The organism is Nonomuraea sp. MTCD27 (assembly GCF_041950495.1).
Lineage (GTDB): Bacteria > Actinomycetota > Actinomycetes > Streptosporangiales > Streptosporangiaceae > Nonomuraea.
This window is the reverse complement of record NZ_JBGNUW010000026.1, coordinates 1-174,320: the sequence shown is the minus strand read 5'-3', so window position 1 is coordinate 174,320 and position 174,320 is coordinate 1. Positions and strand designations below refer to the sequence as shown.

Annotated in this window: 162 protein-coding genes, 1 tRNA gene and 3 pseudogenes; 90 read left to right on the top strand and 76 right to left on the bottom strand. The window is 70.4% G+C overall.

What is annotated here, in order from left to right; translation table 11 throughout:
* Window positions 1-584 precede the first annotated feature (584 nt).
* On the top strand, window positions 585-1,808 hold the full coding sequence (locus tag ACBJ59_RS51770) for a DUF3825 domain-containing protein (RefSeq protein ID WP_375117363.1): 1,224 nt from the start codon (window positions 585-587) through the stop codon (window positions 1,806-1,808).
* Window positions 1,809-2,924: 1,116 nt separating this feature from the next.
* On the opposite strand, the gene ACBJ59_RS51765 is transcribed toward ACBJ59_RS51770, so the two are convergent.
* The 3 genes from ACBJ59_RS51765 to ACBJ59_RS51755 form a co-directional block, all read right to left on the bottom strand.
* Window positions 2,925-3,590: an MAE_28990/MAE_18760 family HEPN-like nuclease gene (locus ACBJ59_RS51765; protein WP_375117362.1), complete on the bottom strand. Its 666-nt coding sequence runs from the start codon at window positions 3,588-3,590 to the stop codon at window positions 2,925-2,927.
* Window positions 3,591-3,594: 4 nt separating this feature from the next.
* On the bottom strand, window positions 3,595-4,698 hold the full coding sequence (locus ACBJ59_RS51760) for a DUF262 domain-containing protein (protein ID WP_375117361.1): 1,104 nt from the start codon (window positions 4,696-4,698) through the stop codon (window positions 3,595-3,597).
* A gap of 654 nt (window positions 4,699-5,352) precedes the next feature.
* Window positions 5,353-5,652 (bottom strand): immunity 53 family protein, encoded by a 300-nt coding sequence (locus tag ACBJ59_RS51755; protein WP_375117360.1) that lies wholly within the window; start codon window positions 5,650-5,652, stop codon window positions 5,353-5,355.
* A 722-nt stretch (window positions 5,653-6,374) separates the two neighbouring features.
* Between ACBJ59_RS51755 and ACBJ59_RS51750 the strand changes: the two are divergent.
* From ACBJ59_RS51750 to ACBJ59_RS51740, 3 genes and pseudogenes are all read left to right on the top strand, one after another.
* Window positions 6,375-6,782 (top strand): annotated as a pseudogene (locus ACBJ59_RS51750) (transposase); the annotation flags it as partial.
* 61 nt (window positions 6,783-6,843) lie between these two features.
* Complete coding sequence (locus ACBJ59_RS51745) at window positions 6,844-7,452, top strand: transposase (RefSeq protein WP_375117367.1); 609 nt, start codon at window positions 6,844-6,846, stop codon at window positions 7,450-7,452.
* Between the two features lie 89 nt (window positions 7,453-7,541).
* Window positions 7,542-7,979, top strand: a complete 438-nt coding sequence (locus ACBJ59_RS51740) for a hypothetical protein (protein WP_375117359.1) — start codon at window positions 7,542-7,544, stop codon at window positions 7,977-7,979.
* Window positions 7,980-8,235: 256 nt separating this feature from the next.
* Here the strand turns inward: ACBJ59_RS51740 and ACBJ59_RS51735 are convergent, their stop codons facing one another.
* Complete coding sequence (locus ACBJ59_RS51735) at window positions 8,236-8,667, bottom strand: DUF6086 family protein (RefSeq protein WP_375117358.1); 432 nt, start codon at window positions 8,665-8,667, stop codon at window positions 8,236-8,238.
* Between the two features lie 83 nt (window positions 8,668-8,750).
* On the opposite strand from ACBJ59_RS51735, the gene ACBJ59_RS51730 reads away from it, so the two are divergent.
* Window positions 8,751-9,695 carry a hypothetical protein gene (locus tag ACBJ59_RS51730; RefSeq protein WP_375117357.1) on the top strand — a complete coding sequence of 315 codons (945 nt, stop codon included), beginning with the start codon at window positions 8,751-8,753 and terminating at the stop codon, window positions 9,693-9,695.
* A gap of 190 nt (window positions 9,696-9,885) precedes the next feature.
* Here the strand turns inward: ACBJ59_RS51730 and ACBJ59_RS51725 are convergent, their stop codons facing one another.
* From ACBJ59_RS51725 to ACBJ59_RS51715, 3 genes are all read right to left on the bottom strand, one after another.
* The gene (locus ACBJ59_RS51725; RefSeq protein WP_375117356.1) at window positions 9,886-10,257 is read right to left on the bottom strand and encodes a VOC family protein; all 372 of its coding nucleotides are present in this window, start codon (window positions 10,255-10,257) and stop codon (window positions 9,886-9,888) included.
* A gap of 2 nt (window positions 10,258-10,259) precedes the next feature.
* Window positions 10,260-10,637 carry a VOC family protein gene (locus ACBJ59_RS51720; protein ID WP_364111180.1) on the bottom strand — a complete coding sequence of 126 codons (378 nt, stop codon included), beginning with the start codon at window positions 10,635-10,637 and terminating at the stop codon, window positions 10,260-10,262.
* A 133-nt stretch (window positions 10,638-10,770) separates the two neighbouring features.
* The gene (locus ACBJ59_RS51715; protein WP_375117355.1) at window positions 10,771-11,895 is read right to left on the bottom strand and encodes a S1 family peptidase; all 1,125 of its coding nucleotides are present in this window, start codon (window positions 11,893-11,895) and stop codon (window positions 10,771-10,773) included.
* A gap of 183 nt (window positions 11,896-12,078) precedes the next feature.
* Between ACBJ59_RS51715 and ACBJ59_RS51710 the strand changes: the two genes are divergently transcribed.
* Window positions 12,079-12,543, top strand: coding sequence for a hypothetical protein (locus tag ACBJ59_RS51710; RefSeq protein WP_375117354.1), 465 nt, complete (start codon window positions 12,079-12,081; stop codon window positions 12,541-12,543).
* On the opposite strand, the gene ACBJ59_RS51705 is transcribed toward ACBJ59_RS51710, so the two are convergent.
* The 3 genes from ACBJ59_RS51705 to ACBJ59_RS51695 all read right to left on the bottom strand — a co-directional run bounded on the left by ACBJ59_RS51705 (window position 12,537) and on the right by ACBJ59_RS51695 (window position 14,616).
* Window positions 12,537-13,688, bottom strand: a complete 1,152-nt coding sequence (locus tag ACBJ59_RS51705) for an MFS transporter (protein ID WP_375117353.1) — start codon at window positions 13,686-13,688, stop codon at window positions 12,537-12,539. The genes ACBJ59_RS51710 and ACBJ59_RS51705 overlap by 7 nt on opposite strands.
* A 115-nt stretch (window positions 13,689-13,803) precedes the next feature.
* Complete coding sequence (locus tag ACBJ59_RS51700) at window positions 13,804-14,256, bottom strand: MarR family winged helix-turn-helix transcriptional regulator (RefSeq protein WP_375117352.1); 453 nt, start codon at window positions 14,254-14,256, stop codon at window positions 13,804-13,806.
* 27 nt (window positions 14,257-14,283) lie between these two features.
* Window positions 14,284-14,616: a helix-turn-helix domain-containing protein gene (locus tag ACBJ59_RS51695; protein ID WP_364111170.1), complete on the bottom strand. Its 333-nt coding sequence runs from the start codon at window positions 14,614-14,616 to the stop codon at window positions 14,284-14,286.
* Between the two features lie 84 nt (window positions 14,617-14,700).
* On the opposite strand from ACBJ59_RS51695, the gene ACBJ59_RS51690 reads away from it, so the two are divergent.
* Both ACBJ59_RS51690 and ACBJ59_RS51685 read left to right on the top strand, forming a co-directional pair.
* Window positions 14,701-15,279 (top strand): NADPH-dependent FMN reductase, encoded by a 579-nt coding sequence (locus tag ACBJ59_RS51690; protein WP_375117351.1) that lies wholly within the window; start codon window positions 14,701-14,703, stop codon window positions 15,277-15,279.
* Between the two features lie 15 nt (window positions 15,280-15,294).
* Complete coding sequence (locus ACBJ59_RS51685) at window positions 15,295-16,575, top strand: TIGR04013 family B12-binding domain/radical SAM domain-containing protein (protein ID WP_375117350.1); 1,281 nt, start codon at window positions 15,295-15,297, stop codon at window positions 16,573-16,575.
* Window positions 16,576-16,734: 159 nt separating this feature from the next.
* Here ACBJ59_RS51685 and ACBJ59_RS51680 read toward each other — a convergent pair whose 3' ends face one another.
* Window positions 16,735-16,956, bottom strand: coding sequence for a hypothetical protein (locus ACBJ59_RS51680; RefSeq protein WP_375117349.1), 222 nt, complete (start codon window positions 16,954-16,956; stop codon window positions 16,735-16,737).
* A gap of 89 nt (window positions 16,957-17,045) precedes the next feature.
* A complete protein-coding gene (locus tag ACBJ59_RS51675; RefSeq protein WP_375117348.1) occupies window positions 17,046-17,555 on the bottom strand; it encodes a VOC family protein in 510 nt (169 codons plus the stop codon).
* 62 nt (window positions 17,556-17,617) lie between these two features.
* Here ACBJ59_RS51675 and ACBJ59_RS51670 point away from each other — a divergent pair, with 62 nt between their 5' ends.
* From ACBJ59_RS51670 to ACBJ59_RS51640, 7 genes are all read left to right on the top strand, one after another.
* Window positions 17,618-18,067, top strand: coding sequence for a MarR family winged helix-turn-helix transcriptional regulator (locus ACBJ59_RS51670; RefSeq protein WP_375117347.1), 450 nt, complete (start codon window positions 17,618-17,620; stop codon window positions 18,065-18,067).
* Window positions 18,068-18,127: 60 nt separating this feature from the next.
* Window positions 18,128-18,316, top strand: coding sequence for a hypothetical protein (locus tag ACBJ59_RS51665; RefSeq protein WP_043619667.1), 189 nt, complete (start codon window positions 18,128-18,130; stop codon window positions 18,314-18,316).
* A 43-nt stretch (window positions 18,317-18,359) separates the two neighbouring features.
* Window positions 18,360-19,505: a xylose isomerase gene (gene xylA, locus ACBJ59_RS51660; protein WP_375117346.1), complete on the top strand. Its 1,146-nt coding sequence runs from the start codon at window positions 18,360-18,362 to the stop codon at window positions 19,503-19,505.
* Window positions 19,502-20,917, top strand: a complete 1,416-nt coding sequence (locus ACBJ59_RS51655) for a xylulokinase (protein WP_375117345.1) — start codon at window positions 19,502-19,504, stop codon at window positions 20,915-20,917. The genes xylA (ACBJ59_RS51660) and ACBJ59_RS51655 overlap by 4 nt, the downstream gene beginning before the upstream one ends.
* Window positions 20,918-21,127: 210 nt before the next feature.
* Window positions 21,128-21,802 carry a DUF998 domain-containing protein gene (locus ACBJ59_RS51650; protein WP_375117344.1) on the top strand — a complete coding sequence of 225 codons (675 nt, stop codon included), beginning with the start codon at window positions 21,128-21,130 and terminating at the stop codon, window positions 21,800-21,802.
* 56 nt (window positions 21,803-21,858) lie between these two features.
* Window positions 21,859-24,138 carry a nitrate- and nitrite sensing domain-containing protein gene (locus ACBJ59_RS51645; RefSeq protein WP_375117343.1) on the top strand — a complete coding sequence of 760 codons (2,280 nt, stop codon included), beginning with the start codon at window positions 21,859-21,861 and terminating at the stop codon, window positions 24,136-24,138.
* A complete protein-coding gene (locus ACBJ59_RS51640) occupies window positions 24,135-24,509 on the top strand; it encodes a DUF742 domain-containing protein (RefSeq protein ID WP_375117342.1) in 375 nt (124 codons plus the stop codon). The genes ACBJ59_RS51645 and ACBJ59_RS51640 overlap by 4 nt, the downstream gene beginning before the upstream one ends.
* Before the next feature lie 16 nt (window positions 24,510-24,525).
* Here the strand turns inward: ACBJ59_RS51640 and ACBJ59_RS51635 are convergent, their stop codons facing one another.
* From ACBJ59_RS51635 to ACBJ59_RS51610, 6 genes are all read right to left on the bottom strand, one after another.
* Window positions 24,526-25,098 (bottom strand): ATP/GTP-binding protein, encoded by a 573-nt coding sequence (locus ACBJ59_RS51635; RefSeq protein ID WP_364111148.1) that lies wholly within the window; start codon window positions 25,096-25,098, stop codon window positions 24,526-24,528.
* Complete coding sequence (locus ACBJ59_RS51630; RefSeq protein WP_375117341.1) at window positions 25,079-25,441, bottom strand: DUF742 domain-containing protein; 363 nt, start codon at window positions 25,439-25,441, stop codon at window positions 25,079-25,081. Before ACBJ59_RS51630 ends, ACBJ59_RS51635 begins: the two co-directional genes overlap by 20 nt.
* A complete protein-coding gene (locus ACBJ59_RS51625; protein ID WP_375117340.1) occupies window positions 25,438-25,845 on the bottom strand; it encodes a roadblock/LC7 domain-containing protein in 408 nt (135 codons plus the stop codon). The genes ACBJ59_RS51630 and ACBJ59_RS51625 overlap by 4 nt, the downstream gene beginning before the upstream one ends.
* 13 nt (window positions 25,846-25,858) lie before the next feature.
* Window positions 25,859-27,964, bottom strand: coding sequence for a nitrate- and nitrite sensing domain-containing protein (locus ACBJ59_RS51620; protein WP_375117339.1), 2,106 nt, complete (start codon window positions 27,962-27,964; stop codon window positions 25,859-25,861).
* Window positions 27,965-28,128: 164 nt separating this feature from the next.
* Window positions 28,129-28,986 carry a PrsW family intramembrane metalloprotease gene (locus ACBJ59_RS51615; protein ID WP_375117338.1) on the bottom strand — a complete coding sequence of 286 codons (858 nt, stop codon included), beginning with the start codon at window positions 28,984-28,986 and terminating at the stop codon, window positions 28,129-28,131.
* Window positions 28,983-30,515: an FAD-dependent oxidoreductase gene (locus ACBJ59_RS51610; protein WP_375117337.1), complete on the bottom strand. Its 1,533-nt coding sequence runs from the start codon at window positions 30,513-30,515 to the stop codon at window positions 28,983-28,985. Before ACBJ59_RS51610 ends, ACBJ59_RS51615 begins: the two co-directional genes overlap by 4 nt.
* Window positions 30,516-30,647: 132 nt before the next feature.
* On the opposite strand from ACBJ59_RS51610, the gene ACBJ59_RS51605 reads away from it, so the two are divergent.
* The 3 genes from ACBJ59_RS51605 (at window position 30,648) to ACBJ59_RS51595 (ending at window position 33,096) form a co-directional block, all read left to right on the top strand.
* Window positions 30,648-30,848, top strand: coding sequence for a hypothetical protein (locus ACBJ59_RS51605; protein ID WP_364111136.1), 201 nt, complete (start codon window positions 30,648-30,650; stop codon window positions 30,846-30,848).
* A 10-nt stretch (window positions 30,849-30,858) separates the two neighbouring features.
* On the top strand, window positions 30,859-32,346 hold the full coding sequence (locus ACBJ59_RS51600) for an SPFH domain-containing protein (protein ID WP_375117336.1): 1,488 nt from the start codon (window positions 30,859-30,861) through the stop codon (window positions 32,344-32,346).
* Between the two features lie 75 nt (window positions 32,347-32,421).
* Window positions 32,422-33,096, top strand: a complete 675-nt coding sequence (locus ACBJ59_RS51595; RefSeq protein ID WP_375117335.1) for a hypothetical protein — start codon at window positions 32,422-32,424, stop codon at window positions 33,094-33,096.
* 62 nt (window positions 33,097-33,158) lie between these two features.
* Here ACBJ59_RS51595 and ACBJ59_RS51590 read toward each other — a convergent pair whose 3' ends face one another.
* Entirely contained in the window at window positions 33,159-35,195 is a 2,037-nt protein-coding gene (locus tag ACBJ59_RS51590) for a glycosyltransferase (protein ID WP_375117334.1), read from the bottom strand.
* A gap of 54 nt (window positions 35,196-35,249) precedes the next feature.
* Window positions 35,250-36,380: a non-hydrolyzing UDP-N-acetylglucosamine 2-epimerase gene (gene wecB, locus ACBJ59_RS51585; protein ID WP_364111128.1), complete on the bottom strand. Its 1,131-nt coding sequence runs from the start codon at window positions 36,378-36,380 to the stop codon at window positions 35,250-35,252.
* Window positions 36,381-36,436: 56 nt separating this feature from the next.
* Between wecB and ACBJ59_RS51580 the strand changes: the two genes are divergently transcribed.
* The 5 genes from ACBJ59_RS51580 (at window position 36,437) to ACBJ59_RS51560 (ending at window position 43,134) form a co-directional block, all read left to right on the top strand.
* Window positions 36,437-38,119: a glycosyltransferase family 4 protein gene (locus ACBJ59_RS51580; protein ID WP_375117333.1), complete on the top strand. Its 1,683-nt coding sequence runs from the start codon at window positions 36,437-36,439 to the stop codon at window positions 38,117-38,119.
* Between the two features lie 133 nt (window positions 38,120-38,252).
* A complete protein-coding gene (locus ACBJ59_RS51575; protein ID WP_375117332.1) occupies window positions 38,253-39,500 on the top strand; it encodes a nucleotide sugar dehydrogenase in 1,248 nt (415 codons plus the stop codon).
* A 19-nt stretch (window positions 39,501-39,519) separates the two neighbouring features.
* The gene (locus ACBJ59_RS51570) at window positions 39,520-40,608 is read left to right on the top strand and encodes a glycosyltransferase (RefSeq protein ID WP_364111122.1); all 1,089 of its coding nucleotides are present in this window, start codon (window positions 39,520-39,522) and stop codon (window positions 40,606-40,608) included.
* A gap of 27 nt (window positions 40,609-40,635) precedes the next feature.
* Complete coding sequence (locus tag ACBJ59_RS51565; protein WP_375117331.1) at window positions 40,636-42,429, top strand: DUF4434 domain-containing protein; 1,794 nt, start codon at window positions 40,636-40,638, stop codon at window positions 42,427-42,429.
* A gap of 39 nt (window positions 42,430-42,468) precedes the next feature.
* Window positions 42,469-43,134: an NUDIX domain-containing protein gene (locus ACBJ59_RS51560; protein WP_364111118.1), complete on the top strand. Its 666-nt coding sequence runs from the start codon at window positions 42,469-42,471 to the stop codon at window positions 43,132-43,134.
* Here the strand turns inward: ACBJ59_RS51560 and cpt are convergent.
* Window positions 43,124-43,660, bottom strand: a complete 537-nt coding sequence (cpt, locus tag ACBJ59_RS51555; protein ID WP_375117330.1) for a chloramphenicol phosphotransferase CPT — start codon at window positions 43,658-43,660, stop codon at window positions 43,124-43,126. The genes ACBJ59_RS51560 and cpt overlap by 11 nt on opposite strands.
* Window positions 43,661-43,784: 124 nt before the next feature.
* Window positions 43,785-44,465: a hypothetical protein gene (locus tag ACBJ59_RS51550; RefSeq protein ID WP_375117329.1), complete on the bottom strand. Its 681-nt coding sequence runs from the start codon at window positions 44,463-44,465 to the stop codon at window positions 43,785-43,787.
* Window positions 44,466-44,579: 114 nt separating this feature from the next.
* Between ACBJ59_RS51550 and ACBJ59_RS51545 the strand changes: the two genes are divergently transcribed.
* Together ACBJ59_RS51545 and hisC are read left to right on the top strand one after the other, a co-directional pair.
* The gene (locus ACBJ59_RS51545) at window positions 44,580-45,698 is read left to right on the top strand and encodes an alpha/beta hydrolase family protein (protein ID WP_375117328.1); all 1,119 of its coding nucleotides are present in this window, start codon (window positions 44,580-44,582) and stop codon (window positions 45,696-45,698) included.
* A 57-nt stretch (window positions 45,699-45,755) separates the two neighbouring features.
* Entirely contained in the window at window positions 45,756-46,814 is a 1,059-nt protein-coding gene (hisC, locus tag ACBJ59_RS51540) for a histidinol-phosphate transaminase (RefSeq protein WP_375117327.1), read from the top strand.
* Window positions 46,815-46,875: 61 nt separating this feature from the next.
* On the opposite strand, the gene ACBJ59_RS51535 is transcribed toward hisC, so the two are convergent.
* Window positions 46,876-47,781 (bottom strand): EamA family transporter, encoded by a 906-nt coding sequence (locus tag ACBJ59_RS51535; protein WP_375117326.1) that lies wholly within the window; start codon window positions 47,779-47,781, stop codon window positions 46,876-46,878.
* Between the two features lie 232 nt (window positions 47,782-48,013).
* Between ACBJ59_RS51535 and ACBJ59_RS51530 the strand changes: the two genes are divergently transcribed.
* On the top strand, window positions 48,014-48,481 hold the full coding sequence (locus ACBJ59_RS51530; RefSeq protein WP_375117325.1) for a rhodanese-like domain-containing protein: 468 nt from the start codon (window positions 48,014-48,016) through the stop codon (window positions 48,479-48,481).
* Between the two features lie 422 nt (window positions 48,482-48,903).
* Here ACBJ59_RS51530 and ACBJ59_RS51525 read toward each other — a convergent pair whose 3' ends face one another.
* From ACBJ59_RS51525 to purD, 4 genes are all read right to left on the bottom strand, one after another.
* Complete coding sequence (locus ACBJ59_RS51525; protein ID WP_364111104.1) at window positions 48,904-50,193, bottom strand: GTP cyclohydrolase IIa; 1,290 nt, start codon at window positions 50,191-50,193, stop codon at window positions 48,904-48,906.
* A gap of 201 nt (window positions 50,194-50,394) precedes the next feature.
* Window positions 50,395-51,660 (bottom strand): UDP-N-acetylglucosamine 1-carboxyvinyltransferase, encoded by a 1,266-nt coding sequence (gene murA / locus ACBJ59_RS51520; protein WP_375117324.1) that lies wholly within the window; start codon window positions 51,658-51,660, stop codon window positions 50,395-50,397.
* A gap of 77 nt (window positions 51,661-51,737) precedes the next feature.
* The gene (locus ACBJ59_RS51515) at window positions 51,738-52,574 is read right to left on the bottom strand and encodes a phosphoribosylaminoimidazolesuccinocarboxamide synthase (RefSeq protein WP_375117323.1); all 837 of its coding nucleotides are present in this window, start codon (window positions 52,572-52,574) and stop codon (window positions 51,738-51,740) included.
* Window positions 52,571-53,785, bottom strand: a complete 1,215-nt coding sequence (gene purD, locus ACBJ59_RS51510) for a phosphoribosylamine--glycine ligase (protein ID WP_375117322.1) — start codon at window positions 53,783-53,785, stop codon at window positions 52,571-52,573. The genes ACBJ59_RS51515 and purD overlap by 4 nt, the downstream gene beginning before the upstream one ends.
* Window positions 53,786-54,185: 400 nt before the next feature.
* On the opposite strand from purD, the gene corA reads away from it, so the two are divergent.
* A complete protein-coding gene (corA, locus tag ACBJ59_RS51505) occupies window positions 54,186-55,253 on the top strand; it encodes a magnesium/cobalt transporter CorA (RefSeq protein ID WP_375117321.1) in 1,068 nt (355 codons plus the stop codon).
* A 7-nt stretch (window positions 55,254-55,260) separates the two neighbouring features.
* Here corA and ACBJ59_RS51500 read toward each other — a convergent pair whose 3' ends face one another.
* Window positions 55,261-56,166 carry a glycerophosphodiester phosphodiesterase family protein gene (locus ACBJ59_RS51500; protein ID WP_375117320.1) on the bottom strand — a complete coding sequence of 302 codons (906 nt, stop codon included), beginning with the start codon at window positions 56,164-56,166 and terminating at the stop codon, window positions 55,261-55,263.
* Between the two features lie 109 nt (window positions 56,167-56,275).
* Here ACBJ59_RS51500 and ACBJ59_RS51495 point away from each other — a divergent pair, with 109 nt between their 5' ends.
* Complete coding sequence (locus ACBJ59_RS51495) at window positions 56,276-56,983, top strand: GNAT family N-acetyltransferase (RefSeq protein ID WP_375117319.1); 708 nt, start codon at window positions 56,276-56,278, stop codon at window positions 56,981-56,983.
* A gap of 12 nt (window positions 56,984-56,995) precedes the next feature.
* On the opposite strand, the gene ACBJ59_RS51490 is transcribed toward ACBJ59_RS51495, so the two are convergent.
* The 3 genes from ACBJ59_RS51490 to fbaA all read right to left on the bottom strand — a co-directional run bounded on the left by ACBJ59_RS51490 (window position 56,996) and on the right by fbaA (window position 59,846).
* Window positions 56,996-58,279 carry an adenylosuccinate synthase gene (locus tag ACBJ59_RS51490; protein WP_375117318.1) on the bottom strand — a complete coding sequence of 428 codons (1,284 nt, stop codon included), beginning with the start codon at window positions 58,277-58,279 and terminating at the stop codon, window positions 56,996-56,998.
* Window positions 58,280-58,378: 99 nt separating this feature from the next.
* A complete protein-coding gene (locus ACBJ59_RS51485) occupies window positions 58,379-58,789 on the bottom strand; it encodes a DUF3151 domain-containing protein (protein WP_364111088.1) in 411 nt (136 codons plus the stop codon).
* A gap of 34 nt (window positions 58,790-58,823) precedes the next feature.
* Window positions 58,824-59,846: a class II fructose-bisphosphate aldolase gene (fbaA, locus tag ACBJ59_RS51480; RefSeq protein ID WP_375117317.1), complete on the bottom strand. Its 1,023-nt coding sequence runs from the start codon at window positions 59,844-59,846 to the stop codon at window positions 58,824-58,826.
* A 128-nt stretch (window positions 59,847-59,974) separates the two neighbouring features.
* Here fbaA and ACBJ59_RS51475 point away from each other — a divergent pair, with 128 nt between their 5' ends.
* Together ACBJ59_RS51475 and ACBJ59_RS51470 are read left to right on the top strand one after the other, a co-directional pair.
* The gene (locus ACBJ59_RS51475) at window positions 59,975-60,775 is read left to right on the top strand and encodes a DedA family protein (RefSeq protein WP_375117316.1); all 801 of its coding nucleotides are present in this window, start codon (window positions 59,975-59,977) and stop codon (window positions 60,773-60,775) included.
* Window positions 60,776-60,983: 208 nt separating this feature from the next.
* Window positions 60,984-61,445 (top strand): hypothetical protein, encoded by a 462-nt coding sequence (locus tag ACBJ59_RS51470; RefSeq protein ID WP_375117315.1) that lies wholly within the window; start codon window positions 60,984-60,986, stop codon window positions 61,443-61,445.
* A gap of 72 nt (window positions 61,446-61,517) precedes the next feature.
* On the opposite strand, the gene pyrE is transcribed toward ACBJ59_RS51470, so the two are convergent.
* Both pyrE and ACBJ59_RS51460 read right to left on the bottom strand, forming a co-directional pair.
* Window positions 61,518-62,051: an orotate phosphoribosyltransferase gene (gene pyrE, locus ACBJ59_RS51465; RefSeq protein WP_375117314.1), complete on the bottom strand. Its 534-nt coding sequence runs from the start codon at window positions 62,049-62,051 to the stop codon at window positions 61,518-61,520.
* A complete protein-coding gene (locus ACBJ59_RS51460) occupies window positions 62,048-62,743 on the bottom strand; it encodes a hypothetical protein (protein ID WP_375117313.1) in 696 nt (231 codons plus the stop codon). The genes pyrE and ACBJ59_RS51460 overlap by 4 nt, the downstream gene beginning before the upstream one ends.
* 97 nt (window positions 62,744-62,840) lie before the next feature.
* On the opposite strand from ACBJ59_RS51460, the gene ACBJ59_RS51455 reads away from it, so the two are divergent.
* Both ACBJ59_RS51455 and ACBJ59_RS51450 read left to right on the top strand, forming a co-directional pair.
* Window positions 62,841-65,189, top strand: a complete 2,349-nt coding sequence (locus tag ACBJ59_RS51455; RefSeq protein ID WP_375117312.1) for a sigma-70 family RNA polymerase sigma factor — start codon at window positions 62,841-62,843, stop codon at window positions 65,187-65,189.
* A gap of 186 nt (window positions 65,190-65,375) precedes the next feature.
* Window positions 65,376-66,632 (top strand): NYN domain-containing protein, encoded by a 1,257-nt coding sequence (locus tag ACBJ59_RS51450; protein ID WP_375117366.1) that lies wholly within the window; start codon window positions 65,376-65,378, stop codon window positions 66,630-66,632.
* 135 nt (window positions 66,633-66,767) lie between these two features.
* Here the strand turns inward: ACBJ59_RS51450 and ACBJ59_RS51445 are convergent, their stop codons facing one another.
* Entirely contained in the window at window positions 66,768-67,397 is a 630-nt protein-coding gene (locus ACBJ59_RS51445) for a two-component system response regulator (RefSeq protein WP_375117311.1), read from the bottom strand.
* A gap of 3 nt (window positions 67,398-67,400) precedes the next feature.
* The gene (locus tag ACBJ59_RS51440; RefSeq protein ID WP_375117310.1) at window positions 67,401-71,588 is read right to left on the bottom strand and encodes a HAMP domain-containing protein; all 4,188 of its coding nucleotides are present in this window, start codon (window positions 71,586-71,588) and stop codon (window positions 67,401-67,403) included.
* Window positions 71,589-72,059: 471 nt separating this feature from the next.
* Here ACBJ59_RS51440 and ACBJ59_RS51435 point away from each other — a divergent pair, with 471 nt between their 5' ends.
* Window positions 72,060-73,250, top strand: a complete 1,191-nt coding sequence (locus ACBJ59_RS51435; protein WP_364135183.1) for a GAF domain-containing SpoIIE family protein phosphatase — start codon at window positions 72,060-72,062, stop codon at window positions 73,248-73,250.
* A 220-nt stretch (window positions 73,251-73,470) separates the two neighbouring features.
* On the opposite strand, the gene ACBJ59_RS51430 is transcribed toward ACBJ59_RS51435, so the two are convergent.
* From ACBJ59_RS51430 to rho, 3 genes are all read right to left on the bottom strand, one after another.
* Window positions 73,471-75,231, bottom strand: coding sequence for a prolyl oligopeptidase family serine peptidase (locus tag ACBJ59_RS51430; protein ID WP_375117309.1), 1,761 nt, complete (start codon window positions 75,229-75,231; stop codon window positions 73,471-73,473).
* Between the two features lie 144 nt (window positions 75,232-75,375).
* Window positions 75,376-76,416, bottom strand: coding sequence for a putative RNA methyltransferase (locus ACBJ59_RS51425; RefSeq protein WP_375117308.1), 1,041 nt, complete (start codon window positions 76,414-76,416; stop codon window positions 75,376-75,378).
* Between the two features lie 36 nt (window positions 76,417-76,452).
* The gene (gene rho / locus ACBJ59_RS51420; protein WP_375117307.1) at window positions 76,453-77,559 is read right to left on the bottom strand and encodes a transcription termination factor Rho; all 1,107 of its coding nucleotides are present in this window, start codon (window positions 77,557-77,559) and stop codon (window positions 76,453-76,455) included.
* Between the two features lie 399 nt (window positions 77,560-77,958).
* Between rho and ACBJ59_RS51415 the strand changes: the two genes are divergently transcribed.
* The 3 genes from ACBJ59_RS51415 to ACBJ59_RS51405 all read left to right on the top strand — a co-directional run bounded on the left by ACBJ59_RS51415 (window position 77,959) and on the right by ACBJ59_RS51405 (window position 79,774).
* Window positions 77,959-78,099, top strand: coding sequence for a hypothetical protein (locus ACBJ59_RS51415; RefSeq protein ID WP_375117306.1), 141 nt, complete (start codon window positions 77,959-77,961; stop codon window positions 78,097-78,099).
* Between the two features lie 24 nt (window positions 78,100-78,123).
* Window positions 78,124-78,864: an MBL fold metallo-hydrolase gene (locus ACBJ59_RS51410; RefSeq protein ID WP_375117305.1), complete on the top strand. Its 741-nt coding sequence runs from the start codon at window positions 78,124-78,126 to the stop codon at window positions 78,862-78,864.
* Between the two features lie 67 nt (window positions 78,865-78,931).
* Window positions 78,932-79,774 carry a TolB family protein gene (locus tag ACBJ59_RS51405; protein ID WP_375117304.1) on the top strand — a complete coding sequence of 281 codons (843 nt, stop codon included), beginning with the start codon at window positions 78,932-78,934 and terminating at the stop codon, window positions 79,772-79,774.
* A 9-nt stretch (window positions 79,775-79,783) separates the two neighbouring features.
* Here the strand turns inward: ACBJ59_RS51405 and ACBJ59_RS51400 are convergent, their stop codons facing one another.
* Entirely contained in the window at window positions 79,784-81,685 is a 1,902-nt protein-coding gene (locus ACBJ59_RS51400) for a nitrate- and nitrite sensing domain-containing protein (RefSeq protein ID WP_375117303.1), read from the bottom strand.
* A 62-nt stretch (window positions 81,686-81,747) separates the two neighbouring features.
* On the opposite strand from ACBJ59_RS51400, the gene ACBJ59_RS51395 reads away from it, so the two are divergent.
* Window positions 81,748-82,173, top strand: a complete 426-nt coding sequence (locus ACBJ59_RS51395; protein WP_364135204.1) for a hypothetical protein — start codon at window positions 81,748-81,750, stop codon at window positions 82,171-82,173.
* On the opposite strand, the gene ACBJ59_RS51390 is transcribed toward ACBJ59_RS51395, so the two are convergent.
* Window positions 82,170-82,523 (bottom strand): hypothetical protein, encoded by a 354-nt coding sequence (locus tag ACBJ59_RS51390; protein WP_364135207.1) that lies wholly within the window; start codon window positions 82,521-82,523, stop codon window positions 82,170-82,172. The two genes, ACBJ59_RS51395 and ACBJ59_RS51390, sit on opposite strands and share 4 nt — an antisense overlap.
* A 74-nt stretch (window positions 82,524-82,597) precedes the next feature.
* Between ACBJ59_RS51390 and ACBJ59_RS51385 the strand changes: the two genes are divergently transcribed.
* Entirely contained in the window at window positions 82,598-83,125 is a 528-nt protein-coding gene (locus tag ACBJ59_RS51385; RefSeq protein WP_375117302.1) for a DUF6886 family protein, read from the top strand.
* Here the strand turns inward: ACBJ59_RS51385 and ACBJ59_RS51380 are convergent.
* The 9 genes from ACBJ59_RS51380 to xylA (ACBJ59_RS51340) all read right to left on the bottom strand — a co-directional run bounded on the left by ACBJ59_RS51380 (window position 83,091) and on the right by xylA (ACBJ59_RS51340) (window position 91,765).
* Window positions 83,091-84,062 carry a ketopantoate reductase family protein gene (locus ACBJ59_RS51380; RefSeq protein WP_375117301.1) on the bottom strand — a complete coding sequence of 324 codons (972 nt, stop codon included), beginning with the start codon at window positions 84,060-84,062 and terminating at the stop codon, window positions 83,091-83,093. The two genes, ACBJ59_RS51385 and ACBJ59_RS51380, sit on opposite strands and share 35 nt — an antisense overlap.
* 19 nt (window positions 84,063-84,081) lie before the next feature.
* Window positions 84,082-84,810 (bottom strand): glycosyltransferase family 2 protein, encoded by a 729-nt coding sequence (locus ACBJ59_RS51375; protein ID WP_375117300.1) that lies wholly within the window; start codon window positions 84,808-84,810, stop codon window positions 84,082-84,084.
* Between the two features lie 60 nt (window positions 84,811-84,870).
* Window positions 84,871-85,413 (bottom strand): AAA family ATPase, encoded by a 543-nt coding sequence (locus tag ACBJ59_RS51370; RefSeq protein ID WP_375117299.1) that lies wholly within the window; start codon window positions 85,411-85,413, stop codon window positions 84,871-84,873.
* Entirely contained in the window at window positions 85,410-87,011 is a 1,602-nt protein-coding gene (gene lysS, locus ACBJ59_RS51365; RefSeq protein WP_375117298.1) for a lysine--tRNA ligase, read from the bottom strand. Before lysS ends, ACBJ59_RS51370 begins: the two co-directional genes overlap by 4 nt.
* 47 nt (window positions 87,012-87,058) lie before the next feature.
* Entirely contained in the window at window positions 87,059-87,280 is a 222-nt protein-coding gene (locus ACBJ59_RS51360; protein WP_375117297.1) for a hypothetical protein, read from the bottom strand.
* A 1-nt stretch (window position 87,281) separates the two neighbouring features.
* On the bottom strand, window positions 87,282-88,631 hold the full coding sequence (locus ACBJ59_RS51355; protein ID WP_375117296.1) for a S8 family serine peptidase: 1,350 nt from the start codon (window positions 88,629-88,631) through the stop codon (window positions 87,282-87,284).
* Between the two features lie 139 nt (window positions 88,632-88,770).
* The gene (locus ACBJ59_RS51350) at window positions 88,771-89,874 is read right to left on the bottom strand and encodes a Gfo/Idh/MocA family protein (protein WP_375117295.1); all 1,104 of its coding nucleotides are present in this window, start codon (window positions 89,872-89,874) and stop codon (window positions 88,771-88,773) included.
* On the bottom strand, window positions 89,871-90,614 hold the full coding sequence (locus tag ACBJ59_RS51345) for a sugar phosphate isomerase/epimerase family protein (RefSeq protein ID WP_375117294.1): 744 nt from the start codon (window positions 90,612-90,614) through the stop codon (window positions 89,871-89,873). Before ACBJ59_RS51345 ends, ACBJ59_RS51350 begins: the two co-directional genes overlap by 4 nt.
* Window positions 90,611-91,765 carry a xylose isomerase gene (gene xylA / locus ACBJ59_RS51340; protein WP_364135235.1) on the bottom strand — a complete coding sequence of 385 codons (1,155 nt, stop codon included), beginning with the start codon at window positions 91,763-91,765 and terminating at the stop codon, window positions 90,611-90,613. The genes ACBJ59_RS51345 and xylA (ACBJ59_RS51340) overlap by 4 nt, the downstream gene beginning before the upstream one ends.
* Before the next feature lie 111 nt (window positions 91,766-91,876).
* Here xylA (ACBJ59_RS51340) and ACBJ59_RS51335 point away from each other — a divergent pair, with 111 nt between their 5' ends.
* A complete protein-coding gene (locus tag ACBJ59_RS51335) occupies window positions 91,877-92,965 on the top strand; it encodes an ROK family protein (protein ID WP_375117293.1) in 1,089 nt (362 codons plus the stop codon).
* Between the two features lies 1 nt (window position 92,966).
* Here ACBJ59_RS51335 and ACBJ59_RS51330 read toward each other — a convergent pair whose 3' ends face one another.
* Window positions 92,967-93,479 (bottom strand): DinB family protein, encoded by a 513-nt coding sequence (locus ACBJ59_RS51330; protein ID WP_375117292.1) that lies wholly within the window; start codon window positions 93,477-93,479, stop codon window positions 92,967-92,969.
* Window positions 93,480-93,524: 45 nt separating this feature from the next.
* Window positions 93,525-96,530, bottom strand: coding sequence for a GH92 family glycosyl hydrolase (locus ACBJ59_RS51325; RefSeq protein ID WP_375117291.1), 3,006 nt, complete (start codon window positions 96,528-96,530; stop codon window positions 93,525-93,527).
* 170 nt (window positions 96,531-96,700) lie between these two features.
* On the opposite strand from ACBJ59_RS51325, the gene ACBJ59_RS51320 reads away from it, so the two are divergent.
* Entirely contained in the window at window positions 96,701-97,756 is a 1,056-nt protein-coding gene (locus ACBJ59_RS51320; protein WP_375117290.1) for a class I SAM-dependent methyltransferase, read from the top strand.
* Between the two features lie 98 nt (window positions 97,757-97,854).
* Window positions 97,855-98,220: a YciI family protein gene (locus ACBJ59_RS51315; RefSeq protein WP_375117289.1), complete on the top strand. Its 366-nt coding sequence runs from the start codon at window positions 97,855-97,857 to the stop codon at window positions 98,218-98,220.
* Window positions 98,221-98,247: 27 nt separating this feature from the next.
* Here ACBJ59_RS51315 and ACBJ59_RS51310 read toward each other — a convergent pair whose 3' ends face one another.
* Window positions 98,248-98,700 (bottom strand): Lrp/AsnC family transcriptional regulator, encoded by a 453-nt coding sequence (locus ACBJ59_RS51310; RefSeq protein ID WP_364135252.1) that lies wholly within the window; start codon window positions 98,698-98,700, stop codon window positions 98,248-98,250.
* Window positions 98,701-98,762: 62 nt separating this feature from the next.
* Here ACBJ59_RS51310 and ACBJ59_RS51305 point away from each other — a divergent pair, with 62 nt between their 5' ends.
* From ACBJ59_RS51305 to katG, 4 genes are all read left to right on the top strand, one after another.
* Window positions 98,763-99,557: an AzlC family ABC transporter permease gene (locus tag ACBJ59_RS51305; protein WP_375117288.1), complete on the top strand. Its 795-nt coding sequence runs from the start codon at window positions 98,763-98,765 to the stop codon at window positions 99,555-99,557.
* A 7-nt stretch (window positions 99,558-99,564) separates the two neighbouring features.
* Complete coding sequence (locus tag ACBJ59_RS51300; RefSeq protein ID WP_375117287.1) at window positions 99,565-99,894, top strand: branched-chain amino acid transporter permease; 330 nt, start codon at window positions 99,565-99,567, stop codon at window positions 99,892-99,894.
* 186 nt (window positions 99,895-100,080) lie between these two features.
* A complete protein-coding gene (locus ACBJ59_RS51295; protein WP_375117286.1) occupies window positions 100,081-100,518 on the top strand; it encodes a Fur family transcriptional regulator in 438 nt (145 codons plus the stop codon).
* A 33-nt stretch (window positions 100,519-100,551) separates the two neighbouring features.
* Complete coding sequence (gene katG / locus ACBJ59_RS51290; RefSeq protein ID WP_375117285.1) at window positions 100,552-102,786, top strand: catalase/peroxidase HPI; 2,235 nt, start codon at window positions 100,552-100,554, stop codon at window positions 102,784-102,786.
* Between the two features lie 57 nt (window positions 102,787-102,843).
* On the opposite strand, the gene ACBJ59_RS51285 is transcribed toward katG, so the two are convergent.
* Window positions 102,844-103,677 carry a DUF817 domain-containing protein gene (locus tag ACBJ59_RS51285; protein WP_375117284.1) on the bottom strand — a complete coding sequence of 278 codons (834 nt, stop codon included), beginning with the start codon at window positions 103,675-103,677 and terminating at the stop codon, window positions 102,844-102,846.
* 183 nt (window positions 103,678-103,860) lie between these two features.
* Here ACBJ59_RS51285 and ACBJ59_RS51280 point away from each other — a divergent pair, with 183 nt between their 5' ends.
* Genes ACBJ59_RS51280 through ACBJ59_RS51270 form a run of 3 tightly spaced genes read left to right on the top strand, consistent with a single transcriptional unit; the run spans window position 103,861 to window position 106,096 of the window.
* Window positions 103,861-104,280, top strand: coding sequence for a hypothetical protein (locus tag ACBJ59_RS51280; RefSeq protein ID WP_375117283.1), 420 nt, complete (start codon window positions 103,861-103,863; stop codon window positions 104,278-104,280).
* 20 nt (window positions 104,281-104,300) lie between these two features.
* Complete coding sequence (locus ACBJ59_RS51275; protein ID WP_375117282.1) at window positions 104,301-105,431, top strand: sensor histidine kinase; 1,131 nt, start codon at window positions 104,301-104,303, stop codon at window positions 105,429-105,431.
* Complete coding sequence (locus ACBJ59_RS51270) at window positions 105,428-106,096, top strand: response regulator (protein WP_375117281.1); 669 nt, start codon at window positions 105,428-105,430, stop codon at window positions 106,094-106,096. The genes ACBJ59_RS51275 and ACBJ59_RS51270 overlap by 4 nt, the downstream gene beginning before the upstream one ends.
* A gap of 1 nt (window position 106,097) precedes the next feature.
* On the opposite strand, the gene ACBJ59_RS51265 is transcribed toward ACBJ59_RS51270, so the two are convergent.
* Window positions 106,098-106,469: a nuclear transport factor 2 family protein gene (locus ACBJ59_RS51265; protein WP_375117280.1), complete on the bottom strand. Its 372-nt coding sequence runs from the start codon at window positions 106,467-106,469 to the stop codon at window positions 106,098-106,100.
* Between the two features lie 305 nt (window positions 106,470-106,774).
* Between ACBJ59_RS51265 and ACBJ59_RS51260 the strand changes: the two genes are divergently transcribed.
* The 6 genes from ACBJ59_RS51260 to ACBJ59_RS51235 all read left to right on the top strand — a co-directional run bounded on the left by ACBJ59_RS51260 (window position 106,775) and on the right by ACBJ59_RS51235 (window position 117,304).
* Window positions 106,775-109,336, top strand: a complete 2,562-nt coding sequence (locus tag ACBJ59_RS51260; RefSeq protein WP_375117279.1) for a glycoside hydrolase family 97 catalytic domain-containing protein — start codon at window positions 106,775-106,777, stop codon at window positions 109,334-109,336.
* An 84-nt stretch (window positions 109,337-109,420) separates the two neighbouring features.
* Window positions 109,421-112,048, top strand: coding sequence for a glycoside hydrolase family 97 catalytic domain-containing protein (locus ACBJ59_RS51255; RefSeq protein ID WP_375117278.1), 2,628 nt, complete (start codon window positions 109,421-109,423; stop codon window positions 112,046-112,048).
* A 43-nt stretch (window positions 112,049-112,091) separates the two neighbouring features.
* Window positions 112,092-113,348 (top strand): ABC transporter substrate-binding protein, encoded by a 1,257-nt coding sequence (locus ACBJ59_RS51250; protein WP_375117277.1) that lies wholly within the window; start codon window positions 112,092-112,094, stop codon window positions 113,346-113,348.
* Complete coding sequence (locus ACBJ59_RS51245) at window positions 113,345-114,280, top strand: carbohydrate ABC transporter permease (RefSeq protein WP_375117276.1); 936 nt, start codon at window positions 113,345-113,347, stop codon at window positions 114,278-114,280. The genes ACBJ59_RS51250 and ACBJ59_RS51245 overlap by 4 nt, the downstream gene beginning before the upstream one ends.
* On the top strand, window positions 114,273-115,136 hold the full coding sequence (locus ACBJ59_RS51240) for a carbohydrate ABC transporter permease (RefSeq protein ID WP_375117275.1): 864 nt from the start codon (window positions 114,273-114,275) through the stop codon (window positions 115,134-115,136). The genes ACBJ59_RS51245 and ACBJ59_RS51240 overlap by 8 nt, the downstream gene beginning before the upstream one ends.
* 32 nt (window positions 115,137-115,168) lie before the next feature.
* On the top strand, window positions 115,169-117,304 hold the full coding sequence (locus tag ACBJ59_RS51235; protein WP_375117274.1) for an alpha-galactosidase: 2,136 nt from the start codon (window positions 115,169-115,171) through the stop codon (window positions 117,302-117,304).
* Window positions 117,305-117,309: 5 nt separating this feature from the next.
* On the opposite strand, the gene ACBJ59_RS51230 is transcribed toward ACBJ59_RS51235, so the two are convergent.
* Complete coding sequence (locus ACBJ59_RS51230) at window positions 117,310-118,173, bottom strand: helix-turn-helix domain-containing protein (protein ID WP_375117273.1); 864 nt, start codon at window positions 118,171-118,173, stop codon at window positions 117,310-117,312.
* A 148-nt stretch (window positions 118,174-118,321) separates the two neighbouring features.
* On the opposite strand from ACBJ59_RS51230, the gene ACBJ59_RS51225 reads away from it, so the two are divergent.
* The 7 genes from ACBJ59_RS51225 to ACBJ59_RS51195 all read left to right on the top strand — a co-directional run bounded on the left by ACBJ59_RS51225 (window position 118,322) and on the right by ACBJ59_RS51195 (window position 125,739).
* Window positions 118,322-119,053 carry an SDR family NAD(P)-dependent oxidoreductase gene (locus tag ACBJ59_RS51225; protein WP_375117272.1) on the top strand — a complete coding sequence of 244 codons (732 nt, stop codon included), beginning with the start codon at window positions 118,322-118,324 and terminating at the stop codon, window positions 119,051-119,053.
* A gap of 28 nt (window positions 119,054-119,081) precedes the next feature.
* Window positions 119,082-120,227, top strand: a complete 1,146-nt coding sequence (dgoD, locus tag ACBJ59_RS51220; RefSeq protein ID WP_375117271.1) for a galactonate dehydratase — start codon at window positions 119,082-119,084, stop codon at window positions 120,225-120,227.
* Complete coding sequence (locus ACBJ59_RS51215) at window positions 120,224-121,048, top strand: hypothetical protein (protein WP_375117270.1); 825 nt, start codon at window positions 120,224-120,226, stop codon at window positions 121,046-121,048. Before dgoD ends, ACBJ59_RS51215 begins: the two co-directional genes overlap by 4 nt.
* A gap of 117 nt (window positions 121,049-121,165) precedes the next feature.
* The gene (locus ACBJ59_RS51210) at window positions 121,166-121,810 is read left to right on the top strand and encodes a response regulator (RefSeq protein ID WP_375117269.1); all 645 of its coding nucleotides are present in this window, start codon (window positions 121,166-121,168) and stop codon (window positions 121,808-121,810) included.
* 76 nt (window positions 121,811-121,886) lie between these two features.
* Window positions 121,887-122,951 (top strand): serine hydrolase domain-containing protein, encoded by a 1,065-nt coding sequence (locus ACBJ59_RS51205; protein ID WP_375117268.1) that lies wholly within the window; start codon window positions 121,887-121,889, stop codon window positions 122,949-122,951.
* Between the two features lie 89 nt (window positions 122,952-123,040).
* On the top strand, window positions 123,041-123,454 hold the full coding sequence (locus tag ACBJ59_RS51200) for a VOC family protein (protein WP_364135685.1): 414 nt from the start codon (window positions 123,041-123,043) through the stop codon (window positions 123,452-123,454).
* 182 nt (window positions 123,455-123,636) lie between these two features.
* Window positions 123,637-125,739, top strand: coding sequence for a protein kinase (locus tag ACBJ59_RS51195; RefSeq protein WP_375117267.1), 2,103 nt, complete (start codon window positions 123,637-123,639; stop codon window positions 125,737-125,739).
* A gap of 77 nt (window positions 125,740-125,816) precedes the next feature.
* Here ACBJ59_RS51195 and ACBJ59_RS51190 read toward each other — a convergent pair whose 3' ends face one another.
* Window positions 125,817-128,375 carry a hypothetical protein gene (locus tag ACBJ59_RS51190; protein WP_375117266.1) on the bottom strand — a complete coding sequence of 853 codons (2,559 nt, stop codon included), beginning with the start codon at window positions 128,373-128,375 and terminating at the stop codon, window positions 125,817-125,819.
* 106 nt (window positions 128,376-128,481) lie between these two features.
* On the opposite strand from ACBJ59_RS51190, the gene ACBJ59_RS51185 reads away from it, so the two are divergent.
* The 8 genes from ACBJ59_RS51185 (at window position 128,482) to ACBJ59_RS51150 (ending at window position 138,921) form a co-directional block, all read left to right on the top strand.
* Complete coding sequence (locus ACBJ59_RS51185; protein WP_375117265.1) at window positions 128,482-129,381, top strand: family 16 glycosylhydrolase; 900 nt, start codon at window positions 128,482-128,484, stop codon at window positions 129,379-129,381.
* Window positions 129,382-129,572: 191 nt separating this feature from the next.
* Window positions 129,573-130,007, top strand: a complete 435-nt coding sequence (locus tag ACBJ59_RS51180) for a hypothetical protein (RefSeq protein ID WP_375117264.1) — start codon at window positions 129,573-129,575, stop codon at window positions 130,005-130,007.
* Window positions 130,008-130,011: 4 nt separating this feature from the next.
* Window positions 130,012-131,139, top strand: a complete 1,128-nt coding sequence (locus tag ACBJ59_RS51175) for a glycosyltransferase (RefSeq protein WP_375117263.1) — start codon at window positions 130,012-130,014, stop codon at window positions 131,137-131,139.
* Complete coding sequence (locus tag ACBJ59_RS51170) at window positions 131,136-132,278, top strand: glycosyltransferase (protein WP_375117262.1); 1,143 nt, start codon at window positions 131,136-131,138, stop codon at window positions 132,276-132,278. Before ACBJ59_RS51175 ends, ACBJ59_RS51170 begins: the two co-directional genes overlap by 4 nt.
* Window positions 132,268-133,335, top strand: coding sequence for a glycosyltransferase family 2 protein (locus ACBJ59_RS51165; RefSeq protein WP_375117261.1), 1,068 nt, complete (start codon window positions 132,268-132,270; stop codon window positions 133,333-133,335). The genes ACBJ59_RS51170 and ACBJ59_RS51165 overlap by 11 nt, the downstream gene beginning before the upstream one ends.
* Window positions 133,332-135,608: a hypothetical protein gene (locus tag ACBJ59_RS51160; protein WP_375117260.1), complete on the top strand. Its 2,277-nt coding sequence runs from the start codon at window positions 133,332-133,334 to the stop codon at window positions 135,606-135,608. Before ACBJ59_RS51165 ends, ACBJ59_RS51160 begins: the two co-directional genes overlap by 4 nt.
* Window positions 135,605-136,498: a glycosyltransferase family 2 protein gene (locus ACBJ59_RS51155; RefSeq protein ID WP_375117259.1), complete on the top strand. Its 894-nt coding sequence runs from the start codon at window positions 135,605-135,607 to the stop codon at window positions 136,496-136,498. The genes ACBJ59_RS51160 and ACBJ59_RS51155 overlap by 4 nt, the downstream gene beginning before the upstream one ends.
* Window positions 136,495-138,921, top strand: a complete 2,427-nt coding sequence (locus ACBJ59_RS51150; RefSeq protein ID WP_375117258.1) for a glycosyltransferase — start codon at window positions 136,495-136,497, stop codon at window positions 138,919-138,921. The genes ACBJ59_RS51155 and ACBJ59_RS51150 overlap by 4 nt, the downstream gene beginning before the upstream one ends.
* Here ACBJ59_RS51150 and ACBJ59_RS51145 read toward each other — a convergent pair.
* Window positions 138,902-139,741 (bottom strand): family 16 glycosylhydrolase, encoded by an 840-nt coding sequence (locus ACBJ59_RS51145; protein WP_375117257.1) that lies wholly within the window; start codon window positions 139,739-139,741, stop codon window positions 138,902-138,904. The genes ACBJ59_RS51150 and ACBJ59_RS51145 overlap by 20 nt on opposite strands.
* A 538-nt stretch (window positions 139,742-140,279) precedes the next feature.
* Here ACBJ59_RS51145 and ACBJ59_RS51140 point away from each other — a divergent pair.
* Window positions 140,280-140,918, top strand: a complete 639-nt coding sequence (locus ACBJ59_RS51140; RefSeq protein WP_375117256.1) for a class I SAM-dependent methyltransferase — start codon at window positions 140,280-140,282, stop codon at window positions 140,916-140,918.
* 101 nt (window positions 140,919-141,019) lie between these two features.
* Here the strand turns inward: ACBJ59_RS51140 and ACBJ59_RS51135 are convergent, their stop codons facing one another.
* From ACBJ59_RS51135 to ACBJ59_RS51105, 7 genes and pseudogenes are all read right to left on the bottom strand, one after another.
* The gene (locus tag ACBJ59_RS51135; RefSeq protein WP_375117255.1) at window positions 141,020-141,463 is read right to left on the bottom strand and encodes an HIT family protein; all 444 of its coding nucleotides are present in this window, start codon (window positions 141,461-141,463) and stop codon (window positions 141,020-141,022) included.
* Window positions 141,464-141,541: 78 nt separating this feature from the next.
* Window positions 141,542-141,961: a MazG nucleotide pyrophosphohydrolase domain-containing protein gene (locus ACBJ59_RS51130; protein ID WP_375117254.1), complete on the bottom strand. Its 420-nt coding sequence runs from the start codon at window positions 141,959-141,961 to the stop codon at window positions 141,542-141,544.
* Between the two features lie 189 nt (window positions 141,962-142,150).
* Complete coding sequence (locus ACBJ59_RS51125; RefSeq protein ID WP_375117253.1) at window positions 142,151-143,065, bottom strand: FkbM family methyltransferase; 915 nt, start codon at window positions 143,063-143,065, stop codon at window positions 142,151-142,153.
* A 53-nt stretch (window positions 143,066-143,118) separates the two neighbouring features.
* Window positions 143,119-143,304: pseudogene (locus ACBJ59_RS51120) on the bottom strand (recombinase family protein); the annotation flags it as partial.
* An 18-nt stretch (window positions 143,305-143,322) separates the two neighbouring features.
* Window positions 143,323-143,616 carry a LuxR C-terminal-related transcriptional regulator gene (locus ACBJ59_RS51115; protein ID WP_375117252.1) on the bottom strand — a complete coding sequence of 98 codons (294 nt, stop codon included), beginning with the start codon at window positions 143,614-143,616 and terminating at the stop codon, window positions 143,323-143,325.
* Between the two features lie 162 nt (window positions 143,617-143,778).
* Window positions 143,779-143,852 (bottom strand) — tRNA-Pro (locus ACBJ59_RS51110).
* 64 nt (window positions 143,853-143,916) lie between these two features.
* Complete coding sequence (locus ACBJ59_RS51105; RefSeq protein ID WP_375117365.1) at window positions 143,917-144,780, bottom strand: metallophosphoesterase; 864 nt, start codon at window positions 144,778-144,780, stop codon at window positions 143,917-143,919.
* A 98-nt stretch (window positions 144,781-144,878) separates the two neighbouring features.
* Between ACBJ59_RS51105 and ACBJ59_RS51100 the strand changes: the two genes are divergently transcribed.
* A complete protein-coding gene (locus ACBJ59_RS51100) occupies window positions 144,879-145,334 on the top strand; it encodes a GatB/YqeY domain-containing protein (RefSeq protein ID WP_375117251.1) in 456 nt (151 codons plus the stop codon).
* Between the two features lie 205 nt (window positions 145,335-145,539).
* Here the strand turns inward: ACBJ59_RS51100 and ACBJ59_RS51095 are convergent, their stop codons facing one another.
* A complete protein-coding gene (locus ACBJ59_RS51095) occupies window positions 145,540-147,810 on the bottom strand; it encodes a transglycosylase domain-containing protein (RefSeq protein ID WP_375117250.1) in 2,271 nt (756 codons plus the stop codon).
* Window positions 147,811-148,052: 242 nt separating this feature from the next.
* On the opposite strand from ACBJ59_RS51095, the gene ACBJ59_RS51090 reads away from it, so the two are divergent.
* Window positions 148,053-148,349, top strand: a complete 297-nt coding sequence (locus ACBJ59_RS51090; RefSeq protein ID WP_020542548.1) for a WhiB family transcriptional regulator — start codon at window positions 148,053-148,055, stop codon at window positions 148,347-148,349.
* A gap of 49 nt (window positions 148,350-148,398) precedes the next feature.
* Here ACBJ59_RS51090 and ACBJ59_RS51085 read toward each other — a convergent pair whose 3' ends face one another.
* Window positions 148,399-149,526 (bottom strand): ArsA family ATPase, encoded by a 1,128-nt coding sequence (locus ACBJ59_RS51085; protein WP_375117249.1) that lies wholly within the window; start codon window positions 149,524-149,526, stop codon window positions 148,399-148,401.
* Window positions 149,523-150,524: an ArsA-related P-loop ATPase gene (locus ACBJ59_RS51080; RefSeq protein ID WP_375117248.1), complete on the bottom strand. Its 1,002-nt coding sequence runs from the start codon at window positions 150,522-150,524 to the stop codon at window positions 149,523-149,525. The genes ACBJ59_RS51085 and ACBJ59_RS51080 overlap by 4 nt, the downstream gene beginning before the upstream one ends.
* Window positions 150,525-150,600: 76 nt before the next feature.
* On the opposite strand from ACBJ59_RS51080, the gene ACBJ59_RS51075 reads away from it, so the two are divergent.
* Genes ACBJ59_RS51075 through ACBJ59_RS51060 form a run of 4 tightly spaced genes read left to right on the top strand, consistent with a single transcriptional unit; the run spans window position 150,601 to window position 152,850 of the window.
* On the top strand, window positions 150,601-150,756 hold the full coding sequence (locus ACBJ59_RS51075) for a hypothetical protein (protein WP_165959776.1): 156 nt from the start codon (window positions 150,601-150,603) through the stop codon (window positions 150,754-150,756).
* Complete coding sequence (locus tag ACBJ59_RS51070) at window positions 150,753-151,211, top strand: RidA family protein (RefSeq protein WP_375117247.1); 459 nt, start codon at window positions 150,753-150,755, stop codon at window positions 151,209-151,211. The genes ACBJ59_RS51075 and ACBJ59_RS51070 overlap by 4 nt, the downstream gene beginning before the upstream one ends.
* 56 nt (window positions 151,212-151,267) lie before the next feature.
* A complete protein-coding gene (locus ACBJ59_RS51065) occupies window positions 151,268-152,062 on the top strand; it encodes an NUDIX hydrolase (protein ID WP_375117364.1) in 795 nt (264 codons plus the stop codon).
* Window positions 152,059-152,850: an MBL fold metallo-hydrolase gene (locus tag ACBJ59_RS51060; protein ID WP_375117246.1), complete on the top strand. Its 792-nt coding sequence runs from the start codon at window positions 152,059-152,061 to the stop codon at window positions 152,848-152,850. The genes ACBJ59_RS51065 and ACBJ59_RS51060 overlap by 4 nt, the downstream gene beginning before the upstream one ends.
* Here ACBJ59_RS51060 and ACBJ59_RS51055 read toward each other — a convergent pair.
* Together ACBJ59_RS51055 and ACBJ59_RS51050 are read right to left on the bottom strand one after the other, a co-directional pair.
* Entirely contained in the window at window positions 152,832-153,512 is a 681-nt protein-coding gene (locus ACBJ59_RS51055) for a Crp/Fnr family transcriptional regulator (protein ID WP_043629901.1), read from the bottom strand. The genes ACBJ59_RS51060 and ACBJ59_RS51055 overlap by 19 nt on opposite strands.
* 157 nt (window positions 153,513-153,669) lie before the next feature.
* Window positions 153,670-154,134 carry a hypothetical protein gene (locus tag ACBJ59_RS51050; protein WP_375117245.1) on the bottom strand — a complete coding sequence of 155 codons (465 nt, stop codon included), beginning with the start codon at window positions 154,132-154,134 and terminating at the stop codon, window positions 153,670-153,672.
* Between the two features lie 84 nt (window positions 154,135-154,218).
* On the opposite strand from ACBJ59_RS51050, the gene nth reads away from it, so the two are divergent.
* Together nth and ACBJ59_RS51040 are read left to right on the top strand one after the other, a co-directional pair.
* Window positions 154,219-154,941 carry an endonuclease III gene (gene nth / locus ACBJ59_RS51045; RefSeq protein WP_364137685.1) on the top strand — a complete coding sequence of 241 codons (723 nt, stop codon included), beginning with the start codon at window positions 154,219-154,221 and terminating at the stop codon, window positions 154,939-154,941.
* 40 nt (window positions 154,942-154,981) lie between these two features.
* The gene (locus tag ACBJ59_RS51040; protein ID WP_375117244.1) at window positions 154,982-155,629 is read left to right on the top strand and encodes an NUDIX hydrolase; all 648 of its coding nucleotides are present in this window, start codon (window positions 154,982-154,984) and stop codon (window positions 155,627-155,629) included.
* Here ACBJ59_RS51040 and ACBJ59_RS51035 read toward each other — a convergent pair.
* The gene (locus ACBJ59_RS51035) at window positions 155,626-156,138 is read right to left on the bottom strand and encodes a HEAT repeat domain-containing protein (protein ID WP_364137689.1); all 513 of its coding nucleotides are present in this window, start codon (window positions 156,136-156,138) and stop codon (window positions 155,626-155,628) included. The genes ACBJ59_RS51040 and ACBJ59_RS51035 overlap by 4 nt on opposite strands.
* A gap of 82 nt (window positions 156,139-156,220) precedes the next feature.
* On the opposite strand from ACBJ59_RS51035, the gene ACBJ59_RS51030 reads away from it, so the two are divergent.
* The 3 genes from ACBJ59_RS51030 to ACBJ59_RS51020 all read left to right on the top strand — a co-directional run bounded on the left by ACBJ59_RS51030 (window position 156,221) and on the right by ACBJ59_RS51020 (window position 159,088).
* The gene (locus tag ACBJ59_RS51030; protein WP_375117243.1) at window positions 156,221-157,411 is read left to right on the top strand and encodes a MarP family serine protease; all 1,191 of its coding nucleotides are present in this window, start codon (window positions 156,221-156,223) and stop codon (window positions 157,409-157,411) included.
* Between the two features lie 89 nt (window positions 157,412-157,500).
* Window positions 157,501-158,469 (top strand): aldo/keto reductase, encoded by a 969-nt coding sequence (locus ACBJ59_RS51025; protein WP_375117242.1) that lies wholly within the window; start codon window positions 157,501-157,503, stop codon window positions 158,467-158,469.
* Between the two features lie 4 nt (window positions 158,470-158,473).
* Window positions 158,474-159,088, top strand: coding sequence for a TetR/AcrR family transcriptional regulator (locus ACBJ59_RS51020; RefSeq protein WP_375117241.1), 615 nt, complete (start codon window positions 158,474-158,476; stop codon window positions 159,086-159,088).
* On the opposite strand, the gene ACBJ59_RS51015 is transcribed toward ACBJ59_RS51020, so the two are convergent.
* The 6 genes and pseudogenes from ACBJ59_RS51015 to acs form a co-directional block, all read right to left on the bottom strand.
* The gene (locus ACBJ59_RS51015; protein WP_375117240.1) at window positions 159,085-159,528 is read right to left on the bottom strand and encodes a DUF309 domain-containing protein; all 444 of its coding nucleotides are present in this window, start codon (window positions 159,526-159,528) and stop codon (window positions 159,085-159,087) included. The genes ACBJ59_RS51020 and ACBJ59_RS51015 overlap by 4 nt on opposite strands.
* Entirely contained in the window at window positions 159,525-160,445 is a 921-nt protein-coding gene (locus ACBJ59_RS51010; RefSeq protein WP_375117239.1) for an alpha/beta fold hydrolase, read from the bottom strand. The genes ACBJ59_RS51015 and ACBJ59_RS51010 overlap by 4 nt, the downstream gene beginning before the upstream one ends.
* Window positions 160,435-160,875, bottom strand: coding sequence for a phage holin family protein (locus ACBJ59_RS51005; protein ID WP_364126061.1), 441 nt, complete (start codon window positions 160,873-160,875; stop codon window positions 160,435-160,437). The genes ACBJ59_RS51010 and ACBJ59_RS51005 overlap by 11 nt, the downstream gene beginning before the upstream one ends.
* 31 nt (window positions 160,876-160,906) lie before the next feature.
* Entirely contained in the window at window positions 160,907-161,047 is a 141-nt protein-coding gene (locus tag ACBJ59_RS51000) for a hypothetical protein (protein WP_375117368.1), read from the bottom strand.
* A gap of 64 nt (window positions 161,048-161,111) precedes the next feature.
* Window positions 161,112-161,207 (bottom strand): annotated as a pseudogene (locus ACBJ59_RS50995) (hypothetical protein); the annotation flags it as partial.
* Between the two features lie 251 nt (window positions 161,208-161,458).
* Window positions 161,459-163,432, bottom strand: coding sequence for an acetate--CoA ligase (acs, locus tag ACBJ59_RS50990; RefSeq protein ID WP_375117238.1), 1,974 nt, complete (start codon window positions 163,430-163,432; stop codon window positions 161,459-161,461).
* A 415-nt stretch (window positions 163,433-163,847) separates the two neighbouring features.
* Here acs and ACBJ59_RS50985 point away from each other — a divergent pair, with 415 nt between their 5' ends.
* From ACBJ59_RS50985 to ACBJ59_RS50945, 9 genes are all read left to right on the top strand, one after another.
* The gene (locus ACBJ59_RS50985; protein WP_375117237.1) at window positions 163,848-164,627 is read left to right on the top strand and encodes an oxidoreductase; all 780 of its coding nucleotides are present in this window, start codon (window positions 163,848-163,850) and stop codon (window positions 164,625-164,627) included.
* A 991-nt stretch (window positions 164,628-165,618) separates the two neighbouring features.
* Entirely contained in the window at window positions 165,619-166,662 is a 1,044-nt protein-coding gene (gene ssd / locus ACBJ59_RS50980; protein ID WP_375117236.1) for a septum site-determining protein Ssd, read from the top strand.
* The gene (locus tag ACBJ59_RS50975; protein ID WP_375117235.1) at window positions 166,659-167,930 is read left to right on the top strand and encodes a TadA family conjugal transfer-associated ATPase; all 1,272 of its coding nucleotides are present in this window, start codon (window positions 166,659-166,661) and stop codon (window positions 167,928-167,930) included. The genes ssd and ACBJ59_RS50975 overlap by 4 nt, the downstream gene beginning before the upstream one ends.
* Window positions 167,927-168,640 carry a type II secretion system F family protein gene (locus ACBJ59_RS50970; protein ID WP_375117234.1) on the top strand — a complete coding sequence of 238 codons (714 nt, stop codon included), beginning with the start codon at window positions 167,927-167,929 and terminating at the stop codon, window positions 168,638-168,640. The genes ACBJ59_RS50975 and ACBJ59_RS50970 overlap by 4 nt, the downstream gene beginning before the upstream one ends.
* A gap of 424 nt (window positions 168,641-169,064) precedes the next feature.
* The gene (locus tag ACBJ59_RS50965; protein WP_375117233.1) at window positions 169,065-169,619 is read left to right on the top strand and encodes a type II secretion system F family protein; all 555 of its coding nucleotides are present in this window, start codon (window positions 169,065-169,067) and stop codon (window positions 169,617-169,619) included.
* 258 nt (window positions 169,620-169,877) lie between these two features.
* Complete coding sequence (locus ACBJ59_RS50960; protein WP_375117232.1) at window positions 169,878-170,498, top strand: DUF4244 domain-containing protein; 621 nt, start codon at window positions 169,878-169,880, stop codon at window positions 170,496-170,498.
* Window positions 170,495-170,875: a TadE family type IV pilus minor pilin gene (locus ACBJ59_RS50955; protein WP_375117231.1), complete on the top strand. Its 381-nt coding sequence runs from the start codon at window positions 170,495-170,497 to the stop codon at window positions 170,873-170,875. Before ACBJ59_RS50960 ends, ACBJ59_RS50955 begins: the two co-directional genes overlap by 4 nt.
* A 290-nt stretch (window positions 170,876-171,165) precedes the next feature.
* Window positions 171,166-171,609 (top strand): Rv3654c family TadE-like protein, encoded by a 444-nt coding sequence (locus tag ACBJ59_RS50950; RefSeq protein WP_375117230.1) that lies wholly within the window; start codon window positions 171,166-171,168, stop codon window positions 171,607-171,609.
* 598 nt (window positions 171,610-172,207) lie between these two features.
* Window positions 172,208-174,235 (top strand): hypothetical protein, encoded by a 2,028-nt coding sequence (locus ACBJ59_RS50945; protein WP_375117229.1) that lies wholly within the window; start codon window positions 172,208-172,210, stop codon window positions 174,233-174,235.
* The last annotated feature ends 85 nt before the right edge of the window (window positions 174,236-174,320 follow it).

The following is a 174,320-nucleotide window of genomic DNA, read 5'->3' as shown; positions in this document are numbered from 1 at the left end:
CGCCGCCCATCCGAGCGCCTCGGGCGGCACACTACGGCACACCGAGCGAACGAACAGGATGATCAGGCGGAAACCTCCGCCACACCGAACCCATTACTCAGGACGATCAAGGCGTGAGTCATCGAGGCCAAGATAGCAACTTCAAGGTGCCGGAGCTCTGCGTGTGAATGCTCCCTCTGATCATCGCTGAAAACGGCGCAGCGCGCCGTCTTCCCACGGCCCCAGTCCGCTCCGCCATCCGGGCGCGCAGCCTTGCCGACCGGCTTCGGAGGGTTCGCGGCTGAAGCCGCCGCCCAGCACGGATACCCGATGCCAAAACGAGAGAGCGGACCCAGCAGGACCCCAGCGCCTCGCCGCCGCGCAAATGCAGTCCCACAATCGCCCTTGCATGGCTGACTTCAGAGGTGGCTGGGAGCGATCGACCAGAAGTCAACCGAGCTGAGTCCCTTTCCTAGACTGTACACAAATAGTGATCAAGGTATAATTAAGGTGAATGCTGGATTGTAGTGACAAATGTGACAGGAGTGATACAGGGGGAAATTGCGAGTCTATGCGCCGTTAGGCGAAGAGAGGGGGAGGGGTTAATGGCCACCGGAATCGTTAAGTACTACAACAACGATAAAGGCTTCGGATTTATCGCGCGAGATGACGACGGGGAAGACATATTTGTCCATCATAGCGATATTGAGGGTGGAGGTTATAGGTATCTCCTTCGGGGAGAGCCAGTAGAATTTGCCGACTATGAGGACCAGAAGACCGGAAAAATAAAGGCCGTCAAGGTCCGCCCTCGCACGGGTCGCCAATTTGGGGTTGTTGCGAACTTTGATCACCAAAAGGGCTTCGGCTTCATAAGGCCCGACGACGAGAGCGAAAATGTCTTTTTCCACCATAGCGATATTCTCTCGTCTGGTGCAGGAAGGACTACTGCCGAAGAGGGCGAGCGAGTTCAATACGATCTCGGACCTGGATCTGACGGGCGAGTACGTGCGATTCGAATTAAACGTGAGGATTCGCGTCCTCCTCTCCTTCGATTCGCCGATCTCGGGCCTGAAGAAAGATGGCTCAATTCCCTTTCATCAAAGGCAGAAACTGAACCGTGGAATTATCTTGCGAACCCCCTCCCGCAGAGTTCATATCCCGTTCTAAAGAATTATCTGCTTCACACCTTTGGGCGCCTCGAAAGTGAAGATGCCGACCAGCCAGGAAAGAAGATTGCAGTGGGGAGAGCGGGCAATGTACCGTATTCTTGCTTCAACACCGGTCTAGTTACACCAAACCAAGAGGAGATCTATGCCCTCTTCGTCGGCAAGGATACAGGGAAAGACGGTCGCCGTTGGCGGCTTAGCGGGTTCCATGCAGAAAGCGATCATGAAATGCTCAGCAAATTCGAGAGCTTTCCCGAGCTTGCGAACTATTTCGATGATCCAGCAGTTCTTCTATACGACCGTCGCTGCGAGCTATACATGGATATTGACCACATCATTAACGACAACATAGCACGGTTTCCCGGCGAGCTGCGCGAAAATCGACATCTAGCGCGACAGGCACTAATTGCCGCTCGCGCCGAGACCCAGAAAAGAGTATTCAGAAACTATAAGACTGCTGTTCCGCAATTTCATCGAGGGTCTGTCCAACTGCTTCTTCCTCTATGCTTGGTGCAACCAGGCAAGGCAGACTTGGCTTTGGTCGTAAGCAGAAAGTCAAGCCAAGATCGTCAATATAGAGGAGAAACCGTCCTCACGCTCGATATGGCCTACAATAATGCCCGATTGCTGTGCAGGCCGGATAGTGATTGGCTGCGACCATAAACGCCTTTTAAACAGTTATTGGACAGAGGCCACCAGCAATTGAGTATCGTACACTCGGCTCAAGAGTTGCTTGGCGTTAGGGCTCTTGTTCCGTCGCCTCGGAGGTTTGGCGAGGAGAGGCTGAGCGTGCATCACTCGAATCACTAATCGCTTGATTTTTCCGCGCTTTGCTCATGAAGCGAGCTGGGTACTTGAGGTAACCTTGAATGATCGCAAACGCTCCTGCTGCCGGGGCGATCAGTTCTTGAGGTGACACTCCGGGATGGACCAAGAGCTGCACCGAGCTACCTAGTAGCACAAGCCACCCGACAAGGCTTACCAGCTGTCGAAGTAGCCCCGCCGTGCCCCCCGCGAGACGAGTTGCAGCCTCTAGGACCTCTGTCGCGGAATCCAAACGCCGCACTAGTCGCGACCGCCTCGGCTTACTCATGGCACGCCCCTCATCATGGATCTGTGGTCCAGGATTCGAATGTGCCAAGATGAAGCGAACTAGACGATCTAGAGTTCGTCCCACCAGCAGACGGGACAGAACTCCGATTTCGTATCCTACCGCAAGCCACAGGATACAGAGCCCGTTGGCCCTCCTCGGGTAAGTGAACGCCTCCCTCCGGGCGCTCCGGCTCTGGGTTGATCGCGAAGGGCAAGGACCAGGATCATGGTTGTGGACCCCACTTGTCCCATCTGCCCACGATCCCGACTGTGGAGTCGGTAGGTGTTAGGTATGGCCGGCGCACTGCCGAATAGTTCTTGTAGGTATCAAGGCGGCGGCGCGGCGCACCGCCGCACCCCCGGCCCTCCGCCCGCCGGCCGTCCGGGCGTGCGGCCTGGGGGCCGGTCCCGGACGGCGGCGGGACACCGGGCCGGGCACCGCACGCCTGCCGCGCCGTCCCGACCGAAAGCTCTGGCCAGAGTTGCCACACCGCCGCACAAATGCAGCCCTTACGATCGCCACATCGTGGCTGGTGGCTATACATGGTTGGGGGCGATCGACGTCTCAGGGTTCGTTCCTCACCCTGAGACACCGAGCAACGTGGCTGGCCGCGAAACATGCCCAATCGGGCCCTACGCAGTCCTACGGCAGCTACCCCAACTAGCAAACTGGTCTCAGCATCGCATCTATTTGCCAGAGCTGCTGCGTTTATATTGTTCAGTACGCACATTGGACATTATTACACTTCGCAAGTCTTCCATCATCTCCAGCACCTCAGCGTGAAGATCGACAAAAGATCCCGATGCAGGAAAATAGTCACGACCATGCGCTATGGAGTTGCGTCCATCGCAGAGAGTCTTATCGATAAGATTATTTTTAGTGGCGAAGTGATCATAAGGGAACCCGATCGCCCTCATTATCTCCACCAGCACGACGTAGCGCAGGTTCGACTTAGTGTCGACAATAGTGTTTTTAGGTATGCGCGCGCGACTTTTTTCTGGCTCGCGAATCGACTCGAAGAGTACCGCCAGCCCTGCTTCGTCTCCGGTAGCCGCGCGCTTCCCGAGAGCCATCATGACGGTGCGCAAGAAACCATCATTCAACTCCGAGTAGAGTAGCCTGCGCTTTGCGACATAATCGACGTATGCCTGGCATGCATCCTTAAAAAAGCCTTCCCAGTGTGCGTATAACAACGCTACGCCACTCCGCGCGAGGGCCCTCGTTAAGGGAGTGTTCGGAGAGCTCCGTTCAGCATCAGCGATCGCCGCACCGAGAGCCTGCAGCTCTACACGCCGCCACGCAAACGAGGAGTCTAGAAGATCCTCGATCTCGTCAACAGTTCTGGGCGCCATGACACTACTTAGTGAAGTACTTCCGAGCGTTAAGTACTAGCTTTGGCACACGTCGGCGAGGGCTTACGCCGGAACCCGAGTTTCCCTTGAACTCTGCAGCTGACCAGATCTCGCGGATTCGATCGGCAAGCTCAGTACTCGTACGCGACTCCCAATAGTCGATATTTGCACCGACCCCAGAAGTGACGAACTCATATGAAGCAATGGAGAAAGGCCCGGAATGACGCTTCCCGTTCCAAGGGCGGAAAGTATCATCAGCTAGGCTCTTCGCGAGCAACTTGAAGGTGCGCTGGAAAATATCAGTTTTTATTTTGTTCCCGGCGGGATTATCGTACATCTCGGCCGCCTCGCGCATCCAGTCCGTGACGTACTCCCCATATTCCATTGGTAGTTCTGAACTACTACCCTTGTAGTCATACTGGCAAAAGAATCTAAGCACAAGCTCTTGATGATATGCCTCGTTTTCCTTCGCTTCCGAGACGAGGCACACTTTTTGGAAATCATTGAGTTTAGAGAGCTCCGTTATCTCGCCGTACATGGCACGATTAACCATCACTAGGAGGCAGTTTCGGGCCTCCTGCTGCGAAAGATGGGTGCCAGCATTGAGGCGTTGAAACATATCATACTTAGCGTTCCGGTCGGATTCTTTCCGGATAATCCGAAACTCAAGTTTGGCGCGCTTTACATCTCGGCGGAGAGCGTCGGTGAATACCTTGCCCGATTGGCCTGCTACTTCCCAGCGGTAACCGTCGAGATCGGGGAGATATTCAGTACCCTTCAAGGTCAAAGGTTCTGCAAGTTCCTCATCCTCATTGCGATAGATGCCAATGAATTGGAATATCGTGGATAGCCGCTGAACTCCGTCAATCACATCCCAGATCCCATCCTCGCGCTGTGAGACGAAGATCGGCGGAATTGGAATGCTAAGCAAGATTGACTCGATCAGGCGCGACTTTTGCTCGTCTGTCCAGCGAAAGATTCGCTGGAACTCCGGATGTATCTCAATATCCTGATCGCGGTATAGAGAAAGAACCTCACCGATGGACATCGCGTAGCCATCGGTATGAATTTCCTTTGCTTTCGCGGCGATTTGTTCGGTAAGGCTCACTTTTATAGTCCAATCGATGTTGGGTAGATACGGCTGAGTCTAGTCAGAAGCAAGGACGACTGTGGCTCTCTTCCATCTGGTTTGCCAAGGGGTCATCTCGAGTGAGGGACAAGCAGGCGCTACACCAGCCTCAGGCCAGCACTCCCGCCAGAGTTCACCTGCCTGTTCCTGGCTCACGACTGGGCCGTCTCTCCTCGCGTTGAATCTGCTTGGGAAGATGCCATCACAACCATCACCGGCTTGCTTCCAGCCTCCTCGCCGCTTGAGTACCCCGGCCAGCACCCTTGAGTCAAGGGCGTCGACAGCGTCGCGCTAGATTTATCTACTTCGCCGGCCTTTGACGGGGGCAGTTCCCTGGGCATCGGCAGTTACAGGCGTAGAGTTGGTGACCGCCCACCGGATTGTTCACGCAGCAGGCCTGGAGCTCTGGCATGGCGCAGAGGGGTGCACACCGCTGGGGATTACTGCCATGATCACGCCGGGAAGGCCGTCATCCTTACCGTGTTCCAGAACGGACCTCCCATGCCCGCTGGCCTGCACTGAACGATCCGGAACGGTTGAACTGGATCTTTAAGCCGCAGGTTCAGGAGTGAATTGCGTTCTCCAGTGCACTTCTGAGGAGAAGCGACGTCGATGGGGAGCATCGGAGGGAGGCTAGACAGCGCCGTCGGCGAAGCCGCGAAACGCCTCCAGCATCTCACCAAGGTTGAGAGGACCGCACGCTCCTTCGAAGTGGGTGCCATCGCTCCAGACGTGTAGCCAATCTTCCTCGGCCCGCTCCACCAGCAGGCGGTCCAGCGCGGTTCCTGCGAGGGGCGTACCAACAAGGTCGATCTTCATACGCCATCCCGGGTTGTCCAGGCTGTCGATCGTCACGCCGTGGCTGTGCTCCCAGTCGTCGTCGCAGCAGGAGGCGTACCAAGACTGAAGGAAGGCAAGTGGATCCGTGATCACCTGGTGAGTCTGTCAGACGTGCCTGTCGTGTGACCGGTAGGACGGGAAACGAGGGGAAACCACAGACGAGGTGCGGGAGTCGGGTGATGTCCCCAAGCGGTGTCCCTAGTGTGAGCAGCCTGCCTGTACTCGTAACGGGTTGCAGTTCGGGTTGCAGTTCACCTCCGTACCAGCCCGTTCTACCTGGACCGCCAGGCTGTGTTGGTCCAGGTGGAACGGATCGGGACGGCCGCGCCCCGAGCTGCTAATGCGGTTTGGGTTTACCGCCCATCCGGGGTTCAAATCCCCGATCCTCCGCAGGTAGGAGGCCCTCTTCCCTTGGTTGGGGAGAGGGCCTCTTTGGTCTTTGAGGGCTTCATAGCTGCCACGGAGCTACGAGTCACCCCAGAACGCTGGAGGTCCGGCGCTCGCCGTCGTTCCGCATGAGGGTGTGGATACGTGGGTGCAGCGCTCTGTGGTCACTCGGGTATGGCCGAGGGTCTCCTGTACGACGCGGTTGTTCACACCCTGTCGATGAGGAGCGTCGCGGAGGTGTGGCGGGCGTCGTGCACGCGATCGCGTATTGCTCTCATGCTCGGTGTCTGGACATCGACCCGTCCGCCCCTGATCCGTGACAATCACTCTGTGCGTCTCTTATGAAGTCGGCCCTACAGCGATTAAAAGTCTGAGGTAACACGGCGTGGTTGCGTGCTCGCGACGGGGTTCGGGAGTATGCCGGTGGGATGCGTTATCCGGATGGTGGTGGTCTGACCCCGGCGGCGCGAGCCAAGCGTGAACAAGTCCGCTTGGAGGCTGCCGGGCTGTTCGCCGCGGGCATGTCGCCGCCTGCGGTGGCCAAGCGTCTGCGGGTCTCCCGCAAGTCGGCCTATGTCTGGCACCAGGCCTGGCGCACGGCAGGAGCCGAGGCGCTGGTGTCGAAGGGGCCTGGCGGGCAGCAGTGCCGGCTGAACGTCGCGCAGGTGGAGCGGTTGGAAGCCGCCTTGGACGCCGGTCCGGCCGTGTGGGGGTGGAGCGAGGATCAGCGGTGGACCCTGGCGCGGGTCACGGTGCTGGTCGGCAGGTTGTTCCACGTCTCCTACACCCCGCGCGGGATCTCCTACCTGCTGCATCGGCTGGGCTGGAGCCCGCAGGTGCCCCAGCGCCGCGCCATCGAGCGTGACGAAGAGGCGATCGCCACCTGGGTGAAGGAACCTGGCCGCTGGCGGAACAACGGCGCGGGACCAGGACGCGTGGCTCTGCTTCGCCGACGAAGCAGGGCAATCGCTGAGGCCACCTGCGGCCCGTACCTGGTCCCGCCGTGGACGCACCCCGACCGTCACCGTCTCCGGCAAGGGCTCCGGGCGCATCAACCTGGCCGGGCTGATCTGCCTCAAGCCGGGGCGGCGGACCCGCCTGATCTACCGCATGCGGATCTACCGGCGCCGCAAGAACGAACGCAAAGGGTTCACCGAGACCGACTACGCCCGCCTGCTGGATGCCGCCCACCAGCAACTCTGCGGGCCGATCGTGCTGCTCTGGGACAACGTCAACACCCACGTCGACGCAGCGATGCGCACTCTGATCGACGCGCGCCCGTGGCTGACAGTGTTCTACTTACCGACCTACGCGCCCGAACTCAACCCGGTGGAGATCGTGTGGTCTCACCTCAAACGCGGGCTGGGCAACCTGGCCCCCTGCACCCTCGACGGCCTCTCCCTCTTGATAGCAGCCCCTGCGGTGACCGGCTTCACGTTCACGGCCCTCCTCTGTGCTCTGCTCTTCGGAAAGACCGTGGGCTCGCCACGAGTAGACGCAGCGTAGAACACATGGAGAAGGCATGGAAGGCCATGTCTTCGCTGCAACAGTTACGCGCTGTAGAGCCGTAACCTATGGCCCTAGACTCAGCTGCCATGGCGATCAATACGTCAGGCCATCTCTGGCGGGGTGATAACTTCGAGGATCTCGCCGACCTTCTCCGCGAGCACCAACCGGGTGGCTACGCCGTCCAGCGAGTGAGTGAGGCAGTGTGCGCCCGATGCACTGGAAAGCACTTCAACGTCATGGCCGATGACGTTGAAGGTTGTGTACAACGGGTCTGCGTCGCATGCGGGGATGCCTCCTATGTTGCAGACAGCGCCGACTACGTGGATGAGGCCGATCTCGGTGAATGTGCCTGCCCATGTGGGGGCGCGGAGTTCGCTGTGGCAGTCGGGTTCGCCTTCCGCAACGACGGTGAAGTGCGCTGGGTCAGCATTGGCTTGCGCTGCATTAGTGACGGAAGCCTAGGTGTATACGCAGACTGGAAGATAGATTACAGTCCCAGCGCTCACCTCCTGAAACTGACCTGATCAATGATGCTCGACTCTCGCACTTGATGAAGTTGAGCATGCGTCGGGCATGAGATCGATGAGGCCATTGCCGGGCTCCCGCTCGCCACCGGGAATGGCGGAGTCGAACAGTACGACCGCCTCGCGTACCTCCCAGCCCAGGTCGTCGTCATCGTCCCGATCCGGCCCTGCCTTGATGACCCGCTTGCCCGAGGGCAACTGGATGACTCTCGGCCAGTTTCGGTCGGCGACCTGAGCTATGTGGGGGCACTTCCTCTCAGCGGGGCATCGCCCGAGCGTGTCGGGCCGAAAGGGCCGCCCATCGCTCGGCGTCGCGTACGTGGCCGCCGCCTGGTGGCCAGGTTGACTCCTTGCTCGCCTGTATGTCCCGCCGACTGCCGTCGTCCGCGCCGGGTGGGGGAAGTTCGGCTCCGGCGCGCTCCACGAGCACCAGGGCCGTCGCTATGAAGCCCTCCATGAGTGAGTGCAGGATCGGGTGGTTCGTACGCTCGTAGCGGTCGATGAGGGCCCCGACGAAGGCGGTGAAGGCGGTCAGGTCGATCTCGCATTCGTCGCTCTCCATGGGGCCGAGACCCGTCGGCAGTCCCGTTTCGGGGGCGAGTGCCTCCGCTGATCGCATGAACAGGCGGGCGACGCCGTTCGACGGATTCCAGAGGACCTGGTCACCGATTCGGAAATATTGGCTCACCGGACGAAGGCTAGTTTCGTCGGGCGGGGTCGGGGCGATTCGACCTTTCTTGTGGAGGTGTCGCCGATCTAGGCTCCATGGTCATGGTCCGCACCACCTCCAGCCCGCCGGTCGACGTCACCCAGCTGTTCCCCGAACTGGGCGCGTACGCCAGAACGGCCGTACGCCTGCATCCGCGACCGGGGAACCCGAGCATGCACGACAGCCACATCGGAGGGCCGCTGATCTGGCCGGCCGCGGAGCCGTGGCCGGTGTGCGACCGGACAGTCTCCGTGAACATCCCCTACACCGAGGAGACCCCGGGAGGTCCCCGGGACCGAACGCCGGAGAGTCCGATACCCATGGTCGGCGTCGCCCAGTTCTACGCGCGCGACATCCCCGAGATCCCCTTTCCCGAGGGCACGGATCTGCTCCAGGTGCTGTGGTGCCCCAATGATCACATCGTGGACGGCAATCCCGTGCCCTTTCCGCTGCTGGTCTGGCGTACCACCTCGGACCTCACCGACGTCCTCGCCGAGCCGCCCATGCGACCCCACGACACGGCGGCCAGCCCTCCTGACGCTCCGGCGGCCGAGCTGAGCATGAACTATTACCTACCGCGCCCCTGCGTGCTGCACCTCGAACGGGTCACTGAATTTCCCTATCCCGAAGAACTACCCGAGGAGCTCGAAGCGGCTCTCGACAAATGGGATGAGGAGACCGAGGCCGAGTACCAGTACCTGCTGTCCATCGCGCCGGGCTGCAAGATCGGTGGCTGGGAGTCCTGGCACCTCACCGACATGTACGAGCTCCCCTGCGAGGTCTGCGGCACCGAGACCGAGCCGCTGCTCCAACTGGACAGCAGCGAATGGGACGGCGGTAGCGAACCCCGATGGCGGCCCCTGGAAGATCGCCACCTCCGATCCGCCACGCCCGAATGCTGGGAGGCGCTCGAACCCACCACGCTCCAACTCGGCCGGTACGCATCCCTGTACATCTTCGTCTGCCCCCGGTCCAGCGAACATGGCTACCGTCTGGCCATCCAATAGCGGGAGGCGGCCCCGCGCTGGGCCGCCTCCCCCTGAGCCGTCAGAGTTCGATGGTGTGGGTGGTCCGGGTACCGAGGAGCCGGTTGTCGCGGTAGAACCAGCACTTGGCCTTGTAAAAGTCAGGGGGAGGTAGGGGAGGAGCGCGGTGGTGTGCGCCCACTCCCTCACGTCCCCGCGGTCCTGGAGCGCCCTAGAGCTGCAGGACCGACAGGATGTTCCCGGCCGGGTCGGTGAACCAGGCGATCGGTGGGCCCTCGCCGCGGGCCACGCCGCGCTCGTCCTGGCCGAGGCCCTCATAGCGTTCGAACCGCACCCCCCGGGCCGTCAGCTCGTCGACCGCCTTGTCGATGTCCTCGACGGGGAAGTTGAGGATCGTGAAGGTGGCCGGTACGTGGCCGTCCCCCTTCGGGTAGGCCAGCACCTCCGTGCCGCCCCCGAGGTGCAGCGTCAGGAGCCCGTTCTCCTCCGTGACCCGGATCCCCAGGGTCTCGCCGTAGAACTTCTTCGCGGCCCCGGTGTCGTTGACCGAGAATCCGCTGAACGCCTTGGTCGTGCCGAGCATCTCTACATCCCCTTGCGGTGTTCCTCGCTGAGCTGAATGATCTGGACGTAGTTGCCGTCCGGGTCGATCGCCGTGGCGAACAGGCTGCCGTCGCGGTCCTCGAGCTCGGCCAGCCACTGCGCGCCGGCCTGCTCCATGCGTGCCGTGACGGCCCGGGCGTCCTCCACGTCGAAGTTGAGGATCATCCTGCCGGGCTCCGGGTTCTTGTCGGCCACGTCCGCCCGCGAGTCGATGAACAGGAAGAACTCCCCGAACTTGAGCACCCGGTATCCGTTGACGTCGGTGTTCTCCTCCGGGTCGAGCGAGGAGACGTACCAGGAGCGCAGCCGGTCGGGGTCGGTGCTGGACAGCAGCAGGCTGCCCAGAACGGGTCTCTTCATGGCGAGGTCCCTTCTCTTTCTGACGGGTCGATGTACAGACCGGCCGGCCCCCGAGAAGTCATCGGCACAGCTCCCAAAATAGGGAAAGCGCGGCGCGCCCGGGGAAGGGCACGCCGCGCCGTCTTCAGGTGGATCAGCCGGTACGGAGGGTGAGCCCGTACACGCTCAAGGCCTCATTGACCGGCTGGTGGTACGTGGTGCCGCCGATGGAGCAGTTGCCCGAGCCACCGGAGGTCATGCCCTGCGCCTGGCTGCCCGAGATGAACGAGCCGCCGGAGTCGCCGGGCTGTGCGCACGCGCTGGTCCTGGTCAGGCCGCTGACCGTGCCCTGCGGGTAGGTGACGCTGGCGTTGTGCTGCTGGATGGTGCCGCAACGCCAGCCGGTGGTCGAACCGGAGCGGCAGATGGACGAGCCGACCGAGGCCTGGGTGGAGCCGCGGACGGTCACGTTCGCGCCGCCGGAGCCGCGTACGTACGGGGTGGCGGTGTTGCCGGGAGCGGCGACCCAGGCGTAGTCGTTGCCCGGGAAGGACGAGCCCTGGAAGGTGCCCGTCGGGTTGGTGGTCCTGGAGCCGGTCCGGCCGCAGTGGCCCGCGGTGGTGAAGCCGGGGGTGGTGCCGCGGGTGACGGCGAAGCCGACGCTGCAGCGGCTGGAGCCGATGTAGTACGCCGCGCCGCCGATGATGTTGATGAACGTCGTCGGCCGCTCGGCCGTCGCCGACACGGTGACCGCGCTCCTGTCCACGCCCGCGGCGGCGGCGAGGGCCTCGGCGGCCTCGACGGTGGGCGCCTGGACGGAGACGGTGTTGGTCGTCACGTCGACGTACCAGAGGGCGGCCGCGGCCTTGGCCCGCCTCGGGGCCTGGTCGAGCTGCGTCATGACGCCGTTGAGCTGGGCCAGCGAGCGCGCTACGACGACGGGCTGCGCGCCCTGCGCCTCGATGGTGGGGGCGGTCGCCGGGTCCGTGGTGGCGACCATGAGCTTGGAGGCGTCGGCGTTCAGCCAGGCGCCGCCGTACGAACCGCCCAGTGCGGTGGTCAGGTTCGACTCGACGGCCATGGCGCGCTCCTCGTTCGCCAGGCGGGCGACGACCTGTGCCTCGGAGAGGCCGAGGTCGCGTTCGAGCGCGTCGATCATCGCGGGTGGTGCGGGGGAGGCGGATTGAGGTGCCGGGTCAGCTGCTGCTGGGCTGAGGGGGGTGGCCAGGCAGGCGGCGAGGATGATCGCGCCTGTCAGCGCACAGCGTTTACTCAACATGTGCACTCCTCGGGTGGGGGTGCTGTCAAGCTAACGGTTGCTTCGAGTCCTGCTTAGATACCAAACAGGCTCTATTTCGGTGTTATGGGGGCTTTTTGGCCATGGCCCTGAATATGGAATTTGCCGCCTTTAAGGCGAAGGCCCAGATAGGTAGGTAAGGTCCCGTTGCTGGAGGTGTTCTCTGTGCGCAATGGTGTTCGTCATTTGCTCGGCGCCGGCACGGGATTGCTGGCCACGCCGCTGATCGCGGCGGGATTTCTCTACTATGCGAGCCTGGGCGGCGGATGGGTCGCCGTGGGCGTGCTCGCGGCCACCATGGTCGTCGCCGGCCTGCTGGCGGGGTCGCGGATCTCGCCGATCGCGTCGCTGGTGCCGGGCCTGGTCCTCGCGGGGCTGGCCGCGGCGGCGCTGGCGCGGGTGCCGGGGGTGGTGGCGCCCGCCCTGATGCCGGCCGGGTACGCGCGGGCGTACGCGGAGCTGGCCGAGACCTGGGCCCTGGTCGCGGGATGCGTGCTGCTGGCCGCCTCGGCCTTCCCCTCCCGCTGGCGGGCCGCCGTACGGGCGGAGCCGCCGCAGCCACCCGAGGAGGAGGCTCCGGCGGACCCGCCGCCGCCACCGCTGCCCAGGCGGATCCCGTCCCGCTACTGACCCGCGGGCACCCGCGACCGAGCCGTCAGGAGGGCGACGAGCACGTACGGGAGCGTCAGGAGCGCGAACGTCACCCCGTGCGACGCGTACGGCGAAGCCGCCCCGTACGCGGCGTAGACGCCGAGCGTCACCACGTTCGTGCCCAGACCGGCGACCGAGGTCACGGTGGCCCGCGCCGGCCCCGTGATCCGCTCCTGGAGGCGTACGTCGGCCAGCACCCCGGCCAGCTGGAACGCCCCGAAGGCCAGGGCGATCAGCACGAACCCGGCCGGGTGCCCGCCCATCGCCCCCGCGGCCATGGCCAGCGCGGCCAGCGCGAGCATCAGGGCGTACGCGCGGACCGGCATGCGCTCGGCGGGCCCCGCCAGCAGGCCGCCCGCCGTGGCGCCGACCCAGACCAGGAGGACGACCAGCGGGATGGCGGCCTTGGGCACGCCCGTCTCGGTTCCGAGGAACGGCACGTACTCCTCCAGCGCCCCCCAGATCGCCGTCACGAACGACACCAGCAGGACCGCGCGCAGCACGCCCCGATCCGCGCGGGCCAGGGTGACGCCCTCCATCAGCACCGCCAGGTAACGCCGGTCACCGGCGTCGCCGCGGGACCTGTGCTCGGGGAGCGTCAGGGCCGTGGCCGCGCAGAGGACGCAGGCGAGCACGCTGGCCACGCCCACGGCGGGGTAGCCGCCGGCCCCGAAGACGGGTACGGCCACGCCGATCGCCGACGCGGCGCCGGCCAGGCCGAGCGAGGTGGCCCGGCCCATGACGCCCGCGTACCGGCCCGCCTGGCCGCGCCGCTCCAGCTCCTCGTACGCCAGGGCCTCGTACGAGCCCGAGCCGAGCGCCTCCGCCGCGCCCCACAGCACGAACCCGGCCGCGAACGCCCAGTAAGAGGGAAAGAGCACCCACAGGGCGAAGCCCAGCCCGGCCAGCAGCGGGCCGAGGCACAGCAGCAGCCGCCGGGACACGGTGTCGGCCCAGGCGCCGGAGGGCACCTCCAGCACCATTCCCGTGAGGGACCAGATGACGAACAGGGAGGACGTCTGGGCGACGGACATCCCGGTGTCGGCGAACAGCAGGGTGTAGACCGGGTAGATCAGGATGAATTCGCTGAGGAACGCGTAGACGTACAGCGATGCGACGAGCATGAGGCCTTCCAGGGGGACGAGTAGGGACTCCGGGGGCTGTGGTCGCCCCGGAGGCCCGCGCGTCCCGCGCCGGCCCCTGGTTATGGATCAATGTCGCCAGGTCATGTGAGCGATTCTAGACGGAGATGTCCCCGATGCGCTCGCGGAAATCACGGCGCTCCAGCGCGCGCAGCGCGGCCGTCATCACCTGCTCCAGCGGCACCGGCAGCTCGGCGTCCAGCTCCGCCACGGCCCGCTCGGTGGCCGCCCACTCGGCCTCGACCAGGGGGAGCGCGGCGCGGGCCCGGTCGGTGAGGTGCACGATGCGGTGGCGGGCGTCGGCGCCCTTCTCCAGCGTGACGAATCCGGCGGAGCGCATCTGGACCACGGTCTGGCTGGCCGCCGAGTGGGTCACGCCGATCGCCCTGGCCAGGTCGCGGATGGCCATCGGCCCCTCCTCGACCAGCGTCCGCACGACGGGGGAGAAGCGGGGCCGGTATTCGGGCAGGCCGTGCTCGGTGTAGACGCCGGCGACGGCGCCGTCCATCAGCTCGTGGACGTGACGCATCAAAGTCCCCAGTCCGATCACGGAGACCAATGTAACAGCGCTGTCGAATCAGGCGGACTCGGCGTCGGGCAGCGGGATCCACTTGTGCGACCAGGCCATCAGCTCGTCCAGCACCGGGCGCAGCTCCTTGCCCATCTCGGTCAGGTGGTATTCGACGCGCACCGGCGACGTGGGCAGCACCCGCCGCTCGATGAGACCGGCGGACTCCAGCTCGCGCAGGCGCCTGGCCAGCATCGTGTCGTTGATGCCGGGGATGGCCGACTTGAGGTCGGCGTAGCGGTGAGCGCCCGTGAAGATCATCTGGATCACGGCGCCTGACCAGCGGGCGCCGATCAGCTCCAAGGCGGTGTGGAAGCGGGTGCACACCTGGTCCAGGCTCATGAGGACATCCTAGCGTGTGATAAGAAATATTGAGCTACTCAATAAAGTTGAGTTGCTCTACTCACGAGATCTCTAGGAGCAGTCATGGACAAGCCCGTTCTGCAGGTCATCGTCGGAAGCACCCGCCAGGGTCGCACCGGGCGCGCGGTCGCCGACTGGTTCCACGGCCGGGCCGTGGACTCGGGCGCGTACGAGGTGGAGCTGGTCGACCTGGCGGAGGTGAACCTGCCGTTCCTCGACGAGCCCCACCACCCCAGGCAGAAGCAGTACGTGAACGCGCACACCAAGGAGTGGAGCGCGCTCGTGGACCGGGCGGACGCGTACGTGTTCGTGACGCCCGAGTACAACCACAGCTTCTCCGGCGTGCTCAAGAACGCCCTGGACTTCCTGCACTACGAGTGGCAGCACAAGCCGGCCGGGTTCGTCAGCTACGGCGGGGTCTCCGGCGGCACCCGCGCCGCCAACGGCCTGCGCCAGGTGGTCAGCACGCTGAAGATGGTCCCGGTGCTGGAGGCGGTGCACATCCCGTTCGTGTGGGAGCTGCTGGGCGAGGACGGCACGTTGCGCCACAACGACGCGATGGACGCCGGCGCCGACGCCATGCTCGCCGAGCTGGCCAAGCTCACGGGCCCGCTGCGCACGATGCGGCTGTCGGAAGGCTGAGCTACGCTGCCGGACGTGGCACTGGCAGTGAGCGTGGTGGTCCGATATCGCAAGGCGGTGACGTACGGCGTGCACGCGCTGCTCGCCGCCTTGGAGACCGCCGGGGTCGAGCACGAGCTGCGGCTCGGCACCACCCCGGAGGAGACCGCCGAGCACATCCTGGCCAGTGACGCCGACCGGGTGCTGGTGCTCTGGTCGTTCTACTCGCCCGACGCCGAGGCCATGGCCGCCGAGCTGGCCACGGTGAGGTCGCTGAGCGGCGGGCGCGGGCTGCACATCGCGGGCGGCGTGCACGCCACCGCCGAGCCGCAGCAGGTCATCGACGCCGGCTGGGACCTGGCGGGCATCGGTGAGGGCGAGTCCACGATCATCTCCCTCGTCCGGGCGCTGCAGGGGGACGAGCCGCCGGCCTCGGTCCCCGGTCTGGCGATCAAGGACGCCGACGGCGTCGCGCTGCGCACCCGGCCGGCGCCGCAGCTCCCGCTCGACGCGTTCCCCTCGTTCGTGGGCAGGAACGGGCCGATCGAGATCACCCGTGGCTGCCGCTACACGTGCCGCTTCTGCCAGACGCCGTTCATGTTCGGCGGCCAGTTCCGGCACCGCTCGGTCGCCGGCGTGCGCGAGCACGTGCGCGGCATGGTGGCCAGAGGGCTGCGCGACGTGCGGTTCATCACGCCGACCTCGCTCTCCTACGGCTCCCCCGGGCCCGATCCCGACCTGGACGCGGTGGAGGAGCTGCTGGCCGGGGTCAAGGAGGAGCTGCCGCCGCACGGGCGGGTCTTCTTCGGCAGCTTCCCCTCCGAGGTGCGGCCGGAGCACGTCACGCCCGAGGCCATGCGGCTGCTCAAGCGTTACGTGGCCAACGACAACCTGATCATCGGTGCCCAGTCGGGGTCCGACCGGGTGCTGGCGGCCTCGGGGCGGGGCCACGACACCTCACCCGTACGCGATGCCGTGCGGATCGCGGTCGAGCACGGGTTCCGGCCGAACGTCGACTTCATCTTCGGCATGCCCGGGGAGTCGGAGGCGGACCAGGCGCTGTCGCTGGAGCTCGCCGGCGACCTGGCCGACCTGGGGGCCCGCATCCACACCCACACGTTCATGCCGCTGCCCGGCACGCCGTGGCGCGATGCCGAGCCCGCGTTCATCCCGCTGGCGACGATGAGCGAGCTCGACCGGCTGGCCCAGCGGGGTGACGCCTACGGGCACTGGCGCAAGCAGGCCGAGCACGCCGCGCGGCTGGCGGAGACGGCCAAGGCCTACCCCCGCCGGACCCCCCGCCGCCGCACCACCTAGGTCCTCGGCGGGTTGAGTGACCCGCCGCCTGGCGGGCCCACGATCCCGCGCCCCCGCTTGAGCGGCGGCGTCCTGCTCGGGCGCACGCCCGAGCGGGAGCGCGTGGGCCCCACCGCCGCTCCCTCGAAGGAAGGCGTGGGGACGGGTGGAAGAGGCGGGTCAGTCGCGGTGGTCGTCGCGTTCCTCCATCGAGGACATTACGCGGTCGAAGGCGTCGCTAACCGGGCGCAGCGCCTGCGAGAACGCGTTGACGAGCGGACCGAAGATCTCGGTCATCTCGGTCATGAAATCGGGACTCTTGCTTTCGGGAGGCGCCCAGCGCATGGCGTCCGCGCTCAGTGTCTCCCACTCGTCGACGACGCCGTCGATGGCGTCGAGCACGTGGTCAGGGTCGCTTGGCATGACCGTTCTCCGTGGAAGTCAGCCGTGGAGTCCTCCGTGGCGGGAGGGGTCGATAAGACCACGGTACTTCAGGCGGGGATGGACACGCCCACGCCGCCTCGGGTCTGTGCGCCGTACCGCTGCTTGTCGGCGTTCAGGTCGAGGGGACGGATGCTGCTGCGGCCGGCGAGGATCTCGTCGGTGAGCAGCGAGGCCGGCACCAGCCACGAAACCTCGAACTCCAGCCCGTCCGGGTCACGCGCGTACAGCGCCTTGGTCGTGCTGTGGTCGGAGGCGCCGACCAGCGCGCCCAGCTCGGTCAGCTTGGCCTGCACGCGCTCCAGCTCGTCGAGGGTGTCGACCTCCCACGCCAGGTGGTAGAGGCCGACGGACGTGCGGCCGGCCGGGGACGGGGCCGCGTCCGGGCCGATCTGGAACAGGCCCAGGTCGTGGTCGTTGGTCGAGCCCGGGGCCTGCAGGAAGGCGGCGCCGCGCATGCCCATGACCACCTCGAAGCCCAGGGCCTCCCGGTAGAAGGCGACACTGCGCTCCACGTCGCGGACGTAAAGAACCGCGTGATTGAGCCTCTGGACCGGCATGGTTCGCCCCTCTCGACTGTCTCTCGGCACTAAGTATATGAGAGTTCAACTAAATTGGGAGAGTGACCCGATGGCTGGATGAGGACGAACAGCACGCCTGGCGGAGCTTCCTGGCCGCGACCCAGCTCATCAACGAGGCGCTCGACCGCCAGCTGCAGCGGGACGCGGGCATGCCCCACGCGTACTACATGATCCTGGTGGCCCTCTCCGAGGCGCCCGGACGCGCGATGCGGATGAACGAGCTGGCCGCCCGGGCCCAGAGCTCCCAGAGCCGCCTCTCGCACGCCGTGAACCGCCTGGAGGAGCGCGGATGGGTACGCCGCGAGCCCTGCCCCTCCGACCGCCGCAGCAATTTCGCCGTGCTCACCGGCGAGGGGTACGCCGCGCTGGCCGCCGCCGCCCCCGGGCACGTCGAGGAGGTACGGCGGAGCCTGTTCGACGTCCTCACACCGGAGCAGGTGCGGCGGTTGGCCGAGATTTGCTCGGCGGTCAGGAACACGCTGGAGGGTTAGCGCGCAAACTGTCGTGCCGAGGCCGTAGCGTTCTCCGGGTACCCGACCGAGGAGAGGCCGATGCACGACACCGAAGAGGCGCTGTTCAGGGCGGTTCACGGGATTGCGGGCCGGTTCGCCGGCCAGCCGGTGCCCGTGGTGATGGACGCGTTGCTGCGCCACCTGCCCAAGGCTCCCGGCCTCGAGGTGGCGGAGATCCGCAAGATCGCGGAGGAGATCAGCGTGGGGCGCGATCCCTCGGGCTTGTGAACAAGTGCTTGTGAACAACTGATCGCCAGGGGAGCATCGAACCATGTACGAGCCAACCCCTGACGATCGATTCACGTTCGGTCTGTGGACGGTCGGCTGGCAGGCGCGCGATCCGTTCGGGGACGCCGCTCGGGCGCCCCTTGATCCCGTCGAGAGCGTGCATCGCCTGGCCGAGCTGGGGGCCTACGGCGTCACCTTCCACGACGACGACCTGCTGGCCGTCGAACCCGACCGCGACCGGGCGATCGCGGCCTTCCGGAAAGCGCTTGCCGAAACTGGGCTGAAAGTGCCCATGGCCACCACGAACCTGTTCACGCACCCCGTCTTCCGCGACGGCGCCTTCACCAGCAACGACCGTGACGTGCGGCGATACGCCCTGCGCAAGGTCACGCGCAACCTCGACCTGGCCGCCTCGCTGGGCGCCTCCACCTACGTCTGCTGGGGCGGCCGCGAGGGGGCCGAGTCGGACGCGGCCAAGGATGTACGCTCCGCGCTCGGGCGCTACAAGGAGGCCCTCGACCTGCTCTGCGGCTACGTGCGCGAGCGCGGCTACGCCATCCGCTTCGCCATCGAGCCCAAGCCGAACGAGCCCCGCGGCGACATCCTCCTGCCCACGATCGGCCACGCGCTGGCGTTCATCGGCGAGCTGGAGCATCCGGAGATGGTGGGCCTCAACCCCGAGGTGGGCCACGAGCAGATGGCCGGGCTCAACTTCGTGCACGGCATCGCCCAGGCGCTGTGGCACGGCAAGCTGTTCCACATCGACCTCAACGGCCAGCACGGGCCGCGCTTCGACCAGGACCTGGTGTTCGGCCACGGTGACGTGATGAGCGCGTTCTTCCTGGTCGACCTGCTGGAACACGGCGGATACGACGGGCCGCGGCACTTCGACTACAAGCCCCTGCGCACGGAGGACCCCTCGGACGTGTGGGTTTCGGCCGCCGCCAATATGCGGACATACCTGATACTTCGGGATAAGGCCCGAAATTTCCGGGCTGATCCGGAGGTCCGGGAGGCGCTGCGTGCCTCCCGGGTCGAGGAGCTCGCGCTGCCCACCCTCAACCGCGGCGAGACCCTGGCCGATCTCGCCGGGGACGACTTCGATCCCGAGGTGGCCGCCGGACGCGGATACCATTTCACCCATCTGAACCAGCTTGCGCTGGAGCACTTGTTAGGAGTTCGTGGGTGACGCTGGTCGCTGGGGTCGATTCCTCCACGCAGAGTTGCAAGGTCGTCGTTCGTGACGCGAAGACGGGTGAGCTGGTGCGGCAGGGCCGCGCGGCGCACCCCGCGGGCACCGAGGTGCACCCGTCCCACTGGTGGACCGCGTTGCTGCAAGCCATCGAGGAGGCCGGCGGGCTGGACGGCGTGGCCGCCATCAGCGTGGGCGGTCAGCAGCACGGCATGGTCTGCCTCGACGAGTCCGGAAATGTCGTACGCGATGCCCTGCTGTGGAACGACACCCGTTCCGCGCAGGCCGCCACCGACCTGACGGCGGAGCTGGGCGGGCCGCAGGTGTGGGCCGAGGGTGTGGGCTCGGTGCCGGTGGCCTCGTTCACCGTGACCAAGCTGCGCTGGCTGGCCGAGCACGAGCCGGACAACGCCCGGCGCACCGCGGCGGTCTGCCTGCCGCACGACTGGCTCACCTGGCGGCTGCGGGGGGCGCTGGCCTCCGGGGTGCCCTTCGGGGTGACGGCCTGGGAGGGCGCGCCGGTGCCCGGCCTCGACGAGCTGGTCACGGACCGGGGTGACGCCTCGGGCACGGGTTACTGGTCGCCGGCGACCGGCGCCTACCGTACCGACCTGCTCAAGGCCGCCTTCGGCACGGTCCCGCTGCTGCCCCGGGTGCTGGGTCCGGCGGAGGGCGTCACGGCGGGCGCGATGCTGATCGGGCCCGGCACGGGCGACAACATGGCCGCCGCGCTCGGCGTCGGGGCCCGGCCGGGTGACGTGGTGGTGTCGCTCGGGACGTCCGGCACCGTGTTCGCGGTCGCGGAGACGCCCAGCGCCGACCCCGCGGGCCTGGTCGCCGGCTTCGCCGACGCGACGGGGCGCTTCCTGCCGCTGGTGTGCACGCTCAACGCCGCCCGCGTCATGGACGCCGCCGCCCGGATCGCCGGGGTCGGGCTCGACGAGCTGGGCTCCCTGGCCCTCCAGGCGCCCGCGGGGGCCGACGGGCTGACGCTGGTGCCGTACCTGGAGGGGGAGCGCACGCCCAACCGGCCGACGGCGACCGGTTCCCTCCACGGGCTGACCCTGGCCACCTCGACCCCGGCCCACCTGGCGCGGGCGGCCATCGAGGGCATGTTGTGCGGCCTGGCCGACGCGCTGGACGCGCTGGCCCTGCGGCCGGAGCGGGTGCTGCTGATCGGCGGGGCGGCCCGCTCGGAGGCGGTGCGCCGCATCGCTCCGACGATCTTCGGCGTCTCGATCGCGGTGCCCCCGCCCGCCGAGTACGTCGCCGACGGGGCCGCGTACCAGGCGGCGACCCTGGTGGCCACGCCCGACTGGCGCTCCGAGGACACGTCGACCTACGACGGCGAGGCGGTCCCGGGGATCCGCGAGCGCTACGCCCGCGCCACGGGGCACGTCCTCGACTGAGACCCCTGATCCCCTGACGCACCCCCGAGGGCCCTGATCCGCCTTCGGGGGTGCGGCTTTTCCGGCGGAGGTGCGGCTTTTCGGCGGGTCAGTCCGCGCGCGGCGACTCGGGTGACCCCGGGTGGCGGCCCACGGCTCAGGGGTGGCTCAGGGTCGGGTCGGGGCCGGGGCCGGATGTGGGAGACCCCCTGCGGGCGCGAGAGTGATGCCATGACCGCAGCAAAGAGGCTCTACCCCCTGATCGCCTGCGCCTCGATCCTGTTCTCGGTGGTCGCCGTGGTGGTGGGCCAGTTCGGCCCCGACCCCTACCTCGACCCCATGAACGTCACCATCAGCGAGTACGCCGTGTCCGACCGCGGGGGCGTCACGGAGGTCGCGATGGCGGTGCTGGGCATCGGGTCGCTGGCGTTGCTGGCGGGGCTGCGGGCCGCGGGGGCGCCCGTACGGGGGATGCCGGAGCGGTTGCTGATGGTGTGGTCGGGCGCCCTGGTGATCGCCGCGGTGATCCCGACCACACCCATCGGTCACGACCTGGACCTGACGGCCCAGATCCACCGGTACGTCTCCATCGCCGCCTTCGTGAGCCTCCCGGCCGCCGGCGCGCTGCTGGTCCCGAGGCTGGCCGCGGACGCCGCCTGGAAGCCCGTGGCGCGGGTCGTGGAGTGGGTGGCGCTGGCGGGCGGGTTCGGGCTGCTGGCGATCACGTACGTGGCCATGCCGGGCGAGCGGGTGCTGATCGGGCTCGTCGAGCGGGTGCTCCTGGGTGCCGAGGTGGCCTTGCTGGGAGTGCTGGCGGTATGGCTGGTGCGGGTGGCGTGGCGGCGGAGCGCCTCGCCAGCCGTAAATTTCCCGACATATCACAGATTTATCGCTAGTCGATCTTAAAACCATCTGTTTCGGTGCTATTCTCTCCCGCGATCTTCTATCCGGGAGCAGGTGTCATGGCATCGGGCAGATCCATCAGATTCAAGATCTCGACGCTGCTCGTCATCCCCTTGATCTCCCTGGTGGCTCTCTGGGGCTTCGCCGCGAGCACCACGTCGGGGGAGGCTCTCAACCTGCTCAAGGTCGAGACCATCTGGACCGGTGTGATCAACCACACCGACGGCCTCATCGGCAACCTGCAGACCGAGCGCCTGGCCTCCGCCGAACTGATCGCGGGCGCGGTGAAGGACCCCGAGGCGCTGGCCAAGGCCCGGGCCAAGGTGGACACCAACAACAAGACGCTGCGGCAGCGGGCGCTGGCCGAGGACACCCAGTCGGCGCTCACCCAGGACATGAAGACGCAGCTCCAGACGGTCTTCGAGGCGATCGACCGGCTCCCCGGCATCAGGCAGAAGGTGGACCAGCGCCGGCTCACCCCGGGCGGCCTCGTCACCGAGTACGCGAAGATCGCCGACGAGGTCCACCTCCTGTACTCCCGCATGACCGTCAGCACCGACCTGGAGCTGGCGCTGCAGTCGCAGGGCCTGATCGCCGCCGACGAGGTGCGCGAGCTGCTGGCCCGCGAGCACGCCCTGATCATCGCCTCGAACGGCCGGGCGAGCATGCACGACGTCCACCTGCTGGCCGGCATCGACGGCACCCGGACGTACCTCTTCCCCAAGGCCCTGGCCAACCTCGACACCGAGCTGCGGGCCCCGTTCGAGAAGCTGTTCTACTCCCCGCGCTACATCACCATGGAGAACCTCCTGGAGGGCTACATCAGCGGTCAGCCGCTGGACGTGGACCTCTGGCGGGGCATCGCCGAGCAGGTGCAGACGGAGTACCGCGAGGCCATCTGGCGCACCGGTGACAAGCTGCTGGCCCGGATGGAGCCGGCGGGCGTGGGCATCGTGGTACGGGCCGCCGTGGCCGGCGCGCTCGGCCTGATCGCGGTCGTGTTCTCCGTCGTCGTCTCGATCAGGGTCGGCCGCCGGCTCACCCGCGAGATGGGGGCGCTGCGCCGTACCGCGCTGGACCTGGCGGAGATCAGGCTGCCGGACGTGGTGGCCAAGCTGCGCAAGGGCGAGAGCGTGGACATCGCGGCCGAGGCCCCGCCCATCACGGTCAGCCAGAAGTCGACCAGCGAGGTCAGCGACCTGGCGGCGGCGTTCGACAGCGTGCAGAGCACGGCCGTGGACGCGGCCGTCGAGCAGGCCAGGCTGCGCGAGGGCGTCTCCGAGGCGCTGCGGAACCTGGCCCGGCGCAGCCAGTCGCTGCTGCAGCGCCAGCTCAAGCTGCTCGACGAGATGCAGCGCCAGACGGAGGAGCCGGAGGCGCTGGAGCGACTGTTCAAGCTCGACCACCTGACCACCCGCATGCGCCGCCACGCCGAGGGCCTGGTGCTGCTCTCGGGCGGTGCGGCGGGCCGCAGGTGGCGCGGCGTCATCCCGATGGAGGACGTGCTGAGCGGCGCGGCCGCCCAGGTGGAGGAGTACACGCGGGTCCGCGTCTACCCGATGCCCGAGTGCGGCGTCTCCGGGGCGGCGGTGGCCGACCTCATGCACCTGTTCGCCGAGCTCATCGAGAACGCCACCACCTTCTCCTCGCCCAGCAACGAGGTGGCCGTGCACGGCGAGATGGTCGGCCGGGGCTTCGCCGTCGAGGTCGAGGACCGCGGCCTGGGCATGGACGAGGAGACGCGCCGGGCCATCAACGAGCGCCTGGCCAGCCCGCCGGAGTTCGACCCCTCGCAGACGGAGCGGCTGGGGTTCGCGGTGGTCGGCATGCTCGCGGCCAGGCACGGCGTCAGGGTGACGCTCAAACCCTCCCCGTACGGCGGCACGACCGCGATCGTGCTCATCCCGGCGACGCTGGTCGAGCCGCTGGCGACCCCGGTGCAGCCGCTGGAGTTCGAGTCCGTCTCGGTGTCGGTCGTCCGGACGGACACCACGGGGCCGGGCGAGCTGCCGCGCCGGGTCCGTACCAGCAAGCGCGCCCCCGCCAACGGGAACGGGAACGTGCCGCAGCCGGCCCTGCAACAGGACGACCCGACGCCGCAGCAGCAGCTCCCGCGCCGCGAGCGGACCCAGGGCCTGCCCCAGCGGGACCGGCCCACGGGTCTGCCGCAGCGGGAACGGCAGGCCGGCCTGCCGCAGCGGCTCAAGCAGGCGCCGCCTCCCGTGTCACCGGCCGAGGAGCGTTCGCCCGAGGAGACCAGGGCGCTGCTCTCCTCGCTCCAGTCCGGCTGGCAGCGCGGGCGGCAGGAAAGTGATCAGGATGGGGGATCTCAATCGTGAGCCGCGAGCACGAGTGGGTTGACGAGGAGGCGGGGCCCGTCGTGCGGCCGTACGCGGTCGCACGCGGACGCACCAGGTCGGCCTCCTCCGAGGTCGACCTGCTGGCGACCGTCGTCTCGACGGGGTTGCCCGCCCCGGCCAAGGCCGAGCTGAGCGTGCCGCACCGGCGGCTGCTGAGCAGCGTGGCGGGGCGGTCCAAGCCCGTCGCCGAGGTCGCCTCGGATCTCGGCCTGCCCATCGGCGTCGTACGGGTGCTGCTGGGGGACCTGCTCGAACACGACCTGGTGACCGTGCGCCATTCGCACGGCAAGGCCGCCACCCCGTCGGAGAGTCTGCTCCGCGAGGTGATCAACGGCCTGCGGGCCCTCTAGAACGGCCTGCGGGCCGCTAGTTGGCCGAGGTGAGCGTCCTCAGGGAGTGCTCCACCAGCGTGATCATGACCTCCTTGGCCGAGGTCCGCCGCCGTACGTCGCAGAGCATGACCGGGACGTCGTCGTCCAGGTCGAGCGCGATGCGCACGTCGTCCACGCTGTGCTGGTTCGCGCCGTCGAAGCAGTTGACGGCCACCACGAACGGCGTGCCGCGCTGCTCGAAGTAGTCGACGGACGGGAAGCAGTCGGTCAGCCGCCGGGTGTCGGCGATCACGACCGCGCCCAGCGCGCCGTAGGACAACTCATCCCACATGAACCAGAACCGCTCCTGCCCCGGCGTGCCGAACAGGTAGACGACCAGCCCTTCGCGGATCGTGATGCGGCCGAAGTCCATCGCCACGGTGGTGGTGGTCTTGGCCTCCACACCGTCGAGGTCGTCGACCCCGATCCCGCGGTCGGAGAGCACCTCCTCCGTGCGCAGCGGCTTGATCTCGCTGATCGACCCGACCAGGGTCGTCTTGCCGACGCCGAACCCCCCTGCGATCAGGATCTTGAGCGCGACGGGGTCCTCAGAGAGCACGGAGTCCATTGATCACTTCCTTGAGAATGCGCTCATTCGACCGCGACCCTCCGGCGGAGGGCGACGTCACCGAGATGAGGCCGTGGTCACGCATGTCGCCGAGCAGGACCCGGACGACGCCGACGGGCAGGTCGAGCTCGACGGCCAGGTCGGCCAGCGAGATCGGGTCACGTGCCGCCCGCAGGATGAGCTGTTGCTCGGGACCGGGCGTGTCCGGCGGGTCGCCGACGACGCGCACGGTCGCCACGAGGTCGAACGCGTCCCCGGAAGAGCGCGTGCGGCCGCGGATGAGAGCATAGGGCCGGACGACGGGCCCCGCCTCCTCATCGAACCACTGCGGGCCATCGCTCATGACGCCCCAGCGCGCGGGTTGGTGGTGATGTGCTGGCCCACCCGCTTGACCAGCATCGCCATCTCGTAAGCGATCTGGCCGACGTCCACGTTCGCCTCGGCGATCACGGCCAGGCAGGTGCCCTGGCCCGCCGCGGTGACGAACAGGAACGCCGACTCCATCTCCACGATGGTCTGGCGCACGTCGCCGCCGCCGAAATGGCGTCCGGTGCCGCGGGCCAGGCTCTGGAACCCGGCCGCCACCGCCGACAGGTGCTCGGCGTCCTCGCGGGTCAGACCCTGGGAGTAACCCACCGCCAGGCCGTCGGTCGACAGGATGACCGCCTGGCGCACCGCCGCGACCCTGGCGGCCAGGTCGTCCAGCAGCCAGTTCAGCTCACCGGTGTTGGTGGTCGGCACACTCATGCATCCCCCTTACTCATGGCCCCTCCTCAGAGGCTTCTTCTCTGGCGCGTTGTGTTCCCCGCTGGAAGGCGGAGAACAGGTCGCGTACCTCATCAGGAGAGCGTTCGGCCTGCTGCTCCGGCTCAGGCGGTGGTTCTTCCTTGAGCTGTGGCGCCAGGTTGGCCTGGCGCACTCGTCTGGGCAGCCCGGCGTGTGTGCCCGAGGTGCCCGAGGTCACGACCGCGAGCGCCTTCTTCCGCGTACGGCTGGGCAGCGCGGCCTTGCCGTCACCGCCGGCCGCCTCCAGCGCGGTCTGCTCGGTCACCATCGAGCGCGGCACCAGCACGATGGCCGTGCTGCCGCCGAAGGGCGAGCGGCGCAGCATGACCTTGATCCCGTGCCGCTCGGACAGCTTCGCCACCACGAACATGCCCAGCCGGTCGCTGTCGGCCAGGTCGAACTCCGGCGGCGCGGCCAGCAGCGCGTTGAACCGCGCGTACTCGCCGGGCGACAGCCCGAGGCCCCTGTCCTCGACCTCGATGGCGTAGCCGTTGCTCACCAGGTCGCCGCGCACCTGGACCGTCGTGTCAGGGGGCGAGTAGATGGTGGCGTTCTCGACCAGCTCGGCCACCAGGTGGGTGAGGTCGGCGGCGGCGCTCCCGTCGATCGCGCTGACCGGCATCGCCTCCACGGCGACCCGGGTGTAGTCCTCGACCTCGGCGACCGCGGCCCGGACGATGTCGATCACGGGCACCGGCTTGCGCCAGGCGCGTCCCGGCGCGGCGCCGGACAGCACCATCAGGCTCTCGGCGTGCCGCCGCATCCGGGTGGTCAGGTGGTCCAGGCGGAAGAGCTCCTCCAGCCTGTCGGGGTCGTGCGTACGGCGCTGCATGCCGTCCAGCAGCGCGAGCTGGCGGTGCAGCAGGCCCTGCTTGCGCCGGGCGAGGTTGAGGAAGACCTGGCCGATCCCGCGCCGCAGCGCGGCCTGGCCGACCGCCGCCGTCACGGCGGTGCGCTGCACGGAACCGAAGGCCCTGGCCACGTCGGTGATCTCAGCGGAACCGCTCACCTTGATCGCCTTGGCCTCCTTCCGCACGTCGACGTCCTCGCCCCGGCGCAGCCGCGCCACGAGGTCGGGCAGCCGCTGCTGCGACAGCTCGACCGCGGCCGAGCGCAGCCCGGCCAGCTCGCCGGCCAGGCGACGACCGAAGCGTACAGAGATGATGATCGACGCGAGCACGGCGATCAAACCGAGGCCGCCGGCGATGGAGATCTCGACCACGGTGGCGGTGGCGGCCCCCGACGTGCGGGCGGCCAGGGTGTCGGCGGCGCTCACGCCGAGCTTGTCGAGCCGGGCGGTGAGCTTGTCGACGGTCTCGTGCCAGGACTCGCCGTCAGGGGGCGGCGCGCCGGTCTTGATGATCCGCGCTTCCATGGTGGCGAAGGTGAGGAACGGCTCGGTGGCGAAGACCTGCTCGTACGGCCTGCGCAGCGACACGTCGAGCCCGGCCAGGCCGCGTGAGTGCAGGAACTTCCGGGAGGCCGCGTACTCGGTGAAGGCCGCCGTCTCCGGCTCGCTGAGCCGGCCGTCGGCCAGGGCGCCGATGATGAGGGCGTGCTCCCTGGCGATGTGCTCCCTGGCCATGCCCATGGCCTGCAGCGACGACGCCTGCTGGAAGATGGTCAGGTCGGAGACGGAGACCAGGTGGTCGTAGAGCAGGAAGATCGTGTCGAGGATGCGGTTGTACTCGTTCAGCCCGGTCAGGCGGGTGCTGGCACCGCCGTCGATGGCCGACCTGATCGTCCCGAGGCGGTCGAGGGCCGCGTCGAGGGTGCTGAGCGGCAGGCGCAGATCGCCTTCGGCGGCGCTGCCGGCCTCGGTTACGGCCTGCCTGAACTCGGTGACCGATCTGTCGGTGCGGGCGCGCTGGGCGCCGAGGACCTCCGTGAGCTCACGCGTGGTGAGCGCTTCCGAGGAGCGTACGCGCTCGGCCTGGAGCTGTAATCCCAGGTCGGTGGAGGTGACGCCGAGGGTCTGGTAAAGGGTGTTCGCGCGGAGCAGTGACTGGGCGTCGCCCATGGTGAGGTTGAGGACGAAACCCCAGAGCGCGCTCAGAGACAGGAGGGGTAGCAGCAGCAATAAGAAGATCTTGAACCGAATTGACCGGTTTCGCGAGCCCATGTCCCAACCTCGAGTCGGGGGCATTTCCACACCTTGTGTAAATACACCTCCGGAAGATCGCACAGGAGACTAGCACCGTTTATGCTTCCGGCGCAGTGGGGGGAAGACGTTCATTACCGTGATTATTGGGACAAGATCCTGCGTTCGCGACGGCTCGGGCCGAGGAGCGTCCACAGCCACGCCAGCGCCACCAGCGAGATCAGGATGAGGCCCGCCCAGTTCAGCAGCGTGTACACATGCACCTGCCACTGCGACACGTTCGGCACCCGGCCGATGCGCAGCAGCGCGAACTGCCACGGCCGGCCGGTCAGCACGAGCGTGATGGCGATGGCGATGGCGCTCATCGAGTCCCAGAGCGCGTGCAGCAGCGAGACGCCGAGGTAGGCGAGCACGACGTGGCCGGTGATCCGGCCGCCCGCGGCGAACAGCACCCCGCCGGCGATCGCGGTCCACAGGCCGTGCCCGACGGGCGTCAGGATGCCGCGCAGCACCTCGGTCTCCACGAGCTGGGTCAGCGACAGGCCGTCGGCGGTGAACAGGGCGTTGAAGGCGTACCCGGCGCTCTCGAAGGCGGCGAAGCCGAAGCCGACGGTCGCGCCCAGCACCACGCCGTCCCTGGTCACGCGCCTGACGGAGTGCCGGGTGACGAAGACGAGGGCGGCCAGCTTGACGCCCTCCTCGATCAGGCCGACGAGCACGTACATGATGATCGACGGCCGCAGCCGGCTCTCCAGCAGCGAGGCGCCCAGCACGCCGAGCACGCCGCCCACCACGAACGCCATGAACAGCAGCTCGACCGTCACCACCGGCGAGCGGCCCCGCCCGTACGCCCAGACCACGAACGTCACCGGCACCAGGAAGCTGCCGAACAGCACCACGGTGGGCACGAGGTTGGAGTTGCCGGTCCAGGCCGTGACGACCACGGTCGCCAGCCACAGGACGAACCCCGTCAGGAAGATCCGCAACCAGAGCCGCTTCACCGGAACAGCTCCTCCACGGCTCGGACCGCGGCCTCGCCGCGGGCGGTGGGCTCGGCGTCGGAACCCGCGATCGCGATCCTGCCGAACCGCCCGCGCACCGCGTCGGCGGGGAACGGCCCGTCGGGGTGGAACGCGTGCCACGGCCGGCAGTACTCCGGCGGGAGCGCGTGGCCCCACCGGTGGACGGTGATCGCCGCGATGTCCTGGCCGGGATCGAAGCCGACCGGGCCGAGCAGGCGGGCGAGCTGGTCACGGACGGTCCGCTCCAGCACGTCGTACGGCGTCGCGAGCAGCTCCGCCCGCCCCGCCGCCGAGCCCGCGTCCGGCCCCAGCTCCGACCGGCACGGCGTGGCCAGCAATCGCACGGTGTCAGGTGGCGCGAACTCCGACTCGCACCAGTACGCCCCCGTCCACCGCACCCGGCGCACCCCCAGCCGCCGCCAGGGCCCGGGGTCGCGCAGCCGCACGGTGGCCCGCAGCAGCGGCACCCGCACGGCCCGGCGCAGCTCCCGCAGCCGCTCGGCGGGCAGGTCCGGCACGAGGTACGGCACGACCGCGCTCCAGCAGGCCAGGATCACCGCCCCGGCCTCGACGGCCAGGACCTGGTGGCCGTCGAAGTAGCCCACGGTCGCCGCCCCGGCCCCGTCGCGCACCGACACCACCGGGCTGGACGTCCGCAGCCGCACCCGGCCGTCGGGCCCGGGCACGGCGGCCGGCGCCACGGGCCCGTGCCACTCCCGCCGCACGGTGGGCGAGTTGTACCTGGACGGCTTGTCGCGGTCGAGCCCCAGCCCGGAGAGCCCCGGATACCCGGTGCCCCAGGCGTCGATCGCGCCGAACGCCCGGGTGTCGTACCCCCACTCGGGGCAGGACATCGTCCGGCAGAACCGTTCTACGTCCGGGTGGACCCCGCACACCTCCCGCAGGAACTGCGAGTACGTCAGCCCCGCCAGCCGCTCCTGCTTGGCCTCCGCCGGCAGCCCGGCGAACCAGTCGGGCGGCTCGCCGTGCAGCAGGCGCAGGTCCCGCCGTGCCGCCCCGGCGACCGGCAGCCGCTCGACCCAGCCGGGGGAGGAGACCTCGACCAGCGCGTCCGCGCCGAAGCTCTCCGCGTCGCACATCACGGCGCCGGCCCGGTCCCCCCGCCGCAACGGCTCGGGCCCGCCCGGCTCGTCGCGGTTGTCGAGCACCAGGACGCGGTCCCGGGGGCGGCGCCGCAGCCACTCGGAGGCCGCGCCCATGCCGCCCCGCCCGCCGCCGACCACCACCAGGTCGTAACTCTCCCCCGTGGGGACGAACGGGCCCGCATGCTCCCAGAAGCGGCCGTCCCGCAGCGCGTGCGGCACGCTGAGCGCCGCACCGGCGTCCCCGCGCACTTTGAAGAGTTCGGAAGGGTCCGGGGCTTCCTGGGCCGCCTCGGCTCTTCCGGAGGCGCCGCTCGTCACCACGCAACCCACGGCGATGCCGTCGAAGAAGTCCCGGCGGGAAATGGGCAGATCCATCCCGAGGTCGCGCGGAGTCAAGCTCATGGCGCCGATCATCAGCAGCCGCCAGAAAAGCCGCACAGGGGCGCGCAGCGCCTCGAGAAACATTTTGCGCGCCCTATTACCGCGAATGCACGTTTGGAGTAGCGTCCGGAATATCACGACGGGGGGAGTCCGGTGATCGGCAAGCAGGGCAGGGTCACGGGAAGAGTCGGCCCTGGGCTCGTCGGCGAGGTCATGATCCCGATCAGGGGCGGGGTGGAGGCGTTCTACGCCCATCCCAGCGTCTCCGACGAGGAGTTCCCCACGGGCACCATCGTGGTCGTGGTCGAGTACTTCCCCCCGAGGACCGTGTACGTGGCCAGAGCACTCGTCTAGGGAGGCCCCGATGACCCCCGAGCTCTACGTCCTGGCCGGCGGCGTCATCGTCGCGGCCGTCGTCCTCATCCTGCTGTTCAAGGCCGTGTGGCGGGTCGCCGAACCCAACGAGGCCCTGATCATCTCCGGCCTCGGCGCCCGCCGCCGCGGCGAGGCCGGCATCGACAGCCTGGGGTTCAAGATCATCACGGGCAAGGGCGCGGCGGTGCTGCCCGGCTTCCAGACGTCCAGGCGCCTGCGCCTGGACACCAGGGCCGCCAACCTCCAGGTCTCCTGCGTCACCCAGCAGGGCATCCCCGTGCACATCCGCGGCGTGGTGATCTACAAGGTCGGCGACGACCTCGCCTCCATCGCGAACGCCGCGCGCCGCTTCCTGGACCAGCAGGACTTCATGACCAGCGCGATCCACGAGCTGTTCACGGGGCACCTGCGCTCGATCATCGGCAACCTCACCATCGAGGACCTGATCCTCAACCGCGAGCGCCTGACCAGCGAGACCAGGGCGTCGGCCGCCGACGAGATGAGCAAGCTGGGCCTGATCGTGGACTCGCTGCAGATCCAGGAGATCGACGACGAGACCGGCTACATCGTCAACCTGGGCAAGCCGCACGCCGCCAAGGTCGCCGCCACCGCCCGCATCGCCCAGGCGCAGCGCGACCAGGAGGCCACCGAGGCCGAGCAGGTCGCCGCCGCGCACATGGCCGCCGCCCGCCGCGACGCCCGGATCAAGGAGGCCGCCTACCAGGCCGAGATCGACCGCGCCCAGGCCACGGCGCGCCAGGCGGGGCCGCTGTCGGAGGCCAGCGCCCGCCAGGAGGTGGTGGTCCAGGAGACCCGGGCCGCCGAGCTGGAGGCCCAGCTCGCCGAGCAGCGGCTCCAGTCCCAGGTGCGCAAGCCCGCCGACGCCAGGGCGTACGAGACCGTCACCCTCTCCCAGGCCGAGCGCGACGCCCGCATCGCCCAGGCGGAGGCCGAGGCCAGGGAGACGGAGCTGCGCGCCGCCGCGCAGGCCAGCCAGGTCAAGCTGGCCGCCGCCGCGGAGGCCGAGTCCGTACGGCTGCGCGGCGAGGCCGCCGGAGCCGCCACCAAGGTCGCCGGCGAGGCCGAGGCCCAGGCCGCGCAGGCCCGCGGGCTGGCCAACGCCGAGGCGACCAGGGCGCAGGGCCTGGCCGAGGCCGAGGCGTCACAGGCCAAGGGCCTGGCGGAGGCGCAGGCGATCCGGGCGCGGGCCCAGGCGCTGAAGGAGAACCAGGAGGCGGTCATCGCCCAGCAACTCGCCGAGAACTGGCCGGAAATCGTCGAGGCGGGCGCGAAGGCGTTCGGGAACGTGGACCACATGGTGGTGCTGAACGGCGCCCAGGGAGTGGAGGAACTGCTGGCCAAGGCCCTCACGCTGGGCGGCACCGGCCTGGGCCTGGCCAGGTCGCTGCTCAACAGCCCGTCCCCGAACGGTGGCGAACCGGAAATCCCTCGTAAAGCCACTGAATCCCGCGAATAGCGACGTTACTCGGCCCCTTACTCTCCGCTTCCTCTAGCGTTTTGCACAATGCCGCTGGAGTGAAATGGAGACCCCATGCATAAAGCAATTTCCGGTGTATTTGTCACCACTCTGGTCATTGCCGGATGTTCGTCAGGAGAGGAGCCCACGGCGCCCGCCGCCTCGGCGCCCCCGTCCGCGTCCGCCGCCGACACCGCCCGGCTGCGCGCCGCCCTGCTGCCGGTGCCCAAGGGCATGAGCGTCGCCTACGGGCCCGAGCTGGGGGCGTTCGGCACGCTCAAGTCCACCCAGCAGGGCCTGGCCGCGGTCCGCCAGGCCAAGGTGCAGCGCCCCGAGTGCGCGGGGGCCGCCCAGCTCGACGCCGCCAAGCCCGAGGTCGCCAAGTCGCCCGCCGCGGTGATCGCCTTCTCCGCGGCCCGCGGCTCGATCACGCAGGCGGTCGTGTCGCTGCCGTCCGCCGCCTTCCCCGCGCCGCTGCCGCGGCAGTGCGCGTCCTACACGGCCGACGTCGGCGGCAGCCAGGTCACCTACAAGACGCGCACCCTGGACATGCCGGCCAAGGGCGACCAGTCGCGGGCCTACCTCACCACGGCCGTGGGCGACAAGAACAACGCGCAGATCGGCTCGGTGATGATCAGGCGGGGCACGCTGATCATGTCGATGCTCGTGGTCGGCCAGCGGGTCAAGCCCCAGGGCCTGTACGCGCTGGCGAACCTGGCCGACCAGAACCTGGCGCGGGTCAAGGGATAGGTCGTTTCACGACGGCTCGGGGCGCCCCTGGCCCGCCCCGGCGGGGCGTCACTCCGTACTGCTCAGATGAGGACGTGGTCGTCGGGGCGGCCGACGAAGGCGAACTGGGCGTTCCTGGTCAGCTTGATGTGGTCGGCCTGCCAGGTGTGCATCGAGGTGTCGGCGCTGCGCCAGTAGACGAAGTTGAAGCGGTCCGCCGAGTAGATCTTGACGGAGTCCTCCTTCAGCCGCCGTACGAGGTGGGTGTCCTCGCCCCGGGTGATGTCGGCGAAGCGGTACGAGCGGAAGAGGTCCGCCTTGCCGAGGAACGTGCCGCCCTGGACCAGCCACGAGTAGCGGTGCTCCAGGCCGGGCAGGCGGAGCATGGTGGTGTTGCTGCCCTCGAAGTACGCGTAGTGCGCGCCCTTGCCGGTCAGCTCGGCGTCGGAGTAGTCGAACGCGCGGACCAGGTCCGACAGGTAGTGCTCCCCGTACAGGTTGTCGTCGTCCATCTTGGCGATCAGCTCGCCCTCGGCGGCGGCGATGCCCAGGTTCATGCACGCGCCGAGCGACAGCGAGGCGTCGGCGGGCAGGACCACGACGTCCGTGATGCCTGCCATGCGAGCCTTGTCGGCCACCACGACGGGGTCGATGTCCAGGCCGTGCAGCACCATGACGAGTTGCAGCGGGCGGTGGAGCTGCTTGGCCACCGAGGAGATCGCGTGCTCGATCTGCGCGGCGCGGTTGGTGGGCAGCACGACCGAGATCGAGCGCGACCTGGGCGTCACCTGGTGCCCGAGGTCCTGCAGGATCTGGTCCACGCGGTGCGAGAACAGGTGCTTGTCGAACACCTCCCGCATCGCCAGGTGGCCCATCCTGGCCCGCAGCTCGGGGCTGTTGATCAGGTGCAGGACCTGGTTGTACGACTCGATCGGCTCGCGCGCGATGGGGACGAGCTCGCCGAACGTCTCCTCGATCGCCCGCGACCACCCCGACACGACGGGGGTCGCGCAGGCGGACAGCTCGAAGACGCGCCGGGCGCACATGGTCGGCGAGTCGAGCACGGAGTTGACGTTGAGGAAGACCTTGTACATCCGGTACGCGGCCAGCATCTGGTCGTAGGGCAGCTCGCCCACGATGTGCGGCCGGTACTTCTCCGGCCAGGCGTACTTCTCGTCCACCTCGCCGTTGCGCGCGAAGATGTGCAGGCCCAGCTCCCTGACCGGGTCGAGCACGGTCTCCATCTGCTCGCGGCGCTCGGGGTGCTTGTCCCGGAAGTACATCCCGGCGAAGACCACGTCGTGCAGGCGGCCCTTGTTCTGCTGGATCGGGTTGTGCACGCGGGGCTGGGCGGCGAACTGCAGCACGTCCACCCGGTCGTGTCCCAAAATTTCCCGATATTTCGGCAGCATGTCACCGTCGCAGGTGAACACGTAGTCGAACAGCTTGGCCGTGTCGATGAAGAAGTCGAAGTTCGGCGGGTCCTCCTTGTTCCAGAAGACCGTCGGGATGCCCTCCTGCCGGCACCAGGCCACCAGGTCGCGCAGCGGCTCCTTGGGAGCGTTCGTGCCGGTCATCTGGTAGCGCCAGCGGCCCTGGTTCCCGTGCCAGGCCGACTCGCAGAACAGCAGGTCAGGCCGCTTCTCCGCGAAGATCTCCGGCCAGTCCTTGAGCCCGAACTCGATCTGGTCCCACTCGTAGCGGAAGGCCGCCCTGGAGAAGTCGTCCAGGATCACCGCGACCTTCAGGTCCGGCCTGTTCACCGGGCCGGTCGGCCACTTCGCCGGCGGCACCTCGACCCGCGGCGGCCGGTGGTTCGCCAGCTCCGTGGCCTCGCTCACCGGAGTCGGCGGCTTGGGCGCCCGCTCCCTCGACCGGACCGCCTCGACGATCTTCCCCGGGCTCTTCGAGCCCAGGGCCTCGCCCAGCTTGAACGTGCGCTTGGCCTGGGTGGCCTCCAGCTTCCAGCTCGCGTACGCGGCCTTGGCCTCGGCGATCTCCAGGCGGCGGCGCAGCTCCGTGACCTCCGCCTCGTACCGCTCGACGAGCTTGCGCTCCTCGGGCAGCCAGTTGACGGGCCCGAGTCGCTGGAAGGTGGGCTCTTCGGGGGTTTCGGCCATGGTGGTACGCCTATCGCTCAGCGGAGGTATGTCATAGTACGGCGGTTACGGCCGCTATTCGGGGCGTTTGCCATGAGAGGCAGGTGCCAGGTTGTCGCCCTTCAGCCAGGCGGCGATCACCGTGGCGATCCGCGGCCCGGCCTTGCCGTCCCAGAGCACCGGCAGCTCACCGGCCGGCGTGGCGGCTCCGTCGGCCAGCGCCTTCTCCGCCGCGGCGGGCAGCAGGGCCGGGGTGACCAGGCGGTTCGTGCCGTGCGTGATCGTGATCGGCCGCTCGGTGTTGGGCCTGACGGTCAGGCAGGGGACGCCCAGCATGGTGGTCTCCTCCTGGACGCCGCCGGAGTCCGTGACGACCAGCGCGGCACCGCGTACGAGTGAGAGGAAGTCCACATAGCCCAGCGGGTCCACAACCCGGACCGGACCGCCGTCCACGAGACCGGCCTCGGCCAGCCGCGCCTTGCCGCGCGGGTGGATCGGCACCACGATCGGGATCTGCCGGGAGACCTCCAGCACCGCGTCGACCAGCTCCTTGGCGGCCTCGGGGGTGTCCACGTTCGCCGGGCGGTGCAGGGTGGCCACCGCGTAGCGCTCGGGCAGGCCCAGCCGCGCCACCACGGGCGCCGGGTCCAGCGCCGGCAGCGCCGAGAAGAGGCTGTCGATCATGGGGTTGCCCACCAGGTGCACCTTGGACGCGGGCACGCCCTCGTTCGCCAGGAACGCCAGCGCCTCCGGCGAGGTGGCGAAGAGCAGGTCGGCCAGCGCGTCGGTGACGACCCGGTTGACCTCCTCCGGCATGCCGCGGTCGAACGAGCGCAGCCCCGCCTCCACGTGCGCGGTGGGCACGCCGAGCTTGGCGCAGACCAGGATCGCCGCCAGCGTGGAGTTGACGTCGCCGTACACCACGACCAGGTCGGGCTCCTGCTCCTGGACGACCTCCTCCAGGCCGACGAGCAGGGCCGCCGTCTGCTTGGCGTGGCTGCCGGAGCCGACCCCCAGGTTCGCCACCGGCTCGGGCAGGCCCAGATCGGCGAAGAAGACGTCGGACATCAGTGCGTCATAGTGCTGACCAGTGTGGATGATGCCCTGCCGCACACCGAGCTCGCCGAGTGCCCGCACCACCGGGGCCGCTTTCACGAAATTGGGACGAGCACCCAATACGTGCAGGACCAGGGGGTTCTCCCTCATTGACCTCGCCTTTCATAGCGGAAGGGAAAAAACGCTGCCTATGGTACGGTCCCTGCGTGGCATCCGACGCCAGTCGTCAAGACTCCTCCCGTAGATCTGACGGGGTCTCCGCGAAGTCCGCCCGTGCCGGCGTCGGTGGACTTCTCAAGGGCTTCGTCCAGCACCCGATCATCGTTTCCCGCGTCGTCGCGACAAAGGTCAAGTCCGACCCTGTCCGGGTGGCCCAGGCCGCCGCCGACGCGCTCCCGCCCCGGCTGCGTCCCATCGTGGGCAGCGTGGCCTGGCCGGCCGCGCGCCGGGCCCGGCGCATCGTGCGCAAGTTCGGCATGCGCGTGGTCAAGGGGCCGTGGAACGAGGCCAAGGAACACTGGGACGCCGGCCGGGTCAGCGAGGCCGCCGCCGTGCTCGAGGCCCACACCAAATACCCGTTCGTCAAGCGCAGGGCCGCCTACTACCGGGGCGAGCTGGCCGCGATCAGTCCCGACCCGATCCCGCCGGGGCCCAAGGTGGCCATCCTGGAGCGGGTCCAGAACCGGGTCCTGCACGTGGTCACGAACGCGCTGCCGTACACGCAGGCCGGCTACACCGTCCGCACCCACCGCATCGTCACCTCGCAGAAGGCCGCCGGGATCGACCCGCACGTGGTCACGAGCTGGGGCTGGCCGATGTTGCAGGGGCACGCGGACGCGGCGCCGTACGAGGAGATCGACGGCATCCCCTACCACCGGCTGCTGCCGGACGGCCACGGCGAGATGCCGTTCGAGACCCAGGGGCGCATCATCAGGGGCGCCGACCGGGTCACCGAGCTGGTGACGCAGCTGCGGCCGCAGATCGTGCACGCCGCCACCGACCACCGCAACGGCTCCATCGCGCACGCCGTGCGCGACAGGACGGGCACGCCGTTCGTCTACGAGGTGCGCGGCTTCCTGGAGGAGACCTGGGCCTCGCGCGACCCGATCCGCATCGGCAGCCAGCGTCACGTGCTCCAGCGCGATCGCGAGGCGTTCCTCATGCGCGAGGCGGACGCGGTAGTCACGCTGGCCGAGACGATGGCCACCGAGATCGTCGAGCGCGGGGTGCCCAGGGAGAAGATCCACCTGGCGCCCAACGCGGTGGACGACTCGCTGCTGTCGGTCCACTACGACGGGGCCTCCTTCCGGCACCGGTACGGCATCGCCGACGGCGAGATCGTCGTCGGCTCGGTGTCCAGCATCGTGGCCTACGAGGGCTTCGCCACCCTGCTGCGGGCCGCGGCGCTGCTGCGCGACGACGGCACCCCCGTACGCGTGCTCATCGTCGGCGACGGCACCGAGCGCGACAACCTCCTGGCGCTGGTCGACGAGCTGGGCCTGAAGGACGCCGTCCTGCCCGGCCGGGTCGGCCCCGACGAGGCGCTGCAGGCGCAGGACGCCATCGACATCTTCGCCTGCCCGCGGGAGGACCTGCGCGTCTGCCGACTTGTTACGCCATTGAAACCCGTCGAGGCGATGGCGCTCGGCAAGCCCGTCGTGCTCAGCGATCTGCCCGCGCTGTCCGAGCTCGTGGGCTCCGACGGCGCCGGGCTGCTGGTGCCACCGGGCGACCCGGGCGAGCTGGCCAAGGCGATCGCCGGGCTCCGTGAGGACCCGGCCAGGCGTGCTGAGATGGGTGAGGCAGGACGGGCGGAAGTGGCTGCCAAGCGCACGTGGAGCCGCGTTGCCGAGACTTATCAAGCTCTATACCGATCGCTTGCCGAATGATGACCTTCACGTTGGCTGTCTCTTCTGACGGGTTCGGTCGCATTAGGCGTGAGCTAGGTGGACTTGAGATAACCTTTGCGACCATGAAGTGTTGTTTCCGGCTCCCAAAGGCACAGCTGTGACAGAAATCGACTTGGCTGTCATCGGTCTGGGCTACGTCGGCATGCCGCTCGCCAAGGAGGCGGTGGCCGCCGGCCTGCGGGTGGTGGGCGTGGACGTCGACTCCGCCAAGGTCGACGCGCTCAACTCCGGGCAGTCCTACATCGACGACCTGACCGACGCCGACCTCGAGCACATGCTGGCCAACGGGTTCAGCGCCACGCTCGACGAGACCGTGCTGGCCAGGAGCAACACGATCGTCATATGCGTGCCGACCCCGCTGGACGAGGACCACCGCCCGGACCTGTCCGCGGTGGAGGGGGCGACCAGGACCGTCGCCCGCAACCTCAGCAAGGGCACGCTCGTCGTCCTCGAGTCCACCACGTGGCCCGGCACCACCGACGAGGTGGCCAGGCCGCTGCTGGAGAGCTCGGGGCTGGTCGCGGGCGACGGCTTCCACCTGGCCTTCTCGCCCGAGCGCATCGACCCGGGCAACCCCAAGTTCGGCCTGCGCAACACCCCCAAGGTGGTGGGCGGCTACACGCCGACCTGCCGCGACCGGGCGACGGCGTTCTACGGTCAGTTCATCGAGCAGGTGGTGCCCGTCAGCGGCACCCGCGAGGCCGAGATGGCCAAGCTGCTGGAGAACACCTACCGGCACGTCAACATCGCCCTCGTCAACGAGATGGCGATCTTCTGCGACGAGCTGGGGATCGACCTGTGGGAGGCCATCGAGGCGGCGGCCACCAAGCCGTTCGGCTTCCAGAAGTTCCTGCCGGGTCCGGGCGTGGGCGGGCACTGCATCCCCGTCGACCCCTCGTACCTGTCGTACACGGTGCGCAAGCTCGGCTACCCGTTCCGGTTCGTGGAGCTGGCACAGGAGATCAACGAGCGGATGCCGTCGTACGTGGTGGCCCGCGTGCAGCGACTGCTGAACAGGCATAAGAAGCCCGTAAACGGCGCCAGAGTGGTTATGCTCGGCGTCACCTACAAACCGGATATCGCAGACGAGCGTGAGACTCCGGCCCTGCCGGTGGCGCGTGCGTTGCTGGAGCTGGGTGCCGAGCTCTCGTTCGCGGACCCGTACGTCAAGGAGTGGGCGGTAGACGGCACCCCGGTGCCGCGTGAAGAGGATCTGGCCGAGGCAGTGATCAACGCGGACGTGACGCTGCTCATGCAGCAGCACGCCGCGTTCGACCTCGGCATGGTCGAGGCGAAGGCCAGGCTCGTGCTGGACACCCGAGGCGTGCTCGCCGAGGGTGAACGCGTCGAGCGGCTGTAGCGACGGAGGGCTGCGCGCAGTGCACGTGCTCGTCATGACGGTGGTGCATAACCCCGAGGACGCGAGGATCCTGCATCGGCAGATCCGTGCCCTTGTGGATGCCGGTCATGAGGTCACGTACGCCGCCTCGTTCACCGCGCACGGCGTCGTCCCCAGACCTTGGGTCACCGGCGTGGACCTTCCGCGCGCCGCCCAGCGCAAGCGGGTGGCCGCGGTGTGGGCCGCGCGCCGGCTGTTCAAGCGCATGCGCGACAAGGTCGACCTCGTCCTCATCCACGACCCCGAGCTGCTGTTCGCCGTGTGGGGCGTGCGCAACAGGCCCCCCGTGGTCTGGGACGTGCACGAGGACACCCCCGCCACGCTGTCGCTCAAGCCGTGGCTCCCGGCGCCGCTGCGGCCGCCGGCGCGCTTCCTGGCACGCATGCTGGAGGGCACCGCCGAGCGGCACATGCACCTGCTGCTGGCCGAGACGGCGTACGCGGGCAGGTTCAAGGACGCCCACCTGATCGTGCCGAACGAGACCTGGGTGCCCGACTCCGTGACGCCGCCCGGCGACGACCGGGTGGTCTATCTGGGGTGGCTGTCCAGGGCCCGCGGCGTGTACGAGGCGGTCGAGGTGGCCAAGCTGCTGCAGCCGTACCGGGTGGCGGTGGAGCTGATCGGGTACGCCGACCCGCAGAGTCGCCCCATGCTCAACCAGGCCGTCACCGAGGGCCTGCTGGAGTGGCGCGACTTCATGCCCAACGACGAGGCGCTCAAGCGGCTCGACGGCGCGCTGGCGGGGTTGTCGCTGCTGCACGACGAGCCGAACTACCGGCATTCGATGCCCACGAAGATCGTCGAGTACATGGCGCACGGCATCCCGGTCATCACGACCCCGTCGCCGCGGGCGGTCGAGCTGGTGGAGCGTTATGACAGCGGCGTCGTGGTGCCCTGGGAGGACCCCAAGGCGGTCGCGCAGGCCGTGCTGACCCTGCGGGACGACGTACGCGAGCGGCGGGCGCAGGGCGCGCGCGGTTATGCCGCCGCCCGCGCGAACCACCACTGGCCCAACTCGGCCAAGCGGTTCGTCTCACAGCTGGAGTCCTGGGCCGGGGTCAAGCCGTAATTCTCGAGGGCGGGTAGGTTCCTGAACGTGCGCTGGCTCTTTCTGGTCGTGGGCGCGGCCATCCTGGCCATAGCCGCGACGGTGATCATCGTGCTGCCCTCCGGCGACTCCGGCCCGGTGGCCGTCAAGTCGCCCGTGCCGAAGCCGTCGAGCACCGAGCCGACGCCGAAGGTCAGCGAGTTCACCGATCCCTGTGGAACGTTCGACACCGGCGAGGCGGCCCCCTACGCGGTCACCGGCTACTGGATCACCCCCAAGTCCAACCCCTGCACCTGGCGCAAGCAGCTCCAGGAGATCCACCGCGTCGGCGGCGACACGATCATCAGGATCGGCTACGGCCTGCAGTTCCGCACCGTCTCCGAGGACGGGGAGATCCTGGGCAAGGACGGCACCCTCGACCCGCTCTACAAGGCGTGCGAGGAGGATGGCCTCACCTGCCACGACGCCGCCGAGCGGGACCTGCGCGCGGCCCATCCCGGCAACCGGATCGGCCGCACGTACGTCTACCGGACCGACGAGTCGTTCGGCCCCAACCTGTTCCGGTGCCCCGAGATGGAGCACCCCATCGAGGCCGGCAACCGGATCTACTACCGGCTCATCACCCAGGCCGACGGCTCCGACGACGCCACCTGCGACTTCACCAGGAAGGCCACGTCGTACGACATGATCCTGGTGGCCGGCTCGAACAAGGACAGCCTGAGCGAGCTGCTCGACCTGGGCGACCAGTTCGGCATGCGGGTCTTCCCGGCGCTGCCGCTGGCCCCGCGCGACTCCAAGACCCCGATCAGGGCCGAGCGGCGCCACCTCGGCACGCTGACCACGCTGACGCGGCGCATCCTTCAGGACTACGGCGTGCGCTTCGCCGAACGGGAGTCGCTCGGCGGCGTCTACCAGCCGTTCGAGGTCCAGATGGCCGCCACGCTGGCCACGAACCCGACGCTGGAGGTGTACGCCGACCAGCACACGATCGTCGAGCAGGAGTTGCCCGGCAAGCCCATCCTGATCAGCCCGTACCTCGACGCGCGCAAGCGGGTGGCGTTCGGGCAGACGCCGAAGCAGGTGGCGGAGGGGTTCAAGGCCCTGGTGAAGACCGGGGTGGGGATCATCGCGCCGCAGGACAGCCGGGGGACGGGCAAGGTCGGCCTGTTCTGGCCGGACGAGCGTGAGAGCGAGGTGGACGAGCGGCTGCGGCCGGTGGTGGGCGAGTCGACGTACGACACGGCGTACCACGGGTCCACGCGCGACTACTACCGCGAGATGGCGGCGGCCCGGCAGGAGATGCTCGAAGCCGGCCATCAGGTGCAGCTCTGGGCGAACGTGGAGGCGTTCGAGCCGTCGGGCAAGGAGCCCTGCGCGCCGCAGGGCACGCGCGGCAAGACGGACAAGGAGCGCCTGGACCAGGCGGTGACGATGGCCGGCCGTTACGTTCAGAAGATCGTTTCCTACATGTGGAGCGACTTCATGACATGTGGGCAGCCGTCGCTCGAAACGGAGATATCCCAGGACTGGCAACGGCCGATCGCGGTGGACGCGATCCGGCGGCCGCGCGACGTCCAGGACGGGCTGGAGGTGCGCGGCTACAACCTCAAGGACGGCACCGTGACCGTCCAGTGGTCGGGGGGCACCCAGGAGATGGTGGTGTCGGCCGTGGGCTCGCTGGACGAGGCTCCGATCGAGGAGGAGCTGCCGGAGGGGATGGCGACGGCGTGGGTGCCGTTCGACTGGAGCCAGGTGCCGGCGGGGGAATGGGTCAGGATCGGCGTCAAGGTGCCTTCGGGGAAGGCGACGACGGAGCCGCTCCACGTACGCATCGTCACGTAGGTTCGCTGGGCGCGTACGACTGCGTGTAACGTGCCCTCCATGGTCCCGAGCGTCCCGGTCAGTGTCGACCTGGTCGTGCTCACCGTACGCAACCAGGCGTTGTGCGCCCTCGTCTGGCGGCGCGACAACCCGCCGTTCCTGCGCCGCTGGTCGCTGCCCGGCGGGTTCATCCAGCTCGACGAGGACCTCCCGGCCGCCGCCCACCGCATCCTCGGCGAGCGGGCCGGCCTCCCGGGCGCGCCGGTGCACCTGGAGCAGCTCCAGACGTACGGCTACCCCGACCGCGACCCCAGGCAGCGCGTGCTCAGCGTCGCCTACCTCGGCCTCGCCCCCGACCTGCCGGCCTCGGAGAAGGCCCACATGAGCTGGCAGCCGATCGGCGCGCTCGCCGCCATGGCCTTCGACCACCGGCGCATCATGCTGGACGGGATCGAGCGGGCGAGGGCGAAGCTGGAGTACACCTCGCTCGGCGCGGCCTTCTGCCCCCCGGAGTTCACGGTGGCCGATCTGCGCCGGGTCTACGAGATCGTGTGGGGCCGGCCGCTGGACCCGCGCAACTTCCACCGGAAGGTCACCAAGGCCGAGGGCTTCCTGCTGGAGACCGGCGGCACGACGACGCGGGACGGCGGGCGCCCGGCCAAGCTCTACTGCCGGGGCCCGGCCGAGCTGCTCCACCCGCCCATGCTCCGCAGCCTCAAGGAGTGACCCGGTCGGCGATGATCCGCGCGCACTCCAGGGACTCGGTGTCCGTGGTGTCCACCTCCACGTCGTAGAACACGTCCCGGTGCACCAGCTCGGCCTGCGACTCGGCCATCCCGGCGACCCGGTCGCCCCGGGCGATCTCGCGGCCCGCCGCCACCGCCCCGTCGCACCGGACGCCGACCCACAGCACGTCCAGCCCGGCGAGCACCTTCTGCCACCCCTCCTGGGAGTGCGCACCACCGAGGAAGACGTCATCGATGATCACCCGGGCGCCCGCGCGGACCATCGCGGCGGTGCCCTCCATCCACGCCTTCTGCAGCGTCCGGAACTCCGGACCGACGTTCACCCCGCCGTCCGGGGCGAACTCGATCCCACTGTCCGAGTTCCGCATGGACGCGGGCAGCGAGTCGACGAACGCGTCGATCGCGGCGGCCAGCCACGGGTCCGGCAGGACGGCCTGCAGGCAGCGCAGGATTCCCGACTTGCCCGAGCTCGACCCGCCATTCAGCACGATCACCTGAGTTGTCACCGCACCACCCTAGCCACGGTGAGAGAGGAGCCCGGGCAGCCGTACGACCTCCGGCGCGGGCCGTCCCGCGCGCTCTGCCCGCGCAGGTAGGCGGCCACGCGTCCACGTCCGGTCCACGGAGGGATCATGACATGCCGTCGTGGACCTCCGGCGGGGGCAGGTAGGGCCTGAAGTGGTCGGCCACGAGGTCGGCCACGGTGGCGGCGTCCTGGGAGCCGTCCACCTCGATCACCCGGATGCCCAGGCGGCGGGCGGAGCGGACGGCGTCCTCGGCGACGAGACGGTCCCGCTCCAGCCGGTTGCGCTGGGCCCGGGCCGGGTCGCTGACCTCATGGCCGAAGGCGGTCCGGGAGAGCTCGCGGAGCTGGCGGTCGCGGAAGGCCGGGGCGGGCACCATGACGACCATCTGCCCGAGCGAGCCGGCGATCTGGGCCACCAGCTCGGGGCGCAGCCCCCAGCCCTCGGCGATGACGGGCCGCCCGGAGACCAGGGCGCGCAGATCGTCCAGGGCCCATTCGAACCGGACGGGGAAGCCGGCCAGCGTCTCCTCGGCCATGTCCGCCGGAGTGGTGTCCACCCAGACCTGTTCGAGGTCCGGGCCTTCGGGTGGCCGGCCGAGCGCGACGCGACGGGCGATCCGGCGGTCGTTGTGGCCGCGGGCGTCGTGGTAGTCGTAGTGGTAGGCGGTCAGCCCGTACCGTACGGCCAGCAGCCGGGCGACGGTGGACTTCCCGGCCCACTGCCCGCCACCGATCCACAACACCCGGCGAAGCGTGCCGAAGGGGTCCCACACGTCGGTGCTCACGTCGCTGATCATGTCATTCCGACCCCAGTCGGACCCGGTTGTCCGAAAGTCGCACACGAACGCTGGACGTTCGACCGAGGCGGGACCCGGGCGGGTGCCGAGAGCATGGGCGGCATGAAATCCAAGATCATGTACGCCGTCGGCGTCGCCGGCCTGCTCGCCCTCCTCACGACCGCACCGGCCCAGGCACGCACCGAACCCGCCCCCGCCCAGGCCCTGGCGCTCCCCGCGCCGACCGGGTCCCGGCCCGTGGGTACGGTCAGCCTGCACCTGGTGGACCGTGACCGCCCCGACCCCTGGGTGCCCGCGGCGAAGGCCAGGGAGCTCATGGTCTCGCTGTGGTACCCGGCGAGGAAGGGGACCGGCCCGGCCGCTCCGTACATGACCCGCGAGGAGGCCGCGGCCCTGCTGGAGGGCCAGAACGTGACCGGCGTCCCGGCGGAGGCGGTCAGCGGCACCAGGACCCACGCCGTCACCGGGGCCCGCCCGGCCGGGCGCAAGGGCTCGCTGCCGCTGGTCGTGCTCTCGCCCGGGTTCACGATGTCGCGCTCGTCGCTGACCGGCCTCGCCGAGGAGCTGGCCAGCCGGGGTTACGTGGTCGCCGGCATCGACCACGTCCACGAGTCGTACGGCACGAGCCTGCCCGGGGACCGGCTGGCCGGTTGCGCCGCCTGCGCGGAGCAGGAGGCCGACCCGTGGGCGTTCGGCGCCAAGGCGGTCAAGGGGCGGCAGGCGGACGTGTCGTTCGTGCTCGACCGGTTGCTCGGGCGGCACCCGGTGTGGCAGGACGCCCGGCTCATCGACCGCTCGCGCGTCGGCATGGCCGGTCACTCGCTCGGCGGCGCCGGCACGTCGTGGACGATGCTGCAGGATTCGCGCGTGCGGGCCGGGGTCAACATGGACGGCACCTTCTTCGTACCCGTCCCCGAGCAGGGGCTGGCTCGGCCGTTCATGGTGATGGGCGCGGGCAAGGTGCACGAGCCGGGCGGCCAGGACTTCACCTGGGGCCGCGACTGGGCGCGCATGACGGACTGGAAGCGCTGGCTCACGCTGGAGGGCGGTGACCACGTCTCCTTCACGGACTACCCGCTGCTGACCAGGCGGTCGGCCAGGGACCTGGAGGTCACCCGGGCGTACGTGGCCGCCTTCATGGACCGGCACCTGCGCGACCGCGCCCAGCCGCTGCTGGACGGGCCCTCCGCCGCCTACCCCGAGGTCACGTTCTGGAAGTGAGCTCCGCGCGGGCTCCCGGGTGATGCTTCACCCCGCCGCGCCTTCTAAGGTGATGGCATGCCTCGTTTCCGCCAGATCCTGGACACCATGGCTGCCTACAAGCCGGGCAAGGCGGTCGCCGGCCCCGACGGGCGGTCGTACAAGCTGTCGTCCAACGAATCCCCGTACGACCCGCTGCCCTCCGTGGTCGAGGCCATCGCCGAGGGCGCGCGGCAGATCAACCGCTACCCCGACCCCGGCGCCGTCCAGCTCACCGAGGCCATCGCGGGGCGCTTCGGCGTGCCGGCCGAGCACGTCGCGCTCGGGGCCGGGTCGGTCACGGTGGCGCAGCAGCTGTTCGAGGCGGTGGGGGAGCCGGGGGCCGAGGTCGTCTACGCCTGGCGGTCCTTCGAGGCCTACCCGCTGCTCGCCGACCTGGCCGGCGTGAAGTCGGTCATGGTGCCCCTGGCAGGCGAGGACCACGACCTCGACGCCATGGCCGACGCGATCACCGACCGCACCCGCATGGTGTTCGTGTGCAACCCGAACAACCCCACGAGCACCGCCGTCCGGCGGGGGGCGCTGGAGGCGTTCCTGGCGCGGGTGCCCGAGGACGTGCTGGTGGTGCTGGACGAGGCCTACCGCGAATACGTGCGCGACGAGGACGTCCCCGACGGCCTCACCCTCTACCGCGACCGGCCCAACGTCTGCGTCCTGCGCACCTTCTCCAAGGCGTACGGGCTGGCGGGCCTGCGCGTCGGCTACCTGATCGCGCCCGAGCCGGTGGCGACCGCCGTCCGCAAGACGATCGTCCCGTTCGCGGTCAACCACCTCGCCCAGGTCGCGGCCATCGCCTCGCTGAAGGCCGAGGACGAGCTGCTGGAGCGGGTCGAGCGGGTGGTCAAGGAGCGCACCCGCGTCCGCGAGGCGCTCATCGCCCAGGGCTGGACGGTGCCGCCGACCGAGGCGAACTTCGTCTGGCTCAGGCTCGGCGAGCGCACCCTCGACTTCGCCGCCGCCTGCGCCATGGAGGGCGTGGCGGTCCGGCCGTTCTCACCGGAGGGCGTACGCGTGTCGATCGGCTCACCCGAGGCCAACGACGCCTTCCTGGCCGCCGCCAAGGAGTTCCCCCGCTAGACCCGCTCCCCGCCGCGTCCCTCCTGGAAGGACGTGCGGCGGGAGGGGAGCGGAGGGCTATTTAGGAGACCGTGACCTCTTCAGGGACGGGAGCCCTGGACTTCGCGCGTCGCTCGGTTGACACCACCAGGGCGACGCCGACCAGGATCACCAGCCCGCCGAGGATGATCTGCACCGTCACGTGCTCGTTCACCACGAGCACGCCGAGCAGCACGGCCACGACCGGGTTGACGTACGCGTACGTCGACACCAGCGAGATCGGCGCGTTGCCCAGCAACCACGTGTACGCGGTGAACCCGACCAGCGAGCCCACCAGCACCAGGTACGCCAGCGCCGCCCACGACCGCCCCGAGATGGCGGCCAGGTCGACCCGCTCCCCGATCGTGGTGCCGACCAGGGCCAGCCCGGCCCCGCCGACCAGCATCTCGACGGTGCTGGCCGCCCACACGTTGGGCGGCATCGGGATCCGCGCCGACAGGAACGAGCCGATCGACCACGACAGCGAGGCCACCAGGATCACCACGATGCCGGTCGTGCCGGCGCTCTCGCCCCCGCCGTTCAGCGACAAGGCCGCCACCCCGCCGAACCCGACCAGCACCCCGGCCAGCGTCAGCACGGCGGGCCGGTCCCTGACGGCGATCCTGAAGATCACCAGCCACAGCGGCACCGACGCCACGAGCAGCGCGGCCAGGCCGCTGGAGATGTGCTGCTCGGCCACGGCGACCATGCCGTTCCCGCCGGTCAGCAGCAGCAACCCGACGAGCGCGGCGCCACCGAACTGGCGCGGCGACATCCGGAACGCCGCCGTCCCCTTCTTGATCAGCAGGAAACCGGCGAGCAGCAGGGCGGCTGTGACGAACCGGAACGCGCCGTGCAACAGTGGCGGCATGGTCTCGATGGCGATCCTGATGCCGAGGTACGTCGAGCCCCACACCACATAGACGATCGCCAGAGCGCCCCAGACCAACAGAGGGGAACGATTGTCAGTAGCGTTTGCACTCATGGCTCATGACCTTACCGGGCGACTCCGACAAAAGCCTGCGGGTATCAGACTTCGAGATGTGGCGGGATATTAGCGATAGGCGGCTTTCGCGCCACTGTCGGGTCGACGGGCGTGCTTGGCAGGATGCTCAGCATCCCGCCGGTCATCCCGCCGGTGATTTCCGCCGGTCATCCCGACGTTCAAGGAGACGCCTGATATGTCACACCCTTCCGCCGTCATGTCGGCCCCGGCCGCCGGCTCCGCCGCCGCCGTCGCGCACTTCGCCGCCCGCCTGTCCTTCGAGACCGACGTCTCCGACGTGGCCGCCGACCTGGCCGCCGCCACCCCGGGTCTGGTCGTCGTCGACTCGCGCAGCCGGGAGAGCTGGGACCAGGGTCACGTCCAGGGCGCCGTACACCTCCCGACCGCCGAGATCGCGGCCAGGGCCGCCACGATGGTCCCCGGGGACGCCATGGTCGTCACGTACTGCTGGGGTCCCGGCTGCAACGGCGCGACCCGGGCCGCCCTGGAGTTCGCCAGGCTGGGTTACCGGGTCAAGGAGATGATCGGCGGCTTCGAGTACTGGGCCAGGGAGGGGTTCCCGGTGGAGACCGCGTCGGGCGTCACCCGCCACCAGGTGGACGCGCTCACGGCCCCGACATCCGGCATCGCCTGCGCCTGCTGACCCGGAGCTCCACCATTGCGTGAAAGACGCTTCCTGTACCCCTACAGCCCCGCGTAGCCCCCTTCTCCACCGGGGACACAACCCGCTATATCCCGCGAATCAGCCCGAAACCCGATCGATCAGTACCAAGAACGCGGTCCGGCTGCTCGAAACGGCCTGGAACCCACGGGAACCGTTCATCAAGAACGCCATCTCTCAACGCACCCCAGGCGGAGAACCGGCGCCGGAAAATTTGGTGCCCCCGTCCGAATCCCATCGATCGGGGGCGTCCGTGAACATACCCCCATCTACACGGGTCAACCAATTAGTTCACAAGAGTCAATGCTCAAGTTCGCGAAGCTGACACCTTCGGTCAATGCCAGCGTCACGCCGAGGCAGACCCGCCGCGCCGAGCACGGCGGGCCTGTCCCTTCCCCGCCAGGTCAGCGGGGTCCGAGCTTCTCCACGATCAGCCGGTAGAGCTGCCGTGGTCGCCCGGGCTGAGGCGTACGGTTCGGCGGTAGCGGCCACGCGAGTCCCTCGTCAACCAGCGTGCGCAGCAACCGCCGGGCCGTACGCGGTGTGACCCCGAGCATCTTGCCCGCGCCCTCCGCGTCGACGACCGTGTCGCCTCCTTCGAGCTTGGCCGCCAGCCGGGCCAGCACCTCCACCCCCTTCGGCTTGAGGGCGGTGGCCCCGGTGGGCGGCATGCGCGGAGCCGGGATGAGCGCCCGGCCCTCGCGGTCCACCGCGAATCCCTGTGCCTGCTTGCCCGCCTGCGTGCGGGCGAGTGCGGCCCTGGCGTGCGACTCGGCGTCGTGCGTCGTGCGCCCCATCCCCACACCGACCTCGACCGCCAGCCCCAGCTCGTCCCTGATCCTGGCCGCGAACGGCAACACCCGGAACCCGTCTGTCGCCGCCGCGATCGAGCCCCTGGTGGCCGTCACCAGGTAGCTGTGATCGTCGATGGGCCAGACGGTGGCGTTGATCCGGTTCGCCTCCTGGACCAGGAGCCGGTGCAGCGACAGCCGCAGCTCGTCGCGCCAGTAGCGGGGCGCGGCGCGGCGCACGGGTTCGCGCAGCGTCGGCACCTCCACCAGCACCACGGTGAGCTGTGACTCCTCCAGCCGGTGGTGCGCCCCGAGCAGCGCCGCTGTGTGCAGCGCCGTACGGACCGCCCCCGAGGTCGGCCTGATCCTGATGACCGGTACGCCCGCGGCATGCAGGCGTTCGGCCACCGCGGGCAGGCACGTCAGAGCCCCCGTGGTCGCACCCTGACGGGCCAGGCGTTCGTGGTAGGCCGCGATCGTGCCGGTGGCTCCCGGCTCGTCGCGGCTGTGCACGTCCGCGGCGGGGATGCCGAGGTCGGTGTACGCCTCCTCGACATCGGCCCTGCTGACCACGTCGATGCTGACCTTCTGGGGATCCATGCGGGTGTCCAGCGCGGCCTTGGCCAACGCCGCCACCAGTGCTGCTCCACCGAGCTGCACGTACGTCGCGGGCATCGTCAGCACGCCGGAACGCCTGGCCAGGTCATAGGGAACCGGGCTGGCGAACAGGCATGCGTCGACACCGGGACCGAGCCTCGTCACCTTGTCGGGCGCCTCCTGCTCATCGCGGTAGGCGGCCGCCACCAAGCGACACGGCAGCGGTGCCGCGGCGTGACCCATCAGCATGACTCGCTCGACCAGGTCGTGGGGTCCGACCACGCCGATGGTGAGGTCCGGTGTCATGGCGCCCGGGCGTGACACTCGGGGAGTTTCTTCGGCCCTCTCGACCAATGTTCGTCCCATCCTGCCGTCCGTTGCAGTGCTCTCTTTTGGAACGATCGCTCGCGGGGGCCGTAATGTCACGCCCGACTTTTCCGGAAAGCCGTTCTGGTTGACCGCCCGACAAGATGTCTTAGCAGCTCAACGCGGGATTCTTCGCGTTTTTTAGCGCTCGGAAATCTCTCGTGTAATGTCCGCGCCGAGCGCGCGCATTCGAGCGGCGAGATGCGCGTGGCCGCGATCGATGAGGTATCCCGAGTCGATCACGGTCTCGCCTTCGGCCGCCAGTCCGGCGAGCACGAGCGCGATCCCCGAGCGAAGATCGTGGGCCGTCACCTCGGTGCCGGTGAGCGGCGTGCGGCCGCGTACGATCGCCCGGCTGTCGTCCACCTCCACGTTCGCGCCCATCTTGTTCAGCTCGCCGGCCAGCGCGAACCGGCCGTCGAAGATGCGCTCGTGGATGTAGCTGGTGCCGTCGGCGAGCGCCGCGACGGTCATCATCGGCGACTGCAGGTCGGTGGCGAACCCGGGATAGGTGTCGGTGATGATGTTGATCGGCCGCAGCGGGCCCTCGCAGCGCACGTGCAGCACCGCGCCCTGGCGGTGGAACTCGACGCCCATCTGCTCCAGCTTGTAGCGGACGACGCCCAGGTCGAGGCCGGTGCCCACGAGGCTGACCTCGCCCCCGGTGATCGCCGCCGCCATCGCGAACACGCCCGCGTCTAGCCGGTCGGGCATCACCGTGTGCTCGACCGCGTGCAGCTCCTCGACGCCTTCCACGGTGATGAAACCGGTGCCGCCGCCGCTGATGCGCGCGCCCATCTTGGTGAGCATGTCGATGACGTCGAGCACCTCGGGCTCCAGCGCCGCGTTCTCGATCACGGTGGTGCCCTTGGCCAGGGCGGCGGCCATGATGAGGTTCTCGGTGCCGGTGTGGGACGGGGTGTCGAGATAGAGCGTGGCGCCGGTCAGCCCGGACGCCTTGACGTGGATGACGGTCTCGCCCTCGTCCACGATCGCGCCCAGCCGCTTGTAGCCGAGGTAGTGGAAGTCGAGGTTGCGGCTGCCGAGGTTGCAGCCGCCGACCCCTTCCACGATCGCCTCGCCGAGGCGGTGCAGCAGCGCGGGGGTGAACAGGACCGAACCGCGGAACCGCCTGGCGATCTCGGCGGGCAGCACGGGGCTGTTCACCCTGGAGGCGTCGATGACCAGCGTGCGCTCGGACTCGTGCAGCTCGACGTACGCCCCGACCGCCTCGGCCAGCTCGACCGCGCGGCGGACGTCTTCGATGATCGGCACGTTGCGCAGGACGGTGCGGCCCTTCGGGGCGAGCAGAGCCGCACCGATCATGGGCAGCACGGCGTTCTTCGCGCCCTGGATGAACGCGGTTCCACGCAGTGCGTTGCCACCGCGCACGCGGTAACGGACCATTCGTGCGGCTCCTTGAAATCAACGGTGAGGCTCGATCGGGCCAACAGTAGTCGCTCACACCACATGACCCAGCCGAATCATCCGCTAAAGGGAACCCCCGTGACGCGCTCATACGCTTCTAGGTATCGCTGCCTGGTGCGCTCGACCACCTCGTCGGGAAGCCGAGGTGGGGGGTTTCCGGAGGATTTGTCCCATCCGGATTCGGGCGACAACAACCAATCGCGTACAAATTGCTTGTCAAAAGAAGTCTGTGAACGGCCCGGCTGCCATTCGTCGGACGGCCAGAAACGCGACGAGTCGGGCGTGAGCACCTCGTCCCCCAGCGTCAGCACGCCGTCGGCGTCCCAGCCCAGCTCGATTTTCGTGTCGGCCAGGATGATGCCCCGCTCGCGGGCGATCTCCGCGCCGCGCGTGTAGACGGCCAGCGTGATCCGCCGCAGCTCCGCCGCGGTCTCCGCGCCGACCTCGGCCACGACCTGCTCGTACGAGATCGGCTCGTCGTGCTGCCCCGCCGGCGCCTTGGAGGACGGCGTGAAGATCGGCTCGGGCAGCCGCGACCCGTCCTCCAGCCCCGGAGGCAGCGCGACCCCGGACACCGTGCCGTCGGCGCGGTATTCGTTCAGCCCGCCGCCCGCCAGGTAACCCCTGGCCACGCACTCGACCTGGACCATCCGCAGCGGCTTGCACAGCACGCTGCGGGAGTCGTCGCCGCGCGCCACGATGTGGTTGGGCACGATGTCCTTGAGCTGGTCGAACCACCACAGCGACATCTGCGTGAGGATGGCCCCCTTGTCGGGGATGTCAGGCTCCATGACGTAGTCGAAGGCCGAGATCCGGTCGGAGGCGACCATGAGCAGCAGGCCCTCGTCGGTCTCGTACAGATCCCGGACCTTGCCGGAGTGAACGTGCTTCATGGGGCGATGTCCGTCCTGTAGTGGGAGCCGCGCAGCTCGATCCGGCCGGCGAGGTCGTAGGCCGCCCGGCGCGCGCTCTCCTGGTCGGGCCCGTGCCCGATCACGCTGAGCACCCGCCCGCCGCTGGACACCACGTCGTCGCCGGCTCGCTTCGTGCCGGCGTGCAGCACGTAGGCGTGCTCGGTCTCCTGCAGCCCGGTGATCACGTCACCCTTGACCGGCGACTCCGGATAGCCCTCCGAGGCGATCACCACGCACACGGCCGAGCCGCCCTTGAACACCGGGTCGAGCCCCAGCTCACCGGTCGCGCTGGCCATCAGCAGCCCGCCCAGCGGCGTCTCCAGCCGGTCGAGCAGCACCTGCGTCTCCGGGTCACCGAACCGCGCGTTGAACTCGATGACCTTCGGCCCCTTCGTCGTCAGGGCCAGCCCCACGTAGAGCACCCCCTGGTACGGCAGCCCGCGCCGCGCCAGCTCCCCGATCGTCGGGTGCACGACCTCCCGCATGACCTGCTCGGTCAGCCCTTCGGGCGCCCACGGGAGCGGCGTGTAGGAGCCCATGCCGCCGGTGTTGGGCCCCTCGTCGCCGTCGTAGGCCCGCTTGAAGTCCTGCGCCAGCTGCAGCGGCACGGCGGTGCTCCCGTCGCACAGCGCGAACAGCGACACCTCGGGCCCGTCGAGGAACTCCTCGATCACCACCCGATCGCACGCCCGCGCGTGCGCGAGCGCCTGCTCCCGGTCCTCGGTGACGACGACGCCCTTGCCCGCGGCCAGCCCGTCGTCCTTGACCACGTAGGGCGCCCCGAACTCGTCGAGCGCCGCCGCGGCCTCCTCCTCGGTCTCGCACGTCCTGGCCCGCGCGGTCGGCACGTCGGCGGCCCGCATGATCTCCTTGGCGAACGCCTTGGACCCCTCGATCATGGCCGCGTCGCGGGACGGCCCGAAGCAGGCGAAGCCCGCCTCGCGCACCGCGTCGCTCACCCCCGCCACGAGGGGCGCCTCGGGACCCACCACCACGAGGTCGACCCGCAGCCGCTCGGCCAGCCCGGCCACCTCGCCGGGGTCGAGGGGGTCGACGGGGTGGGTGGTCGCGACCTCCTCTATGCCAGGGTTGCCTGGCGCACAGTGGAGCTCGCTGACCTGGGGATCGAGGCTGAGTGACCGGCACAGGGCGTGCTCACGCCCTCCGGAACCAATGACTAGAACGCGCACGCGCTCCATTGTCGCAGGCCCGCCGCCTGGCGCAGGCGCAGGTGGCCAGGACACCAAATGCCGGAACAGGCAGGAAACTTTGTGGAGTTCTACCTGAGCCGGAGGCCGCCGGACGAGTATGGTCGGAAAGGTTCACCCGCCTGTGGTAAGTTAGGGCGGCTTTGCGGCGTCCCTTGTGATTGGAGGTGGTCCGGGATGAATCCTGGTGATCCCAGCAGTACGTGCTTCCACACGTACGGCCTGCGTACCCCCGACCACTCCAATCCGGCAGCCTGATCGTGCCTCCACGTTTGCGTGTTGATTGAGGTGACTTTTCGTCGCGCGTGGAGCGTGCCAGGTCGGGCGGAAAGGGACTGCCATGCGCTCGTCCACGCTTTTCCGTCGCATCAACCGTCACCCTGTGCAGCCGCGCGCCGCGCACTCGCTCCCGAAGCCGGTGCGTGAGATCTGCGTGCCGCCCGTGGACTCCATAGTCGAGTTCGGCGCCTACGTCCTCGGTAAGAAGGTCTCCGCGTCGGGCATCACCGAGGCGCTCGACCTCGTACGCGAGCACAACAGGACCTCCGACGGCGCCAACGCCTTCGTCTGGGTCGGCCTGCACGAGCCGGAGGCCCCCGAGGTGGAGTGGCTCTCCGAGGTCTTCGGCCTGCACCCGCTGGCCGTCGAGGACGCCGTCAAGGCCCACCAGCGGCCCAAGGTCGAGCGGTACGGCGAGTCGCTGTTCATGGTGCTCAAGACCATCGCCTACCTCGACCACGACGAGCTGACCGCCAACAGCGAGATCATCGCCACCGGCGAGATCATGGTGTTCCTCGGCGTGGACTTCGTGGTGACCGTGCGGCACGGCGAGCACTGCCCCCTCACCGTGGTCCGCGAGCGCCTCGAGGACAAGCCCAAGCTGATGAACCGCGGCCCCGCGGGTGTACTGCACGCCATCTCCGACCACGTGGTCGACCAGTACCTGCAGGTGGCCGACCTCATGCAGCTGGAGCTGGAAGAGGTCGAGGCGACGGTGTTCGCGGACGTCAGCTCCCGCGACATCAACCGGATCTACCAGCTCAAGCGGGAGATGCTGGAGATGAAGCGGGGGATCATGCCGCTGCAGGCCCCGCTGTCCGCGCTGCCCCAGCGCCGCGTCATCCCCTCGGAGATGCGCGAGTATTTCCGTGACGTCGGCGACCACCTGTCGCGCGTGTGCGAGCAGGTCGAGTCCTCCAACGAGCTGTGCAGCTCGATACTGCAGGCTGCGCTGGCCCGCTCGAACGCCCTGGCCAACGAGGACATGCGCAAGATCTCGTCCTGGGTGGCCATCCTGGCCGTGCCCACGATGATCGCCGGCATCTACGGCATGAACTTCGACTTCATGCCGGAGACCAAGCAGGTCTGGGGCTATCCGGCGGTGCTGGCCGTCATGGTCACGGCCTGTGTCCTGCTGCATCGTGGCTTCCGCCGCAACGGCTGGCTCTAGCCCGGCTCTAGACCCCCACGGGCCTGAGCGGGCCGACCGGCTCGGGCAGGTCCAGCCCCCGCTCCCGCCACAGCTCCCGCATCCTGTCGGGGTAGTCGGTGACGATCCCCGCCGCCCCCAAGTCCAGCATCCTGGCCGCGAGCCCGGGCTCGTTGACGGTCCACACCGCCACGTCGAGCCCGGCGGCCGCCGCCTGCGCCATCAGCGCCTCGTCCACCATGACGTGCTCGGGCGAGAGCGTGGTCGCCCCGGCGTCGCGCGCCGCGGCGGGCACGTCGTCGTCCACACCCTCGTTCCAGTGCAGGGTGTCCAGCTCGATCAGCGCGAAGCGCCGCGTGCCGGGGGCCAGCTCGGCGGCGTGCGTGATGACGCGCCAGTCGAAGCTGAGGATGGCCACGTTGCCGAGCCGGCCGTGCCGGTCGAGCTCCTCGACGACCAGCTCGGTGAAGAGCCGGGGATCGGCCGTGAGCTCCGGCCGCGTCGGGTCGGACTTCAGCTCGACGTGCAGCCGAACGACCTCCGCCTCGTAGGCGTTCACCAGCCCGAGCACGGCGCCGAGCGTCGGCATCCGGGTCTCGGGCATGGGCACCTGCGTCAGCGCGAACGGGTCGTCGGGGTGCCGCGGCAGCCGCACGCCCACGTCGAGCGTGCGCAGCTGCGCCAGGGTCAGCGCGTTGATCGGCTTGCCGACATACGGGTAGAGCGGGTCGCCGGCGTGCAGCGGCCGCCTGTCGGCGCTCGTCACGGCGGAGACCGTGAGATCGTGCGTGAGCACGAGTCGGCGGTCGGCGGTGAGCGCGACGTCGAGCTCGAGCGCGTGCACGCCGAGCTCCATCGTGCGGCTCATCCCCGGCAGGGTGTTCTCCGGCCAGAGGCCGCGAGCCCCTCGGTGACCATGAATCTCAACGCGCACAACCGGGACCCTACCTGGCGGGAGGCACGTCTAGGCGGTGCCACGCCGTGTCCTTTTTATCCTGCTACGCCCGGTCGTGTGGTTCCAGCCAGACAATAGGCTGTTCTCTATGACGGAGGTTCTCAAAACGGCCCATTCCGCAACAGTTCGGGCATGGGTCGAAGGATGGGTCATCTCCCGCAACGCCCCCAGCCCCGTACGCGAGCCCTGGGGCCTGCGCGTGGACGTCGGCCTGCCCGGCCACGTGGCCCGCCACGTCGTGGCCGCACCGACCCCCGAGACCCTTCACCACCTGACGGCCACGCTCACCACCCCGGGCACCTGGCTCAAGCTGTGCGCGCCGCCCGAGGCCGTCGCGCCGCTGCTGCCGCCGCGCTGGGCCGTCCAGGACCCGGAGTTCATGATGACCGCGCCCCTCACCCGCGCCGCCACAACAGCCGCCACAACAGTCGCCCCGGCAGCCGTCACGTCAGCCGGCTCGGCAGCCGCCGCCGGGGCACCGTCCGGCTACACCCTGGCCGTCACCACCCGCTCGGGCGTCACGGCGGTGCGGCTGCTCACGGCGGCGGGTGAGGTCGCGGCGCGGGGACAGTACGCGGTCGCGGGCCGGACGGCGGTCGTGGACCAGGTCGAGACGGCGGGCAACCACCGCCGCCGCGGCCTCGGCACGGTCGTCATGAGGACGATCGCGGCCGGGGCCGCCTCGATGGGGGCGCGCACAGGCGTCCTGGTGGCCACCGCCCAGGGCCAGGCCCTGTACGAGACGCTGGGCTGGACCCTGCACACCCCGATGACGGCGGCCGTCCTGACCTCTTGACCCCGGTGGCCTCTAGACCAGCGGGCGCACCACGATGGTCTGGTCGCGGCCCGGGCCGACGCCGATGGCCGAGATCGGCGCCCCGCTCATCTCCTCCAGCGTCCGCACGTACGCCTGCGCGTTCGGCGGCAGGTCCTCGAACGACTTGGCGCTGGAGATGTCCTCCCGCCAGCCGGGGAACTCCTCGTAGATCGGCTTGGCGTGGTGGAAGTCGGTCTGCGTCATGGGGATCTCGTCGTGACGCACGCCGTCGACCTCGTAGGCCACGCACACCGGGATCCGCTCCAGGCCGGACAGCACGTCGAGCTTGGTCAGGAAGTAGTCGGTGATGCCGTTGATGCGGGTGGCGTAGCGGGCGATCACCGCGTCGAACCAGCCGCAGCGCCGGTTGCGGCCGGTCGTGACGCCGTACTCGCCGCCGGTCTGGCGCAGCCACTCGCCCATCTCGTCCGTCAGCTCGGTCGGGAACGGGCCCGAACCGACACGGGTGGTGTACGCCTTCAGGATCCCGATGATCTTCGTGAGCCGGTTCGGCGGGATGCCGGCCCCCGCGCACGCGCCGCCCGCCGTGGGCGACGACGACGTCACGAACGGGTAGGTGCCGTGGTCGATGTCGAGCAGCGTCCCCTGCCCGCCCTCCAGCAGCACGAACTTGTCGTCGTCCAGCGCCTTCGCCAGCACCAGCGAGGTGTCGGCGATGTGCGGCTTGAGGCGCTCGGCGTAGGCCAGATACTCGTCCAGGACCGCCGCGGGGTCGATCCCGCGCCGGTTGTAGACCTTGGTCAGCACCTGGTTCTTCTCGGTCAGCGCGACCTCGATCTTCTTCGCCAGGATGCCGGGGTCGAGCAGGTCCTGCACGCGCACGCCCATACGGGCGATCTTGTCGCCGTACGCGGGCCCGATGCCGCGGCCCGTGGTGCCGATCCTGGCCTTGCCCAGGTAGCGTTCGGTCACCTTGTCGAGGGCCTTGTGGTGCGGCATGATCAGGTGCGCGTTCGACGAGATCAGCAGGCGTTCGGCGGAGATGCCCCGCGCGGCCAGCCCGTCGATCTCGCTGAGCAGCACGCCCGGGTCGATCACCACGCCGTTGCCGATGACCGGCACCACCTCCGGCGACAGGATCCCCGTGGGGAGCAGGTGCAGCGCGTATTTCTGATCACCGATGACCACGGTGTGTCCCGCGTTGTTGCCCCCCTGATAGCGGACGACGTAGTCGACGTCGCCACCGAGCAGGTCGGTGGCCTTGCCCTTGCCCTCATCGCCCCACTGGGCACCAACGAGAACGGCAGCCGGCATGGTTCAGTCTCCCGAGCACAAAACGAAAACCCCTGACGCAAGCGCGACAGGGGCTCTTGCGTAGAGAGACTACCCGAACGTGCCTATTCGTCCCAAGGGCTAGCCCTTGGTCAGCGCGTCGTAGCCCGATTCCGTGCTGTCCTTGAGGAACTGCAGGCACCGCTCGGCCTCGTCCTTCTCGCCGATCGCCTGGGCGGCCCTGGACAGCGAGTAGAGGCAGCGCAGGAACCCGCGGTTCGGCTCGTGCTCCCACGGGATGGGCCCGTGCCCCTTCCAGCCGCTGCGCCGCAGCTGGTCGAGCCCCCGGTGGTAGCCGGTACGGGCGAAGGCGTAGGAGGTCACGGCGTGCCCCTGGGCGAAGTATTCCTCCGCGAGCACGGCCCACGCCGTCGGGTAGGCGGGGAAACGGGCGGCCACGTCGGCGGCCTTGGCCCCGGCTTCGAGCGCCTCCCTGGCCTCGGGCAGGTCCGGCAGGTGAGTCGGGGGCGGCCCGGCGAGAAGGTTATCCATAGGACAAGTCATACCCGCCGGGCCGCCGAAGTGGCTAGGAGATCTTCGTCCCAGCGCTCTTGAGGCTCTGGCACGCCTCCACGACGCGGGCGGCCATCCCGGCCTCCGCGGCCTTGCCGTAGGAGCGCGGGTCGTAGGTCTTCTTGTTGCCCACGTCGCCGTCCACCTTGAGCACGCCGTCGTAGTTCTTGAACATGTGCTCCGCGATCGGGCGGGTGAAGGCGTACTGGGTGTCGGTGTCGACGTTCATCTTGACGACGCCGTAGGAGATGGCCTCGTGGATCTCGTCGAGCAGCGAGCCGGAGCCGCCGTGGAAGACCAGGTCGAACGGCTTGTCCCTGCCGTACTTGGCGCCCACCGCGTCCTGGATCTCCTTCAGCACGCTCGGCCGCAGCTTCACGTGACCCGGCTTGTAGACGCCGTGCACGTTGCCGAACGTGGCGGCCAGCATGTAGCGGCCCTTGTCGCCGATGCCCACGGCCTCGGCCGTGGCCAGCGCGTCCTCGGCGGTCGTGTAGAGCTTCTCGTTGATCTCGCCGACGACGCCGTCCTCCTCGCCGCCGACCACGCCGATCTCCATCTCCATGATGATCCGCGCCCTGGCGCACTTCTCGATGAGCTCCTTGGCGATCTCCAGGTTCTCCTCGAGCGGTACGGCCGAGCCGTCCCACATGTGCGACTGGAAGAGCGGGTCGAGGCCCTTGGCGACCCGCTCCAGGGAGATGTCGATCAACGGCCGCATGAAGCCGTCGAGCTTGTCCTTCGGGCAGTGGTCGGTGTGCAGCGCGATCGTGACCGGATATTTGGCGGCCACCACCCTCGCGTACTCGGCCAGCGCCGTCGCGCCCGTGACCATGTCCTTGACCGTGGCGCCCGAGAGGAACTCGGCACCGCCGGTGGAGACCTGCACGATGCCGTCGCTCTCGGCCTCGGCGAAGCCGCGCAGGGCGGCGTTCAGCGTCTGCGAGGACGTCACGTTGATCGCCGGGTAGGCGAATCCGCCGGCCTTCGCCCGGTCGAGCATCTCAGCGTAGACCTCTGGAGTCGCAATAGGCATGATTCATCTCCCTGAGAAGTTACGGCTTCGCGCCAGGGCCCAGTATCCCGGCTCACTACCCGCTGTGGTAGAGACAACGCGTGCTTGATGGTCATGTCGAGCATGCCCGCTACGGGTAGGCTCTGCGCGTGGACTGGCTTTGGAATCTCCTCGACCCGACGTGGTGGCTCACGATTCTCGGCGCTTTCGCCACCATCGGCGTTCTCGCGATCATCTTCGCCGAAACGGGTCTGCTGCTCGGGTTCTTCTTGCCCGGTGACTCACTGCTGGTGGCCGCGGGGATTTTCAGCTCGGCGTCGGTGGCCGCGGGAATGGGCATCGCCCCGCTCTCGCTCCCCGTCCTGCTGATCGGCACGCCGCTGTGCGCGATCGCCGGTGCCCAACTCGGGCATTTCCTCGGGGCGAGATTCGGTCGCAAACTCTTCGACAAACCGGATTCGCGGTTGTTCAAGAGGGAACACGTGCTCAGGGCCGAGGAGTTCTTCGAGAAGTTCGGTCCCGCCAAGGCGGTGATTCTGGCCAGGTTCGTGCCGATCGTCCGTACGTTCATGAATCCAGTCGCCGGCGTGCTGGAGATGAGCCCCAAGCGTTTCTTCCTGTGGAACGTCGTCGGCGGCATCGTCTGGGTCGAGGGCCTCATCCTGCTCGGCCACTTCCTCGGCGGCCAGGTCGACCCCAAGCAGATCGACAAGTACATCCTGCCGGGCGTCTTCGTGATCGTGTTCATCTCGCTGATCCCGATCATCGTCGAGGCCGTCAAGCACCGCCGCGCCGCCAAGCAGCTGCCGGAGCCCAACGGCAAGCACCACCGCGTCCAGGCCGGCTGGCCGCCGCCCAGTGACAGCCAGTCCGACTGGCCGGCGCCCCCCGACGGCCAGGCCGGCTGGCCGGCGCCCACCGACAGAGGTTCGCCGGACATCCGGCACTGAACGACGCGCCCGCGGACAACGGTCCCCGGACCGCCGCCGAGCACTGTCACCGCGCGCGGAAGGGCCGTCGGCGCCCAGCCGACGACGACCGACCGCGCGCGCCAACTGGGCTCACTGATTGGACTCGCCAACTGGACTCACTAACTGGGCGCACCGACCTGCGCGCACTGACAGCGACGGCGGATCACCACCGGGTACGCTGCCCCCTGTGGGACGCCACAGGTCAGATCCGATGGGCATCGCCCGATTAGCGCTCGCCGTCCTGGCGGCGGGGGCCGTGGTGACGCTGCTGGTCATCGGCGGTCGCGCGCTGATCGGCTCGCTCGGCGCGGCGGCGCCCGAGCGCGAGCCCGCCTCCGCCCCCGCCACGGACTCCTCGGCCGGCCCCTCTGCCGGCCCCTCGACGGCCTCGGACGCCACCGGCAAGGTGCCGACCGTACGCATCGAGTGCCTCGCCGAGACCTGCCCCCTCGTCACGGTCCGCGTACCGGGCGGAGACGTGCTGCAGTATCGCGAGATGAGCAAGGGCGAGGAGGTGAGCTACTTCGAGCCGGAGCTGGACGTCGTGCTCAGCGACGCGGGCACGGTCCGCGTCACGGAGAACGGCAAGCCGCGCGACCAGGGCGAACAGGGCGCCCGCGAAGCCTTCACCGTCCGCGACCCCGGCTGAGCCCGGACACGGGCGTCCGTCGCGCGGCTCGCCCTGCCCCGCGAAGACCCCGCCGGAGCGCGGCCCGGCAGGTCAGAGCCCCAGGTCCCCCAGCGTGTACGCCGACCGGTATTCCAGCCCCTCACCCGTGATCCGCTCCCTGGCCCCCCGGTCCACGATCGTCGCCACGGCCACCACCTCGGCCCCCGCCTCCCGCAGCGCCTCCACGGCCGTCAGCGGTGAGGAGCCCGTCGTGGAGGTGTCCTCGACGGCCAGCACCCGCCGCCCCTTCACCTCGGGCCCCTCGATCCGCCGCTGCATGCCATGAGCCTTCTGCGCCTTGCGCACCACGAACGCGTCCAGCGCCCGCCCGCGCGCCGCCGCCACGTGCAGCATCGCGGCGGCCACCGGATCGGCCCCCAGCGTGAGCCCGCCCACCGCCTCGTAGTCGAGGTCGGCCGTCAGGTCGAGCATCACGCTGCCGACGAGCGGCGCGGCCACGCCGTCGAGTGTGATCCGCCGCAGGTCGAGGTAGAAGTCGGCCTCCTTGCCCGAGGAGAGGATGACCTTGCCGTGCACCAGGGCCTTGTTCTTGATCTCGGCCAGAAGGTTGTCGCGATCCGTCATGGGTCCAAGCTTAGGGTCCTGATCAGGGCGAGGGCCTGCCCGTACGCCTTCGGCAGCGGCCGCACCCGGACCCGGGGCCGCCGCCCGTACAGGATCTTCGAGGCCCGGAGCCGCGCCACCCTCTCCGCCAGCAGCTCGTCCCGATCCGTCACCGCCCCCACCCGGAGCGGCCCCAGCAGCGCCAGCGTCTCGTCCCCGGGGAACGCCGCCCGCAGCGCCGTGGCCAGATTGAGCGCCGCCGCCAGCCGCTCGGCCAGCTCCTCCACCCGCTCCGACGGCTCGGCCACCACCAGGCACGTCCCGGCGGGCGAGCCCCGGTAGAGCTGCGCCAGCCGCGTACGCAGGTACGCCAGGCTGACCAGCCCCGTCAGCGGATCCTCGCAGTGCAGCTCCCCGATCGGCGCGAAGCTCCGCTCCGCCCACCCCGCCGCGAACGAGCGCACCGCGGTGAACGGCGGCTCACCCGCCCCCGACACCGAGAAGAGCGCCGCCAGGTCGTTCAGACCCTCGGCGACGCCCACGCCCGCGCCTGCCCGCGCGGCACCCAGACCCCAGCACGCCTGCGACACGTCGCAGCCGCCGCACACGGCCTTGATCACGACCTCCGCCTCGGGCGTCCACCAGTCGTCGGCGAGCGACCAGCCCGTCGCCATGCTCCTGCCGCGCCACCGCGACAGTACGTCCTGCTCCATCGAATGCCTCCCGGAGTAAAGACGCGGGCGCGGTTTAGTCATGACGGGGAATGCGGAATGATTGCGCGGGGCAACCCCGCGTAATCGTGAGGTCACTATGGGTGTCGAATCGCCGCAAAGCGATGCTGATCTGCTGCAGGCGGTCAGAGAGGGCAATGCCGCTGCCTACGGGGAGCTCTACGAGCGCCACGTGGCGGCGGCCCGCGCGCTGGCCCGGCAGCTCGTCAGGGGCGCCGAGGTCGAGGACGTGGTCGCGGAGTCGTTCACGAAGATCCTCGACCTGGTGGGCAGGGGCGGCGGGCCGGAGTCCGGCTTCCGCACCTACCTGCTCACCGTGGTGCGGCGCACGGTCTACGACCGCTCCAGGGTCGAGAGCCGCCAGGTGACGACGGGAGAGATCGAGCAGTACGACCCGGGGGTGCCCTTCGTCGATCCCGCGCTCGTCGGGCTGGAGCGGTCGCTGATCGCCAGGGCCTACCTGTCGCTGCCCGAGCGCTGGCGGGCGGTGCTCTGGCACACCGAGGTGGAGCGGGTCCGGCCGGCCGAGGTGGCGCCGCTGCTGGGGCTGTCGGCCAACGGGGTGGCCGCGCTGGCGTACCGGGCGAGGGAGGGGCTGCGGCAGGCGTACCTGCAGATGCACCTGGGCGCCCCGCCGCAGCACGATTGCCGTCCCGTGCTGGGGAAGATGGGCGCCTACGTGCGGGGCGGGCTGGCCAGGCGCGACTCCAAGGTGGTCGACGACCATGTGAGCGGCTGCGAGGAGTGCCACGGGGTCCTGCTGGAGCTGACCGACGTCAACCGCGGGCTGCGCGTCATGGTCGGGCCGCTGATCGCCGGGCCGCTGTTCGGCGGCTACGCGGCGGCGCTGGCCAAGGCGGTCGCGGGCGGGGGTGGCGCGGGCGGGCTGCTGCGCCTGTTCGGCCGGCTGCGGCGGGCGCCCAGGCAGCAGCAGGTGGCCGTGGCCGGTGGCACGACGGCGGTCGCGGTGGTCGTGGCGGCCGCGCTGCTGCTGGCCTCCGACGAGCAGCCGGTCAGGAAGCAGCCCGAGGTCAGGCAGGTGGCGCAGCCGCCTGCGTCGGTGGCGCCGGTGCCGGTGCCGGTCCCGCTGCCGAGCGAGGTGCCGGCCCGGGTGCCGCCGCCGGTCAGGAAGGAGCAGCCGGGCAAGGCCCGGCTGCGGGCCACGATCGACCCCCTCGGCGCCCTCGTACGCGCCCAGCCCGGCATCATCGGCATCCGCCTGCGCAACTACGGCGAGGGGCCCAGCGAGGAGCTGGCGGCGCACGTGGACCTGCCGCCGGGCGTCACCCTCGTCCCCCAGGCGCGGCGCGGCCGGGCCGCCGCGCTCCACGGCCCCGTGGGCACGGTGGACGGCTGGGCGTGCCGCCCGTCGGCGGGCGGCGCCAGGTGCGCCAGGTCGCCGCTGGCGGCGGGGCAGGGCACGACGGTGTTCCTGCGGGTGCTCGTGGCCGACGAGGCGCCGGAGGGCCCCGGGCCCGCCGTCCGCATCGCGGCCGGCTCGCTGCGGGTCCAGGCCCGGGCCGAGGACGGGGTACGCGCGAGCGGCGCGCCGGCCAGGTTCGCCACCGACGGGAAGGTGGCCGTCAGGGCGATCGGCAACACGCTGCTGAGCTGCCCCCAGGAGCGCGCGGGCTGCCCGGAGGCCAGGCGGCGCCAGAGCGGGCAGCGCGACAACGACCTGTGGCCGATGACCGCGCTCGACCGGGACGACCGGCCCGACACCGAGTCCTCCAGCGGGGCCGAGCTGACCCTGCCGAAGGGGGGCGAGGTCGTGTGGGCGGGGCTCTACTGGTCGGCCACGGGCGAGGACGCCACGGGGCCGATCAAGATCAGGCCGCCGGGGCGGCGCAAATACCTGACGGTCCGGCCGAGCGAGGTGACGACCCGCGAGCTCCCGCTCGGCCCCGTCTACCAGGCGTTCGCCGACGTGAGCGAGCTGGTCGGCAACGTGCGCGCCAACGGCACCTGGTGGGCGGCCGACGCGCCGATGCTGGAGGGGGTCTCGCGGCACGCGGGCTGGAGCCTGGTGCTGATCGTCACCGATCCGTCGGAGCCGTACAGCCAGGCCGTGGTGCTCGACACGGCGACCGTGGTCGGCGGCGAGTCGCGGCGGGTGCGCATCCCGCTGGGCGGGCTGAGCCCGGCCGCCTCGCCGGCCAGGGTCGAGCTGGTCACGTGGGAGGGGGACGCCGACCTGAAGGGTGACAAGGTCTCGCTCGGGTCCGGCCCGCTCACGCCGGGCGGCGGCGACCGCGACTCCTCGAACGTCTTCGACGGGTCGTCGGGCGGCGTGGCGGAGATGACGTTCGGTACGGACGTCGATACGGTCAGCGCTGAGCTCGGGGTGGATCCCGGGCTGACGATCGTCACGGACAAGGACGTGGTCCTGTTCGGAGTCGCCGCGCTGAGTGTGCGGGCGCGATCGTGACCGCGAACGGGACAAACTGGTACGGTCTGCCTAAATGGTCTGGCCAGACGGTGAGCGGGTGTCGAATCGTCGGGATTAACCCTCGCGCGATCACCTGCTTTCATTACCCTGAGAGAGGGCCGCCGAGTCCGGTCTCTGACGGTGCAGAGCCAGCAAGGTCGGACCACCAGGAAAGGGGCGGTGTCAGTGGATCGCTGTGCGCTGTTCGTGGACGCTGGCTATCTGCTGGCTGATGGAGCGATGGCCGTGCACGGCACGCGTCATCGCGAAGCGGTTTCCTGGGACTACCCAGGGCTGCTCCAGTTGATGACCAGCCTGTCGCGCGAGCGCACCGGCCTGCCGCTGTTGCGGTGCTACTGGTACGAGGCGACCGTGGAGGGCCGCCGCACACCGGAGCACGACGCACTGGCCGACATACCGGGTCTCAAGCTCAGGCTGTCACGCATCCGGCCGGGCCGGCGCGAAGGCGTCGACGCCCAGGTCCACCGTGACCTCATGACCCTCGCCCGCAACAACGCCATCTGCGACGCGGTGGTGGTCAGCGGCGACGAGGACCTGGCACAGGTCGTGTGCGACGCGCAGGACCTCGGCATCAGGGTGAGCGTCATCCACATCGCGGCCGACGGCGGCTGGGCCGTCTCGCGGTCGCTGCGGCAGGAGTGCGACGACCTCGTGGAGCTGGGCGCGGTCCACCTGCGCCCTTACGTCAGCGTGGTGACCGGAATCACCGAGTCGTCCAACGGGCACCACCAGCCGATCAGCAACGGGCAGTCCACCCACTCGCTGCCGCCCGCACAGCCGACGAGCCTGCCTCCGTCCTCATCGCCGTCCCTGCCCTCCTCGTCGCTCCCGCAGACGCCGTCGTCCACGGGCAGCCACGCGGCCGGCTCCTCCTCGCTGAACAGCCAGCCGTCGATCAACGGGCCCTCGTCCAACGGGTCGTCCTCCGGGCGCGGCCAGTCCTCGACGCCGCCGGTGCTGCCGACGTACAGCAACTACCAGCCGGAGCAGCCGCCCCAGCCGCCGCCCGCGGCCCCGGTCACCGGGCCCATCCAGGCGCAGCCCCAGTCGTCCAGCCCCAGCACCGGCCAGTTCGCCTCCCCGTCCAGCGGGAGCTACCAACCGTCGCAGCTCGGCCCGTACACCGGTCCGCAGCCCGCCCCCGTCAGCCCGCCCTCGGCCGCGACGGCCGGGGCCACCACGCTGGCCGACGCCGTCAAGGCCGCCCACCGCGAGGGACACGACTTCGGGGAGTCGGTGGCGCGCGACGCGCCCGCGCTGTGGCTGGAGGCGGTGCTCGCCCGCAAGCCGCGCATGCCGTCGGACCTGGAGGCGCGGCTGCTGCAGGGGTCGTCCCTGCCGATCGACTTCCTGCTGCACGACGAAGTACGCCACGCGCTGCGGCGCGGCTTCTGGGACGCTTTGGAACGCGCCCGCCACTGACGCCACACCGTTCCCCCCAAGCGCACCACCCTCTGAGCCTCTCGCTCGCCTTCCCCCCATGCCACCCCGGCGGTTCACCGTGCCACGAGAAACCCCCGGGGCCATGCGTACGTCCCGGGGGTGCGGCGTCAGACCTCAGGAGAGCGCGTCGAATCCGGCGCGCAGATGGTTCAGGCGATCGGTCAGATCGGTCAGCGGCACGGTCAGCGCCGGGTCCTGCGACTTGCGGGCCAGCTCTCTGACCCGGGCCAGCTCGTCCTCCACCGCCGTCAGCCGCCGCGACAGCTCCGGCAGCACCGACGCGTGGTCACCCGTCCCCGGCGGCAGCTCGCCGCTGAGGCGGTCGCGGAGCATCGACGCCTGCTCGGCCAGGCGCTTGTTCATGTTGTACAGCTCGGTGAACACCGACACCTTCGCCCGCAGCACCCACGGGTCGAACGGCTTGGTGAGGTAGTCCACCGCGCCCGCCGCGTAGCCGCGGAAGGCGTAGTCGGGAGCGCTGTCGACCACGGTCAGGAAGATGATCGGGATGTTCCTGGTGCGCTCCCGCCGCTTGATGTGCGCAGCGGTCTCGAACCCGTCCATTCCCGGCATCCGCACGTCCAGCAGGATCAGTGCGAACTCCGTGTTGAGCAGCGCTTTGAGCGCTTCCTCGCCCGACCTGGCGCGCACCGGCACCAGGTCCAGCGAGCTGAGGATCGCTTCGAGAGCGATCAGGTTCTCCTCGCGGTCATCAACGAGGAGGATCTTGGCACGATCCGGCATCGATCACGACCCTTCGGCTGAGGAGGCTGATGCGTCGGACGCGGCGCCGCGCCCGCGGCTGAGCCAGCCGCGCAGCCGTTCGAGCAGGCGGTCCACGTCGACCGGCTTGGGCACGTAGTCGGACGCGCCCGAGGCGATGCTCTTCTCGCGATCGCCGCGCATGACCTTGGCGGTCAGCGCGATGATCGGCAGGTCGGCGAACTGGGGCATGCGGCGGATGGCCGAGGTCGTGGCCCAGCCGTCCATCTCCGGCATCATGATGTCCATCAGCACGAGCGCGACGTCCTCGTTCCGTTCGAGCTGCTCGATCCCCTCCCGGCCGTTTTCAGCGTAGACGACTGTGGAACCGTGTCGCTCCAGGACGCTGGTCAGTGCGAACACGTTGCGGATGTCGTCGTCGACGATGAGGATCTTCGCGCCGTTCAGCGGATCGTCGCCCTGCCACTGGCTGGGCGTCTCGACCGGCGGCTCGACCAGCTCGGGCATCGGCAGGTCGAGCGGCAGCGGCGGCTCGGACGCCGGGCCGGACGGCTCCTCGGACGGCGGCGTCATGAGCTGCCGCCGCGAGGCCGCCCCGCCGTCGGTCGCGGCCAGCGGACCGGTGTAGGAGGCCGGCAGGTAGAGCGTGAACGTGCTGCCCTTGCCCAGCTCGCTGTCCACGTGGATCTCGCCGCCGAGCAGCCGGGCGATGTCCCGGCAGATCGCCAGGCCCAGGCCCGTGCCGCCGTATTTCCGGCTCGTGGTGCCGTCGGCCTGCCTGAACGCCTCGAAGATGACGTCCCGCTTGTCGGGCGCGATGCCGATGCCGGTGTCGATCACCTGGAAGGCCAGCAGGTCGTCGGCGTCGTGCAGCGTGTCGTCGTCGAAGTCGACCCCGGCCGGCGCCGTCGAGACGCGCAGCTTGACCTCCCCGCGCGGGGTGAACTTCACCGCGTTGGACAGCAGGTTGCGCAGCACCTGTTGCAGGCGCTGCTCGTCGGCGCGCAGCTCGTGCGGCACGTCGGGCTCGACGTCCGCGGTGAACGACAGGCCCTTGTCCTGCGCCAGCGGCGCGAAGGCGGCCTCCAGCAGGTCGACCATCTTCGGCAGCGACACCTGGATCGGGTGGATGTCCATCCGGCCCGCCTCGACCTTCGACAGGTCGAGCATGTCGTTGATGAGCTGGAGCAGCGCCGAGCCGGCGCTGTGGATCGTACGGGCGAACTCGACCTGCTGCGAGGTCAGGTTGCCTTCGGCGTTCTCGGTCAGCAGCTTGGCCAGCACGAGCAGGCTGTTGAGCGGCGTGCGGAGCTCGTGCGACATGTTCGCCAGGAACTCGGACTTGTAGCGCGAGGACACCGCGAGCTGCTCCGCCCGCTCCTCCAGCGTGCGGCGGGCCTGCTCGATCTGGAAGTTCTGGATCTCGATCGCGCGGTTCTGCTTGGCCAGCAGCGCCGCCTTGTCCTCCAGCTCGGCGTTGGACCTGCGCAGCTCCTCCTGCTGGCGCTGCAGCTCGTCGGAGCGCTCCTGCAGCTCGCGGGTGAGCCGCTGCGACTCGGTCAGCAGGTCCTCGGTGCGGGAGTTGGCGATGATCGTGTTCATCGTGACGCCGATGGTCTCGACGAGCTGCGTCAGGAAGTCGAGGTGCACCTCCCCGAACGGCGTGAACGAGGCCAGCTCCAGCACGCCGAGCACGCGGTTCTCGAACAGGATCGGCAGCACCACGATCTGCGCCGGCGTGGACCGGCTGAGCCCGCTGTCGATGGTGATGAACTGCGGCGGCACGTCGTCCAGGACGATGTGCCGGCCCTCGGCCGCCGCCTGGCCGACGATGCCCTCGCCGATCCCGAAGCGCTGGCGCGGGCCACGGTCGGGCCGCACGCCGTAACCGCCGATCAGGATCAGCTCGTGGTCGCCCTCGGGGTCGATGCTGTAGAAGGCGCCGTAGCGGGCCGACACCAGCGGCGTCAGCTCGCTCATCGTCAGCTTGGCCACCTCGAGCAGGTCGCGGTGGCCCTGCATGAGCCGGGAGATGCGGGCCAGGTTGGACTTGAGCCAGTCCTGCTCCTGGTTGGCCTGCGTGGTCTCGCGGAGGTTGGCCACCATCGAGTTGATGTTGTCCTTCAGCTCCGCCAGCTCGCCCTGCGCCTCGACGGCGATCGAGCGGGTCAGGTCGCCGCGCGCCACGGCGCTGGTCACGGTCGCGATCGCGCGGATCTGGGTGGTGAGGCTGCCCGCCAGCTCGTTGACGCTCTCGGTGAGCCGCTTCCACGTGCCCTCGACGCCCTCGACCCGGGCCTGGCCGCCGAGCTGGCCCTCCGAGCCCACCTCGCGGGCGACCCGGGTCACCTCGGAGGCGAACGACGACAGCTGGTCGACCATCCGGTTGACGGTGGTCTTGAGCGCCAGGATCTCGCCCTGGGCGTCCACGTCGATCTTGCGGGTCAGGTCGCCGTTGGCGACCGCGGTGGTCACCTCGGCGATGTTGCGCACCTGGTAGGTCAGGTTGTTGGCCATGGAGTTGACGTTGTCGGTGAGGTCCTTCCAGACGCCCGACACACCCTTCACCCTGGCCTGGCCGCCGAGCTGCCCCTGCGTGCCCACCTCGCGGGCCACGCGGGTGACCTCGTCGGCGAACGATGAGAGCTGGTCGACCATCGTGTTCAGCGTGTCCTTGAGCTGCAGGATCTCGCCCTGCGCGTCAACGGTGATCTTCTTCGACAGGTTGCCCTGCGCCACCGCGGACGACACGGCCGCGATCTGGCGCACCTGCGAGGTGAGGTTGTTGGCCATGGAGTTGACGTTGTCCGTCAGGTCCTTCCAGACCCCGGACACGCCGCGCACCTGCGCCTGACCGCCCAGCTGACCTTCGGTGCCGACCTCTCGGGCGACCCGGGTCACCTCGGAGGCGAACGACGACAGCTGCTCCACCATCGTGTTCATGGTCGACTTGAGCTCGAGGATCTCGCCCTGGGCGTCCACGTCGATCTTGCGGGTGAGGTCGCCGTTGGCGACCGCGGTGGTCACCTGGGCGATGTTGCGGACCTGGTAGGTCAGGTTGTTGGCCATGGAGTTGACGTTGTCGGTGAGGTCCTTCCAGACGCCCGACACGCCCTTCACCTCGGCGCGCCCGCCCAGCTTGCCCTCGGTGCCCACCTCGCGGGCCACGCGGGTGACCTCGTCGGCGAACGACGACAGCTGGTCGACCATCGTGTTGAGGGTGTCCTTGAGCTGCAGGATCTCGCCCTGCGCGTCAACGGTGATCTTCTTCGACAGGTTGCCCTGCGCCACCGCCGTCGCCACGGTCGCGATGCTGCGCACCTGCGAGGTCAGGTTGTTGGCCATGAAGTTGACGTTGTCGGTGAGGTCCTTCCAGACCCCCGACACGCCGGTGACCTGCGCCTGGCCGCCCAGCTGGCCCTCGGTGCCCACCTCGCGGGCGACCCGGGTCACCTCTTCGGCGAAGCCGGAGAGCTGGTCGACCATCGTGTTGACGGTGTTCTTCAGCTCGAACATCTCGCCCACGGCGTCGACGGTCACCTTGCGGCTCAGGTCGCCCTTGGCCACCGCGGTGGTCACCACGGCGATGTCGCGCACCTGCGCCGCCACGCGGGAGGACATCGTGTTGACGGCCTCGGTCAGGTCGCGCCAGCTGCCCGACATGCCGCGCAGGTTGGCGCTGCCGCCCAGCCGGCCCTCGGTGCCCGCCTCGCGGGCCACCCTGGTGACCTCCGAGTTGAACAGGGCGAGCTGGTCCACCATGCCGTTGATGGCCTTGCCCAGGCGCCGCACCTCGCCGCGCGCCGAGCGGTCGAGGTCGATGCGCCGCGACAGGTCGCCCTTGGCCACCGCGTCGATGACGTCGGCCGCGCCACTCACCGGGCTCACCAGGGCGTCGATCAGCATGTTGACCGACTCGACGCTCTCCGCCCAGGCGCCGACACCCGGTCCGGGCGTCAGCCGCTCGCCGAAGCGGCCTTCCTTGACGACTTCTTTACGTACGCGCACCAGCTCGTTGGCGAGGTGCTCGCGACGATCGGCCACTTCGTTGAGCAGCAGCCGCACCTCGCTGAGGATGCCAGGAGGCGCATGAGGGACCCGACGCCGGAAGTCGCCGTCACGCCAAGAGAAGAGAGTCTCCAGGATGGGCACGAGATCCGACTCGGTGTAAGTCCTCTCCTCCGGGCTTGGCGCGGCCTTGGCCGTGGTCATGGGGCCTCCTTCACTCGCTGCTGGCTCCGGCGAGTGATTCAAGTCTGTCACGATGAGTAGCTCGTAGTCCTGTCCTTGGATTTACCCCAAGTCAGCGGGAAGTGTGGTAGGCACGTTGGGATGACTGCTTCTCCCCATGCGGTGCTCGCTGCGACCTTCGCGCCGGGCGAGACCGCTGTGACGGCTGCGATGAGGTTCACGCGTGAGGTGATGACCGCGTGGGCCACTGGTGGCGTGCTCCATACTGCCGAACAGGTCGCTGGAGATCTGGCAGAGCAGGTCGCTGACGAGCCGTTTGAGGTGATTTGGAAGCATTTCGGGGACGCAGTCCAGGTGGAGTTGCGGCAACGAAACCTTTCCCAGGGTGATCCAAAAGCTCCTTCCGTCAACGTCGAGGAGTGGGGAGTCACCTTTGCGGGCGATTCCCGTGTCCATTGGGCAAGGCTCACGCTACCTGGCTCGGCGGACCGGGTGGCGGCCGAATGGCTGGAGGAGAGCAGCAGAGGGCCACATTGGCTGGGGTTCCTGGCTGACGCCAGCGACCTGCTGGCGGGCACGCTAGACCCCGACATGGTCCCGGCGATCATCGCCCAGGTCGTGGTGCCCAGGCTGTCGAGCTGGTGCGCCGTCTACACCTCCGACAACTCCGGCCCGCTGCGGCTGGTCTATCTCTGGCACGCCGACGAGGCCAGGATCGACGGGCTGCGCGAGCAGCTCACGGACATGGACATCAGTGCCGCCGACACCCGGGTCACCTCCATGATCCATTTGCCCGAGTCGCAGGTGCTCGCCGTGCCGCTGATGGCGCGCGGCCGCAGCCTCGGCATGATGTGCCTGGGCCGGCCCGACCGCTTCCCCGACGAGGTCATCCAGTTCGCCGAGGACATCGGCCGGCGAGCCGCGCTGGCCATGGACAACGCCCGCCTCTACGCCCAGCAGGCCGCCGCCAACCGGGCGCTCCAGCGCAGCCTGCTCCCGCCCAACGAGCCCGAGGTCCCCGGGCTCGACTACGGCGTCATCTACGAGCCCGCGGGCGAGGCCAACGAGGTCGGCGGCGACTTCTACGACCTGTTCAAGGCGGGCGACGACTCGTGGCGGTTCGCCATCGGCGACGTCTGCGGCACCGGCCCCGAGGCCGCCGCCGTGACCGGCCTGGCCCGCCACACGCTGCGGCTGCTGGCTCGGGAGGGCTACGGCGTGGCGGCGGTGCTCGGGCGGCTCAACCAGGCGATCCTGGAGGAGGGCGAGCGGGCGAGGTTCCTCACGCTGCTGCACGGCGACATCACGCCCGTCGAGAGCGGGCTGGAGGTGCGCCTGGTGTCGGCCGGCCATCCGGAGGCGCTGCGGCTCAAGCCGAGCGGCAAGGTCGAGGCGGTGACCACGCCGCAGTCGCTGCTCGGGGTCTTCCACGAGGTCCTGTTCGAGGCCGACACCGTCCACCTGGAGCACGGCGACGTGCTGCTGGCCGTGACCGACGGGGTGACCGAGCGGCGCTCCGGCGGGCGGCTGCTGGACGACGACGGCGGCCTGGCCAAGCTGCTGGCCGAGTGCGCGGGGCTGTCGGCGCGCGCCGTGGCGGAGCGCATCCGCAGGGGCGCGGCGGAGTTCGCCTCTGAGCCGAGCGCCGACGACCTGGCGATCGTGGTCCTGCGCGCCCGCTAGCCGAGCGCTGTCAACCGGGCGGTCGTGGTGCTGCGCACCTGTCGGCCGAGCGTTGACAGGCCGGCGGTCGTGGGTCTGCGCGCCCGCTGGGCCGGGCCGCCCGTCGTTGCTGCTCAAACGTGCGCCCCTCCAGCTGATTGCGGGTGGGCGTGATGTTGACAGGCGAGCGGGCCGACGTTCAAGGGCGCCTGTCAGGAAGATTCTTACAGAGTGTCAGACATCACTCGACATGCTTGCGGGCGAACTCCAGCTGCAGCGCCGTCTGCGCGATCCGCTCCGAGACCACGAGGGAGCCGGGGAAGGCGTCGTAGTTGTAGACCTCGTGCTCGCGGCCGTGCTCGGCCAGCTTGGCCACGTATTTCTCGATCTGGCGCAGCGGGCAGCGCAGGTCGTTCTCGCCCGCGAGGATCAGCAGCGGGCTCTTGACCTGGTCGACGTAGGTGATGGGGGAGCTGGCCGCGTACCGTTCGGGCTGCTCGTCGGGCGAGCCGCCGAGCAGGGCGCGGTGGAAGGCGCGCAGGCTCTCCGCCTCGTCCTCGTACGAGGTCTGGTGGCAGGCGATCGGCACCGCGGCGATGCCGCACGCCCACAGGTCCGGCTGGGTGCCGAGGCCGAGCAGCGTGAGATAGCCGCCCCACGCCGAGCCCGCCAGCACCGTCCTGGACGGGTCGGCGATGCCGTGGTCGACCACCCACTGCCGGACGGCCGCCACGTCGGCCAGCTCGATGTGCCCCACGTCGCCGCGCAGCGCGTCGCGCCAGGCCGAGCCGTAGCCGGTCGAGCCCCGGTAGTTGACCCGCACCACCGCGAACCCCGCGTCCACCCAGGCCGCGACCTCCGGGGAGAACGCGTCGCGGTCGTGTGACGTCGGGCCGCCGTGCAGCAGGAAGGCGGTGGGGAAGGGGGCGGTGCCCACCTCGGGCTTGGAGACCAGCGCGTGGATGCGTCCGCCCTCGCCCTCGACGTCGATGTCCTCCACGGGCACGCTCGGCGGGGCCGGCGGGCCTCCGGGGTTGACCACGACCTGGCCGGTGCTCGACCGGATGACCGGCGGGCGTGAGGCGCTCGACCAGGAGTACTCGACGTGGCCGCCGGGCCGGGGAGCGGCCTCCTCGATCACGCCGTGCGGGGTGTCGATGAGGGTCAGGCCGCCGCCGGCGAGGTCGTAGCGGTGCAGGTAGCTGCGGGCGCGGTCGTCGCGCATGATGAGCAGGCCGCGGCCGTCGTCGTACCACTCGGCCGCCAGGTCGCCGGCGTCGCGCAGCCAGATCTCGCGCTGCTCGCCGGTGACCGGGTCCCAGACGAGGGGCTCGTGGCGCTGGCGGCGCTCGTGCAGGGCCAGCAGGCGGCGGTCGCCGACGACGGGGGCGAAGCTGAGGCCGACGACGCCCTTGGACGGGCCGTCGTGGAGCTCGCCCACCGTGCGGCCGTCCTGGCGGACGACGCGGAGGGCCGGGTGCCGGAAGTCGCCGTACTCACCATGATTTATCGCGATTAGGGAGCCGTCGAGGGACATCCCGGCCAGCCAGGCGGCCTCCGTGTGCTCGTACAGCGTTTCGGCCCGCTCGCCCTCGCGTACCAGGTGGATGCGGAACGCGCCGTCCCTGGCCAGGCTGATCGCCGCGACGCCGGTGGTGGACAGCGCGATGCCGCCGGTCTGGCCCGGCCGCAGGTCGGGCGCGACCGGCTCGTCGGGCCCGCCGGTGAACGGCTGGCGCCACCACTCGCCGAACTCGTCCCCGTCGGTGTCGGCGAACCAGTAGATCCACTGGCCGGTGGGGTCGATGGAGGCGTACGCGGTGCCCTTGGGGCGGTCGGTGACCTGGCGGATGGAGCCGGCCACGCGGTCCCAGGCGTAGACCTCCCACGTTCCGGTGGCGTTGGAGCGGTAGATGGAGCGGTTCGGTGCCTGGCGCGCCCAGGACGGCAGCGTCATGCGCGACGCCCGGAACCTGGCCTGCCAGCGTTCCTCCGCCTTCATCCGGTGCGCCCCCTCCCTTTGATGTCCCGCGCCGCCGGGCGTGGGATGCCGTCCAGTATTGCGCCTGTTCCGGGGAAATACTGCGAGAATGTGGGGGAATTTCGGACTAAATGCCCCATCAGTAACACCGGTCGCTCATGTCCGTCAAGTAACGGGTCTTGATCGGGGCGCCGGCTCGAAGATAGACAGGTGAAACGCTGCGCGCGTTACTACTTTTCGCTGTCCTTTTGCGACGTTCCGGGCGACAAATGCCGCAATTCGCTCATCGAGCGTGGTCGCGTCGTTATGCCATGCACTCGGGCCCATCCCGACAACCTGGGCGATGTCACCATGCCCCAGCTCCATCTCGAACTCGATCGAGCGCCGCCCGGTCTCCGTGAACCCCTCCAGGCTGCGTGCCACCCTGCGCTCCTTCTCCTCGTCCACGGAGAGGAGGCCCAGCTCCTCGACCAGCGGGCTGAGGTGCTCAGGTGCGGGGGTGACGACCACCGCGACCCCGCCGGGCCGCAGGATCCGCCTGAACTCGGGCCCGTTCCTGGGCGCGAACACGTCGATCACCACATCGGCCACCCCGCTCCTGATCGGTAGCGGACGCCACACGTCGGCCACGAACGCCCCTGCCCTGGGATGCACCCGCGCCGCCCGGCGTACAGCGTGCTTCGACACATCGAACGCCATCCCGATGCCATCGTTGACCGCGTCGAGCGCGGCCGCCAGGTAGTGCCCGGTGCCCGCGCCTGCGTCGACGATCACCGGCGCGGCCCTGCCCTCCGCGCGACGATCCTCGACGATGTCCGGCTCCCGCTCGGAACCTCCTGGCCCCGTGCCGTAACCGGCCTCCACTCCCGCCCCACGGTACGCCCTCAACTCCGTGCCGTCATTCGTTTCGGTAGAGGACTCACGTTTTCCTGGAACGTTCTCACCTGTCGCATGCGTCCGCACTGCTTCCGCGACCGCGCCGGCGAGCGGGGCGTAGTGCCCCTCGTCGAGGAAGGCGGCCCTGGCGGCCACCATGGCGGGGCTGTCGGCGGTGCCCGGGGGCCTGGATCCGACGAGCAGGCTCACGTATCCCTGCTTGGCGACATCGAAGGTGTGCCCGGCGGCGCAGCGCACGGCGCTCTCGTCGAGCCGCAGGTCGGCTCGGCAGACGGGACAGATGAGGTATTCGACGATGTCGGCCAGCATGCGGCCCATTCTCGCGGCAGGCGGGGAGCGGATGGGTCAGGCGGCGCTGGCCTCGAGCAGGAAGGCGGCGTTGGAGGAGGTGGAGCGGAGCCTGTCCACGAGGACCTCCAGGCCCTTCTGCTTCTCCAGGGTCGTCAGCGAGCGACGCAGCCGCCAGACCACCTGCCGCTCCGCCTCGTGCAGCAGGATCTCCTCGCGCCGCGTGCCCGAGGCGTCCAGGTCCACGGCCGGGAACAGCCGCCGCTCGGCCAGCTCGCGGGTCAGGTGCAGCTCCATGTTCCCGGTGCCCTTGAACTCCTCGTAGAGGCTGTTGTCCATCCGCGAGCCCGTGTCCACGAGCGCGGTGGCGATGATGGTGAGCGAGCCGCCGCCCTCCACGTTCCTGGCGGCGCCGAAGAAGCGCTTCGGCGGGTAGAGGGCGCGGGCGTCGATGCCGCCCGTGAGCACCCGTCCGCCGCTGGGCGCCAGGTTGTTGTACGCGCGCCCCAGCCGGGTCAGCGAGTCGAGCAGCAGCACCACGTCCCGGCCCGCCTCCACGAGGCGCTTGGCCCGCTCGATGGCCAGCTCGGCGACGGCGGCGTGGTCGCGGTCCGGGTGGTCGAAGGTCGAGTAGAACATCTCGCCCGGAATGGTGGCGCGCATGTCGGTGACCTCCTCGGGCCGCTCGCCCACCAGGACCACCATCAGGTGCGCCTCGGGGTGGTTGCGGGCGATCCCGGCGGCCAGCGCCTGCAGGACCATGGTCTTGCCGGCCTTGGGCGGCGCCACGATGAGGCCGCGCTGCCCCTTGCCGATGGGCGCGAAAAGGTCGATGACGCGCGTGCTGAGCGACTCGGTCTCGACGTTGAGCCGCTCGGTCGGGTGAATCGGCGTGAGCTCGGCGAACCGGGGCCGGCCGCGCCACTCGGTGGCGCCGTTGACCGACTCGACGTCGACGAGCCTGTTCCCGGCGAGCGACGCGACGACGTGGTCGCCGGGGCGCAGGTCGTACTGCCGTACTTTTTCGGGGGGAAGACGGACGTCTCCCGGAGCGGGCAGGTGTCCCGCACGGATGAACACGGATTTGTCGTTGATGTCCAGAAGGCCACTGACGTGGCGGATCGAGACAGACGAACGCTGTTCAGGAATGGTTTGCACAGACATGATGGAGCCCCTTGAGGGAAACGCGCCGGGCCCCGAGGAGCCGGGCGTGATGATGAAAAGGAAGCCGGGCCCTCGCGAAGGGGGCTGGGCTGCGGTGATGATCAGCGGAGCTGGAGCTCAACGCTTGGTGGGAAGATACCACACCATCCAGTCCATGGAACACCTAGCCCTCTTGGGCTATTCCCGGGCGGTTCTCGTGTCTTGACCCGCGAACGTGGGGTAGGTGCGTGACAATGTTCTTCTCGGCACCGTACTGCGAGGAAAATTACCGCGCCCGGTGTACCGAACAGCACTGAACCCCCATCGGCGCAGCGTCATCGTGTCAAGTGACATGCAGGGTCCCTGCAACTCGGTGAGGGTTCCATTGGGACCAACAGGAAGACTCCTTGGGGGAGCACCATGAAGACCAACCACTGCCCGCAGTGTCACCACGAGCTCGACGAAGGCCCGATCATGTACAGGTGCGCGCACTGCCGCCGCGCCGTCTTCGCCGCCGACCTCGAGAACGAGTACGTCCCGCGCCAGCCCGTCGCGGCCTAGGACCGGCGGCCCTAGTCTTGCCGGGTGCCCCACAGATCTATGACCGTGTCCGGCGTCGAGGTGACACCACTCTGCGACGCCGTGGGCCCCATGGGAGCGTCGATCCGCCGCCCGCCGGCGGAGATGTTCGTCGGCTCCGGGCTCCGGGACGAGCCGTGGGTCCTGCACTTCCACTGCTATCTGCTCCGCGACGGCGCCGGCCGGCTGACCCTGGTCGACACGGGCATCGGCGCCGCGGACTCGCCGGCGTCGAGCTGGGCGCCGGTTCCGGGCACGCTGGCCGGTGAGCTGGCCGCCGCGGGCGTCGCGCCCGCCGAGATCGGCACCGTGATCCTCACCCACCTGCACAGCGACCACGCCTCGGGCGCCGTCGCCGACGGCAGGCCGGTGTTCGAGAACGCCCGCTACGTGCTCCAGCAGGCAGAGCTGGATGCGGCCCGCGACCTGATGCTCGACGAGGTCGTCAGCAAGATCAAGCCTCAGCTCCATGTGGTCGAGGGCGACGCCGAGGTCGCGCCGGGCGTGCACGTCCACTTCGCGCCGGGCCACACCCCCGGCCACCAGATCGCCAGGGTCGGCGAGCTGGCCGTCACCGGCGACCTGGTCCTGCACCCCGTGCAGCTGGACGACCCGGCCATCCGCTACGTCTACGACGACGACCAGGAGGCCGCCGCGCGCACCCGGGCCGAGGTGCTCGCCGAACTCAGGGCCGAACGGGCGATCATCGCGACCGCTCATTTCAGCGAGCCGTTCCTGCGTCTGTGAGCGGGTTCGGGCAACATGTCTTCTCATGAAGATTCGTGTTGCGGCAGGTGTCGCATTTGGCGCCGTTATGGTGGCCCCCTCGGCCGCGTCCGCCGCGCCGGCGGCTCCTGAGCTGTCCGGCGCCGCCGTCTACGCCGCCTATGCCGGCTCCACCGGCAACCAGCTCAGCCGGTACCAGGGCGGCAAGTGGAGCACCGTCGCCACGACGGGCACCATGCCCCAGTACGCCGCCTCCCCCGACGGCAGGAAGGCGGCCTGGGTGACGCAGACCGGCCGGCTCCAGGTCAGGCAGGGCGGCAAGACGACCACGATCGTGAGCGGGCTCCAGGGCGGCACGCCGTGCCTCACCCCGGTCTGGTCCGCCGACTCGACGCAGGTGGCGTACCCGCAGGGCAGCGACACGATCATGTCCGTCAAGGCCGACGGCACCGGCGCGCCGCGCAAGCTCGGCAGGTCGCAGGGCGTGTGCCACCTCGCCTGGTCGGCCGACGGCCGCTACGTGGCGGGCTACACCGGCGAGGCCGACGCCCTCTACCGGCTCGACGTCAAGACCGGCAAGGCGGCCCCGGCCAAGGGCGTCAGGTGGATCACCCACCTGCAGAGCCTGTCCCCGAACGGGCGCAACGCCGTCGTGCAGTTCCCCGCCAACCCCGACATGCTGGGCGACGGGAGCTGGCCCACAGCCTTCAAGCCGGTGGTCCTGGACATGGTGACGGGCAAGAAGCGCCCGCTCGCGGTCAAGGGCAAGCTGATCGGAGCCCTCTACCTGGCCGACGGGCGGCTGGTCGTGCGCGTCGCCGGCGACGACCACAACACGCTGGTCGTGCTCGACGGCGCGGGCAAGGAGCTCCAGCGCATCGCCGAGCCCGCCAAGGCGAAGAAGCAGGCCCTGCTGCAGGTGCTGCCGTAGCCGCCCTCGCTACCTCCCGGCCAGCGCGGGCTGGTCGGCCAGGAGGGAGGCGGGCAGGGCGACCATCGCGGTCAGGCCGCCGTACGGCGAGGGCGCCAGGGTGACCTTGATGCCGTGCCTGGCCGCGAGCCTGGAGACCACGAACAGCCCGAGCCGTTCGCTCTGCGCCAGGTCGAACTCGGGCATCTGCGTCAGCCGGTCGTTCAGCTCGTCGAGCTCGACGCGCGGCAGGCCGAGCCCGCGGTCCTCCACCTCGACGAGGACGCCGTGCGGCGTGCTCGCGCTGCGCACGTCCACCCTGGTCTGGGGCGGGGAGAAGAGGGTGGCGTTCTCGACCAGCTCGGCGATCAGGTGGGCCACGTCGGTGACCGCCGAGCCCAGCAGCGCGACCTGAGGCGGCTGGAGCACCTCCACCCGCTCGTACTCCTCCACCTCGGCCACGGCGGCGCGCAGCACGTCGAGGATGGGCACCGGGTTGCGCCAGCCGCGGCCCGGCGCCTGGTCGGACAGGATGATGAGGCTCTCGGCGTGCCTGCGCATGCGGGTGGTGAGGTGGTCGAGCTTGAACAGGTCCGCCAGCACCTCCGGCGCCTCCGTCGCCCGCTCCATGCTGTCGAGCTGGAGCAGCTGCCGGTGCAGCAGCGACTGGTTGCGCCTGGCCAGGTTCACGAAGACCTGGCTGACGCCGTGGCGCAGGCGGGCCTGGCTCACGGCGGCCTCGACGGCGGTGGACTGCACGTCGTTGAAGGCCCGTACGATGTCGCTCACCTCGGACGTGTGCGCCTTGACCTCCAGTGGCGCCACTTCGGCGGCCGTGGGCGGCTCGGTGTTCGTCCGCAGCCGCTTGACCAGCCCGGCCAGCCGCACCTCGGCCAGCTCCGTGGCGGCGTCGCGCAGCCCGGCCAGCTCCCGCACCAGACGCTTGCGGAAGCGCAGCGAGAGCATGATCGAGGTGATGACCGCGAGCAGGCCCAGGCCGCCCGCCACGCCGAGCTTGATGAGCATGCCGATCGCCGTCGGCGTCACCCGCTGCACGATGCCCTGCACGGCCAGGGCCTGGTCGCGCTCGACGGCCTCCCACAGGTTCCGGCCGTCGATGGGCCAGGTCGCCGCGCCCGCGGGCAGCCCGCCGGTGGCGGCCTGGCTCCTGATGGCGTCCTCGGCCGCCAGGAACTCCGCGTAGACCGGCGAGGCGGCCAACCTCTCGTACGGCCCCCGCAGGGCGCCGTCCAGGTGCGACAGCGCCTGGGAGAACAGCAGCCGCCTGGTGGCCACCATCCCCGTGAACGACTCCCGCTCGCGCGGCTCCACCCTGCCCTTGGCCAGCACGACCGCGATCAGGGCCCGCTCCCTGGACAGCACGTCCTTGGCCTCGCCCATCATGGTCACCGCCCGGGCCTGCTGGTAGAGGGCCATGTCGGGCACCAGGACCATGGCGTCGTACATGCGGAAGGACGCGTCCACGATCTGGCTGTAGCCGTCGATGACGTCGAGCGGCGCGACGACGGAGCCGTCCACCTCGCGCCGGACGTCGGTGAGCTGGTCGATCTTGCCGTTCAGCGCGTTGAGCTGCGCGGTCATCTCCGGTGACAGGTCGCGCAGGTTCCCGGACAGCGAGCGGAACGTCTTGACGGCCCGGTCGGTCCGGCCGCGCTGCTTGGCCATCGCGTCCGCGCCCTGCCCGGTGACCAGGAACTCCACCGACACCAGCCGCTCGTTCTGGAGCTCGATGTTGACCTGCTCGGACGGGGTGGCCAGGTTCGTGGCCAGATCGTTGATCGACAGCAGGCGGAGACCGTCACCGCCGGTCAGGCCCGCCGCGAACGCCCACAGGCCCACCAGGGACAGCAGCGGGACGAGCAGGAGGATGAGAAGTTTCAGTGCGATGGGACGGCCACGCGTGGGGGGCATGCGACCTCCGGGTGCATGATGAGATCGCCTCGCAGAGTACACCCCCCTTTGGAAGGATTTCTGTGCGTCTTCCGCGTTCCTTCTCCGGCTGGACCATCGCGGTCTTCGGCTTCCTCGCCTTCGCCCTTGGCCTGCTCGGGTTGATCTCGCCCGACACCCTCCTGGCCATGCTGGGTTTCGAGGTGCTCGACACGCGGCCCGCCGGTGACTACACGCTGGTCTATATGGCCGCCTCCTCGATGGCGGCCGTGAACATGGGCGTCTACTACGTGTTCGCCGCCTCGGCGGACTACACCCCGTTCTTCCGCTGGACGGTGCCGTTCCGGCTGGTGACGTTCGCGGTCTTCACCACGCTGGTGCTGACCGGGGCGGCGCCCGGCAAGTTCTTCGGAGTCGGGCTCTGGGAGGGGCTGGGGGCGGTGATCACCGGATTCGCGCTCTGGCGCGAGGGCAAGCTGCTGCCCTCGCGCCAGGATGTCGCTGCCTAGTGGTGCTCGTCCGTTCCGCGGGCGACGAGACGGTCGCCGGACGCGTGCTCGCGCTCCAGCTTCCGCTCCAGGTCGCGCTTCTCGTCCTCCAGCTGGGCCACCCGGTTGGAGGACTCCGCCCTCGCACTGCGCAGCCGGCGGCGCTGCCTGGCGGTCCTGCGCGACCCTGAGCCCATCAGCCAGACGCCCAGCAGCAGGACGGCCACCGCGGCCGCACCGGTGAGGAACATCTCCACGTGATTGAGCTCGAAGGTGTATCCGAACAGGATGTACCTGGTGCTCTCCTCGGTGAGCACCAGGTAGAACGCACCGCCGGCGAGCAGGATCAGGATCAGTCCAAGTACGATCATCCAACTCACCCCTTGTCGTAAGAGAGCGATTCCACTGCCCGGAGATCGACGGGGTATGCGCGATGATGGCGTTCATGAGACCCGAGCCAGGGCAGGTCCTGCACTTCTCCGAGGACCCGACGATCGAGCGGTTCGTGCCGCACGTCGCCGTGACATCGGCGCTGAGCGAGCCGTACGTGTGGGCGGTCGGCTACGACCGGTGCCCCGACTACTGGTTCCCGCGTGCCTGCCCCCGGGCGATGGCCTGGGTCGGGCCGCGCACCTCCAAGGAGGACGCGGCCCGGATCGTCGGCGCCGGCTGCGGCGACCGCGTGCACGCCATCGAGTACTGCTGGCTGAAGGCGTTGATGGACGTGCGGCTGTACGCCTACCGGCTGCCCGCCGACGGCTTCGCGCCCATCGGGGACCCGCCGCACGCGGTCGTCTCCAAGGCCCCCGTGCTGCCGCTTGGCCCGCCCGAGCCGGTGGGCGACCTGTTCGAGCTGCACGAGGAGGCGGGGATCCAGCTCAGGGTGCTGGACAACCTGTGGCCGTTCTGGAACGAGGTGACGTCCAGCACCATGCAGTTCAGCGGGATCCGGCTGCGGAACGCTCGTCGATGAGGGCCAGCAGCGTGTCCACCGGCATCGAGCCGGGCGCCAGCTGCTCCCTGGCGGACCTGTTGGCCTCGCGCCGCAGCGTCTCGTTGACCGGGGTGGGCACGCCGTGCTCGCGGCCGATCAGGACGATCTCGCCGTTGAGGTAGTCGGCCTCGATCGAGCCGCTGCCCCTGGCCAGGCTCTGCCAGGACGACCCGCCGCTGCGCTCGATGCCCTCGATGGGGCGCATGTCCACGTTGTGGCCGCGTACCTCGGCCTCTTCCTCGGGGGTGGAGTAGGCGATGCCGGCCCGGTCGAGCACGGTCATGGCCTCGGCCCTGGCCCGCGCGCCCAGGTCGGCCAGGCCGGGCACGTGGCCGACGAGCGCCTCGGCGGCGTTGGCCAGGTTGCCGAGCAGCTTGCCGTATTTCCAGCGCATCACGTCGGGAGCGCTCCGCCCCACGAGGCCGTGCTTGCCGAGGTCGGTCACGATCAGCTCGGACAGCTCGTCCACACCCTGTGGATAACGTCCGACGTGCAACATCCCGGAGTAGGGGTATCCGCCCGCGGCCACGACGCCCGGCTGCGGGATCTGGGCCGGCAGCCACACGCACATGCCGTAGACGCGCTCGAACCGCCGCAGGACCATGCGCTCGTTGGCCACGCCGTTCTGGGCGCACACCACGGGCAGGTCGGACGGCCAGGGGGCCAGCGCGGCGATCGTGTCCTGCGACTTGGTCGCCAGGATGAGCACGTCGTCATCGCGCACGGGCACGGGGCCGTCGGCGGCGGGGATGTCCAGGGTCTCGGAGAGCTCGGAGGTGATCAGTCTCAGGCCGTCGCGCTTGATGGCCTCGTAATGGGCCCCTCTCGCGATGAGGAGGACCTCGTGCCCGCCCTGGAAGAGGCGGGCCCCGATGGTCCCCCCGACTGCTCCTGCCCCGATCACTATGTAGCGCATTGTTCGAGGATGTCACTCCTCACTTCGCAAGTGCCACTTGGGCCTGCGCCGGCACGGCGCCACCGCGGGCCCGCTCCCGCCAGATCGTCTTCAGCACGCGCCAGCCGTCGCGCACGGCGTGCAGGTTGCTCGCGCCGTGGATGCGGGAGCGCTCGTGGCTGGGGACCTCGTGGATGACCAGGCCGGCCTGGGCGGCGCGGACGTTCATCAGGGTCTCGATCTCGAAGCCGTCGCAGTCGAGGCCGAGGGTGTCGAGGTGGCGGGTCCAGAAGGCGTTGTAGCCGTAGCAGAGGTCGGTGTAGCGGGTGCCGTAGAGGAAGTTGGTGAGCCCGGTGAGGACCTTGTTGCCGAGCGAGCGGATCGGACTGAGGTCGTCCGAGCCGCCACCAGGGGCGTACCTGGAGCCCTTGGCGAAGTCGGCGCCGTTGACGAGGGTGTCGACGAAGGAGCGGATCTCCCTGCCGTCGGTGGACCCGTCAGCGTCGATCATGACGATGATGTCGCCCCGGGCGGCCTGGAAGCCCTCGATGAGCGCGTTGCCCTTCCCGCGCCGGGTCTGCACGACGACCCGGAGGTCGGGGCGCAGCCTGCGCGCCACGGCGACGGTGTCGTCGGTCGAGTTGCCGTCGACCAGGATCACCTCGTCGATCCAGTCGGGCAGCGTGGCGAAGACGTGGGGAAGATTCTCGGCCTCGTTCATCGCGGGAACGATGACACTGACGCTGGCGGCGAAAGGCTGCTTGTTCATGGAACCAAGGTTCTCCGGGACGCATGCAGCCCGCTTGACAGCTCCTTGCATTGCTCGGTCTTATATGTGATCTTTGTCGATCCTGGCCTCCGAGGCCCTCGAAACGATCTCGTCAACGGTCTCCTCGACCGTCTGCCGCGCGGTGTCCAGCCAGAGTCCGATGCGCGGGGTCTCTTGTCGCAGCGACGCGTCGAGCTGGGCAATCGTCCATCCGCCGGCGTATCCGGCCTTGGCCCGGGCCTGCTCGCGGTGCTCGACCGCGGCCGGGTCGGGGGCCAGGACGATCACCTGCAAGGGACGTGCGCGGACTAGCTTCGTGAACCGTTCCAAATCTGGTCCAAGGATTACGTCTTGGACTATTGACGTAAATCCGGCATCGAAATACAAGTCCGCCGCAGCGGCCGCGATCCGGTACCGGAGGTGCAGCTGGCGCACCGCCTCGCCGGTCGTTTCCGGCGTCATTTCGGCACGCCCGCTGACCACCATGCGGCGGAACGTGTCACCGCGCACGTGGGCCGCCCGCGGCAACCGTTCGGCCAGGGCCTGGGCCACGGTCGACTTGCCGGCCGCCGAGATCCCCGTGATCAGGACGACCCCGTTCACGCACCCACCAGCTTGCGGACCCGGTCGGCGCCCACGGCCATCAGCAGGGTGGGCAGCCGGGGACCGGTGTCGCGGCCGACGAGCAGCTTGTAGAGCAGGGCGAAGAAGGCCCGCTGCGCCGCCTTCAGCTCCGGCGTGGCCTTGGCGTCGGCCGGGAGCCCGGCCTGGAGCTTGGGCACGCCGTAGACCAGCGCCGTCAGGCCCTCCAGCGTCCAGTCGTCCAGGCCGTCGGCCAGCAGCCGCAGCCCCTCCCGCTCCTCGTTGTCGAGCGAGTCGAGCAACTCCTGGTCCGGCGACTCGCGCACGCGGGTGCGCTGGTCGGCGGCCAGGTGGTCGTCGACCCAGCGCTGCGCCCGGTCCAGGCGGGGACGGGCCTCGTCGAGGGCCTCGACGCCGTCGAGGTCGCGCAGGATGCGCAGGGTCTGCGCGTCGTGCCCGGTCGTGATGTCCACGACGGAGGCCAGCGTGCGGTAGGGGACCGGGTGCGGGGTGGTGGGCAGCGGGCCCGCGGCCGTGCCGACCGCGCGGTTGTAGGCGGCCAGCTCGGCGGGCTGCGCCTGGCCCGCGGCGACCTTGCGGCCCAGGGCGTCCCACTCGTCGTAGAGGCGCTGGATCTCCTGGTCGAAGGCGATCTTGAAGGACTGGGCCGGCTTGCGGCGGGCGTACAGCCAGCGCAGGACCGGCGCCTCCATGATCTCCAGGGCGTCGGCCGCGGTCGGCACGTCGCCCTTGGAGCTGCTCATCTTGGCCATGCCGCTGATGCCGACGAACGCGTACATGGGGCCGATCGGCTGCTGCCCGCCGAACACGTCGCCGACGATCTGGCCGCCGACGATCCACGCCGAGCCGGGCGAGTGGTGATCGACCCCGGACGGCTCGAAGATCACGCCCTCGTAGGCCCAGCGCATCGGCCAGTCGACCTTCCACACCAGCTTCCCGCGGTCGTGCTCGGCCAGGCGCACGGTCTCGCCGAAGCCGCACTCGCAGGTGTAGGCCAGCTCGGTGGTCTCGTCGTCGTAGGCGGTGACCGTGGTCAGGTCGCGCTCGCACAGGTCGCAGTAGGGCTTGTACGGGAAGTAGTCCTCGACCTGCTTGGACCGGTAGCGCGACAGCACGGCGTCGATCCGGGCCCGCTCGCGCACGGCCCGCAGGATCTGCTCCCGGTAGGCCCCCGAGGAGTATTGCTCGGTCTGGCTGATCCCCCGGACCTCGACGCCCAGCTCCGCCAGCGCGGCGGTCATGGGCGCCTTGAAGTGTTCGGCCCAGCTCGCGTAGGGGCTGCCCGGCGGGGCGGGCACCGAGGTCAGCGGCTTGCCGATGTGCTCGGCCCACGACGGGTCGACGCCCGCGGGCACCCGCCGGAACCGGTCGTAGTCGTCCCACGACAGCAGGTGCACGCACTCCAGCCCGCGCCGCCTGATCTCGTCGGCGACCAGGTGGGGCGTCATGACCTCGCGCAGGTTGCCCAGGTGGATCGGGCCCGACGGGCTCAGCCCGGAGGCGCAGACGATCGTTCTGCCCGGGGCGCGTCTCTCCGCCTCGGAGATCACCTCGTCCGCGAACCTGGAGACCCAGTCGGTCTCGGCACTGTCAGCCATCGCAGCATTCTTGCGGGTCCGCCGGGTTCTGGCCAACGCGTTGCCGATCAACCGGAATCGTGCGGCTCGATGCGGGGGTCGGAGAAGACGTCCGCGAGGTCCCGGCTCACCCGCGCGGCCGCCTCCTCCGTGGCGCGCAGCACCTGACGGCCGGGCGCGACGGCCACCAGCCCGAAGTCCGCGTCGATGTCCTCCTCGGACAGCCCGAGCAGGCGCAACGCGTCGTCGACGGTGGCCCCTGGCGGCAGCCGCACCTGGATCAGGGCCATGTCAGGCGGCGCGGGTCCGGTTCTGCCGGCCGAGCGCGGCCAGGACGGCGGGCGGGTCGATGACGCCGTACCCGTAGTCGTGGTCGAAGCCGACCGTGCTGCGGTCGTCGGCGGTGCGGTGCAGCAGGGTGCGCAGCTGCGCGGGGGTCAGCTCGTCGGCGGAGCGCCGCGTGCGGACGGCGGCGACCACGCCGGCGGCGACGGGGCAGGCGGCGGAGGTGCCGGTGTCGGCCGGGCCGGTGGCCTCCGAGCCGGCGAAGTGCGTGTACGCGCACAGGTCGGGCTTGCGCTCCGACAGCCGCCCCGGGCCCTGCGAGGAGTAGCCGACGCGCTCGCCCCGGGTGTCCACGCCGCCGACGGACAGGACGCGCGGGTGCGAGTTGGCGCCCACGATCGGGCGGTCGGGGTAGGCGCACCGCTGGTCGGGACAGTCGCGGCCGCAGTTGCCCGCCGAGAACAGGATGTCGGCGCCCGCCCCCTCCAGGCTCCCGACGATCACGTTGAACGGGTGCGCCGGGTTGTCGGAGTAGTTGCCCGGGTGGCCGGGCGGGAAGTCCATGTCGGGCGAGGACAGGCCCCAGCTGTTGCTGACGACCAGGGACCTGGAGCCGTCGGGCATGGCCCGCAGCACGGCGGAGAGGTGGGAGTAGGCGGCCACCGCGTCGGACAGCAGCCCGTCCGCCGTCGGGCCGGGCTTGCGGCTGAGCAGGATCGGGATGTCGAGCAGGGTGGCCTTGGGCGCGGCCAGCAGCGTGTCGAAGGCGCACATGGAGCCGTGGGACACGGGGTAGCGGCCGGGCGTCCTGCTCACCCCCGGCGGGCTCCAGCTCCGGTCGGCGTCGATGGTCACGTCGTGGCCGATGCGCGCCGCGACGTGGTCGGCGTTGATGCCGCTGTCCACGACCGCGATGGTCACGCCCTCGCCGTCATGGCCGGCCGACCACAGGTCGTAGGTGTGCAGGAGCCGCCTGACCTCCTCCCAGTCGCCCACGGGCCCGTCGCCGCCGCAGGCCGGCTGGCTGTGCACGTATGGATCGGCGAAGACGCCGGCCACCTCGCGTACGGACGACGACAGCAGCGCCGACCGGGTGGACAGCTCGGCGTCGGAGATCTCGCCCCGCACGAGCACGGAGGCGTCCTCGGGTGCCAGGGAGAACTCCATCCGCTGGTGCAGCGACATGGGCGCGCCGTGGGCGGCGACCGGGCGCGGCACGGCCACGGGGGTGAACGCGCGGTCGAGGAGGACCCCGGGGAGGTCGGCGACGACGTCGGCGACGGTGCTGCGGACGCCGGGGTCGATCACCGACGCGACGACGTCGGGGGCCGGGCGGAGCTGGATCAGGACGCGCATGGGATCCCCTTTTGGAGTTCTGTTACCGAGTGATTACTCAAAGTAACAATGCCCGGTCCTGGTTGGGTGATTCCTGTCTGTAAGGGGTATGTAACTTTCCGTTGGCTGGGCGGTGCCCCCACCGCCCAGCCATCCGGGGTCAGGACAGGGTGGCCGCGTACGGGTCCCAGTCCGCCGGGAGCGGCTCCGGCGCGGTCAGGGTGGAGGCGATGGTGCGGAACTCCGCCTGCTCGCCCGACTCCGTGATGGCCGACATGAGCTCCAGCACGTGACCGGCCAGCTCGCCCGACGCGCGGTGCGGCGTGCCGGCCCGGATCGACCTGGCCATGTCGAGCACCCCGATGCCGCGCCCCGCCGTGGTGCCGGACAGCGGCAGCTCCCGCCAGTCCGCGTCGTGCAGGCCGCGGGCCAGCAGCGGGCCCTCGAACGTGTTGGGGTCCGGCAGCGACAGGGCGCCCTCGGTGCCGATGATCTCGATCATCCGGCGGTTGACGGCCGAGTCGAAGCTGAACGTGGCCGCCGCCGTGGCCGTGCCGGGGAAGTCAAGCAGGGCGTTGACGTGGGTCGGCACGTCGACCGGGAACAGGGTGCCCGCCTTGGGCCCCGATCCGACGACGCGCTGGTCGCGGGCCCTGCGGGTGCCGGCCGCCACCCGGGCGACGGGGCCGAGCAGGGACACCAGGGCGGTCAGGTAGTAGGGCCCGAGGTCGAACAGCGGGCCGCCGCCGGGCTGGTAGAAGAACTCGGGATTGGGGTGCCAGGACTCCGGGCCCAGGCTCTGGGTGGCGGCCGTGACGGCGACCGGTGCCCCGATGGCGCCGGAGCGCAGGGCGTGCAGCGTGGACTGCAGCCCGGCGCCCAGGAAGGTGTCGGGGGCGCCGCCCACCCGCAGGCCGCGCCCGGCGGCCTCGGCCATGACCTTGGCCGCCTCGTCCAGGTTCATGGCGAGGGGCTTCTCGCCGTACACGTGCTTGCCGGCGCGCAGGCACTCCAGCGCGACGGCCGCGTGCGCGGACGGGACCGTGAGGTTGACCACGATCTCGACCTCGGACAGCGAGAGCACGGCGCCGAGCGTGCCGGACACCCGTACGTCGTGCTCCCTTGCCACCTCGGCGGCCCGGTCGGTGTCGATGTCCGCGACGGCCACCACGCGGACGTCGGGGAAGGCGTTGAGGTTGCGGAGGTACTGGCCGCTGATGACTCCGGCGCCGACGAGGGCGACGCCGACCGGGCCGTTGCTCAAGAGCTCTCCAAGGAGGTGAGGTAGGCGTGGCTGTCCGCGAGGGCGGCGAAGATGTCGGTCGCGCACTCGTCGAGCTCGACGACGCGCCAGGCGTCCGGGGCGGCGGCGAGGATCTCGGGCACGGACATGACGCCCCTGCCCACCGCGGTGTGCGGCTCGCCCTTGACCCCCGGGCCGTCCTTGACGTGCAGCGCCTCCACCCGTCCCGCCAGGCGGCCGAGCAGGGCGGGCACGTCGGCGCCGCCCACGGCCGCCCAGTAGGTGTCTATCTCCAGGAACACCTCGGGGGCCAGCAGGTCGGCCAGCACCTCGACGGCGTGCCGGCCGTCCACCCGCGGCTCGATCTCCCACCAGTGGTTGTGGTAGCCGATCCGCATCCCGTGACCGGCCGCCTGCTCGGCCAGGCCGTTCAGCAGGTCGGCCGCGCGGGCGAGGCCGTCGCGGGTGGTGAACTCCTCCTCCGCGATGCCGGCCGGGATGATCACCTTGTCGGTCCCGATCGTGGCGATCGCGTCGAAGACCTCGGCCGGCTCCCTGTCGAGCAGCGCGTACGCGTGCGTGCCCGACACGCTCAGCCCCAGGTCGTCGGCCACCTCGCGGAAGCCCTTGGGGTCGGTCATGGGGTCGTAGGGCTCGACGGCCCGGTATCCGATCTCCGCGATCCGCCGCAGCACGGTGTCACGGTCGGCGGCCAGCGGTTCCCTGACGGTGTAGAGCTGGACACTGATCGGTCGGGTCATCCGCGTACCCCCATGAGGTGCTCGAGCGCGAGCTGGTTCAGGTGGGTGAAGTGGAAGCCGCGGGCGGCGGCCACCTCGGGGTCGAAGTCGTCCTTGGCCAGGTCCTGCCACGTCTCGCCGGCGGCCAGGGTGGGCAGCGCGAGCTCGTCCACGCGGGAGGCGCTCAGGGCCTGCTGCACCTCGGGGTCGGCGCGGAAGGCGCGCGACTTCTCCTTGAGGATCAGGTAGGTGCGCATGTTCGCCGCGGCCGACACCCACACGTCCTCGGGGTCCTCGGTGCGCAGCGGCTTGTAGTCGAAGTGCCGGGGGCCGTCGTAGCCGCCGTTCTCCAGCAGGTCCACCAGGAAGAAGGCGCTCTTCAGGTCGCCGTGGCCGAAGATCAGGTCCTGGTCGTACTTCGGGCCGTGCTGGCCGTTGAGGTCGATGTGGAAGAGCTTGCCGTGCCACAGCGCCTGGGCGATGCCGTGCACGAAGTTGAGCCCGGCCATCTGCTCGTGGCCGACCTCCGGGTTGAGGCCCACCATCTCAGGGTGCTCCAGCTCGTTGATCAGCGCCAGGGCGTGGCCGATCGTGGGCAGGAGGATGTCGCCGCGGGGCTCGTTCGGCTTGGGCTCGAGGGCGAAGCGGATGTCGTAGCCCTTGTCGATGACGTACTGGCTGAGGAGGTCGAGCCCCTCCTTGTAGCGGTCGAGGGCGGCCTTGACGTCCTTGGCCGCGTCCGACTCGGCGCCCTCGCGGCCGCCCCAGCAGACGTACGTCTTGGCGCCCAGGGAGGCGGCCAGGTCGAGGTTGCGCATGACCTTGCGCAGCGCGTACCGGCGGACGTCGCGGTCGTTGCTGGTGAAGGCACCGTCCTTGAACACCGGGTGGGTGAACAGGTTGGTGGTCGCCATCGGGACCTTCATGCCGGTCTCGTCGAGGGCCTTCCTGAAGGCGGCGATGGCCTTGTCGCGGTCGGGCTCGACGGCGAGCAGGTCGTCGTCGTGGAAGGTGACGCCGTGCGCGCCCAGCTCGGCCAGGCGGTGCACGCTCTCCACCGGGTCGAGCGCGGGCCGGGAGGCGTCGCCGAACGGGTCGCGGGCTTGCCAGCCCACGGTCCAGAGGCCGAAGGTGAAGCGATCGTCGGGGGTGGGCGTGAATGCGTTGGTCATTTCGGGTTCCCTTGGTTTAGTCCATAATCTGTACATAATCCTGAGGAGGTGGGCACCGTGTCGTCAAGAGGGGTTCGGCATGATTCCATGCGCGCCCGTAACCTGGCCGTAGTGCTGGCGACCATTCACGGATCAGGACCTCACACCCGTGCCGCGCTCGCCGAGCGGACGGGGCTCACCAAGACCACCGTATCCAGCCTGGTCGCCGACCTCCTGGAGGCCGGCGTGGTGACCGAGAGCGGGGCCGTGCGGGGCGGCGAGCGGGGGCGGCCCGGCGTGGCGGTGAGCCTGAGCGGGCATCGGATCGCCGCGCTCGGGCTGGAGATCAACATCGACTACCTGGCCGCCTGCGTCGTGGACCTGGCCCGAACCGTGCGGTTGCGGCGGACGCGGCCGGCCGACAACCGCAACTCCGACCCCGCGGAGATCCTCGCCGGGCTGCGGGACCTGGTGAAGGAGATCACGGCCGAGGCGGAGGCCGGCGGGCTGCGGGTCATCGGCGCGGCGCTGGCCGTGCCGGGCACGGTCGAGGGCGGGGTGCTGCGCAGCGCGCCGCATCTCGGCTGGCGGGACGTGCGCGTGGCGGGCCTGGTGGACCTGCCCTTCGTGATCGACAACGAGGCCAACCTGGCGGCGCTCGGTGAGCTCTGGTTCGGCTCGCGGGAGACCGACTTCCTCTACGTGTCCGGCGAGATCGGCATCGGCGCCGGCCTGGTGGTCGAGGGCACCGTGTTCAGGGGCACGTTCGGGCTGGCGGGGGAGCTGGGGCACGTCGTCGTCGTGCCCGACGGGCCCGCGTGCCGGTGCGGCGGGCGTGGGTGCCTGGAGGTGTACGCGGGGCAGGACGCCCTGCTCGGGGAGCTGGCCTCGGTGAGCGAGCTGGTCGGGCGGCTGGAGTCGGGCGACCGGCGGGCGCTGGAGGCGTGCGAGCGGGCCGGGCACGCGCTCGGCGTGGCGCTCACCTCGGCCGTGCACCTGCTGGACCCCGGCAGGATCGTGCTCGGCGGGATCTTCGCGCCGCTGTTCGCCTGGCTGGCGGGGCCCGTGTCCGAGGGGCTGGGGGCCCGGCTGGGGTCGATGCGCGGCACGCCGCCCGCGCTCGTCGTCTCGGGGACCGGCGCGGACTCGGCCGTGCTCGGGGCGGCCGGGCTGATCATCCAGCAGATCATCGCCGAGCCCGCTCAGCTGCTCGGCCTGTAGGTCAGTAGTAGCCCTTCGCGCCGTCGAGCAGCTCCCTGATCGTGTCGAGCTGGCCGGCGTGCCGGGCGGTCTCCTCGACCATGTGGATCAGCATCCAGCGCAGCGTGGGCGGATCGTCGTAGAAGCTGCTCTTGCCCAGGTCGTCGAGAGAGTGCGCGGCGACGATCTCGTTGGAGACCTGGCACTGGCGCTCGTACTCGTCGAGGAGCCGGGCCAGCGGGACGCCCTCCACCCGCATGTCGGCGTTCTCCGCCGACTCGTCGAACTGCGGGTTGACGGCGGAGTCTCCGCCCTGGAACAGCACCTCGAACCAGCAGTGCTCGGTCCAGCGCATGTGGGAGAGCAGGCCCGCGACCGTCATGAGCGGCGAGGTGGGCAGGACGGGCCGGTGCGCGTCCTCCTCCGACAGCCCTTCGCACTTCCACAGGACGATCGAGCGCTGCAGGTCGAGCCAGCCGACGAGCTGGGTGCGCTCGTCGGCGACGTAGGGAGGGCGTACGCGGGGGATGGTCATGGGCGCCGACGCTAGTTCAGCGGCGCCGGCGCCGCACGAGGTTTTTCAGGCCCTGGCGTTGAGCGCGAAGACCTTGACGTCGGGCTTCGCGGGGCTGGTGAACGAGACCGCCTCGCGGGCCGGGTCGACCGGTACGGAGACCTGCCAGATGGTCACCCTGCGGCCGTCGGCGGTGCCGTTGACGTTGTAGCGGGTGTCGGCCGTGACTGCCGTCGCCTCGCCGAAGCGGGCCGACGTCGCGGCCCAGTCGGTCACCTTCAGCGGGGCCGTGGAGGTCGTCCCGTCCGCGTAGGTGATCGTCAGCTCGGTCTGCTGGTCACCGTTGACCGCCGTGACCAGCAGGTCGAGCGCCTGGTAACGGCCCTTGGTGAGGTAGGTGCGCTGGCCCCTGAGGCTGTGGAAGTTGCCCGCCGTGCCCTTGGTGTCGGGGATCAGGAACCCGTCGTGCTGCCCGGGGGCGGGGAGCTGCTCCGCCGGGAAGCTCCAGCCCTTGCCGTCCAGGTTGCCCTGGGACCTGGCGTCGGCGGTGGCCACGCCGTCCACGTCGTACTGGAGCTTGTGCGCGCAGGACGAGCCGATCGGCTCACACGCCTCGGGCAGGTTGGGGACCGGGCTCTGCGCCGTGGGGACGTGGTCCACCGGCAGGTCGGCCTCGGCCGTGGCCCACGACGTGTTCGCGGTCGTGCCCACGTTGACGACGACCTCGCCGCCCCGGTTGAGCAGGGACTCCGGGAGCCAGGACCGGGTGTGCGGGCGGCCGTCGACCTTGACGTCCTGGACGTAGATCGCGCCGGGGGCGGCCTGCGGGGCGGTCACCGTGATCGTCCGGCCGTTGCCGCGCTTGATCCACGCCTTCTGGAACATGGGGCTGGACAGCAGCATCTCGGCGCGGCTGGGCGTCTGGGGGTACATGCCGAGGGCGGCGAAGACGTACCAGGCGGACATGGTGCCGAGGTCGTCGTTGCCGGGCAGGCCGCTGGGGCCGGTCTTGTACACCAGGGACGCCATCGCGCGCACCGTCTCCTGCGTCTTCCACGGCCGGCCGAGCGCGTTGTAGAGCCAGGGCACGTGGATGCCCGGCTCGTTGGTCGGGTCGTAGCGGAAGCCGTCGCCGCCGGTGGCCCAGGAGCCGTCGGGGCGGTGGAAGAAGGCGTCGAGGCGGTCGGCCGCCTGCTGCCTGCCGCCCATGGCGGCGGCCAGCCCGGACACGTCGTGCTGGACCATCCAGGTGTAGGTGGCGCTGGTGCCCTGGGCGAAGCCGGCGTCCGAGGTCGGCGAGAACGGCCACAGCCAGCTCCCGTCGGACTTGCGGGCCTGCTGGTAGCCGCCCTCCTTGCCGGCCTGCGGGTTGAAGGTGTTGCGCCACCAGCTAGCGCGCGGCAGCAGCTCGTCGTGTTCCTTGTCACGCCCGATCCGGGCCGCCCAGTCCGCGAGCGCGAAGTCGGCAGTGGCGTCCTCCAGCGTCTCGGCGGCGCCGCCCCAGCAGTGGCAGGTGTCCTGCGGGGCGTACTGGAGGCGCAGGTACTCGGCCAGGTTCGGCCGCTGGCCCTCGCACTGGCCGGGACAGCCCTTGTCGGACAGGCCCGACGGGTGCGGCACGGTCGCCTGCTTGTAGAGCGAGTCGAAGGCGCCGCGCACGTCGAAGTTGCGCACCCCGAGCGCGTGGAAGCCGGCCAGCGCCGGGGCCGACGGGTCGCCGGTCATGACGTGGGTGGGGCCGTTGACGTGCACCCAGCGGTCCCACACGCCGCCGTTCTGCTGCGCCAGGTTGTACAGGGACTGGGCGTAGTCGCCCGCCACCTGCGGTTCGAGGAGCGCGAGGAGCTGGGTGTGGGCGCGGTACTGGTCCCAGCCGGAGAAGTTGCCGTACTGCTCCCGCTGCCCCTTGGCCAGCCGGTGCACCTTCTGGTCGCTGCCGAGGTAGGTGCCCGTGACGTCGCTGGTGACGTTGGGCTGGAGGTAGGAGTGGTACATCGCCGTGTAGAACGTGGTGAGCAGGTCCGGCGAGCCGCCGGCCACCTCGATCGAGCGCAGCCGGTCGTTCCAGGCTCGCGTGGCCCTGGCGGCCACCGAGGCGACGTCGTCGCGGGGCGAGACCTCCTTCGCGAGGTTCTTCCTGGCCGCGTCGAGGCTGGTGTAGGAGATGCCGACCTTCATCCGTACGTCGGCGTCCGAGGTGGTGTCGAAGCTGACGTACCCGCCGGAGCCCTTGCCCGCGCGGTCGGTGCCGGTGGCGTAGCCCTCGCCGCCGCTCGCCGCCGTGGTGCCCGCGCGCAGCTCGCCGTCGACCCACGTGCCGGTGCCGGAGAAGGCCCGGTCGAACGTCGCGGCGAAGTGCAGCCGGTAGTAGGTCTTGCGGTTGTTCACGCCGCCGTTGGCGCGGCGGCCGCAGAACGCGCCGGTCAGGACGGAGCCGGTGACCGTACGGGTGGCGGGGTCGATCGTGATCTCGGCGTCCTCGCTGCCGTTGAGCGAGTTGGACACGCGGAACAGCAGGTTGGCCTGTTTGTCCCGCGGGAAGGTGAACTCGCCGACGCCCGCGCGGGTCGTGACCGACAGGTCGGTCTTGACGCCCGAGTCGAGCGTGACGGTGTACCGGCCGGGCCGCGCGCTCTCGTCGGCGTGGTCGAAGGTGCTCGCGTAGACCGCGTCGGCGGTGTCCGCGGTCGGGGACGAGGTGACCTCGCCGGCGAACGGCATGATCGGGACGTCCCCGGCGGCTCCGGGGTGGCAGCCGGCGCCGTTGACGTGCGTCAGTGCGAAGCCGCGCACGCGCGGGGTGTTGTAGGAGTAGCCGTTGGCCCCGGCGGCGTTGGTCTGGTCGCCGGCGGTGTTGGTGGGGCTCCAGGAGATCATCCCGAACGGCAGGACGGCGCCCGGATAGGTGTTGCCGCCGCCGGCCGAGCCGATCAGCGGATCGACGTGACCGACGGGGTCGGTGACCTTGGCGGGACTGGTGAGGGTGGTGGCTGCGGCCGCGGGTACGGCGAGGCCGGTGGCGAGAAGCGTGCCGGCAATTGCCGTGGCGAGCCACGAACGGGGATAGAACACCTCGCGATCACACTGCTCCACATTAACCAGATCATGAACGCCCAAGTAAGGGCAGAAGACGCGCCAGGTAAGAACGTCAGGGGGCCGTTGCGGCGTGGCCGCAACAAATGCGCAACGCGTTGCGCGACCCTCGCCATGACCGGTCACCTCTCTGAAGGGAACCCACAGTCATGGCCCTGGACCAGGACAAGCTCATGGACTTCCTCAACCTCTTCGTCAGCGATCTCGGCGCCACGATGGCGGCGGGCAACGTCTTGGTGGGTGATCGGCTCGGCTTCTACCGGGCCCTGGCGGAGAAGCCGCTGCGGCCGCACGAGCTGGCGGAGCGCACCGGCACGAACCCCCGGTACGCGGAGGAATGGCTCAACGGCCAGGCCGCCGGGGGCTACGTGTGCTACGACGCCCAGAGCGGCACCTACTGGCTCTCCGAGGAGCAGGCCTTCGCGCTCACCGACCCGGACGGCCCGGTGTTCGTGCCCGGCGGGTTCGAGCTGGCCGTGGGCGCGCTGCGGGCCGAGCGGCGGGTCGAGGAGGCCTTCCGCACCGGTGCGGGCATCGGCTGGCACGAGCACGACGAGGAGGTGTTCAGCGGCTGCGAGCGCTTCTTCCGCCCCGGTTACGCGGCCAACCTGGTCAGCACCTGGCTGCCGGCGCTGGAGGGCGTGGAGGACAAGCTGCGCGCCGGGGCCCGGGTGGCCGACGTGGGCTGCGGGCACGGCGCCTCCACGGTGCTGATGGCCGGCGCCTACCCGGACGCCAGGTTCACCGGCTCCGACTACCACGCGGGCTCGGTCGAGGAGGCCAGGGCGCGGGCGGAGCGGGCCGGTGTGTCGGACCGGGTCTCGTTCGACGTGGCCTCCGCCCAGGACTTCCCCGGCGGTCCGTACGACCTGGTCACCTCGTTCGACTGCCTGCACGACATGGGCGACCCGGTGGGCGCCGCCCGGCACGTGCTCGGCTCCCTCGCCCCGGACGGCACGTGGATGGTGGTCGAGCCGAACGCGGGCGACACGGTCACGGACAACCTCCACCCGATCGGGCGGGCGTACTACGCGTTCTCCACCTTCCTCTGCGTGCCGAACGCCATGTCCCAGCCCGGCGGTTACGCGCTCGGCGCGCAGGCCGGGGAGAGCCGGATCCGCGCGGTGGTCACGGAGGCCGGGTTCACCCGCTTCCGCAGGGTCGCCGAGAATCCCTTCAACATCGTGTACGAGGCCCGGCCCTGAGAAAATCCTGAGAAAAATCTTCGAGAAGGATGTAGAGAAACGCGTGTGGCCTCCGACCAACCGGTGAAAGGCAAGTGCAGCACCCGGAGGAGACCACAGTGAAATACCTGATCATGATGTACGGCAACAAGGAGATGTGGGAGTCGTTCTCGGCCGAGGAGGTCAAGGAGGCGATCGACGGCCAGGACGCGTTCAACCGCAAATACGCCGAGACGGGCGAGTTGCTGGGCGCCTACGGGAACGCCGACGCGGCTGAGGTGAAGACCGTGCGCGTGCGCGGCGGCGTCCCGGCCGTGACCGACGGACCCTACCTGGAGACCAAGGAATACCTGGCGAGCTGGTACCTGATCGACGTGCCCGACGAGCGGCGCGCCCTGGAGATCGCCGCGGAGGTGCCCTTCGCCTCGGTCCGCGCGGTCGAGCTCTGGCCGGTCCCGCACGAGGCGCCCGGCAACCGGATCTGAGCCCCGGCCGCGGGCCGCCCCACCCCGCTAGCCCTTGATCCGTTTCATGGTGAGGTGGGAGTCGACGCGGGAGACCGCGGGCAGCGGCAGGATCTTCGCGCTGAGGAACTTCTCGTAGGCGATCTGGTCGGAGACCGCCACGCTCAGGTAGTAGTCGGGGCGCCCGAACATGCGCCGGAACTCCACGACCTCCTCCAGCGCCGCGACCCGGGACTCGAAGTCCTCGACGGTCTGCAGGTCGTTGACCGCGATCTCCACCGACATGACCACCTCCAGCGAGCGGCCCAGGGCCTCGGGAGAGATCTGCGCCCGGTATCCCGCTATCACGCCGGCGTCCTCAAGCCGCTTCACCCGGCGCAGGCACGGCGGCGGCGTCAGCCCCACCCGCCGGGCCAGCTCCACGTTCGGCATCCGGCCGTCCTGGGCCAGATGGAACAATATTTCGCGATCGATGGCATCGAGGCTAATGGAGTTGCTCATAGGCATCACTTTCAATAACAGGTGAAACCATATTATGCGACGCACGCACTAAAATTTCTTCCATGCGTGTGATGCGGGAAACGGAAGGGTCGCGGGACTTCGCGGCGGCGGTGAGGGACACCGCCTCGGTGGGGTTGAGCCTGTTCCCGCTGGGGATCAGCTTCGGCGTCCTGGTGGTGCACAGCGGGCTGGACTGGTGGTGGGCGACGGTGTTCACCGGGGTGATCTACGCGGGCTCGCTGGAGTTCCTGCTGCTCGGACTGGTCGCCTCGGCGGCGCCGCTGGGGCAGATCGCGATGACGGCGCTGCTGGTGAACATCCGGCACATCTTCTACGGCCTCTCCTTCCCCCTGCGCCAGGTCCGCCCGCTCGGCCGTGTCTACGCCACCTTCGCGCTCACCGACGAGGCGTACGCGCTGACCGCCGGCGGCCGCGCCCGGTCCTGGAGCGGCGCCCGGATCCTGTGGATGCAGGTGCTGTGCCAGGCGTACTGGGTCGGCGGCGCCACCGCCGGCGCGCTGGCCGGCGCGCTGATCCCGCTCGACCTGCACGGCCTGGACTTCGCCCTGACCGCCCTGTTCGTGGTCCTGACCATCGACGCCTGGCGGGCCCAGCGGGACCTGCCCGCCCCCTTGCTGGCCGCGGCCTCCTTCGCCGTCGCCGCGCTGCTGGCGCCCGGGCAACTGCTGCTGGTCGCGATGCCGCTGTACGCCGCGAGCCTGCTCGTCCGGTACGCCCTGCGCCGCCGCCCCGCGCCCGGGATTCCTGCGTCCGAGACCCCCGCGCCCGCCGCTCCCGCGCCCGCCGCTCCCGCGCCCGCCGCTCCCGTGCTCACCGCGACTGTCCCGGAGAGGTAGGACGTCCGTGCCCACCCCGCTCTACCTGGCCGCCGTCGTCGCCGTCAGCACCGCCGTCACCTGGGGCCTGCGCGCGCTGCCGTTCGCCGTGCTGAACCCGCTGCGCCGCTCGGCCGTCCTGCGGTACCTCGCCGTCCAGATGCCCGTGGGTCTCATGCTGATCCTGGCCCTCTACACCCTGCGCGGTGTGAGCCCCACCTCCTGGCCGACCGTCGTGACCACGGCCCTGTCGCTGGTCGTCGCGATCGGGCTGCACCTGAAGACGCGCAACGCCGTGGTCAGCGTTCTGGGCGCGACCGGCCTGCACGTGCTGCTGTCGACCCTCTGGCAGGCCTGAAGATTTTCGCCCGGGCAATCAGTCGCTAAGACAACGGGCAAGGCCGCTTCCGACCTGCGGAGGCGGCCTTTCTCCGTGCGGTAACTGTGCCTTGGGACGACGGTTCGGAGCCGGCCCCGGCGTGGCTCAGACTTGGAGCATTCGTTATCTTGTATCGTTCGTGTTTATGAAGGTAGGTTTGGCGGCATGACCGCACCCAGGACAGGGAACATCGCCGGGGAGCTGCGCGGTGTCGGCCTGAGGGTGACGGCCGCCCGTGTCGCGCTGCTCGAGACCGTCCGGGGCGGTGACCATCTCGACGTCGAGGCGATCGCCGCCGGGGTGCGCGAACGCGTGGGCCACATCTCCCTTCAAGCCGTCTACGAGGCCCTCCACGCGCTGACGGCGGCTGGACTCGTACGCCGCATCGAACCGGCCGGCAGCCCGGCCAGGTTCGAGGGCCGCGTCGGGGACAACCACCACCACATCGTGTGCCGCTCATGCGGTGCCGTGGCCGACGTCGACTGCGCGGTCGGCCACGCGCCCTGCCTGAACGCGGCCGACGACCACGGCTTCTCGATCGACGAGGCCGAGGTCATCTACTGGGGCCTGTGCCCCGACTGTTCCACCGCACTCAGTTCCTGAGCACCCGTTTTCCCCCTAGTCCGGAGAGATTCCATGTCCGAGAACCCCGATGCCATCGTCACCGACGCGAAGCTGGACGACGGAGGAGGCTGCCCGGTCGCGCACACGCGCGCCGCGCACCCGACCCAGGGCGGTGGAAACCGCCAGTGGTGGCCGGAGCGGCTCAATCTGAAGATCCTGGCGAAGAACCCCGCCGTGGCCAACCCGTTGGGCGAGGACTTCGACTACGCGGAGGCGTTCAAGAGCCTCGACCTCCCGGCCGTGAAGCGGGACATCGAGGAGGTGCTGACCACCTCGCAGGACTGGTGGCCGGCCGACTTCGGCCACTACGGCCCGTTCATCATCCGGATGGCCTGGCACAGCGCGGGCACGTACCGGATCAGCGACGGCCGTGGCGGCGCCGGGGCGGGCCAGCAGCGCTTCGCCCCCCTCAACAGCTGGCCGGACAACGCCAACCTCGACAAGGCCCGCCGCCTGCTGTGGCCGGTCAAGAAGAAGTACGGCCAGAAGCTCTCGTGGGCCGACCTGCTGATCCTGGCCGGCAACGTCGCCCTGGAGTCCATGGGCTTCCAGACCTTCGGCTTCGCCGGCGGCCGCCCGGACGTCTGGGAGGCCGAGGAGGACGTCTACTGGGGTCCCGAGACCACGTGGCTCGGCGACGAGCGCTACACCGGTGACCGCCAGCTGGAGAACCCCCTGGGCGCGGTCCAGATGGGCCTGATCTACGTCAACCCGGAGGGCCCGAACGGCAACCCCGACCCGATCGCCGCGGCCCGCGACATCCGCGAGACGTTCCACCGCATGGCGATGAACGACGAGGAGACGGCCGCCCTGATCGTGGGTGGTCACACCTTCGGCAAGACCCACGGCGCGGGCCCGGCCGACCACGTCGGCGCCGACCCCGAGGCCGCCTCGATCGAGGAGCAGGGCCTGGGCTGGCGGAACACGTTCGGCACCGGCAAGGGCGGCGACACGATCACCAGCGGCCTCGAGGGCATCTGGACGAACACCCCGATCACCTGGGACAACACCTTCCTCGAGATCCTCTACGGCTACGAGTGGGAGCTGTTCAAGAGCCCTGCCGGCGCGCACCAGTGGCGGCCGAAGGAGGGCGCCGGCGCCGGCACCGTTCCCGACGCGCACGACCCGTCGAAGACCCACGCGCCGACGATGCTGACGACCGACCTCTCGATGCGCTTCGACCCGATCTACGAGCAGATCACGCGGCGCTGGCTGGAGCACCCCGAGGAGCTCGCGGACGCCTTCGCCCGCGCCTGGTACAAGCTGACCCACCGCGACATGGGCCCGATCGTGCGCTACCTCGGCCCGGAGGTCCCGTCCGAGGTGCTGATCTGGCAGGACCCGCTCCCGGCGGTGACGCACGAGCTCATCGACGCGGCGGACGTCGCCACCCTGAAGAGCCAGATCCTCGCCTCGGGCCTGTCGGTGTCCGAGCTCGTGTCCACCGCGTGGGCGTCGGCCTCGTCCTTCCGGGGCAGCGACAAGCGCGGCGGCGCGAACGGCGCCCGCATCCGCCTGCAGCCGCAGATCGGGTGGGAGGTCAACGACCCCGACCGGCTGGCGACGACGCTGGGCACCCTCGAGGGGATCCAGAAGGCGTTCAACGGCGCGCAGACGGGCGGCAAGCAGGTCTCGCTCGCCGACCTGATCGTGCTGGCCGGCGCCGCGGGCGTCGAGCAGGCGGCCAGGAACGCCGGCCACGACGTGGTGGTCCCCTTCACGCCGGGCCGCGTGGACGCGCTGCAGGAGCAGACGGACGTGGAGTCGTTCGCCCCGCTCGAGCCGGTCGCCGACGGGTTCCGCAACTACCTCGGGAAGGGCAACCGGCTGCCGGCCGAATACCTGCTGCTCGACAAGGCGAACCTGCTGACCCTGAGCGCTCCCGAGATGACGGTCCTGGTCGGTGGCCTGCGCGTCCTGGGCGCCAACCACCAGCAGTCGGCGCTCGGCGTCTTCACCACGACCCCCGGGTCGCTGACGAACGACTTCTTCGTCAACCTGCTCGACCTGGGCACGACGTGGTCGGCGACGTCCGGCGACGCGAACACGTTCGAGGGCCGCGACGCCGCCACGGGCGAGGTCAAGTGGACCGGCACCCGCGCCGACCTGGTCTTCGGCTCGAACTCCGAGCTCCGCGCGCTCGCCGAGGTCTACGCGAGCGATGACGCGAAGGAGAAGTTCGTGAACGACTTCGTCGCGGCATGGGACAAGGTGATGAACCTCGACCGGTTCGACCTGCGCGCCTGATCGCTGACGTCCGGGCCGGCCCACGGCGGGCCGGCCCGGACGCTCCGCTCCGGGACCTCACCGCCGGGCGGCCGGCGGAGGGACCCGGCGCACCGGCAGCGCCCAGCCGCGGGGCCGGCTCGGGGCCGGCAGGTGCAGGCGTCCGCGGGTCGCCTGCCAGGAGGCGACCATCACGAACGTGACGCTGACCAGCAGCGCCCAGGCGCCGAACTTGGCGGGGTGGACCAGCTGCCAGGTCTCCCGCTGGTACGGGTACTGCCAGGCGCCGAGGTAGGTCGCGATGTTCTCGGCCACCCACAGGAAGAACCCGATGAGGGCGAGCGACAGCGCCAGCGGCATCTGGTAGCGGTGCGCGCCCACGGTGAAGTGCACCACCGTTCCCCACGTGACCACGACGAGCGCGAGGGCCAGCGGGATCCGCAGGTCGATCCACCAGTGCTGGCTGATGAAGTTCACGTATACGGCCAGCGCCACCACCGTCACCGGCACCGTCCGGTAGGCCACCAGGCGCAGCGAGAAGATCCGCCAGGCCGAGCAGACGTAGCTGCCCACGGCGGCGTAGAGGAATCCGCTGTAGAGCGGCACCCCGCCGATTTTGGTGGAGGCGTCCTCCGGATAGCTCCACGACCCGAGCCGTACCTTGACCAGCTCGAAGGCCAGTCCGACCAGGTGGAACCCGGCGATGACGGCGATCTCCTGGTTGCTCTCCCAGCGCAACGCGCGGAAGACCGCCGTCACCGCCACCGCGTAGAGCAGCAGCGCGTCATAGCGCGGGATCGGCAGCGGCAGGACCGACGAGGCGGCCAGACCGGCGAACATGGCGACGGCGAACGCGCACGACCTCGCCTCGGCCCACGCGAAGCGGAACATCTGGGCGGTGAAGAACCTCACGTCCTTATCCGATCGTCCGGACCGGGCCGGGGTTCGCCGGAATTCGTCGAGGTCGGGTGCAGAAATGGGCGGCACGCCGTGGCGGTCTACACCCGTTGGTGCAGGCGTACCGCGAACGGTGCAGGGTCAGGTGACGTTCGGTGGACGACGCGGGCCCCCCGTGGCCGGTTCTACCGTTCCGGCATGAGAACCGGAGGAATCGCCATGGGCAAGAGAACGATCACCGTGCTGGCCGGGCTGAGCCTGACGGCCGGGCTGCTGAGCCTGGGGGCCGGGGCTCGGGCGGCCGATACGAGCGCCGCCGCGCCGAAGCCGCCGAAGGGCGCCCGGGCGGTGGTGCAGGTCAGCCCCAACCCCACCACCGAGCGCGGTCAGGAGGTGACGATCACCGGGCACTGCGGGGGAGGCAAGGGGCTCAGGGCCGTGCTCGCCGGGCTCGACAGGAAGCGTCCGGTGCTGGAGAACGTCCGCATCATCGAGGACGGGCCGAAGAAGTTCGTGGCGAAGGCGACCCTGTCCGCCACGGTCGGCAACGGCGTCGGGCCCGTTCTCGTCGACTGCGGCGGCGAGGCGGGCGTGACCCTCCTGGTCACCCGCGTCTGACCGGCTAGGCAGGCCCCGCATTGCCGTCACGACGCGAACCCGCCCCCGTCCGCCACTTCGCCCGGATCGTCGACGTCGCGCTCGCCGCCGCCACGGTCGTCTTCTACGTGGCGGTCGCCCTCGCCATCGGCATCCACAGTCCCTGGTTCGGCACGATCCCCCTCGCGCTGTTCCTCGGGGCACTCCTGCTGGTCAGGCGGCGCCGGCCGATGACCGTGCTGCTGCTCTCGGTCGCCGGGCTCTTCGTCTATCTCCTCGTCAAGGGCGAAGCTCCCGCGGGCTGGATCTGGCCGGCCTCGGTCGCCTACTTCACCGCCGCCGCCACGTCCCGGGTGCGGTGGGTGACGGCCGTCGGCGTGGCCGTGCTGGCGTACTCCGCGTTCGACTTCCGCCGGGTGCTGGACCTGAACCCGACCCGCTACGTGTTCCACGTGGTGGGGGAGGGGCTGCTCCTGGCGATCCTCATCGCCGCGGGCCTCACGTACGCCGCCGTGACGCGCTGGCGGGAGCGGCTGCGCGAGACCGACAGCCGTGCCCAGGCCGCCGAGGAACGGCTGCGCGTCTCGCACGAGGTGCACGACATCGTCGCCCACACGCTGGCCGTCGTCGGCGTTCAGCTCAATGTCGCCGCCGACGCCCTGGAGGAGGACCCGGCCGCGGCCGCCGCCGCGCTGCGCCTGGCCAAGGACGTCAGGAACCGGGCCATGGCCGACCTCCGCTCCCTCATCACGGTGTTGCGCGACCACCCGGGCGACACCGCGCCCCAGCCGAGCCTGGCCGCCCTGGGCACGCTCGTGGACGACGCCCGGGCCACCGGGCTGGAGGTGATCTTCGACGAGCGCGGCGACCCCGCGGACGTCCCGGCCATGCCGTCCATCGCCGTCTACCGGGTGGTGCAGGAGTCCCTCGCCAACACGCTCAAGCACGCGGCGGCGAGCAGGGCCGAGGTGACGATCGGCTACGGGGCGCGGTCGGTCACCGTCGAGGTCGTCGACAACGGCCGGGGAAGTCCCGCCGAGGTCACCGAGGGCCACGGCCTGGCCGGTATGCGGGAGCGGGTGAGCGCGCTCGGGGGCACGCTCACCGCCGGGCCGGTCGCCGGGGGCTTCGCCGTACGGGCCGGCATCCCTGTGGCAGGCTCGGCGGAATGACGATCAAGGTGCTCCTCGCCGACGACCAGGCACTCGTACGGGCCGGGTTCCGCAGCCTGCTGGCCCGCTCGCGGGACATCACGGTCGTCGGCGAGGCCCAGGACGGCGACCAGGCCGTACGGCTGGCCGCGAGCACCCGCCCCGACGTGGTCCTCATGGACATCCGCATGCCGGGCACCGACGGCATCACCGCCACCCGGCGCATCGTCACCGGCCCGGCCGGCCCCGGCTGCCGCGTCATCATCCTCACCACGTTCGACACCGACGAGCACGTCTTCGCCGCGCTCCGGGCCGGGGCCAGCGGCTTCCTCACCAAGGAGGTCGAGCCCGCCGAGCTGCGCCGGGCGGTCGCCGCCGTCGCCGCCGGGGACGCGCTCCTGTCGCCGGGGGTGACCCGCCGCGTCATCGAGCAGTTCGCCCACCGGCAGGACCTCGCGCCCGGCGCGGGGCGGCGCCTGGACGCTCTCACCTCCCGGGAGCGGGAGGCGGTCAAGCTCGTGGCGCTCGGCCTCACCAACCACGAGATCGCCGAGCGCCTGGTCATCAGCCCGCTCACCGCCAAGACCCACATCACCAGGGCCATCGCCAAGCTGGACGTACGCGATCGCGTCCAGCTCGTCATCCTGGCCTACGAGAGCGGTCTGGTGCGGCCCGGCGGCTCGTAGGTCACAGGGGCCCGGCGAAGACAACGATCTCGTCGATGTCGCCCTCCGCCCTGACGTGCACCACGTCCATGCCGGTCAACAGCACCTGGCCGGCGCCGTCGGTGAAGCACCAGGCGAAACGCGCCCACTCCTCCGGCGCGTCGACCTGGCTGGTGCGCATCATCCGGCAGGGGCCCGCCGGATGGCCCTGGACCACGTCGGTGATGAAGCCCTCGACGGCCTTGCGGCCGACGCCCCGGCCCAGCGGCCCCCAGAAGACCACGTCCGCCGCGAGCGCCTGGCCCAGCAACGTGGCCCGTCGCGCCGCGTCCCGCTCGTTGGCCGCCGCGATGAAGGCGTCGACGGCACGGACGTGAGCACTCTCACCGGTCACAGCACGCTCCTCCCGGAAGGGCGCAGGCGACAGAGGCTCGGCGAGCCCGCCGACCGCGGCCGATCAGCCCTGACAGGCTACGGCGCGGGCGGCACCCGCGGGCGGGCACCGGAGCCCGATGCCGGCCGCTCACGCAGTCGGATTGTCCAGGTGGTCCGACGGTTCGACCATTCCGGGCGCGCTCAGCGGGGCGCATAGTTTGGCTCACCCGTGTGTATCTGTCTAGTGAAGCCACCGGAGGCCACATGTCGGGAAGGGTAGGAAGGCGGCGCCCAGCGGCGTTAGCCGTAGCCGCCGTACTGGGGATGCTGGTGTCCCTGCTCGCCGCGCCCCCTGCGCTCGCGCTCACCACTCGCAGCGTGAGCTCGCCCAACGGACTGATCACCTTCACCCTCACCGAGCAGGCGGCAGGCGCCCTGACGTACGCGGTGACCGCCGGGACCACGCAGGTCTTCGGCGACTCCCCGCTGGGCATCGCCACCTCGGCGGCCGATCTGCGGTCCGGGCTGAGCTACGTCAGCGAGGCCCGCACCACGATCGACACCACCTACTCCTTGCCCGCGGGCACCAAGCCCTCCTACCGCGACCACGCCAACGAGCTGGTCCTCCGTTACGCGAAGAGCGGCCAGACGCTGGAGCTGGTGATCCGCGCCTATGACGACGGCATCGCCTACCGCTACCGGTTGCCGGGCAGCGGCCCGGTGACGATCACGGACGAGACCAGCGGGTTCCGCCTGCCCGCGACGACCGGCGGCTGGGCGGCCCCGTGGAACGCGAACTACGAGCAGGACTACACCTACCGCAACGCGGCCCAGCTCAACTCCGGCACGGAGCTGACGATGCCGCTGCTGGCCTCGATCTACAACAACGCCTACTTCACCGTCGTCACCGAGGCGCAGGTGGTGAACGCGAACGCCTCCTACGTGCCGTCCCTGCTGAAGGGCAGCGGGGCGGGTGACGGGCTGCTCAACGTCAAACGGACCCCGGACCAGGCGTTCCCCGTCTCGGCGACGTACCCCTTCCAGACGCCCTGGCGGGTGGCGATCATCGCCGGGAACCTCGACACGCTCTACAACTCGGACCTGGTGCAGGACCTCAACCCCCCGGCAACGGAGAACGCCTCCTGGGTCCGCCCGGGACGCGCGGCGTGGTCCTGGTACGCCGACGGCGACAGCGCGAGCGATCTCGACAAGCAGAAGGAGTACGTCGACTTCGCCGAGTCCATGGGCTTCGAGTACGTGACCATGGACTGCTGCTACAACCGCACCGTCGACCTGCCGGCGATCGCGGCCTACGCCAAGCAGCGCGGCGTGAAGATGTTCGCCTGGGTCACCGCCGAGCCGTTCGCCGACCCGGCCGACGCCGAGGCCCTGATGGCCGAGCACAAGGGCTACGGCATCGACGGCCTCAAGGTGGACTTCTTCCTCAGCGACTCGCAGAAGTCGATGGGCTGGTACCAGTCGATCGGCCAGTCGGCGGCGAACCACGAGATGATGCTCAACTTCCACGGCAGCACCAAGCCGGGCGGTGAGAACCGCACCTGGCCGTGGCTGGTGACCTCGGAGGCCGTCGCCGGCACCGAGCACTACCTGTATCCGCCGCCCACGACCGCCCGCCAGGACGTGACGTACCCCTTCATCCGCAACATGCTCGGCGGGATGGACTACACGCCGACGATGATCTCGGAGAACGCGTCCATCCTCACCCAGGGTCATTCGCTGGCCCAGGCCATCGTCTTCACCTCCGCGATGGTCAACTACGCCGACTCGGCCGCGGCCTACGAGCAGTGGGCCGGACGTCACCTGATGCGCGCGATCCCGACCGTGTGGGACGAGACGAAGGTCGTCGAGGGCTTCCCCGGGGACCACGTGACCGTCGCGCGCCGTTCCGGCGCCGACTGGTTCGTCGGCGCGATGACGTCGCCGGCCAGGACCGCCTCGGTCCCGCTGTCGTTCCTCGGCTCCGGGAACTACACGGCGACGATCTTCGCCGACGACCCCTCCGGCCGGCTCACCGTGTCGGCCCAGACCGTCACGAGCGCGACCACGCTCTCGCTGCCGGTGATCGCGACCGGCGGCGTCTCCGTCCACCTCTCGAAGCAGCCCCTCGCCATGGTCGGCACGGGCGACAGCCGGTACGAGGCGGAGAGCGCGGCCAACACCCGGGCCGGAGCGGCCGACGTCCAGCCGTGCAAGGGCTGCTCGGGCGGCCAGAAGGTGGGCAACATCGGGTCCGGCGGCTCGGTGCGGTTCAACGGCGTGACGGCCGCGCAGGCGGGCCCGCACCGGCTGACCTTCACCTACACCTCGGGTGACCCGCGATCCGTCCAGGTCCAGGTCAACGGCACCACCGTCGCGACCGAGAACGTGAAGGACTCCGGCAGCTGGGAGCACGTGGGCAAGTGGTCGCTCGACGTGCCGCTCAACGCCGGGGCGAACACCATCACGTTCCTGAACACGGGGGCCTACGCGCCGGACATCGACGCGCTGACGATCTCCCGTGAGGTGGAGGCCGAGGCGGCGGCGAACACCCGCTCGGGCGGCGCCGTGGTGGACGCGTGCTCCGGGTGCTCGGGCGGCAACGGGGTGTCCGGTCTGGCGGCCGGCTCGCTCTCGGTGCCGTTCCAGGCCACCTCCGCCGGCAACAAGACGGTGCGGATCCACTACGCGTCGTCGGCCGCCGCGTCGATCAAGGTCGCGGTCAACGGTGGCACGCCGGTCACGGTGCCGCTGCACGCGACGGGCGGCAACGACACCCCCGCCACCGCGACCGTCGGGCTGCCCCTGAACGCCGGCGCGAACACCGTCCTGATCGAGGACGCGTCGGGGGCGGGGGTGACGGTCGACTCGCTCGACGTGGTGATGTGACCCCCCCAGGGGCCGGACCGGATCGATCAGTCCGGCCCCTGCCTTAAATTTCGGATTTGTCCCAGATCGGTGATGGAGAACGTGTTGAGCGACGATGTACGCCCCCGCCGGACGGGCGCGGGCGAGGTGAACGCCTGGATCGACAACCCGGACACGGGCGCGCGCCTGACCGTGACCCGCGGCGACGAGCTGCTCCGAGTGCCGCTCGGGTTCTCGGTCGACGGCACCGACCTGGGCACGGACGCGGAGCTCGTGCACGTCTCGGAGCGTACGGTCGGCGACCGGTTCACGTTGCGCTCCGGCAAGTCCGCCGGCGAGCACGACTACGAGCACCGGGAGAGCGTGCACACGTTCCGCGCGGCCGGTGGCGTCGAGTGGCAGGTCATCCTGCGCGTGGGGCGCGACGGGGTGGCGCTCCGCTACGCCCTGCCCGCGCTGGACGGCACCGCCCGCGTCACGGGCGAGCGCACCGCCGTCACGCTTCCCGCGGGCTCGCGCAGCTGGGTCCTCGACTACCAGACCTGGTACGAGACCCCGCGGTTCGGCGTGGACACCGCCGAGCTGGCGAGCGGCGCGTACGGGCTGCCCTTCCTCACCCGCCTCGACGGGACGACGCATCTCCTGATCACCGAGTCCGGGATCGACGGCCGCTTCGCCGGCGCGCACGTACGGGCGGGCGAGCCGGAGCCGGGTGGCGGCCGGACGCTCCACTTCACCCTCGCCGACGAGTCCGTCGAGGTCGCCCGCGGCGTCGTGACACCCTGGCGCGTCTTCCTCGTCGGCCCCCTCGCCGAGCTCGTGTCCTCCCTGTTCGTCGAGGAGCTGGCGCCGGCCGTCGCACCCGAGCTGGCCGGCGCGACCTGGGTGCGGCCCGGCCGCGCCGCCTGGTCGTGGTGGTCCGACTTCTACTCGGGCGCCCAGCTCGCCAAGCAGCGGCACTTCGTGGACGTCGCCGCCGAGCTCGGCTGGGAGCACCTGCTCATCGACTGCGGGTGGGAGGAGACGTGGGTGCCGGAGATCGTCGCGTACGCGAGCCGGCGCGGGATCCAGGTGCACCTGTGGACGATCTGGCGCGACCTCAACAGCCCCGAGGACCTGCGCAAGCTGGCGCTGTGGCGCTCCTGGGGCGTGGCCGGGATCAAGGTCGACTTCATGGAGTCGGAGTCGAAGGACCGGTACCGCTGGTACGACACGATCCTCACCGAATCCGCGCGGCTCGGCCTGATGGTGAACTTCCACGGCTCGGTGATCCCGCGCGGCTGGATGCGTACGTTCCCGCAGGTCATCGGGTACGAGGCGATTCGCGGGGCCGAATACTACGTCTTCTTCGAGAACCAGGCGCTCACCGCGGCCCACAACGTCATCCAGCCGTTCACCCGCAACATCGTCGGGGCGATGGACGCCACGCCGGTCGCCTTCGGCGCCGCGGGCCGCACTACCAGTGACGGCCATGAGCTGGGGCTGTCGGTGGCGTTCGAGTGCGGGATCACCCACTTCGCCGACCACGTCGACGCCTACACGGCGCGTCCGCTCGCGGCGCGGTTCCTCGCGGAGCTGGCGCCGGTCTGGGACGAGACGGTGCTGCTGGCGGGCGACCCCGACACGCACGCGGTCATCGCCCGCCGGGCCGGCGACCGGTGGTTCATCGGCGGGATCGCCACCGGCGAGGCACGCGTGATCCACGTGCCGCTGGACCGGCTCGGAGCGGGCCCGGACGCCCAGGTGTGGATCGTGGGCGACGCCTCGCCGGGGCCGGACGCGGGCGACGCCTCGTCGGCGCTCGGCCTCATGGAGACGACCGTGACCGTCACGGACGCCGTCGAGGTCGCCGTGGCCCGGGACGGGGGTTTCGCCGCCATCGTGGCGCCGGCGGGCGCGGACGTCTTCCGGGCCGCGCCCCGGCCGTACCACCCCGCCCCCGCGGTGCACCCGTCCGTCGCCGAGGTCGGCGCGGACGGGACCGCGCTGATCACGACGGACGCCGGCGCACGGCTGCGCCTGCCCGCGGGCTGGACCGCCGACCGCGTCACCGCCCCACACCCGCACCAGGCAGGCGGCCCGCACCAGGCAGGCGGCCCGCACCCGGCAGACGGCCCGCACCCGGCAGACGGCCCGCACCCGGCCGATGGCGGGGCCGCCGAGATCCGCTGGGCGGTTCGGCCGGGGGCGGGGCTGCGGCCCGGGCGGCTCGGGGTCGTGACGGTCGAGCGGGACGGCGACGGCGTGGTCCCCGTCGTCGCCCACGCCCGCGTCGTCTCCCCGCTGACGGCCGGCCGGTACGCGATGTCGGACCTGCCGATGATCGAGTTCGTCAACGAGGACGGCCCCGTCGAGCGCGACCAGTCGAACGGCGGGGGCAACCCCGGCGACGGCGGCCCGATGCGCGTGGCCGGGCAGGAGTTCGAGCGCGGCCTGGGCACGGCGCCGTACTCGGAGGCCCATTTCCACCTGGGCGGACGAGCCGAGTCGTGCACCGGCGCGGTCGGCGTCGACGACGAGTCCACGGGGCGGGCACGGGTCAGCGTCCTCGCGGACGACCGCGAGATCTTCGCCGCCGTCGTCGAGGCGGGCAACCCCGTCACCACCTTCGACCTGGCGGTTCAGGGGGTCCGTACGCTGTGCCTGCGCAGCGAAGCCGCCGGTCCCGACGACTCGGGCGTGCATGTCGACTGGGTCGACACCACCGTCCACGTCACATCCGTCAACCGCTAACCCCCGGCCGACGAGGACCGGCGCACAAGTGCAGAGGAAGATCATGAAGCGCAAATGGACGGCAGCCATGGCCATGGCCGTGGCGGCGACCCTCCTCACCGCCTGCTCGGGCGGATCCGGCGGCACGTCGAACGAGAAGGTCACCCTCACCTACGCGAACTGGAGCGAGGACCAGACTCCGGCGATGGAGCAGATCGCCGCCGAGTTCCAGAAGCAGAACCCGAACATCACCGTCAAGATCCAGACGCTGCCGTGGCCCGAGTACTGGTCGACCCTCCAGGTCGGCGTGGCCGGCGGCACCGCGCCGGACGCGTTCTGGATGCTCGCCGACCACTTCCGCGAGTACGCCAAGGGCGGCGCGCTGATCGACCTGTCCGGCACGGTGAAGTCCGCCGGGATCGACCTGGGCGCCTACCCCAAGGCCGTCACCGACTCCTACACCTACGAGGGCAAGACCTTCGCGCTGCCGAAGGACTTCGACACCAACGGCATCTGGTACAACAAGGCGCTCTTCGACGCGGCCGGCGTCAAGTACCCCGATGACACCTGGGGCTGGAAAGAGGTCCAGGACGCGGCCAAGAAGCTGACCGACCCGGCCAAGGGCGTGTGGGGCATCGCCGCGCCGATCGACCCGCAGGGCGGCTACTACAACACGATCCTCCAGGCCGGCGGCACGATCATCAACGCGGACGGCACGGCCTCCGACTTCGCCGGCCCGGCGGCGGTGGCCGGCCTGAAGTTCTGGACCGACCTCCAGGCGGCCGGTTCGTCGCCGACGCTGAAGCAGCTGTCGGACACCGAGGCGGTGTCGATGTTCGAGAGCCAGAAGGTCGCCATGTACTTCTCCGGCGCGTACTGGGCACTGCGGTTCCACAAGAACGCCGACCTGAAGGGCAAGGTCAACGTGGCGCCGCTGCCGAAGGGCGTCAAGCGGGCCACCGTCACCAGCGGCATCGGCAACGCCGGGTACGCGGGCAGCAAGCACCCGGAGGAGCTCAAGAAGTTCCTCGCCTTCCTCGGCGGCGTCAAGGCGGCGGAGATCCAGGCGGCCACCGGCACGGTGCTCCCCGCGTACAAGGGGACCCAGGAGCCGTGGCTCAAGGCGATGCCGGACTTCGACCTGCAGATCTTCATCGACGCCATCGACTACAGCGTCCCGATCCCGGTCGCGGGCAACACCGCCGAGTGGCAGGGCCTCGCGGCGCAGTACCTGGGCCCGGCCTGGGAGGGCGCCAAGCCCGTCGAGACCGCGGCGAAGGAGTATCAGGACGCCGTCAACCAGGTGCTCGCCAAGAAATGACGCACCAAGAAGTGGCAAGCGAGCCCGTGCGGCGGCCGGCCGGCCGCCGCACGGGCGGTACCCGTCCCAGCGTGTGGTGGTCGCTCGCGTTCATCGCCCCCGCCACGATCGGCCTGGTCGCCCTCTACCTGTGGCCGTTCCTGTCCACGCTGGTCAAGAGCTTCCAGGACGTCCCGGCGTTCGGGCCCGCCACGTTCGTGGGCACCGACAACTACCGGACCCTGCTCGGTGACGGCGAGGTCTGGGAGGCGTTCGGGAACTCCGCGCTCTACACGGTGATCGTGCTGCTCGGCATCCCCCTGGCGGTCGCGCTGGCCGCGCTGATCGAGCAGGCCGGCCGGGGACGCACGATCTACCGGGTGCTCTTCTTCCTGCCGGTCGTCACCCTGCCCGTCGCCGTCGGCATGGTCTGGCGCTTCATCTACAACGGCGACTTCGGGCTGCTCAACTACGTGCTGTCGTGGTTCGGCGTCGACGGCCAGTACTGGGTGGCCGACCCCCGGTTCACGATCTACGCGTTCGGCGTCGTCGGCATCTGGATGGGCCTGGGCATCAACCTGATCATCCTGGGCGCCGGCCTGCAGGCGATCCCGAAGGCCGTCTACGAGGCGTCCGCGCTCGACGGCGCCGGTCGCGTCCGGCAGTTCTTCCACATCACCGTGCCGCTGCTCAGCCCGAGCATCTTCTTCGTCACGATCCTCACCGTGATCGCCGCCCTGCAGATGTTCGACCTGATCTTCATCATGCTGCGCAGCGTGAACAACACCGCGCTCGCCGACTCGAAGACGATCGTCTACCTGTTCTACGAGAAGGCGTTCGTGCAGTTCGACCAGGGCTACGGCGCCTCGATCGCGATCGTGCTGCTCATCGTGATCATGATCGCCACGGCTCTGCAGTTCCGTCTTCAGAAATCCTGGGTGTTCTATGGCTGAGTCCGCCGCCCGCCGCCCGCCACGTACGCGGCGGCGCGAGAAACCGACCGCCACCTGGCCGATCCACGCGATCCTGATCGTCGCGTCCGTGATCATGGTGGTGCCGTTCGTCTGGCAGATCCTCACCGTCTTCAAGACGACCGCCGAGGTCAGCAGGGTTCCGCCGACGGTGTTCCCGGCCGAGTTCAGCCTGCACTCGTTCGAGACGTTCTTCTCGACGGTGCCGTTCTGGTCGATGTTCGGGGTCTCCGTCGGCTCGCTGGTGCTGCGGGTCATCGGGCAGGTCTCGGTCGCGGCGCTGGCCGGCTACGCCTTCGCGCGCATGCCGTTCCGCGGCAGTGGCGTGCTGTTCGGCCTGTTCATCGCCATGCTGATGGTGCCCAGCCAGCTTTTCCTGATCGGCCAGTACCAGCTGATCCGCGACCTGCAGCTGCTGGACACCCTGCCGGCCCTGGCGATCCCGGGCCTCTTCTCCGCCTTCGGCACTTTCCTGATGCGCCAGGCCTTCCTCAACATGCCCAAGGACTACGAGGAGGCGGCCCGGCTCGACGGCGCCAACCCGTTCCAGATCTTCTGGTACGTCATGCTCCCCATGGCCAAGCCGATGCTCGCCGCCCTGACCGTGCTGACCGGGCTCTACTCGTGGAACGACCTGCTCTGGCCGCTCATCGTGTCGCCGTCCGGGGACAACCGGCCGCTGCCGGTGGGGCTCGCCGGCCTGCAGGGACAGTTCGGCACCGACTACCCCACCCTGATGGCGGGCGCGCTCGTGTGCTCGATACCTCTCGTGATCGTCTTCCTGCTGCTGCAGCGCCAGTTCTTCGCGGGCATCGCGAACAGCGGGCTCAAGGGATGACGGGACACCCACAACGGGATTGCGACTGACATATGAACGACACACCCATCCACCTGCGTGCCGGCGGCACCAGCCTCGTCGTCGCCATAGACGGCGGGCGGCTGCCGCGCATCCTGCACTGGGGGCCGGACCTCGGCGAGCTCGGCGACGCCGCCCTGGCGGACCTCCATCGCGCGGCGCTGCCCGCCATCGGCGACAGCGCGGTCACCTACCCCCAGCCCGTCCCGGTGCTGCCCCAGCTCACGGAGGGCTGGCTCGGCCGCCCGGGCCTGGTCGGGGACAGCGACGGCCGCCGCTGGGCGCCCTTCTTCCGCGAGGCGACGCACGAGGTCGGCGACACCCTTGACGGGCCCGTGCTGCGCAGCTCGGCGCGCGACCCCGACTACGGCCTGGCGATCGACATCGAGATCCAGGTGCTCGGTTCCAGCGGACTCGTCCGGCAGCGGGCCGGGATCAGGAACGACGCGGCGCAGCCGTACCGTGTCGGGTCCCTCGAACTGGCGCTGCCGGTGCCGTCGGACGCGACGGAGATCCTCGACCTGACCGGCCGCTGGGCGCTCGAACGGGTGCCGCAGCGGCGCCCGTTCAGGGTGGGCGAGTGGGTGCGGGCCTCGCGGGGCGGCAAGCCGGGGCTGGAGCACACCCTGCTGCTGGTCGCCGGCGAGAGCGGGTTCGGCTTCCGGCACGGGACGGTGTGGGCCACCCACCTCGCGTGGAGCGGCAACCAGGTGCTCGCCGCCGAGCTGACCCCGGCTGGCACCAGGCACCTCGCTGCGGGAGAGCTGCTGCTGCCGGGCGAGGTGGTGCTCGGGCAGGGCGAGGAGTTCCGGAGCCGGTGGCAGTACGGGTCGTGGGGGGTGGGGCTGGACGAGCTCGCCGCCCGCTTCCACCGGCACCTGAGGTCCCGGCCGCACCATCCGCGCGCGCCCCGGCCCGTGGTGCTGAACACCTGGGAGGCCGTCTACTTCCGGCACGACCTCGACACCCTGCTCGAACTCGCCGAACGGGGCGCCGAGCTGGGCGCCGAACGGTTCGTGCTCGACGACGGATGGTTCCTGGGCCGCCGCGACGACACCAGCTCGCTCGGCGACTGGACGGTCGACCCGGCCGTCTGGCCGAAGGGCCTCCAGCCGCTCGCCGACCGGGTACGCGAGCTCGGGATGGACTTCGGCCTCTGGTTCGAGCCGGAGATGGTCAACCTGGACTCCGACCTGGCCCGCCGCCACCCGGAGTGGATCTTCGACGCTGGCCACGGCCCCGGCCTGCCCTCCCGGCACCAGCACGTGCTCGACCTCGGCCATCCCGGCGCGTACGCCTACCTCTTCGAGCGGATGAGCGAGCTCGTCGGCTCGCTCGGCATCGCCTACATCAAGTGGGACCACAACCGGTACCTGCTCGACGCCGGCCACGTCCCCGACGGCCGGCCGGGCGTGCGCACCCAGGTCCAGCAGGCGTACCGGTTGATGGCGCAGCTCAAGGCCGCCCACCCGGGGCTGGAGATCGAGTCGTGCGCCAGCGGAGGGGGCCGCGTCGACCTCGGCGTGCTGGAGCTCACCGACCGGGTGTGGCCGAGCGACTGCAACGACCCGCACGAGCGGCTGGAGATCCAGCGCTGGACGGGCCTGCTGGTCCCGCCGGAGCTGCAGGGCACGCACATCGGGGCCGAGGAGTCGCACACCACCCACCGGACCCACCCGCTCGACTACCGAGCGGAGAAGGCGTTGTGGGGTCACCTGGGGATCGAGACCAACCTGCTCACCGCCGACGACGGGACGCGCGCGGCGCTGGCGCGGTGGGTCGCCTTCCACAAGGAGCACCGGGCCCTGCTGCACACGGGCGAGGTGGTGCACGCCGACCTCGCGGACGCGGCGTACCGGCTGGAGGGGGTCGTGTCGGGCGACCGCTCCGAGGCGCTCTACGCGTTCAGCGTCGTCGAACGCCCGGCGACGTGGCCTCCGGGCCGGATCCGGTTCCCCGGGCTGGACGACGCGCGCCACTACACCGTCGAGGCCGTCCATCCCGGGTCGGCTCCCGCCGCGGGAGCCGTGCTGCCGCCCTGGCAGCGCGCGGGCGTCACCCTGTCGGGGCGGGCGTTGCGGCTCGTCGGCGTCGAGGCGCCGTCCCTGGACGTGGACCGGTCGGTGCTGCTGCGGGTGACGGCGTCGTAGCCCGCTCAGCCCTTCGCCCGGTTGCGGTATTCGGTGGGGCTGGCCTCGTGCATCCGCCTGAAGTGACGGGAGAAGTAGAACGGGTCGGGATAGCCGACCTCGCGGGCGATGTCGGCGACGGTCGCGTCGGTGGTGTCGAGGAGGTTGCGCGCCTGCGCCATCCGCAGTGCCGTGTGGTGGGCGAGCACGCCGCCCCCGGTGGCCCGGCGGAACAGCGCGCTCAGATGGGAGGGCGAGACGCCGACCAGCGCGGCCAGGTCCGCGACGCGTACGGTGCTGTCCAGCCGCTCGGCCAGGTAGGCCATCGCGCGCTGCAACGGATCGCCGGGCGCCGGCATGGCGCGGTCGGCCACGATCTGGGTGAGCAGCTTCCACGCGGCGCCGGCCGCGCCCATCAGGCTGGCGGGTGAGTGGTCGCGCTCCAGGACGGTGACGATCTCGTCGAGCAGCGCGACGGCCCGGTCGAGCCGCCGGACGGAGATCACCGGCCGGGACGGCCCGGCGCCGACCGCCTCGATCAGCTCGGGCAGGTCGGTGCCGCGGAGGTGACACCACCAGATCGTCCAGGGTGTGTCGGCTGACGCGCCGTAGGCGTGCGGGGTGCCGCGCGGGATCAGCAGCGCCGCGTTCGACCCGACGCGGTATTGCACGCCGTCGATGCTGGCCCATCCCGTGCCGGCCGCGCACAGGATGAGGACGGCCTCCTCGATGCCATGAGGCCGGTTCATCAGGTGATCCGCGGCGACGGGGTAGTAGCCGGTGTCCGTCACCATGAGCCGCCGGGTCACCGGCCGCGAGTTGGCCTCCGCGACGACCCGGCGCGGCACGACCGTCAGCCGCTGGTTGCGGAATCCTTCCTGGATCGGCATCGAGCAAGTATGGCACATGCGTCGGATCGTCCAGGTGATCTCACGCATCGGCCATTCCTGGCGGCCGTGGCACACGTGTTGACTGGCGGCGACGACCTCGCCGTCAGGCCGGAGGGCGTGATCCGATCAGGAGAACAAGGGGGAGACCGTGGGACGAGGATTGTTGTCGGGCAAGGTCGCCGTGGTGACCGGCGCCGCCTCCGGCATCGGCGCCGCGGTGGTGGAGCGGTTCCTGAGCGAGGGCGCCCGCGTCATCGCGGTGGACCTGGCCGGCCAGGGGCCGGCCCGGCCCGACCTCCTGGCGATCAGCGGCGACGTCGCCGACGCGGAGACCTGGCGGCGGATCGCGGACACGGCGCGGGCCGAGTTCGGCCGGCTGGACGTGCTGCACAGCAACGCCAGCACGGTGGTCCGGGCCCCGGCGCACGAGCTGTCGGAGCGCGACTGGGACCGGCAGCTCGCGGTCAACCTGACGGCCGCGTACCTGGGGGCCCGAGCGTGTGTCGGGCTGCTGCGGGAGAGCCGGGGCGCCATCGTGCTGACCTCCTCGGTGCACGCCCTGGTGGGCATCCCGCGGCACCCCGCGTACGCCGCCGCGAAGGGCGGGCTCGTCTCGCTCGGCCGCCAGCTCGCCGTCGAGTACGGCCCGGAGGTGCGGGTCAACACCGTGCTCCCCGGGCCCGTCCTCACGCCCGCCTGGGACGGCATCGGCGAGGAGGACCGTCGGCGCAGCGCGGAGGCCACCGCCGCCGCGCGGTTCGGCCGCCCCGAGGAGGTGGCCGCCGTGGTGACCTTCCTGGCCTGCGCCGAGAGCTCGTACGTCACCGGCGCCTCCCTCCTGGTCGACGGCGGGTGGACGGCGATGAAGGACTCGGCATGACAGCCGGCATCGACATTCGGAGGCCCTGGTGAAGATCACCAAAGTAGAGACGTTCCTCGTGCCCCCACGCTGGCTGTTCTGCCGGGTGGAGACCGACGAAGGCGTGGTCGGCTGGGGGGAGCCGGTCGTGGAAGGCCGGGCCGAGCCCGTCCGCGCCGCCGTACACGTACTGGCCGAATACCTGATCGGGCAGGACCCCCTGACCATCGAGGACCACTGGCAGGTCATGGCGAACGGCGGGTTCTACCGGGGCGGCCCGGTGCTCTCCAGCGCCCTGGCGGGCCTCGACCAGGCGCTGTGGGACATCGCGGGCAAGACCTACGGTGTCCCGGTCCACGCGCTGCTCGGCGGGCACGTACGCGACCGGGTGCGCGTGTACTCGTGGGTCGGCGGCGACGAGCCGTCCGAGCTCGCCGAGGGCATCGCCGCCCGGCTGGAGGCCGGGTTCACGGCGGTCAAGATGAACGCCTCCGGCCGCATGCCCGTCTCCGCCACCCCCGCCGACCTCGCGGGCGTCGTGGAGCGGCTCGCACTGGCCAGGGAGCTCCTCGGCCCGGCCCGCGACCTGGCGGTGGACTTCCACGGCCGGATGAGCGCGGCGGACGCCCGGCGGGTCCTGCCGATCATCGCGGAGTTCCAGCCGATGTTCGCCGAGGAGCCGGTGCTGCCCGACCGCCCGCACCTGCTGCCCGGCGTCGTGGCCGCCAGCAGCGTCCCGATCGCCACCGGGGAGCGGCTCTACTCGCGGTGGGACTTCCGGCCCGCGCTGGAGGCCGGGGTGGCCGTCGTGCAGCCTGACCTGTCCCACGCCGGAGGCATCTCGGAGACCCGCCGGATCGCCGCGCTGGCCGAGGTGTGGGACGCCAAGCTGGCCCCGCACTGCCCGCTCGGGCCGCTCGCCCTCGCGGCCAGCCTCCAGGTCGCGTTCGCCACGCCGAACTTCCTGATCCAGGAGCAGTCCATCGGCCTCCACTACAACGACGGCGCCGACCTGCTCGACTACGTGGTCGACCCCGCCGTGTTCCGCTTCACCGAGGGGTACGTCTCGCGCCCGGCGGCGCCCGGCCTCGGGGTGGAGATCGACGAGGCCGCGGTCAGGCGCGCCGACCTGTCGGGGCACGCGTGGCGCAACCCGGTCTGGAGACACGACGACGGAGCCTTCGCCGAGTGGTGACGAGACGGATTGCCCTGACGGCCCGCTTCGACCTCGCCAGGGGAGGCCGGTGGACGTCCTTGCGCGGTGGCGGTCGCGAGTGGTTGTGGTCCCGGCCGGATCCGGCCAGGTTCGCGGTGGTGCCGGGTTCGGCGTTCGTGGACGCCGGTGGTCTGGAGGAGTGTGTTCCGACGGTCCGGGGGTGGCCTGACCATGGTGACGCGTGGAGCCGTCCCTGGACGGGTGATGTGTTCCGCAGCTCCGTGAGTTGTGGTGGGTTCGAGCTGACTCGCACCGTCGGTGACGAGGCGGGGGCGGTCGTGGCGACGTACCGGCTGTCGGCCGATCCGGGGTTCAGGTTTCTGTGGGCGGCGCATGCTCTGCTCGATCTCAGTGAGAAGGCGCGGCTGGCCGCTCCGCACGGGACGCCGGTGCGGATCTTCTCCGAGGCGGCGCCGTTGCTGGGTCCCGTCTGGCCGGAGGGGGCCGTTCATCTGGACGGGTGCTGGCCTGCCCCGTTCGGGTTGGAGCTCGACCGGTTCGGTCCTGATGACGGTACGGCCGTGGGGGCCGTGCTGCGGTGCGCGGCGGTGCGGGTGGAGGATCAGGGCGACGTTCTGGACCTGCGGTTGGAGGCGCCGCCGGGCGTTCCCGCCGGTACCGGTCTGTGGCGTAACCTCGGTGGGTTTCCCGAGGGCGGGCCGTATCGCAGCGTCGGGGTGGAGCCCATGCTCGGCGTCGTCTTCGATGTGGCGGAGGCCGGTCCCGGCGAGGCCGCGGTGGTCCCGCCGTCCGGCGAGCTGAGCTGGCGGCTCGTGGTGGCCGCGGAACGGACGTCGTGACCGACCGTCGCGAAGCGCTCCAGGGCCGCCCCTGGCCACCGTCGAGGCGCGCCGACAGGGCACGATGGTCATCGTGCGGGTGAAGGACCTGCCGACCGTCGTCGATGCGGAGCTGTCATGCGCGTGATGCTGGCCGAGGACTCGGCCCTGCTGCGGGAGGGCCTGGTACGGCTGCTGAAGGAGGAAGGCCACGACGTCCTGGCCGCGGTGGGCGACGCCGGCGCGCTCCTGGAGGCGGTGACCGGCGAGCGGCCCGACGCGGTGGTGGTCGACGTACGGATGCCGCCCACCCACACCGACGAGGGCCTGCGCGCCGCCCTGGAGATCCGGCGGCGCTGGCCGGAGGTCAAGGTGCTGGTGCTGTCGCAGTACGTGGAGAAGAAATACGCCACCGAGCTGATGAGCAGCAGTATTGACGGGGTCGGTTACCTGCTCAAGGACCGCGTGGCCCAGGTCGGCGACTTCCTGGACGCCCTGGAGCGGGTGGGCGCGGGCGGGACGGCCTTCGACCCGGAGGTGGTGCGCCAGTTGCTCGCGCGCACCAGCCACGCCGATCCGCTGGCCCAGCTCACCCCCCGCGAGCGCGAGGTGCTGGAGCTCATGGCCCAGGGCCTGACCAACGCCTCGATCGCCCAATCCCTGCACGTGTCGCAGAGCGCGGTGGAGAAGCACGTCAACGCCCTGTTCGACAAGCTCGCGCTGTCGCACACCACCGGGTACAGCCGCCGGGTGCTGGCGGTGCTGCGCTACCTCGGCTCCTGAGGCTGCGGTTTTCCGCAGGTGAAGCGGGCGGAGCACCGCATTCTGCGACGAAGTCGATCTCCGTAGCGTTGCCCGCATGATGCAGACGATGATGAACGTGCTGGTGGCGGCGGCGGTGGCGGTGGGTGGCCAGGGCGTGGACGTACGCGCTGACCTGGAGAAGATCGTGGCAGGCGACGGGGCCACCGCCGCCCTGGCGCGGGTCTCCGACGGCCGCCGAACGTGGTCGGGCTCCGCGGGCGTGCGTGACATCGAGCGCGGGGGACGGCCGTCGCCCAACGGGCACTTCCGGATCGGCAGCGTGACCAAGACCTTCGTCGCGACCGTGGTCCTCCAGCTCGTGGACGAGGGCGAGGTGGCGCTCGACGACCCCATCGCCGAGCACCTGCCCGGCCTGGTACCCGGCGGCGAGCGGATCACGGTCCGCGAGCTCCTCAACCACTCCAGCCACCTGTACGACTACATGAGCGAGCCCGGATACTCGACCAACCGCTGGCGCGGCGACGCCCGGTTCCGCTCCTACCAGCCGCGGGAGCTGCTCAAGGTGGCCTTCGCCAAGAAGCTCCCCGACGACGGGAAGTGGCACTACTCCAACACCAACTATGTGGTGCTCGGGTTGCTGGTGGAGAAGCTGACCGGCCGCCCGTACGGCGCGGAGGTCGAGCGCCGCGTCCTGCGCCCGCTGGGCCTTCGCCACACCGTGGTGCCGGGCGACCGGGCAGGGCTGCCGGCACCGCACGCCAAGGGCTACGAGCCGCTGCCCGGCCTGGTGGACGCGACGCGGATGAACCCCTCGCTGGACTGGGCCGCAGGCGAGATGATCTCGACCGCGGCCGACCTGGAGAAGTTCATGTCGGCGCTGCTCGGCGGCAAGCTGACCAGCAGGACGTCCTTGCGGGCGATGCGCACGACGGTGGAGACCGGGGCGGGGTTCGGCTACGGGCTGGGGCTGCAGGCGTACCGGCTGCCGTGCGGCACGGTGTGGGGGCACAGCGGCGAGCTGATCGGCTACCTGACGTTCGCGTTCCGCTCGGACTCGGGCAAGTCGCTGACCCTGTCGATCAACCCCTCGACCCGCAACCCGTCCACGGAGGAGGTCATGGGCACGGCCGTCAAGGTGTTCTGCGGGACGGCGGGTTAGCCGGTCAAACGAGCACGAATGGAGAAGCGCCCGGCATGGCGCCGTTTGTAGCGTAATCAGCATCCCCTCGAACACAAAGGAGACATGTCATGAAGGCGCACGTCAGCTCCATCCTGCTCGGCGTCCGGGACCTCGACCGGGCCAAGCAGTTCTACACCGAAGGGCTCGGCTGGAAGATCGAGAACGACTACGGAGTCTCGGTGTTCTTCGAGTCGGACGGTGCCTCGCCCGTCGGCTTCTACGGCCGCGACGGCCTGGCCGACCAGGTGGGCACGAGCCCGGAGGGCAGCGGCTTCAGCGGGCTCGTCCTCACTTACGTCGTCCGGAGCGAGGCGCGGGTCGACGAGATCATCGCGGAGGCCGCGAAGGCCGGCGCCACGATCCTCAAGCCCGCCGGCGCCCTGCCGTGGGGCGGCTACGGTGGCAGCTTCGCCGACCCGGACGGCTACATCTGGAGCCTCGGCTACAGCGCCCACGGCACGGACCAGCCCTACGCGGAGTAGCCGCCGGAGGGGTGGGTACGGCGTCGGCGCGGGATCGTGCCGACGCCGGACCACCACGCGTTCGTGGCCGCCGCCCCGCCGGATGCGCGTCTCAGGAGAGTAGAGTCTTTTAGCGCTGCATTTCCCGCATAAGCATCCGTAAGCCATCATTCTGCTGAGCATCCGTCTTGGGGAAGGTACGTGTGCCCAGTTTCAGTCCTCTGCGGCCGACCGACCCGCGCCAGGTGGGTCCTTACCGGCTGGCGGGCTATCTGGGCGCGGGCGGCCAGGGCACCGTGTACGTCGGAGAGTCGCCCGAGGGCCAGGTCGTCGCGATCAAGGTGCTGCACGCCCGGCTGTCGGAGGAACCCCAGGCCCGCGAGCGATTCCTCCAGGAGATCGCCGCGACCCGGCAGGTACGCCAGTTCTGCACGGCCCGGGTGCTGGACGCCGACACCAGCGGGGACCAGCCGTACGTGGTCAGCCAGTACGTCGAGGGCATCTCGCTGAGCCGGCTCATCGCCACGCAGGGCGTCCGCGACCCCGACGCGCTGGAGCGGCTGGCGGTCGCCACCGTCACCGCGCTGGTCGCCATCCACCAGGCCGGCATCGTGCACCGCGACTTCAAGCCGAGCAACGTCGTCTGCGGTCCTGACGGGCCCCGGGTGATCGACTTCGGGCTGGCGCGGGCCCTGGACTCCACGGTCGCCGAGAGCAGCGAGATCCTCGGAACGCCTGCTTACATGGCGCCGGAGCAGTTCAGCGCCGGCGTGGTGACGGCGGCGTCGGACATGTTCAGCTGGGCCGCCACCATGGCCTACGCGGCGAGCGGGCGGCCGCCGTTCGGGAACGACAGCATCCCGGCCCTCTTCCAGCGCATCCTCAACGAGGAGCCGGACCTCACCGGGCTCACCGAGCCGGTGCGTTCCCTGGTGGTGGCCTGCCTGGACAAGAGTCCCGCGGCCCGGCCGTCGGCGACCGACGTGCTGTTCAACCTGCTCGGCCACGGCGTGCCCAACCCCGCGCGGGAGGCGCCGGGCCAGGAGTCCCTCTTCTCGGTCGGGACGGTGCCGCGGAAGGGTGGCGGCGAGGGAGCCGCGTCCCAGACGGTCGCACCGTCGCTCGCCGGGCCGTCATGGCAGCCGGGTCCGTCGCCGGAGTCCGGCCCCGCCTCGCCCTCGGGCCCGGCCGTGGTCTCCGGCGGGGCGTCGCTCCCCGACGCGGGGATGATCTCGGCGACGGAGTCGCTGGTGGGTCCGCGCGTGCGCGCCGGTCTCGGCTCGCGGCGCGTTCTGGTCACCGCGTCACTCGGGCTGGTGGCCGCCGGGGCCGTCGCCACGGGCGCCTACTTCGCCCTGTCCACGCCGGCGACGCCCGCGGCCGTGACACGGCCCACCGTCGTGCCGGGGCCCACGACGCCGGTGATCCAGCCGGAAGTGACCCGGTCCCTCTCCCCGAAACCCGCCTACGCCGTCGCGTACAGCCCCGACGGCAAGACGTTCGCGACCGGCGGCGCCGACGGGGCCGTGCGGCTGTGGGACGCCGCCACCCGCAGCGTCACCGCCTCGCTCGACGGCCACACCAAGGGCGTCCACGCGGTGGCGTTCAGCCCGGACGGCAAGACGCTCGCGACGGGGAGCGACGACGGGACCGTACGGCTGTGGAGCCTGCCCTCCGGGAACGGCAGGGGCACGCTCACCGGCCACACCGGAGGGGTCGGGTCGGTGGCGTTCAGCCCGGACGGCAAGACCCTGGCCAGCGCCAGCCGCGACCGGACCGTGCGCTTGTGGAACGCCGCGACCGGCGACGGCACCGCGATCCTCGCCGGCCACACCGACTGGGTGGACTCGGTGGCGTTCAGCCCGGACGGTTCCACGATCGCCACGGGCGGCCACGACCGGACCGTGCGGCTCTGGCATCCGGCGACCGGCGAGGGCACCGCCGTGCTCTTCGGCCACCGCTACTGGGTCTTCTCGGTGGCCTTCAGCCCGGACGGGAAGACCCTGGCGAGCGCGAGCGCCGACCGCACCGTCCGGCTGTGGGACGTCGCCGCCCGCAGGGAGCGCACCGTGCTCGCCGGTCACCGGGGCTGGGCCTCCGCGGTCGCCTTCAGCCCGGACGGGAAGACGCTGGCCAGCGGCGGCTATGACCGCAAGGTCCGGCTGTGGGAGGTGGCGAGCGGCCGCGGCACCGGCGAGCTGGACGGGCCGGCCGACTGGGTCTACTCGGTGGCGTTCAGCCGGGACGGCACCACGGTCACCGGGGTCGCCGGCGACGCCACGCTGCGGGTGTGGGGCACGCGCTAGGAGGCGCCGGTCCCGCGCCGCGGGTGTGGGGCACGCGCTAGGAGGTGCCGGTTCCGCGCCGCGGGTGTGGGCACGCGCTAGGGAGTGCCGGTCTCGTCCGGGGACAGCGGGCGCCGCCACACGGTCGGCTCGTCGCCCTGGCCGGTGACCGTGGAGCCCACGCCGACGAGCTCCCCGTCAACCGTGGTGAACGCGGCCAGCCGCTGGTCGCCCGGACCGGACATGCCGGTGCCGCGCGGCTGCTCCGGCTTCCAGGAGCGGCCGTCCGCCGAGGTCCAGATGACCACGTCCCCGGGCCGGCCCACGGTGCCGGCCACGACGAAGCCCCGCGGGGTCGTGGCCACGGCGGTGACGCCGGACTGCTCGCCGGCCACCACCGGCAGCGAGATCGGCTGCCAGCTCCGGCCACCGTCCACCGACACGTACCCGAACGCGGCCGTGCCCGTGCCGTTGCCGGTGACGGCCGTACCGGCGGTCACCAGGACGTCGTCGTGGGAGGCGATGTGGGACAGCCACCCCTCGTTGACGCCGGCCGGGATCGGCAGGCGCACCAGCGACCACTTGCGGCCGTCCGGCGAGATCCACACGGTGGGGCGGCGGACGAAGACGCCGCCGTAGGCGTTGGGGTCGGTCACGCCGCCGGCGGCCACGAAGCCGAACATGCCGCTGGTCACGGACTGCATCCACCGCCTGGTCGCCTGCGTGCCGACCAGGTTGTCCGCGCCCGCCGGGGCGCCGCGCTCCCAGGTCCTGAGGTCCGGCGACCACCAGGTGCCGGCGCCGAAGCCGTCCTCACCCACGATCACGTAGCCGTCCGGGCCGGCGGCGGCGCCGCGGGCGATCAGCGGGTTCTTGCCGTCGGACCGGAACGCCGTCGCGCCGTCGGCCCGCCGCCAGCTCTCGCCGTCCGCCGAGGTGACGACCAGGGGGCGGCCGGGAGCCTGGCCGCTCGACCCGACCGCCAGCCAGCCGGCGAAGCCGGGCGTGACGCTGGTCAGCCGCTGCCGCCCCTGGCCGGCCAGGGCCTTCTCCCTGTCCGGGACGTGCCGCCAGGTGGCCCCGTCCGCCGAGGTCCAGACGGCGGCCTCCCCGTTGGCGCCGCCGACCGCGACCACCCGGCCGTCGGCCGTGCCGAGCGCGTCCACGACCTTGCCGCTCCCGGTGGTGTCCGGGATGCCCGTGGGGAGGTCCTTGCCGGCCTTGTCGCGCACCGCGAGCAGGGCGCCGGTGCCGCCGTGGGCCGCGTCGGCGCCCACCACGACGGTGTTGTCCGCGGCCGCGGCGGCGTCGCGCACCTCGGTGCCGCCGGCCGTCGTGCCGGCGGGTTGCCAGGAGCGGCCGTCCGTGCTGCGCACCAGCCGGATCCCGCTGTCGGTCTCGATCGCGGCGACCGCGGCCTGGGACGTGGCGGTCAGCCGTAACAGGCGCCGGAAGCCCGGCACGTCGATCTTCGCCGCCGTCGTCCAGCTCACGCCGTCGGGCGAGGTGTAGGTGGTGGCGCGGGTGCCGCTCCCACGCACCGCGAGCATGGTCGTCGCGGTCGCGGCGAAGGCCAGCTCCGGCTTGCGCGACTCGCCCGGGACGGCGAACGCCTGCCAGGTGTCGCCGGCGTCGGTCGAGCGCCAGGTGATGTCGTACGGCTTGGTGGAGCTCTCGCCGCGGACGACGATGGCGTCCTTGACGCTCGCCACGTCGGTGAGGGCGAGGGTGCCGCCGGTCGGCGGGTGGAGCCGCCAGCCGGCCCGGCGTTCCCAGCTCCGGCCGTCGCGGGACAGCCAAACCACCGGGGCGGCGTCGGTGAAGTCGCCCTTGTCCGAGGTCTGGCCCACGGCGGTGAAGCCGTTGCCGGTCCACGCGACGTCGGCGACCCGGTCGCGCGGGCCGAAGGCGAGGCTGGCGGTGGCGTCGGGCTGGCGGGTCCAGGCCGCGCCGTCGGGGCTCGTCCAGACGACGGAGCCGCCGACGCGGTCGCCGAGCGCGACCCACCCGCCGGGGCCCGCGGCGAGGTGGCGGGGGACCTCACCGGCGGCGGGCGGCTCGCCCTTCGCGGTCTGCACCTGGGCGCGGGCGAAGGTGCGGCCGGCGTCCTTGGACAGGAAGAACTCGGTCCGGTAGCCGGAGTCGGCGTCCTCGCCGCCCGCGATCACCACCGTGGCGCCCGTGGCGGCGACGCCGTTCAGCTCCAGCTGCCGGCCGCCGGTGCTGCCGGCCGGAACCGCCGTGAACAGGTTGCCGGCCAGCTCCGCCGCCGGCTCGTCGCCCTGGCGGGAGGCCACCAGCACGCCGCCCGCCACGACGATCGCGAACGTGACGGAGGCGCCGCCGATCAGCAGCGAACGGAAGCGCTTGCGCCGGCCCGGAGGCATCGGGTCGGTCGCCGGGTAGCCGACGTCGGGGTCGGTCAGCTCGGTGGTCGGCGGCACCGACGGTGACGACGGCTGGGAGAACGGTAGCGAGGGCTGCGAGAAGCGCTCGACCGGCGGTGGCAAGGGCTGCGAGAAGCGTTCGACCGGCGGTGGCAAGGGCTGGGAGGGCCGCTCGTCCGGTGGTGGCGACAGCTGGGAGAGCCGCTCGTTCGCCTGCTCGGACGAACCGTCCGGATCGCCCGTCTCGCTCCTCCAGCCACCTCCGGTCACCGCAGCCTCTCCCTTTGGTATTCTCCCGGCCAGGACGGAGCCCCTCGCCGGAAGTCATTATTTATGGGAAGCGCGACGAAACGAAGTCCGAGCGCGAGCCGGCCCGATGACGGCGGCTGACGGCCCGGCCCGTTCCCGCACCTGGATCCTCGCCGCGGCGATCTGCGCCACCGTGGTCGCGGCCAGTGCGGCAGGGGTGCGCGGCATCGGTGAGATGCCTCCGGACGGGGCCCGGAACGGCGGGGCGACGCCGCCGCCGGCACAGTCGATCGAGCCCCCGCCGTTGGCGCTGCCCGAGGCGTCCTGGAAGCTGAGCTGGTCCGACGAGTTCGACGGGCGTGGCCGGCCCGCCAAGTGGACCGCGCTGTCCGGCACGAACTGGTCGAACCGGAAGGCGCTGCACCACTACACCCCGGCGAACGCGGTGCAGGACGGCTCCGGCCGCCTGGTCATCTCCGCCCAGCGGACGCGGGGTGCGAACCGGCCGGCCTGCTGGTACGGCCCGTGCGGCTACAGCTCCGCCCGGCTGGAGACAGGGAAGACCTTCGACGAGGCGTACGGGCGGTTCAGCGCGCGGATCAAGCTGCCGCTCGGCAAGGGCCTGTGGCCGGCGTTCTGGCTCAAGCGCACCGACTCCGGCCCCTCGGGCTCCGCGACGTACGGCGAGATCGACATCATGGAGAACCGCGGCCACGAGACCCATCTCGTCAGGTCCTACACCCACTCCAAGGGCCGCAAGGGCGGCGGCCAGATCACCCTGCCGGAGCGGCTGGACGCCGGTTTCCACGTGTACGGCGTCGACTGGACGCCCCAGAGCATCACCTGGTGGGTGGACGGCAAACCGTACGCCCAATACCCGCGCTATCCCGGCTGGCCGTTCGACAAGCCCTTCTACCTGATCCTGAACCTCCAGGTGGGTGGCACCTGGGTGGGAAACCCGAACGCCTCGACGCGCTTCCCGGCGCGGATGGTCGTCGACTGGGTGCGGGTGTACCGCCAGCGCTGAGCACACCCCTCGCCGCAATGCCGTGATATTTGCGGAATGTCCAGTTGGAACGGTCCTTAATAACGTTTGTGCCGTTTGTCGCTGTCATTCTGGGACGGCAGCCCCTTCCGTGCCATTAGGATCAACCGTCCCATTGGCATCGTGGTGAAGTCACGCCGTAAATGACGCGATTATTTCCCCGTTTCACCTCTTTGACGACTGCTGCCCTGCTCGGCGCGGTCGTCATGGCCGCGCTCGGCGCGCAGACCGAGCAGGGACGCCGCCTGCTCCTCACGGCCGGGCTGGCCGGCGCGCCCGCCGGGTACACCGAGCTGGCGTTCGCCGCGCCCCAGGCGCTGCCGGCCCGGATGCCCGCCACCTCCTTCCTGGCCCCGCCCTCCTTCACCATCCGCAACGTCACCGGGCGGCAGCACGAGTACGGCTGGTCGGTACGCCTGACCGAGTCCGGCAGGACCCGCACCGTCGCGAGCGGGCGGGTCACCCTGGCCGACGGGCAGCCGGTGACGATCACGCCGCCCACGAAGGCGCTGTGCGAGCCCGGCCCGATCACCCTCGGGGTCCTGCTGGAAGGCGGCGAGGCCATCGCGTTCCGCGCCGCCTGCTCCGCCGACATCGACGAGGGGTAGGCGCGTGCCCAGACGGCCCGTGGTGGCGCTGGTCACCGATGCCATCCACCCGTACAGCTTCGGCGGCAGGGAGATCCGCTACCACGAGTTGTACGCCCACCTCACGCCGCACGCCGACCTCCACGTGTTCACCATGCGCTGGTGGCACGGCCCCCGGGTGCGCACCGAGGGCGGCGTCACGTTCCACGCGATCTCGCCGCTGCTGCCGATGTACCGGCACGGTGTCCGATCGACCTGGCAGGCCCTGGTCTTCGCGGTGGCCTGCCTCCGGCTGCTGCGGCATCGGTTCGACGTGCTCAACGTCGACCAGATCCCGTTCCTGCACCTGTTGCCGCTGCGCCTGGTCGCCACGCTGCGCCGCAAACCGCTGATCGCGACCTGGCACGAGGTGTGGGGCCCGGAGTACTGGCGCTACAGCATGCGCGCCGGCTGGCGGCCGGCGTGGTGGATCGAGCGGCTGGCGATGCGGGCGCCCGATCGCATCATCGCCGTCTCCCCGGAGACGGCCCGCCGGCTGCGGGCCGAGCTCGGCGAGCGGGCCCTGATCACGATCGCACCCAACGGGGTCGACCTCGACGGGGTGAACCAGGCCGCCCCGCACGAGCAGCGCACCGACCTGGTCGTGGTGAGCAGGCTGATGCGGCACAAGGGCCTGGACCTGCTGCTCGCCGCCGTCGCCCGGCTGCGGGAGGGCGGCCGGGCGGTCACCTGCCGGATCGTCGGCGACGGCCCGGAACGCGACACGCTGCGCGAGGAGGCCGAGCGGCTCGGCATCGCGCACGCCGTGGAGTTCCGGCACGACGTCAGCGAGCAGAAGGACGTGTACTCGCTGGTCAAGGCGGGCCGGGTGTTCGCCTTCCCGTCCACCAGGGAGGGGTTCGGCATCGCCGTGCTGGAGGCGATCGCCTGCGGCGTGCCCGTGGTGACCACCTCGGCCAGGGACAACCTGGCCCAGCACCTGGTGCGGCGCAGCCGGCGCGGGATCGTCTGCGCGCACACGCTGGACGCGTTCGCCGAAGCCCTGGCCGACGCCCTCGACGGGCCTGCGGACGACGCGACGGCGGAGCCGTGGGTCGGCGAGTACGCCCTCGACTCGATCGCCTCCCACGTGGTGAAGGCGATGCTGCCGTGAGGATCCTCTACGTCAGCCCGTACCCGCCGGCCCGCGACGGCATCGGGACCTACACCCACGTGCTCGCCCGCGCCGTGCGCGAACGCGGCCACGAGGTCGCCGTGGTCGCCGCCCGCCCGCATTCCGACGCGCCCGAGGAGGTCGTCGGAGCGCTGGGCGGCGGGAGGGCACCGCTGCGCGCGGCGGTGGCCCGGTTCCGGCCGGACGTGGTGCACGTGCAGTTCGCGGTGCCCGCGTTCGGCGCCCGTACCCTGGCCGTGGCGCGCTGGCTGGCCGGCCCCGGGGTTCCGGCGGTGGCCACGCTGCACGAGGTCAACCGGGACACGGCGCTGCTGCGCGGGCCGGGGAGGGCGCTGTATCGGCACCTCGCGCGGGGCTGCGACCGGCTCATCGTGCACACGCGGGCGGCCCGGGACACCCTCGGCGCCCTCGGGCTGGGCGGCAGGGCCACGGTGATCCCGCACTTCTCCGCACCGCCGCCGCCCGCGACCGGCACCGCCGCCGGCCTGCGGGCCCGCTTCGGGCTGGGTGACGTCCGCGTGCTCCTGGCCTTCGGCCACATCCACGTCAGCAAGGGGCTCGACGACCTGGTGCGCGCCCTGGCGACGCTGCCGCCCGCGACGCAGGCCGCGGTACGGGTCGTGGTCGCCGGCGCGGTACGGCGGCGGCACGGCCCGTTCCGGGTGTTCGAGGCCCGCGACCACCTGCACAAGGCGATGGTGTGCCGCCTGGCGCGCCGGCACGGGCTGCGCGACCGGCTGGTGTTCACCGGGTACGTGCCGGACGGCGACATCGCGGCCTGGTTCAACGCGGCGGAGGCCGTCGTGCTGCCCTACCGCGACGCCGAGCAGAGCGGGGTGGCCAACCTGGCCCGCGCCTTCGGCGTACCGGTGATCGCGACCACCGCGGGCGGGCTGGCCGAGCTGTTCGAGGGCTCCCCGTGGGCGGTCCCCCCTGGCGCCCCCGACCGGCTGGCCGCGGCGATCGCCGGCTTCCTCGCGACCGGTCCGGAGGCCCGCGTCGCCGCGCCCCCGCCGGACACCGGCCTGAGCACGGTCACGACGCGGACGATCGCCGTGTACGAGGCCGTTCGCGGCCCGCTCGCCCCCATCCCGGGAAAGCAGCCAGATGTCCCCTAGCCTGTCCGCCGTCGTCTGCTCCTACAACGGCGCGGCCCGCCTCGGCCGGACCCTCGACGCGCTGGCGGCCCAGACCGTCCACGCCGACCTGGAGATCATCGTCGTCGACGACGCGTCCGTGGACGGGACCGGGGACGTCGCGCGCGGCCACGGGATCACGGTCATCCGCCACGAGACGAACCGCGGTGTGTCGGCGGCCCGCGACACCGGGCTGCGGGCCGCGAAGGGGCGGGTGGTCGCCTTCCTCGACGACGACTGCGAGCCGGGCCCCCGCTGGGCCGAGCTGCTGCTCGGCGGCTACGCCGAAGAGGGTGTCGCCGGGGTGGGCGGGCCGGTCGTGCCGGTGACGGGGGACGGCTTCGTTTCGCGGTTCCTCGAACGCAACAACCGGCACGAGCCGCTGGAGCTGGAGCTCACCGTCAGCGCGGCGCTGCCGTACCGGCTGTGGTTGTACCTGCGGCGGCAGTGGGCGGCGGGCCGGACGGCAGGACGGGTGGCGGGCGGGCGGCGGGACGTCTACGCCTTCAGCGGCGGCAACATGTCGTTCGAGCGGGAGCGGCTGCTGGCCGCGGGCGGGTTCGACCCCAGGTTCCGGTACGCGGCCGAGGAGGAGGACCTGTCCCGCAGGCTCCGGCGGGACGACCGGCTGGGGCGGCTGGTCTTCGTTCCCGAGGCGTCGGTCGCGCACCGGTACACGCCCACGACGCGCGGCATGTTGCGCCGCAGCCTGTCGTACGGGCGGGGCGCCGCGATGCAGTACCTCAAGTGGCCCGCGGTGCGGCCGACGGTGTTCCCGTGGCCGGTGCTCGTCGCGGGGCTCGCCCTCGCGGCCGTTCGGTGGCCGGCGGTCGCGGTCGCGCCCGTGCTGCTGCCCCTGCTGCTCTACCCGGTGGGGCTGCGGAACGCGGCCCGGGGCAGGATCGAGGCGCTCGCCGACCCGTACCTCCTGATGGCCCAGGAAGCGTGCGAGAATGTCGGCTTCCTGCACGGTCTGTGGGCCTTCCGCCGCATGTTCGCCGGGGACGGGACCGGCCGGGGCGGGAGGCAGGGCACGTGACCGTGCGCGAGCAGGACAGGCGCATGGTGCTGTACGGCGCGGCCCTGGTCCTGATCGTCGGGCTGACCCAGGTGCGCCAGCTGTGGGCGGTCCAGCTGCTGCTCGTGCCCCTGCTGCTGATCGTGCCCGGGTGCCTGTTGCTGCGGGCGCTGCGGGTGCCGGGCCACCGGGTGGCCGCGTTCCCGTTGTACGTGCCGGCCGCGTCGCTGATCGTGCTCATGGTGTCCGGCCTCGCGGTCACCCTGCTCGTGCCGCTGGCCGGCGGCGCCGTCCTCGACGCGGTGTTCGGCCCCGGCGCGGACCCCGGGGCGCCGCTCCGGCCCGGGCCGCTGCTCGCCGGGCTCATGCTGGTCTGCCTGGGGCTGTTCCTCGCCGGGGTGAAGGCGCCGCCGGAGACGGCCGTCCCGTGGCGGTCCCTGCCCTCCGCCGGGTGGCTGTCGCTGCCGTTGCTCCTGCCGTTGCTCGCCGCGGCGGGGGCGCTGCGGCTCAACCACGGGTACGGCCCCGAGGTGGCGATCGCGGCCGTCGCCGGCTGCGTGCTCGTGCTGGCCTTCGGGATCGTCCGGGCCGGTCGGCTCGGGGCCGGCCGATCGGCCGTGCTGCTGTACGCCGTCTCGCTGGCCATGATGTGGTCGTACGCGCTCCGCGGCGAGCTGGTCTACGGGTTCGACATCGCCTCCGAGTACGCCGTGGCCCAGGAGACGGCGACCTCGGGGATCTGGCTGACCGGCCCGCACCCCGACGCGTACGGGGCGATGCTCAGCATCACCGTCCTGCCCGCCGAGCTGCACGCCCTGACCGGGCTGCCGATCCCGCTGGTGCTCAAGGTCGTCTACCCGGCGGTCTTCGCGATGTTCCCCGTCGGGATCCTCCACCTCGCCAGGCGTTTCCTGCCGGGCCGGTGGGCGTTCGCCGCCGCCGCGTTCGTGACGGCGCAGGGCGCGCTGTCCCAGCAGTTCCCGGCGCTGGCCCGGCAGGAGATCGCCATGCTGCTGTTCGCCGCGCTGTGCGGGGCGCTGCTCGACGCCCGGCTGCGGCGCCTGCCGAAGGCGGCGTTGTTGTGCCTGTTCGGGCCGGGCATCGTGGTCTCGCACTACACGACGGCGTACTTCACGGCCGTGATGCTCGGCGGGGCGCTGGTCCTTCAGGCCGTGCTGTGGGCCCTTCGACGGCCGCGCATCGCGCCGCGGGCGGTCGCGGCGGCGCTGCTGCCCGGGCTGCTCGCCGGGGTGCTCTGGTACGTTCCGATCACCGGGTCGACGGCCAACATCGGCGAGTTCCGCACCGCGCTGAGCTCTGAGGGCCTGCGGCTGCTGCCCGCCGCCGAGACCGCCGGGTCGCTGCTCTCGGCCTACCTGCGGGGCACGGACGTGACCCGCATCCCGACCTACCTCTACGCCAAGCGGGTGGTGCCCAAATACCGTCCGCCCAAGGCCGCCGTGACGCCTGCCGCCGACGCCGGCGATCCCCGCTGGGACCTCGGGGACGCGGGGGTGCCCGTACCCCCGAAGGCCGCTCCGGCGGTGAGCGCGTCGCTCGACCTCGGCGTGCTGCTGGTCCAGCAGCTGGCGAACCTGCTCGGCCTGATCGGCGCCCTGGTCATGGCGCTGCGCCGCCGCTCGTCGTGGCTGGTCCGGCGGATCGGCGTGCTGGCCGTGCCGATGCTGGGCGCCCTGGTGCTGCTGCGCGTCTCCGGCACCCTCGCCGCCGCGTACAACCAGAGCCGCGCCCAGCTGCAGGCGCTGACGCTCCTCACCATCGCCATGTTCTGGCTGCTGCACCGCGTCTCGGCGGCCAAGTTCCCCGCCCCGCTCCGCCGGACGGCGTACGGGCTGGCGGGAGCGGCCGTCGTCGTCACCTTCGCGACCAGCAGCGGCCTGGACAACGTGCTGCTCGGCGGGGAGCGGGCCACCAACCTCTCGACGCGTGGCGAGGACTGCGAGCGGTTCTGCATGTACGAGGCCGAGCTGGCGGGAGCGCGCTGGCTCGAAGAGGCGGTACGCGGCTCGCCCGACCGTCTCTACGCCGACCGGTACGCGCAACTGCGGTTGTTCGCCGAGCTCGGGCCGGGCCGGCGGATCCAGACCGACATCACCCCCCTGACCCTGGACCGGCGGGCCTGGGTGTACGCGAGCTGGGCCAACACCGCCGTCGGCCGCGCCAGGTCGCTGTTCGACAACCAGCTCGCCCTGTACGCGTTCCCGACCGGCTTCATCGAGGCGCACTACGATCTCGTCTACACCAGCGGAGTCACGAAGGTCTTCCACCGATGATCTCTATCGTCATCATCAGCAAGGACGAGCCCGCGCTGGACGGCACCCTCGCCGGCGTCACCCGCGCGGCCGGGTCCACCGGCCTGCCGTACGAGATCATCGTCGTCGACGCCTCCGAAGGCCGGCTCGACGCCATCGCCGCCGCCCACCCGCACGTGCGGTGGACGCCCTACACCCCGCCGGCGGGCGTGCGCGTGACCATCCCGCACCAGCGCAACGCCGGCGTGCGCGCCGCGAAGGGCGAGATCGTGGTGTTCACCGACGCGGGCTGCCTCCCCCAGGGCGACTGGCTGCGCCGCCTCGTCGCGCCGCTGCTCGACGAGGGCGAGAGCGTCGTGTCGGGGCTGGTCACCGGCCCCGAGGGGCACGGCAGCCTCTACGACGCCGACGCCCGGCGCCGGGCCGCCGCCCGCTACCTCCCGGAGTGCGGCACCGGCAACCTGGCGGTGCGCCGGGAGGTCCTCGACGAGGTCGCCGGCTTCGACGAGACGTTCGGGTACGGCTCCGACGTCGACTTCAGCTGGCGGGTCCAGGACGCCGGGCACCGCATCCGCAGCGCCGGGGACGCGGTCGTCACCCACGAGTGGGGGGACCGCCGCCGGCAGCTCCGCCGCTCGTACGTCTACGGCAAGGCCCGCGCCCGGCTCTACCTCAAGCACCGGGACCGCCGGGCGCACCTGCTGCGCCGGGAGCCGATGGTCGTGGCCTATCCCCTCTTCCTGCTCGGCCTGCCGCTGACCCTGTGGTTCCCGCTCTACCCGGCGCTGCTGCTGGTGCCGGCCTGGCGCAACCGGCACAACGGCCCGGTGCGGGTCCTCGCCGACCACCTGGTGTACGGCGCGGGCGTGCTCGCCGGACTCGCCGCTCCCCGCGGTGGCGCCGGCCGATGAGGGTGCTGGTCTTCCCCCGCGACAGCAACCCGTACCAGGACCTGCTGTACGGAGAGTTACGCCGGTCCGGCGTCCGCGTCCGCTACCTGGGCGAGCTGACCTTCTCCCACACGCTCAACCTCCTGCTGCTGCCCGCCGAGCTGGCCGTCTGGCGGCTGGCCGGGGTACGGATCGTGCACCTGCACTGGGTGTGGAAGTTCGCGCTGCCGGGCGGGGCCAGGACGCGGCGGCCGGCGCAGCTGTGGTTCACCGCCGTCCTCGGCGTCGTGCGGCTGCTCGGCCTGCGGCTGGTGTGGACCGCGCACAACGTGCTGCCGCACCGGCCCGTCTTCGCCGACGACACCGCCGCCCGGCGCACCCTGGTACGGCACTGCGACCTCGTGATCGCCCACCACTCGACGGCGCTGGACCGGCTGGCGGACCTGGCAGCGGTGCCGTCCCGGGCCGCCGTGATCCCGCACGGTCCCTTCCCCGCGCCGCCGCTGCCGCCGCCGGGCCGGTCGGGCGGCCCCCGCACGTTCCTGTTCTTCGGGCGGATCGAGCCGTACAAGGGGGTCGAGGACCTGCTCGCGGCCTTCACGGCGCTGCCCGGCGGGGCCTGCGCCGGCGAGCCCACCGCCCCGGAGCGCGGGCCGGACGTGCGCCTGGTCATCGCCGGATCCTGCCCGGACGCGGCGCTCGCCGCCCGGCTGGAGGCCACGGCCGCCCGCGACGACCGCGTCGACCTGCGGCTCGGGCGGGTACGCGACGAGGACGTCGCCGGGCTGTTCGCGGCGGGCGACGTCGTCGTGCTGCCGTTCCGCGAGATCACCACCAGCGGCAGCGCGCTGCTCGCGCTCGCCCACGGCAGGCCGCTGATCGTCCCGGAGCTGCCTGCCCTGGCGGGGCTGCCGGCCGCCGCCCTGGCCGGCTACCGCGGCGGCGTCACCGGACTGACCGCGGCCCTGCGGGCGGCGGCGGGCTGGGACGCGGCGACGCTGGCGGCGATGTCGGAAGCGGCGCTGGAGCACGCGAACGGCGTCGGCTGGCCCGAGATCGCCCACGCGACCCGGAACGGCTACACCACCGTGCTCGGGGACCGGAGCGGGCGGACGGGGGAGCGCGTGCACCCGACGGGGGAGCGCGCCCGCCGCGGCCTCGCGGACGGTGGGATGCGCGAGCGGGTGCGCTCGTTCTTCCGCAACGTCCTGGTCCGCGGGACCTTCCTGCTCCTGGCGAACACGGTGCTGCTCGCGGCGGGCGGCTTCGCCTTCTTCACGCTGGCGGCGCGCAACTATCCGGTCGAGGCCGTCGGCTGGCTGACCGCAGTGACCGCGAGCGTCAACCTGCTGTCCACCGTCGCCGCCCTCGGCCTGCCCACCACGCTGCTGCGCCATCTCGTCAAGGCCGACGACCCGCGCCGGCTGGCGGCGATGGCCGTGACCGCCGTCGGCGCGATCGGCGGCGTGCTCGCCCTGCTGTCGCTGCTGATCCTGGCGCCGCTGCTGCCCGGCGGCCCGGAGCTGATCCGGCAACCGGGCACGATCGCGCTGATCACCGTCCTGGTGATGGTCACCGCCGTGGGCGGGACGCTGGACGCCGGGCTGGTGGCGGTCCGGGGCACCGCGGCGCTGCTGGCCAAGAACCTGGCGGGCACCCTGCTCAAAGTCGGCGCGCTGCTGCCGCTGGTCCCGCTCGGGTTCACCGGCCTGGTCCTCGCCTACGGCGGCGGCGCGCTGCTCGCCTGCCTGCTCGGCGGGGCGGCGCTGTGGCCGCGGCTGCGCCGCACCGCGGACCGTACGCGGCCGATGGAGCTGCTCCGGCGGTACCTGCCGTTCTCCACCGCCGGCTACCTGGCGACCGCGCTCGGCATGCTCCCGAGCACCGTGGTGCCGCTGGAGGTGCTGGCCGTCCAGGGGCCGCAGGCAGCGGCGTACTTCGCGATCGCCTTCCAGGTTGCGGCGTTCCTCAACTTCATCCCGTCCACGAGCGCGCAGGTGCTGTTCGCCGAGGCGCAGCGGATCTCCCTGCGCCGGTACCTGCGCAAGGCCGTCGCGGGGATCTACGGCCTGCTCGTCCCCGCCGTCGCGGTGATCGTGGCCGGGGCGCCGTACATCCTGCGGGTGTTCGGGGAGGCCTACTCGGCGCAGGCGGCGGAGACGCTGCGGGTGCTGGGCCTGGGGGCGCTGGTCGGCGCGGGGAACTACCTGGTGGACACGATCCTGATCAGCAGGGACCGCACCGGCGCGTACGTCTTCATGAACGGCGCCAACGCCGCCCTGGTGCTGGGACTGGTGGCGGCGTTCCTCCCGTACGGGCTGACCGCGGCGGCCATCGGCTGGACGCTCGCCCAGGGCCTGTCCCTGCTGCTGGGAGCGGGCGTGCTGATCGTCAGCTTCGCCGGGCCGGGGCCGCGTGCCGGGGTCAGCGCGGCGGATCGGTAGCGGCGGCGTACACGCGGACGTGGTCCACGATCATCTGCTGCGGGAAGCGGGTCGTCGAGTCGGGCGGGCCGGGCCAGTCGCCGCCGACGGCCAGGTTGAGCAGCAGGTAGTAGGGCACGTCGAAGTCCCAGCCGCCGGGCGGGGCGTCCGCCTTGTGCTCGGTGGCGTAGACCTGCCCGTCGACCAGGAAGGAGATGCGATCGGGATACCAGTCGGCGGCGAAGACGTGGAAGTCGTCGGCGAACCTGCCCCCGCCGGGCAGCCGGTATGTGTTGAGCACGTCGTAGCCCTTCTCCCCGTGCAGGCTGGCGTGGACCGTGTCCGGCTCGCGCCCGAGGTGCTCCATGATGTCGATCTCCCCACGCCCGCTGCCCTGGGGCGACCGCCGCGCCCAGAAGGCCGGCCACATGCCCTGACCTGCGGGCAACTTGATGCGGGCCTCGATCCGCCCGTACCGCTGGACGAACTTCCCCGCCGTGAACAGCCGCGCGGAGGTGGCCGCGCACACGCGGGGGCTGCAGTCGTGACCGCCCGCGTCGTCGGACCGCGCGGTGATGACCAGCCGGCCCTGGCCGTCCACGACCGCGTTACGCGGCGTGTAGTACTCGAGCTCGTTGTTGTAGCCGAGATGGTCGTCGACCAGATTCCACTTCGCCGGATCCGGCGCCCCGGCGGGCCCGTCGAACTCGTCCCCCCAGACCAGGCGCCACCCCGACGGCACCTCCGCCGGCGCCTCCTCCGCCGCGGGCTCAAGCCGGTTCACCACATAGAGCGTGCCCGCGACCGCGACCGTGAACGCGATGACCAACACCCCGGCCACCCACCACCCCGTCCGACCGCGCCCGGGCACCGCCCTGGCAGTGTGCGCCGAACCGCTCGCGCCCCGGCGGGGATCCCGGTGCCCTGCGTGGTCATCGGACACGGACCTCTACCCTCCCGACGGCATGATGTGTCATCGTACGGCGCTTCCCCGGCGACCCCCAGCCTCCGGCAAAGAGAAGAAGCGCTGCAGCCGAGCCGCCCTCCCGATCACACACTCCATGAACGCCCTTCTCTCTCCCCCCGAAGGAACCGCTTCCCGCGCTCGCCACATCTACCGAACACGGGTGTACGGCCATGCGGCAAGCCGGTCCAGCCACCACTTCGCGGAGGAGGCGGCCCCGCGCTACGCACTCCTGGCTCATGGCGCCCCTCAGCGCGGCCAGATCTGCGATCTTGGCGCGTGTGCGACGCACGACCACCGGAAAAAGACCCACGACCTCTTCGTAGGTCGCGGTCAGCCGACCGGAGCGGATCGGACGCGCCGACCGGTCGATGATCGACGACCTTTGCCGACCGATGAACTACAGTCGTCCGCCATGGCCGAATCCTCCCCCTACCTGACCGCGACGGCGGACGCCTACGACGCCGTCGCCGACCTCTACGCCGACTTCGCCCGAGATTCGCTCGACCGCCTGCCGCTGGATCGCGCGATGGTCGCCGTGTTCGCCGAACTCGTACGGGCCGCCGGACCCCGGCCCGTCGCCGAGGCCGGCTGCGGTCCCGGGCACATGACGGCACACCTGCGTGACCTCGGACTGGACGCCTTCGGCATCGACCTGTCTCCCGCACTGATCGACATCGCCCGCAGAGACCATCCTGACCTGCGTTTCGAGGTGGGTTCGATGGGGGCCTTCGACGTGGCCGACGGCGAGCTGGGCGGACTGCTCTCCTGGTACTCCGTCATCCACATCCCGCCACCGGAGCTGCCGCCGTACCTTGCCGAGTTCCGCCGGGTGCTGGCCCCGGGTGGTTACCTCCTGCTCGGTTTCTTCGAATCCGAGGGCGGCCCGGTGCTGCAGTTCGACCACAGGGTCACGCCGGCCTACCGGTGGCCGATCGACGACCTGGCCGGCCTGGCCGGCAAGGAAGGGTTCGTCGAGGTGGCGCGGATGTTGCGCGAGCCTCTGGAGGATGAACGGTTCCGCCGCGGCCACCTGCTGATGCGCGCACTGTAGGCCCCGGTACCCGTACACCGGACGGGCGGGCATGCGGGCGGCCTGGCACGGAACACAGGCACGCCCGCTGCCCTGCCCGAACGCGCCACGAAACGCGTCTTCTAGGGGTTGAGCGCGGCCCGCAGCCGCTCCGCGTAGGCGCGGCGGCGGTCGGCGGGGAGCCAGTCGGGCTGCGGGGGAGTGCCGTAGAGGTCGTCGCCGGGGTAGCGGGGGAAGAGGTGCTGGTGGAAGTGCCAGACGTCTTGGTTGCCGGCGGGCTCGTTGTGCTGGCGGGTGGAGACGCCCGCGCAGTCGTAGGCGGTGCGCATGGCGCGGGCGAGCATCCGGGTGGCGTCGAAGATCGCGTGGCCGTCGGCGGCGGGGAGGTCGTAGAGGTTCTCGTGATGGGCGACGGGGATGATCAGCAGATGTCCCGCGTTCCGCGGCCACCAGCGGGGGCAGATCATCGCGAAGACGCGCTCGTCGCGGTGGACCACGTCGGGTTCCCGGTCCGGGGTGAGGTGGCAGAACGGGCAGTGGTAGTCGGCGGGTTCGTGGTTGTGCACCCCGTGCCTCCCTGGCTGGTCGTCGGTGTCGTGGAGTCCGTCCCTCCGCGAATCCTGGTCGAACGTCGTGCGGAGCGCTCAGGACCCGGTCGACGGCCGCTCGACGAGATCATCGAGGATCGGCGGTCGGTAGCCGGGGCCTTTGAGCACCTTGCCGTCGGCTCGGCGGAGGACTCGGCCGTCCGCGTCAAGCTTGCTCATGTTGGACCGATGGACCTCGGCGAAGACGGCCGGCAGATCGATCCCCAGTGCATCCGCGGCGCCGTAGGTGACGTAGAGGACGTCGGCCAGTTCCTTGGCCACCGCCTTGTACGCGGCGAGCGGGTCGTCGCCGGTCCGCAGGGCCTTCGCGAGGTCGGTGAGGGCCTCGGCAGCTTCGCCCGCTTCCTCGACCAGCAACGTCCGGCGGTGTTCCGCCAATTCGGGGCGTTCGGTCCGGGCCTCACCGTCGAACGTCTCGCGGAACTCGGCGACTCGCCGCATCGGCTCATGATCCATGCCCTGACCCTAAGCGCTGAGCGCGACGTCCGACCGAGGTTCGCGGAGCCGCCGCGCGCGACGTCGGCTGCGGTTCGTGGGCTGCCCACCCGCGAAGACGCCCACCGCGAGCACAAGGCGCTGATGGTCCTCGCCGAGAACGCCCGCGACGCTACCCGCCCAGGCCCTCAGGCAGCACGATCCAGCCCTCTACGACGATCTCGATGAGGGAGGCTCGCCGGGGCGGAACAGCTCGTTGTGGCCGAGGCGAGCGGCCTTCGCATACCCATGTGCGCGCAGGAGTTCGCGCAGTTCCTCCGCGCTCGTGTCCGTGCGTTCGCGCTGTTTGACCTCGACCAGCACGGCGCGCGGCCGCAGGGTGCGGAGCGAGCGGCTCATGCCGGTGAGCACGGCGGCCTCGGCGCCCTCCACGTCGATCTTGACGACATCGAGGCGGCGCAGCCCCGTCTCCTCGGCCCAGGCGTCGAAGGTACGCACCGGGACCTGCTCGACCAGTGCCGCATCGCCGTACTCGGACCGCACTCCCGCGTCGGCGGCGTCGTAGCGTGCGTCGCCGTACAGGCTGGCCGTCCCGTGGCGGGCGCCCAGCGCGGTCCGCACGACCTCGACCCGCAGGCGGTTACGGTGGGCGGCGGCGCGGAGCTTGGCGGCGGAGTCCGAGGCGGGTTCGAAAGCGATCACGCGGCCGTTCGAGCGACGCAGGATGCGGGCGGCGGCGAGTGCGTGTACGCCGATGTGCGCCCCGACATCCACCACGACGTCCCCGGCCCGGAGCTCCCGGCGGAGGAACCGCAGGACGTCGGGCTCGTAGCGTCCGGTGTAGTACAGGATGGCCTGCAGGTTGTCGCGCAGGTCCAGCTCCAGCCTCAGCCCGTTCCTGCGGACGCGGACCGTCGCGGCCCACCGCGGCGGGATCTTGCCAAGGCCGGGGTTCTCACCCGCCAGCCTGGGTGAGATCCGGTACGCGGTCTTCCAGTAGCCGGATTCGCGCATAGCCTGCGCACCGGCGACGAGCCGGGCGACCCTCCTGGCCACACCTGGCGGCAACCGCCGCAGCAGCCTCCAGACGCCGTGGAGTATCCGGCCATCACGCATGGCGACCATACCGTCATCACATCAGCCCGGAGGAGGATCGGCACGTCGGCCTCGGCCCTGTTGCGGACGAAGCGATGGAACCCGGTGACGGTGAACACGGTGCCGTCCCAGACTGCGGCGAGGGCCTGGTCGAGGCCGGCCCGGTTGCGGCGGGTGGTGCCGGAGAAGCCGCGGTCGATGTAGACGCGATCTTCCGGAACGCCGCGAGCGAGCAGCTGATCGGTCTGGAGGATGACGTCCTGTTCGTCGGTGCCGCAGCGGGGCCGTCAGAACCCCAGCCCGGCCGCACGGGCCAGGGCGAGCGCCTCGTCACGGTCGTCGACCCCGAGCCTGGTCAACACCATGGACGAGAAATTGCGAACCCTCTGCGGCTTGAGCGACAGGCGATGGGCGATGGCCGTGTTGGTCAGGCCGGCCGCCACGAGATTCAGGGCGTCGTGCTCCCGCGCGGCCAGCCCGGGGATCACGGTCTGCGTGGCGGACCGGCTGACGAGGTGGCTGACCACGCTGCCGCTGAACACGCCGCTGCCGACCGCAGCCGCATGGACGGCGTGCAGCATCTCCTGCCCGTCATGTACGGGCCATGAGAGGACGAGGGACCTTAGGGCGACCGTCTGGGAAGTGTCGCCGATCTGAGGGGATGGTCACGCAGTGAGCCACTCAGGCTATGAGAAAGGCCGCTTCCGATCTTCGGAAGCGGCCTTCTACCTGTGGCAATTCTGTCGGGGTGGCGGGATTTGAACCCACGACCTCTTCGTCCCGAACGAAGCGCGCTGCCAAGCTGCGCTACACCCCGGTGCACGCCGTCGTGCGCGTGCTTGGAAAAGTCTAGCGGACTTCCAAGGTGCTTGTGACCGCCTTTATCTCCGGGGAACCAGCGTGAGGAGCGTCGCCTCCGGGAAGCAGGCGAAGCGGGCCGGGGCGTACGGCGAGGTGCCCAGGCCGGCCGACACGTGCAGCCAGGCCGAGTCGTGGCGGCTCAGGCCCTTGACCCGGGCCCGGTCGATGCCGCAGTTGGTCACCAGGGCGCCGTAGAACGGGATGCAGAGCTGGCCCCCGTGCGTGTGGCCGGCCAGCAGGAGTTGGTAGCCGTCCGCGGCGAAGCGGGTCATGTTGCGGGGCTCGGGTGAGTGCATGACGCCCAGGCGCAGGTCCGCGTCCGCCGGTGCCGGGCCCGCCACGAGGTCGTAGCGGTCGCGGGAGATGTGGGAGTCGTGGATGCCGGCCACGGCCACGTCCAGGTCGCCCACCTTGATGCGGGCCGTGGTGTTGTTCATGTCGAGCCAGCCCTCGGCGGCCATGCCCGCCCCCAACTCCTCCCACGGGAGGGTGGGCACGTGCTGGCGCCGCTCGTTCTTCGACGTGCGCCACAGGTAGCGGGCCGGGTTTTTCGGCTTCGGGGCGTAGAGGTCGTTGGAGCCGTAGACGAACAGGCCGGGGCGGGACAGCAGGGGCTCCAGGGCGTGCAGGAGCGCGGGCACGGCCTCCGGGTGCGCGATCGAGTCGCCGGTGTTGACGACGAGGTCGGGCTCCAGGGCGCCCAGCGAGCGGACCCAGTTGATCAGCATGGTCCGGCGCGGCGTCAGGTGCAGGTCCGACAGGTGGAGGACGCGCACGGGACGCTGGCCGCGCTCCAGCACGGGTACGTCGAAGCGGCGCAGACGGAACCAGTTTCGCTCCACCACGGAGGCGTAGCCCAGCCCGGCCAGGCCGAGACCGAGCATGGACAGGGGCACTGCGACTGCTTTCCTCACGTACTCATGATGCCCGACATCCGGCGCGAGGCGACCGGGTAGTCCGCGCAGACGGCAAGATGGAGCGCATGAGCGGATTGAAGGACAAGCTGAAGGCCGATCTGACGGCCTCGCTGAAGAACAAGGACGAGGTACGTCTCCGGACGGTCCGGATGGCACTGGCCGCCGTGAACGTCGAGGAGGTCGCCGGAAAGCAGGCCCGGGAGCTGACCGATGACGAGATCATCAAGGTCCTGACCAAGGAGGCCAAGAAGCGGCGGGAGGCGGCGGAGGCGTTCGGCAACGCGGGGCGGGCCGAGCAGGCGCAGGCGGAGCTGGACGAGCAGGCGGTGCTGGAGGAGTACCTTCCGGCGCAGCTCTCCGACGAGGAGCTGGCCGCGCTGGTCGACGCGGCCATCTCCGAGACCGGCGCCGTGGGGCCGCAGGCCATGGGGCAGGTCATGAAGGCCGTCAACCCGAAGGTGGCCGGGCGGGCCGAGGGCGGCCGGGTCGCGGCCGCCGTCCGCGCCAAGCTGGCCGGTTAGCGGGGCAAGGCAGGCCGGTAAGCAGCCCGCTAGCGGGCAAGGCAGGCCGGTCAGCGGGCAAGGTAGGCCGGCACAAGGCTGTGAGAGGGCCTCGGCGCCGTCCCAGGGGCCCTGGAACGGGCTTCAGCGCCGTCTCAGCGGGCCCGGGAGGGTCTGGGCCATGTCTGTGGCCATGGGCCTCCCCCCACGTCCGTGGGCGGAGGCCTCAGCGGCCCGGTGTGATCGGTCCGGCGTCGCCGCCGCGCCCGCGGCCGCCTCCGGGCCCGTCTCCGTCGTCCCGCCCGTCGCCGCGCCCGTCAGGCGGCCCGTCCCCATCACCGGGGTCGAAGATGTCGAACGGGTCGTCCGGCCCTTCCTCGTCCTTCTTCTTCTTGGGCGGCTTGGGCGCGCAGTTGTCCGTGCAGCCGCCGAACCGCGAGCGGTCGACCTCCGCGAACTCGGTCGGCTCGATCCCCTTGAGCGCCTGGATCATGGAGTCCTTCCAGACCCGCCCGGAGATCGACGCGCCGTACACGTACGGGTAATAGCGCCCCCCGATCGTGATCCCGATCAGTTTGTGGGCCGAGGTGCCGCGCGGGTCGCCCAGGCTGACGGCGGAGGCCAGGTTCGGGGTGTAACCGGCGAACCAGGCCGACATGTAGTTGTCGGTCGTGCCCGTCTTGCCGGCCGCGTCGCGCCCGATGCCGCCGACCTCCTGCATCGTGCCCTTGGTGAACACCCCGGACAGGATGCCGTTGACCGCGTCGGCGACGTCTTCCTCCATCACCTGGGAGCACTTGGGCTTGTACTGCTTGGCCTTGCCGTTCCGGTCCTTGATCTCGGTGATGGCCAGCGGCCTGCAGTATTGGCCGCGCGAGGCGAAGACCGCGTAGGAGCTGGCGATCGTGACGGGGTCGACCTCGTTGACCCCGAGCGTGAACGTCTCCACCTCGGACAGCTTCTGCCCGTCGGCCCGCTTGACGCCGAGCTTCTTGGCCATCTTGACCACGTCGCAGAGCCCGACCTTCTCCTGCAGCTTGACGAAGAACGTGTTCACCGAGCCCCAGGTGCCGCTCTCCAGCGTCTTGAAGCCGCCGCCGCCCTCGCTGGAGTTGCGTACGGTGTGCGACGGATCGCCGACGTTCTGGCCCTTGCAGTTCTTGAACGTGCTGTAGCCACCGGCGGTGTAGCCGGCCGGGGACGGGAAGCCGTCGCCGTATTTCAGGCCCTCCTCCAGCGCCGCGGCCAGCGTGTAGACCTTGGCCGTCGAGCCCTGCTGGAACCCGCGACCGCCACCGTGCGCCGCGTCGGCCACGATGTTGTAGCTCATCTCGTTCTTCTTCTTGCTCTGGCCGAACTTCCGCGAGGCGGCCATCGCCTTGATCTCGCCGGTGCCAGGGACGATCATGGCCTGCGAGGCCACGGGCTTGTCCTTGGTGCTGACGTACTTCTTGATCGCCTTCTCGGCGGCTTCCTGCATCTTCGGGTCGATCGTGGTCTTGATCTTCAGACCGCCCCGCTGGAGCAGCTTCCTGCGCTCGTCCTGGTTCTTGCCGAAGTCCTCGTTGTTGAGGATCTCGTACTGGACGTAGAGGCAGAAGTACGGGACCTCGCTGACCTCGCAGCCGCCGGGCACCTTGACGTCCTTGTAGCCCAGCTTCTTCGCCTTGGCCTCGGCGGCCTCAGGAGGCGTGATCTTGCCGAGCTCGGCCATCCGGTCCAGCACGATGTTGCGCCGCTCGAGCAGCCGCTCGCGGGACTCGGGGCCGACGTTGGGGTCGGTCCTGGCCGGGTTCTGCACCGCGCCGGCCAGCGTGGCGGCCTCGACGAGGGTGAGCTTGGAGGCCGGCTTGTCGAAGAAGCGCCTGGAGGCCGCCTGGATGCCGTGTGCGCCGGCACCGAAGTAGGCGATGTTGAGATATTTCTCAAGAATCTGGTTCTTGGAGTATTTCTTCTCGATCGCCATGGCGTAGCGCAGCTCGGCCAGCTTGCGGGAGACCGTCGGCGCGATGGCCGCCGCCTGCTCCTCGGGCGTCTCGGCCTTGTTGACCAGCACCTGCTTGACGTACTGCTGGGTGATCGAGGAGCCGCCCTGCGTCACGCCGCCACTGGTCAAATTCTTGACGAGCGCTCTGGCCGTTCCTTCCACATCGATCGGTCCGTGCTGGTAGAAACGGAAGTCCTCGATCGCGATCAGCGCCGTCTGCATGATCGGGGCGACCTGGTCGAGGCTTACGGACTGCCGGTTCTCGAAGTAGAACTGCGCGATCTTCTTCCCGTCGGCGTCGAGCAGTTCGGTGCGCTCGGGCAGAGGAGGTTCGTCGAGTTCTTCGGGCTTGAGGTTGAGCCCCTCCACCGCCGTCTTGGTGGACACTCCCGCTCCGCCGACCGCCGGCAACGCCACGGCGGCCGCGAGCACCCCGGCCGCCGATCCGGCGATGATGAGCCGCAGGACGTTGAGGACGGGGTTGGAACGATCTTTGCCACGCGCTTGCACGCTACCAAGAGTACGTCGAAAGACTGACCTTTCCGGTAGCACGACACCATTTCGCCTTGACTGGCGGGGGTGACTAGTCATTCCCGGTCAAGACTGCTGCGAGAAATTGGTCCTCTGGGGTCTGTCGGCCCGAACGTCTAGTTGCGTACGTTCTCCCTGCGGCAACTGAATACGGAGGCTCGGCGCCCGCGCCCGTCGGCCCCAAATGACGACTGACCACCTAAGGGGAGTGGGGTCGAAAAATGTGGATCACGGATTGGACCTCCCGTGCCGCCTGTAAGGGTGCGGATCCGGATGCCCTGTTCGTGCAGGGCGCCGCGCAGAACAGAGCCAAGCTCATCTGCCGGGGTTGCCCGGTCCGTACTGAATGCCTCGCCGATGCGTTGGACAATCGCATCGAGTTCGGGGTGTGGGGCGGTATGACCGAACGGGAACGACGTGCCCTGCTGCGGCGGCGGCCCGACGTGGACTCGTGGCGCGAGTTGCTCGAGTCCGCCAAGGAAGAGTACGAACGAACCAACGAGCTGATCGCCGGCTGACCCCAGCCCGGCGGCCGCGTACGGCCGGCGTCGCCCGCCGGCCGTACTTCTATGCGGTCGCCAGCAGATTCCCGATCTGCCGAAGACCCGTCAGATCGTGGACGTCCTCGGACATGGCGCGAACCTGCACCACGGGCACCGTGGGGTGGGCCGAGACGAAATGCTCCTGCTCGCGGCTCTCGCGGGCGGCGAGCTGCATCCGCCCGGCGTGCAGCCGCAGCACGGCGGCGGTGAGCTCGTGCTCGCCCCTCGACTCCAGATCCTCCGCGGCGGCGGCGCTGCGGGCGGCGGAGAGCGCCGAGGCCGGCGACTCATGCACCCGGTTGACCACCAGGCCGGCCAGGGGCATGCGCTCCTCGGCCAGGCGCTCCACGAAGTAGGACGCCTCGCGCATCGCGTCGCGCTCGGGCGCGGCCACCACGAGGAAGGCCGTGCCCGGCGCCTGGAGCAGCCGGTACGTCATGTCGGCACGCTGCCTGAACCCGCCGAACACCGCGTCCAGCGCGGACACGAACGTCTGCAGGTCCTTGATCACCTGGGCGCCCAGCAACTTGGTCATCGCCCCCGCCATCAACCCGAACCCGGCGTTGAGCAGCCGGAACGCGCTGCGCCCGCCGGCCTTGGCCGGTGCGGTCAGCAGCCGGATGAACCGGCCGTCGAGGAAGCGCCCGAGCCGCTCGGGAGCGTCCAGGAAGTCCAGCGCCGAGCGCGAGGGCGGCGTGTCCACGATGATCAGGTCCCACTCGTCCGAGCGGCGGAGCTGGCCCAGTTTCTCCATGGCCATGTACTCCTGCGTGCCCGAGAAGCTGGAGGAGAGGGACTGGTAGAAGGGGTTCGACAGGATCTGGCGGGCCCGCTCGGGGTCGGCGTGCGCCTCGATGATCTCGTCGAACGTGCGCTTCATGTCGAGCATCATGGCGAAGAGCTGCCCGTCGCCCTCGGGCGGGCTGACCAGGCGTGGGGTGTTGTCCAGCTCGGTCAACCCCATCGACTGCGCCAGCCGCCGGGCCGGGTCCACGGTCAGCACGACCACGCACCTGCCGCGCTCGGCGGCCCGCAGGCCGAGGGCGGCCGCGGTCGTGGTCTTGCCCACACCGCCGGCGCCGCAGCAGACGATGATCCGGGTGCCCCGGTCGTCGAGGATCGCGTCGATGTCGAGTCTGGCGGGCTTCTTCACGCTGCTCCCTGGGTGCGGATGCTCTCTGCCAGCTCGTACAGGCCGGCCAGGTCCACCCCGTCGGCCAGCAGCGGCAGCTCGTACCTCTTCAGCCCGGCCTCGGCCAGCGTCTCGCGCTCGGCGCGCTCCAGCTCCGTGCGGTGGGCGTGCTCGACGATCTCCGCGGCGAGCGCCTCCGCCAGCGCCGTGGCCTGAGCGCCGTCGGCGACGCCGGTCGCCTTGAGCCCGAGCGCGATCTCCTCGGCGTCGAACCGGCCCTTGACAGCCGTGTCAAGAGCGGCTTGGGGCAGGAGTGACTCGCGCACCATGTTGATGAAAATTCCACCCGGGGGAAGGCCGGCGGAGCGCAATTCGGCCAGGCCGTCGAGCGTCTCCTGTACCGGCATCTCCTCCAGAAGCGTGACGAAGTGCACCGCGGTCTCCGGGGACTTCACGACGCCGCTGACGAGGTCGGAGTGGTTCTTGATGGGCCCGACCTTGGCCAGGCCCGCCACCTCCTTGGTGACGTTCAGGAAGCGCGTGATGCGGCCCGTGGGCGGCGCGTCGAGCACGACGGCGTCGTAGATCCGGCGGCCGTTCCTGCCGCGCCTGCGCACCGCCTCGGTGGTCTTGCCCGTGACGAGCACGTCGCGGAAGCCGGGGGCCACGGTGGTGGCGAAGTCGACGATGCCCATCTTGGTCAGCGCGCGACCCGCCCGGCGCATCCCGTAGAACATCTCCATGTACTCGAGCATGGCTTCTTCGGGATCGATGGCCAGCGCGTACACGTCACCGCCCGACGGCGCGACCGCGATCCTGCGCTCCTCGTAGGGGAGCGGCGGCAGGTCGAAGATCTGCGCGATGCCCTGCCTGCCCTCCACCTCCACGAGCAGCACCTTGCGACCGCCTGAGGCCAGGGCGAGGGCCAGGGCGGCGGCGACGGTCGTCTTGCCGGTGCCGCCCTTGCCGGTGACGACGTGCAGCCGTACGTCGGCCCAATCCGTGTCCGGAGAGTCCACGTTTCGAGGCTACCGAACGGTCACTTGTCGAAAGCCGACGACCACCGTTTGAGATTGCTCACAATAAGCTGCCCCCATGAAGAAGTGGGAGTACCTCACAGCCCCAGTGCTGATCCACAACACCAAGATGATTCTCGACAACTTCGGCGCGGACGGCTGGGAGCTGGTCCAGATCCTCCAGGGCGCCACGCCGGAGCAGCTCGTCGCCTACTTCAAGAGGGAGAAGCAGTGACCCCTGAGCAGAAGCTCGAGGAGCTCGGCCTGAAGCTGCCCGAGGTGCCGGCGCCCGTGGCGGCCTACGTCCCGGCCGTGCGCACCGGCGACCTCGTCTACACCTCGGGCCAGGTGCCCCTGGTCGACGGCAAGCTGGCCAGAACCGGCAAGCTGGGCGCCGACCTGACCACCGAGGAAGGCGTGGAGATGGCGCGCATCTGCGCGCTCAACGCGCTGGCCGCGCTCAGGTCCGAGGTCGGTGACCTGTCCAAGGTCGTCCGCATCGTCAAGGTCGTCGTGTTCGTGGCCAGCGAGCCGTCCTTCACCGACCAGCCGAAGGTCGGCAACGGCGCCAGCGAGCTGTTCGGCCAGGTGCTGGGCGAGGCCGGCAAGCACGCGCGCAGCGCCGTGGGCGTCGCCTCCCTGCCGCTCGACGCGCCCGTGGAAGTGGAGCTGATCGCCGAAGTCGGCTGACGGGGCATATGTCACCATGACCGAGTGATGTTCTAGGAGGAGGTCATGTGACCGGATTGCCGCTTCCAGCCGAACTCGCCGCCCGGGCGCGGGAAGTCCTCGCCGGGCGGATCCAGCCGGTGCCGGCGCGGGACGCCGCCACGGTGGTGCTCCTGCGCCCGGGACCGGAGGTCTACCTGCTGCGGCGCAAGGCCACGATGGCCTTCGCGGCGGGCGCGTACGTCTTTCCCGGCGGCTCCGTGGACGTGCGCGACACCGATCAGGCCGTCGCCTGGGCCGGGCCGTCCCCGGCGGAGTGGGGCGAGGTCTTCAACGCCGGGGAGCGGCTGGCCCGCGGGCTGGTGTGCGCGGCGGTGCGCGAGACGTTCGAGGAGTCCGGCGTGCTCCTGGCGGGGCCCGGGCCCGACTCCGTGGTGGCCGACACCACAGGTGCGGACTGGGAGGCCGACAGGCTGGCGCTGATCGACCGCAGCCTCGGCTTCGCCGACTTCCTCGCCCGGCGCGGCCTGGTGCTCCGCTCCGACCTGCTCAAGGCGTGGGCGCACTGGATCACGCCGGAGATCGAGCAGAAGCGGTTCGACACCCGGTTCTTCGCCGCCGTGCTGCCCGAGGGGCAGCGCACGCGCGACGTGGGCGGGGAGGCCGACCAGGTCGTCTGGCAGCGCCCGGACGAGGCCATAGAGCTGGCGCACAAGGGGGAGATCTTCCTCATGCCGCCCACGTACCGGACGTTGAGCGAGCTCGCGGCGTACGACAGCGTGGCCGGCGTCCTGGCCGCGCCCCGGGAGATCGTCACGATCATGCCCAGAGCCGTGGAGATCGAGGGCGAGATGCGGCTGGTGACCACATGAGCGGGCTGCACATCCCGCTCGACACGCCCGACGGGTCGCGTACCGATCACGCCGAGAACCTGCTCGCCCCCAACCCCTCGGCGATGACCCTCGACGGCACCAACACGTGGGTGATCGGCACCGGCGAGGAGGTGGTCGTCGTCGATCCCGGGCCGCAGGACGAGTCGCACCTGAGCCGCGTGCGCGAGCACCTGGGGCCGCGCCGCGTCACCGAGATCCTGCTCACCCACGGCCACTTCGACCACAGCGGCGGCGCCAAGAGCTTCGCGGGCATGGTCGGCGCGCCCGTGCGCGCCCTCGACCCGCGCCACCGGCTGGGGGACGAGGGGCTCGCCGACGGCGACGTGGTGACCGTGGCCGGCCTGGAGATCCACGTGTACGGCACCCCGGGCCACTCGTTCGACTCGCTGTGCTTCTGGCTGCCGGCGGACCGGGCGATGCTCACCGGCGACACCGTGCTCGGCAGGGGCACCACGATCATCGCCCGCGACGGCGGCCTGGCCGACTATCTGCGCAGCCTCGACCGGCTCAGAGCGGCGGCCGAGAGCCTGGAGGCGCGGGCGCTGCTGCCCGGCCACGGCCCGGTGCTGCCCGACCCGATCGGCGCGCTCGACGGCTACATCGCCCACCGGCGCGAGCGGCTCGACCAGATCAGGGCGGCGCGCGCGCAGGGCGCGCGCACGCCACGGGAGATCGTCAAGATCGTGTACGCCGACGTCGACCGATCGCTCTGGCCGGCGGCCGAGATGTCGGTGCTGGCGCAGCTGGACTATCTGGACCGGTTGTAGAGGCGGTCCATGTCGAGGATGACCACGGCCTTGGCCTCGATCCGCAGCCAGCCGCGCTGGGCGAAGTCGGCCAGCGCCTTGTTGACCGTCTCCCGCGAGGCGCCGACGAGCTGCGCCAGCTCCTCCTGGGTCAGGTCGTGGTGCACCCGCAGGCCGTCGTCGGTCTTGGTGCCGAACCGCTCGGCCAGGTCGAGCAGCTGCTTGGCCACCCGGCCGGGCACGTCGGTGAAGACCAGGTCGGCCAGCACATCGTTGGTGCGGCGCAGCCGCTGCGCGAGCGCGCGCAGCAGGTGCAGCGCCACCTCGGGCCGGCCGGTCAGCCACGGCCGCAGGTCGTCGTGGCCCAGCCCGGCCAGGCGCACCTCGGTCAGCGCCGTCGCCGTGGCCGTGCGCGGCCGCGGGTCGAACAGCGACAGCTCGCCGAACATCTCGCTCGGCCCCAGCACGCTCAGCAGGTTTTCCCGCCCGTCCGGGGAGGTGCGGGAAAGCTTGATCTTGCCTTCCAGCACCACGTAGAGCCGGTCGCCCGTCTCGTTCTCGTGGAAGAGCGTCTGCCCCTTGGACAGCTGGACTTCGGTGATGCTCGTGCGCAGCGCGGCGGCACTCTCGCGGTCCAGCGCGGCGAACAGGGGGGCCTTGCCCAGCACATCTTCGGTGTTCACTCTGCCTCCTCTGCTGCCATTGTGACTCACCCCACTCCGGACAGCACACACAGGCTATGGGAACGCCGGAGTGTTCGGAGCCTGTCCAGGTGCGTCAGCTCCCGGGGGAAAGGTACCGGACGGCCTGATTCACCGCGCGACCGGCACTCCTCGGAGCTCAGCCCGCCCTCCGGTGGTCCCCGGAGAGGAGGTCGTCCACGGACGCCACCGCCGCCGCCACCGACCGGCTGAGCAGGACCCGGAGCACGTCCGCGGCCTGCGGGCGGGAGGCGGGTTCGGGGTGGCGGCACTGCTCGACCGCGATCCGCAGCGCGGGCCACAGGACGGAGGTGTCGCCGTCCTCGGCGCCGGTGGCCGCGAAGACCACCAGGTCGGCCCAAGCCCGTACGTCCTCCGCCCGCGGCAGGCCGGACTCCGTCGCGGAGCGCTGCCACCCGATGAGCACCTGGCCGCGCGCGCCCAGCGCCACGCTCTCCTTGCTGAGCCGCACCCCGGCGGTGCCGCGCGCGTGCAGCTTGGCCATGGCCGCGACGCAGGTCACGGCGAGCCGGTGCAGCGCCTGGCCGCGCAGCGGACCTCCATGCCGGACGAACTCCGCCAGCGTCGCTCCCTGATCACCCATGACGACCCCCTTCCAAGGCGCCAGGTTGTACGCGGATAAGCCGTCCTTGGTTCAACCGTTCCCCGGAGCTTCTACTCTTGCCGCATGGCGACGAACGCGGCGGGGCGCAAGCCTGAGACCCAGCTCGCTCTGGTTCGGCGGGCGCGCAAGATGAACCGCATCCTCGCGGAGACCTACCCGGACGCCCATTGCGAGCTCGATTTCGGCAACCCGCTGGAGCTGCTGGTCGCGACCATCCTGTCCGCGCAGTGCACGGACAAGCGGGTCAACATGGTCACCCCCACCCTCTTCGCGAAATATCCAACCGTGGAGGACTACGCCGCCGCCGACCGGCCGGAGATGGAAGAGATCATCCGCTCGACCGGCTTCTTCCGCGCGAAGACCAACAGCATCATCGGCATGGCCCAGGCGGTGTGCGAGCGCCACGGCGGTGAGGTGCCCGGCAGGCTGAAAGACCTGGTCGCGCTGCCCGGCGTGGGCCGCAAGACGGCGAACGTGGTGCTGGGCAACGCGTTCGACGTGCCGGGCCTGACCGTGGACACCCACTTCCAGCGGCTCGTCCGCCGGTTCCGCTGGACCGAGGAGACCGACCCCGTCAAGATCGAGCACGCCGTGGGCGAGCTGCTGCCCAAGCGGGAGTGGACGATCTTCTCGCACCGGGTGATCTGGCACGGCCGCCGCATCTGCCACGCCCGGCGGCCGGCGTGCGGCGTGTGCCCGCTGGCCGCGCTCTGCCCCTCGTACGGCACCGGCCCCACGGCCCCCGCCGAGGCCACGAAGCTTGTCAGGCCCGGCCCCTTCTCCTGATCGAGGGAAGTCATTCGCGCCCCGGCGTGTTGGAGGATGCGTGACCCAAGTGCCCGACTGGCTCGAAAGACTGGCGGCGCAAGCGCGGCAGATCCGTGTTCCCCCTTTCTTTCGGCCGCCCAGCCGGGGTGGCCGGGCGGCGGCGGTGCTCATGTTGTTCGGCGAGGGGCCCAACGGCCCCGACGTGCTCCTCATCCAGCGCAGCACGCGCGGCCGCAGGCACCCGGGGCAGCCCGCCTTCCCCGGCGGCGGCGTGGACCCGGAGGACGCCGGGCCGATCGAGGCCGCCCTGCGGGAGACCGAGGAGGAGACCGGGGCCGACCCGAGCGGGGTGCACGTGCTGTGCACGATGCCGGAGCTCTACCTCAACCACAGCGACAACCGCGTCACGCCGGTGATCGCCTGGTGGCGCGAGCCGTCGGCGGTGCACGCGGCCTCGCCCGACGAGGTCGACTCCGTGGAGCGGGTGCCGCTCGCCGAGCTGGTCGACCCGGGCAACCGCGTCATGCTGCGGCATCCCCGTGGCACGGCGGGGCCGGCGTTCCGGGTGCGCGGGATGCTGGTGTGGGGGTTCACGGCGATGGTGCTGGACACGGTGCTGCGCGAGGCTGGGCTCGAACAGCCGTGGGATCCGGCTCAGGTGGAGGATCTGCCGCCCGACGTGGTGACCCTCGCCTCCCGCGGCTAATAGGGCGATCTGAGCGCGACGCCGAGCGAGGCCCAGCCGGCCACGTCCGCGTCGCTGTCGGCCGCCAGCGCCCGCAGCGTCTCCAGGCCCGCCCGGTCCGGCGGCTCGCCGAGCACGTGCTGCAGCGCGTACGCCGCGCCGTACCTGACCCGGGGGTCGTTGTGGGCGGCCAGGTCGATCACGGACGGGAGCGAGCGCGGGTCCGCCAGGTGGCCGAACGCGATCAGCACCGAATAGAGCACCATGGCGTCGTCCTCGCTGGCGGCGAGATAGCGCAGCACCGGCAGCGTACGGTCCACGAACGGCCGCAGCATCCCCATGATGTCCACGCCGAGGAGACGTTCGGCGACGCTGTCGGCGGCGCACAGCCGCCGCGCCTCGATGAACGACTCCAGGTCGCCCCGCTGGCGCAGCAAGGAGATCACGTGCCAGCGCAGAGGGCCGTCAGGATCGGTGTCGCGCAGCGCTGCCTGGATGAGATCGCGCACTGTTCCCTCGTCCGGCGGCATACCGCTCAAGATAGCCAGGTGAGTGACGCCGTCCTGATCGAAGACGTGCACACTTGACCGTATCGCTGGTTACCTTTGAAGCGTGCGCGGTGATCTGCTTGACCTCATCTTGATCGGCCTCGTGATCGCCTTCGGCATCTCGGGTTACCGGCAGGGTTTCATCATCGGGGCCATGAGCTTCGTGGGGTTCGTCGGCGGTGCCGTGTTGGGCGTCTTCATCGCGCCGCCCGTCTCCAAGGCCGTCGTCGACGGCGACACGCCGCAGGCGCTGCTCGCCATCGTGATCGTCTTCCTCGCCGCGACCATCGGCCAGTTCGCCTCCTCGACGCTCGGCGCCGTCGTGCGCAGCCACGTCACCTGGGAGCCCGCCAAGGTGGCCGACGCGATCGGGGGCACGTTCGCCAGCGCGCTGTCGGTGCTGGTCATCGCTTGGCTGATCGGGTCGCTGATCGTCTCGACGGCCTTCACCCCGCTCGTCGACCAGGTCAAGAACTCCGCGCTGCTGACCACGGTCGACGACGCCATCCCGCAGGCCGCGCGCAACTGGCAGCAGCCGTTCAAGAAGTTCATCGACCGCTCGGAGTTCCCGCCGGTCTTCGACGCCATCGGCGCCGGCCAGCTCATCGACGTGCAGCCGCCCGACCAGAGCGTGCTGCAGGGCGCCAAGCTGAGCCGGGCCCGCCGCGCGATCGTCAAGGTGCAGGGCAACGCCGAGAGCTGCAACAAGCACATCGAGGGCACCGGCTTCGTCTACGCCCCCGGCCGGATCATGACCAACGCCCACGTGGTCGCCGGCGTCACCCGTGACCTGCAGGTCATCGACTCCACCGGCGCCCGCCACGCGGCCACGGTCGTGCGCTACAACCCGCGGCGCGACATCGCCGTCCTCTACGTGCCGGAGCTCAACCTGCCGCAGCTGTCCTTCGACGGCGACGGCAGCCGCGGCGACAACGCGATCATCGCCGGGTTCCCGAAGGGCAAGGGCTTCACCGCCGAGCCGGCCAGGATCGGCGGACAGCTCGACGCCGAGGGCCCCGACATCTACCGGGAGAACACGGTCAGGCGGAAGGTCTACGCGATCCGCGGCCAGGTGCTGCCGGGCAACTCCGGCGGGCCGCTGCTCACGGTGGACGGCCGGGTCTACGGCGTGATCTTCGCCGCCGCGATCAACGAGGAGCAGACCGGCTACGTGCTGACGGCCGAGGAGGTCGCTCCCGACGCCTCGGCGGGCCGCAGCGACACCTCGCCGGCCAGCACGCAGGAGTGCGACTGATCAGCTGATCCAGAAGGGACCCTCCCCTTCGCACGCCCCAATGTGATAGCTTTTCACAATGTGATAGGCAATCACATGGAGGGTTGGGCATGAAGACGCGCAGGCTCGGCACGACCGACATCGAGATCACCCCCATCGGCCTGGGATGCATGCAGTTCGCCGGCACCAGGAACGTTGCCCGCTGGATGATCAGGCCCATCGACCAGGAGTCGGCCACCCAGGTGGTGCGGGCGGCACTCGACGGCGGCGTCGACTGGTTCGACACCGCCGAGATGTACGGGAACGGCAACTCGGAGGAGGCGCTGGCCGCCGCGCTCAAGGCGGCCGGGATCCGGCCCGGACAGGTCACGGTGGCCACGAAATGGGCCCCCGTCGGCCGGACGGCCGCCAGCATCACGCGGACGATCGGCGACCGCCTGCGCCACCTCGGCGGCTTCCCCGTGGACCTGCACCAGATCCACTTCCCCACCGGCTCGCTGTCGAGCATCCCGGCCCAGCTCAAGGCCATGGCGGCGCTGCTCAAGGCGGGCAGGATCCGCTCGGTGGGGGTGAGCAACTTCTCCGCCCGCCAGCTCAGGCTCGCCCACCGGGTGCTCGCGGCCGAGGGCGTCACGCTGGCCTCGAACCAGGTCCGCATCAACCTGCTGCACCGGAACGTCGAGCGCGACGGCGTCCTGGCCACGGCCCGCGAGCTGGGCGTCACGCTGATCGCGTACTCGCCGCTCGAGGGCGGCCTGCTCACCGGGCGCTTCCACGAGAACCCCGCGCTGGCCAGGTCCGCGCCGGTGATGCGCAGGTTCTTCGGACGGCGCGAGCTGAGCGCCCGGGGGCTGGCCCGCACCAGGCCGCTGATCGACGCCATGCGGGAGATCGGCACGGCGTACGGCGTCTCGATCTCCCAGGTGGCCGTCAACTGGGTGATCAACCGCTACGGCGACACGGTCGTGGCCATCCCCGGCGCGTCCAAGCCCCGGCAGGCGGCGGAGGCGGCCGCCACGATGGAGTTCAGCCTCACGGAGGCCGAGATCGGCAAGCTGAACGAGCTGTCGCTAATCTGAGGCGGTGTCCCCGACGCCCCGAACGAGCAAACGCGACCGCTACCACCACGGCGACCTGCGCGCCGCGCTCATCGACACCGCGATGGAGCTGATCGCCGAGCAGGGCGTGCAGGGGTTCTCGCTGGCGGAGGCCAGCAGGCGGCTCGGGGTCGCGGTCAGCGCCCCCTACCGGCACTTCGCCGACCGCGACGAGCTGCTCCTGGCGGTCGGGACACGCGTCGGGGAGCTGCTCGTCACGGCCGTGATGGCCGAGCGCGGCGGCGACTCGCCGGAGGACCGGCTGGTGGCGGTGGCCAGGGGATACGTGCGGTTCGCCGCCAAGCACCGGACGTTGTTCGAGGCCGTCTTCGGCACCCTGTCGCCGATCGCCGAGCCGGAGCTCGAACGGGCCACCCAGCCGGTGAAGGAGGCCTTCCGCACGGCCGCGATGGCGCTGTCGGGCGGCGATCCGGGTGCGGCGGAGGCGCTGGGGACGGCCGTGGCCGCCACCGCGCACGGGCTCGCGGGGCTGCTGCATCTGGGCATGTTCGGCGAGGGCGAGCGGGCCGTGGACACGGCCGTCCAGCGCGCGACGGGCGCCACGCGCGCGCTGGTCGCGGGCCGCGCCGCGCTGGGCTAGCGGGGGAGCTTGGCCAGGATCAGGGCGATGGCCTCGTCGGGGTCGCTGTCCTGGGTCAGGCCCGAGGCCGCCTTGCCGACGGGGTCGTACGCGCCGCCGTACGACTGCGCCTTGGCGGCCCCCCGGCTGAAGAGGGTCACCGCGCCGCGCCCGTTGCCGCGCTGCAGGTGCGTCAGCCCGACGCAGATCTGCGCCAGGCCCTGCCACAACTCCCGCTCTTCCTCGGGAGCGCATTTCCAGCGGCCCTCGAACACCTCGTGCGCGTTGAACGGCAGGCCCTCGTCGAGGAAGCGGCGGCCGTCGGCCAGCGCCTGCTCGGTGGTGGGGGCGTAGTCGTCGGGGACCCTGGGCAGGCCGGGGGAGCCGTAGGGGAGCGGCCTGCCGTACGCGTCGCGCGGCCGGGCGCTGCGCGGGCGGCCCTCGGGATCGCGGTCTCTCATCGGTCGGGCTCCGGATCGTTCAGCCAGCCGAGCAGCTCGGTGTCGAACACGTCGGGGATCTCCTCATGGGGGAAGTGGCCGGCCGCCTCGAACAGCCGCCACCGGTAGGGGGCCGCCACGTAGCGGCTCGAACCCTGCGCCGTGCGTGGCAGGACGCTCGGGTCGAGCGCTCCGTGCAGGTGCAGCGTGGGGGCCTCGACCTCGGTACGCATGGCCCGGGCGTAACGGCGGCCGTCGGGGCGGAGCTGGGAGCGGCCGAACCAGCGGTGGTATTCCAGCGCCGAGTGCGCCACGGCCGGGATCCGGAACGCCTCGCGGTAGGTCCGCGACTCCCCGGGGTCCGGCCAGCCGGGCCGCGACCAGTCCTCCAGCAGCCGCCCCACCAGGGCCGCGTCGTGGCGCGTGAGCCGGCGCTCGGGCAGCAGGGGAAGCTGGAACCCGAGCCGGCGGCCACTGGCCCTGAGCTGCCCGAAGGGGTCGGTCAGCAGCGCGTTGCGCAGCCGCAGCGGGTGTGGCGCCGACACCGCGACCAGCCGGCGTACGCACTTGGGGTCGAGCACGGCCATCGTCCAGGCCAGCAGCCCGCCCCAGTCGTGCCCCACCACGATCGCCCCGGTCTCGCCCAGCGCCCTGATCAGCCCCGTCGCGTCGGCGGCCAGCGTGGGCAGGTCGTAGCCGCGCGGCGGCTTGTCACTGCCGCCGTAGCCGCGCAGGTCGGCCGCCACCGCCCGGTATCCCGCGCCCGCCAGCGAGGTGAGCTGGTGCCGCCAGGTCCACCAGAACTGCGGGAACCCGTGCAGCAGCAGCACCAGTGGCCCGTCACCGGCCTCCACGACGTGGAACCGGGTGCCGCCCGCGTGCACCGCGCGGTGCGTCCACGGGCCCTCGATCTGGACGACGGACTCGTCAGGCGCCATCTCGGGTCACCGGCTCGCGATCCGGGCTGGGCACCGGCAGCGCCGGCTCCTCGGGAGTGGCGATCTCCTTGAGCCCCTTGATCGATCGGGCGGTGCGCTTCATCCCGGCCAGACCCTTGAGCCGGCGGATCCCGACGAACACCAGCAGACCTGCGACCAGCAGGTAGAAGACGGTCACGATGAGGAAGGCGAGCCAGTTGGGCATGACCTGGGCCAGCGCGTAGGCGATCGTGAACGAGGCGAGGATCAGGCACAGGTGCGCCATGAAGGCCGCGGCGGCGAACATCCCGGCCGCCGTGCCGACCCGCTTGGCGTCGAACCTGAACTCGGCCTTGGCCAGCTCGATCTCCGAGCGGATCAGGGACGAGATGTGACTGCTCGCCTGGGCGACCAGCGAGCCCAGGGATTCTTCCTCGGGAGTCTGCGGCATGAACGTCTCCTATCGAGGCCTGGTGGCCGTGTCAAACATCATCCAGCGCAAATGCGGCGCTGCGTACTCGTGCGTTGAGCAACACCGCCGCCAGGATCGACGCGATGAGGCCGGCCGCGAGGTTCCCGGTGGTGACGGCTTCGGCACGCTGCCGATCGTCGCCGTACGCCATGTCCCGACAGTCTCGCCAGGCCGAGCCGTACGGAAAGCCAGGCACCGCCGAACACGCCGAGGAACTTACCGAGCACGCGTCCCGCCATCACTCCCAGAACTACCCGATCGGAAAAGATAGCGCCCTGGTTTGATCCATCCGGCTTCACCCCCGCCGACATGAAGGCGAAGGCCGGGCATGACCAGGCCGCCAGGGAGGCGATGATCGAGGGCGGCCCTGCGCGGGGCCGGCCTCGGTCCCGGGGAGCGCGTCATGGCCGTCCGGGGAGAGGTCCGCCCAGGTCGGGGCGGCTTTGCCGGCGACGAGCACGGCGGTCACCGGCCGGGAACGGCCACGTCTCGGCCGGTGGCTCAGCGTACCTATGTAGCCGCATGTCCCGTTTCATTGGGACATGCGGCTACGTGTGTGGTTCTAGTCCTCCGCCTTCGCGGACGGGAGCTTCTCCGAGATCAGGTTCATCACCGTGCTGTCGGCCAGGGTGGTGACGTCGCCGATGCTGCGGTTCTCGGCCACGTCGCGCAGGAGGCGGCGCATGATCTTGCCGGACCGGGTCTTGGGCAGCTCGGGAACTACCAGGATCTGGCGCGGCTTGGCGATCGGGCCGAGCGTCTTGGACACGTGGTTGCGCAGGTCGGAGGCGATGTCGTCGTTCTCCTCGGCGGAGCCGCGCAGGATCACGAACGCCACGATGGCCTGGCCGGTCACCGGGTCGGTCGCGCCCACCACGGCCGCCTCGGCCACCTTTGGATGGCTGACCAGCGCGCTCTCCACCTCGGTGGTGGAGATGTTGTGGCCGGAGACCAGCATGACGTCGTCCACGCGGCCGAGCAGCCACAGGTCGCCGTCGTCGTCCTTCTTGGCGCCGTCGCCGGGGAAGTACATCCCCTCGAAACGGCTCCAGTAGGTGTCGATGTAGCGCTGGTCGTCGCCCCAGATCGTGCGGAGCATGGAGGGCCACGGCTCGCGTACGACGAGGAAGCCGCCCCCGCCGTCCGGGACGCTGTTGCCCTGGTCGTCCACCACGTCGGCGGTGATGCCGGGCAGCGGGCGCATGGCGGCGCCCGGCTTGCCCGCGGTCACGCCGGGGAGCGGGCTGATCATGATGGCGCCGGTCTCCGTCTGCCACCAGGTGTCCACGACGGGGCAGCGGTCGTGGCCGATGTGCTCGCGGTACCAGACGTACGCCTCGGGGTTGATCGGCTCGCCGACGGAGCCCAGGATGCGCAGGCTGGACATGTCGTACTTGGCGGGGATGTCGTCGCCCCACTTCATGAACGTCCGGATCGCCGTGGGCGCGGTGTAGAGGATCGTGATCTTGTACTTCTGCACGATCTCCCAGAACCGGCCGCGGTGCGGGGTGTCCGGGGTGCCCTCGTAGATGACGCTGGTGGCGCCGTTGGCCAGGGGGCCGTACACGATGTAGGAGTGGCCGGTCACCCAGCCGATGTCGGCCGTGCACCAGTAGATGTCGGACTCGGGCTTGAGGTCGAAGACCGCGTGGTGGGTCCAGGCCGTCTGCGTCAGGTAGCCGCCGGTGGTGTGCAGGATGCCCTTGGGCTTACCGGTGGTGCCGCTGGTGTAGAGGATGTACAGCGGGTCCTCGGCGTCGTGGGGCTCGGCGGTGTGCTGGTCGCTCTGGCGCTCCACCACGTCGTGCCACCACACGTCCTTGCCGTTGGTGGCGACGTCCTGGCCGGTACGCCGTACGACGAGGACGTGCTCGACCTGCGGGCACTCGGCGACGGCCTCGTCCACGGTCGGCTTGAGCGCCGACGGCTTGCCCCTGCGGTAACCGCCGTCGGCGGTGATGACCAGTTTGGCGTCGGCGTCGTCGATCCGGCTCTTCAGCGCGCTGGCCGAGAACCCGCCGAACACCACCGAGTGGACCGCCCCGATGCGGGCGCAGGCCAGCATCGCGATCGGCAGCTCGGGGATCATCGGCATGTAGATCGCGACCCGGTCGCCCTTGTTCACGCCGAGCTCCCGCAGGGCGTTGGCGGCCTTGCTGACCTCGGTCTTCAGGTCGTTGTAGGTGAGGGTGCGGGTGTCGCCCTCGGGCTCGCCCTCCCAGTGATAGGCGACCTTGTCGCCGCGGCCCTCGTCGACGTGGCGGTCGACACAGTTGTAGGCGACGTTGAGCTCCCCGCCGACGAACCACTTGGCGAAGGGGGGATTCCATTCGAGCGTCGTGTCCCACCGTTTGGCCCACGTGAGCCGGTCGGCAGCCTGCTCCCAGAAGGCGAGACGGTCCGCGGCGGCCTCGTCATATGCGGCTGCGGTCACGTTCGCGGCCGCCGCCAGGTCGGCCGGCGGTGCGAACCGGCGATTCTCCTGCAGCAGGTTGGACAGCGCCTGGGGCTCGTTACCAGCGGTCTCCGGGGCCACCTCATGCTCCTTCTATGGCCAGATTGGATAGGTCGTGTCCCACTTCACCAGCTCACGACCTCGGTACACAAGAGGTCTAGACAGGTCTGTACCGTGGGGGAGCCTTATCAGGGCGCATTACAACTGCTATTGAAATGTTGTCATCCTGAAATCTGGAGAATATGCGGGTGGGGTTTATGGGCCCCCCTCGGGGCCGGGTGTGCCGGGGTTTCTCGGGGGTTGGCTGCCGGGCCGTTCCCGGCCGTACACCGAGGGTCACCTCCGCCCGGCCGGTACGCCTGCCGCCCCACGTGATCCGGCGTCCCGCCACTCTCTGCCACCCCGCCACCGCCCTGGATCGCCGCACCGGGGTCACTCTGGTGGTGGGCCCCGCGCCTCGTCGTCCCGGTGCTACCCGCAGGTAAGGTCATGTCTCGTGAGTGACCCATTGGCCGCCATCGCCCGGTTCCCCGGTGTCCCGGAGGCGGTGGACGAGGCCCGGCAGGCCGTCGACCGGCTGTACCGCCACCGCGTCCTGCGCCGGGCCAGCCCCGCGGTGTCCACGGAGTCGTCCCTGCGCGGCGCGCGGGCGTCGGCCGCCATCGAGGGCGTGGACGTGCCTCTGGACGTCCTGCGCCGGGACGAGGCGCACGACCCGCTGGTGCAGGGGGCGCTGCGCGCGTCGGCGGAGATGGGCCGCCTGGGCGCGACGTGGCGGAAGGCGCCTCGGCAGGTGCTCGCCCGGCTGCACGTCGTGGCGGCGGCCGGCCTGACGCCGCAGGAGGAGCTCGGCCGCCCCCGTGCCTTCGACGAGGCCTCCGACCCGCTGTCCCTGGGCCCCGCGCCGGCCGCCGCCGACACCGCGGCCCGCATGGAGGGCCTGCTCGGCCTGCTCGAACAGCCCACGAAGGCGCCCGCCATCGTGCTGGCCGCCGTGGTGCACGCGGAGCTGGCGGTGCTGCGCCCGTTCGGCACGGCGGACGGGATCGTGGCGCGTTCGGCGGAGCGGTTGACGCTGGTCGAGTACGGGCTGGACCCGAAGTCACTGGTCGCGGTCGAGGTGGGGCACCTGGAGCTGGCGTACGGGGATGCGCTGCGCGCGTACCTGAGCGGGACGCCGGAGGGCGTGGGCGCCTGGGTACAGCACTGTGCCGCTGCGGTAAGCCTCGGCGTACGCGAGACGACTGCGATCTGTGAGGCCATGCAGAGGGGCTGACGCGAGCCGCGGGGGAGTTACGGACATAGCTGACGGCGTCTCAGTCATGAGACGCCGTCTGCCGTGCATCACACCGGGTTACCAAGCGTGCACCTCTATCCGTCGGAGCGGGTCAAGCCCGTCACGACGCGCCTCCCGCGGCTGGTCGCGCGTGGGTGCCCGGTTGATGCACCCGGACAAGTGGTCCGTGACACCTTTCTACGACGGATCCGCCCTGATGGGAACCCCTCGTACCAAGACCTTTACCCGACCATGGTCCGGCACTTCGGGTATGGGGGTGGCGACACCTTGACCGGCCGGTTACCGAGCCGTGATGATCACTCTCTGTGATCGTCTTTATGTGATCGTTATGGGGTGGCGAAAAAACTTGGCGAAAATGCGAGATTGCTCCTCGACGAAACTCGAGTCGATCGGGCAGCATACGTGGGTATCACCTGAAACTGGAGCGACCGTGCAAGGGATAGCTTTGCAAGTCCCTTGCCAGGCTCTGGTCCAGTGATGAAAGCTTTCTTCTGAAACGGGACCGGCTCTACCCCCCCGGAGCCGGACCGATCAGGCGACCCCCGCTCTCCCCCCCGGCGGGGGTCGCCCCTTTTCCACCCCCAGCTGGCTCGGCCCCGCCCGCTCGGCCCCCGGCCCGCCACGCATGCCACGCCACGACGGCCCCGCCCCGCCCTGCACGGTGCAGGCCCGCCTCGCATGACCCCGGCCTCTTCGCGTGGCCCAGCCTCCGCACGATCCAGGCCCCCTGACGGCCCGGCCCCCTGACGGCCCGACCCCCCGCCTGGCCCGGCCCGCCCTGCATGCCCTACAGCCACCCGGGCTTTCCGGGATCACCACCCTCTGGCACCGGGCCGCAGAGCCTGGCACAGCGAGTTATCCACAGCACCTGACCCCACCCCACCCCCGATCCACAGAACCCCGTTCGGCTCGCCACCGCCCCCGCCACCTCCACCAGGGTGGGCCTCCCAACCCCGCAGGGAGGCCTCACATGCACCGCCCCTTGGTCATCACCGAAGACCACGCCCTACTCGACGACCTGGTCCGCATCGCCGCCGCGGCCGGTGCGCAGCTCGACGTGGCCCACATCCCCGCCCACGCCCGCCCCTTCTGGAACCTCGCCCCGCTGATCGCCATCGGCGCGGACCAGGCGGACGCCGTGGCCGCGACCTCACCTCCCGCCCGAGACCAGGTCCTCCTCGTGACCCGAGACACCGAGGACCCGGACACCTGGCGAAAATGCGTGGCCGTGGGCGCTCAGACCGTCCTGACCCTCCCCGGCGACGAACGCCACCTGGTCGACCGGTTCGCGGATGCCATGGAGCCGGACCCCCGGTCGGGATCCGTGATCTGCGTGATCGGCGGCCGAGGCGGAGCGGGCGCGAGCGTGCTCGCCGCCTGCCTGGCTCTGCGTGCCTCGGCCGACCACCTCCGCACTCTGCTCGTGGACGCCGACCCGCTGGGCGGCGGCATAGACGCGTTGCTGGGCCACGAGGAGGCGCCGGGCGCCCGCTGGGGGGACCTGGTGGCCAGGGAGGGCAGGATCAATTCCGGCGCCTTGCAAGCGGCGCTGCCCGCGTTCGGGGAGCTGGCCGTGCTGTCCTTCCACAGAGGCGAGGTGGCGGCGATCCCCGCGCAGGCCATGCGCTCGGTCCTCGAAGCGGGCCGGCGCGGCTTCGACCTCGTCGTCGTCGACCTCCCCCGGCACCTGGACCCGGCCTCGACAGAGGCCCTGACCAGAGCGAAGACCACGTTGGCGGTGGCCACGGCGGACGTACGCGGCATCCTCTCGGCCGCTCAGGTCCTGTCCGAGGTACGCAAACACACCGCCGATGTCCGCGCCGTCCTCCGTCCGGGAGTCCTGGACGACGACATGGCCATGGCCTCCCTGGGCGTCCCATCCGTCGGCAACCTCCCCGACCAGCCCAGGCTCACCGCCACCCTCAACCGCGGAGAGCTGCCCAAACTGGGCCCGCGCACCGTGCTGGGCGCCCTCTGCACCTCCCTCCTGCGAGACCTCCTCCCAACGGCATGACCCCCGACCTCCAAGTCCAGGAGCCACACCCGCAAGCCCGGCCCGCCGTCTCCCCAGACCTGGTCGAGGCCGTTCGCGTACGCCTGGCCCGGACAGGCGCCGAGCCCAGCGCCGCCCAGGTGGCAGTGGCCCTGAGAGCCGAGAAGTCCGTGTACGGCGACGCCGAGATCCTCGCCGTCGCCCGGGCCCTGTGCGCCGACCTGATGGGCGCGGGTCCACTGGAACCGCTCCTGGCCCGCCCCGACGTTACGGACGTCCTGGTCAACGGCTCCCGCGAGGTATGGATCGACGACGGCACCGGCCTGCGCCGAACCCCGGTCACGTTCGCGGACGACGGAGCCGTCCGCAGGCTGGCGCAACGCCTGGCGACGGCCGCGGGCAGGCGCCTGGACGACGCATCCCCGTACGTGGACGCCCGGCTCCCAGGAGGAGTACGCCTCCACGCGGTGCTCCCGCCTGTCGCGTCCGGCGGCACCTGCGTCTCCCTGCGCCTGCCACCACGCCGCACCTTCACCCTGACGGACCTCGTCTCGGCAGGCACGATCGCCCCGTCCGCGATCCCGGTGCTCACCGCCATGGTCACCGCCAGGCTCGCCTTCCTCGTGACAGGCGGCACCGGCACGGGCAAGACCACGCTCCTGTCGGCCCTGCTCTCCCTCGCGGACCCGGGCGACCGCCTCCTGCTGGTGGAGGACTCGGCCGAGCTCCGCCCTCTCCACCCTCACGTGGTCCGCCTGGAGACCCGCCCGGCGAACCTGGAGGGCGCGGGCGGGGTGGGCCTGCGCGACCTGGTCCGGCAGGCGCTCAGAATGCGCCCCGACCGCCTGGTGGTCGGAGAGGTGAGAGGAGCCGAAGTAGTGGATCTTCTCGCCGCCCTGAACACCGGCCACGAGGGCGGTTGCGGCACGCTGCACGCCAACACGGCGGCCGACGTACCACCTCGTCTGGAGGCGCTCGGCTGCGCGGCGGGCCTGAGCAGAGAGGCCGTGCACAGCCAACTGGCCGCGGCCCTCGACGCGGTCATCCACCTGACCCGCGGCCGCCCGGACGGCCGAAGGCGCATAGCCGAGATCTGCCTGCTCTTCAGAACACCGGCCGGCTTCGTCGAGTCGGTCCCGGCCCTGACCTTCGACGCAGCAGGCGGCACCCGACCAGGCCCCGGCTACGACGCCCTGACCCGCCGAGCACACCTGGGTCGAAACCACGATCACCCCAGCACAGCCGTCCCTGAACCGTGCGATCTCCCCACAACGGAACCAAGGCGATGACCAGCGCCCTCATATCCGCGTTGTCCACAGCCTTCGCCATATGGCTGTGGACAGCCCCCGACCCAGCCACAACCCGACTGACCAAGCTGTTGACCTCGGACATGCCCAAACCCTCATCATGGCCACCCCTGTCCAGGCTCCTCACCCGCCCCAGCCCTGCCCGCCGCGCGGAGGCCTGGCGACGGGCATCGATCGAGCTGTGCCAGTCCCTGTCAGCGGAATTGACGGCCGGCCGCACCCCCGGCGAGGCCCTCACCAGAGCCATGACCGCAGTGGACTTCCCCGACCCCAGCCTCCTCCGCCCGGTGATCGCGGCCGCACGGGACGGCGGCGACGTCTCCGCGGCCCTGACCTCATCGGCCCCACCACAAGGAGGAGAGGGCCTCCACAGGCTGGCGGCCTGCTGGGAGGTCGGCACCACGGTGGGCGCGGGCATGGCCTCCTTGATCGACCGAGTGGCACACACGTTACGAACCGCCCAGGCCCACCGCCAGGACGTGGCAGCACAACTGGCGGGACCACGCACCACGGCCAGAATGCTCGCCATCCTCCCGGCCCTCGGCCTCCTCATGGTCGGCGCCCTGAACATGCACCCCCTGGACTTCCTGTTCGGCAGCTTCCCCGGCTTCATGTGCCTGGTGACCGGGGCCGCCCTGGACGCCTGCGGCCTGTGGTGGACCAACCACATGGCAACCCAAGCCCAGACCTGAACTCAAGACCCCGCCCCCACAACCCCTCACGCCAAGCCTTACATCCCGAACGGCCCCCGAACCAACGCCCCCGATCGGATTCCCGCCGATGCTCCAGCTGCTGTCCGCGCTGTGCGCCGCCATCTCCGCCTGGCTGTGGCTCTCACCAAGAACGCCCGCAGCACGCCTCACCCGCCTACGCCCCCCGAACAATCCCCCGTCCTCACCAGCCTCCCCCTCCCACCCCCAAGCCCCCAAAGGCCCCCAAATCCGCCAACACCCTCAACTCCGCCAACACCCTCAAGACCTTCAGCACCCGAACAGCCATGCCACCCGACCCCCCGACGAAAGCCAGCACCCCCCAATCTGGCTGGACCCGACTCCCCGCCCACACAAGCTCACCCGCAGAACAACCCTCACCGCCACATGCACGGGCCTGATCTTCGTGTTCCTGATCGGGGGCCTGGCCGGAGCCGTCGCCGGCCTCCTCATCACACCGGCAGTGGGTCTGTACCTGCACAGAAGAGAACCCCAACAATCAGCCCAGCACGACCGCCACCGAATCGCCGCCGACCTCCCCTTCGCCGCCGACCTGATGACCGCCTGCCTGCGCGCCGGATGCCCGGTGAGCGCCGCCACGGAGATCGCCGCCCACGCGATAGGCGGCCCCCTCGGCGACCGTCTGACCTGGGCAAGCAGCCAGCTACGCCTGGGCGCCGACCCCGAGCCAACCTGGGCCGCCCTCGCAAGAGACCCCGCCATGGGCCAACTGTCCCGAGCCATGAGCCGCGCCGCGCAAAGCGGCGCCCCGGTGGCCGACGTCCTGACCCGGCTGGCCGACGACGCCCGAGAAGCCGCCAGAGCCACCGCTGTCGCCTCGGCGAGAAGCGTCGGTGTGAAGGCGGTAGCGCCTTTGGGCCTGTGCTTCCTCCCGGCGTTCGTCCTACTGGGCATCGTCCCGGTAATAGCCGGCCTAGCCTCCACCATCATCATCCCGTAACCACAAACACCCCTCCGAGACACCACACCCGCAGGCCCCTGCAACCCCGTGCCGGAGCCCACCAGCGCTCAATCCACCAGCACGACCAACCAACGCCTACGGACTCCTCATCACCAAGGCATCGCTATCCACAAGGCATTACTCCAGCGCCTCACTTATCCACAGAACGGCGCTCGGCTCACCGGCACCCACCCCGCCTGAGCGAGCCTTGGACTCCCGCCGGACAAGACCCCGGCTCCCGAACACCCTGGAGGCAAGATGCACAGTCCCGCCACCACGCCAGACGACATCAAAGCCACCCCAGACCGGATTCCAACCACCACGTCGAGCACCAGCCCACACGGCCACATCGTCCGAAGCCTCATCCAGCAATTCGTCCGAAGCCCCACCCAGACCGCCACAACAAATCCGTCCGACCTCGCAACCCATGGGCACAACGCCACCCGAACCACCACCGCTTACACCACGTCGACAGCCACCCTCACCACCCGCACCACAGCAGCAGACGCTCCAACACCCCACATCACTGCAGCAGACGCTCCAACCCCCCGCACCGCCACGGCGGATGCTCCAACGACCCAAAAGCCAGCAACGGCGGGCGCCACCCCGCAGCGAGACCCGTCAGCTCCGATCAAGCAGTCCGTGAACCCCTCACCAACCCCTAACCGACACACCAGAAGCCCTCGCCTGCGCCCCAACAAGTGGCTCCACTACGCAACCGTCAACCGCGAGCGCGGCATGTCCACCGCCGAATACGCAGTAGGAACCATCGCAGCCTGTGCCTTCGCCGCGCTCCTCTTCAAGGTCGTGAGCAGCCCAGAGGTCCAGGAAATGCTGACGTCACTCATCGACCGCGCACTCAACACGACGAAGGAATGACCCTCCGCCACACGCGGACCCTCATGAGCACCGAGCGGCCGGCATCGCGCGGTTCGGTTACGGCCGAGACCGCCGCGATGCTGCCCGCCCTCATGGTCGTGCTGGCCGCCGCCCTGTGGGCCGTTCAAGCCGTCGGCGTCCAACTCGAATGCGTCGATGCCGCCCGAGCAGCAGTCCGAGCCGCAGCCAGAGGCGAGCCTCTGGACCAGGTCCGCACTTTCGCCCGCGCAGCCACCAGCCCAGACGCTCAAGTAGACATAACCCGCGATCCGAAACTAACAAAAGTGCAGATCACAGTAGAAGTACGTCCGTCCTGGGGCGAATCCCTACCCGCAGTCCGCGTATCGGCAACAGCCACCGCAGACACCGAACGATGACCTCGTCACCGAGACGCTCGCCGTTGCCCTGCCGCGCCTGGACATGTACGACGGAGCCTCGGTGACGACCGTTCCGGGCTGTACCGCGCGGAGGGCGCCCTCACCCGCCACATGTCCGAGCCGGCTCCGCTGAGCACCGGGGTCGGGCGCCCGGCAAATTCGCTCAACACGATGCTGGCCCAGATCGAGCGGGGGAGGGTCGCGACCAGCCTCATCGGTCGGCACCGCCGCCACGGCATGGGCTTGCCTGCACAAGGCACTGATGCCTCATATCGCCATCACAAACACCTATGGCCTCTACGGCCTTCAAGACATCGGATGGGGAGGAAGCAATCAACTCCAAAGATCGTGGCAAAGCGCTCGACTCCAGAAACCGTGGCTCGGCCACCCTCTGGGGCGTCGCCCTCATGGGGCTCCTGATGGCGATCGCCACAGCGTTCGCAACAGTGGGATCTGTGCGCGTGGCCCGCCACCGAGTCAACAGCGCCGCAGACCTCAGCGCCCTGGCAGCGGCGAAGCTCGCGTTGATCGACCCGGAAGGCGCCTGCGAGAGGGCCTCCGCATTGGCCAAGGAAAATGGCGTCGACCTGACGCAATGCAAGATCACCGAAGACGTCGCCGACGTCTGGACCGCGTTACCGATCTCATTGCCGGTATTGGGACCCCGCACCCTGACGGGCAGATCGCGCGCAGGTCCAGCGACCCCCACCGCACCAACGGGAAACGATCACTAGCCGCCGCATCCTCGGTCGCTGCATTGGGTGTGTGTGCTGCCCGGGCTGATCGATGACGGTCTTTTAGCTTGGGGACTCGGCGCTGCCGCTGTGTCTGTGAAGCGAGATATCGATCGAGAAGATGAGGCGTTTTCTGTGTCAACCAGCACGTTGTTCTGGACTCGTTCCGCGACGCACCCTAGGTGTAGATCTTCGAATGCAACGATGAATTGCTGATCTTCGAACGAGAGATCGAGCGGTGTGAGCGGCGTCCTTGTGCAAGAACTCCAGGCGGTTGCATGAACGCTCTTGCACGAAATGGGCGTGGTCCAAGGGCTGGGGAGCTTTGTGGCTGTTGTGGCTTGACGGGGCAATGTCGCAATCAAGTCACGACTTCTTGGACGTGGTGTCCAAGAGTCGGATCCCTCCCGTAAGGTTCCGCTTACCCTCGGTCCATGCCGTATGTGACAGGGAGTCTGGGAGCGCAGGACCACAGTCGCTAGGGTGCGGGTCCGGGGACGGTCGGTGACCGTATCGGCCGGGCGGACTGCACTTCCGGTCGTCGCATGAACGCCCCGTGGGTGCTCAGGCGGCGAGGCTCTCGATGGAGGGAAGCGTCGTGACGGTAGTCGGCAGAGTGGTGGCCGCAGGGCTGATCGTGGCCGGATCCATCGCGCTTGGCGGAGCCGCTCAAGCAGACACGATGACGGGGCAGGGCGATTCCTCCGGCCAGATCACCTCGCCCTCTGACGGTCAGGTGGTGTCGGACTCGTCCGTCACGGTCTCCGCGCGTACGGGCCTGATGCAGCTGCGGATAGGGCTGTACGTCGAAGGGCCCTCCACGCCCAGCCAGAAGGTCGCGGGAGGTGGGGCGAACCAGACGATCTCCGGTACGTTCGCGGCCGGCGATGCCCCCAACGGGACCTTCACCGTGACCCTCAAGGGAGAGATCACCGGGACCAGGTACGCGACCAGCACGTTCAAGCTGCGACGGCCTGCCGAGGCGCCGGGCGACGTGAACGCGAGCAAGCAGGGCACCAGCAAGGTCCTGGTGACCTGGAGCAGGGGATCCGAGCCTGACCTGCAGTCGTACGAGGTGTCCAACACGCAGTCCGGCGTGGTCGGGAGACTGCCCGCCGACAGCGCGTGCGCGGGTTCGTCCTGCAAGGCGGTGCTGGGCGTGCCCGCCAAGGCGGCGGGGCAGAGGGTGGGGTTCACGGTCAAGGCGTTCAGGGGGGACGGCGACGGCGGGTCGATCGGATCGGGCGAGTCGGCGGCCGCGTACATCAGCTTCCCCGCCGCCCCCGCGGCGCAGCCGACGAAGAAGACGACGACCGGCAACGACCAGACGCCGAAGAGCAGAGACGCCAGAGGCGTCGATGCGCTGCCCACGCTGCCCGCCAAGAAGCAGACCGTCCCCTCGGCCAAGCCGACGACTCGCAAGCCGACCACCACGAAGCTGCCGGACCTGCCTGACGCCGATCCGAGTGGCAACCTTCCGATTCCGACCGCCGACGCGCAGGGCGACAACGGCGAACTGGCGCCGGCGGATGCGAAGGAGGACGGCGGGGATACGGCTCCCGTGCAGAGCGATGGAGTGAAGGCCCAGTCGAACGAGTCACCGATCGGGAGTCTCGGCCAGTACGGCTTTTACGTGGCGGGAGGCATTCTCCTGCTGCTGCTCGGCGCCCATGCGGGTGCCTGGGCCCGGCGGCGTTCGCTGGCCACGGGTGCGGGCGGCTCCGTACCCGTGCCCTCCGCACCCGTGCCCTCGGCACTCGGAGATGGCGGTGCACCGACTGGTGGGGCGCAGGTCGCCAGGGTGGCCGATCGCGAGGCTCATGTCGGAGAGGTGGATGGCAACGTCACGCCCGCCACGACGGCACCGCGTCGGCCGGCGGTCATCCTGGCCGTGGCCAGGACTCGCGTCCCCGAGCAGCCGTCTCGAGCTCAGCGGCCCGAATCGGGCGGGGAGCCGGTGGGGTTCGGCGCGGAGGCGTTGTCGCGTGTCGGTGAGGTGCCCTCGCAGCCGTCGGCGGCACCGTCGGCGGCGCCCTCGGTGACTGTCTCGGAGCAGGGGCGGCTGCAGTCGCCCTCACGTGATCAGGTGCGTAGAGAAGATCAGGTGCGCGGAGAAGTGGCGCGCCGTGGAGATGTCGATGGTGAGCCCGGAGCGGACACGGTGAGAGGTGGTGGCCAGAGGTCAGGCCGTGAGGGGCCGCTCGGTCTTGAGGGGCGGGGCGGTTACGAAGGGCGGCGCAGTTATGAGGGGCGGGGCGGTTGCGAGGGGCTGCCCCGTCTTGAGGGACTGCCCGGTCTTGAGGCGGGGCTCGGTCTTGAAGGGAGTGGCGGCGGTCTGGAGGGGCGGCCTGGCCCTGGGGGGTCGGGCGGGGATAAGGGGCCGGGGCATATCGCGTTGCCGCGTTCGGCGGTAACGGATGTTCCTGAGCCCTCTGCTCCGACGGTCACGCCCGCCGTGCGCCTTGAAGAGCGCTGGAACGACTACCTGCCGCCGTCGCCGAGGTCCATGGAGGACAGCGGTTTCTGGGAGCGTCCGCAGCCAGGGGCTGCCGACTTCTGGGCGGCGGATGATGATGGCGCTGACGACCTCGGGTATTCACCGCTGAAGCGCTTTGAAGATCGGTAGATGCAAGGAAGGTGCCTCCGACCTGCGATGATCGGATTGCCTAGATCACGAAATCGCAGAGAACGGATGCACCTTCAGGGTGAAC

Excerpts from the sequence above, each read along its gene's own strand:
- ACBJ59_RS50975 (WP_375117235.1), top strand. The coding sequence starts at position 166,659 with ATGACCCCCGACCTCCAAGTCCAGGAGCCACACCCGCAAGCCCGGCCC.
- ACBJ59_RS51280 (WP_375117283.1), top strand. The coding sequence starts at position 103,861 with ATGAGAACCGGAGGAATCGCCATGGGCAAGAGAACGATCACCGTGCTG.
- ACBJ59_RS51310 (WP_364135252.1), bottom strand. The coding sequence starts at position 98,700 with ATGAGCAACTCCATTAGCCTCGATGCCATCGATCGCGAAATATTGTTC.
- ACBJ59_RS51515 (WP_375117323.1), bottom strand. The coding sequence starts at position 52,574 with ATGAAGCACGTTCACTCCGGCAAGGTCCGGGATCTGTACGAGACCGAC.
- ACBJ59_RS51330 (WP_375117292.1), bottom strand. The coding sequence starts at position 93,479 with ATGACCATCCCCCGCGTACGCCCTCCCTACGTCGCCGACGAGCGCACC.
- ACBJ59_RS51525 (WP_364111104.1), bottom strand. The coding sequence starts at position 50,193 with ATGACACCGGACCTCACCATCGGCGTGGTCGGACCCCACGACCTGGTC.
- ssd (WP_375117236.1), top strand. The coding sequence starts at position 165,619 with ATGCACCGCCCCTTGGTCATCACCGAAGACCACGCCCTACTCGACGAC.
- wecB (WP_364111128.1), bottom strand. The coding sequence starts at position 36,380 with ATGAGGGAGAACCCCCTGGTCCTGCACGTATTGGGTGCTCGTCCCAAT.
- ACBJ59_RS51560 (WP_364111118.1), top strand. The coding sequence starts at position 42,469 with ATGGTCCCGAGCGTCCCGGTCAGTGTCGACCTGGTCGTGCTCACCGTA.
- ACBJ59_RS51765 (WP_375117362.1), bottom strand. The coding sequence starts at position 3,590 with ATGGCGCCCAGAACTGTTGACGAGATCGAGGATCTTCTAGACTCCTCG.
- xylA (WP_375117346.1), top strand. The coding sequence starts at position 18,360 with ATGTACGAGCCAACCCCTGACGATCGATTCACGTTCGGTCTGTGGACG.
- ACBJ59_RS51200 (WP_364135685.1), top strand. The coding sequence starts at position 123,041 with ATGAAGGCGCACGTCAGCTCCATCCTGCTCGGCGTCCGGGACCTCGAC.
- ACBJ59_RS51115 (WP_375117252.1), bottom strand. The coding sequence starts at position 143,616 with ATGCTGCACGCCGTCCATGCGGCTGCGGTCGGCAGCGGCGTGTTCAGC.
- ACBJ59_RS51650 (WP_375117344.1), top strand. The coding sequence starts at position 21,128 with ATGACCGCAGCAAAGAGGCTCTACCCCCTGATCGCCTGCGCCTCGATC.
- ACBJ59_RS51390 (WP_364135207.1), bottom strand. The coding sequence starts at position 82,523 with ATGATCGTACTTGGACTGATCCTGATCCTGCTCGCCGGCGGTGCGTTC.
- ACBJ59_RS51125 (WP_375117253.1), bottom strand. The coding sequence starts at position 143,065 with ATGGTCGCCATGCGTGATGGCCGGATACTCCACGGCGTCTGGAGGCTG.
- ACBJ59_RS51740 (WP_375117359.1), top strand. The coding sequence starts at position 7,542 with ATGGCGATCAATACGTCAGGCCATCTCTGGCGGGGTGATAACTTCGAG.
- ACBJ59_RS51445 (WP_375117311.1), bottom strand. The coding sequence starts at position 67,397 with ATGCCGGATCGTGCCAAGATCCTCCTCGTTGATGACCGCGAGGAGAAC.
- ACBJ59_RS51380 (WP_375117301.1), bottom strand. The coding sequence starts at position 84,062 with ATGCGCTACATAGTGATCGGGGCAGGAGCAGTCGGGGGGACCATCGGG.
- ACBJ59_RS51235 (WP_375117274.1), top strand. The coding sequence starts at position 115,169 with ATGAACGACACACCCATCCACCTGCGTGCCGGCGGCACCAGCCTCGTC.
- ACBJ59_RS50960 (WP_375117232.1), top strand. The coding sequence starts at position 169,878 with ATGCACAGTCCCGCCACCACGCCAGACGACATCAAAGCCACCCCAGAC.
- pyrE (WP_375117314.1), bottom strand. The coding sequence starts at position 62,051 with ATGACGGATCGCGACAACCTTCTGGCCGAGATCAAGAACAAGGCCCTG.
- ACBJ59_RS51600 (WP_375117336.1), top strand. The coding sequence starts at position 30,859 with ATGACCCCCGAGCTCTACGTCCTGGCCGGCGGCGTCATCGTCGCGGCC.
- ACBJ59_RS51665 (WP_043619667.1), top strand. The coding sequence starts at position 18,128 with ATGCACGACACCGAAGAGGCGCTGTTCAGGGCGGTTCACGGGATTGCG.
- ACBJ59_RS51730 (WP_375117357.1), top strand. The coding sequence starts at position 8,751 with ATGGTCCGCACCACCTCCAGCCCGCCGGTCGACGTCACCCAGCTGTTC.
- ACBJ59_RS51530 (WP_375117325.1), top strand. The coding sequence starts at position 48,014 with ATGTCACACCCTTCCGCCGTCATGTCGGCCCCGGCCGCCGGCTCCGCC.
- ACBJ59_RS51015 (WP_375117240.1), bottom strand. The coding sequence starts at position 159,528 with ATGAGAGACCGCGATCCCGAGGGCCGCCCGCGCAGCGCCCGGCCGCGC.
- ACBJ59_RS51000 (WP_375117368.1), bottom strand. The coding sequence starts at position 161,047 with ATGGCGTACGGCGACGATCGGCAGCGTGCCGAAGCCGTCACCACCGGG.
- ACBJ59_RS51690 (WP_375117351.1), top strand. The coding sequence starts at position 14,701 with ATGGACAAGCCCGTTCTGCAGGTCATCGTCGGAAGCACCCGCCAGGGT.
- ACBJ59_RS51405 (WP_375117304.1), top strand. The coding sequence starts at position 78,932 with ATGGTGGCCCCCTCGGCCGCGTCCGCCGCGCCGGCGGCTCCTGAGCTG.
- ACBJ59_RS51100 (WP_375117251.1), top strand. The coding sequence starts at position 144,879 with ATGAGCGGATTGAAGGACAAGCTGAAGGCCGATCTGACGGCCTCGCTG.
- ACBJ59_RS51185 (WP_375117265.1), top strand. The coding sequence starts at position 128,482 with ATGACGGCGGCTGACGGCCCGGCCCGTTCCCGCACCTGGATCCTCGCC.
- ACBJ59_RS51725 (WP_375117356.1), bottom strand. The coding sequence starts at position 10,257 with ATGCTCGGCACGACCAAGGCGTTCAGCGGATTCTCGGTCAACGACACC.
- ACBJ59_RS51060 (WP_375117246.1), top strand. The coding sequence starts at position 152,059 with ATGAGCGGGCTGCACATCCCGCTCGACACGCCCGACGGGTCGCGTACC.
- ACBJ59_RS51495 (WP_375117319.1), top strand. The coding sequence starts at position 56,276 with ATGACGGAGGTTCTCAAAACGGCCCATTCCGCAACAGTTCGGGCATGG.
- ACBJ59_RS51625 (WP_375117340.1), bottom strand. The coding sequence starts at position 25,845 with ATGAGTGTGCCGACCACCAACACCGGTGAGCTGAACTGGCTGCTGGAC.
- ACBJ59_RS51455 (WP_375117312.1), top strand. The coding sequence starts at position 62,841 with ATGGGTGTCGAATCGCCGCAAAGCGATGCTGATCTGCTGCAGGCGGTC.
- ACBJ59_RS51130 (WP_375117254.1), bottom strand. The coding sequence starts at position 141,961 with ATGGATCATGAGCCGATGCGGCGAGTCGCCGAGTTCCGCGAGACGTTC.
- ACBJ59_RS50970 (WP_375117234.1), top strand. The coding sequence starts at position 167,927 with ATGACCAGCGCCCTCATATCCGCGTTGTCCACAGCCTTCGCCATATGG.
- ACBJ59_RS51595 (WP_375117335.1), top strand. The coding sequence starts at position 32,422 with ATGCATAAAGCAATTTCCGGTGTATTTGTCACCACTCTGGTCATTGCC.
- ACBJ59_RS51490 (WP_375117318.1), bottom strand. The coding sequence starts at position 58,279 with ATGCCGGCTGCCGTTCTCGTTGGTGCCCAGTGGGGCGATGAGGGCAAG.
- ACBJ59_RS51545 (WP_375117328.1), top strand. The coding sequence starts at position 44,580 with ATGAAATCCAAGATCATGTACGCCGTCGGCGTCGCCGGCCTGCTCGCC.
- lysS (WP_375117298.1), bottom strand. The coding sequence starts at position 87,011 with ATGGCTGACAGTGCCGAGACCGACTGGGTCTCCAGGTTCGCGGACGAG.
- katG (WP_375117285.1), top strand. The coding sequence starts at position 100,552 with ATGTCCGAGAACCCCGATGCCATCGTCACCGACGCGAAGCTGGACGAC.
- ACBJ59_RS51485 (WP_364111088.1), bottom strand. The coding sequence starts at position 58,789 with ATGGATAACCTTCTCGCCGGGCCGCCCCCGACTCACCTGCCGGACCTG.
- ACBJ59_RS51230 (WP_375117273.1), bottom strand. The coding sequence starts at position 118,173 with ATGCCGATCCAGGAAGGATTCCGCAACCAGCGGCTGACGGTCGTGCCG.
- murA (WP_375117324.1), bottom strand. The coding sequence starts at position 51,660 with ATGGTCCGTTACCGCGTGCGCGGTGGCAACGCACTGCGTGGAACCGCG.
- ACBJ59_RS51305 (WP_375117288.1), top strand. The coding sequence starts at position 98,763 with ATGCGTGTGATGCGGGAAACGGAAGGGTCGCGGGACTTCGCGGCGGCG.
- ACBJ59_RS51630 (WP_375117341.1), bottom strand. The coding sequence starts at position 25,441 with ATGAGCGATGGCCCGCAGTGGTTCGATGAGGAGGCGGGGCCCGTCGTC.
- ACBJ59_RS51035 (WP_364137689.1), bottom strand. The coding sequence starts at position 156,138 with ATGCCGCCGGACGAGGGAACAGTGCGCGATCTCATCCAGGCAGCGCTG.
- ACBJ59_RS51240 (WP_375117275.1), top strand. The coding sequence starts at position 114,273 with ATGGCTGAGTCCGCCGCCCGCCGCCCGCCACGTACGCGGCGGCGCGAG.
- ACBJ59_RS51400 (WP_375117303.1), bottom strand. The coding sequence starts at position 81,685 with ATGCCCCCCACGCGTGGCCGTCCCATCGCACTGAAACTTCTCATCCTC.
- ACBJ59_RS51105 (WP_375117365.1), bottom strand. The coding sequence starts at position 144,780 with ATGCTCGGTCTCGGCCTGGCCGGGCTGGGCTACGCCTCCGTGGTGGAG.
- ACBJ59_RS51770 (WP_375117363.1), top strand. The coding sequence starts at position 585 with ATGGCCACCGGAATCGTTAAGTACTACAACAACGATAAAGGCTTCGGA.
- ACBJ59_RS51720 (WP_364111180.1), bottom strand. The coding sequence starts at position 10,637 with ATGAAGAGACCCGTTCTGGGCAGCCTGCTGCTGTCCAGCACCGACCCC.
- ACBJ59_RS51005 (WP_364126061.1), bottom strand. The coding sequence starts at position 160,875 with ATGCCGCAGACTCCCGAGGAAGAATCCCTGGGCTCGCTGGTCGCCCAG.
- ACBJ59_RS51430 (WP_375117309.1), bottom strand. The coding sequence starts at position 75,231 with ATGAAGGCGGAGGAACGCTGGCAGGCCAGGTTCCGGGCGTCGCGCATG.
- ACBJ59_RS50950 (WP_375117230.1), top strand. The coding sequence starts at position 171,166 with ATGGCCTCTACGGCCTTCAAGACATCGGATGGGGAGGAAGCAATCAAC.
- ACBJ59_RS51355 (WP_375117296.1), bottom strand. The coding sequence starts at position 88,631 with ATGCGCGTCCTGATCCAGCTCCGCCCGGCCCCCGACGTCGTCGCGTCG.
- ACBJ59_RS51635 (WP_364111148.1), bottom strand. The coding sequence starts at position 25,098 with ATGGACTCCGTGCTCTCTGAGGACCCCGTCGCGCTCAAGATCCTGATC.
- ACBJ59_RS51360 (WP_375117297.1), bottom strand. The coding sequence starts at position 87,280 with ATGGCCCTGATCCAGGTGCGGCTGCCGCCAGGGGCCACCGTCGACGAC.
- ACBJ59_RS51245 (WP_375117276.1), top strand. The coding sequence starts at position 113,345 with ATGACGCACCAAGAAGTGGCAAGCGAGCCCGTGCGGCGGCCGGCCGGC.
- ACBJ59_RS51705 (WP_375117353.1), bottom strand. The coding sequence starts at position 13,688 with ATGCTCGTCGCATCGCTGTACGTCTACGCGTTCCTCAGCGAATTCATC.
- ACBJ59_RS51250 (WP_375117277.1), top strand. The coding sequence starts at position 112,092 with ATGAAGCGCAAATGGACGGCAGCCATGGCCATGGCCGTGGCGGCGACC.
- ACBJ59_RS51140 (WP_375117256.1), top strand. The coding sequence starts at position 140,280 with ATGGCCGAATCCTCCCCCTACCTGACCGCGACGGCGGACGCCTACGAC.
- ACBJ59_RS51270 (WP_375117281.1), top strand. The coding sequence starts at position 105,428 with ATGACGATCAAGGTGCTCCTCGCCGACGACCAGGCACTCGTACGGGCC.
- hisC (WP_375117327.1), top strand. The coding sequence starts at position 45,756 with ATGCCTCGTTTCCGCCAGATCCTGGACACCATGGCTGCCTACAAGCCG.
- ACBJ59_RS51090 (WP_020542548.1), top strand. The coding sequence starts at position 148,053 with ATGTGGATCACGGATTGGACCTCCCGTGCCGCCTGTAAGGGTGCGGAT.
- ACBJ59_RS51010 (WP_375117239.1), bottom strand. The coding sequence starts at position 160,445 with ATGGCGCCTGACGAGTCCGTCGTCCAGATCGAGGGCCCGTGGACGCAC.
- ACBJ59_RS51025 (WP_375117242.1), top strand. The coding sequence starts at position 157,501 with ATGAAGACGCGCAGGCTCGGCACGACCGACATCGAGATCACCCCCATC.
- ACBJ59_RS51205 (WP_375117268.1), top strand. The coding sequence starts at position 121,887 with ATGATGCAGACGATGATGAACGTGCTGGTGGCGGCGGCGGTGGCGGTG.
- ACBJ59_RS51440 (WP_375117310.1), bottom strand. The coding sequence starts at position 71,588 with ATGACCACGGCCAAGGCCGCGCCAAGCCCGGAGGAGAGGACTTACACC.
- ACBJ59_RS51155 (WP_375117259.1), top strand. The coding sequence starts at position 135,605 with ATGATCTCTATCGTCATCATCAGCAAGGACGAGCCCGCGCTGGACGGC.
- ACBJ59_RS50955 (WP_375117231.1), top strand. The coding sequence starts at position 170,495 with ATGACCCTCCGCCACACGCGGACCCTCATGAGCACCGAGCGGCCGGCA.
- ACBJ59_RS51260 (WP_375117279.1), top strand. The coding sequence starts at position 106,775 with ATGCTGGTGTCCCTGCTCGCCGCGCCCCCTGCGCTCGCGCTCACCACT.
- ACBJ59_RS51385 (WP_375117302.1), top strand. The coding sequence starts at position 82,598 with ATGAGACCCGAGCCAGGGCAGGTCCTGCACTTCTCCGAGGACCCGACG.
- ACBJ59_RS51715 (WP_375117355.1), bottom strand. The coding sequence starts at position 11,895 with ATGTTGAGTAAACGCTGTGCGCTGACAGGCGCGATCATCCTCGCCGCC.
- fbaA (WP_375117317.1), bottom strand. The coding sequence starts at position 59,846 with ATGCCTATTGCGACTCCAGAGGTCTACGCTGAGATGCTCGACCGGGCG.
- ACBJ59_RS51345 (WP_375117294.1), bottom strand. The coding sequence starts at position 90,614 with ATGACCCGACCGATCAGTGTCCAGCTCTACACCGTCAGGGAACCGCTG.
- ACBJ59_RS51165 (WP_375117261.1), top strand. The coding sequence starts at position 132,268 with ATGTCCCCTAGCCTGTCCGCCGTCGTCTGCTCCTACAACGGCGCGGCC.
- xylA (WP_364135235.1), bottom strand. The coding sequence starts at position 91,765 with ATGACCAACGCATTCACGCCCACCCCCGACGATCGCTTCACCTTCGGC.
- ACBJ59_RS51295 (WP_375117286.1), top strand. The coding sequence starts at position 100,081 with ATGACCGCACCCAGGACAGGGAACATCGCCGGGGAGCTGCGCGGTGTC.
- ACBJ59_RS51675 (WP_375117348.1), bottom strand. The coding sequence starts at position 17,555 with ATGCCGGTCCAGAGGCTCAATCACGCGGTTCTTTACGTCCGCGACGTG.
- ACBJ59_RS51590 (WP_375117334.1), bottom strand. The coding sequence starts at position 35,195 with ATGGCCGAAACCCCCGAAGAGCCCACCTTCCAGCGACTCGGGCCCGTC.
- ACBJ59_RS51610 (WP_375117337.1), bottom strand. The coding sequence starts at position 30,515 with ATGAGCTTGACTCCGCGCGACCTCGGGATGGATCTGCCCATTTCCCGC.
- ACBJ59_RS51645 (WP_375117343.1), top strand. The coding sequence starts at position 21,859 with ATGGCATCGGGCAGATCCATCAGATTCAAGATCTCGACGCTGCTCGTC.
- ACBJ59_RS51415 (WP_375117306.1), top strand. The coding sequence starts at position 77,959 with ATGAAGACCAACCACTGCCCGCAGTGTCACCACGAGCTCGACGAAGGC.
- ACBJ59_RS51460 (WP_375117313.1), bottom strand. The coding sequence starts at position 62,743 with ATGGAGCAGGACGTACTGTCGCGGTGGCGCGGCAGGAGCATGGCGACG.
- ACBJ59_RS51425 (WP_375117308.1), bottom strand. The coding sequence starts at position 76,416 with ATGCTGGCCGACATCGTCGAATACCTCATCTGTCCCGTCTGCCGAGCC.
- ACBJ59_RS51050 (WP_375117245.1), bottom strand. The coding sequence starts at position 154,134 with ATGGGTGATCAGGGAGCGACGCTGGCGGAGTTCGTCCGGCATGGAGGT.
- ACBJ59_RS51150 (WP_375117258.1), top strand. The coding sequence starts at position 136,495 with ATGAGGGTGCTGGTCTTCCCCCGCGACAGCAACCCGTACCAGGACCTG.
- ACBJ59_RS51375 (WP_375117300.1), bottom strand. The coding sequence starts at position 84,810 with ATGAACAAGCAGCCTTTCGCCGCCAGCGTCAGTGTCATCGTTCCCGCG.
- ACBJ59_RS51695 (WP_364111170.1), bottom strand. The coding sequence starts at position 14,616 with ATGAGCCTGGACCAGGTGTGCACCCGCTTCCACACCGCCTTGGAGCTG.
- ACBJ59_RS51075 (WP_165959776.1), top strand. The coding sequence starts at position 150,601 with ATGAAGAAGTGGGAGTACCTCACAGCCCCAGTGCTGATCCACAACACC.
- nth (WP_364137685.1), top strand. The coding sequence starts at position 154,219 with ATGGCGACGAACGCGGCGGGGCGCAAGCCTGAGACCCAGCTCGCTCTG.
- ACBJ59_RS51320 (WP_375117290.1), top strand. The coding sequence starts at position 96,701 with ATGGCCCTGGACCAGGACAAGCTCATGGACTTCCTCAACCTCTTCGTC.
- rho (WP_375117307.1), bottom strand. The coding sequence starts at position 77,559 with ATGTCTGTGCAAACCATTCCTGAACAGCGTTCGTCTGTCTCGATCCGC.
- ACBJ59_RS51210 (WP_375117269.1), top strand. The coding sequence starts at position 121,166 with ATGCGCGTGATGCTGGCCGAGGACTCGGCCCTGCTGCGGGAGGGCCTG.